This window comes from Sphingopyxis sp. MG, assembly GCF_002953155.1.
Classification (GTDB): domain Bacteria; phylum Pseudomonadota; class Alphaproteobacteria; order Sphingomonadales; family Sphingomonadaceae; genus Sphingopyxis; species Sphingopyxis granuli.
The window spans coordinates 3,680,407-3,904,863 of sequence record NZ_CP026381.1 but is presented as its reverse complement, the minus strand read 5'-3'; the positions used below and the strand labels follow the sequence as shown (position 1 = coordinate 3,904,863).

Here is a 224,457-nt window from a genome sequence, read left to right as displayed (position 1 = left end):
GAACCATGGGCACGGTGGCTGATCGAGACGCCGTGGCTGGCGCGCATGCCGCCGAAGCCCCAGCGCTTCATCGCGCCGGCAAAGCCCTTGCCCTGCGTGACGCCCTGGATGTCGACGATCTGGCCGGCAACGAAATGATCGGCCGACAGCTCGGCGCCGACGTCGAGCGTCGCGTCGTCGGCGACGCGGAATTCGACGAGCTTCGCCTTGGGCTCGACCTCGGCCTTGCCATAGGCGCCGCGCTGCGGCTTGGCGACATTCTTCGCCTTCGCCGACCCGGCACCCAGTTGAACGGCCACATAGCCGTCGCGTTCCTTATCGCGCACGGAGACGACCTGGCAGCCTTCGAGGCTCAGGACGGTGACCGGCACGTGGCGGCCGTCGTCCTGAAACAGGCGGGTCATCCCCATTTTCTTCGCGATCACGCCAGTCCGCATGATCCATACTCCTAACAGAGGCCGGGCGGACCATTCCGCGCGGCTTGCGGGACCCCATCGGGACACGCCCCGACGGAAACCCTCCCAGCCCGAAATTTCGATGCGTCGCCCCGTCCGGGCTGAGGTGCCGCCTGCCCCGATGGGGTGGTGCGGCGAGACGGGGGACGCAGCCCGGTCTGGATGCTTCCGATGGAAGCGACCGGCGGTATCCACCCTATCGTCGGTCCGGATCGCTCCGGACGTGTGCCGGCGCCGTGGCGCCTGGCCGATAGAGACCCCGGATCGAGTCCGGGGCTGCGCTGGCTTAGGCCAGCTTGATTTCGACGTTCACGCCCGCGGCGAGGTCGAGCTTCATCAGCGCATCGACCGTCTGCGGGGTGGGCTGCACGATGTCGAGCAGCCGCTTGTGGGTGCGCACCTCGAACTGCTCGCGCGACTTCTTGTCGATGTGCGGGCCGCGGTTCACGGTGAACTTCTCGATACGCGTCGGCAGCGGGATGGGACCGCGAATGAGGGCGCCCGTCCGACGCGCCGTGTCGGCGATGTCGGTGGTGGCCTGATCGAGCACGCGGTGATCAAAGGCCTTCAAGCGAATGCGAATATTCTGCGTTTCCATGACTGTTCCAGTCGAATCCCGTCTGACGATGCGAAAGAGCAAAAACTTGGGCGAAAGAGCCGAAACGGCCTGTTCCGAGTCCCCGAGGGGAGACCGGAGAGGCCATCAAAAACCTGTAAGCTACGAGCCGCGCGACTCGTCCGAATCGCGCGGCTCGCGGCCCTATATTACTTTGTGATCGACGCCACAACCCCTGCGCCGACCGTGCGACCGCCTTCGCGGATCGCGAAGCGCAGGCCCTGGTCCATGGCGATCGGAGCGATGAGCTTGACCGACAGCTGGACGTTGTCGCCCGGCATCACCATCTCGGTGCCCTCGGGGAGGATGACCTCGCCGGTGACGTCGGTGGTGCGGAAGTAGAACTGCGGGCGATAATTGGCGAAGAACGGCGTGTGACGGCCGCCTTCGTCCTTCGACAGCACATAGACTTCCGAGGTGAACTCGGTGTGCGGGGTGATCGAGCCGGGCTTCGCGAGAACCTGGCCGCGCTCCACCTCGTCACGGCCGACGCCGCGGATCAGCGCACCGATGTTGTCGCCGGCTTCGCCCTGGTCGAGCAGCTTGCGGAACATCTCGACGCCGGTGACGGTCGTCTTCTTGGTGTCCTTGATGCCGACGATCTCGACTTCCTCGCCAACCTTGACGATGCCGGTCTCGACACGGCCGGTGACGACGGTGCCGCGGCCCGAGATCGAGAACACGTCCTCGATCGGCATCAGGAAGGGCTGGTCGACCGGACGTTCCGGCTGCGGGATCCAGCTGTCGACGGCTTCCATCAGCTTCAGGACGGCTTCCTTGCCGATGTTGTCGTCGCGGCCTTCGAGGGCGGCGAGCGCCGAACCCGCGATAATCGGAATATTGTCGCCGTCGAAGTCGCGCTTCGAAAGCTCTTCGCGGATTTCGAGCTCGACCAGCTCGAGCAGTTCGGGATCGTCGACCTGGTCGACCTTGTTCAGGAAGACGACCATGGTCGGAACGCCGACCTGCTTGGCGAGCAGGATGTGCTCCTTGGTCTGCGGCATCGGGCCGTCGGCGGCCGACACGACGAGGATCGCGCCATCCATCTGCGCGGCGCCGGTGATCATGTTCTTCACATAGTCGGCGTGGCCCGGGCAGTCGACGTGCGCATAGTGGCGCGCATCGGTCTCATACTCGATGTGCGAGGTCGAGATGGTGATGCCGCGCTCGCGCTCTTCGGGCGCCTTGTCGATGTTGGCGAAATCGACCGCAGCGCCGCCGCCACGTTCCGAAAGAACCTTCGAGATCGCCGCGGTCAGCGAGGTCTTGCCATGGTCGACGTGACCGATGGTGCCGATGTTGCAGTGCGGCTTCGTCCGCTCAAATTTAGCCTTGGCCATGTTTCTTGAACCTTCTTGTTCGCGTGTTGAGTTGATCAGTCCCGGACGAGCCTGCCTGAATCAGGCGCCGCCCTTAGTAGGTCTTGCCGTGCGAGGCAACCCCCGCACGGCCCGGCGGCCGGTCAGGCCATCTTCGCCTTCACTTCCTCGGCGACGTTCGTCGGCACTTCCTCATAGTGAGAGAATTGCATCGTGTACTGGGCACGACCCTGGGTGAAGCTGCGGAGCTGGTTGACGTAGCCGAACATGTTGGCGAGCGGCACCATCGCCTCGACCACCTGCGCGTTGCCGCGGGTGTCGGTGCCCTGGATCTGCCCGCGACGGCTGTTGAGGTCGCCGATCACGTCGCCCATGAATTCCTCGGGCGTCACCACCTCGACCTTCATCACCGGTTCGAGCAGCTTGATGCCGGCCTTCGCCGCCACCTCGCGCATCGCCGCGCGGCCGGCGATCTCGAACGCCAGCGCCGACGAGTCGACGTCGTGATAGGCGCCGTCGATCAGCTTGATGTCGAAATCGATGATCGGGAAGCCGATCATGTGGCCGTTCTCCGCCGATTCGCGGAAGCCCTTCTCGACCGCCGGGATATATTCGCGCGGAATGTTGCCGCCCTTGATCTCGTCGGTGAAGGTGACGCCGCTGCCGCGCTCGCCCGGGGTGACCTGCACCTTGACGCGGCCGAACTGGCCCGATCCGCCCGACTGCTTCTTGTGGGTGTAGTCGACCTCGACCGGCTTCGCGAGCGATTCGCGGTACGCCACCTGCGGCGCGCCGACATGCGCTTCGACCTTGAACTCGCGACGCATGCGATCGACGAGGATGTCGAGGTGAAGCTCGCCCATGCCCTTGATGATCGTCTGGCCCGATTCATGGTCGGTCGACACGCGGAAGCTCGGGTCCTCGGCGGCCAGGCGATTGAGCGCGACGCCCATCTTCTCCTGGTCGGCCTTGGTCTTGGGTTCGACCGACAGCTCGATCACCGGCTCGGGGAATTCCATGCGCTCGAGGATGATCGGCGCGTTCGAGGCGCAGATCGTGTCGCCCGTCGTGGTTTCCTTGAGGCCGGCGAGCGCGACGATGTCGCCCGCATAGGCTTCGTCGATGTCCTCGCGGCTGTTCGCATGCATCAGCAGCATGCGGCCGATCTTTTCCTTCTTGTCCTTGACCGAGTTCAGGTAGGTGCCCTTGCTCAGCGTGCCCGAATAGATGCGGGCGAAGGTCAGCGAGCCGACGAACGGATCGTTCATGATCTTGAACGCGAGCAGCGACAGCGGCGCCGAATCCGACGTCTCGCGCGTATCGGGTTCGTCGTTCGCCGGGTTGATGCCCTGGACGTCGGGAATGTCGAGCGGGCTCGGCAGATAGTCGACGACCGCGTCGAGCAGCGCCTGCACGCCCTTGTTCTTGAACGACGAGCCGCACAGCACGGGGACGAACGCCTGCGCCAGCGTGCCCTTGCGGATCAGCGCCTTCAGCGTGGCGACGTCGGGAAGCGTGCCCTCGAGATAGGCTTCCATCGCCGCATCGTCCTGTTCGACGGCCAGCTCGATCAGCTTTTCGCGATATTCGGCGGCCTTGTCCTTCAGCTCGTCGGGAATCTCGATATATTCGAACTCGGCGCCCAGGCTCTCGTCCTTCCAGACGATGCCGCGCTCTTCGACGAGGTCGACGAGGCCGATGAAGTCGCTCTCCGCGCCGATCGGCAGGTAGAGCGGCGCCGGAACCGCGCCGAGGCGGTCGATGATCGTCTGGACGCAATAATAGAAGTTCGCGCCGGTGCGGTCGAGCTTGTTGATGTAGCACATGCGCGGCACGCCGTATTTCTCGGCCTGGCGCCACACGGTTTCCGACTGCGGCTCGACGCCGGCAACGCCGTCGAACGCGGCGACCGCGCCGTCGAGGACGCGAAGCGAGCGCTCGACCTCGATGGTGAAGTCGACGTGGCCGGGGGTGTCGATGATGTTCAGCCGATGGTCGCGCCAGAAACAGGTGGTCGCGGCGGAGGTGATCGTGATGCCACGCTCCTGCTCCTGCTCCATCCAGTCCATCGTCGCGCTACCCTCGTGGGTTTCGCCGATCTTGTAGTTCTTGCCGGTGTAATAGAGGATGCGCTCGGTCGTCGTGGTCTTGCCGGCGTCGATGTGCGCCATGATACCGAAATTGCGATAGCGTTCGAGCGGATGGCTGCGGGCCATGGTCTTTTCCTTGGGTTTTGGGGGAGGCTTTCGGGCCGCCCCCGATATAGGAAGATGTGTTACGATTGCGAGACGCGCGATGCGTCCGCGTGCTTACCAGCGGTAGTGGCTGAAGGCGCGGTTGGCCTCGGCCATGCGGTGCGTGTCCTCGCGCTTCTTCACCGCGTTGCCGCGATTGTTCGACGCGTCGAGCAGCTCGCCCGACAGGCGCGCGGCCATCGTCGTCTCGCTGCGGTTGCGCGCCGCGGTGATCAGCCAGCGGATCGCCAGCGCCTGCGCGCGGTCGGGGCGGACCTCGACGGGGACCTGATAGGTCGCACCGCCGACGCGGCGGCTGCGGACCTCGATGCTCGGACGGATGTTGGCGAGCGCTTCGTGGAACACGCCGAGCGGTTCCTTCTTCGCGCGGGCCTCGACCGATTCGAGCGCGCCATAGACGATGCGTTCGGCGACGGACTTCTTGCCGTCGAGCATGACGCTGTTCATGAACTTGGACAGCACGACATCCCCGAAACGGGGATCGGGCAGGATTTCGCGACGTTCGGGACGGCGACGACGAGCCATGGGATATTCCTTTTACGATCTTTCGCTTCAAACTGTTTTCCGGCGAAAGCCGGAATCCAGGAGCGAGTTTAAACCAAACCTTGCGATCGGGGTCGGGGTCTGAATCCCGGATAAAATCGCTGATGGCGATTTTTCCAGGATGACCCGTCCCCCGGACGGGTCACTTCGGCCGCTTCGCGCCGTACTTCGAACGGCTCTGCTTGCGGTCCTTCACCCCCTGGGTGTCGAGCACGCCGCGCAGGACGTGATAGCGCACGCCGGGAAGGTCGCGCACACGGCCGCCGCGGATCAGCACGACGCTGTGTTCCTGCAGGTTGTGGCCTTCGCCGGGGATGTAGGAGATGACCTCGCGCTGGTTGGTCAGGCGAACCTTGGCCACCTTGCGGAGCGCCGAGTTCGGCTTCTTCGGGGTCGTCGTATAGACACGGGTGCAAACGCCGCGCTTCTGCGGGTTCGCTTCCATCGCCGGGACCTTGGACTTCGCCTTCTGCGGCGTCCGGCCCTTGCGGACCAGCTGGTTGATCGTGGGCATGAATGCTTCACCTTTTCGTGTCCGCATCCTTCCGTTTCAGGGGGGGGAGCGAACGGTTACTGTACCGCGGTGGATGAAGCTTCGTCCCGTCGTGAGAAAGGCCGACCTGATAACAGCAAAAGACCCCGGCGGATCGCTGCGATCTTCCGGAGGCTCCATCCGCGCCAGCAATGTTCAAGCGCTGTTGTGACTCGAAAGGACGGACATCCGCCGTTTTCGAACCGGGCGCCCCTAGCGGCGATTCCCCTGCCGGTCAAGAAGAACCGTCTTGCGCCGATCGCGTCGCTGACGGCTTGTCGGCGCGCCATTCCGCCGATAGCCCCGTCGCATGACCGCGACGCGCCACGCCAGCTTTGCCCCGCACGTCGCCGCCGACGCGCGGCTGCTGATCCTCGGCAGCCTGCCCGGCGCGCGCTCGCTGGCCGAGCGGCAATATTATGCGCATCCGACCAACCAGTTCTGGCGCCTGCTCGGCGCGGTGATCGACCGGCCGCTCGCGCTGCTGCCCTACGATCAGCGGCTCGCCGCGCTGCGCGCCGCGCACATCGGCCTGTGGGACGCGATCCACAGCGCCGAGCGGCGGACCAGCAGCGACGGCGACATCCGCGAGGCACGGCCGCACGATCTCGCCGCGCTGGTGGCAACGCTCCCCGATTTGCGCATGATCGGATTCAACGGCGGCAAGGCTGCGGCGATCGGACGGCGGCAATTGCCGCCGCTGCCCGGCGTGACGCTGATCGACCTGCCGTCGAGCAGCGCCGCCCACACCATCGGCTTCGACGCGAAGCTCGCGCGCTGGCAGGCGCTCCGCGCCGCGCTTGCCGCCGCCGCCCCGAAGCCCTAAGCGCCGCGCCATGGCCCCGCCCCCTCCTCCGCCCATCGACCATATCGACAGCTGGATCTTCGATCTCGACAACACGCTCTACCCGCCGTCGGCGAAGCTGTTCGACCTGATCGACGCGCGCATGGGCGCCTTCATCATGCGGCTGCTGGGCTGCGACGCCGCGGAGGCGCGGCGGGTGCAGAAGCTTTATTTCCACGATCACGGCACGACGATGGCGGGGCTGATGCGCCATCACGGTGTCGATCCCGAGAATTTCCTGACCGATGTCCACGCCATCGCGCTCGACCGCATCGGCCCCGACGCGCGGCTGCGCGCCGGGCTCGCGCGGCTGCCGGGGCGGCGGCTGGTGTTCACCAATGCCGATGCCGACTATGCCGCGCGCGTGCTCGACGCGCGCGGGATCGCCGACCTGTTCGACGGCATCTGCGACATCCGCGTCACCGGCTATGCGCCCAAGCCCGACACCGCCGCCTATACGGCGATGATCGGCCATCTCGGCGTCGACCCGGCGACCAGCCTGTTCGTCGAGGACATGACGCGCAACCTGACCCCGGCGAAGGCGCTGGGAATGACCACCGTGTGGCTGGACAACGGCAGCGAAAGCGGCCATCGCGACCACCGGCCGGAGCATGTCGATTTCCACGTCACCGACATCGCCGACTGGCTCGACAGCTTGCCGCAATCTTGGGGATTTTCATGACGACCGACCTGCAAAAGACGATCGAGGCCGCCTGGGATGCGCGCGACACGGTGGGTGTAACGACGCGGGGCCCGATGCGCGAAGCGGTCGAGGCGGCGCTCGGCGGGCTCGACGACGGCAGCCTGCGCGTCGCCGAGCGCGACGATGCCGGAACATGGCAGGTCAACCAGTGGCTGAAGAAGGCGGTGCTGCTCTCCTTTCGTCTCAATGACATGGCGCTGATCGAGGGCGGCCCCGGCGGTGCGACCTGGTGGGACAAGGTGCCGTCGAAATTCGCCGGCTGGGGCGACAACCGCTTCCGCGACGCGGGCTTCCGCGCGGTGCCGGGCGCGATCGTCCGCCACGGCGCGCATATCGGCAAGGGCGCGGTGCTGATGCCCAGCTTCGTCAACATCGGCGCGCGCGTCGGCGAAGGGACGATGGTCGACACCTGGGCGACGGTGGGAAGCTGCGCGCAGATCGGCGCGGGCGTCCACCTGTCGGGCGGCGCCGGGATCGGCGGCGTGCTCGAACCGCTGCAGGCCGGCCCGGTGGTGATCGAGGACGGCGCCTTCATCGGCGCCCGCGCCGAGGTTGCCGAAGGGGTGATCGTGCGCGAGGGCGCGGTGCTGTCGATGGGCGTCTACCTCGGCGCATCGACCAAGATCGTCGACCGCGCGACGGGCGAGGTTTTCGTCGGCGAGGTGCCCGCCTATGCGGTGGTCGTCCCCGGCTCGCTGCCCGGCAAGCCGCTTCCCGACGGCAGCCCGGGTCCGTCGCTCTATTGCGCGGTGATCGTCAAGCGTGTCGATGCGCAGACGCGCGCCAAGACCGCCATCAACGAGCTGCTGCGCGACTGACGCCGTACCGCTCCGCCCGCCGCCCGTCGACGCCCGATGGGCGTTGGTAGACAAGCGCGTGCACCCTCCCTATTGCGAACTATTCGCATGAAGCGCGCGACCTCCTCGTCGAGGGCTGCGACGGGGGAGGAAAAGTGCCAGCCTGGATTCGCATCTCTTCGATCGCCGTGACGGCGTCGTTGTCCGCCCTGCCCGCCGCCGCGCAGGAGGTGACGGGCGACGACCCGCCGCCGATCGCCACGCCCGTCGCGGGCGCGCAGCGCTACACGCCCGGCGATCTCGCCCGGTTCGCACCGCGCACCGCGCTCGACATGGTCGAGAAGGTTCCCGGCTTCCTGATCGTCACCGGCACCAACGGTGGCGAGCGCGGGCTGGGGCAGGCGACCGAGAATGTGCTGATCGACGGCGAGCGGATCGCCAGCAAGGCGACCGACGCGCGCACCGCGCTGGCGCGCATCGCCGCCAGCGATGTCGCGCATATCGACATCGTCGACGGCGCCAGCCTGAACGTGCCGGGGCTGACCGGACAGGTCGCCAATGTCGTCCTCGTCGCCGGCCGCCAAGGCGGCGGCGGCTTCAAGACGACGCTGCGCTGGCAACCCGAATGGCGGTCGCGGCTCGCGAACAACTGGCTGAACGGCGAGATTTCGACCACCGGGCGGATCGGCGGCACCGGCGTGACGCTGAGCCTGAAGAACGAGGCGACGCGGCAGGGGCATTGGGGGCCGGAGCGCGTGTTCGACGGCGCCGGCGCCCTGCGCTTCGTGCGCGACGAGCATGCCAGCTATTATAACGATCCGCCGCGCCTGTCGGCGGCGCTGACGCGCACGACGGCGAACGGCAACAAGTGGAACGCCAGCGTCGGCGGGCAATTGCAGCGGATCGACAACCGCACCCGCGGCGAATCGGTCCAGCCGGGCATCGGCCGGGTCGACGAGCTGTTCACCGTGACCGAGGACGAATATAACTACGACATCGGCGGCGATTACGAACTCGGTCTCGCCGGCGGGCGGCTCAAGCTGATCGCCCTCTACCGGTTCGAGCACAGCCCCTTCGTCGATACCTTCATCGTCGATCGCGCGGTGGGCGGGCGCAGCGGCGAACGCTTCAGCCAGACCGCCGACGAAGGCGAATCGATCCTGCGCGGCGAATATGGCTGGCGCACCGCCGGCGGCACCGACTGGCAGGTCGCGCTCGAAGGCGCCTACAACACGCTCGACGTCGATGCCGAATATGCGCTGCTCCAGGCCGACGGCAGCTTCCTTCCCGTCGCCTTCGGCGGCGAGCGGACCGAGGTCGAGGAAAGACGCGCCGAAGCGTCGCTGACCTGGGGCCGGGCGCTGGCGCCCAACCTGACCGCGCAGCTCAACCTCGCCGCCGAATATAGCGAACTGACCTCGTCGGGGCCGGGCGGGCTGACGCGGCGCTTCGTCCGGCCGAAGGGCAAATTCGCGCTCGCGTGGAAGGTCGGGCCGGCGACGACGATCAACTGGCTGCTCCAGCGCCGCGTCGACCAGCTCGACTTCTTCGATTTCGCCAGCTCGGTCGACGTCGCGAACAATCAGGGGAACACGGGCAACGGCGAACTCGTCCCGCCGATCGTCAACCGCACCGAGCTGGAAGTGGTGCAGGACATGGGTCGCTGGGGCCATGCGTCGATCGCTCTCGCCTATGCCTATGCGCAGGATCTGGTCGACCAGATCCCGCTGTCGCCGACCGAGGAGGGGCGCGGCAACCTGCCGCCCGCGCATCTCTATCGCATCACGACCAAGGGGACGCTGCTGCTCGATCCGCTGGGGTGGCGCGGCGCGCGGATCAACGCCGACGTCACCTGGCGGCGCAACCGCGTGCGCGACCCGCTGACCGGCGCGTGGCGAGAGCAGAGCTTCGGGCAGGATTATATCGCCGACCTCAGCCTGCGCCACGATGTGCCGGGAACCGATTTCGCCTGGGGCGGCGGCTATTCGGACGAGCGCCTCAGCCCCGGATTCCGGCTCGATACGATCCGGCGCGAATATACCGCCGGCCCGTTCGTCACCGCCTTCGTCGAGCACAAGAATGTCGCGGGCTTCACCGTCAAGCTGTCCTACCGCAATCTCGCGGAGCAGAAGGACGGCTACGACCGCACCGTCTTCGTCGGCCGGCGCGACGGCCCCGTCGCCTTCGGCGAAAGCCGGCGCCGCGCCTATGGCCGCTATTTCCAGCTCACCGTGACGGGCCAGATATGATCCGTCCCGTTCGCGGCGCGGGGCCGGCTCAGCGCTCGCTCAGATAATAGCGTTCGCCCGGCGTCAGGTCGGCCGCCAGATCATAGACGATCGGCTGGCCGGTCGGGATTTCGAGGCCGGTGATGTCGGCGTCCGAAATGCCCGACAGATGCTTGACCAGCGCGCGCAGGCTGTTGCCGTGCGCCGAGACCAGCACCGTCTTTCCGGCCTTGAGTTCGGGCACGATCGCGCTTTCGTGATAGGGCAGGACGCGCGCGATCGTATCCTTCAGGCTTTCGGTCGCGGGCACCGCGATCCCGGCATAGCGCGGATCGTGCGACAGGTCCCACGGCGAGCCCGGGTCGAGCGGCGGCGGCGGGACATCGAAGCTGCGGCGCCAGATCTTCACCTGATCGTCGCCGTGCTTCGCCGCGGTCTCGGCCTTGTCGAGCCCGGTCAGCCCGCCATAGTGGCGCTCGTTGAGGTGCCAGTCCTTGGTGACCGGCAGCCACAGCCGCCCCATCGCCTCGAGCGCGAGGTTCATCGTCTTGATCGCGCGCGTCTGGACCGAGGTGAAGCCGACGTCGGGCGCGATGCCCTTCGCCTTCATCAGCTCGCCCGCCGCCCACGCCTCGGCCGCGCCCTTTTCGGTCACATCGACATCCCACCAGCCGGTGAAGCGGTTTTCGAGGTTCCACTGCGACTGGCCGTGACGGATGAGGATGAGCTGCGGCATGGTCTGTCCTTCGGCTGGAGGGGATTCGCGGCCCCCTTAGCGCGGCTTTTCGCGGAACGCCAATGCCCCCTTGAAATGGTTTCGGCCGTTACCAGATTGATCGCATCCGGTCGCCGGAACGGGACCGGACGGTGGCCGCGGCGGGTTTTGCCGCAGCCCCATGACTTCGCTTGGAAAGGAAGGAATGACCCATGCGCAACAGCTTTGACTGGACCCCCTATCGCCGCTCGACCGTCGGTTTCGACCGGCTGTTCGATTTCCTCGAGAACAGCGGCTCGGCGGAGAATTATCCGCCCTTCGACATCGAGAAGGTCGCCGACGATCATTTCCGCATCACCATCGCGGTCGCCGGCTTCAAGGAAGACGAGATCGACATCACCGCGCAGCAGAACATGCTGGCGATCACCGGCCGCAAGGCGCCGACCAGGGAAGGCGAGGAGCGCAGGCTGCTCTACAGCGGCATCGCGACACGCGCCTTCGAGCGCCGCTTCCAGCTCGCCGACTTCGTGCGGGTGGACCGTGCCGACCTCGCCGACGGGCTGCTGACCATCGACCTGGTGCGCGAGGTGCCCGAGGCGATGAAGCCGCACAAGATCGCGATCGGCGACAGCAAGCCGACGCTGGTCGAGGACGGCAGCAAGCAGGCGGCCTGACCCGCCCGCTCATACCCTTGTGCCCCCTCCCTCTCGGGGCATGACGAACGGGGCCCGGAAGACCGGGCCCCGTTTTCACATCTACAGCATCCGGTCGAGCGTCTCGAGGCAGGCGCGCGCCAGCAGCTTGGACCGGTCGGGCGACCAGCCCTGCACCGGGTCGGGCAGGTCGCGGTTGTCCTTGAACGGCATCTCGATCGTCATCGACACCGCGCCATGGCGTTCGGCGAGCTGGGTCGTCGACATCGACAGATTCGCCTGCCCCGGCGCCGAACTCTCATACCCCAGTTCGGTCTGGAAATCGGGCGTCGCGGCGGCGAGCGCGGCCTGGAAGGCGAGGAATTTTTCCTGCTGTTCGGGCTTCAGCGACGGAATGCCCTCGAACCCCGCGAGGAAGACCGCGGGAATCGCCTCGTCGCCATGGACGTCCATCGCCCAGTCGACCCCCGATTCGTCCATCGCATTGCGGACGCACAGCACCTCGGGGCTGCGTTCGGCGGACGGCGCGTGCCATTCGCGGTTGAGGTTCACCCCGGCATGGTTGGTGCGCAGGTGGCCGCGGCGCGAGCCGTCGGGATTCATGTTGGGCACGATGTGGAAACGGCACTTGCGCCGCAGCGAGCGGCCGTGCGGGTCGGCGGGATCGGTGAGCATGTCGAGCGCGCCCTCCATCCACCATTCGGCCATGCTCTCGCCCGGATGCTGGCGCGCATAGAGCCAGACCTGCACCGGCCCCTCGCCCATTTCGAGGCAGTCGATCGGCTGCCCCTCCAGGCTGGTGCCGAGGCAGCGATAGGCGACGCCTTCGCATTCGGCGGCCGAGGCGATCAGGTCGTGGTGCCGCTCCATCGAATAGGGCGCGAAATAGGCGATCCACAGCAAGGGCCCCTCGGCCGTGTGGCGGATCGTCAGCGTCCCCGCATCATAGCCGGTATCGAGCCGGAACCAATGCTCGCGGTCATAGCTCGCGCAGGCGGCATAGCCCGGCCAGCCGTCGGGATAGGCCGAATCGGCCAGGCCGGTGATCGCCAGGTCGAGCGCATCGCCCGCGGCGCAGGCGACGCGGAAATGGAACCACTGGAAAAAGTCGGACTCGCGATCCTTGCGAATCGAGAGGCGGGCGGACGTGCCGGCGAGCGACTCCACGACGATATTGCCGCTGTCGAAAGCGGCGTTGATGCTGATGGTCATGGCACCGTGATAGTGCGTCCCGATTCGCCGGGGAACCCCCTGAATAGGGCCTCCGCCAGTTTGGCCGCGGCAAGCGACGGCTGCGCCGCGGGCGCCTTCACCGGCACCGCGGTCAGCGCGCGCCCTTCCCACAAGGCCTGCCCGCTCGCCCCGTCGTCGATGCGCACGCTGAGCTGCAGATCCTGCATCTGCCGCGCGCCCCCGCCGAGGTTCAGGCCGATGCCCAGCCCGACGCCCGAGCCGTAGCTGCCCGTCGAGCCGCCGACGCCGACCGACACCGGCGACCGCTTGCCCGCGGTCTGCCGGTCGCTGCGGTCGAAGCCGATGCGGACCTTCAGCGGCGCGGCCGCACCCGAATCGGCCGCGACCAGCCCCAGAAGCTCCAATTGCCGCTCGACCGCGGTGCGATAGCTCGCCCATTCGAGCGACGGCTGCGCCGAACCGATCGTCGCCGCCGGATCGCCGAGCGGCGCGGGATCGACGGCATAGCGCGTCCCCGGCGCCCAGCCGGCGGCGGCATTGGCGTGAAAGCGGGTGACCTCGACCGGCGGCACCGCCGTTGCGCAGCCACCGAGAGCAAGCGCCGCTGCGGTCAGCAGGGCGACGGAAGAAAGACGCGTCATCGCCGCACCATGCGCGATGAAACATGGCTTGGCAATGAACGGCGCGCAGCGGTGGACGGCCGGATCGAATATGGCCGCAAAGACCCCTCTCCCCTCCCGCAAGCGGGAAGGGCAGCGAGGCTTGCGAACTCGTTCGCTAGCCGCAGCGGGGTGGGCCTTGGTCTCGCCGCCGGCCACCCCCGACCCCTCCCGCAAGCGGGAGGGGAGAAGACGGCCGCATCGAACCCGAACGGACCCGCTGCCCATGCAGCGGCGCCCGGTCCGTCTCAGCGATAGAAGATGTGATTGTCGATCGCGGCGATGCGCGTCTTGCGCCAGCCAGGTGAAACGTGGCGCGCGTGGAAGAAGAGCGCGCCCGGCGCGCGGTTCGACCAGCTGCCGTCGCGGGCGATCTGCGCGATCGCGACCGCGTTCGCCCATTGCGCGCCTTCGCGGATCTTCGGCATCCGGCCGCCGCGGACGAAGCTGAACTGGCTCTTCTGATGGACGACGCCGCACAGGCTGGTCGGGAAACGGCCCGACTTGGCGCGGTTGATCACGACATGCGCGACCGCGAGCTGGCCGGCGAGCGATTCGCCGCGCGATTCGAAATAGACCGCCCCGGCAAGGCAGCGCAGTTCGGGATCGAGCTCGGCCGGGCGCGGCGTCGCCGCGACCAGCGCGGCGAGCGAATCGGCCTGCGGCGCCGGCTCGTCCTGTTCGTCGATCGTCTCGGGGGCTTCGACCGGAGAAACCGGATCGGTCGAAGCTGTCGCCATCTCCGCTTCCGGCGCATCGGCGGCGGGCAGGGTGATGGCGGGCGGGCTCGCGTCGGCGATCAGGTCGCTCGCGAAACCCGGTTCGGCCAGAACCAGCATGGCAAGGGCGGTCATGCCCACGGCGGCCGTGCTGGCGGCGTTCAGAATGCGACTCATAAGGTCCGTCAAAAGGGCGGCTGAGGAACCGAACCATGACAAACAGGTGGGGGGTCATCGACCCGATACCGCCTGCGGTCCTCATCCGACTGCGTGTCCGAACCGTTCGACCGGGCGCGCCGGACAAACCGATGCAACCCGCGGGACGACCTACGCGTTAAACGTGCGGGCGACCTATTGTGCGGTGCAACAGAGTCAAGTTAACGCGCCCCACTCCGCGACGAGTCGTGGCGCATCCGCGATATCCAGTTCGACGATCCACAGGTCGGGATCGGCCTTTCGCCGCCGCTCGCAATAGTTTTCGCGGTCTTCACCATCGGCCGGTCCGACCGCTTCCCAGCGATAGCCGCCATCGAGCGCGAAGCGCCGTTCGAGCAGCGGGCCCGGCCGGCCGCGATCGCTGCACTGGACCAGGATCGCCCCCGCATCGGCATCGCCGCGCGCGAGGACGGCCGCGAAACCGCCCGCCGCCTGCGCCTCGCGCAGCAGCAGGTCGACGAGGAAGCGGCTTTTCAGCCGCGGCATCGGATCGGCCGGGAACGATAGCGGGCGCCGCCGGATGCCGCCGGTTTCTGGCAAGGAAACGTTCCCAGGCGAAAGCCGGGGTCCACGTATCGCAGCACGACATCGACCGGATTCCGGCCTTCGCCGGGAAGCACGCGCTTGCGGGCCCGCAAGCCGTATGGGCCGGCGCCGACGGCGTCAGGCCGCGTCGCGCGTTTCGGTGTCGGCGAGCAGCGCATAGAGCGCTTCGTCATTCTTGGCGCCGCGCAGCCGTTCGGCGACCTTTTCGTCGCGCAGCATCCGCGACACGCCCGCCAGCGCCTTCAGATGATCGGCGCCGGCGTCGAGCGGCGACAGCAGCACGAACAGCAGGTCGACGGGCAGGCCGTCGACCGACTGGAAATCGATCGGCCGCGCGAGTTGCAGGAACAGGCCGCGCACCCCCGACAGGTCGGCCAGCTTGGCGTGCGGCAGCGCGATGCCGCGCCCGAAGCCGGTCGAGCCGAGCCGTTCGCGTTCGAGCAGCGCTTCGCTCACCTCGCCGGCGTCGAGCCCGAGCGCGCGGCTCGCAAGATCGCCGATGTAGGGAAAAAGCGCCTTCTTCGAATCGAGCTGGACGTGCGCGCGCACCGTCGCGGGATAAAGAAGGGAAGAAAGGTTCATCGGTCTTGTCAAATCTGCATGGTCGCGGGGCAACGCCGTCCCGCCGTCCTGATGGCAACGATCACGGATCGGTCGTAAGGCCCCGCCATCCGGGTTCAGGGCTTCGTTGGGCGCGGCCCTTAGGCCGGATGGCGGAGAAAATCCAGCCCCTATTGCGGTTCGACCCATCCGATCGTGCCGTCGGAGCGGCGATAGACCATGTTGTAGGTGTCGGTCCGGCTGTTGAGGAACAGCAGCGCATTGGTGTTGCGAAGGTCGAGCATCATCACCGCGTCCGACACGCTGCTGGTCGGCACGTCGACGCGCGTTTCGGCGATGATCGCCGGGGCGTCGCCCGCTTCCTCCTCCTCGCTGCCGGCCTCGAACACGGTGTAGCCGGCATTGCCCCGGATCTCGTCGAGGGTCGGCGACGGCTGCGTCGGCGTGCCGCGATCCTTGAGCCGTCGCATATAGCGCCTCAACTGCTTCTCGATGCGCTCGGCCGCATTCTCGAACGCGACATGCGCATCCTGCGCCTGTCCATGACCTTTCAGGACCAGCCCCTGCATCACATGCGCGACGATGTCGCACTGGAAGCTGTCGTGCGGCCCCTTGCCGAAAATCGCATGCGCGCCGATCGCTCGAGAGAAATATTTGTCGGCAATCGCGTTCATCCGGTCCGAAACACGCGCTTGCAGCGCTTCACCGGTTTCGATCTGGTGGCCAGAGACGCGGATTTCCATCTTTCTTCTCCTTCCAGTGTCGGTGACGGCGCTGGGAGCCGCCGTCACGGGCTATCGTGCCACAAAGGTTGATTGAGTGCGGCAACGAATTCGGCATGGCGCGCCAGCTCGGCCGCGGTGGCGGCGTGCGCGCGCGGCTCGCGAAACGGGCGGGACGGCGCGGCGGGTCGCATCGACAGGCCCGCCGCCATCGCGGCGGACTCGGCGCCCAGACCAAGCCCGATCTGCCGGCCGCCGGTCATCTCGATATAAAGATGGGCGAGCAGCTCGGCGTCGAGCAGCGCGCCGTGCTTGATGCGGTGGCTGCGGTCGATGCCGTAGCGGGTGCAGAGCGCGTCGAGGCTGTGCTTGGCGCCCGGATGCAGCTTGCGCGCCATCTGCACCGTGCAGCACATGCGGGCGAGGTCGAGCGCCGGGCGCCCGGCGCGTTCGAGTTCGGCGTTGATGAAGCCGAAGTCGAAGACGGCGTTGTGCGCGATCATCGGCGCGTCGCCCAGGAATTCGAGCAGCTCGTCGGCGCGAGCGGCGAACAGCGGCTTGTCGGAAAGGAACTGGATCGACAGGCCGTGCACCGCCTCGGCCTCGGGCGGCATGTCGCGTTCGGGATGGAAATAGGCGTGGAAGGTTCGGCCCGACTCGCGGCGATCGACCAGCTCGATGCATCCGATCTCGACCAGCCGATGTCCCGATCTGGGGTCGAGCCCCGTGGTTTCCGTATCGAAGATTATCTCGCGCATCTGATGATCCAATCTGGACCCTATCGGGCGCGGAAACAAGAGGTGATGGCCCGAATCTGGCGATGCGTCTCGCTTTTCGGACGGCCGGTTTCGATGACGAAGTCGGCGCGCGCGCGCTTGACCCGGTCGGGCACCTGCAGATGGCGGATCGCCTTGAATTTGGCGTTGGTCATGCCGGGCCGGCGCAGCACGCGCTTGCGCTGCATCCACAGCGGCGCGGAAACGACCGCGATCGCCCCGACGCGGTGCCAGCCGCCCTTTTCGAACAGCAGCGGGATGTCGAGCACGACGACGGGACGCGCGCGATGCCGCGCCAGGAAGCGCTTCTGCGCGCGGCCGACCGCGGGGTGGACGATCGCCTCGAGCGCCGCGAGTTCGTGCGGGTGGCCGAGGACGCGCGCGCCCAGCTTCTGCCGGTCGACCCCGCCCGGCCCGGTGGTGCCGGGAAAGCGCGCCTCGATCGCCTCCACCAGCGCGCCGCCCGGACCCTGCAGCCGGTGCACCTCGGCGTCGGCGTCGAACACCGGCACGCCCTCGCGCTCGAACATCGTCGCCGCGGTCGACTTGCCCATGCCGATCGACCCGGTGAGGCCGAGGATGAAGGGACGGCGCAGCCGCGAGCCGGGGCGCTTGTAATGCGTCATGCGGTCAGCAGCGCGCGCAGTTCGTCGTCGCGGCCCTCGGGCGGCGGGCGGCCGAAGAACAGCTCGAAGGCGAGCGCCGCCTGCCCGATCAGCATGTCGAGCCCGTCGACCGTGTCGAGCCCGCGCGCCTCGGCGGCCGCAAGCAGCCCGGTCCGCAGCGGCGCATAGACGAGATCGTAGACGATCGCTCCCTCGGGCAGCGGCGCCAGGTCGAGGTCGAGCGGCGGCTGGCCGATCATGCCGAGGCTGCTCGCATTGACGAGCAGCGCCGCCGGCGGCAGCGGCGCGTCGAGCGCGACGACGTCGCCCTTGAGCCCGAAGGCCGCGAGCAGGCCCATCGCCTTGAGCGGCGAGCGGTTGAGGATGGTGACCGGCCCGACCTTCGCCCGTGCCAGCGCGAACAGCACCGCATGCGCCGCTCCGCCGGCGCCGACGACCGCGACCGGCGCGCCCTCGAGGTCGAGTTCGGCAAGCGGCGCATAGAAGCCGGCGGCGTCGGTGTTGGTGCCGATCAGCGCGCCGTCGGGCTGGCGCACCACCGTGTTCATCGCGCCGATGGTGCCGCGGATATTGCCGGGGTCGTCGACCAGATCCATCACCGCGACCTTGTGCGGAATGGTGACGTTGCAACCGCGCCAGTCGGGATCGGCGCGGCGCTCGGCGATATAGGCGGCAAGGCCGTCGGGGCGGACGTGCGCGCGCCGGTAATCGCCCGCGATGCCCAGCGCCTCCAGCCAGAAGGTGTGGATCAGCGGCGACTTCGAATGCGCGATCGGATCGCCAATCACCTCCGCATAAGGGGGGGCAGGGGGGATTCCGCTCATGCCGGCGCCAGCCCGGCCGCGCGCAGCCATGCCATCAGCGGCAGCATCGGCATGCCGACGATGGTCCAGGGGTCGCCTTCGACCCGGTCGAACAATTGCACGCCCGCTCCCTCTATCTCGTAACAGCCGACGGTCCAGCGGATGCTGTCCCAGTGGCGCGCCACATAGGCGGCGATGAAGCCCTCCGACAAGGGGCGCATCCACAGCTTCGCCTCGCCGACCGCGCGCCACACCGGCGCGCCGTCGCGCGCGGCGACCGCGGCGCTGAACAGCCGGTGCCGCGTTCCCGCCATGCGGCGCAGGTGCGCGGCCGCCTCCTCCGGGCTTTCGGGCTTGGTCAGCATCGTCCCGTCGTCGAGCGCGAGGGTCGAATCGGCGCCGATCACCGTGACGCCGGGCAGCCGCGCCGACACCTTGATCGCCTTTGCCTCGGCCAGCGCGTCGGCGATGTTGCGCGGCGTCTGCCCGGCCGCGCGCAGCGACGCGGTCAGCGCCTCCTCGTCGACATGCGCGGGGGTGGCCTCGAACGCCAGCCCGGCGGAGCGCAGCATCGCGGCGCGCCCGCTGCTCTGCGAGGCGAGGACCAGTTCCGTCATGCGGCGCGCCCCGCGCGATCCTCGGCGAGCTGGATCACCGCCGCGGCGGTCTCCTCGATCGACCGGCGCGTCACGTCGATCACCGGCCAGTCGTTGTCGGCGAAGATGCGGCGGGCATAGGCGATCTCGGCCTTCACCCGTTCCTCGTCGACATAGGCGGTCTCGGGCACCTGATTCAGCGACAGCAGCCGGTTGCGCCGCACCTGCACCAGCCGGTCGAAGCTGGTCGTCAGCCCGACGACCAGCGGGCGCTTCAGCGTGAACAGCGCCTCGGGCGGCGGCGATTCGGGGACGATCGGGATGTTCGCGGTCTTGTAGCCGCGATTGGCGAGATAGATGCTCGTCGGCGTCTTCGACGTGCGCGACACGCCGGCGAGCAGGATGTCGGCTTCCTCCCAATTGTCCCAGCCGATGCCGTCGTCGTGCGCGACGGTGAACTGGATTGCCTCGACCCGCGCGAAATAGGCCGCGTCGAGCACATGCTGCCGTCCGGGGCGCGCCTTCGCTTCCTGTCCCAGCATCCGCGACAGCGCATCGGTGACCGCGTCGAGCGCCGGGACGAGCGGCAGCCCCTGCGCGCCGGCGCGCCGCTCGAGGCTCGCGCGCAGGTCGCCGTTGACCAGCGTGAACAGGATCATCCCCGGGCTCGCCTGCACCTCCGCCATGATGCGGTCGAGATGCGATTCGGATCGGACCATCGGCCAGAAATGGCGCACCACCTCGACATCGTCGAACTGGGCGATCGCCGCCTTGGCGATATTTTCGAGCGTCTCGCCGGTGGAATCGGATATGAGGTGCAGGTGGAGCCGGTCCATCGCCCTTCTTGTCCCCGCGCCGCCGGAAAAGGCAAGCGGCGAAGCATCGCGGGCCGGCTGTGGACAAGTCCGGCACAAGCCGGGGGGCGAAGCGGGACAGCGATTCCATCCCCGGCCGCGCCGATTCCGTCCCGCCGTTTATCCACAGGGGACGAATCTTGTCCACAGGCTGTGAAGAACGGGGACGACCGCCACCGACTCCGCGGCGGGCGGCGGCGGCCGGGGAGTCAAGATGTTGGCAAAAGGGGCGCTGGCGCCTAAAGCGCACTTATCCGCCCGCCAACAATCCACCACAATCCATTTATACTTGTTTTGATAGAAGAAAGAGGGGCCGCGTGAAGGCGACACCGAAGAGCTTGCTGGCGACGCTGCGCGGGGTGCGGCAGGAACGGCCGCCGCTGTGGCTGATGCGCCAGGCGGGCCGCTATCTCCCCGAATATCGCGCCCTTCGCGAGACCAAGGGCGGCTTCCTCGAACTCTGCTACGATCCCGAGGCGGCGGCCGAAGTGACGCTGCAGCCGATCCGGCGCTTCGGCTTCGACGGCGCGATCCTCTTTTCCGACATCCTCGTCGTTCCGCACGCGCTCGGGCAGAATCTGTGGTTCGAGGCGGGCGAGGGGCCGCGGCTCGCGCCGGCGCTCGTCGACACGGCGCTCGCCGCGCTCGAAGCGGCGCCGCAGCGGCTCGACCCCGTCTATGCGACCGTCGCACGCGTCGCCGCGGCGCTGCCGCCGGAGACGAGCTTCCTCGGTTTCGCGGGCAGTCCGTGGACCGTCGCCACCTATATGGTCGCGGGGCAGGGGTCGAAGGACCAGGCCGCGGCGCGGCGCATGGCGTTCGGCGATCCCGCGGCCTTCCAGGCGATCGTCGACGCGATCGTCGAGCTCAGCGTCGCCTATCTGTCGGGACAGATCGAGCAGGGGGTCGAGGCGGTGCAGCTTTTCGACAGCTGGGCCGGCAGCCTGTCCCCCGCGCAGTTCGAACGCTGGGTGATCGCCCCCAATGCCGAGATCGTCCGCCGGTTGAAGGCGCTGCATCCCGATACGCCGGTCATCGGCTTTCCGAAGGGCGCGGGCGGCAAGCTCGCATCCTATGCGGACGAGACCGGCGTCGATGCGATCGGGCTCGACGAGACGGTCGATCCCGCCTGGGCCGATGCGGCGCTGCCCGCGCATCTGCCGGTGCAGGGCAATCTCGACCCGCTCGCGCTCGTCGCCGGCGGCGCGGCGCTCGACGCGGCGGTCGACCGCATCCTTGCGGCTTTCCCTTCGCGCCCCCATATCTTCAATCTGGGCCATGGCATCGTGCCCGACACGCCGATTGCCCATGTCGAACATCTGATCAGGCGCGTGCGAGGCGGGTAGGGCAATGACGGACTGGGTCGGATTTCTGGGGGCGACGATGCTGTGGATGAAGGCGGCGCATGTGATCTTCGTCATCTTCCTGATGGCGGGGCTGTTCATGATGCCGCGCTTCTTCATCTATCATCACCAGTGCGCGGTGGGGTCCGAAGAGGACCGCAAATGGATCGAGCGCGAGGACCGGCTGCGCCGGATCATCCTCAACCCCTCGATCATCCTCGTCTGGGTGTTCGGCCTGCTGCTCGCCTTCAACGGCGGCTATTGGAGCGAGGGCTGGTTCCACGGCAAGCTGCTGCTCGTGCTGCTGCTCTCCGGCTATCACGGCTGGCTGGTCGGCTATTTCAAGAAGCTGCGCAAGGGCGAGCGCCCGCTCAGCGAAAAGCGGCTCCGCCTGCTCAACGAGGTGCCCGGCGTCGCCGCGGCGATCATCGTCGTCCTCGTCATCGTCCGGCCCTGATCGGCAAGAGCAGGGAATCGCCGGCTACGATCGAGGGCTGGCCCCGCATTTATCGCACCCTGACCGTGTAGCGACGGTTCCCCGGCGAAAGCCGGGGTCCAGATGGCATGGCGTTGCAAGCGACGGCGACGCGGCCGAAGCCGTCGCCTCGCCTCGTCCGACGCGACCGCCATGCCGCCGCCCGATTGCCCCCGATCGACTTGGCCCGATTGACTTGGGCAAAAGCCGGATATAGGGGCCGATCAACCCCGTCCCGCGCGGGCGGCGCGTCGTGCGCCGATGCTATCGTGAACGGTCGTCCCCCGACCGGATAGGCGCATCCGGTGCGCTGAATTGCCATATCCCTGTCCCGAATTTCATTTCTGGAAAATCCATCCATGCATCTCAAAGAACTCAAGACCAAATCGCCCGCCCAACTCGTCGAAATGGCCGAGGAACTGGGCGTCGAGGGCGCATCGACGCTGCGCAAGCAGGACCTGATGTTCTCGATCCTCAAGGAACTCGCCGAAGAGGGCGAGGAAATCATCGGGTCGGGCACGATCGAGGTCCTGCCCGACAGCTTCGGCTTCCTGCGCAGTCCCGAGGCCAATTATCTCGCCGGCCCCGACGACATCTACGTCTCGCCGAACCAGGTCCGCAAACACGGTCTGCGCACCGGCGACACGGTCGAGGGCGAGATCCGCGCGCCGAAGGACGGCGAACGCTATTTCGCGCTCACCAAGCTGACCGCGGTCAATTTCGACAATCCCGAAGCGGTGCGCCACCGCGTCAATTTCGACAATCTGACGCCGCTCTATCCGAACCAGAAGCTGTCGCTCGACGCGCTCGACCCGACCGTCAAGGACAAGTCGGCGCGCGTGATCGACCTCGTCAGCCCGCAGGGCAAGGGCCAGCGCGCGCTGATCGTCGCGCCGCCGCGCACCGGCAAGACGGTGCTGCTGCAGAACATCGCCAAGGCGATCACCGACAATCATCCCGAGGTCTATCTGATCGTCCTGCTGATCGACGAGCGGCCCGAGGAAGTCACCGACATGCAGCGCAGCGTCAACGGCGAGGTCGTCTCCTCGACCTTCGACGAGCCCGCGACGCGTCACGTCCAGGTCGCCGAAATGGTGATCGAAAAGGCGAAGCGCCTCGTCGAGCACAAGAAGGACGTCGTCATCCTGCTCGATTCGATCACCCGCCTCGGCCGCGCCTACAACACCGTGGTTCCCAGCTCGGGCAAGGTGCTCACCGGCGGCGTCGATGCCAATGCGCTCCAGCGGCCGAAGCGCTTCTTCGGCGCCGCGCGCAACATCGAGGAGGGCGGCTCGCTGTCGATCATCGCGACCGCGCTGATCGACACCGGCAGCCGCATGGACGAGGTGATCTTCGAGGAGTTCAAGGGCACCGGCAACAGCGAGATCGTGCTCGACCGCAAGGTCGCCGACAAGCGCATCTTCCCCGCGCTCGACGTCGGCAAGTCGGGCACCCGCAAGGAAGAGCTGCTGGTCGAAAAGGACAAGCTGTCGAAGATGTGGGTGCTGCGGCGCATCCTCATGCAGATGGGCACCGTCGATGCGATGGAATTCCTGCTCGACAAGATCAAGGATTCGAAGACCAACGAGGATTTCTTCGAGTCGATGAACCAATAGGCCGCGCGGATGGCCGTCGTCGAACATGCGCTGCTTCCCGTTCGCACCGGAAGCGAGGCCGCGTTCGAGGCGGCCGTCGCGCAGGCGCGGCCGTTGATCGAGGCGTCGCCGGGCTTTATCTCGCTCGAGATCCGCCGTCCGGCGGGAACCGGACAGCCCTATCTGCTGTTGGCATTGTGGGAGTCGGTCGCCGATCATCGCGATGGCTTCCGCCAGTCCGACCGCTACCGGCAATGGCGTGCATTGCTGCATCCTTTCTATGACCCCGTTCCCGAGGTCAGCTATTTCGGAGACCCGCTGTGATCCTGGAAATCCTGGCCCAAGCAGGTGCCGTCGCCGCCACGGGCTTCGGCGGACCGGGCGGCATCTGGGCGCATATCGTCAACGATTTTTCGAACATCACCGAACCCGCGGCGCTGTCGGCCTTCCTGCAGGTGCTGATGATCGACATCGTGCTGGCGGGCGACAATGCGATCGTCGTCGGTGCGCTCGCGGCCGGCCTGCCGGCGGACCAGCGGCGCAAGGTGATCTTCATCGGCGTCATCGCGGCGCTGGTGCTGCGCATCGCCTTCGCGCTGATCGTCACGCAACTGATGCAGATCGTCGGGCTGATCTTCGTCGGCGGCCTGCTGCTGATCTGGGTGGCGTGGAAGATGTGGCGCGAACTGCGCGCCGGCGCCCATTCCGTGGGCTCGCCCGAGATCGAGGGCGACGAGCATTCGGGGCTGAAACCCGCGAAGAGCTTCCTCGGCGCCGCCTGGGCGGTCGCGATCGCCGACGTCAGCATGAGCCTCGACAATGTCCTCGCGGTCGCCGGCGCGGCGCGCGAGCATCCCGGCATCCTGATCGTCGGGCTGATCGTCGCCGTCGCGCTGATGGGCATCGCCGCCAACATCATCGCCAAATATATCGAGCGCTATCGCTGGATCGCCTATGTCGGGCTGGCGGTGATCCTCTATGTCGCGGTCAAGATGATCCACGAAGGCTGGGTCGACCCGAGCGTCGGCGTCGGCACGCTGTTCGGCTAGAGTGTTTTCAAGTCAGGTGGAATCACCTGACGACTCGGAAAACACGCTGCTCCATGGCCTGCGGGGATTCGGGTTTCGGCACGGTTTCTCTTTCTCGTCACCCTGAACTTGTTTCAGGGTCCATGGTCTGCCCTTCCCTTTTGCGCCGCCTTTCATTCAAGGACAGACGATGGGCCCGGATCGGGTCCGGGCAGGCTCTGAAACGAGTTGGCATATATGTTCTTCAGGCAGGTCAGGCGCTGTTCCCCGGCGAAAGCCGGGGTCCAGATGGCACAGCGCCGCCCCGCATGGACCCCGGCTTTCGCCGGGGAACAGTGACGTGTCGAAAAGGGGTCATTGCCAGACGAGTTTCGGGTGACGAGAAAGAGAAACCGTGCCGAACCCCGCATCCCCATAGGCCATGGAGCAGGCCGCCGCGCCGTTTCATCCTCTGCCGATGGCGGGCGATGCGATGGTGCCGATTGCGTGGATATTGGGACGCGGCGAGATGCTGGCCGTCGCCGCCATGCTCGATGCGGCAGGGATTATCGTCCATGTCGGCGGCGAGCATTATGCGAGCGTGTCGCCCGCGGTGCTGGCGATCGGCGGCTTTCGACTGACCGTTCCCGCCTGGCAGCATGAGGATGCCTCGGCGGTGCTGTCGGAGATGCTCGCGGCGCCCGCGCCCGAGCCCAACACTCATGCGGCGCGCGCTCTCGGGCGGTTCGCCTTGGCAGCGGCCGGGGCGCTGGCTCTGTTCTCGCTGCCGTCCCTGTTGGTCTTTGGCCTGAAACCCTTGCTCGCGATCCTTTCCGCGCCGCTGCTCCTGTTGCAGGTGCCGGTCAATGTGGAGGGACGGAGCGAATATCATTTGCGTGCGGGCCCTGCTTGAACCGGGTACCTTGAACCAGCCGCGATCGCGCCCATTTTGGTTTTCATGCCCCAACTCCACATGACCCGCGTCGCCGTCGGATGCCCCGATTATCCGGCACTCGCCGCGCGGATCGCGGCATGGGACGAGGGGGGCGAGGTGCGTTTCACGACGCGGATGCGGCCGAAGCGCGCCGACGAACTGATCGGCGGCAAGCTGCATTTCATCATCCGGCACACGCTCGTCGGCCGGGTCGAGATATTGCGCTTCGAGGATCGCACCGACGGGCGGCTCGATATCGTCTGCGTGGCGAAGCTCGAGCGCGTGCATCCGCAGCCGAAACGCGCGCATCAGGGCTGGCGCTACCTGGCCGACGCCGATGCGCCGGCGAGCGCCGAGGACGGCAGCGGCGTCGCCGACCTGCCGCCGCACCTCTACCGCGAACTGGCCCAGCTCAGCCTGATCTAGGGCGTCGAGCGTTAAATCCGGCGGTGACGCAGTTTGGATTAGGGAGGCGCAATTCCCTGTCTCGTCACCCCGGACTTGATCGGCACTTATCCCTTTTCGACAAGTCACTGTTCCCCCGCGAAAGCCGGGGTCCAGATGGCACAGCGCTACCACGCATGGACCCCGGCTTTCGCCGGGGAACAGCTCCCTACTTGTCTGAAGGATATATATCCCGACTTGATCCGGGTGACGATGAAAGCAAAATCACGCTCCTGCTTTCTCGTTACCGCCGGATTTAGCGCTCGATACTCCAGCCCTTATCCCGGCGTTCCCTCCATCGCCGCCTGAAAGCTGTCCGCGCGCGCCATCGCCCAATAGCGCGCACTTGCGACTGACCCCGGATCGTCGAGCAGGATGCCGCGCGGGTAGAAATTATAGATGCGGTCGATCGAATCCGAGCGCGCCGAATTGAGCCGTTCGTGCAGATGGTGCGGGCGGATCCGCCACGGGCTGTCGAGCCCCATCGCGCAACTGATGTCCCATAGCGCGGAAACGGTCGCGGCCTGGAAGCGGTGGACGCGGGCCGCCTTGTCCTCGACCACCAGCCCGCGCTGGCGGCCCGGGTCCTGCGTCGCGACCCCGGTCGGGCACAGATCGGTATGGCAGCGCAGCGACTGGACGCAGCCGAGGCTGAACATGAAGGCGCGCGCGGCATTCGACCAGTCGGCGCCGAGCGCGCAATGGACCGCGAGCCCGGCGCCCGAGTGGACCTTGCCCGACGCGGCGAGGCGGATCTCCTCCTTCAATCCGCAACCGACGAGCGCGTTGCGCACGAAGATCAGCCCTTCGCGCAGCGGCATGCCGACGCGGTTCGAGAATTCGACCGGCGCCGCGCCGGTGCCGCCTTCGGCGCCGTCGACGACGATGAAATCGAGCCGGATTCCGGTTTCGAGCATCGCCTTCATGACGGCATAGATTTCGTGCGGCTGGCCGACGCACAGCTTGATGCCGACGGGCTTGCCGCCCGACAGTTCGCGCAGCCTCGCGGCCCATTCGACCATCCCGATCGGGGTGGTGAAGGCCGAATGCGCGGCGGGGGAAATGCAGTCCTCGCCCTCCGGCACGCCGCGCGTCGCGGCGATCTCGGCGCTGACCTTGGCGCCGGGCAGCACGCCGCCATGGCCGGGCTTGGCGCCCTGGCTCAGCTTGATCTCGATCATCCTGACCTGATCGTCCTGCGCGCGGTCGCGGAACCGGCCGGGGTCGAAGCGGCCGGTCGCGTCGCGGCAGCCGAAATAGCCGCTGCCCAGTTCCCAGACGATGTCGCCGCCATGGATGCGGTGATAGGGGCTGAAGCCGCCCTCGCCCGTGTCGTGATAGAAGCCGCCCCGGCGGGCACCGAGGTTGAGCGCCTCGATCGCCTTCGCGCCGAGCGAGCCGAAGCTCATCGCCGAGATGTTGAGCAGCGCGGCGTCATAGGGCCGCGAACATTGCGCGGTGCCGACGCGCACCCGCTGCGTCCGGTCGGCGGCGACCACGGGCGCGATGCTGTGGCTCATCCATTCATATTCGTCCGAATAGACGTCGAGCTCGGTGCCGAAGGGATGCGCGTCGAGATCGCCCTTGGCGCGCGCATAGACGATGTCGCGCTCGCTGCGGGTGAAGGGGCGCCCGTCGAACGGGCTTTCGACGACATAGGCATAGAGGAAGGGACGCAGCGCCTCGAACAGCCAGCGGATATGCGCGATCAGCGGATAGTTGCGGCGCAGCGTATGGCGCCGCTGCCCGGCGTCGTACAAGGCGACGACGAGCAGCGGCACCCACAGGATCAACGTCCAGCGCGCCGGCCCCCACCACGCGGCAAGCGCGATCGCGGCGCAAAGGACGGGAAAGGCGATCCAGCGAAGCATCGGACGGCCGCGCGATCAGCCCGCCTGCGCGGCGAGCATCGCGGCCATTTTCTCCCATACCTTGTTGATGGCCTTGAGCGGGCGGACCATCACCTTGAAATCCTGTATCTTTCCTTCGTCGTTCCAGCGGATGATGTCGACGCCGTTGATATGGATGCCGTCGAGCTCGCTCGCGAACTCGAGGCAGGCCTGATCGCCGTCGACGATTTCGCGCAGATAGCGGAAATGCTCGCCGCCGAGCACATGGCTGGCGGCGTGCAGATAGGCGAAGACCGTGTCGCGGCCCTGCTGCGGCGTGTGGACGACCGGCGAATGGAACACCGCATCCTCGGCGAGCAGGTCGCGCAGCGCCTGCGGGTCGCCGCCGCCCGCCATATAGGCGTGCCAGGCGGCGAGCCCCGTAGGACCGCTCATGCCAGCGCCTCGGCGAAAAAGGCGCGGGTGCGCGCGTCGGCCTGCCCGGCGCCCTCGGCGTCGCGGCGATTGCCGCTGGTGGCGGCGAAACCATGGTCAAGACCGGGATAGTCGTGGAGCGTCACCTTGGGATGCGGGTCGAGCGCTTCGTGAATCTTCTGCTGCGCCTCGGGGCCGACGAAATGATCCGCGGTCGGAATATGCAGCATCAGCGGGTTCGAGATCGCGTGGCTTTCGTTCAGCATCGTATCGATCATCACGCCATAATAGCCGACCGACGCGTCGATATCGGTGCGCGCGGCCGCCATATAGGCGAGCCGGCCGCCCAGGCAGAAGCCGACGCAGCCGACCTTGTCGACGCCCTGATCGCGCAGCCAGCGGATCGTCGCCTCGATGTCCTTGACCCCGTCGTCGGCGTCATACTGGCCGAAATAGCCGAGCGCCTGCTGAAATTCGGGCTCGACGTCGGGATCGAGTTCGACCCCGGGGGCAAAGCGCCAGAAGATGTCGGGCGCGATGGCGAGATAGCCGAGCGCGGCCCAGTCGTCGACCTTCTGCCGGATGCCGCCATTGACGCCGAAAATCTCCGGAATCACGATGATGGCGCGCGAGCTTTCGGCGTCGGGGCGCGCGATATAGGCGGGAATCCGGCCCTCGCCGTCGAGTGCGGGGATTTCGGTGTTGGTTGCGGACATGGGAGGCCTCCTGACTCTTGCTTCTTGCCGGTGAAGAGGCGAAGCTAGCGGTCGCGGCAGCGCGGCTCAAGCCAAAGCGGCTTTCGGGCGGGAGACACTTTCGGTGGGAGACGGGCGATGAAGTTCAATATCGAGGTGGATTGCACGCCCGAAGAGGCGCGACGCCTGTTCGGGCTCCCCGATCTCGAACCGCTGCACGATATTTATCTGAGCCGCGTCAAAGAGTTGATGGCCAAGGGCATCACCCCCGAAATGGTGCAGGCGATGGTCAAGAGCTGGGTGCCGATGGGCGAATCAGGCCTGGGACTCGTCCAGTCGCTGCTCGGCCAGTTCGGCGGCGGGTTGATGGGGACCGGCGCGAAGCCCGCGCCCAAGGCCGATCCGGACAAGACGGGCGGGGGACGCAAGAGCTGATCGACCCCGAAGCGAACGACACGATCTTTGCGCTGTCGAGCGGGATGCCGCCGGCAGCGATCGGCGTCGTGCGCCTCAGCGGGCCGCGGGCGGGCGCGGCTCTCGAGACTCTGGCGGGGCGATTGCCCGCGCCGCGCCGCGCGTCGCTGGTGCTGCTTCGCGACCGCGCGGGCGGCCCGCTCGATCGGGCGCTGATCCTGTGGTTTCCGGGGCCCGCCACCGCGACGGGCGAGGATCTGGTCGAACTGCACCTGCACGGCGGGCGCGCGGTGGTCGCCGCGGTCGAGGCGGCACTGGCCGCGCTGCCCGGCCTGCGCCGCGCCGAACCGGGCGAATTCACCCGTCGCGCCTTCCTCAACGGCCGGATCGATCTGGCCGAGGCCGAGGGGCTCGCCGATCTGCTCGCCGCCGAGACCGAAAGCCAGCGCGTCCAGGCGCTGGAGATGGCGAGCGGGCACGTGTCGCGCGCGGTCGAGGACTGGCAGGCGCGGCTGCTCGCCCTGATGGCGGGCGCCGAGGCCGAGCTCGACTTCTCGGATGAAGACGATGTCGACGATGGCGATGCGCCCGCGCATCGCCTGACCGAAGCGATGGCGACGCTGGCGGCGGACCTCAATGCATGGCTGGCCCGTCCGGCGGCGGAGGTGATCGCCGAGGGGCTGTCGGTGGTGATCGCCGGACCGCCCAATGCCGGGAAATCGACGCTTATCAATGCTTTGGCTCAAAGGGAGCTGGCGATCGTGTCGCCGGTGGCGGGCACGACGCGCGACGTGATCGAAACGCCGCTCGCGCTCGACGGCATCGCGATGCGCTTTTCCGATACGGCCGGGCTGCGCGGCGCAGGGGCCGATGCGATCGAGACGATCGGCATCGACCGTGCGCGCGCTGCGGTCGATGCGGCGGACATTCTGCTATGGCTCGGGCCGCCGAAGGATGCGCCCGATCATCCGCGCTGCATCCTGATTGCGGCGCAGGCGGATCGCTGGCGCGGCGATGCGGCCGCCGAAGCCGATGCGGCGCGCTGCGACCTGGTCCTGTCGGCCGCAACGGGCGAGGGGATGGAGGCGCTCCACCGGCATATCGTCGAAATGGCGCGCACCCTGCTTCCGCGCGAAGGCGAAGCGGCGCTGCGCCAGCGCCAGCGCGCGGCACTTGCCGAAGCGAGGAACTGGCTGACCATCGATACGGCCTCGCGCGAGGCGGGCGACCTCATCCTGCTGGCGGAACGGCTGCGCCTCGCGGCGGCGGCGCTCGACCGCATCACCGGGCGCGCTGGCGTCGAGGAGATGCTCGACACGCTGTTCGGCCGTTTCTGCATCGGCAAATGATGTTCCACGTGGAACAAAAGCAGAGATGAGACGCCGATGGATTTGAACTTCGCTTTCCGCTAAGAGCCGCGACGATCATGGACAGCAGCAGCAATTTCGATGTCATCGTCGTTGGCGGTGGGCATGCCGGGACCGAGGCCGCCGCCGCCGCGGCGCGGCTCGGTGCGCGGGTGGCGCTGGTCAGCTTCGATCCGGCGCTGATCGGCACCATGTCGTGCAACCCGGCGATCGGCGGTCTCGGCAAGGGCCATCTGATGCGCGAGGTCGATGCGCTCGATGGCTGGATGGCGCGCGCCGCCGATGCGGCGGCCATCCATTATCGCATGCTCAACGCCTCGAAGGGCGCGGCGGTGCAGGGGCCGCGCATCCAGGCGGACCGCGCGCGCTATCGCGCTGCGATCCAGAGCTTCCTCGTGGCCGAGGCCGGCATCACCGTCGTTTCGGGCGAAGCGGCGGCGCTGGTTCGGTCGAGCGACGGATCGCGGGTCACAGGGCTTGAACTCGGCGACGGATCGGTGCTCGCAGCGCGGGCCGTCGTTCTGGCGACGGGCACTTTTCTAGGCGGGCGCCTGTTTCGCGGCGAGGAGCAGAGCGAAGGCGGCCGTGTCGGCGAAGCGGGCGCGCATCGGCTCGCCGAACAGCTCCGGGCCGCCAGCCTGCCGATGGCGCGACTCAAGACCGGGACGCCGCCGCGACTCGATGGACGGGCGATCGATTGGGCGCGGCTCGAGGAACAGCCTTCCGACGATGGGGACTGGACCTGTTCCACGTGGAACAGGGGCCGGACGGTTCCGCAGATATTCTGCGCGATCACCCGGACCAATGCGGCGACGCATCGGATCATCGCCGAGAATCTGCATCGCTCGCCGCTGTTCACCGGCGCGATCGGCGCCAAGGGTCCGCGCTATTGTCCGTCGATTGAGGACAAGATTCATCGCTTTGCCGATCGCGACGGGCATCAGGTGTTTCTGGAGCCCGAGGGGCTCGATACACCCCTCGTCTATCCCAACGGGGTGTCGACATCGCTTCCCGCCGAGATCCAGCTCGCGCTGTTGCGGACGATGGAAGGGCTCGATCGGGTCGAGATGACCGTGCCGGGCTATGCGGTCGAATATGATCATATCGATCCGCGCGCCCTCGACCGGACGTTGCAGGTCCGCGGCATCGACGGCCTCTATTGCGCCGGCCAGATCAACGGCACGACCGGCTATGAGGAAGCCGCGGCGCAGGGATTGGTTGCCGGCGCCAACGCCGCGCTGGCTGTGCAGGACCGCGAACCGCTGATCCTCGACCGTGCCGAATCCTACATCGGGGTGATGGTCGACGATCTGGTGCTTCAGGGCGTGACCGAACCCTATCGGATGCTGACCGCGCGCGCCGAATACCGGCTCCGACTGCGCGCCGACAACGCCGCGACGCGCCTGACGCCGAAGGGAATCGGTCTGGGGCTGGTGCGCGCGGAAACCGCGCAACTGTTCGAAGCGCGCATGGCGGAGCGTCGGCGCGCCGAACACCTGCTCGATCAGCCAGTGGCGACGGCGGATTATCACGCGCTCGGAATCGCCATTCCGGGCGACGGCATCGGCCGCAAGCGGATCGACCTGCTGCGCTTCCCCGGCGTCACGATGGCCACGCTTGGTGGCCTGGCGTCCCAGCTGGCGGGGATCGATCCGGCCATTCTCGCGGAACTCGCCGAGGACGCGCATTATGCGCCCTATATCGCGCGGCAGGAAAGCGAGTTGCGCGCGCTGGCCGCGAACGAAGCGATCCTGCTCGATCCGGCGCTCGATTATGCGGCGATCGGCGGCCTCTCGCGCGAGATGGTCGAGCGGCTGTCGCTGGCACGGCCCGAGACGCTGGGACAGGCGGCGCGCATCGACGGCGTGACGCCGGCGGCGCTCACCGCCATTCTGGTGCACAGCCGCCGCCAGGCCGCGTGAGGAACGAAACGCCATCGCTGCTCGTCGACGGCGAGCAGGCGCGTGCCTGGCTCGACGCGGTTTTTTCTCCATCGGCGCGGCAATGGGAGCGGCTGGAGCGCTTCGCCACGATGCTGGTCGTGGAGAATGACCGGCAGAATCTGATCGCTGCTTCGACGATTTCGTCGCTGTGGGTCCGGCATATCGCCGATAGCGCGCAACTGCTTGTCCTCGATCGCGAGGGAGAGGGGCAATGGATCGACCTTGGCAGCGGGCCGGGCCTGCCCGGCCTCGTCATCGCGATTCTCAGCGAGCGGCCGATGCTGCTGGTCGAGTCGCGCAAGCGGCGCTGCGCCTTTCTGCGCGATGTGGCCGAAGCGCTCGATCTGGCGCATGTCGAGGTGGCCGAAGCGCGTCTCGAAGCGGTCGCGACGCGCCCGGCGGCGACGATCAGCGCTCGCGCGTTCGCACCGCTCGACCGATTGATCGCGCTGTCCACGCGTTTTTCCACCGCAAACACGCGCTGGCTGCTGCCAAAGGGGCGAAATGCGGTTAAGGAACTGGCGTTGCTCCCGTCGGCGTGGCAGAGAATGTTCCACGTGGAACAGAGCCTGACCGATGCCGACAGCCGAATATTGGTCGGCACCGGAGCAATCGGCGCAAGACAGCGAGGGAAGCGATGATCCGGATCGCCGTGGCGAACCAGAAGGGTGGGGTCGGCAAGACGACGACCGCGATCAACCTCGCGACCGCGTTGGCGGCGACCGGCTGGCGCACGCTCATCATCGACCTCGATCCGCAGGGCAATGCGTCGACGGGGCTGGGGATCAGCCAGGCGCAACGCGAATGCTCGAGCTACGAGCTGCTGCGCGGCGACGCGGCGCTGGCCGAATGCGCGGTGCGCACCGCGGTGCCGCGGCTCGACATCGTTCCCGCGACGGTCGATCTGTCGGGGGCCGAGATCGAGCTGATCGAATATGGCGACCGGCTGCATCGTTTGCAGCAGGCACTGTCGAGCGCCGAGGCCGGGCAATGGGATATCTGTCTGATCGACTGTCCGCCGTCGCTCGGCATGCTGACGCTCAACGCGCTGATCGCCGCCGAGTCGCTGATCGTGCCGCTGCAATGCGAATTCTTCGCGCTCGAGGGACTGAGCCAGTTGCTCACCACGGTTGAGCGCGTGCGCGGGCGGTTCAATCCGCAACTCTCGATCATCGGCGTCGCGCTGACCATGTTCGACCGGCGCAACCGGCTGACCGATCAGGTGTCGGACGATGTCCGCGAATGTCTGGGCCCCGTGGTGTTCGAAACCGTCATCCCCCGCAACGTGCGTCTGTCCGAGGCGCCGAGCCACGGGCTCCCGGCGCTGATCTACGATCATCGCTGCGCGGGTTCGGCCGCCTATATCGCGCTGGCGCGCGAGCTGATCGACCGCCTTCCCAACATTCGCAAGGCCGCTTAAATGACGGAAAAGAAAGAGGAAACTGGACAGGCCCCGGCGCGCAAGCGGCCCTCGGGGCTGGGGCGCGGGCTGAATGCGCTGTTCGGCGACGCTGCGGTCGAGGCGCCGGTGCTCGCGGCGCCCGGCGCGGCGGCGCGGGCGGCGCCGATGTCGGGCGACGCGGTCCAGCAGATCCCGGTGGGCTCGATTCGCCCGCTTCCGGGCCAGCCGCGGCGGCATTTCGACGAGGCGGCGATCGTCGAGCTTGCCGAATCGATCGCCGCGCGCGGCCTGCTCCAGCCGATCATCGTGCGACGGGCGCCCGATGGGCAGGGATATCAGCTCGTCGCGGGCGAACGGCGCTGGCGCGCGGCCCAGCGCGCCGGCCTGCATCAGATACCGGCGCTGGTGCGCGACCTCGACGACGCCGCGACCTACGAGATCGCGCTCGTCGAGAATATCCAGCGGCAGGACCTCAACGCGATCGAAGAAGCGAGCGCCTATCGCAAGCTGATCGAGGATTTCGGGCACAGCCAGGACGCGCTCGCGAAGCTGGTCGGCAAGTCGCGCAGCCATGTCGCGAATCTGATGCGCCTGCTCGACCTGCCGGCGGCGGTGCAGGATCTGGTCGGCGGCGGCGCGCTGTCGATGGGGCATGCGCGCGCGCTGATCGGCGCGGACAATGCCGAGGGCATCGCGCGCAAGGTGGTGAAGGACGGCCTGTCGGTACGCGCGGTCGAGGCGCTGGTGCGCGAGGCGAAGGGCGGCGGGCGCAAGGCGCCGCTCGAATATAAGAGCATGGACGGCGCGCGCGATCCGGACATCGTCGCGGTCGAACGGCATTTGTCCGAACTGCTCGGCATCGGCGTGGCGATTCACTATGCGGGGGGTGGCAAGGGCGCACTGACGCTGAAATTCGCGTCGCTCGACCAGCTCGACATGATCTGCCAGCGCCTGTCGGGCGAGGCGATCTGACTTCCGTCCGGCGTTTGCGCATCACCCGCCGGGCGGATCGATCCAGCGTTCGTCCCATTTGCGCCCGATCTCGTTGGGAACGGGCTTCATGCCGGTCGGATAGGCTTCGATCGGGTCCTGATCGGGCGCGACCGGCGGTTTCGGGGTGCGCAGGATTCCGGCCCTGATCAGATGATAGACATAGGCCTTTTCATGATCGGTGACGGGTGTCTCCTTGCCCCAGGCGACATCCTGAAACTGGCGCTGCGCCGCGCTTTTCGGGCGCCTTTCGCGCTTTCGCAGCGCGTCGTAGAAGCGCAGATACCGGCTCAGCAGCCGTTCGTAGAGAGCGATTTCCTCCTGCGAAGGCACGGCCGGAACTCCCGCATCGCGCGGCCCCCGCGGTTCGAGCCGCGGCAACCGTCATGGATCGACACGGCCGCAAATTACCATATTCGGACGGCTCGGTGAACCGTCCGGCGGTGCGGGCCAATCCCTTCCGCGCCGTTAACCATGGTCGTTGAGCAAAGCCTGAACGGGTGATCCGCTAAAGGGGTCGGCGAATGGGGTGGGATTTCCATTCGACTATCGACTGTTCAAGGGACCAAATCATATGCGCACCATTGGAATGAAGCGCGCCCTCGCCGGCGTCGCTATTGCTGCCTTCGCGATGAACGCCCAGGCGGCGCAGGCCGCTTCGGCCACGGGACAGGCCAAGGCCAAGATCCTTCGCCAGATCCAGCTCACCGCCGGCAGCCCGCTCGACTTCGGGACGATCATCAGCGGTTCGACCGCCTCGACCGTCGCGATGACGACCGCGGGGACGCGCACCTGCGGTTCGGGGCTGTCCTGTCCGGGCACCGGCGCCGCCGGCAGCTTCGACATCCAGGGCACGAACGGCGCCGTCGTGACGGTATCGGGCGATTCGAGCGTGACGCTCAACGGCTCGATCAGCGGCACGATGACCGCGGCGCTCACCTATTCGGCGAACACGGTCACGCTCGGCGCGAGCGGCGGCGCCTTCCAGGTCGGCGGCACGCTGAGCGTCGGCGCCAACCAGGCGTCGGGCGACTATGCCGGCACCTATAATGTGACCGTCAACTACCAGTAACGGCGTCTGCAAGGGAGCGGGCGGCCCCAGTAGCCGCCGATCCGAAGGGCCGCGTGGGGCGTCAGCCTCGCGCGGCCCTTTCCGCATGCGCCGAACCCCGTGCCCGCGCCCGGCCGTCATGGTTAGCGAAATATCAACCATCGTGGCGCAAAGCCGGATGCGACCAGACGGTGCGGTGGGGACTGCGCCGGACAACGATTGTGGGGATCGTATCCATGCTGCGCCTTTTCGGGCCATTCCTGTGCCTTTTCATGGCGGCCTTCGCGCTGCCCGCGACGCCCGCTCTTGCGGCGGGCGACCTGCTCGTCGCACCGACGCGGCTCATCCTCGACGGTTCGCGCGGGGCCGAGGTCGTGCTCAACAATATCGGCAGCGAGCCCGCGACCTATCGCATCAGCCTCGAGGTCAAGCGAATGGCCGCCGACGGCGGACTCGACGAGATCGCCGAGGCGGAAGCGACGCCGGCGGAAAAGGCCGCGCTCGCGATGATCGCCTTCAGCCCGCGCCGCGTCGTCCTGCCGCCGAACCAGCCGCAGGTCATCCGCGTCGGCGTCCGCGTGCCCGAGGGCACGCCGCCCGGCGAATATCGCGCGCACATGCTGTTCCGCGCCGTGCCCGACAGCGTCGCCGCGACCGCGCCGCAGGCGGCGGGCGAGGGCGTGTCGATCGCGATCACGCCGATCTACGGCATCACCATTCCGGTGATCGTCCGCATCGGCGATCTGCAGGCGTCGGCGACCATCGGCGATGCCCGGATCGGCGAGACCCGCGACGGTCCCGCGTTCGAATTCGATCTGACGCGCTCGGGCACGCGATCCGTCTATGGCGACATCGAGGTGACCCGGCGAGGCGAACCGCAGCCGCTGCTCGTCGCGCGCGGAATCGCCGTCTATCCCGAGGTCGATGCGCGCACCGTGTCGCTGCGCATTCCGCCCGACCTCGCGGCGCAGCTTCGGGGCCCGGTGCATATCCGCTACACCGAGGATCGCGAGGTCGGCGGCGCGACGATCGACGCGGCCGACCGGGTGGTGCGATAGGGCGGACCGGCCGCCGGTCCGGCGGATCGAGCCATGTTCACGCGCGCCCTGACGCGATGGCGGCCGGCGATCCTCGCGCTGCTCGCGCTGGTCGGATGCACGCCGGCCGCGGCGCGTGCCGCCGAAGACGGCGGCGTCGCGGCCGCGTCCGACGGCTGGGTGCCGAACGAGGACGACAGCTGGCTGTTCGACCTGCGCTCGGGCGCCTATCGGCTCGGCGGCGGCGTGCGCGGCTATCAGACACCGCAGGGGATCTGCGTCGATCTCGGCGACATGGTGCTCGCGCTCGACCTGTCGCTGCGTATCGATCGCAAGTTGCGCCGCGCAACCGGATGGGTGTTCGACGAACGGCGCACGCTGACCATCGACCGCGAGGCGGGGGAGGTGCGCGCGGGCAGCCAGCGCCTGCGGATCGCTCCGGGCGCGATCCGCGACACCGCGGCGGGGTGGTGCGTCGATCTGGAGAGCCTCGACACCTGGCTCGGCCTGCCGATCGCCGCCGACCTGTCGAACGCGGTGTTGCGCATCGACGCCGCCGAAAAGCTGCCGTTCCAGCTCGCCGCCGAGCGGCGCGCGCGCGCGGCCGCGCTCCGGCCGCAAGTGTCGTTCGATCTCGCGAGCCTGCCGCAGGCGCGCCGTCCGTACCGCGCATGGACCCCGCCGTCGGTCGATGTCGTCGCCTCGGCCGGCGCCGTCGCCGACCGGCGGAGCGGTTCGCACGTCCAGGCGCGCTACGAGCTTTTCGCCGCTGGCGAGGCGCTCGGGCACAGCGTCGATGCGCGCCTGTCGTCGGACAATCGCGGCGTTCCCGACAGCCTCCGCCTGCGCCTCTATCGCACCGATCCGGAGGGGCGGTTGCTCGGTCCGCTCCGGGCGACCCATTATGCGGTTGGCGACGTCGGGCTCCTGTCCACCGGACTCGTCGCGCAGTCGGCGCCGGGGCGCGGCGCGGTGATCACCAATCGTCCGGTCGAGCGTCCCGACAGCTTCGACCGGACCGATTTTCGCGGCGATCTGCCGGCCGGATGGGATGCGGAGCTCTACCGCAACGGCCAGCTGCTCGCCTTTGCGACCCCCGGTGCGGACGGCCGCTACGAATTCCTCGACATACCGCTGCAATATGGCTCGAATCGCTTCGAGATCATATTGTACGGTCCGCAGGGCCAGATTCGGCGTGAGATCAAGCAGTTGCAGGTCGGCATCGACTCGATTCCGCCGCGGCAGACCTGGTATTGGGCGGGGATTGCGCAGGAAAACGCCGACCTCGTCGAATTCGGCGGACATCATGCGACCTTCCGCCGCGGCTGGCGTGGCACGCTGGGGCTCGAGCGCGGCCTCGACGCGCGCACCTCGGTCGCTGCCTATGCACACAGCCTGATGATCGAGAATGTCCGGCGGACCTACGGCGAGGTCGCGCTGCGCCGCGCGATCGGCCCGACGCTGGTCGAGGTCGCGGGCGCCTATGCCGGGGATGGCGGATCGGCGGCGCGCGCCAGCTGGCTCGCCGCCTTCGGCGAAACCTATGTGCGCGCGGATGCGATGCGCGGGTGGGGCGGTTTCGTCTCGGATCGGTTCGCCGGGTCCGTCAGGGGCCTGTACCAGCTCTCGCTCGATCAGGCGGTGACGCTGGGACGGACGGTGCTGCCCCTCCACGTCGATGCGCGGCGGGTCGACCGCTGGACGGGCATCTCGAGTCTCGAGGCGACCGCTCGCGTCTCGGCCAATCTGCGCGCGATCAGCCTGACCGGCCAGCTCGACTGGGTCCGCAGCCATAACCCCTTCGGCATCGATCCGCCCGACAATCTCGGCGCGACCCTGCTCGCCAACGCCCGGATCGGGCGCATCCGCCTGCGCGGCGAGGCGCGCGTGGCGCTGGCGGGCGGCCACGACGCCACGCGCATGGCGCTGATCGGCGAGTGGGCGGGCAAGGGCGATGCCGAGTGGCGGGGCGAGGTCGGCTATGATCGCGGCTACGACCGGGCGCGGGCCGGGATCGGTTACACGCGGCGCTTCCGGCGTCTCCAGCTTTCGGGGTTCGGCGAGGTGGCGAGCGACGGGTCGGTGGCGGCGTCGCTGTCGCTCGCTTTCAGCTTCGGTCCGAAACCGGGCGGCGGCTGGCGGCTGTCGAGCGAAAAGCTGGCGAGCCGCGGGCAGGTGCTCGCCGATATCTTCCTCGACGACAATGGCGACGGGGTGCGCCAGCCGGGCGAGAGCGCGATGGCCGGCGTGCCGCTGACCGCGGGCCGGGTCCACGCCGATGCCGCGACCGACGCGGCGGGGCAGGCAATGATCGACGGGCTCGAACCCTTCCGTCCGGTGATGATCGGGATCGATGCCGGCAGCCTGCCCGACCCCTATGTCCAGTCGGCGCTGCCCGGCATCGTCGTGACGCCGCGTCCCGGCGTTGCCACGCGCGTCACGCTGCCGATGGTCGCGGCGGGGGAGATCGAAGGCATGGCGCTGCGCGACGGCGGCCAGGCGATTGAGGGGCTGGGACTCGAACTGATCGATGCCGAAGGGCGCGTGCGCAAGGCGACGCTCAGCGAGTTCGACGGCTATTTCCTGTTCGAAGGGGTTCCCTATGGCCGCTACACGGTACGGCTCGATCGGACATCGGCCGCCGCGCTGCGTCTCGACCCCGGTTTCGCGATCGCCGCTTCCCCGGGCAAGGCGGCGCCGCGCGTGCGGCTCGGCCCATTGGCGCTGAAGCCGCTGCCTCGCGCATTGGCAGGGCCCGGCGCGGCCGCGCCGGACGGCGAGGCCAGCGACGGATCGCCCTGATCACCTGAATTTGAAGTTCGCCACATCGATCTCGTCATCGCGGGCTTGACCCGGGATCCCGCTTTTCTTCCGTCCGTACACGAAAGGAAGCGGGGGTCTCGGGGCAGGCCCGGGATGACGATGACGCCATCGGTGGGCTCTCCACCGCCCGCCCGCCTGGCCCGGATCAGCAGCGGCTGTTGCGATCGATCTCGCGACCGAGAAGCGCACCGCCGGCCGCGCCGATGATCGTACCGGGCGTGCGGTCGCCATAGCGGTCGATCTCGCGTCCCAGCAGCGCGCCGGCGGCGCCCCCGATGATCAGCCCCGTCGTTCCTCCGCTGCGGCAGTGATGGCGGGAACGGTAATATCGGCGGTCGCGATAATGATCGCGCCTGTAATCGCGGCGATAGTCGCGCCTGTAATCGCGGTAGCGATCATTGTCGCGATGTCCGTAATAGCCGCTCCGGTGGTGGCGGTCGCGCGCGTCGGCGTCGGTCGGCACGGCGGCCGCGGCGCTCGCGCCGATCAGCGCAGCCAGGGCGAATTTCTTCATCCAGAACATGGTCGTCCTTTCCTGTCGGTCCCCGCGGGACAGATTGGAACCGCGATGCTGGCGCCTGGCTGAACCCGCGGGCGCCATGCGGCCGATCGTATCTCGCTTCGTCGTCCGGCGGGCGCATTTCGTCGCGTTTGACCGCCGAGGAGGCTCTTTGTCGATGGGGCAGACCATGCCTATCGAATGTGGATATCGGCGTGGTTCCTCTTTTGCGTCACCCTGAACCTGTTTGGCGATTGTTTCCGGCAAGGAACCGTTCCCCGGCGAAAGCCGGGGTCCAGATGGCATGGCGCTGCCCCATATGGACCCCGGCTTTCGCCGGGGAACAGGCCTCAACTGCTTGAGGGGCATAGGACGGATCGACATTCAGCTCTGGCGGCCTGCAAATGGCGGCTTTTCGCGCTTCCGGTGCTCACGTGCCATCAGCACGCTGCGCTCCGGGTCCCGAAAATCTACCATTTTGACCTGTGGTCGTCTTCGACTCCGGCTCGCCATCTTCTGAATGTCGATCCGTCCTAACCCGTTTCACGGGCCATGGTCTGCTCCCGAATGAAAAGCGGCGCAAAGTGGAAGGCCCAGCTATGGATGCCGAAGCAGGCCGGCCTGGGGAAGCCTGAATTCCCGCGGGCATCGGACAGCCACGCCCCAAATCCTACCGTCCCGTTAACCAGTTTTTAGGGCCGCTGCGCCACAGCACTGGGTGAACATGGGCTGCGTGGGGAATTTCGATGCCTGACAATCAGAACGGGCCGACCAGCGCCGACGTCGCGATCATCGGCGCCGGGCCGGCGGGATTGACCGCCGCCTATCTGCTCACGAAGCAGGGCTATCGGGTGACGGTGATCGAGAAGGATCCCGTCTATGTCGGCGGGATCAGCCGCACCGTCGAGCATGACGGCTTTCGCTTCGATATCGGCGGGCATCGCTTCTTTTCGAAGAGCCGGGCAGTCGTCGAGCTGTGGAACGAGATTCTGCCCGACGATTTCATCCAGCGCCCGCGGATGAGCCGCATCTATTACGAGGGCCGCTACTATTCCTACCCGCTGCGCGCTTTCGAGGCGTTGTTCAACCTCGGCATCGTCCGCTCGGCGCTGTGCATGGCGAGCTATGCGAAGGCGAAGCTCTTGCCCAACCGGACCGTGCGCAGCTTCGAGGACTGGACGGTGAACCAGTTCGGGCACAAGCTCTATTCGATCTTCTTCAAGACCTATACCGAAAAGGTGTGGGGGATGCCGTGCGACGAGATGTCGGCCGACTGGGCGGCGCAGCGCATCAAGGGGCTCAGCCTCGGCGCCGCGGTGCTCGACGGCCTCAAGCGCAGCCTTGGCCTCAGCAAGGCGCCGAATGACGGCATGGCGGCCAAGACCCTGCTCGAAACCTTCCGCTATCCGCGCCTCGGCCCCGGCATGATGTGGGAAGCGGCGCGCGACAAGGTGATGGCGGGCGGCAACCATGTGTTGATGGGCCACGGCCTCAAACAGCTTTCCCAGGACCAGAAGACCGGCCGCTGGCGCCTGACCGCGACCGGTCCCGACGGCGATGTGGTGATCGACGCCGATCATGTGATCAGCTCGGCGCCGCTGCGCGAACTCGTGGCGCGTCTCCATCCGCTTCCGGCCGCCGCGCTGACCGCGGCGCCCAGCCTCAAATATCGCGACTTCCTGACCGTCGCGCTGAAAATCCGGTCGAAGGACCTGTTCCCCGACAACTGGATCTATATCCACGACAGCAAGGTCAGGGTGGGCCGGGTCCAGAACTTCCGCAGCTGGTCGCCGGAGATGGTGCCCGATCCCGACCTCGCCTGCGTCGGCCTCGAATATTTCTGCTTCGAAGGCGACGGGCTGTGGTCGTCGAGCGACGCCGATCTCGTCCGCCTCGCGACCGACGAGATGGCGATCCTCGGCCTGTGCAGGGCGGAGGATGTCGTCGGCGGGGTCGTGGTGCGGCAGGAAAAGGCCTATCCGGTCTATGACGATGATTATGCTGCGCATGTCGCGGCGCTGCGCACCGAGCTGGAGGCGCGCTATCCGACGCTGCACATGGTCGGGCGCAACGGCATGCACCGCTACAACAACCAGGATCATGCGATGATGACCGCGATGCTGACGGTGCGCAACATCGCCGCCGGCGCGCGCGTCTACGACATCTGGGGCGTCAACGAGGACGCCGAATATCACGAGAGCGGCGCCGAGGGCGAGGGCGCGGCCCTGGCCTCGGTCCGTGCCGTTCCGGTCCGCGCCGCGCGGGCGGCCTGATGGCCGGCCGGGCGGAATGACGTCATGCCGCAACCGCTCGCCCTTCTGATCGGCGCCGTCCGCCGCGGCGATGCCCGGTGGATCGGCTATCTGTTCGCGAGCGTGCTCGCGCTCGGCTGCGACGCCGGGCTGTTCCTGCTGCTGCTCGGCGCCGGGCTCGAACCGGTGGCGGCCTCGGCGCTCGGCTACGGTCTCGGGATCGCGGTGCACTGGCTGGTGTCGAGCCGCCTCGTCTTCGCCGACAGCGCCGCGGCGCGCGGGACCGGCGAGCGGCAGCGGCAGAAGATGCTGTTCGTCGGCTCGGCGCTGGCCGGCCTTGCGATTACCACGGCCGTCGTCGGCATCGGCATCGGCTGGGGGCTCGACCCGCGGATCGCAAAGCTTGCGGCGATCGCGATCAGTTTCCAGACGACCTATCTGCTGCGCCGGCACATCGTCTTCCGTCCGGACCGCGCATGAGCGCGCATGATCGCCGGCCACGCTTCGGAAACTGGCTGACGCCGGTCCGGTTCGCGCTGCTCCTCTGGGCGCTCGCGCACGCCATGATCTTCGCAAACCACTGGCCAGAAACCACAGCCCTCCTCCTCGGCGACACCGACGATGCGATGCGGATGGTCCAAGTATGCGACCTCATCGCCGGACAAAACTGGTGGGATCTCACCCAACATCGCATAAATCCAGCGGGCGGCGGGGTACTGATGCACTGGTCGCGGATCGTTGACATTCCGCTCGCGGGCGGAATTCTGTTGCTCAGGCCCCTGATCGGCCAGCCCCTTGCTGAACAGGTAGTGATGGCGCTGTGGCCACCGCTGCTGCTCAGCACACTGTTCATCGCCGTCTCGCTCGGCTTTCGAGGCCTGTCGGACTGGCGCATTGCTTGGGCCGCGCCCTTATACCTGATCTTCTGCATCTATATCATCGCGCAATTCCGCCCGTTGCGCATCGATCATCACGGCTGGCAGATTCTTCTCGCGATGCTGATCCTCTGGCACGCCCTGCGTCCCGCGAGTCGTAGCGCAGGGCTGTTCGGAGGGTTGTTTGCGGCGATGCTGCTTGCGGTGTCGATTGAGGGGGGGGTGTTTGCGGGGTGTTTTGCGGCGATCGTGGCGTTGCGCTGGGCGCTGGGCGGGGGTGCGGCCGAGCGGGCGCGGCTGATCGGTTACATGACGGGGCTCGCCGGCGGTGCGGTCCTGCTCCAGTTCGCGACGCGCGGGCCCGCCGGCCTTGTCGGACGCTGGTGCGATTCGCTGTCGGCGCCCTATCTGGTGGCGCTTGTCGTCGCGGCCGCCGGCACCGCCGGCGTCGTCGCGCTGCGGCCGGAGCGGCGCATCGTGCGTTTCCTGCTGCTCGGAGCCGTCGCGGCCCTCGCAGCGGTCGCGCTGGTCGGCACGGCGCCGGAATGCGCGCGCGGTCCCTTCGCCACGCTCGACCCGATCGTCGTCCAATATTGGTACCGCACCGTCCTCGAAGGCCAGCCCGTCTGGGCGTCGGGCGGACAAAGCATCGTCTTCGTCGTCGTGCCGTCGCTGCTCGGGCTCGTCGGGACGCTGCTCGCCTGGCGCAGCGCGCGCACCGCGGCGGAACGCCGCGACTGGATCACCATCGCCATCGCGCTGACCGCCGCCGCGCTGCTGTCGCTGCTGGTGCTGCGCAGCGTATCGACGGCGCATCTTTTCGCCTTGCCCGGCTGCGCCTGGATCGGCCTGCGCATATGGGACCGCGCGCGGGCGCTGCGCGCGATGCCGCTGCGGCTGGCGGCCTCGGCGCTCGCGATCTTCAGCCTGCCGCTCTTCGCCAGCATGGCGGTGGCGGTGCCGCTCGCCATGGCCTTTCCCTTCTTTCGGTCCACGGATCAGGGTGTCACGTTCGATTCGGTGGAAGGGGCCTGCCTCGATCCGGCCAATATCGCGGCGCTCGACCGGCTCGACCCGGCGGTGATCCTCGCACCGATCGACCTGGGCGCGCCGCTGCTCTTCTGGACGCACCACAGCGTCGTCGCGACGCCGCATCACCGCAACCGGGAAGCGATGGCCGACACGATCCGCGCCTTCGTCGGCGATCCGGACGCGGCCGAAGCGCTGGTCCGCCGGCAGCGGGCGACGCTGGTGGTCGTCTGCCGCGGCGCCAATGATTTCGGCCTGTATCGGCGCGGGCGCCGTGACGGGCTCGCCGCGCAGCTTGCGGCCGGGCGGCCGCCCGCCTGGCTCGAACCGCTGCCGATCGGTGCCGGGACCGGGCTCGGCGTCTGGCGCGTCAGGGCGCTGCCACGCCAGCCGTAGTCCGCGTAGCCGCGCCGGGGGTCAGTAGCGTTCGAGCTCGACCTGCATGTGGCGATAGCCGTGGACGAAGCAGGCATTCACCCGCTCGGGCTCGGCCAGCACGTTGACGCGCAGGCGCCGCTTCTGCATCTCGGAGATCAGCGCGGTGAGCTGAAGTTCGGCGACGCGAGCGCCGACGCAGCGGTGGATGCCGTAACCGAAGGCCAGGTGGCGGCGCGCATTCTCGCGATCGACGATGATCCGGTCGCCGTCGGGAAAGACGCTCTCGTCGCGATTCGCCGAGGCGTACCAGAGCGCGATCTTGTCGCGCTTGCGGATCTGGTGTCCGAACAGTTCGGTATCCTCGGTCGCGGTGCGGCGCATGTGCGCGAGCGGGGTCTGCCAGCGCAGGATCTCGTGCATCGCATTGACCGCGAGGTCGGGATCGTGATTCGCCTCGAGCTTCGCGCGTTCCTCGGGGAACTGGTGCAGGCCATAGGCATAGGCCGACATCGAATTGCGCGTCGTATCGTTGCCGCCGACGATGAGCAGGATCAGGTTGCCCATGAATTCCTCGTGGCTCATGTGGCTCATCGCGTCGGACTGGAGCATGATCGAGATCAGGTCGTGCTGCCCCGGATTCTGTGCCTTGCGGTCCCACAGCTCCTTGAAGGCGGCGCCCATTTCATAGGCGATGGCGAGTCGCTGCTGCCGTTCCTCGGCGGTGTTGAAGCTTTCGATGTCGCCCAGCGCGTCGGACCAGGCGGTCAGCTTGTGGCGTTCCTCCCACGGGAAATCGAAGAGGATCGCGAGCATTTGCGTCGTCAGTTCGATCGACAGCTTCTCGACCCAGTCGAACGGCTCGCCGACCGGAAGCGAATCGAGCACGTCGCTGGTGCGCTTCAGCGTGTCGGCGCGCATGCGCTCGGTTTCCGAGGGGCCGAAAGCCGGGGCGACGGTGCGGCGCTGCGCGGTATGCTGCGGCGGGTCCATCGCGATGAACATCGGCATCGGGACCTCGCCCTCCTGCAGATGCTCGACGCCGTCGCCCGCGACGGTGATGCCGCCATATTCCCACGAGGAGGAGAATATCTTGGGCAGCGCCTCGACATGCTGGATCGGCTTGTAGGTCGTCACCGACCAATAGGGGCCGAACTTCGAATCCTCGCAATAATGGATTGGCGATTCGGCGCGCAGGCGCCGCATCGGTTCCTGCCAGCGATCCTCGCGCCATAATTCGGCGCGGGAGACGTCGAGCGGATTCACGGTTTCGGGGGCTTCGCGGATCACGGTGGCCATGGGGGCAGCTCCTCTCGCGGCCGTCTTCGCGCGGCCGATCGGGTTGCAGAATGCCACTGTTTACAGCTTTGTCAACGACCCTGGGGGAAAGACCCTAGTTGCCTGAATCTGACGTTTGCCCCATCGATCCCGTCATCCCGGGCTTGACCTGGGATCCCGCTTCCTTTCGCGCACGGACGGAGGAAAAGCGGGACCCCGGGTCAAGCCCGGGGTGACGATGAGGACAAAAACTTTGAGTCCACCATATCGGGGTCTGTGGGGGTTCGGGTGCTTGCGGACGCATAGGGGCGTGTCCCCGCGAAGGCGGGGACCCAGTGCGGTGGAACGCAAACCCTGATTTCATACGCTCTGGGCTCCCGCCTTCGCGGGAGCACGTGGTTTTGTTTTGCGAAAAAAACTGAATCTCCACCGGCCATAGAGCATTAAATCTGAACCGTTTGCCCTCCGCTTTCGCGGGGGCAGGCTCTGAGCTTGTCGAAGCCTGTCCTGAGCGCCTGCAAGGCAGTCGAAGGGGGCCGTTCTTTCTTTCGCGGACGCAAGAAGAAGGACGGTGCTTCGACAAGCTCAGCACGAACGGCTGAGAGGGTGTGTCAGATTTCACGCACGTCGCGCTAAAGTCAGCGCAGCCGGCGCTTCCAGAATCGCCAGTCGCCGCGCCCGCTGAGCACCCCCGAACGGAAGAGGCGCACCGAAAGATAGACGACGAGCGCGACCCACAGCGCCTGCCAGCCGAGCGCGAGCAGGTGGATGCCGCGCGCCTCGTTGGTCGCCGCGCGCGCCGCCATCGCCAGCGGCGAGGAGAAGGGGAATATCTGCGCGAAGGTCGCGAGGCCGCTGCCAGGCGCGCTGGCCCCGGCCGACGACAGGCTGAACATCGCGACCTGGAAGATGGTGATCGGCAGGCTGAGCATCTGGATCTCGCGCACCGTGCCCGCCTGCGAGCCGATCCCGAGGAACACCGCGCCGAGCAGCAGGAAGGCCATGACGAAATAGGCGAAGCCGATGGCGAGGAAGAAGGGCCAGCCGGTCGCCGGCGCGGTCGCCAGCGCCGGGACGGGCGCCGCGCCGGCGGCGGAGAGCGCCGCGGGGTCGAGCCCGGCCGCATAGATCAGCCCCGCCACGACCGCGATCGCCAGCCAGAAGGCGATGAAGAGGATCGCGACCCCCAGCATGCCGAGCAGCTTGCCGAGGAAAACGCCTTCGAGCGGCACCGCGGCGGCGAGGATCTCGATCACCTTGTTGCCCTTTTCCTCTGCCAGCGAACTCACCGTCTGTCCGGCGAGCAGCAGGGTCAGGAGGAAGATCACGAACACCGCGGCGAAGCCGATCGATTGTTGCAGCGCGACGCTGGTGCCGCCGCTGGCGAGCGCCTCGAAACGCGGCGTGACGGGCGGCGGCGGGCCCGCCGCGCGGCTGTGCAGCGCCTCGCCGGCGAGGAGCGCCAGATAACGGCCGGCGCTGCCGCCCGCCTCGCGCTCGACGATATGCGGGGCGGCGAGCGCGCCGATCATCACCGCATAGGTATCGCTGCCCTTTTCATGGGCGATCGCGACCGGGTCGGCGTTCGCGGGCGTGGCGGCGCGCAGTTCGAGCGTCGCCGGCGGGCGCGGCATCGCGGCGCGCAGGCGCGCATCGGCGGCGCGCAGCGCTTCGAGATCGGCGGCATCGGCGACCGCGACGACGCGGCCGGTGCCGCGCGCGCTGTCGGCAAGCTGCGACGCGCCCATGCCCCCCGCCAGCCCCATGCCGAGCATGAACAGCGGCGCGAGCAGGAAGAGCAGGAAGGTCGGCGTCGCGACGATCGCCAGAAAGTCGCGCCGCGCAACGACGGTCATCGTGCGAAGGAAGGGGGTCATGCGGCGGCCTCCTCGATCGCCGCATCCTCTGCGTCGGCGTGAAAGCCGGCATCGACCTGGCGGACGATGTGGACGAAGGCGTCGTGCAGCGCCGGGCGGCTGATCGACAGGCCGGTCACCCCGAACCCGCTCGCGGTGATGCGGGCGAGCAGCGGTTCGACGTCGGCATCGCCGATCGCGAAATGCCACGCCTCGCCGTGCGGTTCGGCGGCGGCGGGGAGCAGCGCGCGAATCGCCGATGTCTCGGCCGCGACGCGGGGGGTGTAGCGCACCTGCATCGGCAGCAGCGCGCGCGCATCGTCGACGCTGCCCTCGAAGCGCCGCTGCGCGCGCGCGATGATCGCGATCCGGTCGCACAGCCGCTCGGCATGCGCCATCACATGGGTGGAAAAGAGGATCGTCGCGCCGCGCTCCCGCTCGCGCCGCACCAGCGCTTCGAGTCGCTCCTGGTTGACCGGGTCGAGGCCGGAAAAAGGTTCGTCGAGCACGATCAGGTCGGGCGCATGGACGATCGAGCCGATGAGCTGGACCATCTGCGCCATGCCCTTCGACATCTTGCGGATCTTTTCGTCGATCACGCGTTCGAGGCCGAGCTCGGCCATGAAGGCGGCGGCGCGGCGGCGCCCCTCGGACCAGTCGAGCCCGCGCAGCGCGCCCATGAAGGCGATGGCTTCGCGCGCCTTCATGCCCGGATAGAGCCCGCGTTCCTCGGGCAGGTAGCCGATGCGGTGGCGCACCGATTGCGGCGTATGGCCGCCGAGCAGCCGGCTGACCCCGGCATCGGGATCGATGATGCCCAGCATCATCCGCAGGCTCGTCGTCTTGCCCGCGCCATTGGGGCCGAGCACGCCGTAGATGCTGCCCGCCGGCACCGCGAGATCGACTCCGTCGACGGCCTTGAACGCGCCGAAATATTTGGTGAGGCCGGTCGCCTCGACGCTGCAATCGCTCAAAATCCGGTCCCCGATCCCAATGCCGCGACACTATGGCATGGCGCGTCGGCTGTCGTATAGGGCCGCAATGGTTTCAGACGCCTTGCCAATGCCCGAAGGACGGCTCGAAGAACGGCTCGAAGCGGTCGCGCGCGCGCACGGCTTCGCGGCGTTCGGCATCGCCGACGCCGGGGCGGCGCCGCAGACCGCCGCGCGGCTGAACGCCTGGCTGGCCGATGGATGCCATGGCGACATGATCTGGATGGAGGGGCGCGCCGCTCAGCGCGGGTCGCCGCGCGGCCTGTGGCCCGAGGTGCGGTCGGTGATCGCGCTCGGGATGAACTATGCCCCCGCCGCCGATCCGCTGGCGCTGGCGGCGCATCCCGATCGCGGGCGCATCTCGGTCTATGCGCAGGGCACCGACTATCATGACGTCGTGAAAAAGGCGCTGAAGGCGGTCGCGCGCTGGCTGGTCGCCGAGGTGCCGGGGGCCGAGGTCAAGGTGTTCGTCGACACCGCGCCGGTGATGGAAAAGCCGCTCGCCGCCGCGGCCGGGCTCGGCTGGCAGGGCAAGCACAGCAATCTGGTCAGCCGCGACCATGGCAGCTGGCTGTTCCTCGGCGCCATCTATACGACGCTGGCGCTTGGGCCCGGCGCGCCGGGGCGCGACCGCTGCGGGCGCTGCCGCGCCTGCCAGGACGCCTGTCCGACGCAGGCCTTTCCGGCGCCCTATCGCGTCGATGCGCGGCGCTGCATTTCCTATCTCACGATCGAGCATGCCGGGCCGATCCCAGTCGCGCTGCGGCGGGCGATCGGCAACCGCGTCTATGGCTGCGACGATTGCCTCGCGGTGTGCCCGTGGAACAAGTTCGCGGACACCGCGCACCGCCACCGCGCCTTCCTGCCGCGCGCCGAGCTGGCGGCGCCGTCGCTCGCCGACCTGCTCGCGCTCGACGATGCGGGGTTCCGGCAGGTGTTCGCGGGGTCGCCGATCAAGCGCATCGGGCGCGACCGCATGGTGCGCAACGCCGCGATCGCGGCGGGCAACAGCGGCGACCCGCGCTTTCGCCCGCGCCTGACCGAACTGACCGGCGATGCCTCGCCCGTGGTCGCCGAGGCGGCGGCGTGGGCGCTGACGGAGCTGTCCGCTGTGTCGACGCCCTAACGTCTCAACGCGTCGATGCAGCCGTCGACATTGGTGTCGCGCCCGTCGGGGGTGCGCGCGTCGACATGGGTGGCGACCGGCGTCGCGCCGACGCGCGGCGGATAATAATAGACGTCGATCGTGCACGCCGATCCGGCGAACTGCAGCTTGCGGCCCGCGCCTTCGGTGACGTCGAGCCGGGGCTTTCCGAACAGGCGGATCGTGCTGTCGGCGTCGCGGCCGACCAGGTTGTTGTTCTGGGTGATGCGCGGCGTGCTTGGCGGAAAGACGGTCGGCGTCGGGGGCGCGGCGGGACGCGGCACCGCAGTGGCGGCGCAGCCGGAGAGCGTGGCGGCGAGCGCGGCGGCGGCGAACGGGCGGTGGCTGCGGATCATCCTCGGTCCTTCATGGTCGGCGCCCGCCGGGGCAGGTGGAGCAGGTGGACGGCCATAGCCGCGCTGACGATCGGCGCCAACAGATTGACGACGGGGATCAGGAAAGATGCGGCGGACAGCAGGCCCGCCGTCCAGCGCGCGCCGCGGTCGAAGCGCGGCCGGTCCGGGTGGCGCGCGAGCACCATCGCCTCGAGATCGCGGCCGAGCAGCAGCGCGTTGACGCCGAGCGCGAGCAGCACCGTGCCGACCCCGGTGACCAGCAGCAGGATGTAGAAGGGCAGCGCGACGAGGTTGCCGGCGATCAGCCGGCCGAGCGAGGCGAGCGCGAGGCGGATGCCGCGGCCCCAGCCGACCGGCACCGCGCGCCCCGCGGCGGCGGGATAGTGGCGCGCCTCGACCTCGGCGACGATCCCGTCGGCGAACAGGCCGACGACGACGATCGCGGCGGCGCGGAACAGCAGCCAGCTCCCGGCGACGAGCAGCAGCACCAGCAGCGCGCTCGCCATGTCGGTGCCGCTTTCGCCGAGCCACCGCCCGTGATCGAGCAGCCGGCGCGCGGCGAACAGGATCGCGGCGCCGGCGGCCGCGAAGAGCAGCAGCGTCAGGGCGATGCTGAGCGCGAGGATGCGCAGCACGCGCGCGTTCGGCAGGTCGCGGAGCGCGAGCAGAAAGGCTTGGACGGCGCGGGCCATGGCGCAGCGATGGCGCGGAGCGGCGGGCCGCGTCAAGCGCCGCGCTTGCCTTGCGCCGCGCAGCCGCTTAAGGCGCGCGCAGTTTTCCCCCACATGACAGGATCATCCATGGCCTCCACCGCCCGTTTCGACGTCGTTGCGATCGGCAACGCGATCGTCGACGTCATCGCCCGCGCCGACGACGCGCTGATCGCCGCCGAGGGCCTGGCCAAGGGATCGATGCGGCTGATCGACGCCGCGGAGGCCGCGCGCCTCTATGAAGCGATGGGGCCGGCGGTCGAGATGTCGGGCGGCTCGGCGGCGAACACGCTCGCGGGCATGGCGGCGCTCGGGCGCCGGTGCGCCTTCATCGGGCAGGTCGCCGACGACCAGCTCGGCGGCGTCTTCACGCACGATCTGCGCACGCTGGGCGTCGCCTACGACACGCCGCCGCTGGCGGGCGGGGCGCCGACCGCGCGCTGCCTGATCCTCGTCACCCCCGACGGCCAGCGCACGATGAACACCTTCCTCGGCGCCAGCCATCTGCTGGGCCGCGAGATGATCGACGAGGCGCTGATCGCCGCGTCGGACATCCTCTATCTCGAAGGCTATCTGTGGGATCCGCCGCTGTCGCGCGCGGCGATGCGGCGTGCGATCGACGTGGCGCGCGCGGCGGGGGGCAAGGTCGCCTTCACCCTGTCCGACGCCTTCATCATCGACCGCCACGGTGAGGATTTCCGCGCGCTGATCGCCGAGGGGCTGTTCGACATCCTGTTCGCCAACGAGGTCGAGATCTGCGCGCTGGCGGAGGAAACCGACTTCGAGGCCGCGGTCGCGCGGATCGCGCCGCAGGTGCCGCTGCTCGTCGTGACGCGCAGCGAAAAGGGCGCGATCGCGCTGACCGGCGGCACGCGCACCGAGGTGAAGGCGGAACCGATCGACGCGGTGGTCGACACCACCGGCGCCGGCGACCTGTTCGCCGCGGGCTTCCTAGCCGGCCATGCCGAGGGCCGGCCGGTCGCCGACTGCCTGACGATGGGCGCGGTCTGCGCGCGCGAGATCATCGCGCAGGTCGGCCCGCGCGCGCAGACCGACCTGAAGGCAAAGGTCGCCGAACGCCTGGCATAGGCCCGGGGCCGACTCAGCCGGCGGGCGCTTCCGCCGTCTCAGGGTGCTTGCGGAACAGCGCGCGGTCGGCGGGGCCGAAGCCGCGCGTCCAGATCAGCCAGCCGTAGATGCCGAGGATGAAGGGGATGCCGAACAGCAGTTCGGCCCACTCGGGCAGCTTGGTCGCCCCCCAGCCGAGGATCGCCGCGCCCGCGGTCGCCCAGACGAGCGCCCAGCGCAGGCTGTTGACCGGCGCGTGCAGGATGCGCGCGAGCAGCCACGCCTTGGCGACCGACGCGAAGCCGAGCGCGAGCATCAGCGCGAGCGCGACCGCGGCGGCATAGTGGATCGGGGCGAGGCCCATCGACCGGGCGACGAGGATCAGCGCCACGCTGAGCGCCGCCTGGAGCGCCAGCGTCGCGAGGCTGATCACCAGGTTGCGGTGCCGCGCGACATAGACCAGCGCCGCCTCGCTGACCACCGCGGTCGCGGCGACGACCTCGGCCGCGAGCAGGAAGGCGAGCGCGGTGGTGCCGCTGACGAATTCGGGGCCGACGAGCCCCATCACCGCCTCGCCCGGAATGCCGAGCGCGAGCGCGACCCCGGCCTGCGCGGCGATGATCCAGAAACCGACCTGGCTGACCTGCGCGGCGACGGCGCCCAGCCGCTTTTCGGCGAGGTTGCGGGTGATGACGGGGCCGAGGATCGGTTCGAAGCTGGTCTTGAGCTTCTGCGGCAGCGAGGCGACCTGCTGCGCCATGTAATAGATGCCGTAGATGGCGGGCGAGGTGAACTGGCCGAGGATGAAGAGATCGAGCCGCCGCGTGCCCCATTCGATCGCGTCGGCGGCGGCGAGCGGCGCGTTGCGGCGCGCCAGCGAGATGAGCTGCGCGGGGTGCGGCCGCCAGACGCCGGGCCCGCCATAATGGCGAACCATCGGGACGAGCGCGGTGAAGAAGGTCGCGATCATCGCGGCGGCGTAGGAAAGGATCAGCCCGTCGCGCAGCGAATAGAAGGCGAAGCCGAACGCCGCGAAGCTGATCACCCACGGCTCGACGACCGAGCGCGCGCGCACCGTCGCGCCGATGTCGTAGCGATAGGCGCAGGCGGCGAGCGCGATGTCGGCGCCGGCGATCGCGAACACCGTCGTCGCCATCCAGCGATCCCAGCCCGCGACATCGCCTGCGGGGAACATGAGCTGCGGAAAGGCGAAGAGGATCGCCGAGCCCGCCGCCGAGGCGACGAAGGCGACGAACATGCCGTCCCACACGACGATGCGATGGTCGGCGCCGGGGGCGCTCAGCTGTTCGGCGAGCCCGCGCTTGAGCCCGAGCGTCGCGAGCTGCGCGACCAGTTCGATGACGAGCACGGCGAAGGCGAAGCGCCCGACCGCCTCCGGTCCGTACCAGCGGCCCGCGAAATAGAGGAAGGGCAGGCGCGCGACGAGGCGCAGGAGGAAGCCGAGAAAATTGGTCCGCCCGCCCTTGGCGAGCGCCGCGGCGTCGGCATCGGCCAGCGGCGCAGGCGGCGCGGCCGAATCGGGGGTGCGCGTTGCCGCACTGTCCGTCTGGCTCAAGCCTGGCGCCCCTTCTGCTTTTCCCCGCGCGCCGGTTTAGCGCGCTGCGGCGGGGCAGGCAATTGCGCGCGGTATGTCATCGGCGGTGTCTCACGCGCCTTCGCGTCGCAGCGGGCGGCTGAGCAGGGCCTGAATGGCCTGGGCGACCCCCGTCTCGCCCGCGACCAGCCGCGCGACGGTGTCGGTGATCGGCATGTCGATGCCCCCGGCGCGGGCCGCCTCGGCGATCACCGGCGCGCTGAACGCACCCTCGGCCACGGTGCGGCGGTCGCGCATCAGGACGGCGGCGCTTTCCCCGCGCCCGAGTCCCTGGCCGAGCGCGAAATTGCGCGAATTGGACGAGGTGCAGGTGAGGACGAGATCGCCGAGCCCGGCCAGTCCCGCGAGCGTTTCGGCCTGGGCGCCGCGCGTGAGGCCGAAGCGCGTCATCTCCGCGAAGCCGCGGCTGATTAGCGCGGCGCGCGCATTCAGCCCCAGCCCGGCCCCATCGACGATGCCGCAGGCGATCGCGAGGATATTCTTGACCGCCCCGCCGATCTCCGCACCGATCATGTCGGTCGAGGCATAGGGGCGGAAATGCGGGCGCGCGAGCGCGCGGGCCAGCGCATCGGCGAGCGCCGGATCGGCCGCGGCCAGCGTGATCGCGGTCGGTAGCCCGGCGGCGACCTCGTGCGCGAAGGTGGGGCCCGAGAGGACGGCGAGCGGCCGTTCGGGAAACAGCGCGCGGGCGATGTCGACCGGAAAGGCGAAGCTGCCCGCCTCCATCCCCTTGCTGCAGAAGATCAGCGGCGCGGTATCCATCGGCAGGTCGGCCAGGACGGCGCGCAGATAGGGCACGGGCACGACGATCAGCAGCGCGTCGAGGCCGGCGAGGTCAGCGAGAACGCCGGTCGCGCGCAGCGACGGCGAGAGCGGCGCGCCGGGCAGGAAGAGCGGATTGCGATGCTCGGCATTGATCGCCGCCGTCACCTCCGCCTCGCGCGCCCACAGCAGCACCGGAGCGCCGTCGGCCGCGAGCAATTGCGCGAGCGCGGTCCCCCACGCCCCCCCGCCGATAACGCCGAAGCGGGCGAAGGACGTCATGCCTTCACCCCGGCGCCGCGCACGGCCTCGGCGGCGGGATCGAGCGGCCAGCGCGGGCGCGCGGCGACGTCGAGCGGATCGGTCAGCCCGGCGGCGAAGCGCTCGGCGCCCGCCCAGGCGATCATCGCGCCATTGTCGGTGCACAGCCACAGCGGCGGCGCGACGAAGCGCCTGTCGAAGCGGTGCGCGAGGTCGGCGAGCGCGGTGCGGATCGCGCCGTTGGCGGCGACGCCCCCCGCGACGACGAAGGCGGTGGCCTGGGGGCAGGCAGCGAGCGCGATGCGGCTGCGGTCGACGAGGCAGTCGACGACCGCCTGCTGGAAGGAGGCGGCGAGGTCGGCGGTGCGATGCTCGCCCGAGGCCGCCGCGCGCGCGACCGCGCTCTTGAGCCCGGCGAAGGAGAAATGCGGCTCGGCGCTGCCGACGAGCGGACGCGGCAGCGGCACCGCGTGCGGGTCGCCGTCCCGCGCGATGCGTTCGACCGCCGGTCCGCCCGGATAGCCGAGCCCGAGCAGCTTTGCGGTCTTGTCGAACGCCTCGCCCGCCGCATCGTCGATCGTCGTCGCGAGGCGGCGGTAGGCGCCGACGCCCTCGACGAGCAGCAGCTGGCAATGGCCGCCCGAGACGAGCAGCAGCAGATAGGGAAATGCCAGCTCCGCATCGGTGAGGCGCGGGCTGAGCGCGTGGCCTTCGAGATGATTGACCGCGATCAGCGGCTTGCCCGCCGCGTGCGCGAGCGCCTTGCCGGTCACGAGCCCGACCATCACCCCGCCGATCAGGCCGGGACCGGCGGTCGCGGCGATCGCGTCGACGTCCGCCAGCGCGAGTCCCGCATCGGCGAGCACGGCTTCGACGAGCGGGGCGAGGCGGTCGACATGCGCGCGCGCCGCGATCTCCGGCACCACGCCGCCATAGGGGCGATGCTCGGCCTCCTGCCCGGCGACGCGATGCGCGAGGATGCGGCGGTTCGTGTCCACCAGGGCGGCCGCGGTTTCGTCGCAGCTCGATTCGAGGCCGAGGATCAGGGTCATATTGCTGCGCAACCCATACCCGCCCCTTTATCGGCAGGGCAAGCCGCGCCAGACCGATGACTTTGGATTGACTCTACTTCGTCATTGCGGGCCCCGGACCTGATCCGGGGGAAGCAATCCAGAGCGGTTTGCGCCTGCTCTGGATTGCCGCGCGGCTTCGCCGCTCGCAATGACGAATCCTTCTAATGCCATCATGGTCTATGGCCTGTGGGGATTCCGTTTTTTCGCAAAACAAAACCCCGTGCTCCCGCGAAGGCGGGAGCCCAGAGCGGAGGAAATCGGGGTTTGCGTTCCACCGCACCGGGTCCTCGCCTTCGCGGGGGCACGCCCCTATGCGCCCGCTCCGGGTGACTGGACTCTGATGATTTTGGATTGACCCTCTTCGTCATTCGCCGCTCGCAATGACGTTTCCATTCGATGTCATCATGGTCTAGCAGGCCGCATGACTTCGATCCCGCTTCCCACGCCCGCCAGCCCGCTGCGTATCGGCACCCGCGCCTCGCCGCTCGCGATGGCGCAGGCGAATCTCGCGGCGGCGGCGCTCGTCGCGGCGCACGGCCTCGACCCGCGCGCGCTCGAAATCCTGCCGATGACCGCGACCGGCGACAAGATCCAGGACCGCGCGCTGGCCGAGGTCGGGGGCAAGGCGCTGTGGACGCGCGAACTCGATATCGCGCTCGACGCGAAGGTCATCGACATGGCGGTGCATTCGCTCAAGGATGTCGAAACGCTGCGCGACGAGCGCTTCTTCCTCGCCGCGATGCTCGAACGCGCCGATCCGCGCGACCGGATGGTGGTGCCCGACGGCGGCACCGCGCGGACGATCGCCGACCTGCCGCACGGCGCGCGGCTGGGGACGAGCAGCCCGCGCCGCGCGGCGCAGGTGCGGCGCATCCGGCCCGACCTCGAAACCCCGCTGCTGCGCGGCAATGTCGCGACGCGGCTTGCCAAGCTCGCGGCGGGCGATGCCGATGCGACGCTGCTCGCCGCGGCGGGACTCGCGCGGCTCGGCATGGACGCGATCGGCACGGCGCAGCCGATCGACCTGCTGCTGCCCGCCGCCTCGCAAGGCGCGATCGGCATCGAATGCCGGGCGGAGGATGCCCCGCTGCGCGCGCTGATCGCCGCCGTCGATCATGCGCCGACGCATGCCGCGGTCGCCGCGGAGCGCGCGTTCCTTGCCGCGCTGGGCGGGGACTGCCGCTCGCCGGTCGCGGCGCATGCGCGCTGGCTGGACGATGGCGCGCTGCGCCTCGATGCCGAAATCTATTCGGAGGACGGCGCCGATCATGTCGCGGGCTGGACGCAGGTGGCCGGCCCCGCCGACGCCGCGACGCTGGCGCGGCGCCTGCTCGACGAGGCGCCCGATGCGGTGCGGCGGCTGTTCGCGGCATGACGGCCGCGCTGCCGCTGCTGGTGACGCGCGCCGACCCCGGCGGTGCGGCGACCGTGGCGCGCGCGCGGGCGATGGGGCTCGACGCGCGGCACCTGCCGCTGTTCGCGGCGCGCGCGCTGGGCTGGACGGTGCCCGATCCGGACGATTTCGACGCGCTGCTGGTGACGAGCGCGCAGGCGATGCGGCTGGCGGGGCCCGGGCTGGCGCGGCTTGCCGCGCTGCCGGTGCACGCGGTGGGGGCGCCCTCGGCCGCCGCGGCGACGGCGGCGGGCCTGCACGTCGCGGTCACGGGGGACAGTGACGGGCAGACGCTGATCGATGCCATGCCGTCACGGGGCGCCCGGCGCGTGCTGTGGCTGTGCGGGCGCGATCATTCGCCGCTGGTCGCCGGTGCGACCGTGCTGACGCCGCTTCCCTGCTATGCCGTCGATCCGGTCGATCCGCCGTCCGAATGGGCGGCGCTGATCGAAAGGCCCGCGGTGCTGCTCGCCTATTCGGGGCGCGCGGCCGCGCGAATCGCGGCGCTGACCGGGGGCGCGCGCGATCATCTGGCGCTGGTCGCGATCAGCGAATCGGTCGCTGCGCGCGCGGGCCGGGGATGGCGCGCGGTTTCACTCGCCGCGCGGCCCGATGACGCCGCGATGTTGGCAGAGGCGCATGCTTTGTGCCACAAGGGCGCGCACAGGGTCGTCTGAAAGAAGAATATGGCAATCGACAGCGACAAAATGGCGCGCGCCGAACCGAGTGTCCAGGGCCGGGGGCCGTCGTTGCGGATGCTCGCGATCGGGGCGCTCCTGCTGCTGCTGATCGGCCTGGTCGGCGGCGGCTGGGCGATGAGCCGGCTGATGACCGGCCGGCAGGCGCCGCCGGTGGCGAAGGTCCTCGAAGCGCCCGTTCCCGGCGGCGTGCCGGTGGCGGGCGGCGCCGACGAGGCGGCTGCGCCGGCTGCGGCGGCGAGCCAGCCGGCGCTCGTCGTCGCGCCGGTCGACGGCGCCAATGCGCTCGCGGCGCGGGTCGCCGAACTCGAACAAAGACTGTCGCGCATCACGATCGAGGCGGCGTCGGCGTCGGGCAACGCCTCGCGCGCGGAGGGGCTGCTCGTCGCCTTCGCGGTGCGCCGCGCGCTCGATCGCGGCCTGTCGCTCGGCTATCTCGACGCGCAGCTGCGCCTGCGCTTCGGCGACGATCAGCCCAATGCGGTCAAGACGATCATCGACACCTCGCGCGATCCGATCACGCTCGAACAGCTGCGCAGCGACCTCGACGGTCTGGCGCCGCAGCTCGTCGGGCGGAGCGACGGCAACGGCAATCTGTGGACCGGCATCAAGCGCGAGTTCGGCGAACTGTTCGTCGTGCGGCCGGCGGGCAGCCAGTCGACGCGCGCGTCGGAACGGCTCGACCGGGCGCGCCGCTATCTGGCGGGCGGGCAGGTGGACAAGGCGATCGAAGAGGTGCAGGCGCTGCCCGGTGCCGAGGCGGCGACCGAGTGGCTGATCGACGCGCGCCGCTATCACGAGGCGCGCCGCGCGCTCGACCTGATCGAAACCGCGGCGATATTGGAGCCGCGCGACGGCCAGGCCGCCGCGATGGTCCGCAAGCAGGCCGAAACCACGCCCTAGGATTTCCGGGCCGCACTCCAAAGGAACATCGCCATGGCTCTCGCCGACCCGCAGCGCTTTTTCCCGGGATGAGGCCGCTGGAAGGTCTGCGCGTCGTCGAGCTGGCGCGCGTGCTCGCGGGGCCGTGGTGCGGGCAATTGCTCGCCGACCTCGGCGCCGAGGTGGTCAAGGTCGAGCGGCCGGTCGCGGGCGACGACACCCGCCACTGGGGGCCGCCCTTCGTCACGGACGAGGACGGCGCGAATCTGGGCGCCGCTTATTATCACAGCTGCAACCGCGGCAAGCGCAGCGTCGCGATCGACATCGCGACCGCGCAGGGACAGGCCGAGGTGCGCGCGCTGCTCGCCGACGCCGATGTCGTGATCGAGAATTACAAGGTCGGCGGGCTGGTCAAATATGGGCTCGATCCCGCGCGGCTGCGCGCCGATTTCCCGCGCCTGATCGTCTGTTCGATCACCGGCTTCGGCCAGACCGGTCCCTACGCGCACCGCGCCGGCTACGACTTCATCGTCCAGGCGATGAGCGGTTTCATGTCGCTGACCGGCGAACCCGACGGAGCGCCGCAGAAGGCGGGGATCGCCTATGCCGACATCTTCACCGGCATGTATGCGACGGTCGCGATCCTCGCGGCGCTGCGGCGCCGTGACGTCACCGGCGCGGGCGCGCATGTCGATATGGCCTTGCTCGACGCGCAGGTCGCGGTGCTCGCGAACCAGGCCGCCAATTATCTGGCGAGCGGCGTGGCGCCGAAGCGCATGGGCAACGGCCACGCCAATGTCGTGCCCTATCAGGCGTTCGCGACCGCCGACGGCCAGCTCGTCGTCGCGGTCGGCAACGACGGGCAGTATCGCAAGCTCTGCGCGATCCTGGGCGAGCCGCAATGGGGCGACGACCCGCGCTTCGCGACCAACGCGGCACGGCTGGCCAACCGCGCCGAGCTGATCCCGCTGCTCGCGGCGAAGATCGCGACCTGGGAAGGCCAGCCGCTGTCGCTCGCGCTCGAGGCCGAAGGCGTGCCCGCCGGGCCGATCAACGACCTCGCCGGCGTCTTCGCCGACCCGCAGGTGATCGCGCGCGGGATGCGCTTCCGCCCCGAAGGCGCATCGATCGACGGCGTCGCGAGCCCGATCGTCATCGACGGCGAACGCATGGTCGCCGCGACCGCCGCGCCGCCGCTCGGCGGACACCCATAGAAAAAGGGGCGCCGCTACGGACGCCCCTTTCCCCCTTTTTGACGGTGCGGCGGGTCAGAATTTGACCGTGCCGGTGACGAAGACCTGCCGTGGGTTGCCGTAGAAGGCGGTCAGCACGCCCTCGTCGCCCAGCGTCGAGACGCCGGCGGCGTTCTGATAATTATAGCCCGAGGTGATATAGCGCTTGTCGGTCAGATTCTTGCCGTGCAGCCCGATCGAATAATCGCCGCCGTCGGCGGTCCAGACGAGGCTTGCGTCCCACAGCACATAGCCGGGCTGGTCGAGCGCCGGGATCGGCACCTCGAACTGATGCGTCTTGCTGCGATAGGTGAGGCCGGTCGAGGCATCGACCATGCCACCCATCGCGGGGATGCCCGCCGCGAGCGAGCCCATCGCCGTCCATTTGGGCGTGTTCTGGAACGTGCGCTGGTTGGCGACATCGTCGCCGGTGGGGCCGATGAAGCGCTTGTACTTGGCGTCGATATAGCCGAACCCGCCGTTGAAGCGGAAGGTCGAGCCGGCACCCGCGAAATCGCGCGCGAGGATGGCGTTCGCCTCGGCCTCGATGCCCTGAAGCCGCGCCTTCGCGGCATTGGTGGTGATGCCGCAGAAGGTCTGTACCCCGCCGACGGTGCAGCCCACCGAGCCGGGAATCTGCACATCCTTATAGTCCATGTAGAATCCGGCAAGGCTGAGCGTCAGGCGGCGGTCGAGCAGCGAGCCCTTGTAGCCGATTTCGTAGCTGTCGACCTTTTCGGGATCGAAGGCGAGGAAGTTGTAGATATCCTCATAGGTGCGGCCCGCCGAAGGGTTGCTGATCGGCGCCGACGTGCCCGATCCGCGCGGGTCGAAGCCGCCGCCCTTGAAGCCCTTCGAATAGGAGGCGTAGATCATGTTGTCGGCGTCGGGCTTGAAGCTCAGCGAAGCGCGCGGGGTGAATTCCTTGAACGTGCGCTCGCCCCGGAAATCGGTCGCGACCGCGATCGCGATCGGGTCGAGCGTGCCGCCGAATTCGGGCGACAGGCCGGTGATCCGGTTCGCCTTGTAGATGAAGGCATTGCGCTTGTCGTTCGTATAGCGGCCGCCGACCGACAGGCTGAGCTGGTCGGTGAAGTCGATGGTGGCGTCGCCGAACACCGACCAGGTGTTCGTCCGCACGTCGCCCGCCGTGTAGCCGTTGAGGCCGGGAAGCCCATAGAGGCGGTCGCCGGACAGCCCCAGCAGCACGTCGAACGAGGTCGCCGCCTTGGCATCGAGATAATAGAAGCCGACGAGGCCGTGCAGCCGGTCGCCCTCATAGAGAAGCTGGAATTCCTGGCTGAGCTGCTCGTTGCGATAGACGGCGGGCACGTCGACGTCGACCGACGGCAGCGCGTCGAAATCGATCGGCGTGAAGCTGGTGTCCTTGCGCCACGCGCTGATCGACCGCAGCGTCACCGTGTCGCCGAGTTCGGCCGAGACGTTCATCGCAAGGCCATAGGCCTTGACGTCCTGCCTGGGGTCGTTGAGCCCGGCGCGCGTGTCGTAGACATTGTCGAGCACCGGCGCGCCCGAGACGAGCCCGGGGATCAGGCGGTGGCCGTTACGCGGATCGGACTTGTCGCGCGTGTAGTCGCCCGAGATGCGGATGAGCACCGGCGCGCCGTTGCCGCCCATTTCGACCGTCGCGCGGCCGGCCCAGACGTCCTTGTTGTAGTTTTCCAGCCCCTTGATGTTCAGATTGTCGCCGAAGCCGCCGCGCGACAGGCGCGCGACCGAGCCGCCGACGCGGACGATGTCGCTGATCGGCGCGCTTGCGGTGACGACGAGGTCGGCCTGCTTGTAGGTGCCCAGCGTGCCGCGGATGCGCAGCTCGGGCGAATCGGGGTTGAGCGCGCGCGTCACATATTTGACGGCGCCGCCGATCGTGTTGCGGCCATAGAGCGTGCCCTGCGGACCGCGCAGCACCTCGATCCGCTCGACGTCATAGATGTCGAGAACCGCGCCCTGCGGCCGGTTCAGATAGACGTCGTCGAGATAGATGCCGATGCCCGCCTCGAACCCCGGCACCGGGTCCTGCTGGCCGACGCCGCGGATGAAGGCGGTGAGCGTCGAATTGGTGCCGCGCGAATTTTCCAGCGTCGTGTTGGGCGCCATGTTGGCGACGTCGGTGATGTCGATCGCCCCGGCCTTGGACAGCGTGTCCGCCGACAGCGCGGTGACGGCGATCGGCACGTCGATCAGCCGTTCGTCGCGGCGGCGCGCGGTGACGATGATTTCGGCGCTGTCGTCGTTGCTCGCGCCTTCGTCCTGCTGCGCGAAGGCGGCGGGGGTGAAGGCGAGCAGCGACAGCGCGCTGGTCGCGCAGATAGCAGTGCGGAGGCGGCGGGCGAACGGACGCATGTGACTCTCCCATGGACGGACGGCCCCTTGCCGTCCGTTTGATTTTTCGGGGCTGGCGCTTGCCAAGCCGCGAGCCACCCAATAATGAAAGTTGAACCGGGTTTCAACTTTGAACTTCAGCCCCGGTTTTTTTGCTTGTCAGCGATGCATAAAAGCCACGATGCAGAAAGGCCGGAGAATGGGGAGATGGAAGGCAGTCATGGATCGGGCGCAGACGGCGGGAGCCGAAGCCGGCAATCCGGATAACCCGGCCAATCCGGGCAATCCGGATAAGGCGCCGCGCACCGAGCGCGGCCGGCGCACGCTGCGCAAGCTGCTCGACGCTGCGGCGGTCGAGTTCGGCGAGCGCGGTTTTCACGACGCGTCGATCAGCGGCATCACCCGCCGCGCGGGAACCGCGCTCGGTAGCTTCTACACCTATTTCGATTCGAAGGAGGAGATCTTCCAGGCGCTCGTCCGTTACATGAGTGAGCAATTGCGCGATCATGTCACGCCGATCGTCCAGGCCGCGCCCGACGAGATCGCCGCCGAGCGCATCGGCCTCGAATCCTTCCTCGGCTTCGTGCGCGAGCATCGGGAAATCTATCGCATCATCGACGAGGCGGAGTTCGTCGATTACGCCAGTTACCGCCGCCACTATGAAACGACGGTCGAGCGTATCCGCCAGCGGCTGGCGAGCGGCGCGGCGCGCGGCGAGATTCGCGCCGACGCCGGCGAGGTCGCCGCCTGGGCGATCGCCGGCATGAACGTCTTCCTCGGCATGCGCTATGGCCTGTGGGACGCCGACGCCGATATCGAGGCGGTCGCGCGGACCGCGAACGACCTGCTGGCGAACGGGCTGGCGAAGCGCGATTGACGCGCCGGCGCGGTCCGCGCGCGGCGCATCCTTTAAGGCCTGTGGGGATTCGGCGTTCGGCACGCTGCCTCATCGATTCGTCATGCTGAACTTGTTTCAGCATCCATGGCCGGACCTTCCCTTTTGCGCCGCCTTTCAGACGAGGGCGGACCATGCCCCCCCGATCGGGTCCGGGGGCAGGCTCTGAAACAGGCTGGCATCTATACCCTTCAGTCAGGTCAGGCGCTGTTCCCCGGCGAAAGCCGGGGTCCAGATGGCACAGCGCCGCCCCGCATGGCCCCCGGCTTTCGCCGGGGAACGGTGACTTGTCGAAAGGGGATCATTGCCGGACAAGGTCAGGGTGGCGGAAAAGAGAAACCGTGCCGAAATCCGAATCCCCACGGGTCTTAGAGTATCCGTGATGGTCAAGCGCGTACTTTGACCCAGAGTCTATTGGCTTTGAGGAGAGCGTTTGCGGTGACGATGATTTTTCGCATGATAGCAGTGATGGCGACCTTTGGCGGTTTTCCGGCGGCGATGAGCTGTCGTGCGTTAAATCTGCATCACCCTTTCTGCCGTTCGTGCTGAGCTTGTCGAAGCACCGTCCTTCTTCTTGCGGCGCCGAAAGAAAGAACGGCCCCCTTCGACTGCCTTGCAGGCGCTCAGGACAGGCTTCGACAAGCTCAGGGCAAACGGTTCAGATTTAATGCTCGATGCTCTAAAGCAGGAGCGAGTTCGGCGGCAGTCCGACGAGCGCGCGGCCATGCAGTTCGGTCGCGACGTCGAGGTCATAGACGATGTGGCTCTGCATGACCTGCACGTCGCGCAGCAGGCGCTGCATCGGGTTGTCGAGCGCATGGACGCTCGATCCCACCGCCTCGCAGCACGTCCGGACCGCCTCGACGCATTGCTGGACCGCGATGGCGATTTCGGCGCGAAGGCGGATGCGCTCGGTCGTCTGTTCGGGCTCGTCGATTTCGCCGATCGCCAGATTCTCCTTCGCGGCCCAGCGGATCGTGCGCTCGGCGGACCGCGCCAGCAGGTCGGCGCGCGCGAGGCGCATCTGCGCCGCGGGCTTTTCGACGCTGGCGTTGCCGCTGCCCATCTTGACATGGTTCTTCAGCCGCTCGCCGCACAGCGCGATCGCCTGCCGCGCGGCGCCGAGCGCCGGGATCGACGCGGTCACGCACAGATTGGGCAGCATCGGCGAGCCGTAAAGGCCGGGACCATAAAGTGCGCGGCCGTTGCCGCGCCCCGAACGGACCGGCTGCACCGCGAACTGATAGCCGGCGGGGACGAAGACGTCCTCGGCGACGATGTCGTTGCTTCCCGTCGCCGCCATGCCCGCCATGTGCCACGTGTCGATCACGCGCACCTGATCGGCGGGAAGCAGCATCATGCGCACGATCGGCGGCGCGCCCTCCCGCGCCTCCAGCGCGTTGAGCAGCACCCAGTCGGCGTGCATCACCACCGTGCCCCACTTCCAGCGGCCGGACAGGCGATAGCCGCCCTCGACCGGGGTCGCCGTTCCCGGCGGCGCGGCGACGCTGGGGGCGATGACGTAGGGGGTCCTGCCCCACACCTCGGCCTGCGTCGCTTCGGGCAGCTGCGCGATCAGCCAGTTATGCTCGGCGGCGAAGCAGGCGGTCCAGCCGGTCGAGGGACAGGCCTCGGCGATCGGCAGCGTCGCGCTGATATAGGTGTCGGGGTCGAACTCCAGCCCGCCGAAGCGCCGCGGCACGTAAAGATAGAAATAGCCACTGCGGCGCAGTGCATTCCATACCTCGTCGTCGGGACGCCGCTGGCGCTCGGCCGAGGCCGCGCGCGCGGCGACCAGCGGCTTTAGCGCGCGCGTGCGCTCGATCAGCCCCTCGGGGGTGATCGCGTCCAGTTCCTCGCGGCTCAGATAATCGTCGCCCGCCGGAATGCGGCGATCGGCCAGGGGTTCGGTCATCATCCTCTCCTTCCAATTTCCGGAGCGAGTCATAGTCACGCGCTCTATAATGTCAACTTAGTTGACTAATATTATAGGGGATGGCAAGGGAGGGCGATGGAAAAGCCGCAAACCACTCAGGAGATCGCCGCCGCGCTGCGCCTTGCGCTACGCGGGCTGGTGCGCCCCGTCGCGGTGCTCACCGCCGAGCATCGCGGCGTGCGCCATGCCATGGCCGCCACCGCTTTCTGCGAGGTGAGCATGGACCCGCCGTCGATGCTGGTGTGCATCAACCGGTCCAATGCCACCTATACCGCAGTGGCCGAGGGAACCGAGATCGGCCTCAGCCTGCTGTCGGAGGAGCAGGAAGAGGTGTCGCGCCGCTGCGGCGGCGGCGCGGCGGGCGAGGACAAGTTCGCGGTCGGCGAATGGCTGCTCGAGGCGGGAAAGCCGCCGCGGCTCGCCGACGGCTGCGCGGCGATGGTCTTGCGCATCGCCCAATGCGTCGACCACGGCACGCATGACGTGGTGATCGGCGAGATCGTCGATATCGCCCACGGTGCGGCCCCGGCGCCGCTGGCCTTTCACGACGGCGCCTATTTCTTCCCGCTGACGCAGGCCGCGCTCAACCTGGTTGCGCAATCGCGCAAAACAGGCGAAGCGGACGGGATGAACGACGGTTATCTGATGATGGATCTGATGCGCGCCTTCTACTGGTTCGACGAAGGGTTGCAGTCGGCGCTCAAGGCGCGCGGCTGGCAGAGCATCTCGCGGTCGCAATCGTTCACGCTCGCCAATATCGCGCTCGGCATCCACCGGCCGTCCGACATCGCGCGCAACCTCGGCATCTCGCGGCAGGCGGTGAGCAAGATGCTCCAGGAAATGGGCGAACAGGGGCTGATCACCGTCGAACCGGACCCCGACGACAAGCGGGCCTCGCTCGTCGGTTTCAGCGAAAAGTCCGCGCAACTGCGCGCCGACGCGCTCGAGATTCTCATGCAGCTCGAACGCACGATCGGCGAGCGCATCGGCGCCCGCGCGCTGAAGGCGCTGCGCGCCGCGCTCGGCCAGGATTGGGGCGCGCTGCCCGCCTAGCGCCGGTCTCCGGCCAATATCCTGCTTGCCGGTCGCGCGCGCCTGCTGCGCCGCGCCGTCATTGACACGTCGCGCCGTCCCGATAATATTGTCAATTAAATTGACAAGAGGAATCATGGGATGAGGGTGAGCAACGCGCTCGTCCGGGCCGCGCGGGCGGCGCCGGACAGGATCGCCGCGATCGAGGGGGAGCGCGCTCTGACGTGGCGCGAGATCGCCGATCGCGTGGCGCGCATCGCCGCCGTCCTCGCCGATGCGGGAATCGATCCCGAGCGGCGCGTCGCGGTCCTCGCGCACAACGGCATCGCCTATTTCGAGGCGTGGTACGCGGTGCCGTGGTGCGGCGGCGTCCTCGTGCCGCTCAACACGCGGCTCGCCGTCGCCGAACTCGATTTCCAGCTTCGCGATGCGCAGGTGGGCCTTCTGCTTCACGATGCGGCGTTCGCGGGCGCGGCGGCGGAACTGCGCGCACGCGGCGCGGTCGCGCGTACCCTTTCGCTCGATGCGGAGCTGCCGGCGCTCGCCGCGGCGGCGGAACCGCGCGCCGAACATGACGGCGCGGGCGAACTCGCGGGCATCTTCTACACCGGCGGCACGACCGGGCTGCCGAAGGGCGTGATGCTCAGCCACGGCAATCTGACCGCGATGGCGATGAACCTTCTCGCGCATATCGATTTCGCCCCGGGCGACGTGCTCTTCCACGCCGCGCCGATGTTCCACCTCGCCGACATCGGCACGCTGTTCGGCACCATGGCCGCCGGCACCCATGTCTTTCGCCCCGCCTTCGATTGCGGGGCGATGCTCGCCGATTTCGCGCGCTTCGGCGTCACCCACTGCTTCACCGTCCCGGTGATGATCGAGCGGCTGACCCGCGAAGCCGCCGACCGCGGGCTCGACCTGTCGCAGCTACGCTACCTCGGCTATGGCGGGTCGCCGATGGCGGCCGCCTCGCTCGAAAGGGCGCGGCGCCAGTTTCCGGGGATTCGCTTCGTCCAGGGCTATGGCCAGACGGAATTCCCGGCCGCGACCTTCCTGTCGCCCGCGGATCACGCCGCCGACGCCGATCCCGCGCTGCTGCGCTCGTGCGGCCGGCCCTGCTTGGGGTACGACATCCGCATCCTCGACCCGCAGGGCCGCGAATGCGCGCCGGGCGAGGTGGGCGAGATCGTCGGGCGCGGCGACAATGTGATGATGGGCTATCTCGGCCGGCCGGAGGAAACCGCCGAGGTGCTGCGCGACGGCTGGCTGCACACGCGCGATGCGGGCTATCGCAACGCCGACGGCTATCTCTTCATCACCGACCGGCTGAAGGACATGATCGTCTCGGGCGCCGAGAATGTCTATTCGATCGAGGTCGAGAATGCGCTGTCCTATCACCCGGCGGTCATCGAAAGCGCGGTCATCGGTCTGCCCGACCCCGACTGGGGAGAGCGCGTCCACGCGATCCTGGTGGTGGCCGAAGGCGCCGAGCCCCCGGCCGGAGCCGATCTCGATAGCGTCTGCCGCGAACGGATCGCCGGATACAAGATTCCGAAAAGCTATGAATTCCTTGCCGAGCCGCTTCCGCGGTCCGCCGCCGGCAAGGTGCTGAAGCGGGCGCTCCGCGATGCGCGGATCGGCGATGCGCCATGACCACGACCACGGAAAGGACAAGCGACCCATGCTCGACACACGGACGAGGCCGTTCGATCTCACCCGGTCCGAAACCTTCCGCGACGGTCATCCCTTTGCCGTCTATGACGCGATCCGGGCGGCGGAGCCGGTCTATCGCAATCCCGGCGACGGCCGATCGCCGCCGATCTGGGTCCTGACGCGGCACCGGGACGTCGAGGCCGTTTCGCGCGACACCGCGAATTTCACCTCGACCCAGGGTTTCCGGGTCTTCGAGCAGGGCGGCGTCGCGGCCTTGAAGCCGCATATCCGCGAAGCGATCACCAGCACGCTGCTGACCATGGATCCGCCCGACCATACGCGAATCCGCCGGCCGATGCAGGCGCATTTCCTGCCGTCGGCGCTGCACCGGCTCGAGGCCCGGATCGACAGCTTCGTTCGCGACATGGTGGCGGCGCTGCCCGCCAACACGGAAATCGAGTTCGTCACGCGGGTGGCGGCGGTGGTCCCCATTCGCACGCTGTGCCTGCTGCTCGACATTCCCGAGGCCGACCGGGCGCGCGTCTTCGACTGGACGAACCGGCTGGTCGGCACGTCCGACCCCGAATATGGCGCGAGCGCCGAGGATTCGAACGCCGTGTTCGAGGAGGTCTTCGATTATGGCACCCGGCTTCTCGAACGCCGTTCGGCCGAGCCCGGCGACGACCTGCTGAGCGTGGTGGCGCAGATGTTCGGCGGCGAAGAGGCAGGGATGCGGAACGTCCGGCGCGGGATGTTCACCCTGCTGCTGGCAGCGGGCAACGAAACGACGCGCAATTCGCTGTCGGGCAGCATCGTCGCGCTGAGCGCCGCGCCCGACCAGCGGCGGATGCTCGCCGAAAATCCCGATCTGATCGCGCGGGCGATCCCCGAGTTGCTGCGCTTCGTCACCCCGGTCATCCAGATGATGCGCGTCGCCCGGTCGGACGTCGAGGTGGGCGGGCAACCGATCGCGGCCGGCGACCGCGTCGCCATGCTCTATGGCGCGGCCAACCGCGACCCCGAAATGTTCGACGATCCGCACCGGCTCGACATCGCGCGGCCGAACGCGGCGCGCCACCTGTCGTTCGGAATCGGCATCCACCATTGCCTCGGCGCGCGGATCGCGGCGCTGCAGCTGAATGCGATCCTGCGCGCGCTGCTGGGCCGGTTCCCCGAAATCGGCGCGGTGCGGGACCCGGCCTATCTTCAGAGCAATTTCGTGTGCGGGATCAAGCATCTCGCCGTTCATCTGGGCCCCGAGCGGCGTTGAAGGGGTTATCGGTTACCGCGGCGTCGCGGTAGCCCGCCCCGCGTCTCGTCAAGCGACTTAACCTTTCGGCGGCTGCCGTGTATCGCCGGGCCGGGCCGGGCGGCAGGGGATTTGCGTCGTGATCGAAACCGAATTTCTGTTCGTATCCCTGATGGAGGGGTTCGAATGGTTCGACGAAAGCCTGCAGCGCAGCCTGAAGGCGGCGGGCATTCCGCAACTGTCGCGAACCGAATCGATGATCATGATCCACGTCCAGATGAACATCGTGCGCCCCGCCGAAATCGCGCGCAACCTGCGCCTGACGCGGCAGGCGGTCCACCTGACCATCGGATCGCTCGTCAAGCGAGGCGTTTTCGAGCTGCGCCCCGATCCCGGCGACAAGCGGGTCAAGATCGTCGCGCTCACCGAAAAGGGGCGCTGGATGCGCAAGAATGCGAACCGCATCGTGCGCGAAGTGACCGACGTCCTGGCCTATCGCATCGGCCAGCAGCAGATCGATGCGCTGCGCAGCGCCTTCCGCCAGCCGTGGGGCGACCCCGTCACGCTCGATTCGAAGCCCGACCCCGAAGCGCCGCGCGATCAGGGCTGATCGAAGCGCGGCGCTCGCTTTTCGAGGAAGGCGGCCCGGCCTTCGCGAAAGGCGGGCTCGTTCCCCAGCAACAGCTGGTTGCGATCCTCCATCGCGAGCGCCGCCTCGAAACTCGGCGCGTCGAGGCTGTGGTTGAAGCATTGCTTCGTCATCCGCAGCGCCTCCGGCGCTGTCGCGCGCATCGCGGCGAGATAGGCTTCGGCGGTCGATTCCAGCGCCTCGGGCGCGACGACGTCGGACAGCAGGCCCAGCGTCAGCGCGCGGTCGGCGGACAGGTCGCGCCCGGTGAACAGGATCGAAGCGGCGGGGGAGGCGCCGATCAGCCGCGGCAGCAGATAGCTCGCCCCGACGTCGCAGCCTCCGAGGCCGACCTTGATGAAGGCGGCGCTCATCCGCGTGTCGGGGGTCGCGATGCGGATGTCGGCGGCGAGCGCGAGGACGAAGCCGCCGCCGGCCGCCGCGCCGTGCATCAGCGCGAGGATCGGCTGCGGGCAGCGGCGCATCGCCAGCATGATGTCGCGGATGTCGCGCTGGACATCCATCGCCTCGGCGAGCCCGCCCTCGGCGAAGCGCCGCGCCTGGTCGCTCGCCAGGTCGAGCCCCGCGCAGAAAGCCTGGCCGGCGCCGCGCAGCACGACGATGCGGCAGTCGCGGCGGCGATAGAGCCGCTCGAAATAGTCGCGCAGTTCGGCCGTCAGCCGGTCGTCGAGCGCGTTGAGCCGCCCGGGCCGGTTGAGCGTCACCCATTCGACGTCGCCGCGCCGTTCGATCAGCAGGGGTGCATCCGTGGTCATGCCCATATCCTGTCGGCCGGTCGGCTCAATAGCCGGCGAGATGGCCGTTGCCGCGCAGTTCGTAGCTGAAGGTCGAATCGAGATAGGGCAGCATCTGCTTGTCCCACGCCGCGAACTCGGCCTTCAGCGCGTCGAAGACGTCGGGGCGGACCGTCCGGAGGTTGGCGACCTCGCGCGGGTCGGCGGCGACGTCGAACAGGAACTCGTGCCCGCTCATCGCCAGATATTTCATCGCGCCGCGCATCGCCGCGCGCTGGTCCTGCGCCTTGTGGCGCCAGAAGAGCAGGCGGTCGGGCCCGGCGCTTCCGGCGGCCAGATCGGGCAGCAGGTCGCGCCCTTCGAGCCCGAGCCCGGCCGGCGCCTCCGCCCCGGCGGCGGCGAGCAGGGTCGGCACCCAGTCCATGGTGATGTTGGTCAGCGCGCTGCGGGTGCCGGCCGGGACGTGGCCCGGCCAGCGGAAGATCGCCGGGACGCGGATGCCCCCTTCGAGCAATTCGCCCTTCATGCCGCGGAACGGCCAGACCTTCGAGAAACGCTCGCCGCCGTTGTCGCTGGTGAAGACGACGATCGTGTTGCCGGCCTGCCCGCTCGCCTCGATCGCCTCGAGAATCCGGCCGACGCCGTCGTCGAGGCTCTTGACCATCGCCGCATAGACCGCGTTGCTGCCGCCGTCATAATGGAAGGAATCGCGGATCGTCTTCGCGACCGCCTCGTCCTCGGGCCCCTCCCACGGCCAGTGCGGCGCGGTATAATGGACGCTGAGCAGGAAGGGCTGCTTCGCCTGCGACAGCCGCGCCATCTCGTCGACGCTGCGCGCGGTGATCAGGTCGGTCAGATAGCCGTGGCGATGAATCTCGGTTTCGTCCTCCCACAGGTCGTGGATGAATTTGCCGCGAATCGTCATGCCATGCTGGAAATAGTCGGCGCCGCCCTGATAGATGCCGAAGAAGCGGTCGTAGCCGCTCCTGAGCGGGCCATATTGCGGCAGGCCGCCGAGGTGCCACTTGCCGACCAGCGAGGTCGCATAGCCCGCGCGCTTCAGCAGGCTGGGCAGGGTCGCGACCGACGGCGGCAGGCCGAGGTCGGGATGCACCCCCAGCGGCTCGTCGAGCCCGCCCGGCAGGCGATATTGATAGCGCCCGGTCATCAGCGCGAGGCGCGTCGGCGAACAGACGCTCGAATTGGAATAGGCCCGGTCGAGCGCGATCCCGCCCGCGGCGAGGCGATCGAGATGCGGCGTCTGGAAATCCTCGCGTCCGAAACAGCCGAGATCGGCAACGCCCAGATCGTCGGCGAGGATGAAGACGATGTTGGGCGCATCGCGCCGGGGGGATCGCGCGAAACCGGTCGCGCTCGCCATGCCGGCGACGACCGATGCCGCGCCTGCCTTCACCATGTTGCGCCGCGACCACATAAGACCTCCTCTTCCCGTCGATCCCCGTGTCTTTCCGGCTCCGATCGCCGCACGGGATAACGTAAAAAACTTTCACATACGTCATGGCGATCCGATTGATATGTCTCGCCAAATATGTCGGATTTCCGGCGTTTGTGCCGCTCGTCCAACGTGCGGACCACTGTAAAAAATGTCAAGCTACTTTACAATACTTAGACTTCAATCTAAGCTTCTCCCACAGGAATGCCAGAGGGGTCCGCCCCCGGGCAGTCGTGCAACGAAGGGTCGGCCCGATCGCAGGAGCCGGTTCCGAAAAGGGAGATGAGGGATGCAGGGAGTGACTGTCCGCACGGTTCGTCGTCGTGCTCTTCTGATTGCTTCGGTCGGCTCGGTCGCGCTCGGCGCGCCCGCGTTCGCGCAGCAGGCTGCCCCCGGAGCGGCGAGCAGCGACAATGTCATCGTCGTCACCGCGCAGAAGCGCGAGCAGGACATCCAGGACGTGCCGATCTCTATGTCGGTCGTCGGCGGCGAACAGCTCGCCGACATGGGCATCAAGGATTTCAACGAGCTCGATCGCTACGTCCCCAACCTCTATGTCCAGACGACGCCCGGCAACAATGCCTTCTACATTCGCGGCATCGGCTCGCAGCCCGGAAACCTCGCCTTCGAACAGACCGTCGGCCTGTTCGTCGACGGCATCTACGGCGGCCACGCGCGCCAGTTCCAGGCCCCCTTCCTCGACGTCGAGCGGATCGAGGTGCTGCGCGGGCCGCAGGGCGCGCTGGTCGGCAAGAACACCAGCGCCGGCGCGATCAGCGTCGTCAGCGCGAAGCCGACGCGCGATTTCCGCGGCCAGATCGACGCCAGCTATGAATTCGAGCTGGGTGGCGGGCGGCTGTTCGGCATGGTGTCCGGCCCGGTGTCCGACCTCGTCAGCGTCCGCCTCGCCGGCCAGTATGAAAAGTCCGACGGCTATGTCCGGAACCTGATCCAGGGCGGCAACGAGACCAAGCGCGAGGCCTGGTTCGGCCGCGCCTCGGTGCTGCTCGATTCGGGCGGGCCGGTCGATGTGCTGGTCAAGGTCGAGGGCGGCAAGGTCGACCTGACCGGCAACCCCGTCGAACGCTTCCTGACCCCCAACGACCCCGACCTCGAACGCTCGACGAGCGGCTTTCCCGGCTTCGTCGACAAGGATTACGACAACACGAAGAATTTCAACGCCTCGGCGACCGCCAATATCGAGATCGGCGACCATGTGCTGACCTCGATCACCGGCTATTCCGCCTACAGCTTCGAGAAGCGGCTCGACGCCGACTTCGGTCCCAGCCCCAGCTTCGCCTCGTCCTTCGGCGAGAATTTCGACCAGCTGTCGCAGGAAATCCGGCTCGCGTCGCCGACGAACGGCGCGCTCGAATATATCGTCGGCGGCTATTTCCATGTGAACGACTACGACCTGTTCCAGACCACGCTGATTGCGTTCGGCCCGTTCGACGGCCGCGCCGACCGCGTCTTCCGGCAGGAGAATGTCGTATGGTCGGGCTTCGGCAGCGCGACCTGGCACATCGGCGACACGCTGCGGCTGATCGGCAGCCTGCGCTACACCTATGACCGCAAGATCGCGGATCAGACGCGCGCGAACACCGGCGCCGTGCAGCCGACCTGGCTCGCCACGCCGCTGTCGGGCAAGCGGATCGAGCGCGAATGGGATCCGTCGGCCGCGATCCAGTGGGACGTCGTTCCCGATGCGATGCTCTATCTCTCCTACGGCCAGGGGTCGAAGGCGGGCGGCTTCATCGGCGCGCAGTCGACGACGACCGCGGCGCAGTTCGAGATCGAGCCCGAAAGCGCCGAAACGATCGAGGCGGGTGCCAAGGTGGCGCTGTTCGACCGCCGGCTGCGCTTCAACATCTCGGCCTATCGCACCATCTTCAAGAATCTCCAGGTCAGTTCGTTCGACGCGGTCTCGACCGCCTTCATCACGACCAACGCGGGCAAGGCGCGCAGCCAGGGCTTCGAAAGCGATTTCATCCTGGACGTGGCCGACGGCGTCTCGCTCACCGGCTCGCTCGCCTATCTCGATTCGACCTATCTCGATTTCCTCGGCGCGCCCTGTCCGTTCGACAATCCGACCTGCGTCCCGGCGAACAACAACGCCGCGGGCCGCCCATTGCCGCGCGCGCCGAGATGGAGCGGAACGCTGTTCGCCGATATCGCGCTGCCCGTCAGCGGCGCGATCGACTTCATCGCCAACGGCGGCATGACCTTCCGCAGCAACACCTATCTGGAGGAAAGCTACAACCCCGACGCGGTCCAGCGCAGCTTCGCCAAGCTCGACCTGCGCCTCGGCGTCCGCTCGTCGGACAAGGCGTGGGAACTGGCGCTGGTCGGAAAGAATCTGACCAACAAGCTGACCGGCTCGCACGCCTTCAACACGCCGCTGGCGGCGGGGATCATTTCCAAGTTCATCAATCCGCCGCGGACGATCGCCGTCCAGGCGAAACTCAACTTCTGACGCGGCGGGGGCGGACGTGACGGTCGCGGCGGCTCCATCGCCGGCTCCTTCGGCAGACGCGGCGGTGGGGGCGACCGGGCGCTTCGACCTGGTCGATCCCGACTGCTTCCGCGCCGGCCACCCGCATGCCGCATACGATGCGTTGCGGCGGCAGGGGCCCGTCGTGCCGGTCGAAGGCGCCGACGGCGAGCGGCTGTGGCTCGCCACCGATCACGAGGCGATCCGGGCGATCAGCGCCGACAGCGCGCATTTCAGCACCGCGCGCGGCTTTCGCGTCCACACCGCGCACCGCGCGTCGATGGACCCGGAAATCGGCAAGGTGCTCAGCCGCTTCATGCTGTCGATGGACGAGCCGGAGCATGCGCCGTTCCGCCGGCTGGTCACGCCCTTCTTCATGCCGTCGGGCATCGCCGCGGTCGAACCGCTCGTGCGGCAGGGCGTCGACCGGCTGATGGCCGGACTCGCCGGCCGCGACCGGGTGGAGTTCGTCGAAGAGATCGGCGCGCGGGTGCCGATCAGCACGATCTGCGCGATCATCGGCGTGCCGCCCGAGGACGAATGGCGCGTCTTCGAATTCACCAACGCGGTCTTCGGCACCGACGATCCCGAACTCGCGCCGTCGAAGGCGGTGGCGAACGAGCGCTACCTCGCCATCTTCGACTATGGCTGGTCACTGCTCGAAAGCCGCCGCCGCGAACCGCGCGACGATGTGATCAGCTGCATCGCGCACGCGACGCTGCCCGACGGACGGCCGCTCAGCCGCACCGAGCAGGTCAGCTATTTCTCCAACCTGATCGCCGCGGGCAACGAAACGACGCGCAGTTCGCTGTCGGGCGCGATCTGGCTGCTCGCGAACCATCCCGACCAGCGGCGCGCGCTGGTCGACGACCCCGCGCTGATCCCGCGCGCGGTGCAGGAGATCCTGCGCCGCTTCAGTCCCGTCATCCACATGGCGCGGACCGCGACGCGGGACGTCGAGGTCGGACCGGCGCAGGTCGCGGCGGGCGAGCGCGTCGCGATGCTCTATGGCGCGGCCAATCACGATCCCGCGCTGTTCGCCGATCCCTATGCGCTCGACATCGGCCGCGCCAACGCCAACCGGCACATCGCCTTCGGCTATGGCATCCACCACTGCCTCGGCTCGCGGCTTGCGATGCTCCAGCTCTCGCTGATCCTCGAGGCGTTGCTGCGCCGCTTTCCCCGCTACGAGGTCGTGTCGGACCCCACCTATATCCGTTCCAATTTCGTCCTCGCCATGAAGCGGCTGGACATATCGCTGTCGCCGGGCGGCCGCTGACGGCATCGCGCAAGGAGGCCCTATGACATCCATCGAACCCAGGCCGATCGTCGGCGTCCACCACGCCGCCTTTCGCTGCCGCGATGCCGAACAGACGATCTGGTTCTACCGCGACGTGCTGGGGCTCGCCGATCCGACCGGCATCATCGTCGAGGAGGTGCCCGGCAGCGGCGCCGACGATCCCTATCTGCATGTCTTCTTCCGCATGCGGAACGGCGAACATATCGCCTTCTTCGACGCCCCCGGATCGGCCGACCCGGCGTGGTTCGCGCGCAAGGACAGCTTCGACATGCACTGGGCGTTCGAGGTCGGGGGCGAGGACGACCTGATCGCGATGCGCGACCGCATCCGCGCCCACGGCGTCACCGCGCACGGACCGATCGACCATCATTTCGTCCGCTCCATCTACATGTACGACCCCAACGGCATCCAGATCGAGCTGACGTACCGCACCGCCGATCACGACCGCATCCTCGACGAGGAGCAGCGCAACTTCGGGCAGACGCTCGCCCGGTGGAGCGAGCGCACGCGCGCGGCGAAGGAAGCGAAATTCGGCGCCGAGGCGCTCGACCGCCGCAGCCGCGGCGACGCGTGAGGGGGAACCGGCATGAAATATGAACGCATTCCCTATCTGGTCGTCTTCGACGAGGTCAGCGCCTTCAAGGACACTTATGGCGGGCAGATCGGCAAGGTCGCGATCGAGGCGCATCTGCTGAGGCCCGAGGTGCCGTCGGACAGCGTCGTCATCTTCTCGCACCCGATCGGCGGCGGCGCCTGGCTGCCGCTGGTCAGCACGCTGGCGAAGCGCGGCGTCCACACCATCTATTGCAACACCCGCTATCGCGGCAACGACACGGCGCTGATCATGGAACGCGCGGTCATGGATTTCGCCGCCTGCATCCGCGATGCGAAGGAACGGCTGGGCTACAGCAAGGTCTATCTCGGCGGCTGGTCGGGGGGCGGCGCGCTGTCGATGTTCTACCAGGCCGAGGCGCAGGACCCGCGCGTCACGCACACGCCCGCGGGCGATCCCTACGACCTGACCGCAGCGAAGTTCATTCCCGCCGACGGCGTGCTGCTGCTCGCCGCGCATCTGTCGCGCAACCTGACGCTTACCGAATGGCTCGATCCGTCGATCACCGACGAGACGCGGCCCTTCGACCGCGATGCCCGGCTCGACCTCTATGCCGCGGATGGACCCAGGCCGCCTTATTCGGCGGCGTTCGTCGCCGAATATCGCGCGGCACAGATCGCGCGCAACCGGCGCATCACGGCGTGGGCGAAACAGGAACTGGCGGCGCTGAAGGTGGCGGGGCTCGCCGATCACGAACGCTGCTTCACCGTGCAGGGGACGATGGCCGACCCGCGCTTCCTCGACCCGACGCTCGACCCCAGCGACCGCCGGCCGAACTGGTGCATGCTGGGCGACCCGAAGGTCGTCAACGACGGCCCGGTGGGCCTTGCGCGCTTCACCACGCTGCGCAGCTGGCTGTCGCAATGGGCCTATGACGAATCCAACGCCGACGGCCTCAAATGCGCCGCGCGCATCGCCTGCCCGATGCTGGTGATCGAGAACGGCGCCGACGACGCCTGCACGCCCAGCCACGCGGCGCGGCTGATGGACGCCGCGGTCCATTGCACCAAGGACCATCACGTGATCGAGGGCGCCAATCATTATTATTTCGGACAGCCCGAACTGGCACAGCAGGCCGCCGACATCGTCCACGACTGGATCGCGGCGCAGCGGTGAAGGCCGATACTTCGGGATGGCGTTCGGCGGTATGGCGCACCGTGACCGGCGAAGATGAGTACTACGCCTTGAAGATCGAGCACCAAGGTCAGGACCGGTTATCCCGGGCAATCAACCAAAGTTAACCCGCCCCAGCGGCACCGGTGCTATGGCTTTTTGAACCTTCGTTGCGAGACTGCGAACCGATTCCGGCGTAAATCGGACATAATGGTCGAAATTTCGCGGCCCTACCCCGTGCTCCGCACTGAAGGTACCACCATATCCTCGAACCGCCCGCTCAAAAACATAAGATTGCACAATGGCCGGCAGGTCATCCGGAAGTCGCCCGGCAGTATAAGGCCAAACCATGTTGAAATGAAGACCCCCATCCCCGACATGGCCGAAATCCGCTATCATCAGTGCGGGCCATCGCATTGCGATTTCTCTGGTGGCTTCCTCGCGAAATTTCATCAGGACACTGCGTGGCACAGCAATGTCGCAGGCAATGACCGTCCCCTCCGCCCGCAATCCTTCTGTGAGCGCGTGCCGGATCCGCCACAGTCTGTCGCCCAGATCGATAGCCACATCGACAACAGCGCCACTCTCGATGAAGGGCTGCACAACGAGGGCGATGATGTCGGTCATCTGCTCGGCAGACAAGCACCGTCACGAACGACGGGCAAAAGCCATCCTTGCAACTGAAATCCTTGTTGCAACTCGACTGATCGATCTGGCGCTTGCGCCCCAGCTCGGTCTCCTTGGGCCACAGGCTGACACAGCCCGACTTGGCGGAGCAGTCGCCGCAGCCTTCACACACCATATCGTTGATGAATAGCCGCCGGGGCGGGTCGATCAACTTGCCGCGCTTGCGACGACGGCGCTTTTCAGCCGCACATTCCTGTTCGTAAATGATGACTGTGACGCCGGGAACAACTCGCAGCCTGCGCTGCACTTCGTCCAGCTCATCGCGGTGACGAACATCGACCCCCGGCGCGATAGAGCCCTGTTTATAGCGCTCCGGCATATCGCTTACGACAACGCATTGGGCCACGCCTTCGGCAACCACCTGCCGGGCAACGGCGATGACGGACAAAGGCCCGTCGTGCGGTTGCCCGCCCGTCATGGCAACTGCATCGTTGTAGAGAATCTTGTAAGTGATGTTCACACCTGCGGCGATGGCGCCGCGTATGGCGAGAAGCCCGGAATGGTAATAGGTGCCATCTCCAAGGTTCTGGAAGATATGCGGCACGTCTGTGTATCGAGCGAGACTATACCAGTGAGCGCCCTCCCCGCCCATTTGAGCGCTCGGCAACATTTCCGGTTGTCGAAGCATAGCCATTGCGTGACAGCCAATGCCTCCCGCTGCGACGCTGCCTTCAGGAACGCGTGTCCCGCGATTGTGCGGACACCCCGAACAAAAGGCGGGAGATCGCATCACATCCGGAACCGACAGTCCAAGCGCGGTTTCAGCCTGGCTCGCAACGCGCTCGCCCCGCTGCGCCAAGTCGCGGGGGATGGGGCGCACGCGGCTAAGGCGATCCAGTATCACCAGCGCGATGGCCGCCGGGTCAAGCAGAGCCGTTCTTTCGTTCGCTCTGCCTGCTTCCTCTGCGACCGGGCGCAGCCGCTCAGTTGATTGTCGAAGATTTTGAAGCGCGGACTGGCGAATTGACGATCGGCAAGGACAAGGCGGGCAAAGGGCGACGTATCCTAATTCCACAACCGGTGATCGAGCTATTTGCCGCGCAGTCGGCGGGGAAGGAGCGACACGAGCCGCTGATTTCCCGGGCGAACGGCAAAGCCTGGGACAATTACAGCTGGCGCGGACCGATGAAAAAGGCCGTAGTGGACGCGCAACTACCACCCAACGCTACGGCATACACTTTACGGCACAGCACGATCACCGACCTCATCAACGAAGGGCTTCCGTTGCTATCCGTGGCCCAGATCAGTGGAACGAGCACGGAGATGATCGAGCGGCATTATGGTCACCTCAATCGGGGCGCGGCCGCAAAGGCGCTAGCAACACTCGACCTTTGATCGGTCGCCGTATCAGCCGTTCGATCACATGCTTTGCTGTCGAGATCCAATTCCCTGGGCGGACGCCGCGTCCAAGCAGCAGGCCACCGTTGCGCGCCCTGATGCGTTCGACCTCTCACCCACTTCGGATGGGCCGGCGGCACGGGCAGGTTATTTTGGTCCAGGAAATGCGAAGGCACAAAAACCCGACCCTCGGAGTGGGGGAGGGCCGGGCTAGTTGTGATGGCACGCACAATCTTGTCCGTGCCAAGTTTCGGCCCAGCGCCGCGGGTCGCAGCGACGCGGGGCTTGGCTGCCCTAAACCGGACCTATGAAAGTTAAATGAAGTTGGCGGGAGTTGAGTCTGCCCGCATTCCCAGATCGAACCGCAACGCCGCATGCAGAGTGGACGCACTGCCTGCGGCCGACGTCCGCAACGGTCGCGGCACTTTACCGCGGCGACCTGGTCATGGTCTTAGCCCCCGCAGCACCAGCATCATAAGCCATCGTGACACCGCTGCCAAACGGTCGATTGGCTTCATATTGCCCCGCATTGGGCCACCATGTCCCATTTCAGACCGAAACCCGAATATCTTCGGCTGTATCATGCCAATGGCGCCGGGCAGCCGGGCGGCCGACTACCGGAGATCGAGGCCGCGAAGACAGTTCGGATTTTTAACGACTTTTGGCTATCGCTGGCCCTTCCAGTTCTGCCAATCTCCCGCGACCCTCCAGCATCAGCAGTATATTTTGCACGCATGATCAACTTAGCACCTCTTCTGGTGGACAAACCGTGGGGCATGGCGCGCCTTCCCGCTCCCTTCGCGGCTCCGCATGATCGGCGCATCGGCGAAATCTGGTTTGAAGTTGCATCACAGGAAGCAGTGTCGCCTTTGCTGGTCAAATATCTCTTCACGTCTGAAAAGCTGTCGATTCAGGTCCATCCCGACGATGAGCAAGCCCGTGCGCGCGGTCATCCCTCTGGCAAAGAGGAATGCTGGTATATTCTCGATGCAAAGCCGGGAGCCCGTCTTGGGATCGGGACTATTCGGCCTCTCGGGCGTTCCGAACTTCATTCCGCTGCACTCAATGGTGAACTCGAGCGACTGATCCAGTGGCATCCCGTGCAAGCCGACATGATGTTTCACATTCCGCCTGGGACAATTCATGCCATCGGGCCAGGCATAACGCTGCTTGAAGTACAGCAGGCCAGCGACATTACCTATCGCCTATACGACTATGGGCGACCGCGGGAACTGCACTTGGTGGACGGTACTGCGGTCGCCGACGCACGGCCATTCCCCGCCCGGTGCCAATTGCTCGTCGATCGGGCGCGATCGGCCCTTCTACTCGAGGCGAACCACTTCAAAATCGCGCACATAACCGATGACAATCGTCCGATCGAGGTCGACCAAGGGGAAAATATGCTGCTTATCCCCCTCACCGGATCCTTGGACGTCGATGGCACGCAGGCCGCGTTCGGCGACTGCATGCTTGTGCAGCGAAAGGCGAGATTCAGGCTTGCTCCCGGGTCGCGGGCGCTACTTGCCTGGAGCAAATGAGCGCGCGCCAGCGCCCAAGGTCGGGATGCGCGGCAACGAGGCCGCCGGTAAGGACTTCAAAAAAACGGGGCCGAAGCGGCAAATGCATCTTCGGCCCCGACTGCGGATGCCGCGTCTGATCGGGTCGCATGATCAGAAGCGATGTGCGCAGAATGGAATATATCTAGGAGGCGGAGGGTCTGCCGGTCTATCCAAAATCTATTTGGGGTTCCGCCTTGACCGTTCTTACAAGCTGAAAAATCTCGCGAAATTCGACTGGCCGGGCTACACAAACCGCACGGCAGATAATCGATAGGCCTTCAGCAATATTCCAGACCTTCGGCTCGGCGAAGGTCGGGATATGGGTCGCACCACGGCGCTTAAATATGAGAAACGCCGCGCCATCGGGTCAGCCGCAGAACAAGAATGGCTCCGCCGCTTCCGGCAGAGCCATTCCTGCCTCGAGCCAGCATTCGCGCTGCCTGGAGACTGACCCTCCGACATCTCCGGGATAGTTGCGGCAAATGTCGGCGCAGCTACCGTAGCGAGCGGCGCTGATGAAGCGAATGGGTGACTTCGGCAGGCCGAAGCCCCTCTTTTCGACGACAAATCGCGGTATAGGATGATTTTATAGGATGGAGCTATTGCGGGCTCTATCCTAAGATGGATTGCTGGCGATGCCGCAGCAGTTGCAGCGAAGGCTGATGTTCTGCTGACCCCCGGGATCGCCAGCAACCGGCGCGCCGACTAGCAATCTCGAGTCTACTTTTTCCCGTCCGTTGGAACGAGGCTTGGCGGTCAGGGTTTTCCTGCTTGCTCGGCGCGGCGAAGCTTTCGAGACGTACGATCATGATGAATGGCTGCTTCGCGAAGGCGAAGCGCAAGAAACGGATCGCCGCAACGACTCGCCTTCGCACGGGCGACACGCGCGAGCTGCTCATAATAGATTGAATCGCGCGGCGGTTCCATGTCGGGACGCCTATCATGGACGGATGACCAAATGCCTAAAAGCAGGCCTCGCCAGCCACTCGGGGAGCTAGAGTGCGGGGGCTATGGAAAGTTTCGGCCAGCGACCGATAAAATAGCCACGCATTGCGAATCGCACATTTCTGGTGCGACAGCGTAAGCCGGACCAGGATGAGATCATCCCAGCTATCGGCTCGCAGCGACGAACAACGCTCTTCCATGCGATATAGCAAAGAGGCTCAGGTCATGGAGACCCAAGCCCCTGTTTTCCATTCAGCATCGCAGATCTATCAGGCGTAGCGGACGCTAAACCGTTGTCGGCGGCGTGACCGCATCGCTGCCCCCATTGCACCCAAACCAAGCAGCATCATTGCCCAAGTGCCTGGCTCGGGTACCGCAGAGGCGGTGTCGAGCGCGATATTGGCGGTGGAATTACGCGCCCAAATGGTCCCCGCGAAGTCAAGCCGCAGCACGCCGTTCTGGATCGTTACATCGGACGAACCAAAACCGAGGATCGATGAGTTGAGCAAGTTCGCGCTCGTAAATGCCTTCGACAAGTCGGCAAGCGAAACGATGGTTTGCGTGAGGAACAGTGCCCCGCCAGAAATGTTGGTGATCCGCAGACCGCCGCCGTTGAAGTTGAGGCCAATGGCAGGATTCGGCGCAGCGCCGACCTCAAATTCACGCCCGCCACCGACGACGGCGGAGTTGGTGAAACAGGAATAGGTCGAGCCTGACCCGACCTGATCGCAGGTCACCGTATCGCCGATCAGCGTCGCCGCTTGCGCGGGCGAAGCGGCGAAAAATGCTGCGGCTGAAGCTGCGATCAACAGTTTCTTCATAACACCCCCGATAACATTTCATAACATCTGTCGAATATTGCCGCGTGAGTCCACACCTTGCCCGCGGGATTCGCGATGCTGTTTCGTTTTGGAACGCTTCTCTTAACGCCGTTAAACATAGCCTTGCCGTCGTCATCGCCACCGCCCGTCACCCAAAAATGGGCGCGCGTGGTTCCCGACCAATGCCGAAACGAAAGAGGCCGTCGACCATGCTGAGCAAGACGACCGCCAGCCATCGGCTGGCAATGCAGAATTTTCAGGTTAAGCGCTTAGCCCCGCACCAGGCGGTGGGCAGGCCGAGCGGTGGAACGGCGGCGCATCGCGCCGCCGATAAGACCGATCCCGAGGAGCATCATGGCCCACGTCGCCGGCTCGGGAACGGCCGACACCGATACATTATCGAGCGATGCCCCAAACGAGGTCGCGTCGAGCGACTGGAAGGACAGGGTCGTCGTCGTGCTGGTCGCCGCGAACTGGAAGTTGTAATTTTTCCAACCCATGTTCGCCGGTCGGCTCGTCCCGGTCGTGTCAAAGGTGAAGATGGACGTGGTGTCGCCCGCACCAACCCGGACCGACTTGGTCACGGGCGCGCCGTCCTGATTTCCGGCCAGCCAGAAGCTGATATTGTAGAGCTGGCCAACGACCGTCGTAAAGGTCTGCTGGATTCCGCCCTGACCATTGCCGTTGAGATCGATGCTACGATTACCGTCCTGCGCTGCCCAGTAGCTGCCGATGTAGTCGACGCTGTTGCCGGTCACGACCCAGCCGTTGATCGCGGTGGAATTGCCGCCAGCCACGGTGGTGAAACTGCCAATCGAGGGAGTGCCATTCTCGAAGCTGCCATTGATCAGCGACGCGGCATTGGCGCTGGTCGGAACCAGCGCGATGGCGGCGAGTGCGGCAATAAGACTGCGCATTGCTCTTACCCCTTTTCAACCAAATATGACGCCCGATTGCTCAAAGACTCGCTCCGACTGGACGATTCGAAATGCTGTGTCGCACAAAAACATGGCTTTAACCAGTTGTTAAGGAGTCGAGCGACAGCGCCGTGCGCTAGATTTGTTTCATTGTGAGACGCGTCGCGACAGAAGCCGGCGAATTCAGCTTGTGAAAATGAGCCGCAAGCCCCGCAGTAGAGCCATGATGATCGAGGCAGCTATCCCCCCAAGAAAACCCTGCGACACAGCTTACCGAGACGATCGATGGCCGCCAAGTCGCAGCTACGGAACTGAGCAGACACACGATCGCATCTATTATAGCCAAATCCCACACCCCTGATCACCTTGCCGAACCCAAATTCGGGAACCGCGCGACCCGCGGTGGCGTTGCGCTCATGGAACAAGGGAGCGCCAGCCATGATCAACGATCCGAAATTTTCAGCCGCACCTGAAGCGCGCAACCGCGAGCAGGATGACGAGACCGCACAAGCGCAATCGGTTGCTGAAGCGACACGGACCGAGCGCACCCTCCCTGATAGTGGCAAGGTCAAAACCGGCAATGATACCGACGATGCGCAAGACCTGGTCGATCATATGGTTCAGATGGAACAATCGGGCCAAGTCGATATGGACGCATATCGCGGCGAGCGCAGCGACGACGACGAGCCTGGACAGCTAGGTGCGGGTGGTGACGAGGATGAAGGTCCCCGCGGCGCCGAATAATGGCGGCAACCTGAAAGGTGATTTCGCACTGTCGCTCCCCGTGAAGCAGGAGCGGCAGCCTCGATATGCGCGAACACATGCCCACTGGGCGAATCCGATTTCGTACCTGACCGGCGCTAGCCTGCGCAGTCATGGTTACGGGGCTTGGTCACCTTTATTTCATCAGTTCACGCCAATGGTAGGTCAACCCCGCGTCCGATGCGACCAAGGACGCGGGGCCATCTGCTCTCATCAGAGGGCACAAGCCAAAAAGACCGCGATGGTCACATCGCGGTCTTCCCGGGTATATTAGCTATACCCCCCCTCCGCCCCCAGGGAAAATGGGCCGAAGCATCGTCAGACTTACCCCACTTCAGCGTCGCGTCAACGTCCTATAGACTGCAACCATACCGCTCTTCAGCATGTGCGAGATACGTGCGCGACAGCCGAGCCGACTGGTCGCCACATCGCCGCCGAGATCCATGCCGACCAGGCGACCCGCTCAAGGCAAGTGCCGAAGCGCCCGCCTTCGGTCGTTCCCGACCTATCCGGCCCGCAATTGCGGTAATCGAACGTAGTCCACGCAGCCCCACGCTCGCGTCGTACCAATCTGCCTCCTCAAAAGCGTACGCACGAGCGCAGGCTGGAGCGAAGAACCGCTGGCGCGTTGGCAAGCGAAGCCTCGCCCTCCAAGCGGCCGTTGATCCGCAGGAATGCCGTGCCTTGCTGCGTCATGAGATGCTGGACGAGCGGCGTACCCGCAACAGCGCCGATCCAGTAGGTTCCCTCCTTATTGGCCCGTTGGACGGCCAGGTTGACGAGGCGTTCGGCGAAATTCCAGCTCATCGTCAATCGCGCACCGGCCGTGGGTTTGTTCAGCAGCATCGCCATATATGGTCGGCCGTTCTCGCAATATAGCGATAGTGATGTGATGTTCGGCGAAGCCGCGGCCTCGACATAGGCTGCGGGCGAACGGCCCTGCACGGGCAATAATTCCCAAGGCGCTCCCGGCGCGGAAACCGCCCTTTCTCCCGGGCTGTTTGCGAGCAATTTTCGAATATCCGGCGGTTCAGGCAGGCGGCCACCGGGAGGGGCGTAAACCGTTAGTTTGCCCTTTTCCCAAAGACCGATCTGGACGACGCGTTTGACAGGATCGATCAGCAGATAGGCCTGGTCTTCGCCCCCGCGATGCGGAGCATTTCCAGAAAGATAATAGATGTTTCCGAACCGCTGGAGGGGTCCGACAGTGGACAGATTGGTCTTGAACACAGCCATTTTGTTACCGAGTGTCCGTCGTCAGAACATTTGGCGCAGATCGCGGCGTAGATTAGCGGAGCGCGGGCCTCGTCCTGGGGTTGATATTAAGCGGCGAGCTTGCGGTGCTGCAAGCGTCGGTGTTCGATGGTCTTCCGTTTGATCCTTTCGCGCTGTTTGATGATGGCGTCAGCCCTGCCGAAGTAGGTGTCGGCGGGCGTCACATTGCCGAGGCTTTCGTGATATCGGCGGTGATTATAGTGGTCGATGAAGGCCTCGATCCGGGTCTCCAGATCGCCGGGCAGGAAGTAATTTTCCAGCAGGATCCGGTTCTTGAGGGTCTGGTGCCAGCGCTCGATCTTGCCTTGGGTCTGGGGATGCATCGGGGCGCCGCGGACATGGCTCATACCGTTGGCACCGATCCATTGGGCCAGCTCCTCGGCGATGTAGCTCAGACCATTATCGCTGAGCAGCCTGGGCTTTTGCACGACCCTGGCTGACGAACAGCCCGAGGCTTCAAGCGCCAGTTCCAGCGTGTCGGTGACGTCCCCGGCGCGCATGGTGGTGCAAAGCTTCCAGGCGATGACATAGCGGGAGAAGTCGTCGAGCACGGTCGACAGATACACCCAGCCCCAACCGATGATTTTGAAGTAGGTGAAGTCGGTCTGCCACATCTCGTTCGGCCGCGTCGTCTTGGTGTGGAACGCATCGGCTGCCTTGATCACGATGAAGGCCGGGCTGGTGATCAGGTCATGGGCTTTCAGAAGCCGGTAATCCGGCGCGGCCCGAACTCCGGTGCCGCAAGTGTCAGCGACACGAAGGGTTTGCCCGAGGTTTCGCCGATGCGGATCCAGCCCGCGCCGATCTCGACGCCTTCGGAATAGACCCGGTAATCAGGCTGGACGTCGCCGTTCTTCGAGGGGTTGGGGCGAATCTCGATCGCTGCGCGGATCGAAAGGGTTTTCAGCTGGCCCACGAAGCCCTGTTCGATGGTGCCGTTTACAAAACCGATAGCTGCCATTGGTCGTCTCCTTGAATGAGCCGCGGGACCATCCCTGCGGCATGGGCGGACCAAGGGCCGGCGCATGAGGTGATCCCGTGAACCCGCAGGGCCGCAGCGAAGCGGAGGAGTGCAGCGGCGCGATTATTTGAAGCGAAGTGGCCGCGAGGAGACTGCGCAGCAGTCGGGGAAATAATCGCGCCGCCGCACTTTTGCGGGGCGCCGCGCCGGTCCAGGTCACATCGCCCGTCGCCGGGGATGGTCTCGCCGTTGGGATTGGAGCCACCCGCAGAGATCGACGGAAACGATCAACCCGGGCTGATATGAAGGGCCAAAGCGATCACGTATAAAAGCACGTAGCGGTGATCGATACGACACCTGTGCGATGCCGACGCCTTAACTCGACAGTCGCATTTCATTGCGCGACAAGACAAATCCGTAAGATAATAACGCGCGCTAGGGAATATTTGGCGTTTTCATGCTATTGCGGCGTGATCGGCGCGCGTATGGCGCGCACGAATTCTTCCGCCAAGCGGGTGCCAGGTAGCGACCCCGGGCATTCATCGGCGGCAAGGGGCGATGTTCAATGTTACATCGTCGGAGGGCGGCGTGAAGGGCTCTTTGCGCCGCCCCTTCTTTTTTGCCCGTTCGCGCCGATGCGGCTTGCGGCAGCGGGCCGGCTTGCGCACCGGCCGAGCGGTCCCATAGCCGTGCGCCGACTGCCACGCTGTCCTTGGCCGGCTCCCCAGCAACGCCGCCGCGCGATCAGCGCTGCGTCATCCTTGGAGAACAAACGCGCCCTCGTCGCAGCCGCAGGCGCCGCGGCGTGCGCGGACCGGTGGCGGGTCGGGGGTACGAAGCCGCGCCCGGAACAGCGCCCTGCGCTGTTTACCCGCCGTAAGGGCCGCGCGCCCGCGGCCGCAAGAAACGAGACAAGAGCGCTGCGCGGCCAACTGTGCCAACGCGCGACCTCTGGCGGCGCCTGCCGCCGCCAGCGTGCGCTCAATTGAGGCCGCGCTCATTCTGGAGTTCAAAGCTGCCCGCCGACAATTCGGGAACCTTTGGCTCGCGCGGACATTCGAGATTCAGCCCGACTTTCGCCCCTCCGCAGAAAGTCGAGCTACCGAAACATGCATTGCCGGAGCCGTCGTCGAGGTAAAGATCAGCGAGCGATGCGGCGGCTGCCCGCAATGTATCCGCCCGGTGAGAGCCGCCTTGTTCGTCGCGGTTTCGCGCGCTCATAAGCGTGCTCGTGTGAGCGAGCTTAAGGACGGATATGAGCCAGGTAACGCTGTTTAGCGGCCCCGAGCGTCGTCGGCGGTGGAGTGAGGATGAGCGGCTTCAGATCCTGAACGAGGCGTTTGCGCCGGGTTCCTGCGTTGCCGAGGTTAGCCGCCGGTATGACGTTTCGACCAGCCTGATCTATATATGGCGGCGCAAGTTTCGCGCAGCCTTGCCGGGCCCCGTTTTCGCCGAGGCGATGGTGGCCGACGATCTGCAGCCGCCTTCGTCCGCGCCGGGCGTCGCGATCCTGATCGAGCTGCCCGGCGGCGGCCGGGTCAGTATTGCGGCATCGGCATCGCCGGTGCTGACCGCCGCGGCCTTGAAGGCGCTGCGATGATCCCGCCCGGCGCGCGGGTATGGATAGCGATGGGGCATACGGATATGCGCAAGGGCATGCAGGGGCTTGCGCTGCTCGTTCAGCAGAGCCTGGGGCGTGATCCTTTCGGCGGCGATCTGTTCGTCTTTCGGGGGCGTGCCGGATCGCTGACCAAGATCATCTGGCACGATGGTATCGGCATGTCGCTTTACGCCAAGCGCCTCGAGAAGGGACGCTTTATCTGGCCGTCGGCGAAGGACGGGATCGTGTCGCTGACCAGTGCGCAGCTGGCCTGTCTGCTTGACGGGATCGACTGGCGTAACCCGCAGTATAGCTGGCGGCCGCAGAGCGCGGGATAACGCCCGGCATGATGCATTTTTGGCTTGATAGGCGGCGCCGATGGTGATTCATTCATGGGCATGGAAGCCGCCGTTTCGCCCACTCTGGACGACGTCGCAGCGCTCAAGGCGCTGCTGAACGCGGCGACCCGCAGAGCCGACGAGGCCGAAGCGCGGCTCGCCAACGCAAAGGCCCGCGAGAGCGCCACCGAGGCGATGATCGCCCATCTCAAGCTGCAGATCGCCAAGCTGAAGCGCGAGGCCTACGGCGCCAGCGCAGAACGCAGCAAGCGTCTCCTCGCGCAGATGGAGCTACAGCTCGAAGATCTCGAGGCCGATGCCAGCGAGGATGAGCTCGTCACCGAGGCCGCCGCCGCAAAGGCCCTGTCCGTCACCGCGTTCGAGCGCAAGCGCCCGAGCCGCAAGCCGTTCCCCGATCACCTGCCGCGCGAGCGCATCGTCGTGCCCGCCCCCTGTTCCTGCCCGGCATGCGGCAGCAGCCGCCTTGCCAAGCTCGGCGAAGACATCACCGAGACGCTCGAGGTGATCCCGCGTTCGTGGAAGGTCACCCAGACGGTGCGCGAGAAGTTTTCTTGCCGCGATTGCGAGAAGATCACCCAGCCACCGGCGCCCTTTCATGTGCTCCCTCGCGGCTGGGCCGGGCCGAGCTTCCTCGCGATGCTGCTGTTCGAGAAGTACGGGCAACACCAACCGCTCAACCGCCAGGCCGAGCGGTTCGCCCGTGAGGGTGTGCCGCTCAGCACATCGACGCTCGGCGATCAGGTCGGCGGCGGTGCCCATGCGCTGCTACCGATCTATCGCCTGATCGAGGCCCATGTCCTCGCCGCCGAGCGATTGCACGGCGACGATACAACCGTGCCGGTCCTCGCGAAGGGCAAGACCGATACCGCGAGGCTGTGGGTCTATGTGCGCGACGACAAGCCGTTCGCAGGTGCCGATCCGCCTGCGGCGCTGTTCCACTACTCGCGCGACCGGCGCGGCGAACATCCGCAAGCCCATCTCGCATCCTGGTCGGGGATATTGCAGGCCGACGCCTATGGTGGCTACGGCGAGCTCTACCGTGAAGGGCGTATGCCCGGACCCATCTTCGAGGCGGGCTGTTTCGCTCACGCACGGCGCAAGTTCTTCGAGCTCGCCGACGTCGAGGGCGCGGCACGCAAGAAGAGCCGCGGCGAGCGCTCGGGTGTCATCTATCCGATCGCACTCGAGGCCGTGCAGCGGATCGATGCCTTGTTCGATATCGAGCGCGCCGTGAACGGCAGCAGCGCCGCCGAGCGCCTCGCCCTCCGTCAGGAGCAGAGCGCGTCGTTGCTAGCCGAGCTCCACGCCTGGCTCACCGAACAGCTCGGGAAGCTGTCGCGCAACCACGACCTTGCCAAGGCGATCAACTACATGCTCCGGCGCTGGGCCGCGTTCAGCCGCTTCCTCGATGACGGGCGCGTCTGCCTGACCAACAACGCGGCAGAACGGGCGCTGCGCTGCGTGCCGCTCGGTCGCAAGGCCTGGCTGTTCTGCGGATCCGATCGCGGCGGTCAGCGCGCCGCCATCCTCTACACGCTGATCCAGACCGCGCGGCTGAACGATATCGATTCGCAGGCCTGGCTCGCCGATGTGCTCGACCGCATTGCCAGCCATCCCGTCAGCCGGCTCGATGAGCTCCTCCCCTGGAACTGGCAAAGCAAGCACGCCGCGATCGCCGCCTGATGGACGTGAACAAAGTCGATAGCGTCAAAACCCTGGCGCTCGTCGCGCGGGAGCTCGGCAGAGACGAAGAGTGGCTCTTCGACATCGCCGCGGAAATGGAACCCGAAGACGGGCTGATCTGGGTGTTCGGGCCCGATGATGACGGCGGCGCCATGGCCTTCACGCCTGACGGCATCGAATGCCTCATCAACCTCATTGCCGAACAATCATAGCTGATCCGCGGCCTTCACCGGATGGGTACCCCGCAATCAACGCCGCTCAAAATTCGACGATAATCCGAACCCGATCCGGCGCCACGCCCGTGGCACGAGCGATCTGGTCGCGGCTCGTATCGATCAAATCCTTGATCATGTCGGGCTGGGGATCGACGAGCAGCTGCGAAACCGGAATTCCGAGCAGCGCAGCAAGGTCGGACAACCGGTCTTCCTTCGGCCGGGCTCGGCCCTTTTCCCATCCCGAAATCGATGGCCCGCTTACGCCCAATTGTTCGGCAACATCCGCCTGGCTCAGGCCTTTTGCCATGCGCAGACGCTTCAAGTTCGCCGCAAAGTTTGAGGTGTTGCCGCCAGCTGGAACCGGCGCACTATCGTCTTCGCTGCTTGCTCGAGACTCAACCTCGATCGCACTGCGCAGCTGCGCTGCGCTCAGCGCAGCGGGCGAGAGCGCGGTGTCGAACTGGCAGCCGAACATCGGGCCGCTAACCCAAACCAGGGTCGCGGAGACCAGTCCCGCGTGCGGCAGGTCGATGTCGATACGGTCATTGATCGCAAGCGGTGCGTCGCATTCGATGAGCAGGCCGGTCGCCGAGATATTATGTACGGTGACTGGAAGATCGGCCGCTCCCGCATGCGCGCCCCGAACCTCGAGCATGAGCTTGCGGCGCTCTGCGCGCGCAGACGCCTTGGGGGACGATTCAAAATATGCAGAAATGACCATGATCCTGCTGTCGGCCGCATGGGGTTAAAACCGTCTTAGCGTATCGACAGAAACTACGTCATGCCGCGGCATTTTTCGGGTCGATAATGTACCAGGTGCGCCGCACCAAAGCGCCCGTGAGCGGCGATGGCATTGGCCACGCGCGTATTGGAACAGAAGCCCGTAACGAGTCGTCGGTGTACCAATAAGCGCGATGCCGTTAGCTTATACCGGCGCGAGGCCATATGACCGCGCGGGCGCGGACTCAGGTAACGACATCGGGCCGGTCTCGCCCCAAATGTTCGCGTATCCCGGCCAGCTCAGACACCGCGACCGCGATGTCCGCCAATATTTCGGTCGTATCACCCGATAGATTGCCGCCAGGACTTTGATAGCGTTCCAAATAGATGCGCAGGGTCGCGCCCTCGGTTCCGGTCCCAGATAGCCGCAACACCGCTCGCGAGCCGTCTTTGAAGAAGATCCGCAATCCCTGATTCCTGCTCGAAGAGCCATCGACAGGATCATCGTAGGTGAAGCTGTCCGCATTTTTGATCTCGAGCCCGGCCAATGCCGTGCCCGGCAGGTCTGTCAGAACCGCCTCGAGCCGCCTCATCAAGACCGCGGCATCGTTTGCGGGCAAGTCTTCATAATCGTGCCGCGCATAATAATTGCGTCCAAAACGCGCCCAATGCCCGCGCGCCAGGTCGGCAACCGACAGGTTGCGGACCGCAAGGATGTTGAGCCATAGCAGAACCGCCCAAAGCCCGTCCTTTTCACGGACATGGTCCGATCCCGTACCAGCGCTCTCCTCACCGCAGATGGTAACCATCCCGGCATCGAGCAAATTGCCGAAAAACTTCCACCCCGTCGGGGTTTCGAAACAGGGAATTCCGAGTTCCGCAGCGACTCGGTCTGCTGCCGTGCTAGTCGGCATCGACCGGGCGATGCCCCGCAAGCCGCGGGTATAGGCGGGAGCAAGATGCGCGTTGGCTGCAAGCATGGCGAGCGAGTCTGAGGGGGTGACATAGCAGCCCCGCCCAATGATGAGGTTCCGATCGCCATCGCCATCCGAAGCAGCGCCGAAGTCAGGGGCGGCCTTGCTCATCATCAAATCATGGAGGTCGCGTGCATGCACGAGGTTCGGATCAGGGTGCCCGCCGCCGAAATCCTCGAGAGGGACCGAGTTCCGTACCGTTCCGGCCGCGAAGCCCAAACGCTTTTCGAACAGCTCAACGGCATATGGCCCGGTCACGGCATGCATGGCATCAAACGCCATGGTGAATCCACCAGCGACGGCCTCACGAATGGCTGCGAAATCGAACAGCTCTTCCATGAGATCGGCGTAATCCGTGACAGGATCGACGATCTCGACGTTCATCGCGCCGACGCGATGGAAGCCCAGCTGCTCGAGATCGAGGTCGGGACCCTCCACCGCGAGCCAACGGTCGATCGTCAACGAGCGGGCGTAGATTGCGTCGGTAACCTGCTCGGGCGCCGGACCGCCGTTGGCGCCATTATATTTGATCCCGAAATCTCCATCCCGGCCGGCGGGATTGTGACTGGCGGACAGGATCAGCCCACCGCTCGCTCCAGATTTGCGAATCAAGTGACTGACCGCAGGCGTGGACAATATGCCGCCGCGGCCGACGAGGGCTCGGGCATAGCCGTTGGCCGCTGCGATGCGGATCGCCTGCTGAATGACCGTTCGGTTGTAATAGCGACCATCGCCACCGATCACCAAAGTGGCATCGTCAGGTCGCACAACCACGTCGAAGATCGATTGCAGGAAATTTTCTGCATATCCGGGTTGTTCAAACACCCGCACCTTTTTGCGCAAACCCGAGGTACCCGGCTTTTGATCGGCGAAAGGCGTCGTTGGATAAGAGATGGTCGGCACGTGTCGGCTCTCCGTGGCAAAATCATGTCTAGCGAAGATGTTAGCGTAGGGCCGGAAATGACCAGGACACGCGCGCCTGGCACGCGCCCCCTACGATCGATCTTGGCGTCCGGTCACTCGATCAGGCGAGGGCGATCATCAACCAGCCGGGGTTCCGCGACGTCACCCTTGAGCTTGTGGTTCCGCGTGAGAATACCCCCGCCCTTGACGGCGATCTCGCTGCTCGGTGCCGAGCTCAATTCACCGCGCAGCGGCGCCTTCAGCCCAGACGACGGAGCCGACGCCGCTGCAATCACAGGTTCGGCAGCAAGCGGCAGATCAGCCAGATCCAACCCACCCGGAAGCGCCGCCGAGCCCAGCAAATAGCCGGAAAGATTGGCGGCGGCACCGGCAGGAATGAGCTCCGCATTGGCATAACGATTGACGAACGCGCGCGGCGTGCCGTTGCTGCCGCTCCAGCGGTAGAATATGTGCGAACCGACGGTGCGCATCTTGGTCAGGCTGCTGCTCCAATAAGGCACGACATAAGTCGTATGATAATGGGTCGCATGGCCGACTGCCGGTTCGACATATCCGGAAAGGGCGGCCGTCGCGACCGACCGGGCGCGAAGCCAGCCGCTTGCAGAAGGGCGCCGCCGCAGCGAGCCGTCGCAGGTAAAGGTGAATTGGCAACCGGTCGCGCGGTGCGACCCCTGGAACACGACCCCGCATACGGAGCTCGGATAGGCAGGGTGCCGCATGCGGTTGAGAACGACCTGCGCCACCGCACGCTGCCCGGTAATGGTTTCGGACGCCGCCTCATAATACACCGCCGCGGTCAGGCAATCGATCGCGGAAAGCTGCGCAGCTCCGGCCGCTGCCTGGGACAGAATCGCAAAGGGCTTCGCGGGCAAGATCGGCTCGTCGGAATCAGGCACCGCGGCGTTGATCTCGGCGGCCTGCAAAGGTGCGATGCCCTCGCGAAACTTGAAGGCTTCGGGCTCGACGGCTGACCGCGTCGCAATTTCCCGCGCGGCCTTTGACACTGGGTCCGGATCCATGACTGTCGACGTCGAAACATAGATGGCCGCGATCGCCGCAAGCATAGCGAGGCCGCATGCTGCCAGCAGCGCAGTCGTCCCCCATGACTTACCGATTCGAGACATGACGTCGTGCATTAGCGGGTGGCACCTAAGAAAGGCAAAAGGGCCGACCATATAGGCCGACCCTTCTGCTTATTTCGAATTAGGCCGCAGTCGAGCTCAGGCGAACTGAAAGCGCACCTGCATCTTCTGGCGGCGACGCATCGAGAAGCCGACCGCACCGAGACCGAGCATCATCAGCATCCACGTGCCCGGTTCGGGAACGGCCGAGAAAACGCCGGCAAAACGAAGACCCGCGGGATTGCCGCTACTGCCCGGATCATTCTGCACGGTGACCTCAAGCAGATTGTTCGTACCGGCGTTCAGGCTCGCATACTGGACATTGAGGGCAGTGCCCGGTCCATTGAACTGCGAAGCCAGGCCATTGTTGTTCGCATACAGCGTGACGCCGTTCAGAACGATCGACAGAACGCGATTGTCCGACCAGAAATTGGCGGTCAGGTTGGCCAGCGTGGCCACCTGGCTGAGACCGAAAACGGCGCTGTACACAACCGTACCAGCGGGCTGATTGGCGAGACCATTGCTGGTCGGCGTGATCCAGCGCGCACCGTCATTGTTGCCGTTGGTGCCAGCCGGAGCACCGCCGCTGAACCAGTTGGGATGGATCTGGGTCGGAATGAAAGCCAGGCTTTCGTTCGGGCCGACAGTCCACATCGGGTCAGCGGTGCCAGGGGCGCCCTGACCGGTGCTGACGTTTACGGTGGCCGCAGCCTGAGCTGCAGTCGCAGGGAGCGCGAGCGCCACCAGCGAGAAGGCAAGTGCTAAGGTATTTTTCATGTCCGACATCCCCATTCTAAAAGGCTGAAATCAAATAAAGCTCACACGAAGATTCTTGCGGCGGCGAAGCGAGAAGCCGACGGCACCCAGGCCAAGCAGCATCAACATCCATGTGCCTGGCTCGGGAACCGCGCCGGCTGCATCGAGGAGGAGATAGCTATTGACGATGCCGTCACCGACGTTCCGGACGCTGGCATTAAGCGCGTAGGAACCGGTCGTAGGGGCGGTGAAGCTCACCAGGGTCCAAGGCCCGGCCTGATTGGTCGCGGCGCTCACCGACTGGCTAAACAGCGAAGAGTTGGCAAGATTGGTGAAGTCGAAAATCCCGAACGCGCCCGAATCGTTGTACGTCGTGCTGCCGGGGTTTTCCGTGGTGGCAAAGGCCACCATGAAGCTGATGGTTTCGTTTTGGTTGAGGTTGAAGATCTGTGTCAGAACGGTCGCGATATTCTGGGCGCCCGTCGCAAGAACGGCAAACTGAGCCCCTTCCTGCGCCGTATAAGGCGCGAAGGCGCCGCCGCCGTTGAATGAAGTGACGACCTGAACCAGCCCGGCGTTGTTGGTGGCCCAGCCGGTCGGTGCCCCCGGCCCAGCCGGAGAGGCTTCAAACCCGCCATTGATCAGCGTGCTGGCTGACGCGCCGCTGGGCAGAGCGATGGCGGCTGCGAAAGCTGCGGCAGTCGAGAAAAACTTCTTCATCCAACTCACCCCTTGCGGACGTCCCCTGCCCTCCTGGGATATCCAAGAGAGGAGCGTCGCCTCACAGATAGAAGCCAATCCCGGAAAAGCGGGACACTTCGCGCCTCGGCCAAAGCATTCGGCCCGGACTCCAACTAGTTGGATGTCCGGCATTTCTTCGACCCGATGTGCGCGAAACCCGCAGAAAGTCTGATGCCTTCTTGCGAGGATGAGCTATTGATGATTCGTTAAGCAATGTCAATGTGATGTTAAGTCGCTAAGCGGACACGTCGCGATTCATCCGACATCATTGTCAGACCTGACATCGCTAACGATGTTGCAAGACACTGAAAATACGTAATTATTATTGACCGGTGAATTTGATCCGCTGGCTCGCATTTGCGACGAGCCGATTCATGTTCCATTGTGGCACAGTCATAGTCCGTGCCCTTTCAACATCAGTTTAGGCGATCTGCAATTCTGATCTGGCCCGCCGCCGGCTATGCCGCCGATCTCGATTAAAAAATTGAATCACAGCGAAAGTTTTTGGAATTTTTTCATTTGCGACGTCGCGCACGACCTGATCCGCTATCCAGTGACAACCAGAAACGCGGCCACATTTGCAGCCGCCCTGAAGTCGCTGTTAAGCGACTCGCAGCGGCAGGTCAGAATCGAAGGTAGTGGTGCGCGGTTGCTAGCGGTGCCTGGGGCGTGCGACGTCAGTCGCTGTAATAGCCGTCGTATTTTCCGCCATAGCCGTAGGGGTCACCCGAGCCGCCGGTAAAGCGATTGAAAATGGTGCCCAAAAGCGGCGTGGGATGCAGGAGCTGAAGCGAGCTCTGCAGCTGCTTCTTGGTCGTCACACCCTGCTCGACGACAAGCAGGATACCATCGAGTTGTTCGGCCACAAGGATTGCATCATCGTTGGCAAATACAGGCGGCAAATCAAAAATGACGACGGCGTCTTCGCCAAGTGCCCGGGCACGCGCGACCAGGTCCAAGAGGCGGTCACTGACCATCAGCTCCGCCGAGTTCACTGGGGCTGGAAAGGTCGGATACACAACGAGGTTGCTCGTTCCGATGCGCCGCCCGATCTGCGACAAGCTCAGCTCGTCACCAAGCAGATATTCGGTGACGCCTTCGGGACCCTCGAGTCCGAAGATATCGGCGATGGTCGCCCGCCGAAGATCGAGATCGATCAACACTGTCCGCCGGTTCGACAGCTGACTCATTGAAGCTGCAAGGTTGGAAGCCACGAATGACTTGCCGGCGTTGGGCGCAGGCGAGGTAATTCCGATCAAATGCCCACCGGTTTCTGCAAGCTTCTTGATCAGCTGCGCACGGAGCAGGTTGAACGGGCGCGACCGGGCATCCTTGGATTCAAACCCAACGAGTTTGGCGCTGATATCAGGTTGTTCAACGTCCGCTACTTCTCCGACACCGGGCAGTGGCGAAACGTCCGGACGCCCGGCTAGCGGGTTGGGAAGATTGGTCAGGCTGTTCATCGTTTCGTTCTAGCTGCTTGCGCGGTTCAGTAAGCGACGCGGACGGGGAAGAAGTGCCAACAACCGTTCGAGCCGCGTTTTCGGCCCCGTATCCACCGGATCGATCGTCGGGATCGAAACAAGTGGCATCTCTCCTGTCACTCCCCGAATATCAAGCATGTCCCGGATCGGACGGTGATATAGTTCCACGAGAAGGATCAGGAACAGGCCGAAGCCTAGGCCGAACACAAGTCCGCCCGCAATCAGCAATGGCCGATTGGGCGAATTGGGATCCTCAGGCACCACCGGCGGGTCAATCACCGACAAACGCTCGCCCTTTTGCTCGCTTTCCGCCTTGGCGCTCGCCTGCGCCGCCAGCAGCCGGGTCGACACGCTCTCATATTGCGTGTTCAGCCCTTCAAGCTTCTGTTGCTGCTGGGCGATCTGCTCCTGCACGAGCGGGGCGCGCGCTTGCGCGCTTTGGGCGGCGGACAGTCGGCCAAGCTCCTGGGCCTTTACAGATTGAAGCGCGGAAATCTGCGCATTGTTGGAAGCAATTTGCTGGTCGATCGTATCGGCGGGCAGCTTGGCCTGATTGCTCGCTGCGAGGCGACGCGCTTCGGCAAGGCGGCGCCTCGCGATGCCGATATCAGGATGGCCGTCGGAATAGCGCGCCTGCGCGGCGGCCAGCTCGGCTTCGGCGCTCGCTACCAGGGGATCGCGCTCTGCAGACGACTTGCGCGCCTCGCGCTGCGCCGCCAACAATGCATTATCGCGCTGCAGGGCGATGATCTGCGCGTCATAGCTGCCGCTCGCTCCCCCGATCATCATCATGCCGGGGTTCGAGAGTGCGAAGCCATTTTGTGCTTTGATCGTTTCGATCGAGGACTCAAGCTCCGCCATCTGACTTTGCAGGGCTGCCGCCTGATCCGTCAAAAACTGAACGGTGTTGGTCGCCTGCTCCGAACTTCGGGTGGCGTCGATCAGCAGCACCTGTTCGGTCATGTCCTGCGCGACCGCCTGGGCGGGAGCAGCCTCTTTATAATCAAAGCTCAAAGCGAACGCGATCGTCGAGGACCGTCCCGCCGCTGCCCTTTGCAGCTCCGCCGACACCGTTTCGATCGAGGTCGAACTACGCATCTTCTCGATAATCTCGGACAAGGATTTGCTCGACCGCTCATCGGCGTAGAGTCGGTGTTTCTGGATCAGCTCGATCAGGCGCGGCCGACTGAGAACCTGCTGCCGGATCTTGGCGATACGCTGGTCGACGATGTCGCCGTCCTGCGCTCCCACGACATCTTCGGGAAGCTGCGGCGATTCGACGAGCAAGGTTGCCGTCGAGCGGTAAACCGCCGGCAGCGTGAAGGCTGCGACGATGCCCGCGACAAAGCATAGGATCGTCGGAAACAGCAGCCAGCGGTAACGCTCGCGGATGATGGTCGGAAGATGTGCGAGCAGATTGCCGCCCTCTTCTTCGTCCCTGTCGTACCGATCGCCGTTCATCGCGTATTTCCAAATTTGAAAACTATTCCCACCGCGCCCTGAATATTCGAGCGGCGCGCGCCGAGATCGTCGGATGTGTCGGAATAACCGGCACTTGCAAACAATCGCGTCCGCTCGTTGAGCAATCGCTCGTAGCGGGCATAGCCGCGAACGCTTTCGAAATCACCCCCGGCACCCGCAAGCGGCGCGGATGCCACCGAATAGCTTCCGCCCAGCTGCACGGTTTCGCGCTCTGACAGGCGCAGGGAATAGGCGGCGCCCGCCGAGGTCTGCTTTCGTACGCCGCCGATTGCCGAAGGCAGCACCTGGCGCGAACCATTGACGCAAAAATTGCTCAGCGAACCCTTATGGCAGAGCGTGGCATTGCCCGCGAATGTGGTTGAGGTATCGCGGCCCACGGCGAGATTGGTCCGGGTGAAAGCCACCCCGAAGCTGCCCGACGCCTGAAGCCGGGCGCCCAGCAGTGCGCTTACGGACAATTGCGGCGATAGCGTCCTGGCATCGCCAACGCGCGTGTCCCTGAAGTTGCTGATGCTCGCATCGACAAGGCCCCCGATCATGAAACCGTCATTGATCCGGCGCGAATAAGCGAGCCGCTGCGATGCATAGTCGGAATCTTGCAGACGCGCCGCGCCATAGCGATTGGCGCGTGCCGAACTCGACCAGCGAATCTCGTCAAATTCGCTCGGAGTGTAGCGCAAGGTTGCGTCCGCAGCGGACTGATTGCGACGTTGCCGGTCGCCCAGCAAAGTGATGTCATTGTCGATCGGCAGGGGAAGATCGTCGGAACCTCCTTCGTCACCCACACCGATCGGGCCCACGAAGTCGGTCGTCGATACGCTGCTGGAAATAGAGAAATTTGCCGTCGCATCGAGACGTTCGCTGATGCGGTGACTGGCAGCCACGTTCGCCGACAGATTCTGCGCTGAATCATAGCGGCGCATATATTCGACATGCTCGACCCGCCCCGATACCTTGAGGCTGCTGATGCCGTCGGAGCGATAAACGCTGGGCGCGAGTTCAAGCCGGAAAGATGCCGTTTCGGTGTCATTGCCAAAGGCAAGAAACGGGTTGCTGTCGTAAGCCGTCGAGCCCGTCACAGACACATCGCTGCCGGTCTGGGCTGCTGCAGGACAGGCAGAGAACAACACGGCGGCACCCGCCACGAAAAGACCGCGGATCCTTACGCCGATACTCGCGTCGCAGGAAACAATGAATATTCTCATGGCACGATGACGGTGTCACCGCTTTCGATCATTGGAATGGCCCGCACCGCCTCGGCACTGATCGACTTGCTTCGCAAAATGCCCGAAAGGCGCGCCGGGATCGTCACGAGGCCGCCCTCGGTCTTGCGGATGATGACAATGCTGTCGAGACTGGCGAACTCGTCGGTGCCGCCCGCCAGCGTCAGCGCCTCGAGCAACGTCACGTAACGCCCGGGCGTGAACGTACCAGCAGATTTGACCTTCCCGATCACCGAAAATTGCAAACCTGCCGGGTTACGCACAGCCACCGTCACATCAGGGACGTTCCCATCGACATATTTTCCAGCCAGCCCGGCGGAAATAAACTGCTCAATTTCCTTGGTGGTTCGACCGGCGCCCTGGATCGATCCGACCAGCGGAAAGCTTATCGATCCGTCTGGCAGAACTTTGACAGTGCGCTGCAGCTGGTCCTCGCGCCACACATTAATCTCGAGCTCGTCGCCGGGATTGATACGATACACTGGCAGATTTCTGGCGGCGGGAGTGGTGCTCGCTGCCGCCGGAGCGGCCTGCAATGCCGCGAATGCTAAATGGTTGGCGCTTGCCGGGGACGCGCACATGGCGGCGCCAAGACAAAATAATGCTGACGCAATCTTCACTTATCACCTCTAACGGAAACGCAGCGCCCCAGCGAATGGGGCGATTGGACTGACTCAACGCGGAAAGTCAACCGGATTAACCCAAGCTTCTCTATCAATTTTTATGTTAAAGCCTAAGCGAAAACATCATAGCAATTAAGTTATTTAACCAGGCAGACGCATTGAACCTCCTCCCCGCTTCCCGGCGCCTGAAAGGCGCTTTGGCTGGCACGGCCCTCTTGCTCGCGCTCGCGGGCTGCACCGACGCATTGCAGTCGGCCGCCGATGATGCCTCGGCGGCGGAGTCGCAATTGGCAGCCGGAAACCTGGACGAAGCACGTCAGAGCATCCGACGCGCAATCGCGGCGCGCGACGATGTCGCGGGCTATTATGTTCTGCTGGGACGGATTGAGCTGCGCGCGCAGCGACCCGCGAGCGCCTTCAACGCCTATTCCATGGCGCTGGATTTGCAGGCGGACAATGCCGAGGTGCTGCAAAGCATTGCCGAGCTTGGCCTGCAGACGGGGCGAATTCGGGAGGCTGAAGAAGCCGCTGACAGAATGTTGCTGCTCGTTCCCGGCTCCACGCGCGCGATGCTGGTCAAGGGTTTTATCGCGATCGATAACGGGCAACTTGACGATGCGCGCCGGATGGCCACGCAAATCCTTGCCACAAATGCGAATGACGAAGGGGGCATCATCCTCTCGGCGCGTATCGATGCGTTGCAAGGAAACATCGCCAAGGCGATGACGGACATCAACCGCGCCATCTCGGCGATCGGCGAGACCGATGCCCTCAACGTCACGCTCCTCGAGATTTATCGCGTTCAGGGCGATGCGAAGGGGATGCGGCGCATTTTTCCGCTCATCCTGAAAAGCATGACCGAGGACGCGACCTACCAGATCGATTTTATCAACCTCCTCTACAAGAGCGGCGATGTCGCTGCGGCGCGCGCGGAAGCAGTCAAGGCGATTGAATCCAAGCCCAATGACACCAGCCTCCTGCGAGCGCTCGGCGAGTTGTGGAATGAATATGACCGGCGACCATTGTCGGACGCGCAGCTCGCTTATCTAGGGGAAAGCGGCACGCGCGCTTCGCAGATAGCGCTTGCGCGTTTCTATCTCAGCCATGGCGAACATGAAACCGCCAGGCGGCTGCTGATGCGTCCACACAGCAGCGGCGTCGTCGAAGCGCAGGGACTGATGGCAAGGGTGTTGCTGGCGCGTGGTGACGCCAAGCGCGCCGAGGCGCTTGCCGAACGGCTCCTGGCAATCGATGCCCGCAACGAGGACAGCTTGTTGGTTCGCAGCGCGCGCCATCTCGCCGCCGGTCGGACCGATCGCGCGATCGAAGACGCCAATATCGTGGTGTCCGACTCGCCCGAAGAATATTTGGGTTATGTCGCGCTGGCGGATGCCTATAGGGCAAAAGGAAGCGGCATACGGGCGCGGCAGACATTCGAGCGCGGCGTTGATGCATTGCCGCAAAGCCGGATGCTCGTCGATGCATATCGGAATTTCTTGTTGGCCGAGGGGGATACGGCAAGAGTGGTTACGCTCTATCAAGATCTGGCGATGGCGAAGCCCTCATCTGTCCCTGCATGGACAGCATATTCGCGGGTGTGCGCCGAGTTTGGCGACGCCCTGTGCGCCGCCAAGGTGGCGAGCGGCCTCGCCCGCGCAAGGACGAGTTTTGCGGTCGATGACCGGCCAGGAACGCCGCACCGGCGAGGCTTGTTCGCACGCATTACGCCGGAGCAGATTTGCGCGGCGACAGGTGGCGTATGCACGGGAAGCTGAGTCCCCCGCCCAGACGGACCAACGGCCATATTCGCTTCACATCGAATGTGTTGCGGTCGCTCGGCATCGTCAACGATATCGCGTGTTTCTTATGCGCCTATGTCCTGGCGATGATCGCCTATGATCTTACGATCGGCTATTATTATGATGCGCGATTGCACCGGACCGGCGCCATCATTCTGTGCATCAACTATTTTCTGATCCGCGTCTCGGGCGACGGTTATGCCGTGATCAAGGGGCAAGGCGAGGATGTCGGTGGAAGCTCACTGGCCGACTTTTTGTTGGCGTCCGGGCTCACCACCCTCGTTATCCTCCAGCTTGAGATGATGCGCGAATTCTCGCGGGGCTTTGCGCTCTATTTTATCGGTTTCAGCATGATTGCCCTCTTCCTGAGCCGTATCCTGTTCCGCAAGCTGATTTCGAAACTGATGGACCGCGGCGTCGTAGGCCAGCGGGTCGCGATCTATGCCGACAGTGCGAAGGGCGCAGAAAAGGTTGCCAAATTACTTGAACTTGAACGTCTGCCGCATCTCAGAATCATCGGCTATGCCGACGATCGCAGGCAGGTCACGCCCGACGAACGCGAGCTGGCCTATCTGGGCGGCTTCGACGCATTGCTCCAAATGGCACGAGAGGGGCAGCTTGATCAGGTGATCCTCGCGCTGCCGCAGATTCGTCAGGACCGACTGGAATATATCGCCGATACGCTGAGCGCGGCTTCGATCGACCTGTGCGTCCTCCCCCGCGAGACGCTGGAGCTGAAAACGGGATACCGCGTCAATTTCCTTGGTTCACTGCCGGTCTTTGCGATCTGGCAACAGCCCATTCGCGACGTCGACGGCATCGTGAAGGAAGTTCTCGACCGCGGCCTGGCGGTCATCGCCATTGTTCTGCTCTCGCCCATCCTCTTGCTTACCTGCCTTGCAATCCGGCTGGAGAGCAAAGGTCCGATCCTGTTTCGGCAAAAGCGGTTCGGATTTAACAATAATGAGATTTCGGTGCTGAAATTTCGCTCGATGTATATCGACCGGCAAGACACCAGCGGCGCGGAACGCACGCAGAAGAATGACCCGCGGGTGACGCGCGTCGGGCGCTTCATCCGCCGCACGAGCATCGACGAACTGCCGCAGCTGTTCAATGTCCTCAAGGGCGACATGTCGCTGGTTGGGCCCCGGCCGCATGCGACAATGATGCGCGTCGGCGACAAATATTATTTCGACGCGGTGAAAGGCTACACGGCCCGCCACCGCGTCAAACCCGGTATTACCGGCCTTGCGCAGGTGCGCGGCCTCCGCGGCGAGATCGCAACCACCGAGCGCGCTCGAAAGCGCGTCGAATATGACGTCTATTATATCGAGAACTGGTCGCCGTTGCTCGATATCCGGATCATGATCGAAACTGTGCTGAAGCTGATCTGGGACAAAAATGCTTACTGACGTGGCGCAGACACCGTCCCACTTTCTCGGGATCGACTTCGATACGGTGACCTATCAAGCGGTCGGCGAAGAGCTCAACCGCCTTTCGCAGTTACCCGCCTTCTCTTTCGTCGTGACGCCGAACGTCGACCATGTTCTGATGCTGCATCCGACGTCACCGGTCCCCGCCACGCTCGCGTTCCAACAAGCCTATGCGGCTGCCGAGATGCGCCTGTGCGACAGCCGCATATTGCGACGTCTGGCGCGCCTGCATGGCGTCACACTGGAGGTCGTGACGGGAAGCGATCTGACGGCGTATCTTTTTGAGAGCGGGCGGCTCAACGGGCGAAAGGTCGCGATCATCGGGGGCGATGCCGCTATGCTCCCCCAGCTTCGGGAGCGCTTCCCAGCCATCGAGATCGTGCAGCATCGACCGCCAATGGGGGTGCTACGCGACGAGCGCGCCAGCGAGCAGATCATCCGCTTTATCGAGCAAGAGCGCGCCCATTACGTGATGCTGGCCATCGGCGCGCCCCAGAGCGAAATCATTGCGCACCGCTGCCTGCTCGCGGGCAAGTCAGTGGGGGTCGGCCTCTGTATCGGCGCATCGATCGAATTTTTGCTCGGCCGGAAATCGCGTGCTCCTCGCTGGATGCAGCGCCTCGGGCTTGAATGGGCGTTTCGCTTGCTCAGCGAACCCCGTCGGCTGTGGAGACGATATTTGGTGACCGGTCCCCGGGTTTTTCTGCTCTCCCATCGATGGCGAGCGCCGTGATGACGCTGTCTCAATTCATGCCCCAATTGCCCCCCAAATTCTCGCTCTCATGGCCTCCTCGGCCCAAGACATGGCATGACGGTCGCAACGCGTCTGACCTGCCGGGATTATGTTTATGAAAATCGGATATCTGGTCCCGGAATTTCCTGGCCAAACACATGGATTTTTCTGGCGCGAGATTCTTCATATCGAAGCGGCAGGCGACGACGTCGTAATATTTTCTACCCGCCGCCCCAAGGATCGCACGACGCATGCGTTCTCCGAACTCGCGGCAGCGCGGACGATCTACCTTGCCGACCTGCGTTTGCGCGACGCGATGTTATGGCTAGGCGCGGCATTCGCCGCTTTGGCGCTACTTCTCCGGGACGATGTACGACACCTACGAAGTCAAGGCGAAGGCTGGTTCAAAATCTTCGGGCTTGCGCTCGTAGGCGCGCGCCTTGGCTCTCTCTGTCGCGGTGAGAATATCGAACATATTCATGGCCACAGTTGCGCTGATGTCGGCTATGTCCTTGCGTTCAGCAAGCTTTCCGGCGGCCCCTCGTTCAGCCTCTCCCTCCACGGAGACCTGGCTGTTTACGGGCGCGGTCATGCTTTCAAGTTCGGTCATGCCAAGTTTGTAGCCTGCGTGACCGACGCGCTTCGACACCAAGTTCAGAGCCAGCTGCCTCAGCTTGCAAACGAGCCCCAGTTGATCCGGATGGGGATCGAGCACAATCCAGCGGGAAATAAAGGCGACGCCTGGAGTCCGCCGCGCGCTCTCAGGATTGTGACCGTGGCTCGCCTAAATCAAATGAAAGGGCATCGACACGCGATCGCAGCCGTCGCTGCCCTCAAGCAGCAGGGCTATGCGATTCACTATGATATAATTGGCGAAGGCGATTATCACTCGGAAATCGTCGAGGTGATCGCGAAAGCCGGGCTGCATTCCGACGTCAAGCTGATCGGCCCGCTACCCAATGACAAGATCGGCCAACGCTTGTCCCTCTATGATGCTTTTGTTCTTCCCAGCGTCGGCTTGGGCGAGGCCGCGCCGGTCGCGGTTATGGAAGCCATGGGCGTGGGCATACCGGTTGTCTGTTCGATCATTGGCGGAACGCCGGAGATGATCAAGCATGAGCAAACGGGGTTCCTTTTCCCGCAAGGCGACGAGACGGCTTTGATCGACATTCTGGCGCGCTTGGCGGACGATCCCGAAACAAGAAAGCGCGTCGGTAAAGCTGGACAAGATTATGCCTACAACAATTTCCTCACGTCGGCCTCCGCCGCGAAGCTAATGCACTGCGTTCGCCAATGAACCAACCAAAGCAGCGCGTTCTGGTGATTGCTGAGGCAGCCAACCCGGACTGGGTCAGCGTTCCTCTCGTTGGCTGGAACATCGCAAGCGCTCTGCGCAGCGTTGCCGATGCGCATATAGTCACACAGATCCGCAACCGAGCCGCGTTTCTAAGCCGTGGGCTTGTCGAAGGTCGCGACTTTACCGCGATCGATTCAGAAGCCTTCGCAGCACCCTTCTACCGGATTGCAGAGCGCCTGCGGGGCGGGGACGGCAAAGGATGGACGACCATCACGGCGCTGCAATCGCTGGCCTATCCTTATTTCGAACATCTCGTTTGGCGTCGCTTCGGAAACGCGATCAAGGCGGGACAATATGATGTCGTCCACCGGGTCACGCCGCTCAGCCCGACCGCGCCGAGCAGCTTGGCGCGGCGTTGCCGAAGCGCAGGCATCCCGTTTCTTTTGGGTCCTTTGAACGGCGGACTTCCGTGGCACGCTGAATATGGTCGCGAACGGATCAAAGAGCGGGAATGGCTTTCCTACATCCGCAAAGCCTATACCTACCTCCCCACCATCCGATCGACTTATCGTAATGCCGCGGCCATCATCGCCGGGTCGCGCCACACGATGGGCGAGCTATCGCGCTATGGGCGGCCGATGATCTATGTTCCCGAAAACGGAATAGACACCGACCGTTTCGGGTCTTCTGCCCGAAGCGCCAAGCGGGACACCAAGCTTCGGCTTATATTTGTCGGGCGCCTGGTTCCCTACAAAGGCGCCGATATTGCCATGGAAGCTTGCCGCGAGCTGTTGCAAGCGGGCAAAGCTCACTTCGACATCATCGGCGACGGGCCCGACATGGCCCGGTTAATGTCGTTGAAAGCCGAACTGGGGATCGAACAATCCGTCACGTTGCATGGGTGGAAGTCCCATGACGATGTCGCCGCATGCTTGCGGACCGCCGATGCCATGGTTTTCCCGAGCGTGCGTGAATTTGGTGGGGGCGTCGTGCTGGAAGCGATGGCGTCCGGCGTCGTGCCAGTCGTCGTTGATTATGGCGGACCGGGCGAACTGGTCACGCCTGCATGCGGTTTCGCCGTTCCCATTGGTCCCCGAAAGGCGCTCGTCCAGCAAATTGCGTCCATCGTCGCCGACATGGCCGCCGGGAAACATGACCTGCAAAGCATGTCGGTCGCCGCTGTGACGCGGATAGAGCAGCTTTACAGCTGGCAAGCGAAGGCTCGGCAGATCGGGCAAGTGTATCAATGGTTGTCCTCCCCTCAGGATAGCCCGCCCAGATTTGGCTTCTTAGAAGCGCCCAACCTATGATCACGGCGATGGCGAATGAGACGCAGATGAACGCACCGGACGTATCCGCAACTGTTCCCGATTGGAGCCGTGAACAGATGAAGGGCCGCTCATGGGACCCCTCGCGCGCGTTGCTGCGAAGCATCAGAGATTATCAGCGGGCGCAGGGGTCGCTCGCTGGACTGCGCCGCAAATATGCCGTGCTTCGTCACCGTCTATGGTCGATGATCACCGGCGCAGATATTCCGATCAACGCCGCAATCGGCGGCGGTTTACTACTTCCTCACCCGAATGGTGTGGTGATTCACCCCGACGCACAAATCGGCTGCAACTGCCTGATCTTTCAACAGGTGACGATCGGAGCGACCTCAAAGGGTATCCCCACCATTGGCGGACATGTCGATATCGGCGCCGGGGCGAAGATCATTGGCCCGATCCATGTCGGCGATCATGCCCAGATCGGCGCCAATGCAGTGGTGCGGGAAAGCATACCAGCCCATGGAATTTTCGTTGCGGCGCCGGGATTTCTACTGGAGCGGAAAAACTGAAGTTCATTTATACTCAATGAGTTCGGCTTTCCTCCGCGTCACTGCGACACCCAGAAACTTCAACGCGCCATATGCTTCGGCAAATTTGCCGATAACGGTCAACGCCGCCATCCGGAGCGGGTAGGGAAAGCGACGCCGCTCTCGCAGCCAAATGCGAAGAAACTGGGTCAGATAGGCCAGCAGCGGGAGCGCAGCCCATGCCAAAGACCAACCGACGAGGGCGGAGATCACCAGCAGGCCGACAATCATGGCGGGCAAAACGATACCCCAAAAGGCAAATCGCACCGCCTGACGCTTCCAGCTTGGCAAACTCCCGGAACGATTACGCCAGACATGTTCGGCATATGCGAACCCGGCCCGCACCGTCCGGCGCCACCACTGCGAAAAATGCAGAATGTTGGCATCATGATCCCCCATCTCCGCGTCGATGCGAATGATGGACCAGCCCGCACGACGCAGCCGAAGACAGAGATCTGGCTCCTCGCCAGCGATCAGCGACTCGTTAAAGCCTCCTGCCGCAGTTAGCGTCGCAGCACGGTGCAAGGCGATCCCACCGCAGCTTTCCGCTGCCCCGATCGGCACATTCCATTCGTCGTCGCAGATCCGATTGTACAAGCTATGATAGGGATAACGCTCGCGGAGCCGCCCGAATATTGTCGATACCTTGCTGCTCGCTCGCAACGTCGCGGCCCCGGTATCGAGCCAGCCCGGCGCCATTGTACAGTCACCGTCAATCGTCTGAATATATTCGATGCCGGCATGGCGCGCCATAAGGTGACGGATGCCGGCATTGCGCGCGCGCGCTGCCGTGAACGGTCGGTCGCTCGTCAAAGCAATGGTGTCGATACCCCGACCAGCCGCATATTCCAGGCTTCCGTCCTGCGACCCTGAGTCCACATAGACCAGCGCGGCTACGCCGTGGAGGCTGGCAAGACAGGCTTTGAGCCTTTCCCCCTCATTCCGTCCGATAACGACGACACCGAGCTTGGGATCAGCCATGCCCATCCCGGCTCCAGCTGGGAAGATTCCCGAATGCGCCCCCAATCGAAGGCGCCGATCGCTGGGCCTCGTCGCTTCTTATCCAGAATCCTGCCTTGCTCATTCCATCAAGTTCCTTCGGAACCGCGCGCGACCGTGATGCCGACGATAGAAGAAGGCGAGGAAGCCCAATCAGAGCGTAACCGAAAAGCCAGGCGAGATTGGCACAGAGTCCGTAAGTTCGACCTCGTGCAAGAGTGAAATAGCGCTTTCGTGAACGGTACCAATACGCAGGCCGGGCGCGCGGCCGAAGCGATTCCTCAATCCCTGTCGAAGCCCCGCCAATATGCTTTACCCGGCTGGCGGGCTCGCTCCAGACGCACCATCCCGCCTGCCGCAAGCGCTGCATAAGTTCGACTTCTTCAAAGTAGAGGAAGAATCCGTCGTCGAACAGTCCGGTCTGCCGCAGCGCATCGCGGCGCAGCATGACGCTCGCTCCCGTGACCCAATCGACGGGACCGGCTTGCGCAATCTCGATGGTGGATGGCCGCAACGCCAGCAAACGTCGCAAAGCGCTCGTTTGAGCGCCGCGGACAAACTCGTTACGTACGGATGGAAACCGGAAGGCTGAAGCCGACTTGGAGCCATCAACTTCGAGCAGCTGGCTGCCAACCGCGGCAACGTCAGAATGATCATCTAGAACTTGCGCCAAGGCGGAAATCGCCCCCGGCTCGATCTCGGCATCGGGATTGAGGAGATAGATATAGGGAGGGAGCTGATCCCCCCGGTGCAACATCGCCTGGTTATTGGCCCAGCCAAAACCCCCGTTGAAATCGAGAGCGAGAAGCTCGGTCCAATCACCGATATCCGAGGCCTCCAGAAACGCCCGGAGCTGCGGAACCGAGCCATCGCCTGAACAACCATCGACGAGGATGGCCGACAAATCGGCACCTGCGGCGCGCTCCCGCGCCACCGCTTCGAGACATTTTTCAGTCAGCGATGCCGTGCGGTAATTGACGATGACGACCAGTATTTCAGTCACCAGGCATTGTCTCCGTGCCGTCGCCTCGCCGCGCGGTTCGTGTCCAGCCAACATCACGACCTCTGGCAAACCCCAAATAGACGGGAAGCTTCCAGAATAGGTACAGGGGCAGCCGGAGCAATGCGCCAAGGCTGAGCCATGCGCGCCCTTCAATCATCCAATTGACGAGTACAAGGCTCAGCGCCGCAGCAATCGTCGCCGCCAGAGCGGCAAAGGCGAACCAATATCCCGTGAGCAGACCGATGGCTCCTAGCAGCAGCAGAATTGCAATGGACGCGAGCAGCAGCAATGCCAAAGGCGGGACCAGCAAATGGAGACCGAGCTGAAACAATTTTCGATTGGGCTGGGTAAGTCCCTCGAAAATCGCTCGCAAACCATGAGATTTAGCGGTCGAGAGAAACCCGTGCTCCCAACGGGACCGCTGTTCCAAGGTTGCAGCTTCACTTGCCGCCGCGCTCACGACCGTTGCCTCTTCGAGATAGACCGGCGCGTCTTTGATCTGCGTGAAATACAAACCAAGCGCGAGATCTTCGACGATATTCGCTGTCGCCAAAGGCGCCTGTTCGAACTTGAGCCAGGGAAAAGCCATCCCCGTACCCGTCAGCACGGCGGCTCCCCCAAGCCGCGAAGCACCGCGCTGGCGCACGACATTTTTGAACCAGAATGCGAAGTTCGAAATCTGCACCTTTGCCGATGCATCGCAGTCGGGGCTCAGGATATAGCGCGCCTGAACGACCGACTGGGTGCCGACACAATATTTGGCCAGCGCGGCGATCGACACGGTATCGGTCTCGCAATCAGCGTCAAAAACGATGACACAATCGGGAGGCGAAGATCGCAAGTGTTCGCGACCGAATGCGAGCGCGTAGCCCTTACCGCGCTTATCCGGATCGAGCCGCTCAATCACTGGCTGTCCGGCTTGCCGCACCAACCGAGCAGTCTCGTCGGAACAATTGTCGGCCACGACGAGAAGTCGGATGTCGTTCGATAACAAAGGTCGGAGCCGCTCAAGCGTATCCAAGATGATCGAAGCCTCGTTGTGCGCCGGTATCAGAATGCACGTCGATGGAAGTGGCCCGGACACAGCAACGGGCTTCAGGCGTAGCGTACCGAGCAGCGCCTCCGCCGTGAAAATCAAAAGAACAAAGATCGGCGGCACCGCCAGCAGCCAGACGGCCCAGATTAGCATATCAATTGCATCCGCCGGATGAGCGATGAAAAAGCATGTTCAACTGACGTCCATTCTGCAGGGCATCGTGCTGCGCGGCGACGCGCGCGCGCCCAGTTCGCCCCATTTCAGCGAGCTGGTCGATCGGAGCCTCGATCGCAGCCTTCATCGCGTCAACCAGCGCGTCAATCGACCCCGCGGGGATGAGCCAGCCGCAGCTCGCATCGACCAGCTCTGGCGTGCCTGCAATTGCGGTCACGACAACGGGGCGTTCGAGCGCCAGCGCTTCCATGATGACTACCGGGAGACCTTCGGCGAAACTCGGGAGGACCATGGCGCGCGCTTCGCGAAGATGCGCTATCACGACGTCCGAACTTGCCCAGCCCACCAAATGCACAAACGCTTGCAACTGGTAGCGCTCGATCATTGCCTCAATGTCCGGTCGCATTTCGCCATCGCCGACGATCGACAGCCGGAATTGCTTGCCTTGATTTTTGAGCTTCGACGCAGCCTCGATCAGCAACGGGATGCCCTTCTGTCCGCTGAGGCGCGCTACGGCGCAGAGCTGCGGAGCCGCGGGCGGCGCAGCAGCATTCAAACCGTCCAAGAAGCTGCCGTCGACACCGCAGCGGACCACTTCGATCTTGTGCCAATCGGCAAAGCGGCTCCAGCGCATCAACTGACTGCGTCCATAGCTGCTAATCGCGATGCTAAATGCCGAATCGGCAATTTTGCCGCGCAGGTCGAGCGCGACTGGCGCATCGAATTCGTCCGGACCATGTACGGTGAAACTGAACGGGATGCCCGATAATTTGCTGGCGAGGCGGGCCACCATGGCGGGGTTTGTGCCAAAATGAGCGTGCAGATGCTCGACGCGATTTACGCGCAATCGGCGCGAAAGCGCACTTGCTTCGGCAAGATAAGCCGCTCGCCGAATTAAGGGACCGGGCTTCCATTCGACCCCCGAAAAAGCGGTTCGCATCGCGGCAAAGAAGCGCGCCGGGGAAAGGATCATGGCCCGCAACATGTCGAATAGCAGGCGAAACACGCCAAGTTGCAGCAGCACGAGCGTCTTCGGAACTTCTGCCCGGTCGCGCTCATCGGGCAACTCTGCGAGCTGCGCAGGTCGGATAGAAAAACGATAGACGTCGGTCCCTTCGGCCTCAACGGCCTCGATTTCCCGGCGTATGAAGCTATGGCTGGCGGCCGGATAGCGATTGATCAAATAGGCAACTCGCACCGTTCAGCCTTCAAATGATTCTTCCAAAGTGCGACTAGGGCGTCCGGCCACCTTTGCAAGAATAGCCTGTTTTTGTTAATGATCTTTTTCGTTGGCGAAGTCGGAATGCGCCGCCTAAGCGTGGAAGCCAACCAGGTATTGAATATGACAACCAACGAACAATCTGCGCCAGGCGAAGACCGTCAGCTTCGGGCCACAATCGATCGGCGCAGCGTCGTCGTCGGCCTTGGCCTCGCTGCGGGAGCAGCATTTTCGTACTTCAACACGCCGCGCGCGTTGGCGTCCCCCATTGCCGAGGCACGCTTTCAAGGCCTCATACCATCCAAGGTCGGTGGCTGGACCTCGCGCAAAAGCGCCGAGCTGGTCGTGCCGGCAGAGGATGAAGGTCAGGACAAGCTCTACGAAAATCTCGAGACGCGGATTTACGAAGGTAACAATCTTCCGGCGATGATGTTCCTTATCGCCTATAGCAGCGTGCAAAGGAACGACGTGCAGGTGCACCGTCCGGAGGTGTGTTACCCCGCTGCGGGATTTCCGATCGTTTGGACGAAGCCGGCAACAATCGATGCTGGCAACCGCAAGCTGTTCGGGCGCGAACTCCTGGCGGACCGCGGCGGTCTCAATGAGCGGATTATCTACTGGGTGCGGGTCGGCGACGAGTTTCCGATCGGGTGGGCCGATCAGCGCCTGACCATGGCACTATCGAACGCTCGAGGCGTGACTCCCGACGGGGTGCTGTTCAGGGTATCGACGATCGAGGAAGATCCTGAGCGCGCGGCAAGCGCCCTCAGGATGTTTATCAAGGCGTTCATCGCGACATCCAGTCCGTCATTCCGCGAGACCGTCCTCTTCTGATCAATGGGGTCGGGTCGACTTCGGCTCTTCCGGATGGTCGTGTTCAAAGGTCATGATGATGAGGCTAGATCGCCGTTCGCTTCTCATAGGATCCGCTTCGGGCGCGGGCATTGCGGCACTTAGCCTCGCCGGTCTGTGGACCGGCGGTTTCACGAGCAGCGCGGTCGAACCGCTCCCGCGGGATGAAAGTTTCCCCAAACTGCCGATCGGAATGAATTTGGCCGGGATCGCCGATTGGGAACCCGGATTTCCGTTCAAGAATCTGTTCCTCGGCGCGCGGCCTTGGCTGACACGGAACCTAAGCGGTAGCGGCGCACACGACACCAAGACCCAATCCGCGTTTCAATATGACGACGATGGCTATCCGCTACAGGTCCCGGTTACCGCTACCGGCGCAGCAGAGCCGCAGACGGTCTTTACTTATGTCCCCAACGTAAGAAGGCCCGGTCGCTATGTCTTGCTTTACGACGGGGAGGGCGAGATCGATGGCCTTGCAGCCACCAAAGTGATTTCGCGCAAGCCCGGTCGGCTGATGCTGCAAATGGCCCACAACAGCAAACTTTATGAAGCGGTGGTCATCAAGCGCTCGAAGTTGGGGAACCATGTTCGCAACATCCGACTGGTGGCAGCGGAACATGAAAGCAACAACCTCGCCGAGGACCCCTTTCTGCCCGAGTTCATGGATTTTTGTCGCCCGTTTCATTGTTTGCGGTTCATGGACTGGGCCGGGACGAACAATTCGACGGAGGAACATTGGAAGGATCGGAAGCGCCTCAGCTTTTACACGATGGTCGCAGTTGCAGGCGATCCGGAGGCTATCTGGGGTCCGGCGCCGACCTCTTTTCAGCTCCAATTCTCTGGTGGCGTGGCAATCGAGCTGATGATTCAGCTATGCAATATGCTCAAGATCGACCCTTGGTTCTGCATTCCGCATCGCGCGACCGATGATTATATCGCGCAATTTGCGCGGCTCGTCCGCGAAAAGCTCGACCCAAGCCTGAAGGTCTATCTGGAATATTCCAACGAGCTCTGGAACTGGGGATTTCACCAAGCAGGCTGGATGCTGCGTTCTCCGCTTGCTGGCGCACTGGTAGAAGCAAAGGGTGGCAAAGCTTGGAAGGACAGCGAAAAAACCAAAGGCGAGGGCCACCCCGAACGCATCGGCGCACTGTTCCGTCGCAACTTTTCAATTTGGGAGCGTGAATGGGCCGACGAGCCCCGACAGAGGTTGATCCGCGTCTGCGCGGTGCAGGCGGCATGGTTCGACGCGTCTAGGCGAACAATCCAATGGTGCCTCGACAATGGAGGAGTCGATGCCATTTCTCCAGCGGCTTATGTTGGCCCTGATGATGCGACCTACCAGAAGTGGTCTGATCTCGGCGCGACTCTAACCGCAGAGATGGTTATCGATGACGTAAACGCCGTCCTCCAAACCCAACGCATGGGCGCAGGGCTTGCCCAGACCGTGGCGTTTGGGAAACAGCACGGTCTGGCCTATGTCGCTTACGAAGCAGGCCAACATATTCAAGCGAAGGGGCAAGCCGAATTGCCCTATAGTCCGGCGCTCGCGGCCGCGCAGACGCATCCACGGATGTACGACCTTTATGTCGAGCTGCTGCGGTTTAATCGCGACCTTGATTGCAAGCTTTTTGCACATTTCAGCAGTATTGGGCGGCAAGGCACGCGTTGGGGCAGCTGGGGCGCTAAGGCCAGTTATAATACGCCCGACACCGACAGCCCAAAGATGCGAGCATTGCTTGATTGCAATGTAGTGCGCGCGTAACTCCAGATCCGCTGACGAAGGGGCACAGCGATTCCAAACTTATTTGCCTACGCGATGCTGGCCTTCTGGCCGGTGGTGACGATGATATTGTTCATTCTGCTGCCCGCACATCGCGCGCTAATTTGGTCGATCTTGGGCGCCTATCTGGTCTTGCCAGTCGGCACGTCGTTCGAAATTCCGATGGTGCCGTCGCTGGACAAGACGGTGGTCTCCAACCTGTCGATCCTGCTCTGCTGTTTCCTTTTCGTTCGCGAAAAGTGGCTGGGCGCGTTGCAAGACTCTGCCGTGGTCGCGTTGGCCGCAATTTTCATCCTGTCGCCCTTTTTCACCGCCTATTTCAATCCCGAGCCGCTCATTTATGCCGACCGCTTTATCCCCGGGATGACGATGTACGACGCGCTGGCGCAGGCCGCGGTCAATGCCATCACCCTGATCCCCTTTGTCGCGGCCTATGGCCTGATCAACAACGACGAGCGGCGGTGGCAGGTGATCATCATCCTCATCACCGCCGCGCTGGCCTATTCGGTGCTGATGCTGATCGAGGTGCGATTGAGCCCGCAGCTGCACCGCATGGTTTATGGCTTTTTCCCGCATAGCTTTGGCCAGCAGATGCGCGCGGGCGGATTTCGCCCTGTAGTGTTCCTGGGCCATGGGTTGTTAGTCGCGATCTTTTGCGCGATGGCGGCGGCTGCAGCGGTCGCGCGATGGCGAGAGGCAAGGGGACGGCAGAGAACGCGCGCGAGCCTTATCGCGCTCTATTTCGGGGTTCTGCTAGTGCTGTGCAAATCGGTCGGCGCGACGATATTAGCGGCGGTTTTCGTCCCCCTTGTCGCGTTTCTGCGCGCCAGACAGGTTGCAATGATTGCCGCCGCCGCGTGCATCATGATGTTGCTTTACCCCGCCATTCGCAGCGCCGGACTCGTGCCCACTGTCACGATATCGGAGCTGACAGGCTCCTTCAGTGCCGACCGGCAAGGATCACTTGGGGTCCGCTTGATTAACGAAGACCAGTTGCTGCAGCGAGCCGCAGCAAAGCCGATCTTTGGTTGGGGCAGCTGGGGCCGAAATCGCATCTATTCGCCAGAGGATGGTAAGGATTTAAGTACCACCGATGGCGCTTGGATCATTGCATTGGGAACTTGGGGCTGGGTTGGCTATCTTTCAATGTTCGGCCTATTATGTTTAGGCTGCGTTCGACTTCTAAGGCACCGAAAGAATCCGGAAATTATTTCATTTGTGTCTGCTGCACTGTGGATTCTTTTGACGATGAACCTATTAGATAGCATTCCGAATTCGTCTGTGAGACCAATTACATGGTTGTTCGCCGGTGCCTGTTTAGCGGGCGGAAGGCCACCTTACAAACGTGCGGTGGTTCCGATCGGCAAATTTGCACAGAGACCATCGCAGATTTAGCCTCTGATGCCAGCATCTATTGCTCCTTTGGCAAACTGTTGAACAAAGCCACCGCGCCCATATTGTGACTCGCTCGGGCGGGTCGGTCGTCAATACCGCGTCAACTGCATCTATCGGGAGCTTTTCGGGGCTAGCAAGCGATCGAAATCTGGACGGTCAAACTGTTTCGAGTGCCGCTCCTTTGGGCTTTCGACCAACGTCCGATCTCTGCTAGGGCGACCGGACGAGGGACCGGACAGTTAGGGAACCGGCTTGCAATTTTCTTTGAAGGAATTCCTGAAAGGCGATGGAACGCGCGCGCGCGCGCTGCGGAGTTCGGCGATACTTGTTTTCGGCTTCGGCAGTTCGAACGTGCTGCGCCTCGCCTCCAATCTCGTTCTAGCGCGCTTGCTGTTCCCTGAGGCGTTTGGTCTGATGTCGCTGGTCTATGTCTTCCTGACCGGCCTTGGGATGTTCTCCGACCTTGGCCTTAATCTTTCAATCATCCAGAACAAGCGCGGCGCGGAACCCGAATTCCTAAATACAGCATGGACACTGCAGATCATCCGCGGCGTGATTCTCTGGCTGTGCGCTTGCGCGCTCGCCTATCCGGCGACGCTTATCTACAACGAGCCTCAACTGGCCCAGTTGCTGCCTGTTGTCGGCCTGTCCGCCATCATCCAAAGCTTCACGACGACGAAAGTGGCGCTTGCCAACCGCAATCTGCAAATCGGGTGGCAGGTCTTCACGGACCTAGGTAGCCAGATCGTGACCCTTGCGCTAACGGCCGTGCTTGCGTGGCTTACCGGAAGCGTTTGGTCGCTTGTGGCCGGTGCACTTTTCGGCATCTTGCTCAAGGTCGCGGCGCAGCATGTCATGTTAAAAGGGCCGCCGAACCGCTGGCATTGGGATGCTGCGCTGGCTTGGGAGATGATCAATTTCGGAAAATTCATCTTTCTCGGCTCCATCGCCGGGTTCACGCTGACCCAGAGCGATCGCGCCATCCTGGGCGCCTATATTTCGCTAACCGATCTCGGCATTTTCATGGTGGGATTTATGTTCGCGACCGTTCCGGTCGAGCTTGCCCGAGCGGCGGGGTCCCAAATCGTTTTTCCGCTGTTCAGCAAGTTTCCGCCTCTGCAAAGCGACGATAACCGGGGTAAAGTGTTGAAGGCCCGCCGTCTGATCCTGCTCGCAACCGCGTCACTCAGCGCGTTGTTGTCGCTGGTTTCGGTACCGATGGTCGAGCTGTTGTACGATGATCGCTATCACAAGGCGGGCCCGATCATCGCGCTTCTTGGATTCACGGTAACAGCTCAGATCGCGACGTCGAACTATGACGGATCCTATCTCGCGACAGGAAATTCGAGACAGCACTTCAATCTGGTCGCGATTCAGGCGGTCATGCAAGTGATAATTTCATTTGTCATGATCGCGAAACTGGGCGTGTTAGGAGCTTGTCTTGCTGCTGGAATTACTGCAGTTATTTCTTACCCCTTTCGGGTGCGCGTAGTTCGACGTTTCAAATCTTTGGATCTAAAGACTGACTTGATGGTGCTTTTTATTGGTTGGGCAGGCGTTATGTTGGCTATGGATATTTGGCACGACGCATTTAGCGCGATTGATTTTTGGTGACATAATTTAGTGATACGCTGTTTCTCAAAAGTGAGTTTGAATGATTATGTATGCTCCAAGCCGCGGCGCCGACGAACGTAAGCAGCGATCTGTCCAACGCTACGGCTTGGGTATAAAGATGACGACCGACCTCTTGCTGCTTGCATCTCGCGCTCGTCGTCGGCTGGGATGGCGGGATTCTATAAGCTCGTCGTCGGTATCTCATGAGGTTTTGCACCCAGAGAGCGAAAGCCGTTTTAGACCGGCTTATTGCCTTCAAGATGAACTGCAGAAGGCCAAGGGGACGCTGCACGACGTTGACCTAAGCAAAGAGTTGCTTTCCGTCGCATCGGGGAGGAGATGGACGGGCGCTACTACCCACACCCACCTTCAAAAGATATACCTTCGCGGCGACAGGTTGCTATCGCCAAAAGGGAGTAAGCTAGTGGGAAATCCACGCTGGAAACCTCGGCATGACCAAAATGTTGCAACCTACACTCGCGCCGCCCTCCGAAGCTCTTTCATCGGAAGCCACTTCTTTGGCGATTGGCTTCGAGATGATGTAGCGACCCACCTCTTAGCAGAGATTTATGGAACTCCGATTAGCGTAGAACACGCTAATTGGGTGGATACTGAATTCTACTTGAAAGTATTTCGTCAAAGCTACGATCAATTGCAATGGGCATATTTTGACGAGTTGCATATCTTCGACGACATCCATCAGAACGAACATAAAGCGGCGCGGCTCCACGTTCTCAGAGACCGAATGAGGCAATTGATTGGCACTCGCGCCGGCGCCGGCAAAATTTTTTATCTTATGCGTGGGAAAAGTGGAGAGCAGCGAACCATTGTAAATGAACCGGATTTAGTAAACTCTCTCTCAAAAGCTGGAGTAGAAATAATTTCGACTGAACAGGATTCAGCATTGACCAACCTGCAAAGCATGATTGATTGCGCAATGGTTATTGGTTTAGGCGGCAGTCAACTTTCACATGCCATCTATTCTTTAGGTTCGGGAGGCTCTGTTCTAGCAATTCTACGTCCGTCTTATTTCTACAATCCTCACTATGATTGGTCTAGTGCATTAGGGATGAAGTACGGCCTGATGTTCGCAGATGAAGTATCCGGTGGTTATCATATAAATATAGATAGATTGATGAAAACCATAGATTTGGTCTTCGAATAGATTTTTTTAAACTTTATGATTTCAAATTGTCGATGACGAGCCCTTCGAATAATACCGCGATCATTCTGAACTCAACCTCGATCTCTAATCCAGTGACCAGTCCCGCGATCTCGCTTCATTTCAATCTCGCATAGTTGCGTGCATCGGGTCGAGACAATTGAGGACGGAGCGATCAATGTCCGGAATTGGGATCCACGGTCGTGTAGTCGGACCTGACATGCCTGCTCACGCTGCTTGCACCCGCCGCGCAACCTTTGCTAGATGCAATGCCTTGGGAGAGCGTTAAATCCGTCACGGTGACGGGTCGACATTCTTGCCCGATGCAAAAGCGAAAGTCGAACTTGCACCCTTCGGGCACAAAAACCGTGAAGCGCGTTTCCTGGGCTTGGCTGCAGCATAGCTGGCCGGCCTTGCTAGGGCTTGTCGCAGTCACATTTCCTACATGGCGTTTCATTACAACCGAAAGCTGGTCGACCGAACAGGGATCGCACGGCCCGCTGGTCCTGGCGTCGGGGCTCTGGCTGTTAGTCAAAATGCTGCCCGAGACAACCTCAGTTCGTCGGCGCCCCCCCGCCTGGCGCGCCTATGGCGCCATTGTTGCAATGGCCGCCGCCCTCATCCTTTTCCGCACCGCGGCGGTGATCGAGCTGGAGGTCTATGCCCTCTACGGTCTGTTCGTTGCGGTGCTCTACAGCTACATCGGCACGCGCGCGCTCCAGATTCTGTGGTTCCCGCTATTCTACCTGCTTTTTGCAGTACCGCTGCCCGATAGCCTGGTCGCGGCGCTGACCAACCCGCTCAAAATGTGGATCAGTCAAAGCGCCGTGTCGCTGCTTTATTTTCTAGGCTATCCGATCGCCAGTGCGGGGGTAATGATCCAGATCGGCCAATATCAGCTGCTCGTGGCAGCAGCCTGCGCTGGCCTGAACTCGCTGATCACGCTGACCGCGCTTACCCTCTTCTATGTTTATCTCAGCCACCGCGCCAATTGGCGTTATATGGTGTTGCTCATCGCCACCGCGGTTCCGGTCGCGATCTTCTCGAACATGGTGCGCGTGCTCCTGCTCATCCTCATAACCTATCATAGTGGTGAAGCAGCAGCGCAGGGGTTCCTGCATAATTTTGCGGGAATGACGACCTTCGCCATTTCGCTGGCGACGATCTATCTGCTCGATCTGGCGGTGCAGAAGAGCCTCGGCTGGACGCAAAAACGTCGGGCGAAAGCCTAACCGATCTTCTCATCCGGAGCCGCAAACGGCTTCAGGAAGTGAAAGATGTAAGCCATGACTGCGACGATCACGACAACTGCCGGAACCATATAACCTTCGTTGCCGAGATAGTTGGACACGGCGCAGCCCACAGCTGGCGGCAGATAATGATAGATTTTATCGCGCGGCACTTCCTCGGACGAGCGCTGCAAGAACAGCACCGCCAATCCCACGAAGACGGCGACGGTGACCCAATCGTAGACAGTTTCCAATTCGGAATCCTCGTTGTAAAGTAGTCTTAAGGGTCGCTATGGCACCCGCTTAATTTCAGGGCAGAAAGTCGCAATTTGCGGTCTGCGATCCTTAGGGGGCGTAAGTGAATTATACCATAACTGCAAGACTGGCATTGGCCGGTGTAGCGCTGATCAGCCTTCAGGCGTGCAGCAGCGAGCCGACGGGCCAAGTTGTCGCCGTCGTCAACGGCGAAGAGATCACCCAGCAGGAACTCAACGCCGAAATCGCCGAACTCCCTGCACCGCCCGTCGGCGACAAGGAAGCGATCCGCCGCCAGATCCTGCAGCAGATCATCGATCGCCGCCTGATGGCGCAGGTCGCCAAGGAAGACGGTCTCGATCGCGACCCGATGTACATTATTCGCGAACGGCGGCTGAAGGAAGAATTGCTCGTCCAGATGTACGGGGTGAAGACCGCCGACACGGTGCGCGTTCCTGACGCTGCTTCGGTCAAGAAATATCTTGCCGAAAATCCCGGCAAATTCAGTCAGCGCACTGCCTATCTCGTTGACCAGATCAGCTTCGACTTTCCGAGCGACCAGAAAATCCTGAAGGCGCTCGAAGCCGACAAGTCGCTGGCCGATGTCGAAGAAACGCTGAAGAGCTTCAAGATCGACTATTCCAAAGGCGCCAACAGCATGGACTCGGGTAACATTCCGACGCCGGTGCTGAACCAGATTCTCGCGCTGCCCGCAGGCGAGCCGTTCATCATCCCGATGCAGGGCAAGGTGGTCGTCAGCGTCATTACCGGCCGCCAGCCCGTTCCGACCACGGAGCAGCAAGCCAGCCCGATGGCGGCGCAGACGATGCGAGCCGAAAGCATCGGCAAGGTTCTACGAACGCGGCTCGAAGAGGCCAAGGCAAAGGCCAACATCTCGTATCAAGATGGCTTGGCTCCGTTGCCGAAAAAGACAGCAGCAAAATAGCCGGATCCGGCGCAAGCCGCGCGACGACCGAAGTAAGGCTATGGCCAGCGTAGCAAGTTGTGCCACGCTGAGACAGCTAATTGGTTGATATACGGTCAACTACCGAGCATAAGCGTCGCGAGTCGAAAGAGAGGGTTGCCGTGAGTATCGAAGGGGCCGCGCCAAAAGCCCAAGCGGGCTACAGGAAGACTCGCGTCATCCTGCTGCTTGGCATAGCTCTCATCGGGTTCACCCGCCTTGAAGACCGCGCCATTATCCAGACGCCCGGCGCCGCGCCCAGTGCCATGGCTGCTATGGCAATACCGCCTTCAGACGAGACCGACGACGGGACTTATGCCGACGAGCCGGATGGCGTCGTCCGCGTTGGCAATGCGACGCGGGTTCCTCGCAATCGCATTCGCCGGGCTTTGCGCGACCGAGACTTCAACACTGTCGCCGCGCGCGGGGTCGGCCCGGGCATCGTCGCCCCGGCGGCTCCTATCGGCACCGCTCCTGCAGACGCGGCGACAGTCGCAGCCGTCACCGATGCCTTCGCACCGGCAGCTGGCCCCGCGGCGACCTTTGCGTCACTCGGCCCTGCGCTCGGCCCCACGGCCACGCCGGTATTTTCAGCTAGCCTACCTCCCCCAACCAATGGCGGTAGCACTGGCGGCGGAACCGGCGGCGGGAGCACTGGCGGCGACACGGGCAATCAGCCGGGCACAGGTCCGGTTACCGCGGTTCCTGAGCCCGCCACCTGGCTTTCCCTGATCCTCGGCCTCTTCGGCATCGGCGCTGCGCTGCGGCGCCGAAGCCGCCAGGCCACCCGGCAATTCGTGACGGCGCGCGCAAAGCTTTGAGCGCCGAGGCTATGAAATCGTCGAAGCGGTCGCCGCTTTTGAGACTCGCCGCGCAGGCTTGGCTGGCAATCGCTGGGCTCTACTTCCTTTGGGAAGCCATGAACTATCGCGGGTTCTTTGGCAGACTCGCCGAGCTGCAGATCCATTATTTCGGGGCGTATGCCCCGCTCCTGACCTTCCTGTTCCTGTTCGGTCTGGCGGCGCTTCCCGCGTGGCTGCTGCTTCGGATCCTGCGTCGCCGCGAACAGCAAGAACAGTCCCCGAGCGAAATCCTGAGTCTTCAGATCAAGCGGGGTAAAAGGCTGCGGACGATCTTGTACAGCTTTGCGGCGGCGACAACGGTTGTCGTGGCAGCCTTCATTGTCTTTGTGCTTTTCATGCTGCCCAGTCCGCAAGGCAATGTGCAGACGATCGCCGCGAGCGATGTAGGAACGATAGCGGTCAAGGAAGGCCCGGCCCGCATGGTTGGCGGCGAAATCGGTACGATCGTTTTCTTCGGCCAGGACTGGTTCATTGGCGACGATCGCATGGCCTTCGCGCCCTATCGCGCTGCCGGAAAAGACGGTCGCCTCGCGCGCGTGTTCGTGCAACTCGAAGCCAAGAGCAAAACCCAGCTCGCAAGCATCACCCAACGCCCGGCATGGTCAGGCATTCTCGTCGAGGGTGGCCTTCCCGGGACCGCGCGCGTGCTGTTCAATTCGCTCGGCGTCGGGATCAGCGATCCCTACTACACCCTCTACCGCGACGAATATTCGCTGAAGATCCGCTACTGGCTGCAAGCCATCCAATGGACGATCCTCGCGGTCTTCCTACTGATCTTCGCGCGCATGCAGACGAGGCGCGTGAAAAAGCTCGAGGAAGAGCGCGGCGAACTGGTCGCCTGACGGCGGTATCGGACTTACATTTCGCAGGCTGCCCTTTATGCCGTGCGGCTTGCGCCGTGCTCGCCAATCGTTAATCCGCCATTAGCCACGCCAAGAAACCGAAGCTGAAAATTGAACCGCTAAGTCGGCTTCATGCGGCAATATCTCTACTTCATTGCAGGCGTCATTACTGCGAGTGCCGTGGTGCCCTTTGCCATGCCGCAAGCTCAGTATGTTGCTGCGACCGCATATACCGCCAGATCTGCGAATTCGGACAGCGCCTCCCTTCAAAAAGGCAAGGGGACGCAGCGCGACGAAAATGGAATGTTTTATATTTCGGGCGGCATAGGCCCGAAATCGATCCGCTTCCTCGTCGACACCGGCGCGAGCCACGTCATTCTCAGCCATGCCGATGCGCAGAAGGCTGCAGGCGACAAAGCGGTTGGAGAAATGCGCACAGTCATGACCGCGGGCGGTCCGGTTGCAGTCGATTGGGTTGTAATCAAGGAAATTGAGTTTGAGGGGCATATCCTCAAGAATCTCAAGGCGGCCGTTCCCCACCGCGATGTCGGATTGTCGCTGCTGGGCCAGAACGCGCTCGCGCAGTTCGAAGCCGTGCACATCAATGGTGACAGGCTGACGCTCTCACGCTGAAACCTATCGGCAACCGCGGGCTCGCATCAAAGATCTACGCTGATTTTGACATTGGTAGGATTCACACCGAGCAAGTTTGCAATTTGTACCTTGCTCGAAGCAAGCACCTCGGGAAGCGATTCAGGATGCACGCCCGAGTGCGCCACAAGCTGCTGACTTGGGACGCCCAAGATCTTTGCCAGGTCCGACATGCGGTGCTGGCGTGGCTGCGAGCGATCGCTTTCCCAATTGCTGATTGCGACCGGAGTCACCCCCAATTGCGCCGCTATTTCGACCTGACTGAGACCCTGCGCCATTCTTAACCGCTGCAGCCTTGCACCGAAGGTGTCGACCAACTGCGGTTGACTATCTCCGTTGTCAGCGTCGTCCAGTCGGCGCCATACGGCCTTTTCCAGCAGGGTCGAGGCGACCGGCTCGGCGAACTGACAGCCATAAAGCCTGGCCCCGGTCCATCCGATCTGACCCTTAACAACATCATGGTCATTGAAGGCGGTTTCGATCTGTTCGCCCAGCCGAAGCGCTTGGCTGCTCTCGATCAGGACCCCGGTAGCCGACAGATTGTACAGGCGGACAGGCACCCGGCGACTGCCTTGGCGGCTTTCCGAATTATACATTTCAAGACGAACAAGTTCACCGTTCGAGGCGGGGAAATCTAGCGTGCCGGCAATTGTCATGACATTTCCCCACTGGCCGACCTACGCTTGTCTTATCCGCTGTGAAGGACACGCCGTCAACGCGTCGCAAGAATGCGCACTCTCCGCTTGATGCCGCGCCTATGCCGCGTACCCGGCGAATAATGCAGTACGCCTACTTCAGCAAATCGATCGCGAAGGCGCGCACTTCGTCGGCCATGTCGGGACGCTCGAGCGCGACCGCGAGATTGGCCTGAACATAGCCCGCCTTCGACCCGCAGTCGTACCGCGCGCCATCGAAGGTGACCGCGTGGAACGGCTGGCTGCCGATCATCGATGCCATCGCGTCGGTCAGCTGGATCTCGCCGCCCGCGCCCTTTTCCTGCCCCTCGAGCACGCGCATCACTTCGGGCTGGAGGATGTAGCGGCCAGAGATGATCAGGTTCGACGGGGCATCGGCGACCTTCGGCTTTTCGACGAGACCCCTGACCTCGGTCAGCGCCCCGTCGCGCGCGCCGGGGGCGATTACGCCGTAACTCGCCACCTGCTCGCGCGGCACTTCGAGCACCGAGATCAGATTGCCGCCGACCTTGTGATAGGCATCGACCATCTGCTTCATGCAGCCGGGCGATCCGTGCATGAACTCGTCAGGCAGGAAGATCGCAAAGGGTTCGTCGCCGACGATGTCGCGCGCGCACCAGATCGCATGGCCCAGCCCCATCGGCTCCTGCTGGCGGACATAGGCGCAATTGCCGGGGCCGAGCCGCGTCGGCGCCAGCACCGACAGATCCTTGCCACGTTCGGACATCGTCTTTTCCAGCTCGAACGCGATGTCGAAATGATCCTCGATCGCGCTTTTTCCGCGCCCGGTGACAAAGATCATCTGCTCGATCCCCGCCTCGCGCGCCTCGTCGACAGCGTACTGGATCAGCGGGCGGTCGACGACCGGCAGCATCTCCTTGGGGATCGCCTTGGTCGCAGGCAGAAAGCGGGTGCCGAGACCGGCGACGGGAAAAACGGCTTTGCGGATCGGTTTCACGAAAACATCCATTCATAGGTCAAGCGAAGGGAGAAACGGGCTGCCGACGGAATCGGCGACCATATTGGCGGCTGCGACCCATTACGCTTGCGGGGTGAGGACGTCCGTTGACAACCAATAGCATCGCAGCGGTTGGAAAAATGGAGCAGGAAACCAGGCCCGTTTAACCAGTGGCGATGCGGATGTCCGAAATCGAGAACATGCCGAAGCCATTGGTTTCATTGACGGCTCAAAACGCCTGTGCGAGTAGCAAAGCTGATGACGTCAGCGGCAATATCGCTTTGAGATATGCGATAAACGGTACAGATCAGCCCCGCAGAATCGGTGCTACTTAAAATTCGACAGGGGGCAAAAGTGCAACGAAAGGGAATTGTTCTCGCCGGCGGGTCGGGAACGCGCCTTTATCCATTGACGCGAGCTATTTCGAAGCAGCTGGCGCCCGTTTTCGACAAGCCGATGATCTATTATCCGATCGCGGTCCTCATGCTCGCAGGCATTCGCGAAATCTTGATCATCACCACACCCGAAGATCAGCCGATGTTCGAACGTCTGCTTGGCGACGGCTCGGACTGGGGGCTCGAATTCCACTATGCGGTACAGCCCGAGCCGGCGGGTCTTGCGCAGGCATTTCATATTGGCGCCGATTTCCTCGCCGGTGCACCCAGCGCGCTCATCCTGGGCGATAACATCTTCTATGGCCATGGGCTCGGCGAGATGTTGCAGGAAGCGGATAGTCGGACGAGCGGCGCGAGCGTGTTCGCGTATCAAGTTTCCAATCCGCGAGCCTATGGCGTGGTCGAGATCGACGGCCGATGCAACGCGCTCAGCATCGAAGAAAAGCCCGCGAATCCCAAATCCAACTATGCCGTTACCGGTCTTTATTTTTATGACGAGACTGTCGTCGAGCGCGCTCTGGCGCTGAAGCCCAGCGCTCGCGGCGAGCTGGAGATTACCGATCTCAACCGCTCCTACATGGACGATGGCTGTCTCTCGGTGCAGATTATGGGGCGCGGTTTTGCCTGGCTTGACACCGGCACACACGCATCGCTGCTCGATGCCGGCAATTATGTTCGCATCACTGAAGAACGCCAAGGACTGAAAATCTGTTGTCCCGAAGAAATTGCCTGGCGGTTGCGCTATATCGATGACGCCAAGCTCAAGGCGGTTGCCGAGCCTCTGCGAAAATCCGGTTATGGCGACTATCTTCTCAATCTCCTGGAAAACAGAAGCTTCTGATGCGGTTCGTCGAATGCGATATTCCGGGTCCGCTGATCATCGAGCCCAAGGTCTTCGGTGATGATCGCGGCTTTTTCCTCGAAAGCTGGAACCGCGCCGCCTTCGCAGATGCCGGACTTGATATGACATTTGTCCAGGACAATCACAGCCGCTCGTCGCGCGGCGTGCTCCGCGGCCTGCACTATCAGAACCCCAACGCACAGGGAAAGCTCGTCCGGGTTGTAAATGGCCGCGTCTTCGACGTGGCCGTCGATATTCGCCGGTCGAGCAAGACCTTCGGCCGCTGGATCGGCGTCGAACTCAGTGCAGCCAATCAGCGAATGCTATGGGTACCGCCAGGCTTTGCACACGGCTTTCTGACCCTCGAGGACCAAACCGACTTTCTGTACAAATGCACCGATTTTTATCAGCCGACCGCTGAGCACTGCGTCCGTTGGGACGATCCAACCCTCGCCATTGATTGGCCGATTGAGGGGCTACGTCCCGAACTCTCGACGAAGGACCAAGCCGGCAAGCTACTCACCGAAAGCGCACTCCCCGAATGAAAGCGCTGATCACTGGAGCGAATGGACAATTGGGTCGGGCATTAGCGGACCGCGCCCCACCAAACATCGAACTGATTCCTCTGACGTCAGCACAGCTGGATATCTCCAACCGAAGCGCGGTCGACGCGGCTTTCAGCAATTACGCTCCTTCTATCCTGATCAATGCAGCAGCCTACACCAAGGTCGATGCGGCGGAGGATATGTCGGAGCTGGCCGATCGCGTGAACCACATTGGTGTCGCCCATCTCGCTCATGCCGCGCAGCGTAGCGGCGCCCGGATGGTGCAAATCTCCACCGACTTTGTCTTCGACGGCATGGCCTCAAGTCCTTACCGCACCGATGCGCCGACCGCTCCGCTCAATGTGTACGGCACAACAAAGCTGGCCGGCGAGGCGGCAGCCGGGGGCGATGCGCTGATTATCCGGACCAGCTGGCTGTACAGCGCCTATGGCAATAATTTCGTTGCCACCATGCTGCGGCTCATGCGGGAACGCACTTCACTCGGCGTGGTCGCCGACCAGGTTGGCACGCCGACGAGCGCTCACTCGCTTGCAGACGCCATATGGAAACTAGCGGCGTCCGACATCGTGGGCGTTCTTCATTACAGCAATAGCGGCGTCGCGAGCTGGTACGATTTTGCCGTAGCCATCATGGAAGAGGCCGTTGCGATCGGCTTGCTGGAACAGGCTATCGAGATCGTGCCCATCGTGTCGAGCGCTTATCCGACCCCGGCAAAGAGGCCGCACTTTTCCGTTTTAGACAAAAGCGACACAACCGAAGCACTCGGACATGCCCCTCCGCATTGGCGGGCCAGTCTTCGTGACGTCTTGGAGGCAATCAAAAGCAATGGATAATGTGCTGATCACTGGCGGAGCGGGCTTCATAGGATCGAACTTTGTCCGCTATCTTCGCGACCATAATCCGGACAGCGGGATCGTCGTTCTCGACCTCCTGACCTACGCTGGAAATCGTGCTAGCCTCGACGGGATCAAGGACATTGAGCTCGTCGTTGGTGACATCCGCGACAACGAGCTGGTGCGCCAGCTGCTCAAAACACGGAAAATCGACACAATCGTCCACTTCGCGGCAGAAAGTCACGTCGACCGTTCCATTGAGGGGCCCGATGCTTTTATCGACACCAATATCCTCGGGACACACAGCCTTTTGAAAGCGGCGAAGGCAGAATGGCTGGATGCCGGGACGGGTCGGCCGCACCGCTTTCATAATATTTCGACGGATGAGGTCTTTGGTTCGCTCGAACCCGAGGATCCGGCGTTTAGCGAAACCACCCCTTACGCGCCGAACTCGCCCTACTCAGCTTCCAAAGCGTCAGCCGACCACCTCGTCCGAGCTTATCACCACACGTTCGGGCTCGTGACCACGACCACAAACTGCTCGAACAACTACGGACCCTATCAGTTTCCTGAAAAGCTGATTCCGTTGTTCATTATCCGCGCGCTCCACGGCCAGAAACTGCCAATTTACGGGGATGGCATGAATGTGCGCGACTGGCTCCATGTCGCAGATCACTGCCGGGCCATTCAAGCTTGCTTGCAACACGGTCTGCCCGGAGAAACCTACAATGTGGGTGGAGGCGAAGAACTGCCAAATATGAAAGTGGTTGAAGAAATTTGTGCTGCCGTCGACGGGGCATTCGCCGCCGATCCTAAATTGGCCGAGCGTTTTCCAGCCGCCCCTGCCGCCCAGGGCCGCTGCACCGCGGAACTCAAAAACTTCGTCACCGATCGCAAAGGTCATGACCGCCGCTATGCGATCGATGAGAGCAAGGCGCGATCAGAACTGCAATACGCACCAGAGCGAGATTTTTCCAAAGGCCTCCGCGAAACCGTCTCGTGGTATCTAGCCAACGAAATGTGGTGGCGGCCTCTCGTCGCGCGACCGGCGGACTAAACCCGCGCAAGATCGAGCCGCGCGTTACGAGGTTTCACGGCGACGCTGCCGCTAAGTCGCAGGTTTCACAATCTCGGTATTTGGTCAGAAAGCTGCACCGCAAATGCCCATGCGGGGTCGAAATGCGCTCGCCTTTGGGCGTGAGCACGCTTGGCTGGTAAGCGTGGTCTGAAGCTTTCAATTACCCATAAGTCGAACGGATGGCGTTAGCGCCGATTTTGATATCCATAAGCCGGGACCATCCGCGCCAGATCACGATGTTGCCAGGCGGCGGATCATGGGCTCGGGCCAGGTAACCGCCGAGCCGCGCGATCTGGGTCAGGTAATCGGAGAGGGTTCTGCCCATGGGCGCCCTATTTCGAGAAGCCGCAAGGTGATCAATCAGGGCGATTTCATCATCAGTCAATGCGAGTTTGGGGGATGCGGCAGGCGCGGCGCGGTTGATCATGGTCACCCAGAACAGTCGCCAGGATAGGATGCAGAATATCGCGATCAGATTGGCAAGGCGATCGGCGGTCCGGAGCCGTGCATCCTCGGCGCGGCAGCCGGATTTGAGTATCTTGTGGAAGAGCTCGATCTTCCAACGCTGGGCGTACCAGTCGAGCTTTTCGATGGCCTGGTCAGGCGTCGTCACTGGTAGATCGGTGATAAGCCGCCAGTCGACAGGAGCCCGGCCTTCGGGGGCCCCACATTCACGGGCATGCAGGACGGTCAGACTGAGGGGCGGATAGCGCTTTTGCTTCCCGATCGGCGGCAAGACCTGGATACGCCGATAGCGTAGCTCGATGTCGGCATGATCATCCTTGCTGACGGCGACCCGATGTATCGCCTGTACGGACACTTCGCTCATTTCGTCGGCAATGGTGTGATCACCGTCGCCGGCCAGGCGATCGACACAGGTGCGGACAAGAAAATGCGTGCCGATCGCTTGGGCCTCGCAGAAGAATTCGTAAATATCGTTCTCGCGGTCGCCGATATGGACCAGGCGATCGGGCTCGCCCAGCAGGGCGGCCGACTGGCGCATGTTTTCGAGCCAGCGGTAGCTCTCCTTTTCCTCGATCGGCACGCGGGTGGGATTGATCCGGCGCTTCAGCGCGTTGGTGCCCTTGAACTTGGTGCGGGTCCAGAATTTCGCCGCCGTCAGCCCAAGCGGTAATCCTTCGGGCGTGACCGCAAGGCTGGAGTGCATGAGCAGCCCGCAGACCGTATGAAGCCGCAGCCGACCATTTTCATCGCGTCGGCTGGGAACCAGGCTAATGGCACCGATTCTTTCGGGATCGCGCCGTTGATAGGAGAATTCAGTGGTGTCCTGCAGAACGAGGATAAGCCCATCAGTCGCGGCAACGCGGGCCCGCGTCGCCTGGAGATGGCCCGCGAGGATATTGCCTTCGTTTACCGAACTATTCGACAAAAAGCGGTACGCTGCCTTGGTATTTGCCCAGTCCTGACAGGCCATCGGGATCGGCGCGCCAATCGCTCCCGCCATCTGTCCCAGCATCGTGCGCAGCCGCTCGCCCAAGCGCTTATCGCGAAATGCGCCGAGATCGACTTCCTCATCGGCCCATTTGACCGCATCGAAAACAGAATTGCTCATTGTGCACCCCACCAACCGTTTCAGGTGCCAGGAAAGGAATCATGTCCGATTCCGGGCAAGCAACGGCCATGCGACCAACGGAATCACGCCAACGACGAGTTGTGGGTAATTGAAAGCTTCAGGACACGGTTACCTTGGCTGACAAAAAAGTGATTCTCTGAGACGCCCTGATTTGTTTCGTACGTTTTTCGTACGCCATTTTTGCAGAACAGCTAAGTCATTGAAAAATGGCGCACCCGACAGGGGTGCAAGAAACAACCGGAATCAATAGGAAGCGAAGGCTAACCGGCACATTATCGCCAACGGGAAACTGCCCCGCACCGCGATTGATGGCTAACCTCGACCCGCCCCCGCGTCGGCGAAAAATAATAGCCCCCGCGTCGGCGGCAACCGATGCGAGGGCAAACCATATCCGTGGAGCGGTAAGGCAGGCGGGATATACCGCAAGCCGGGCGGTGACGCAATGAAGGCGGCGGATATTCGCGAGGAAGCGGAAGCCGCCACGCTCCGCGTTCGCCAGCCTCACCTCGATCGCCTGCTCGCCTTGGGCGTCCCCGGCCGGGCCATTGCCGAACTCGGTTCGCGGCAAATCCCGTTCGGTGTCGGGCACGTCGAGCGGATCGAACGCGGCCTGTATCAGCCCGGCGAGGGACCGCTGCATGTCCTGTCGCCCGTCTATGCGGACGGCGAGGTGATCGACATCGTAGCGTGGCGCAGCGATGCCCCGGCGAACTGGGCGTGGCGCACCGGCCTTGGCTGGGCGCTGGGCACCGATGAACTCTCTCAATTGAGCGAGTATTGGCCGGGCGATCCCCCGATCCAGCTTCATGCCACGCCGCTTGAGTGGCTGCGCGCCGGGGGCACCGGCATATGCATCCTCGATTGGGAAGCCGACGAGCTGGAATCGTTGCGCGGCCTGAACGCGATCGAGGCGGACGAGCTTGTCGCCACCCGCCTGCACCGGGCGCTCAGCAAGCCCCGCCGCCTCCCCACCATCATCAAACGAAAGGCGGTGCGCTATGCCGCGTAATCTCGCTTCCTTCCCGCCCGCCAATGACGGGGGGCCGATGTTGCTGCCGTTGCTCAATCCTGCCGACTGGCAGGGGCAGGACGTGCCCTCGCGCGAATGGGCATGGGCTGACTATATTCCGCACCGGCAGGCGACCTATCTCACCGGGCCGGGGAGCGCGGGCAAGTCGCTGCTCTCGCAACAGCTCTGCACCTGCATCGCCCTTGGCTTGCCTTTCATGGGCAAAGACACCCGACAGGCGGTCGCTATCTATGTGACCTGCGAGGATGATGCCGACGAGCTGCACCGGCGCCAGAAAGCCATCTGCGATGCGCTGGGCGTCCCGCTGTCGGCCTTGTCGGGCAAGCTGCACCTTGTCAGCCTCACCCGGGCGACCAGCAACGCGCTGGTGACGTTCACGCCGGACGGCAACCCGATCGTGTCGGATACCTATCGCACGCTGCTCCATACTGCGCGCGCGACGGGCGCGAGCTTTCTCGCCCTCGACAACGTGGCGCATCTGTTCGGCGGCAACGAGAATATCCGCAATCAGGTGGCGGTGTTCGTCGGGATGCTCAACAATCTGGCGAGCGAGATTGACGGTAGCGTCCTGTTTCTCGGTCATCCGAACAAGGCCGGGCAGGACTTTTCCGGCTCGACGGCATGGGAAAATCAGGTGCGGTCCCGCCTGTTCATGGAGGTGCCGAAGGACGAGGATGGCAATGCTCCAGATCCTGACGCCCGCGTCCTTGTGCGCGGCAAAGCGAACTATGCCCGCAATGGCGAGCGTATCACCTTCCGCTGGCTGAAATGGGCGTTCGTGCATGATGACGACCTGCCGCCTGACATGGCAAAAGAGATCGCATTGAACGTGCAGGCCAACGCCGAGAATGCGGCCTTCCTCCGCTGTCTCGCGCTCGCCACCGAACAGAAGCGCGCCGTCTCGCACAACCCCGGCAGCAACTTTGCTCCGAAGGTTTTCGCGGCCATGACCGAGGGTAAGAAGCATAGCGAGAAGGGCTATCGGGCAGCGATGGAACGACTGCTCCATCTCGGCCAGATCGCGCTCGACCAGCCGCTCTGGCGCGGTCCGAATCGGGTGATGAAACAGGGCATCAAGGCGGTCGAAATCTGCACCGACCCCCCTGCACAAACCCCCTGCACCGACCCGCACGAAACCCGCACAAATCCTGCACGCTTCAACCCCCCTTATATCAAAGATATAACCGGCGCGGCCCCTGAGGCCACCGCGCCTCTTTCCGAAGGGGACGAATGATGAACCTGATCGAATATGTGGAGAGCCTCGAAGGTGACGCGCTCGCGGCTGCGGTCAAGGTGCTGGACTATTTCAGCCGTCCGATGACCTCACGCGAGATCGAGGCCACGCTGCGAAGCCACGGCATATCGAAGCCCCGCGCCGCCAAGGTCGCGGATGCCGTGAAGGGAATGAAGATCATCGCCATGATTGGAGACGGGCATGTCTAAGTGGCCCTACAACACCGCACGGTGGAAGCGGCTGCGTGCTGCTCACCTTGCCATCGAACCGGCCTGTCGAGGGTGCCGCAACAGCGGCAGGCTCACCCGCGCCAACACCGTCGACCATGTTGTCGCGATCAGCGAGGGCGGCCCTGCCTTCCCCGGTCACGATGGCCTCGCCAGCTACTGCCCTGCCTGCCACAGCGCAAAGACCGCGAGGGGTGGCGAGGCTGGCGCGGTGCGATCGACCAAGCCCCGGCGCGGCTGCGATGCCGATGGCAACCCGCTCGACCCGACGCATCCGTGGAGCAAAATTCCCGGCGAGAAGTTTGGAAAATCGCTCAGGGCTGACGCTCGGATACCGCCGTCGAATAGAAATAATCAGTTAGTTTCAGGGGGAAGCCGACATGGGCGCTAGGGGGCCGGGTGCTGGAAAGCTGAAAGCGGTCGCCGCGCGCGCGCCTGCGATCGTCAGCCACCCTTGGGAAAAAGACGGGATGCCAGCGGCCGATAGGGTGCTCGCATTTCTCGGAACGCTGCCGATCGTGTCGGGCCTTCGTGCAGGCGAGAAAATGGAGGTGCTCGACTTTCAGGAACGCTTTGTCCGGGGCGTCTATGCCGAGACCGAGGGCGAGCGGCTTGTGCGCCTTGCTGGCCTGTCGGTCGCACGGGGCAATGGCAAGTCGGGCCTGCTCGCCGGGCTGGGGCTGGCGCACCTGCTAGGCCCGATGATGGAGCCGCACGGGGAATGCTACGCCGCCGCACTCGATCGCGAACAGGCGGGCGTGCTCTATCGCATGACGTGCGCCTACATCTATGAAACGCCGTGGATGGCGGGCCGGGTGAATATCCGCGACCAAACGAAGGAAATCACTGACCTCGAATCGTCGTCGCTGTGGCGGGCGCTCACGTCCGATGCGCGAAAGGCGCATGGTCTCGCGCCGTCTTTCTGGATCGCAGACGAGGTGGCACAATGGCGCAGCCGCGAGCTTTGGGACAATCTCCGCACCGGCATGGCGAAGCGGAAACATGCGCTGGGCGTCACCATCTCGACGCAAGCGGCGGATGACCTACATTTCTGGTCGGAGATGCTGGACGCGGAGCCGATGCCGAGTACCTATGTCCAGCTCCACGCCGCACCGGATGATTGCGCGCTGGACGATCGCGAAGCATGGAAGGCGGCAAACCCGGCGCTGGGCGCGTTTCTCAACGAGGCTGAATTTGCCGACGCCGCGGCAATGGCGATGCGGTCGCCGTCCTTTGCGCCCGCATTCCGCCTGCTCAACCTCAATCAGCGAATTGCCGCCGAGGGCCGCTTCATCGAACAGGCGGATTGGGAGGCCAATGGCGAGCCGTTCGATCCGATCGAGCTGGAGGGCGCGCGCTGCTATGGCGGGCTGGACCTGTCGAGCACCCGCGACCTGTGCGCTCTTGCCCTGTATTTCCCCGATCATGGGAAACTGCTCGCCTGGCACTGGTTGCCAAAGGACACGATCGCGGCCCGCGTCGAGCGCGACAGGGTGCCTTACGATCGCTGGGCGGCCGATGGCTGGGCAGACGTGACCGTGGGCAACGCGCGCGACGACCTCGCCATCGCCATGCAACTGGCGGATATTCGCAGCCGGTATGACGTGCAGGGAATCGCGTTCGACCGCTGGCAGATTGCCCGGCTCAACAAGCTGCTGAGCGACGAAGGAATCGACCTGCCGATGCGTGAATTTGTGCCGGGCTTCAAATCCTACGCAGCGGCGGTGGATGCGTTCGAGCGCGCGCTGCTCGGCCGGAAGGTCCAGCACAACAATAATCCGCTGCTGCGCTGGCAGGCGGGCAACGTCATCGTGGAGACCGATCCGGCCGGGAACAGGAAGCCGACGAAGGCCAAGAGCCTCGACCGGATCGACGGCATCGTGTCGGCGATCATGGCTTGCGGGCTGGCCGCGACAGACGAAGGTGAGGCCGTCTATCGCGGTGCCGGGCCGATGTGGGTCTAGCGGTCGCCGTCCGTCTTCGGCTTCTGAGGGGCCGGCGCTGGCGCGGGCTCGGGATCGCGGCTAGGCTTGCGACGCCCGGTGTCGCCAAGAGCCCCTCCGCTGAAGCCTCCCGTCTTTTCGCGCTTTTCATTCGACATTGCTATTCTCCCCCAATTGTGTCCTATTCCAAGCGGACCGAGCCGCAGCGCCAACTGCGACCCGGCCCTGACCAAACAACCTAACATGGAGGTTATTATGGGTAACACTGATCTACGGACGGAATCCGTCCACGGCAATCTTAGCTTCGAGGGCATAGACGCGCCCTTCAATTTCACTAACGAGCAATGGTCTTTGTCGAATCTACCTTGGGTTCGATTGGCTTCTAGGCTTGTCAAAGACGATCACAACGAACTGACGGCTAAGATGGAGGGCATGGCCCACGATGGGCTGGTTCCCGATTTGCTCGAAAACATTGCCGACACCAAAAACCATTTAGCGGCGCTTGTGAGCCTGCTCGACATGGCTCTGACCCGTTCGTTTGTGGCGCTGGAACGGCTCGGCTATACACCTGATAGCCCCCCGCCCGACCAAGCCGTCAACTGACCCCTCACCCCCGCGTTGACGAGCGGGGGCTTGACTTGTCCTGCTTAGGACACCATAAGCTGTCCTGAACAAGACAGGTAGGACGCTATGGACCTTCACACTCCACGATTCACAACTCGCCAAGTCGCCAATCTGGCTGGCTTCTCCCCTAGCACGCTCCGCAACTGGACCGGCGTCATGTTTGGCGTGCAGCCGGGCGATTCGGTCATGGCTGGGGAAAAAGGCGAGGCCACCCGCTTTAACCTGCGGATGGTGTATCAGGCGGCGATCGCCCGACGCCTGATTGAAGCTGGCGTGGACCGCGAGGTCGCTTTCGGTGCAGGGGCACGATTTGCCCACACCGGACACGGCGGACGATACCCCGGCCAGCTCTTTGCAAGCGGCGCCACCGTGCTGGTTTACGTCCCCGGTGTTGGCGACGGCGCAGACAGCGTGCGCCTCGTCAATACTCCTAACCTCCGCACGATCGAGTTGGGAGACCTGTTCTTTGGCGGGACTGGCGGCTGCGTTGCGGTGCTCGTCAACACCGTGGTTCTGGAAATCAACGAGCGTATCGAGGCCACGATACCGAAATGACAAATTCGCCCACCCCATTCATTGCGGCCGACGCGGCGCGGCCAACAACGGAAAGCCCGATGCCGGGGGTGGGTGTCTGTTCCGTAAACGGCACAATCGGGCGCCGCCGCAATATTACCTGTCCTACATTTAACCAATATGGTTCAATGTTCCCGAATCGTTCCTCCCTTGGGAGGCCGATGCGCCCACGCTGTGAAGCGTCGGCTTTCACCGTGCCGGACCTTCGGGTCCGGCCAGATTGAAGGTAAAACCAATGAAAACTTCTGACTTGATGGAACAGCGGGCGGCAATCCTGTCCCGCATGAAAGCCGCCGACGAGGCGGACGACAACGCCGCTTTCGAGACGGCGGAAAACGAACTGCGGAATCTCGATGGCAAGCTGGATCGCCAACGTAAGATCGACGCCGCCGATCGCTCCGAGCCGGGGACGCCGATCAACGGCGACGGAAAGCTCGACACCGAAATCCGTTCGCGGTTCAGCGTGTCCCGCGCTCTTGCCGGTGCGGCCGGGCTGGGCGTCGATTGGGGTTTCGAGCGCGAGGTGCAGGCCGAGCTTGCCAAGCGCGCCGGGAAGCCCGCCGAGGGCCTTTATATCCCGACCGAGGTTTTCGAGACCCGCGTGCTGACGACCTCGACCGGCTCCGAGCTGGTGCCGACCGAGCATCGCCCCGACCAGTATATTTCGGCGCTGTCGGCCGCGAGCGTTGTTCGCGGCCTTGGCGCCCGCGTCCTTTCGGGGCTGACCGGCAACCTGAGCATCCCCCGCGAGACGGACAGCCCCGCAATCGGCTGGGTTGCGGAGAACGCGGCGCTGTCGAGCGATGACGCCGACTTTGACAGCATCACGCTCAGCCCCAAGCACGCTGGCGCGCTCAGCGAATGGTCGCGCAACATGCTGCTCCAAGCATCGCCGGACGTGGAAATGCTGCTCCGCCAGATGCTCGCCCGCAACATCGCGCTGACGATCGACCGCGCAGCGATCCGCGGTGGCGGCTCGAATGAGCCCGACGGCGTGCTGGAAACCAGCGGTATCCAGACCATCACTTCGCCCACCTCGCTCTTTGACGCGGTTGCCGATGCCGTGGCGCTCGCGGATACCGAAAATGTCGGCGCCAGCCGGGCGCTGCTCACTACCCCGGAAATCCGCAAGATCGCAGCGAAGGCGCTGGACCTCAACGGCCTGCCGATCGGCGTGGACAAGGTGTTCCACAACCTCGCCACGACCTTCTCCAATCAGGTGCCGAAAACGCTGGGCGGCTCGCCCGGCACCGAGCACGGCATGATTTACGGCGACTGGTCGGAGCTGTTGATCGGCGTCTGGTCGGAAATCGACATTTTGGTCAATCCGTTCGAGAGCACGGCCTATTCCAAGGGCAACGTGTCGATCCGCGCGATGGCGACCGTCGATTGCGCGGTGCGCCACCCCAAGGCGTTCGTGTCGATCGAGGACGTGACGACCGCGATTGAAGCCATGCCGGTGGTGTCGTGATGACGGCCGGGGGCGATATGGAGCATCGCAGCTTCATCGAGGTTCGCGCTCAGGGGCGCCGCATCGAAGGTTATGCGGCGACCTATGGCAGCGAGGCGCGCCTTGGCGGCTTCGTCGAGACGATCGCCCCCGGCGCGTTCCGTTCGACGCTGGGCGGGGATATTCTCGCCCTGCTCGACCATGACGCGGGCAAGGTGCTGGGGCGGACCCGTTCCGGCACGCTCCGCTTGACCGAGGATAGCCGGGGCTTGGCTTTCAGCCTCGACCTTCCCGACACTCAGGCGGGCAGGGACGTGGAAGCCCTCGCGGCTCGCGGCGACCTTGGCGGCATGTCGTTCGGCTTTAAGGTGCCTGCTGGCGGCGAACGCTGGGACGGCGAAAAGCGGACCCTCTACCAGATCGACTTGCGCGAGGTGTCGATCGTGCAAGCATGGCCCGCCTATCCCGATACCGAGGTGGCGCTGCGCTCGGCTCGCGATGCGTGGTTGGCCTTGCCGACGCCGCGCCAGATCGTGCGCCGCCGTCGCCTTGCCATCGCGGAGGCTTCGATATGGGCATGATGGACCGCATCGCTGCCCGTATGGGCTATGAACGCCGCGCGGCGGATGATCCGAGCTGGTCGGCCCTTGCCCCCGGCGTCGGCTATCTCGCTGGCGTGTCGGCGCGCGCCGCTGAAAATCTCTCGACCGTGCTGGCCTGCGTCAATGCGATCAGCACCGCGCTCGCCTACGTCCCTGCGCTGGTTTATCGCCGCGACGGTGAGGGCAACCGGATCGAGGCAACGGCGCACCCGCTGGGCCGGATCGTGCGCGGCGGTGCCAATTCGCAGATGACGTGGCCGGACTGGTTGGAGCATTGGATCGCCAGCACCCTGCTCACCGGCAACGGCCTGTCGGTTGTCGATCGCAGCGGCAACGGCCAGCTTTCGGGTTTCCGCTATGTGCCTTGGGGCATGGTCACGGTGGCTGAGCTTTCCAGCGGACGCCTCGCCTATGACGTGTCGGACGGTCGCGGCAACACCCGTCGCTACTTGGAAGGCGAGGTGCTTCACCTTCGCGACCGGACGGATGACGGCAAGATCGGCCGGTCGCGCTTGTCGCGGGCTGCCGAGACTGTCGCGGGTGTTTCGGCCGCCAACACCCATGCTGCCACCTTCCTTGCCAACGGGGCCGCTCCGTCCGGCGTGATCGAGGTTCCGGGTATCATGAAGCCCGAACAGCGGGCGGATCTTCGCGACAGCTTCCAGTCGCGCCACGGCGGGGCAGGCAATGCCGGATCGACGCTGGTGCTCGACGGCGGCATGACGTGGAAGGCGGCGCAGATCAGCCCTGAGGATGCCGAACTGCTGGAAACCCGGAAATTCGGGGTGATCGAGCTTTGCCGGTTGTTTCAGGTGCCGCCCCCGATCGTGCAGGCCTACGAGAATAACACCTTCACGAACGCCGCTCAGGCGGGCCTCTGGTTTGCCACCTTCTGCCTCGCCCCTTGGGCGCGGAAGATCGAAGCGGAGTTTGCCCGGTCGGTGTTCCCGTCGAGCGGCCCCTACGAGCTGGAACTGGACCTGTCGGGCTTCCTTCGCGGTGATCCGCAAACCCGCTGGGCAGCGCACAAGATCGCGCTCGATAGCGGTGTGCTCGATCCTGACGAGGTGCGCGGCATTGAGGGCTGGAACCCGCGCGGCGATAACTCCGCAAATTTGCGGACTTCCGATCAAGAGGCAAATCTGCCCCTTGAAACCGAGGGGAGGGCTCAGTGAATGATAACTCACCTGATCGCGGCCGGTGTTTTCTCAAGCACGAGCGAGGCTGCCATGACTGACCTTGTGACCCTGAACGAAGCGAAGCTGTGGCTTCGCGTGGACGGCGACGATGAGGACGGCACGATCGCCCTGCTGATCGCCGCGGCGTCCGATGCGGTGCGCGACGTGGCGACCGATTGGGATGGCGAGGGCGACGCGCCCGACCGTCTCAAGCTGGCCGTGCTCGCTCGCGTGGCGGTCGCCTTCGACGAGCGCACCAACGTCTCCCCCGGCACTGGCGAGCTGCCCATGCTCACCCCTTTGCGAAAGCTGGAGGTGTAAGATGCGGGCGGGTGATATGGACCGGCGCGTGACGCTCCAGCGATTCACGACGACGCAAGACGAGTATGGCGAGGAAATCCAGACATGGACGGACCTCGCCACCGTCTTTGCCGAGGTGCGGCAACAGGGCGGGCAGGAGTATCTTGCGGCCGCCACGACGCTTGCCGAGCGCCGCGTGGTGTTCTTCCTTCGCTGGTTCCCCGGCCTCACTGTCGAGGATCGGGTGAGCTATGACGGGCTGCTCCACAACATTAAAGAGGTGCGCGAGATCGGCCGGCGCGATGGCGTCGAGCTGCACACGGTGGCGGCAGTATGAGCCGGGCCGCCCGCTTTAAACAGGCCGACGCCACCCGGGCCCTTCGCGCGGCGGTGGCGGCTGGCCTGAAACCGAGCGGCTTCAAGATTGACGCCAATGGGGCGATCGTCGTCATGTTCGGGGATGACACACCCGAATCGCGCAACAGCTTCGATAGCTTGATGGGGAGGGCCGCATGACGAAACGCTGGCTCCCGCAATGGGTCTCTGAATATCGGGACCGGCACGGTAAGCCTCGCTACCGCTTCCGGCGCAAGGGCTATGCTCAGTATCTGTTCAAGCACGCGCCGGGGACCGAGGGCTTCCGGCAGGAATATGAGGCGTGCAAGCATGGTATTGGCGCCGAGCCGATCATGCCGGGCGCCAGCCGCGTCAAGCCGGGGAGCTTCGATGACCTCATCACGCGCTACTATCGGTCGCCCGACTTTCTCGACCCGAGCGAACGCACCCGCGAGGTCTATCGCGGCGTAATCGAGCGGTGGCGCGTCAAATACGGCAAGGCAATGGTGCGCGACCTTGAGCCGCGTCACGTCGCCGACATGATGGCCGCGATGCTCCCACACCGCACGGCGGCGAACATGCTTCGCAAGCGTCTGCGCGCGCTGATGCAATTCGCGATCCGGCAGGGCATGGCAACGACCAATCCCGTCATTGCGACGAAGCCCTACAAGATCGACAGCGACGGCTTCCATACGTGGACCGAGGATGAAATCGCCGCCTATGAAAAGCGGCATCCGATCGGCACCACGGCGCGCCTGGCCCTCGACCTGATGCTTTGGACAGGCCAGCGCGGCGGGGACGCTCGCGTCATGGGACCGCAGAACATCCGCAGCAAGCGGCTGGTGGTTACTCAGGAAAAGACGAGGGCAACGGTATCGCTCCCAATCCTGCCAGCCCTCGCCAGTTCGATCATGGCGACGAAATCCGGCGCGCTGGTGTTCATCCTAAGCGAGCATGGCAAGCCCTACAGCCGCAAGGGCTTCGGCAACAAATTCCGGCAATGGTGCGACGAGGCGGGCCTGAAAGAATGCTCCGCACATGGTCTCAGGAAGGCGGCAGCGAGGCGCTTCGCGGAAGCCGGATGTAGCAATCAGCAGATCAAGGCATGGACCGGCCATACGACCGATAGCGAGGTTTCCCGCTACACGGCAGCGGCCGACCAACAGGCGCTTTCGGACGCGGCAGCGGAAATGTTGATGGCTAACCTTAGAAAACGGTTAGCCAATGAGGACGCCAACCCCATGGAAAAGGAGGCATAAATGAAGAAGGTGGCGCACCCGACAGGATTCGAACCTGTGACCTCTGCCTTCGGAGGGCAGCGCTCTATCCAGCTGAGCTACGGGTGCCGGTAGAGCGCGGCCTCTAGCAAGAGCGTGGCGTGCCAGCAATGGTCTATCGACCGTTGTGCGGCATTGGGCGAAACAACCCGGTGATGGCCGTCCGGCGACCATTCGGCCTGCGCTGGTGACGTCATGGCATCGCGGCGGCTGGCGGCGCGGTCAGCCTTTCGGCAGCGACCAGCTGACCGTGAGCTGTGTCGCGCGGCGCGGAATGTCGAGCTTGGCTTCGGAGAAATTGACCTTCTCGTTGGGCGGCAGCGTGCGCACGGGCGGCTTGATCGTCCAGCTGTAGACGATCGTTCCCTGCGCGTCGCGCAGTTCGGCGAGGATCGGGGGCACCGTCTGGGCGCGGTCGGTCGGGTTGATGATCGTGCCGCTCGCCGCGAAATAGATGGTGCCGTCGGCAAGCTCGCGATGATCCTGATTGGGCGGCAGTTCGATGACCAGATCGGGCTCGGCGGCGGTGCCCGGCAGGCCGAGCCCCTGCGCCCAGCCCGGCAGGCCGAACATGTAGAGGCCGGCGGTCGCGCCGATCATCAGCACCGCGGCCGCCGCGGCGACCAGCGTCCAGCGCTTCGCGGGATTGCGGCGCGGACGGCGGAAAGGCAGCGGCTCCTCGGCCGGTGGCGCGGCGGGGCGCGAAGGCGCCTCTGCGGCGAAAGCCTGCGGCGGGGGCGGCGCCGGATCGGCGGCTTGTTCGGCCGGTGGCGCGGCGGAGACGCCGGCGGCGGTGTGGGCTGGCGGTGCGGCCGGCGCAGGCTCGACGGCGGGCGGCGGCACGACGATCCTTTCGGCCTGCGCGGCGGCCGCCGCCGGCTCCTGGAACCAGCTGTGGCGGCAGTTGGCACACCGCACGGTGCGGCCGTTCGGTCCGATCGCCGTATCGGGAACGACGTAGCGCGTGTGGCACGAAGGGCAGGCGAGGATCATGGCCCCTCTAAACACGCTGAGTCGCGCGCTGGCAAGCGCCGCGTGGCGGGCCGCGCGCCGCCGGGGCCGCAAACGGCACCGCTAAGCGCTTTACGTCGCGGGGAAGGCATGCAACAGGCAGCGGATGAGCGCCGAGGCTCCCTTCTTCCGCAACCCGGCGGGGCGCGATGCCGCGCGCCGGTGACGCCATGACGGACGCCGCGCCCCCGCGCCCCGGCGGCGCGATGGTCGAGTTCAGCGGGGTCGGGCTGCGCTACGGCCCCGACGCCGAAATCCTGTCCGACATCAGCTTCAACCTCCAGCCCGGCAGCTTCTATTTCCTCACCGGCGCGTCGGGCGCGGGCAAGACGTCGCTGCTCCGCATGCTCTATCTGGCGCAGCGGCCGAGCCGCGGCATCGTACGGCTGTTCGGCGAGGATCTGGTGGCGATGCCGCGCCATCGCCTGCCCGGTTTTCGCCGCCGCATCGGCGTCGTCTTCCAGGATTTCCGGCTGATCCCGCACCTGAGCGCGCGCGACAATATCGCGCTGCCGCTGCGCATCGCGGGGGTGAGCGAAGAGGATCTGGCGGGCCCGGTCGGCGAGATGCTGAGCTGGATCGGGCTCAGCGCGCGCGCCGATGCCTTTCCGCCGACGCTGTCGGGCGGCGAGCAGCAGCGCGTCGCGATCGCGCGCGCGGTGATCGCGCGGCCGCAGCTGCTCGTCGCCGACGAGCCGACCGGCAACGTCGACCCGGACATGGCGATGCGTCTGCTGGGGCTGTTCGAGGCGCTCAACCGGCTGGGCACCACCGTCGTCGTCGCGACGCACGACATCCACCTGATCAGCCGCATCGACAACGCCCAGATGATGCGGCTCGAAAAGGGACGGCTGTCCGACCCCACCGGCGCGCTGCGCTATCCGCCCAATCGCGCGTGACGTCATGATCATCCCGCGCGTTCCCGTCCAGCACCGCCGCCTGCTTCCCGACCGCCGCCTGACGGGGCCGACCCCGTGGGTGATCGCGATCCTGATGATGCTGACCTTGCTCGCCGCCGCCGCCGGGATCGGGCTGGCGCGATCGGCGAACGCGATCGGCGACGCGATCGCCGGGCGGGTGACGGTGCAGATCGTCACGGCGAACCCCGTGGCGCGCGCCGCGCAGGCCGCGGCGCTGCGGCGCCGTGCCGCGGGCGAGCCCTATGTCCGCGCGGCGCGCGCTGTCGAACCGGACGAACTGCTCGCGACGCTCGGGCAATGGTTCGGCAGCGAGGGGGGCGACGACCCGGTGCTGAAGTCGCTGCCGCTTCCCGCGCTCGTCGACATCGACTTCGTCGGCGGCGGCGACCGCGCCGGCCAGATGGTGCGGCTGCGCGCGCTGGTCGCCGCCGAGGCGCCGGGCGCGCGCATCATCCCGCACGCCGAATGGCTGGGCCCCGTCGCGCGGCTGATCCGCTCGCTCGCCTGGGTGGCCGGCGGGCTCGTCCTGCTGATGATCGCCGCGAGCGCCGCGGTGGTCATCATGACGGCACGCGCCGCGCTCGGCACCCATTATGCGACGATCGAGATGCTGCACCTGATCGGCGCGACCGACCGCCAGATCGCGCGGCTGTTCCAGCGCCGGATCGCGATCGACACCGCCTATGGCATCGCGCTCGGCAGCGCGGTCGCGGCGGCGATCCTGCTGCTGATCGGCTGGCAATGGTCGGGCGTCACCGCCGGCCTCGCCGCGACCGCCTCGCTCGGCCCGGCGGGCTGGGCGCTCTTGCTGGCGCTGCCCCTATTGGCTATCGCGCTAGCCGCTCTGACGGCGCGCCAGACGCTGCTCGCCGCGCTCAAGAAGATATTATGATCAAGCGCCTGATCTCGCTCCTGTTCCTGGCCTGGGTGCTCGGCTTCGCCTGGTTCGCGCTGCTGCCGCCGATGCCTGCGCCGCCGCAGAAGACCGACGCGATCGTCGTGCTCACCGGCGGCCCCGGGCGTATCGACCGCGCGCTCGACCTGCTCGAGGCGGGACAGGCGAAGCGCGTCCTGATCAGCGGCGTCGCGCGCGAGGTCAAGCCGAAGGAACTGGCGGCCGAATACCGGCGGCCGCAGGCGCTGTTCGACTGCTGCATCGCGCTGGGGTTCGAGGCGGAGGACACGCGCTCGAACGCGACCGAGGTCGCCAGCTGGGTTGCGCGGCGCAACTATCGCAGCATCCGGCTGGTGACGACCGACTGGCACATGCGCCGCGCCCGCTACGAACTCGGTCGCGCGCTCGGCGACAAGGTGACGATCCTGCCCGACGCGGTGCGCAGCCAGCCGAGCTTTTCGACGCTGTTCCGCGAATATCACAAATTTCTGGCCGGGCTCGCGGGCGGCCTGCTCGGCCTGTGAGATACGCGCTCGCCCTTGTCCGGTCGATCCTGTTCTGGATCGCCTTCGTCATCATGAGCAGCATCTGCTCGATCGGCGCGGTCGTCGCGCTTCCCGTCTCGCACCATGCGACGCGCTGGTTCGTGCGGCTGTGGGCGCAGTTCCACCGCCTGATCTGCCGCTTCATCCTCGGCCACCGCGTCGTGGTCGAGGGCGCGATGCCCGACACGCCGGTCCTCTATGTCTTCAAGCATGAAAGCGCGTTCGAGACGATCGAACAGCCGATGCTGTTCCGCTGGCCCGCGGTGTTCGCGAAGGAGGAACTGTTCTCGATCCCCGTCTGGGGGCAGGCGGCGCGCTTTTATGGCCTGATCCCGGTCGACCGCGACGGCGGCGGCAAGGCGATGCGCGCGATGCTCGCCGCGGCGAAGGCGGCGCTGGCCAACGGCCGGCCGCTGGTGCTGTTCGCCGAGGGAACGCGCGTGCCGCACGGCCAGGCACCGTCGCTGCGCGCGGGATTCGCGGGCATGTACCGGATGCTGGGCGTGCCGGTGATCCCGGTCGCGGTGAACAGCGGCGTCGCCTATCCGCCGCGCCGCTGGGTCAAATGGTCGGGCACGATCACCTACCGGATCGGCGAGACGATTCCCGCCGGCCTGCCGCGCGACGAGGCGGAGGACCGCGTCTGGCGCGCGATCAACGCGCTCAATCCGCCAGAAGCGTTGGAAACGGTATCGGAATAATTGTCGTCCCAGGTAGCGTGGACAAATTCGGGCGACTGCAAGCGACCCCATAGCGGGCATTGGTCGGTTTGATTAGGAACGGCTATGTTTTGGTGGGACTGGACCACGAAGCAAAAGCTACTGTTGCTGGCAGCAATGCTAGCCATCGCTGCGGCGCCGTGGATGTTACTCGGGTGGTTTCCCGGCGAACTTGGCGCTTTCGTTGGTGGAACCTCCTTTCTCATGATCCCCCAGTTAGTGGGGTGGTTGCTCGTCGTGGGCCTTAAGACTGGTCGTATGCCAATGCCCTACGGAAACAACGAGGATCGCGAGAGTTCGCCCGTCGCATTCTGGATCGTTGCGGCTGGGTATGCCGCCTTATGTGCTTATGCGATTTGGATCATTCTCATGGTCGGAGTGGACATTGCCATGAACGGTCTTCACTGACCGCTATCCACCAAAACCTGCCAGAATGCACAATCGGAATTTGTCCACGTACTCTAGCGAACTCTAGCGAAAGTCAGGACGACGATGGAGTTCAGTGCTTTCGCCCGAAATCGGGGGCGGGATCGTCCTGCCCCTCGGCGATGATCGAGCGGCGGATCGCGCGAGTGCGGGTGAACCACGCCTCCAGCTTGTCGCCGTCGCCGCGGCGGATCGCCTGCTGGAGCACGGTCAGATCCTCGTTGAAGCGCTGGAGCGTCGCCAGCACCGCGTCGCGGTTGGCGAGGAAGACGTCGCGCCACATCACCGGGTCGCTCGCGGCGATGCGCGTGAAGTCGCGAAAGCCGCCGGCCGAATATTTGATCACCTCGCTCTCGGTCACCTCTTCGAGCTCGCTGGCGGTGCCGACGATCGTATAGGCGATCAGGTGCGGCAGGTGGCTCGTCACCGCGAGCACCAGATCGTGGTGCGCGGCGTCCATCGTCTCGATCCGCGCGCCGAGCGCCTGCCAGAAGCCGGTGAGCGCCGCGACCGCGTCCGCTGGGGCGTCGGCGGCCGGGGTGACGATGCACCAGCGCCCCTCGAACAGCGTCGCGAAGCCCGCCGCCGGGCCGCTGTTCTCGGTCCCCGCGACCGGGTGCGCGGGGATGACGAGATGATCGGGCAGCGCCGCGCGCAGCGCCGCGCCGACGCCGCTTTTCGACGACCCGACATCGGATATGATCGCGTCGGGCTTCAGCCCCGGCGCGCAGGCGCGCGCCGCTTCGGCCATCCGCCCCACCGGCACCGCGAGGATGACGAGGTCGGCGCCCGCCACCGCGTCGGCCGGATCGTCGGCGATCCGGTGGCACAGGCCCAGCGCGCGTGCCTCGGCGCGCACCCCGGCGCTGGCGTCGTGGCCGGTCACCGTCACGTCGGGCAGCTGCGCCACGACCGCGCGCGCGATCGACGAGCCGATCAGCCCGAGCCCGACGACCGTCACCGTCCCGATGGTGCGCGCCACGCGGTTCAGCCTTCGAGCGCGGCGCGGATCGCCGCCGCGAGCCCGCGCGTCTCGTCCTCGGTGCCGATCGTCATCCGCAGCGCGTGCGGCAGGCCCTGTCCCGGCAGCCAGCGCACGATATAGCCCGCCTCCATCAGCCTCTGGTACATCGCCTCGGCGGTGACGTCGCCTTCGAACAGCACCAGCAGGAAATTGGTCGCCGACGGCACCACGCGGACGCCGTGGTTGCCGAAACCGTCGAGTTCCCGCGCCAGCCATGCGCGCCAGCGGGCGTTGTGGGCGCGGCTGGCGTTGACGAAATCCTCGTCGCCCAGCGCCGCGATCGCCGCCGCCTGTCCGCAGCGCGTGACGTTGAACGGCAGGCGGATGCGGTGCAGCGCCGCGATCACCTCGTCGCTGGCATAGCCCCAGCCGATGCGTTCGGCGGCCAGGCCGTGAATCTTGGAAAAGGTCCGCGTGACGAAGACGTTGGGGGCGCTCTTCGCCAGCTCCAGCCCGCCGTCGTCCTGCTGCGGGTCGAGATATTCGGCATAGGCCTGGTCGATGACGAGCAGCACGTCGCGCGGCAGCCCCGCGTGCAGCCGCGCGACCTCTTCGCGCGTCGCGAGCGTGCCGGTCGGGTTGTTGGGGTTGGCGAGATAGACGACGCGCGTCCGCTCGGTCACGCGGGCGAGCAGCGCGTCGACGTCGGTCGCATAGTCGCGGTCGTCGGCCTCGACCGGCGTCGCGCCGACGCGCCGCGCCGCGATCTCGTAGACCGCGAAGCCATAGCGGACATAGAGGATCTCGTCGCCCGGCCCGGCATAGGCGCCCGCGGCGAGGTGGAGCAGGTCGTCGGACCCGGTGCCATAGATGACGCGCGCCGGGTCGAGCCCGAACTTCGCCGCGATCGCCTCGCGCAGCGCCGCGGCGCCGGGGTCGGGGTAGCGCGACAGCGCGTCGGCGTCGGTGGCGGCGGCGCGAAAGGCGGCCCGCGCCTTTTCGCCCGTGCCCAGCGGATTTTCGTTGGCGCTGAGCTTGACCAGCGGACGCCCGTCGGCCCCCGCCGACTTGCCGGGGACATAGGGCGCGATGCCGCTGATCCACGGCTTGGGGGTGAGGGGAGCGGTCGTGTCGGTCATGCCGCGCGGTTTAGCGCCTGCGCGCCCCGAGTCCAGCACGTTGACAGCCTTCGTGCGCGCGCCTAGCCCCGCGCAAACCATGGCGAGCCTCCTCCACCAGTTTCGGCACCAGGACGTGACGATCGACCGGCCGCTGCCGCTCGACAGCGGGCAGCAGCTTGCGTCGGTGACGATCGCCTACCAGAGCTATGGCACGCTCAACGCCGACCGGTCGAACGCGGTGCTCGTCTGCCATGCGCTGACCGGCGACCAATATGTCGCGTGCGACCATCCGACGACCGGCAAGCCCGGCTGGTGGGCGCGCATGGTCGGGCCGGGCAAGCCGATCGACACCGACCGCTATTTCGTCCTCTGTGCGAACGTGCTGGGAAGCTGCATGGGGACGAGCGGACCGGCGACGGTCGATCCGGCGACGGGCGCGCCCTTCGGCATGGGTTTTCCGGTGATCACGATCGCCGACATGGTGCGCGCGCAGGCGATGCTGCTCGACCATCTGGGCATCGCGCGGCTGCACGCGGTCGTCGGCGGATCGATGGGCGGGATGCAGGCGCTCGCCTGGGCTTCGGCCTATCCCGAACGGCTCGTCTCGGCGATCGTCATCGCCAGCGCGGCGCGTCATTCGGCGCAAAACATCGCCTTCCACGAAGTCGGCCGCCAGGCGATCATGGCCGATCCCGACTGGCAGGGCGGCCAATATTATGCCGCGCACGCCCCGACCAAGGGGCTGGCGGTGGCGCGCATGGCCGCGCACATCACCTATCTGTCGGAAGCCGGGCTGACCGAGAAGTTCGGTCGGCGCCTGCAGGCGCGCGATGCGAAAAGCTTCGGCTTCGACGCCGATTTCCAGGTCGAATCCTATCTGCGCTATCAGGGGCTGGCCTTCACCGACCGCTTCGACGCCAACGCCTATCTCTACATCACGCGCGCGATGGATTATTTCGACCTCGCCGAAGCGCATGGCGGGCGGCTCGCCGCGGCCTTCGCCGGCGCGGGCGACGTGCGGTTCACGCTGGTCAGTTTCGACACCGACTGGCTCTATCCGACCGCCGAATCGCGGCGCATCGTCCAGGCGCTGCAAAGCGTCGGCGCGGCGGCGAGTTTCGTCGAACTGTCGGCGCCCTTCGGCCACGACAGCTTCCTGCTCGACGTGCCCGCGCTCGACCGCCTCGTCGCCGGCGCGCTGCGGAACGGCGGCTGACGATGGCGCTGCGCCCCGACCTCGCCATCATCGCTGACGCGGTGCCGGCGGGAACGCGCGTGCTCGACGTCGGCTGCGGCGACGGCACGCTGATCGCGGCGCTGCGCGACAAGGGCGTCGACGCGCGCGGGCTGGAGATCGACCCCGCCAACGTCACCGCGGCGATCGCGCGCGGCCAGTCGGTGGTGCAGGGCGACGCGAACCACGACCTCGGCGAATATCCGGCGGGCGCCTTCGATTATGCGATCCTGTCGCAGACCTTGCAGACGACCGAGCGCCCCGACCGGGTGATCGAGGAGCTGCTGCGCATCGCGCCGCACGCCTTCGTGAGCTTTCCCAATTTCGCACACTGGCGCATCCGGCTCGCGCTGCTGTGGAACGGGCGGATGCCGGTGACGCGGCTGCTGCCCGTCGCGTGGTACGAGACGCCGAACATCCACCATCTGACGGTCAGCGATTTCCGCGAGCTACTGCGCGAGCGCGGCATCGTCGTCGAGCGTGCCTGGTATCTGTCGGGCGACCGGCCGACGAGCGCCGCCGCGGCGAGCTGGCGCGCCGAGCACGCGATCTTCCTGATCTCGCGCGGCTGAAGCGGCGCGCTCCCGGGTGCGACCGATAGCCTGCCCGTTCCCCGGCGAAAGCCGGGGTCCAGATGGCATGGCGCTGTCCCGCGTGGGACCCGGCTTTCGCCGGGGAACGGTTCCTTGTCAAAAAGGGGGGGGCAATTGCCATACGAGTTCCGGGTGACACCGCCGGAACCGGCGCGGGGAATCCCTGCCATGGCTATACCGGCAGGGCGCGCTCGTTCTTGAGCGTTTCCATGGCGAAACTCGCACTCACGTCGCTGAGCGCGACCTTGGCGATCAGTTTCTTGTAGACCCGATCATAATCCTCCATGCCCGCGACGTGCAGCTTGAGCAGATAGTCGGTGTCGCCCGCCATGCGATAGATTTCGACGATTTCCGGGTGCGCCGACGCGGCCTCGCGAAAGCGCGACAGCCAGGCGAAGCTGTGATCGCCGGTCTTGATCGCGACGAACACCGTCAGCCCCAGCCCGACCGCCTGCGGATCGAGCAGCGCGATCCGCCGCGTGATGACGCCCTCCGCCTCGAGCCGCTTGACGCGCCGCCACACGCTGTTCGTCGATAGCTGCACCGCCGCGCCGAGCTGTTCGAGCGAAAGCGAGGCATCCGCCTGTAATTTGCGAAGCAGGCGGCGATCTGTCTCATCGAGTTCGACCATATGGGGATTTATAGGAATATTTTCCCGGATATGCCAGAATAATCGGGGGATTCTGCGATGATTTCATCGCGCCCGCTTTGCTAGGCCCGTCCTGTCGAAATCTGGAGGACGCCGCCCTATGAATGCTGTCACCGCCCTTCGCTCACCGACGGCCGCCACCGGTTTCGGGCTCGATGCGTTGATCGGCAACACGCCGCTGATCCGGCTCGACCTTACGGTCGCGGGGCGCGCCTGCCGCATCTTCGCCAAGGCCGAGTTCCACAGCCTGACGGGATCGACGAAGGACCGGATGGCGGCATCGGTCATCCTGCGCGCGCGCGAACGCGGCGAGCTGGCGCCCGGCCAGGAAATCGTCGAGATGACCAGCGGCAACGCCGGCATCGCGCTGGCGGCGATCGGCACCAGCCTCGGGCACAGGGTGACGATCTTCATGCCCGACTGGATGAGCGAGGAACGGCGGGGCCTGCTGCGCTCCTTCGGTGCCAATTTGCGGCTGGTGAGCCGCGACGAGGGGGGCTTTTGCGGCGCGCTGGACCTGAGCGAAGCCTATGCGGCGGAGCGCGGGGCGTTCCTGACGCGGCAGTTTGCCAATGCCGACAATGTCCGCGCGCATCGCGACGGCACCGGGGCCGAGCTGCTGCGCCAGCTCGCCGCGCTCGGGCTGCGGCCCGATGCCTTTGCGGCCGGGGTCGGGACCGGCGGCACCGTCATGGGGGTCGCCGAATGCTTCGCGGCGGCGGGGATCGCGGCGTCGGTCCACCCGGTCGAGCCGCTCGAATCGCCGACGCTGTCGACCGGGCACAAGGTCGGCCATCACCGCATCCAGGGCATTTCGGACGAGTTCATCCCGCCGATCGTGCGGCTCGACCGGCTCGCGCGGCCGGTGGCGATTTCCGACAGCTGCGCGATCCGCATGGCGCAGCGGCTGGGGAGCGAGCTTGGCATGGGGGTCGGCATCTCGAGCGGCGCCAACCTGCTCGCCGCGATCGAGGTCGCGCGCGATCTGGACGAGGCGGCGGTGGTGGCGACGGTCTTTTGCGACAACAGCCTGCGCTATCTGTCGACCGATCTCGCGCGCGAGGAGCCGGCACGGCCGGGCTCGATCGTCGGCGACGTCCGCTTCGACCATGTGTCGATGATCCGGGCTTGCTGAGGCGCGAAGCAAGCGGACGCCCGCTTTTCTTCCCGCAAATTTATGCGCTTGTGGGACAAGATCGCACGTCGATATAGTCCCGCCGCGGACGATGCCATGGCGTGGCGCCATCGCCGACGGCGCGTCCGGCAACGCGGGAGAGAGTTTCGATGAGCTACGGTCGCCCTGGAGTCCTGTTTCTGGCGCTTGCGGCGCCGCTCGTTGCGCAGGCGCAAGCGCCGGCCCCGGCGGACAGCGCCGACGAGCAGCTTCGCGCACTCTATGAGGCCGAATGGGCGTGGCGCGGTACCGAGCTGGGCCATTGGCGCGGCGATGACGAGACCGGGCCGCTCGACCATTTCCCCAGGGTGGATGCCGCGAGCCAGCAGGCGCGCGTTGCGCATTGGGCGGATATTCTGAAGGCGCTCGACCGGATTCCGGTCGACCGGCTGTCGCCCGAGGAACGGATCAACGCCGCGGTGTTCCGCACCAGCCTGGAGGCGTTCGTCGCCAACGGGCGGTTCCGCACCTGGGAGATGCCGTTCAACGCCGACAGCCAGTTCTGGTCGGGCATCGCGGCGCGCACCCCCTATCGGACCGAGGCGCAATATCGGCGCTACCTCGCCCGCCTTTCCGACCTGCCGCGCTATTTCGACGAGCAGATCGTCAACATGCGCGCGGGGCTGAAGCGCGGCTTCAGCGTGCCCGGGGTGACGCTGGCGGGGCGCGACAAGTCGATCGAGGCGCATATGGTCGCCGACCCCGAAAACAATCCCTTCTGGGGGGCGTTCGCCGATCTGCCGGCCGCGATTCCGGCGAGCGAGAAGGCCGCGATCCAGGCCGAGGCGAGGCAGATCATCGCGCAGAAGATCGTTCCCGCCTATGCGAAGCTGCTCGCATTCTATCGCAACGAATATCTGCCGCAGGCGCGCCAGACGCTGGCGGCCGAGGCGATGCCCGACGGCAAGGCCTTCTATCAGGCGCAGATCCGCGAATATACGACGACCGACCTCACCCCGGAGCAGATCCACCGCATCGGCCTCGAAGAAGTGGCGCGCATCACCGCCGACATGGAGAAGACCCGGGAAGCCGCCGGGTTCAAGGGCGACCTCAAGGCGTTCATCCATTTCCTGCGCACCGATCCGCAATTCTATGCGCGGACGCCCGACGAGCTGATGGGCGTGTCCGCCTATACCGCCAAGCGGATGGACGGGCTGCTCCGCACCACCATCGGCTTCCTGCCGCGCTACCGCTTCACCATCCGGCCGGTGCCCGATGCGATCGCGCCCTTCTTCACCGCGGGCCGCGGCGGGCGCGAGGCGTGCCTGATGAACACCTATGACCTGCCGTCGCGCCCGTTGTATCAGATTCCGGCGCTGACGCTCCACGAATGCACCCCCGGGCACAGCCTGCAGGGGGCGATCGCGATGGAGGCGCCCGTTCCCGACCGGCCCGAGTTCCGCAAGCAGACCTATTTTTCGGGCTATGGCGAGGGGTGGGGGCTCTACACCGAATGGCTGGGCAGCAAGATCGGCATCTATCGCACGCCCTATGAGGAGTTCGGCCGCCAGTCCTACGAAATCTGGCGCGCCTGCCGTCTCGTCATCGACACCGGCATCCACCATTATGGCTGGACGCGCGATCAGGCGATCGCCTACCTCGCCGATCACAGCGCGCTGTCGCGGCACGAGGTGGAGACCGAGGTCGACCGCTATATCAGCTGGCCGGGACAGGCGCTCGCCTACAAGCTGGGGGAACTGGCCATCCGCCGCCAGCGCGCGAAAGCCGAGGCGGCGCTGGGTCCCGCCTTCGACCAGCGCTGGTTCCACGACAAGCTGCTGAGCCTCGGGTCGGTGCCGCTCGACGTGTTCGAGCAGGAAATGGAGCGCTGGACCGCCGAGGGCGGCAAGAACCCCTTCCCCGGCGCGGTCTGATCGCGCCGGCTGGACGAAGCCGAGCAACTGACCCTAACCGCGGTCCGTCAGCTGGCCGCGAGGCGGAGCAGGCCGTCGATGTCGATATGGTCCGACAGCGTTTCGGCGATCGCGTCGAGCGCGGCATCGACGTCGGCGCCATGGTCGTGCGCGCGGGCCGCGACCCCGATATGGGCGAGCAGCGCGCGGCGGAGCGCCGGCGCGGCGAACAGGCCGTGGAGATAGGTTCCCATCACCGTTCCGCCCGGGTCGATCGCGCCGTCGGCGCCGCCTCCGTCGAGCCTGGCGAAGGGCGCCGCGGTGCCGGGGCCGCGCGTCTCCCCCATGTGCATCTCATACCCCTCGACCGGGACGCCCAGCGCTTCGCCGCGGACGCGGCGCAGGACCTTCACGGGGGAGAGGGTGGTCGTCACGTCGAGCAGGCCGAGCCCGTCGACCTCCGACGGCACCCCCTCGATGCCGTGCGGATCGGCGATGCGGCGGCCGAGCATCTGATAGCCGCCGCACAGGCCGACGATCAGGCCGCCGCGCCGATGATGCGCGCGGATGTCGATGTCCCAGCCTTCGGCGCGCAACGCCGCGAGGTCGGCGATCGTCGCCTTCGATCCGGGCAGGACGACGATCGCGGCCTCGGCGGGGATCGGGCGCCCGGGCGGCACCATGACGAGCTCGATGCCGGGTTCGAGCCGAAACGGGTCGAGGTCGTCGAAATTGGCGATGCGCGGCAGGATCGGGCAGGCGACGATCCGGCGGCCGCTGTCGGGCATGGAGCGCCGGTCGAGGATCACCGCATCTTCGCTCGGCAGGCGGGCGGCGGCGGGCAGCCAGGGAACGATGCCGAAACCGCGCCACCCGGTCCGCGCCTCGACCGCGCGATAGCCGTCCGCGAACAGCGCGGGGTCGCCGCGGAACTTGTTGACCAGGAAGCCGCGGATCATCGCGGCATCGGCGGGGTCGATCACCGCGCGCGTGCCGACCAGCGATGCGATCACGCCGCCGCGGTCGATGTCGCCGACCAGCACCACCGGCACCCCCGCCGCCCGGGCGAAGCCCATGTTGGCGATGTCGCCGGCGCGCAGATTGATCTCGGCGGGCGACCCCGCGCCCTCGACGAGCAGGAGATCGCATTCGGCGCGCAGCCGGTCGTGGCTCTGCATCACATCGGCCAGCAGCGCGCCGCGTGCTTCGCGGAAATTGTTGCTGCCCAGCGTGCCGCGCACCCGGCCGTGGACGATCAACTGCGAACTGCGGTCGGCCTGCGGCTTCAGCAGCACCGGGTTCATGTCGCTGTGCGGCTCGACGCGGCAGGCGAGCGCCTGAAGCGCCTGCGCGCGGCCGATCTCTCCGCCGTCGGCCGTCACCGCGGCGTTGTTCGACATGTTCTGCGGCTTGAAGGGGCGGACGCGCAGGCCGCGGTTGGTCCAGGCGCGGCACAGCCCGGCGACGAGCACCGACTTGCCGACGTCCGACCCCGTGCCTTGCAGCATCAGCGCGCCGCTCATTCGCGGCTGCGCCCCAGCGCGGTGATCGTCGGCCAGGCGCCGCCAAGGTCGACCTCGGCCTCTATGCCATAGACCGCGCGCAGATTCGCGCGCGTCAGCACCGCGGCGGGCGGACCGTCGGCAACGATCGCGCCCTTGTCGATCAGCAGCAGCCGGTCGCAATAGCGCGCCGCCATGGTCAGGTCGTGGAGTACCGCGATGACGAGGCCGCCGCCGTGCGCTTCGCCGCGCAGCAGGTCCATGACGTCGATCTGGTGGCCGGGATCGAGGCTGGCGAGCGGCTCGTCGGCGACCAGCATCGGCGCTTCGACCGCCAGCGCGCGGGCCAGAAGGATGCGCGCGCGCTCGCCGCCCGACACATGGGTCGCGTCGCGGTCCCGCAGGTCGAGCACCCCGGCGCGCGTCATCGCGCGCTCGATCGCGGCGAGGTCGGCGGCGCCCGGGCGCGACATCGGGCCGAGGTGCGGCAGGCGGCCGAGCCCGACGAGCCGCTCGACGGTCAGCGGCCAGTGGAGCGTCTGGCCCTGCGGCAGATAGGCGGCGCATCGCGCGAGCGTCGCGCGCGGCATCGCGGCGACGTCGGCGCCATCGATGCGGATGCGCCCGGTGCTCGGCACCAGCGCGAGCAGCGCGCGCGCCAGCGTCGACTTGCCCGCGCCATTGGGGCCGACGATGCCGGTGAGCGTGCCCCCGGCCAGCGCTGCGCTGACGTCGCGCACGACGGGCCGCCGCCCGAGGCGGACATCGACATGATCGAGCGTCAGCGTCACCACAGCCGGCGCTCGCGCATCAGGTGGAACAGGAAGACGGGCACGCCCAGAAAGGCGGTCACGACGCCCAGCTTGAGCTCGCTGGTGGTGTCGATCAGCCGCACCGCGAGATCGGCGAGCGTCAGCAGCGCCGCGCCGCCGATCGCCGAGGGCAGCAGGATCGCCGACGGGCTGCGGTCGGTCAGCGGGCGGATCAGATGCGGGACGATCAGCCCGACGAAGCCGATCGCGCCCGACACCGCGACCGCGCCGCCGACCCCGATCGCGGTGCCGAGCAGCAGGCGCAGGCGCGTGCGGGCGAGGTCGACGCCGAGCGCCTGCGCGCCGTCCTCGCCCAGCGTCAGCGCGTCGAGCGCGCGCCCGTTCCACAGCAGCAGCGCCATCCCGGCGCCGATGCACGGCAGCGCCGCCCACAAATGGCCGAACGAACGATTTTCGAGGCTGCCCATCAGCCAAGTCATGATCTCCATCGCCGCGAAGGGGTTTGGCGACAGGTTGAGTGCGAGGCTGATGCCCGCCCCCGCGAGGGTGCCGACGGCGATGCCGGCGAGGATCAGCGTCAGCGGGCTTTCGGAGCGGCCGGCGAGCGCGAAGAGCAGCGCGAGCGACAGCAGCGCACCGACGATCGACAGCAGCGGCAGCGCCGCCGGGTGAAGATTGGCGAGCCCGAAATAAAGCGCGGCGACCGCGCCGAGCGCCGCGGCGTTCGAGGTGCCGAGCACCGACGGCTCGGCGAGGGGATTGCGCAGATAGCCTTGCAGCGCCGCCCCCGCGAGCCCGAGCATGGCGCCGACCGCGAGCCCGACCAGCAGGCGCGGCAGGCGCAGGTCGAAGAGGATGACGGTCGCGACATGATCGCCGCGGCCGGATGCGGCGGCAAACAGGCGGGCGAGCGGCAGGTCGACGGTGCCGAAGCACAGCGAAGCCGCCGCCGCCCCGCATGCGAGCGCGAGCAGCGCCAGCGTCAGCCGCCGGGGCGATCGGGCCTCGCGCATCGTCATCGGCGCGCGCCGTCGTGGCGCTGGATCTGCCTGGCAAGGCGGTGCACGGCCGCCCCATAAGCGGGGCCGCCGCAAACGGTCCACGCCTCCGGCACGCTGAGCCGCGGAATGCCCCGAAGCGCGGGGTGGTGCAGCATCTCGCTGCCCTGATCGGTGATGGTGTCGCTCGCGCTTTCGACGATCAGGAAATCGGGGTTCGCCGCCACCATCTCCTCGAGGCTCAGCTGCGACAGCGGCGGCTTGCCCAGCTTTGCGGCAAGATTGACCAGCCCGACGCGCCCCATCATCTCGTCGATCAGCGTCCCCGTCCCGGTCATGTAGCCGCGCCGCTGGTAATAGGCGGCGACCCGGCCGCGCCCCGGGCGGGGCACGCCGGCGAGGTCGCGCTCCATCCGCGCGATCAGCGCTTCGCCGCGCGCCGGATCGCCGAGCGCGGTCGCGGTCAGGCGGATCGTCCGGCGGATGACGTCGAAGCTGTCGGCGGTCGGCAGGTCGAGCGTCCGAAAGCTGCCGCGCGGCAGCGCCGCGACCGCCGCGCTGCCGCTCGCGGGCATGCCGACGATCAGGTCGGGCGCCGCGACCAGTATCTGTTCGGCGGCGTTGCGGATCAGCGGCAGCCCGCGCGCCGCCGCGGCGGCCGCGGACATGCCGGGATCGGTCGCGTTGCGCGTCAGCCCGGCGATCCGGTCGCGGTCGGCAAGCGCGAGCAGCAACTGGTCGGCGCACAGGTTGAGCGACACGACGCGCTGCGGCGCGGCCGGCGGCGTCGCCGCTGGTGCCGTACGGCCGCCCTGCTGCGCCCACAGCGCGCCGCCGCCGGCGAGCAGCAGCGCGAGCGCGGGCAGGGCGGCGTATGGCGTCAAGCGCGTTCCTTCCCTCAGAAGCGCAGGCGGACGCCGCCATAGGCGGCCCGGCCCGGCGTCGCGATGCTGAAAATTTCCTCATAGTCGACCCCGAGCAGATTCTCGACGCGCCCGAAGACCGAGATGGCGTCGGTCACCCGGTAATCGGCGCCAAGGTTGACGAGCACATAGTCCTTCATCGCGACCACGACCGGGACATAGCTGGGGTTGATATAGGCGAGGTCGGTCGTGCGGCCGTTGTAGCGCAGCGTCAGCGTCCCCGCAAAGCGCTGGTCGCTGCTCGACACGGTGGCGTTGAAGCTGGCGATATGCTTCGGTCGCCGCACTTCGGGCGCGCCGTTCTCGCGCGCCTTGATCCAGCTGTAGGCGAGGTCGAAGCGAAGCTGCGGCAGCGGCCGCGCGCTGGCGAAGGCCTCGATGCCGTGCTGCTTGCTCGTCGTCGCGCGGTTCGCCGGAGTCGCGGTGAAGTCGGGCGCGGGATAGTTGGTGAAGATCTCGTCCTTCAGCGTCGAATCGAACCAGGTCGCCCCGATCGTCGCCCAGTCGTCGGCGCCGAAGCTCTGCTCGATCCCCGCTTCCCAGCCCTCGGACTTTTCGGGTTTCAGGTCGGGATTGCCGATGTAGCGGCCGTCGATATAGCCGAACAGCTCGAAATAGCCCGGATTCTTGACCCCGGTGCCATAGGCGCCGCGGATGCGCGTGCCGGTCGGAAGGCGATAGCTGCCCTGGACGCGCCAGGTCGTCGCATCGTCGAAGCGGTTGTTGTCGTCGTGGCGCAGCGACGCGCCGAGCGAGAGCGCGCCCGCGGTCAGCTCATATTGGGCGACCAGCCCCAGATTGTCGGTGTGGCGCTTTCCCTGAAAGGCGCCCGGCGTCAGCGTGCGGAACGCCTCGCGCTCGACATCGACCGCACCGGTCAGCCGGTGGGCGATCGCATCGGTCCCGAAGCGGATGCTAGAGGTCAGCGATCCCTTGTAGCGCTGTCCCTTGCTGCCATAGTCCAACCCGAAGGGGGAGCGGCCGTGGCGCGCGGTGTCGGAAAGCTGCCCCGACAGGCTGGTCACCCAGCGCCCGTCGAGCGCGGTCAGTTCGGCCGCCAGCAGGGCATGGAAGGATTCGGTCTCGACATGGACGCCGGGGCTGTCGACGATATAGCCGAAGCGCGGGCTCGTCGTGTCATATTCGCTGTCGTTGTTGTCGGCGTCGCTGAAGCCATAGCGCAGCACGGCGTTCAGCCGGAAGGCGTCGCTCGGCGTCCAACCCAGCTTCGCGCTCGCGCCGACCGTCTGCATCCCGACGTCGCGCACCCCGCCGCGCGCGGTCGGATAGCCGTTCGCGCCGTAATAGGTACCGGTGATCGCATAGTCGAAGCTGTCCGATGCGCCCGCGGCGCGGGCGCTGCCGGCGACGGTGCCGAACGACCCGCCCTCGATCCGGGCGCTCAGGCCCGGCGCCTCGCGCCCCGACAGGGTGATGTAATGGATCACGCCGCCGATCGCGTCGGAGCCATAGAGCGACGATTGCTGGCCGCGCAGCACCTCGATCCGCGCGGCGGGGTCGGCGAGCAGACCGCCGAAATCGAACTGGCCCTGATAGGGGTCGGCGACCTCGATGCCGTCGACCAGGACGAGGACGTGATTGGCTTCGCTGCCGCGGATGCGGATATCGGTCATGCCGCCGAGGCCGCCGGTGCGGCTGACCGCGACGCCGGGCACGTCGCGCAGCACGTCGGAAACGATGCGCGTCTGGCGCTGTTCGAGCGCTTCGCTGTCGATCGCCGTGACCGAGGCGCCGAGCTGGTCCGCCCGGACCCCTTCGCCCGAACGCGAGGCGGTGACGATGATCGCGTCGCCGGGGCGCGGGTCGGCGGCGGCATCGCCGGTCTGGGCCAGCGCCGGCGAGGTCGCCGCCAGCGCCACGATGGAAAGGCCGTATTTCAACATGGGAGTCCCCCACGCGCCGAGAGCGAAGGCGGGGACCTGCCGAGCCGCGTGCGCGATCGACCGGCGCACGGGCGGCGGGCTGGCGCAAGGCGCCCGCATTTCGTGCCCCGAAGCGGCCCCGGCCGCTGGGTCGTCGCTCGACGGAGTTCTCCGTGCCCTGGCCTTTCCCTGGACCGAGGCATTGAGCGACCCACGCCGGCAGGTCTCCTGGCTCGCGGGTCGTCGCTTGATGCACGCCTTCCCAGGTCGCCCCAGTGGCAGACCCGGTCGGGGACCGGGTCGGTGCATCGCGCTCGCCGCTTACAGTTGCAGGGACAGCCCCGGTTTCGAAGGTCCGGCCGGACCCCCTTACCGCGTTCCCTTTTAAGCCCCATCGGGGCACCGGCGCGATCAATGCAAGGTTGCCCTTGCGGCGCCCGCCCATAGCGCCTCGGCGCATTTTGGCAATCGGCTTTTGCGGGGCCTGCGCGCTTGCCCGAACCGTCCGCCGGGACTAGGAGCGCGGCGTGGCCGATCTTTCCGCCTTCCGCCGACCGGGCTGGCTGCTGCTGCCGGTGCTTCTCGCGCTGCTCGCGCGGGTGCTGGTCGCGCCGGGCTGGATGATCGGGCCCGATGCCGGGGGGTCGATCACCGTCCGCGTCTGTTCGGACCCGTCGAACCCCGGCGGGACGATGACCATCCCGGTCCAGACCGCGGGCGATCATCCCGATGGAGAGGGGCAGCAGCATTGCCCGTGGGGCGCGCTCGCGGTGGCGCCGATCGTGCCCGATGCCCCGGCGCTGCCCGCGGCGCCGGTGCGGGTCGACCCCGCGCCGCCGGCGATCCCCTCGCTCGGCTTCGCGCCGGGCATCGCCTCGCCGCTTCCCCCCAGCACCGGCCCGCCCGCCTTCGCCTGATTCAGACCGATCGCCGGCCGCGCTTTCGCGCGCGCCGGCCTTGCCTGATTTTCAGCGAAGGATTTTCCATGACCCGTTCCGTTACCCGTGCGGCGCCCCTGCCGGCGCTCGCCCTCGTCCTTTCCTTTTCCCCGGTGCTGTTTTCCACGGCCGCTCACGCCGAGGAGGCGACGATCATCGTCACCGCGCCGACGCTCGCCGACGCCGCGCAGCAGCGCGCGGCGCAGACCCCCGGCGGCACCGACGTCGTCACGCATCAGGATTATGCCGACAAGACGATCGTGTCGCTGCGCGATACGCTCGCCTTCTCGCCCGGCGTCTACCTCCAGCCGCGCTATGGGCAGGAGGTGCGCTTGGCGATCCGTGGCTCGGGCCTCTCGCGCGGCTTCCACATGCGCGGCGTCACGCTGTTGCAGGACGGGGTGCCGATCAACCTCGCCGACGACAATGGCGATTTTCAGGAGCTGGAGCCGATCTTCTTCGACCATCTCGAAGTCTGGCGCGGCGCCAATGCGCTGCGCTTCGGTTCGGGAACGCTGGGGGGCGCGATCAACGGCGTGACCCCGACCGGGCGCACCGCCCAGGGCGTCTATCTGCGCGGCGATGCCGGCAGCTTCGGCCTGCTTCGCGGCCTGGTTTCGGCGGGCGTCGCCAGCGGGCCGGTCGACGCCTGGGGCGCGGTCAGCGCCGACACGTCGGACGGCGACCGCGACCATGCGCAGCGCCGCAGCCTGCGCTTCCACGGCAATGTCGGGCTGACGCTCGGCGACGGGGTCGCGACGCGCTTCTATGCGAGCATCAACCGCATCCGCCAGCAACTGCCGGGCGCGCTGACCGAGGCGCAGGCGCTGACCGCCCCGCGCGGCGCCAATGCGAGCAGCGTCGCGGGCGACCAGCGGCGCGACATCGATTCGCTGCGCCTGCAGAACCGCACCCGCTTCGACCTCGGCACCGCGACGCTCGAGGTCGGGGGTTTCGTCAACGCGAAATCGCTCTTTCACCCGATCTTTCAGCTGATCGATCAGAAATCGACCGACGTCGGCGGGTTCGCGCGGATCGACTATGCGGCGGGGCCGGTCGAGGTGACGCTGGGGGGCGAGATTCGCCGTGGCAGCACCCACGCGCGGCAGTTCGTCAACGTCGCCGGCCGGCGCGGCGCGCTGACCCTCGACGCCGATCAGGAGGCGCGGACCGCGAGCCTCTATGGCGAACTGCGCGTGCGGCCGGTGCCGCCAGTGACGCTGATCGCGGGGGGCGTCTATGCCGATGGCATGCGCAAGCGGCGCGTCGGCTTTTCGGCGACCCCGGCCGGCGACGGGCGCGTCGCGTTCGACGCCTTTTCGCCCAAGTTCGGCGTGCTGGTCGAACCGGCGGAGCATGTCCAGATCTTCGCCAACTACAGCCGCTCGGCCGAATTTCCCGGTTTCGGGGAGGTGTTCCAGTCGATCGGCATGCCGCCCGCCAGCGCGCTGATCGCCGACATCCGGCCGCAGCGCGCCTGGACGGCGGAGATCGGCACGCGCGGAACGATGGGTCCGGTGCGTTGGGACGTCGCCTGGTATCGCGCGGCGATCACCGGCGAGATGCTGCAATATACGGTGAACAGCAGCATCCCCGCCGCGACCTTCAACGCCGACCGGACGCTGCATCGGGGGGTGGAGGCCGGGCTGGAGCTGACCCTCGCACCCTGGCTGCGGCTGCGCCAGACCTATGCCTACAGCGACTTCCGCTTCCGGGGCGACGCGCAGTTCGGCGACAATCGCCTGCCGGTGGTGCCGAGGCATGTCTATCGGGCGGAGGTCCGCATCGGCGGCGAGGCGCTGCACGTCGCGCCGACGCTCGAATGGGTGCCGCAGGGACCGTGGGCCGATTATGCCAACCGGGTGCGCACGCCGGGCTATGCGCTGGTCGGCCTGACCGGCGGCGCGCGCATTGCCGACGGGATCGACGCCTTCGTCGACGTCCGCAACATCGCCGGCAAGAAGGCGATCGGCGACGTCAGCGCGGTGATCGCCGCCGACGCCGCATCGGCGATCTATTACCCGGTCGAGCGCCGCGCCGTTTCCGCGGGCTTGCGCGCCCGCTTCTGACGCCGTGCTCCCGCACGCTCCGCCCGGCCGGGGGAGGGGCGTGCGGGAGCGACGGAACCTTGACGCGGGTCCGCGACTCTATGGAAAGGGGCGAAGCGGAAAGGAGAGCAGGCGATGACGAAGCGGTTCAGGATCGGCGACCATGTTCGCTGGAATTCGGAGGCGGGCCATGTCTCGGGAAAGATCATCAAGGTGCACACCGCCGACTTCGACTACAAGGGCCACACCCACCGCGCGTCGAAGGACGATCCGCAATATGAGATCAAGAGCGACAAGACCGACCATGTCGCGGCGCACAAGGGCGGCGCGCTCGAACGCATAGATGGCTGAGGCCGTCCCCTTCTTCACCATCGGTCATTCCAGCCGCTCGTTCGACGAATTCGCCGGGCTGCTCGCGGACGCCGGCGTCCGTCACCTCGTCGATATCCGGCGGATGCCGCGATCGCGGTCGAACCCGCAGTTCAACGAGGACGTCCTGCCCGATGCGCTCGCGGCGCGCGGCCTGTCGTGGGAGCGCATCGCGGCGCTCGGCGGCCTGCGCAAACGCGAGCGCGAGGTGCCGCGCGCGCTCAACGGCTTCTGGACCAACGCCAGCTTCCACAATTATGCCGACTATGCGCTCGGCGCCGCGTTTCGAGAGGGATTGGCGCATCTGATCGACGTCGGCCGCGAGCGCCGCTGCGCGATCATGTGCTCGGAAGCCGTCTGGTGGCGCTGCCACCGCCGCATCGTCGCCGACTATCTGATCGTGTCGGGCGCCGCCGTCGCGCACATCATGGAGCGCGGCCCGGAGCCCGCGCGGCTGACGCACGGGGCGATCCCGCGGTCCGACGGTTCGATCGTCTATCCCGCCCCCGCGCCGGAAAAAGGCGTATAGCGCGGGCGGCGCAGGCGCGCGACTCGGCGATCGGCAAAGGGGAGGGAAGGCGGCAATGGACGGGGTGAAGGCGGACGAGCCGTTCGAAAGCCTCGTCGAGGCCGTTCGCGCCTGCCGCATCTGCCGCGACGCGCCGCGCTACGGGCCGCCGCTGGGCCACGAGCCGCGCCCGATCCTGCAATTGTCGGAAAGCGCGCGAATCTGCATCGCGAGCCAGGCCCCGGGCATAAGAGCGCACACCAGCGGGCGTCCGTTCGACGACCCGTCGGGGGTGCGCCTGCGCGAATGGATGGGGATCGACGAGGCGCAATTCTATGACGCCTCGCGCGTCGCGATCCTGCCGATGGGCTTCTGCTTTCCCGGCGTCGGCGCCGGAGGCGACCTGCCGCCGCGGCGCGAGTGCCGCGAGATCTGGCAGCACCGGCTGTTCGCGCGGCTGCCCGACCTGAAGCTGCTGCTCGTCATCGGCGGCCATGCGCTGCGCTGGCATCTGGGTGCCGAATGGGCCCGGCGCGGCGTCACCGAAACCGTGCGCGCCTGGCGCGAGATCGGCGCCGCCGGCGCATCGCCGCGCATCGTCCCGCTGCCGCACCCGTCGTGGCACAACAATCGCTGGCTCAAGACCCACGGTTGGTTCGAGCAGGACCTGCTGCCCGAGCTGCGGCGCGAGGTGCACGCCCTGCTGGCCTGATCGGGCGCGGAGCCCTTCCCGGCCGGCGGGCCGGGAAGGGACGATGGTCAGAAGCCGAAGGCGATCCCGACCCGGCCGCCGGTGGTGCCCTTCACCGTCGATCCGGCAAAGCCGCCGCTGACGTAGACGCGCGGAGTCAGGCGCACGACGGCGGCGCCCGAGAAACCCTGTTCGCCCTGATAGGTGGCGAGGTTGAACGAGACCGAGACATTGCTGTCGGGGACGATCATCGTGCCGCCCATGGCCATCGCGGTGACGATACCGCCCGTCGCTTCGCGGAAGCGGCGGTCGTTGCCGATGCTCAGCGCGTCGATCCGGCCGTTCAGTGCGCTGATATTGCCGTCGAGAGCCCCGATCGCCGAACCGACGTCGTGATAGGCGGTGCCGCCGACCGAATAGCTCGGCGCGCTGACCGCGCCCGTCGCGGCATTGTAGGCCGCGCCGCCGCCGAGCGCGGAGGCGAGGCCGGCCCCGGCGGTGTCGCCGCGTAGCACGGCGATGTTTGCGGTCGCTTGCGCGGCGCTGGCGCTGGACTGGGCGGTCGCCGCGCCGGCGAGCGCCGTGTCGGCGGTGCCCTGCGCCGTCGCGGCGTTGGCGAGTGCCGAGTTCGCTGTCCCTTGCGCCGCGGCCGCTTCGCTGCGGGCGATATCAGCGGTCGTCTGCGCAGCCGCCGCACTGGCGACGGCGGCGTCGGCGGTCGCCTGCGCCGCGACCGCGCTGCCTGCACCCGCCGTCGCGGCGGCAAGCGCGGCGTTGGCCGTGGTCTGCGCGGCGGTCGCCTTCGCGTCCACGACGTCGAGCTGCGCCTTGTTCACGGCGTCGGTCGCCTGCGTCCCGGCGGCGACGTTGACGAGCTGGCGTTGCAGGGCCGCCGAACCGATGGAGACGCTGTTCGCGCGATCGGCGATCGATCCGGTGCCGAGTGCGACACTGCCCGCGGCCGTGGCCTCCGCGCCATAGCCGACCGCCGTGGCGCTGATGACCGTTGCCTTGGCCAGTGTACCCAGCGCCGTCGTGTAAAAGGTCGTCGCCTCGCTCATTCTCCCGACGGCTGTCGCATCGTCGCCCGCCGCCTTGCTGTTGGCGCCTACCGCCGTGCTGGCCGAGCCGGAGGCTTCGCTCAGATAGCCGAATGCAGAGGCGCCGGCCTTGCTGGCGATGGAACTGCCTCCTGCCGCGACCGCGTAACCCGCGGCGTTGGCGGCGTCTCCGAGGGCGACCGAGTCGATCCCCGTGGCCCCGGCAGTGCGGCCGATCGCGATCGCGCTGATCCCCGTGGCGCTCGCACCTGCCCCCACCGAATTGATCGCGACATAGGGATTGACGGCGCCCGCCGCCACGGCGTCGAGCTGCGCCTTGTTCACCGCGTCGGTCGCCTGCATGCCCGCGGCGACATTGGTGAGCTGGCGCTGGTAAGTCGCCGTGCCGAACGAGACGCTGTTCGTGCGGTCCGCGATCGACCCCGCACCGATCGCCACGCTGCGCTCGGCGGATGCCTGCGCATTCTGGCCTAGCGCCGTGGCGCCTTCCGCCGACGCCTTGGCGAGCATTCCGAACGCGCTCGCATATTCGGCCGTGGCCTCGCTGAACGCGCCTGCCGCCGTAGTGTAATCGGCGGTCGCCTTGCTGGTGTTGCCGAGCGCGGAGCTGTTGAAGCCGAAGGCCTGGGTCGATACGCCGAGTGCGGTGGCGCCGCTGCTGGTGGCGCCGGAGTTCTGCCCCACTGCGGTGGTGAAGGCGGCGGTTGCGTTGGAACTCTTGCCGATCGCAGTGGCGTTGGTCGAATCAGCGTTCGCCAATTGGCCGACGGCGGTGCTGTTGTCCCCGGTCGCGCGACTCGATTGGCCCAGCGCGGTGCTGCTTGCGGACGTGGCGCGGGCGTTGCGACCGACCGCCGTGCTGCGCTCGCCGCTTGCTTCGGTCGCCTGACCCAGCGCGGTGCTTTCTTCGCCGGTTGCCGAGCTGTTGCTGCCCACGGCGGTGCTGACGAGGCCGCTCGCGACGCTGACTTCGCCGCATTCGGTGCTGCCGCTCACGTCATCGGCGTTGCCGGATATGCCGTCAGGGCCCGCATTGACATTGCATTCGGGGGTGACGTCGGCGCGCGCCGGGGCGGCCGTCAGCATCGCGATGACGATGGCCGGAGCGGCTGCGGCGATCAGCAGGTTCAATTTACGCATATTCTCTTCCCTCCTATGGGACTGTCAGGATTTCCGTGTGCGGCCGGGCGGTTGATCATCAGGCCGCCATGGCTCTGATGAAACGTTCGCCGAAGATCACGGCAAATTGCGCCTTCGCCATGGTCCACTCACGTGGTGGCATCTTCCACTCTTTCTCCGACCGATTCAAGATCAGGTAGAGCAGCTTGGTGGCGGCCTCGTCGCTGGGGAAGTGTCCCCTGGCCCTGACAGCCCGCCTGAGCTTCGAGTTCAAAGCTTCGATGGCGTTCGTAGTGTAGATGATCCGGCGGACCTCGTCGGGGAACGCAAAAAACGGGATCACCTCGCCCCAGGCGCGCCGCCAGCTCTGGCCGATGGCGGGATAGCGCTGCCCCCAAGGGCCAGCCTCAAATGCTGTCAGCGCCTTTTCGGCGGCATCTGCGTCGGTGGCACGGTAAATCTCCTTGAGCGCGCTGGCGAGGTTCTTTCGGTCCTTCCAGGAGACGAAGTCCATCGAGTTGCGCAGCAGGTGAACGATGCAGGTCTGGACGATCGCATCGGGGAACACTGCGGTGATCGCATCGGGAAAGCCCTTCAGGCCGTCAACGACGGCCAGCAGGATGTCTTCAACGCCACGGTTGCGAAGCTCGTTCATCACCCGAAGCCAGAACTTGGCACCCTCATTCTGCTCGAGCCACAAGCCGAGCACCTCCTTTGCGCCGTCGGCGCGGACGCCCAGCGCAATGTGGATCGCCTTGTTGCGCACCATGCCCTCGTCGCGGATCTTGACCCGGATCGCGTCGAAGAAGACCAGCGGGTAAACCGGATCGAGCGGCCGCTGCTGCCAAGTGGCGACCTCATCGAGCACGGCGTCGGTCACCGTGCTAATCAAATCGGGTGAGACGTCGATGCCGTATAGATCGTGCAGGTGCCTGGTGATCTCGCGGGTGCTCATGCCGCGCGCGTACATCGACACGATCTTGTCGTCGAAGCCGGGAAAGCGGCGTTGATACTTGGCGATCAACTGCGGGTCGAAGCTCGACTGGCGATCGCGCGGCACGTCGATCGCCAACTTGCCGGTGTCGGTCATTACCGTCTTCCGACCGTAGCCGTTGCGCATGTTGCCGGCGCCGTCTTCGCCAGCGAGGTGGTGATCCATCTCCGCATTCAGGGCACGCTCTGTCAGCGCCTTCTTCAGCGAATCGAGCAGACCGCCCTGCTCGAAGGCGGCACTGGCAGCGCCGCCCGCCAAAAGCTGATCGAGAAGCTCATTCGGTATGGCAGGTTCTTTGCGTCGTGACATAGTGGGACTCCTTGTTGCCCATTATGCCCGGCCACACACGGAAATCCTGACAGTCCCCCTCCTATCGGGCGAAGGCCATCGGCCCCCACGGTGGATGTCTCGACCCGGCGGGCGGACGCCTGCCCCGGCGCCTCTTCCCGTTCGCGCGCGGCGCGCTTGCCTTGCCGCGCTTGCCTTGCATCCGCCGACCTGCGAAGAACGGCGGACGCCTGACAGAGAGCGAGACGGGAAATTTCCGAGGAAGCGGACACGCCGGCCGAAAAAAATGGGGCGGAGGGCCCGGACGCGCTGATCGCGGGGCTTTACGGCGAATTGCGCGCCATCGCGCGGCGCGAGCATTATCGCGCCGGACAGCCGCAGACGCTCCAGACCACGGCGCTGATCAACGAAGCCTATGTGAAGCTGCGCAAAGCCGACGGCTGGGACAGCCGGTCGCATTTCCTAGCCTGCGCGGCGACCGCGATGCGGCACATATTGATCGACGCGGCGCGCGCGCGGCTCGCCTCGAAACGGAATGCGCCGACCTACAGCTTCACCCAGAGCCTCGACTCGCTCGCCGCCGCGGTTCCGGAGGACGAACAGGTCGTCCGGCTCGGCGAGGCGCTCGAAGAACTGAAACGGCTCGACGCCAACCTCGCGCAGGTCGTCGACTGTCGCTTCTTCGCGGGGATGGACGAGAAGGAGACCGCGCTGATCCTCGGCGTCTCCGACCGCACGATCCGTCGCTGGTGGGTGCAGGCGCGCGCGTGGATCCACCACGAGATGGCGGCGGCCTGATCCCTGCCCTGAGCGAAAGGACCTGGCGCGCCGATGATCGTCGTTCAGCGGCTCAGTCGACCTTGCCGTCGATCGGCCCTTCCTGGAAGTGCGGCGTCCCTTCGACGGGACGCGTGTCGCCCTGCTTCGTTCGCCAGACCTTCAGCTTCTGGCGAAGCGACCGCAGGACTGTTTTGTAGCGCGAATCCGCCGCCAGATTGTTGCGTTCGGCGGGGTCGGCCTCGAGGTCATAGAGTTCCTCCGCCGGCCGCCGGTAATAGCTGTTGACGATCTGCTGAGCGGCGGGATCGGTCGAACGACGCCACGACGGGAAATAGCGTCCCGAATCGTCGATGTTTCGCACATATTGGTCGATATGCGTCGTACAGACATATTCGGGGTGCAGATTGGAGATATACTTCCACTTCGGCGTGCGCACGCTACGCATGGGATAAGCTCGTCCCCAGCCGTGCCCGCAGCGCGGGGAAGGATTTGAGGTAGGAGGCGCCCGCTGCGCCCTCGGCCTCGAACAGCGCTGCGGCGCGGTCGGTTTCCTGCCGCGCCTCGGCGAGCCTGCCTTGCCTGAGCAGCGTAACCGCCTTCGCGCGGGCGAAGATCGCCTGCGGCAGGCCGGGTTTGGGCAAGGCGTCGATCAACGGCTGCGTCTCGGCGATCGTGCGGCGCGCGCCCGCGATATCGCCCGATTCGGCCTGCGCCTCGATCAGCCCCGCGGCGATGATCAGCGTCGGCGCCGCACGCGGGCTCAGATATTGCGCCGCCATCGGGCGCGCCTCGGCGAGAACCGCTTTCGCGTCGGCATATTTGCCGAGCGCCAGCCTGGCGCGGCCGAGCTGGAGCAGATCGACCGCGAGCCCCGCCGAACGCCCGAAGGTCGCGCGCCGCTGCGCCGCCACCCGCGTGACGATCCGCTCGGCGGCGGCCGGCTGGTCGAGCTTGAGCAGGCGCACGGCCTTCAACTGGGCGATCGTCAGTCCCTGCATGCTCGCTTCCTGCCCGGTGCGGCGGATCACCGCCTCGGCGCGGTCGAAGATCGCGGGCATCGCGTCGAGCTGGTTCGCCTCGGCCATATAGACCAGCAGGTTGTTGTAGGTGGTCAGCAGGTCGCGGTGGTTCTCGGCATAGACGATGTCGGCATCGGGCAGCGTCCGGATCAGCAGCGCGATCGCATCCTCCAGCCGCCCGGTGCGCCGCCACAACTGCGCGCGCGCGAGGGCGATCTCGACCAGTTCGCGGCGGAAATGCGCGGGGTCGGCGCGAAACACGGGCTCGGCGGCGTCGATGTTGGGGCCGATCTCCTCGGTCCGGCCGAGGCCCCCCGCGGCGGCGGCGGCGCGCATGCGAAGCTGCGCGGTCGCCACCGGGTCGCCGCGTCCGACGCCGCGCGCCAGCGCCTTCTGGATCAGCGCGTCGGCACCCGCCGTATCCTCCAGATTCACATAGAGGTCGAACAATGTGACGATCAGGTCGGCCGATTTGGAACTGGTGTCGAGCGAGGCGGCGAGGCGGGTCGCGGTCTGGTCGAGCATCTGCTTGACGGTGACATTCTCGCTGTTCGCATCCTCGGCGGTGTCGCGCACCATCACCGTCAGCATCCGGTTGATCGCCTCCGACCGCCGCGCCTCGGCGACCGCGAGGTCGCGCTCGACCGCGGTCTCGCGCGCCTGCCATGCGATGCCGCCCGCGCCGACGAGCAGCGCCGCGAGCACCGCGGCGGTCGCCGCGACCCCCCAGCGATAGCGGCGCAGGAAGCGGCCGAGCATGTAGCGCGTCGATCCGTCGCGCGCATGGACGGGCAGATATTGCTGGTGGCGTGCGATGTCCTCGGCCAGCGCGCTGACGCTGCGATAGCGCTGCGCCGGGTCGCGCCGCATCGCCTTCAGGACGATCGCGTCGAGGTCGCCCGCGATCCGCCGCGCCGGCACCGGCGCCTCGCCACGTGCCGCGGCGCGGCTCGGCAGTTCGGGGTCCTCATAGAGGACGCGGCGGATCATCATCGGCACCGACGCCTTGCCGCCGCGCCAGGGGCTCCGCCCGCTGACCAGTTCGTAGAGGAGGACGCCGAGCGCGTAGACGTCGGTCGCGACCGTCGCTTCCTCGCCGCCCAGCTGTTCGGGCGCGGCATAGTCGGGGGTGAGCATCGCCTGCGTCGTCGCGGGCAGCGCCGCGCTGTCGTCGAGCAGCTTGCCGATCCCGAAGTCGAGCAGGCGCGGCTTGCCGCCCGCGTCGATCAGGATGTTCGACGGCTTGATGTCGCGGTGGACGACAAGGTTGCCGTGCGCATAGGCGAGCGCGTCGCAGACGGTGCGGAACAGGTCGAGCCGCGTGTCGAGGTCGGCGCCATGTGCGGTGCACCAGGCGTCGATCGGCTGGCCGTCGACATAATCCATCGCGATATAGGGCCGCCCGTCGGGAGCAACCCCGGCGTCGATCAGCCGCGCGATCCCCGGATGATCGAGCCGCGCGAGCAGCCGCCGCTCGCGCGCGAAGCTCTCGGCACGCTCGGCGGCGTCGACGCGCAGCAGCTTCAGCGCGACGCGCTGGTCGAAATCGGCCCCCGTGCGATACGCGAGATAGACCTCGCCCAACCCGCCGCGTCCGATCGGCCGTTCGACGGTGAAGCCGCCGATGGCCTGCCCGGGGGCGAGCGAGCCGAAGTTTGCGGGCGCCGACTCGCCCGCCGGCAACGGGGGCGCCAGCGATGGCGGCGCGCCGTCCAATATGCCGTCGCCGCGCGCGGCGAGCAGCAGGCGGTGCGTCGTTTCGACGATCCCCGCGGATTGCGGCGCCTTCGCGAGGCGCTGTGCCTGCATGTCGGGCGGAAGGTCGACCAGTTGCTCGAAGAGGCGCTGGACGGCCTGCCAGTCGTTGCGGTTCAACGCCTCCATCGCCCCTCCTCCGATCGTCCGGTCCCGATCGTCCGGCACAGTTGATCCGAAGATGCGGCGCCGCGCAATCGCTTATTTGACCGTGACGGGGGCCTTGATCCCGCCCGCGCTTGCGGCACAATGGCCGCCGGTCGATACGGACAGGGAAGGGGTTGGCGATGATGGCGAGGGGCAGATATTTCGGCATGGCGGCGGCGCTGTTCGGCGCGTCCTTCCTTTCCCCCGTGCAGGCGGGCGGGGCAGCCCCCGCCGCCTATGATGTCGTGATCCGCGGCGGCACCATCTATGACGGGTCGGGCGGCGCGCCGCTGGTCGGCGACGTCGCGATCCGCGGCGACCGCATCGTCGCGGTCGGCACGGTCGAGGGGCGCGGCGCGCGCGAGGTCCGGGCGGACGGCATGGCGGTCGCGCCGGGCTTCATCAACATGCTCAGCTGGGCGACCGAATCGCTGATCGCCGATCCGCGCAGCCAGAGCGACATCCGGCAGGGCGTGACGCTGGAGGTGATGGGCGAGGGCTGGTCGATGGGCCCGCTCAACGCGACGATGAAGGCGCAGGAGACCGAACGCCAGGGCGACATCCGCTTTCCGATCGAATGGACGACGCTGGGCGATTATTTCGCCTATCTCGAAAAGCGCGGCATCGCGCCCAATGTCGCGAGCTTCGTCGGCGCCGCGACGGTGCGCGTCCACGAACTGGGCGAAGGCGACGTCGATCCGACCCCCGAACAGCTGGACCGGATGCAGGCGCTGGTGCGCCAGGCGATGGACGAGGGCGCGCTGGGCGTCGGCAGTTCGCTGATCTATGCGCCCGGTTCCTATGCCGAGACCGACGAGCTGGTCGCGCTGATGCAGGCGGCGGCCGCTTGCGGCGGCATGTACATCAGCCACATGCGCTCAGAGGGCGACCGGGTCGAGGAAGCGGTCGACGAGCTGATCGAGATCGCGCGCCGGTCGGGCGCGGCGGCCGAAATCTATCACCTCAAGATGGGCGGGCGCGCCAATTGGGACAAGCTGGCCCCCGTCGTCGCGAAGATCGAGGCGGCGCGCGCGGCGGGGCTGCGGATCACCGCCGACATGTACACTTATACCGCCGGGGCGACCGGGCTCGACGCCGCGATGCCGACCTGGGTGCAGGTGGGCGGGCTCGAGGCGTGGATCGAGAGGCTGAGGGACCCGCAGGTCCGTGCGCGCGTCGCCGCGGAGATGCGCGCGCCGGGCGATGACTGGGAGAATCTCTATTTCGGCGCCGGGGCTGACAAGATGATTCTCACCGGCTTCAAGAATCCGGCGCTCAAGCCGCTCACCGGCAAGACGCTCGCCGAGGTCGCGGCGATGCGCGGCACCTCGCCCGAGGATACCGCGATGGACCTGGTGGTCGAGGACGGTTCGCGCGTCGGCACCGTCTATTTCCTGATGTCCGAGGACAATGTCCGCCAGCAGATCCGGCTGCCGTGGATGAGCTTCGGCTCGGACGCCGCGTCGCAATCGACCGAGGGCGTGTTCCTGAAATCGGGCGCGCACCCGCGCACCTACGGCAATTTCGCGCGGCTGCTCGGCCGCTATGTGCGCGACGAGAAGCTGATCCCGCTCGAACAGGCGGTGTATCGCCTGACGACGCTGCCCGCGACCAACCTGGGGCTGAAGGAGCGCGGCGCGCTCAGGCGCGGCTATTATGCCGACGTCGTCGTCTTCGACCCGAAGACCGTCGCCGACCGCGCGACCTTCGAGGCGCCGCACCAATATGCGGTCGGGGTGCGCGACGTGTTCGTGAACGGCGTCGCGGCGCTGCAAGGCGGCGAGCCGACGGGCGCGACGCCCGGCCGCGCGCTGCGCGGCGCCGGCTTCGGGACGTGCCGCTAGGAGCGGGCGGCATCGGGCACCGCCCGGCCGAAAGGGAACCGCACCGCGCCCTCGCGCATTGCCCATGGGTCACGCTCATGGGAGGATGCCATGCCCGCCCGCGCCTATTGGAAGGGGCAGATCCGGCTCGCGCTGGTGTCGATCCCCGTCGAAATCTATCCGGCGACCCGGTCGGGCGCAAGCGTCAGCTTTCGCCAGATCCACGAACCGAGCGGCAAGCCGGTTAAATATGAGAAGGTCGTCCCGGGCATCGGGCCGATCGACAAGGACGATATCGTCAAGGGCTATGAGTTGTCGAAGGGCAGTTACGTCCTGCTCGACGAAGAGGAGATCGAGGCGGTCAAGCTCGAAAGCAAGCGGACGCTGGAGCTCGTCCAGTTCGTCGACGCGGGCGAGATCGACATCCTCTATTATGAAAAGCCCTATTATGTCGTCCCCGCCGACGAACTGGCGGAGGAAGCCTATATCGTCCTGCGCGAGGCGCTGCGCCGCACGCGCAAGGTCGGGCTCGGCCAGCTCGCGCTGCGCGGCGAGGAGCAGCTCGTCGCATTGCGCCCGTGCGGCAAGGGCCTCGTCCTCGAAGTGCTGCGCTACGCCGACGAGGTCAATCGGGCAGCGAATTATTTCCGCGACGTCGGCGCCGCGAAGCCCGACGCCGACCTGCTCGACCTGGCCGAGACGCTGATCGACAGGAAGAGCGGCCGGTTCGACGCGAGCGACTATCACAACCATTATGTCGACGCGCTGAAGCGGCTGATCGCCAAGAAGGCCAAGGCGAAGGGCCGCAAGGTGCTGGAGGATGTCGAGGAGCCCGCCGCCGCGCGCGAGGGATCGAACGTCATCGACCTGATGGCGGCGCTCAAGGCGTCGGTTGACGGGCGCAAGTCGTCGCCGGCGGCAAGGACGAAGGCCCCGGCGCGCAAGGCTTCGACGCGCCGCGCGCCGGCGAAGAAGCGCGCCTGACATGGCGCGGCGCGCCGACCCGCTCGCGCAGTACAAGGCCAAGCGCGACTTCGCCGCCACCCCCGAGCCGGCGGGGCAGGTGGCGAAGGGAAAGGCGGCGAAGGCGGAAGGCGGGCGCTTCATCGTCCAGAAGCACGACGCGACGCGCCTTCATTATGACTTCCGCCTCGAGGCCGACGGTGTGCTCAAGAGCTGGGCGGTGACGAAGGGGCCGAGCGCCGATCCCGCCGACAAGCGGCTCGCGGTGCGCACCGAGGATCATCCGCTTGCCTACGCCGATTTCGAGGGCGCGATCCCCAAGGGTGAATATGGCGGCGGCACGGTGATGCTGTGGGACCGCGGCACCTGGGCGCCGGTCGCGGGCAAGAGCGCGAAGGACATCGATCGCGGCCATCTGCACTTCACGCTCGACGGCGAACGGATGAAGGGCGAATGGCTACTCGTCCGCATGAAGCCGCGCGCGGGCGAAAAGCGCGAGAACTGGCTGCTGCGCAAGATCGACGACGCCCATGCCGGCGGCAGCGACGATCTGGTCGGGCGCCATCTAACGAGCGTCCTCACCGGCCGCACCATGGCCGAGATCGCGGGCGACGTGGGTGGCGCGCAGTCGCTGCGCGGTGCGAAGGGCGCCGCCTTCACGCAGAAGATGAAGGCCGCGGCGAAGCATAATGCGGCGGTCGCGAAGCGCCGCGCCGGCGGGGGCAAGCCGCCCGCCTTTCGCAAGCCCCAGCTCGCGACGCTCGTCGATGCGGTGCCGGGCGGCAACAACTGGTTCCACGAGATCAAATATGACGGCTATCGCGCGCTCGTCGCGGCGGCGGGGAGCGCAGTGCGCATCCATACGCGAAACGGCCTCGACTGGACCGACAAGTTCGCGCCGCTCGCCGCGCAGTTCGCCGCGCTCGACCTGCCGCCGTGCCTGATCGACGGAGAGATCGTCGCCTATGACGGTGCGGGCAATCCCGATTTCTCGTCGCTGCAGGCGGTGATCAAGCGCGGCCATGGCGCGCAGGATGCCGATACGGCGCTGAACTTCTTCGCCTTCGACCTGCTCGAAGAGGATGGCAAGTCGCTGGCGAAGCTGGGCAATCTCGAACGCAAGGAACGGCTCGAAGCGCTGCTGCGCGCCGCCGCGCCGCCGATCGCGGTCGCCGATCATGTCATCGGCGCGGGCGAACGCCTGTATACGGCGATGTGCGGCGCGGGGCAGGAAGGCATCATCTCGAAGCGCGCCGACGCTCCCTATGCCGGCCGCCGGACGCGCAACTGGGTCAAGGTCAAATGCACCCGCCGCCAGGAATTCATCATCGTCGGCTGGAAGCCGTCTTCGGCGAAGGCGCGCCCCTTCGCCTCGCTGCTCCTCGCGCAGCGCGAGGGCGATGCGCTGGTCTACAAGGGCAATGTCGGCACCGGCTTCGACGCTGCGACGATGGCGATGCTGGCGCGCAAGTTCGCGAGCCGTGCGCGCAAGACCCCGCCGCTGGCGGTCGAACGCGCGGCGGCGCGCGACGTCCGCTGGCTGACCCCCGACCTCGTCGCCGAAATCGCCTTCGCCGAATATACCGCCGGCGGATCGGTGCGCCACGCGAGCTTCGTCGGCCTGCGCGAGGACAAGGAGGCGAAGGACGTGACTCCGGAGACGAAGCAGGCGGCGCCCCGCCCGACCGCCGACGTGCGGATCAGCAACCGCGACCGCGTCATCTTTCCCGAATCGAAGGCGACCAAGGGCGACCTTGCCGACTATTATGCCGCGGTCGCGCCGATCATGCTGCCGCACATGGCGCGCCGTCCGGTCAGCCTCGTCCGCTGCCCGCAAGGACGCGCCAAGCAATGCTTTTTCCAGAAGCATGATTCGGGATCGTTCGGTCCGCAGGTCCACCATGTCCCGATCCGCGAGAAGGACGGCGGGGTCGAGGATTATCTCTATGTCGAGGACGCCGGCGGCATCCTCGCCTGCGTCCAGATGGGGACGATCGAATTCCACGGTTGGGGCAGCCATGTCGACACGCTCGAGGCGCCCGACCGGATGGTCTTCGATCTCGACCCCGACGAAGGGCTCGATTTCGGCGACGTCCGCAAGGCGGCGGCCGACCTCCATCGCCAGCTTTCCGACATCGGCCTGATCAGCTTCGCGATGCTGTCGGGCGGCAAGGGGGTGCATGTCGTCGTGCCGCTCGACCCGGGGCCGGACTGGGACGCGCACAAGGATTTCGCGAAGCGCTTCGCCGAAGCGCTCAGCCTCGCCGAGCCCGACCGTTTCACCGCGACGATGAGCAAGGCGAAGCGCAAGGGCAAGATCTTCATCGACTGGCTGCGCAACCAGCGCGGCAGCACCGCGATCATGCCCTGGTCGGCCCGCGCCCGCGAAGGCGCGCCGGTCGCGGCGCCGATCGGCTGGGATGCGCTGGCGGACATCGACAGCCCGCGCCACTGGACGATCGCCGACGCCGATGCGCTGCTCGAACGCGCGGCGAGCGCCGAGCTCAAGGGCTGGGGCTTCGCGCGCCAGACGCTTCCCGATTTGTGAGGGCTAAAGGGTCACACCACAAATATGCGCCGTTTGCCCTGAGCTTGTCGAAGGGCCGTTCTTTCTTTCCGCGCCGCGAGAAGGGCGGTGCTTCGACAAGCTCGGCACAGGCGGGGTAGGTGGTGAAGATTGCAAATACGGCAATCTAGCGTTCAGCGCCGCCGCCGAGTGCCTGATAGAGCGCGACATAGGCGGTGAGGCGGTCGGCGCGCATCTGGATCAGCGCGAGATCGACCGACAGCAGCGCGCGCTGCGCGTCGATCTGTTCGAGGTAGGGCGAATAGCCGGCGCGATAGCGGTTGGTGGCGTGGCGCAGCGCGTCGGCGACCGCGGTCCGTTGCGCGACCAGCGCCTGTTCCTGCGCGCCGAGCCGGTCGATCACCGCGAGCTGGTCCTCGACCTCGCGAAAGGCGGTGAGCACCGTGCGGCGATAGGCGAAGGCGGCCTGGTCGCGCTGCGCGGTCGCGGCGTCGAACTGACCGTGCAGCCGCCCGCCCTGGAACAGCGGGGCGAGGATGCTGCCGCCGACCGACCAGATGCCCACCGGGTCGGACAGCGCCGACGAGATCACCGCGCCGGCCGACGCCGACAGGCGAAGCTGCGGCAGGAATTGCCCGCGCGCGGCGCGCAGGTTGGCGTCGGTTGCGGCGAGCGCATATTCGGACTGCGCGATGTCGGGCCGGCGGCGGACGAGTTGCGACGGCAGCATCGCGGGGACGGCGGGCGTCGTCAGCGATCCGAAGCCCGCGCCGCGTGCGATCGCGTGCGGGGTCTCGCCGGCGAGCAGCGACAGGGCGTTCTCCTGCCGCGCGATCGCCGCCTCGATCGCCGGGACCTGTTGCTCGGTCGCGCGATACTCGGCCTCGGCCTGCCGCAGTTCGAGCTGCGAGGTATAGCCCGCCTCGGCACGGTCGCGCGCGATGCGCAGCGCCTCGCCGCGCGATGCCAGCGTCTGTTGCAGCAGCTCGCGCCGCGCGTCGAGCGCGAGCAGGGCGATATAGCCGCTTGCCGCCGCCGCGCTCACCGACAGCGTCGCCGCCTCGTGCGCCGCCGCGACCGCCGCGGCGTTGGCGCGCGCCGCCTCGACCTGCGCGGCGTTGCGGCCGAACAGATCGACTTCATAGGCGGCCTGGAAGACGGGCTGCGCGGCAAAGCCCTCGGTCGCGACGCCGAAGGGATTGAGGCTGCGCGATTCGGCGCCCGGCGCGCTGGCGCTCAGCGACGGCAGCAGCAGCGATCGCGCGACCCTTTCCTGCGCGCGTGCTTCGGCGACGCGCGCCGCGGCGATCGCAAGGTCGCTGTTGTTCGCGCGCGCGCGATCGACCAGCACGGCGAGCTGCGGGTCGCCGAAGCGGTCCCACCATTGCCGGTCGATCGCGCCGCTCGCGGGAAGGTCGGTGCGCCAGTCGGCGGGCGGCGCGACCGTGCTTGCTTCGGGGCGCGGCGTGATCGGCGGCGCGCAGGCGGCGAGCAGCAGCGGCAGGGCCAGCGCCGCGCGCGGGACGGGGCGCATCGTCACGGTCGCCCCGTATGCACGGTCGCGACGACCGACATGCCGGGGCCGAGCCGCTGGCTCAGCGCCTGGCCGTCGTCGATGCGGATGCGCACCGCGATGCGCTGCGGCACCTTGACGAAATTGCCCGATCCGGTGTCGGGCTTGATGATGCTGAACTCGCTGCCCGCGGCGGGGGCGATGCGCTCGACATGCCCCTTCAGCTTCGCGCCGCCGAGCGCGTCGATGCGCAGCGTCGCGGACTGGCCGATGCGGATGCCCGCGGTCTGCGTCTCCTTGAAATTGGCGACGACCCAGTGACGCTCGGGAACCAGATACATCAGCTGGGTGCCCGGGCTGACGAGCTGGCCGACGCGCACGCTCACCTCGCTGAGGCGCCCGTCGCGCGGGGCGCGGATGGCGCTGTTCTGCAGGTCGATGCCGGCGAGCTCGCGCTGCGCCTTCGCATTGGCGACTCCCGCCTCCAGCCCGCCGCGCCCGACGCCTACCGAGCGCAGCTGCTCGGCGGCGATCGCGCGCTGCGCTTCGGCCTGGCGGACGGCCGCCTCGGCCTGGCGGAGCGCGGCGAGCGTCTGGTCGCGCTCGCGCAGCGACACCGATCCGGCGTCGACCAGCTCGTTCACGCGCCGCATGTCGGCCTGCGCGCGGGCGAGCTGCGCACGCGCGCTCGCCGTCGCGGCGTCCTGAAGCCGCACCTGCGCCTCGGCCGAGCGCAGGCTCTGCGCGCTGTTGTCGAGGTTCGCCGATTGCGCGGCGACGCTCGCGGCGCCCTGCGCGACGCGCTCGCGATAGATGCGGTCGTCGATGCGGACGAGCAGCTGGCCCGCCTTCACCCGCTCGAAATCCTGCACCAGCACCTCGGTGACATAGCCGCCGACCTGCGGCGCGATGATCGTCGTCTGGCCGCGGACATAGGCGTTGTCTGTGGTCTGGCTGGCCGGGCGGAAGGGCGGCAGACCCCAGGCGTAGAGAATGGCGAGCGCGCCGACCAGCACGAGGCTGCCGAACAGCAGGATGCGGCCGCGCGACTGCTCGGGTTTCCAGCCCTCTTCCGGCGGCGCGGTGGGCGCCTCGGCCGGCGCGGGCGTTTTCGGGTCGTCGGTCATAGGTTGGCAGCCCTCATCTTCTGCAATGCCTCGAGCTCGGCGGCGAGCGGATTGTGGCCGCGCCGCCGATCGTAAACCCAGCGCGCGAGCATGATCAGGAACGCGATCCCGGCCAGCGATCCGATCACGAAGAACACGTCGTTGAAGGCGAGGATGGTCGCCTCGCGCGCCGCCTCGCGCACCACCTGCGACGCGGCGGTCGCGCTGCGCAGCGCCGGGTCGGAAATGCTGCCGGTCAGGCCGGCGGCGATCGTCTCGATTCCGCGCGCAAGGTCGGGGTTGGTCGTCGCCAGCGTCTGGCCCAACGTCATCAGGTGCGCCTTGGTGCGCAGCGTGTGGAAGGCCGACAGCGCCGCCACCCCGGCGAGCCCGCCCAGCGTCTGCGACAGGCTGAACACGCCGACGAAGCTGACGAGATAGGACGGTCCCTTGGTCAGCGCGCGCAGCAGCCCCTCCATCAGCATCGGTCCCATGAAATAGACCGCCGCGAAGGCGATCGCGGCTTGCGAGAAATAAAGATTCACGGGGCCGGTGCGCAGTCCCGAATGGGTGTCGAGCCAGGCGCCGACCGCGATCACGCCGAGCGAGACGAGCGTCGGGCGGCGCAGGTCGGTGGGATCGAGCCGCGCGATCGCGAGCAGGGCGCCGAGCAGCGTCGCGGCGGTGAGCACGACATAATAGGTGACGAGCTGGTCGTTCACCAGCCCCACCGTCGAGAGAAGGCCGGTGGCGCCGAAATTCTGCTCGGAGGTCAGGACGCGCACCAGCGCCCCGGTGAGCGCGAATTTGACGAGATCGCGGCTTCCCATCCAGCGCGTCTGCAGCATCGGATTGGCGCGGTAATGCTCGATCAGGAAGGCGAAGCCGATCAGCACCACCGCCGCCGCAAGTGCGCCGCCCAGCCACGGCGTCGACCACCACTGGATGCGACCCTGGACAAGGAAGGCGCACAGCAGCCCGACCCCGACCGCGAGCATCGGAAAGGTGACGAGGTCGAGCTTCTCGAACGAGCGCATCGTCTCGCCGGGCGGCAGATGGAGGATGTTGACGAGCCCGACGGCGACGAGCGACAGCGCGAACTGAAAGACGAACAGGTTGGCGATGTCGCCGTCGGCGAGCAGCAGCGGCGACATCGCGCGCGCCAGCGGCACCGCGACCTGCGTCAGCCCGATCGCGAGCAGGAAGCCCGCGATGCGCAGCTTCTGCGGCAGGCCCTGCATCATGTAGAAGGCGGCGAGCGTCGACAGCCCGCTCGCCGCGATCCCCGACACGCCGCGCGCCACGAGTTCCATGCGATAGCCCGCGTCGAACAGCTGCACGAAATTGGCGATCAGCAGCGCGATCATCACCGCGCGCACGAAACGCTGGATGCCGAACTGCTGGCGCGACTTGTAGAGCAGGATGCTCATGCACGCGTTGGTCATGTTGTAGGCGACCGTCACCCAGCCGGCGTCGACCGGGGTCAGGTCGAGATGTCCCTGCATCGCGGTCAGGTTGGCGATCAGCAGCCCGTTCTGGAAGCCGCCGACGATCGCGAGATAGAGGCCGATCAGCAGATAGAAGATCTGGCGGCGCAGCGGATGGTCGGGCGACGCGGGCGATCCCGGCATCAGCGGGCGCTCGTGCGGCTTGAAGACATAGCCGCCGGCGGGCGGCGCGGGCGGGGCGGCGGGCTCAGCCATGGCGGAGCCGCGGCTCGATCAGCGTTGCGTAGAGCGCGGCGCGGAAATCATTGTCGTTGGCGAGTTGCGGCGCAAAGCCGGCAAGCATCTCGCGCCGTACGACGCTGACCGCGACGCCATAGGCGAAGCTGAGGAGGAACATTTCGGGGACCGGGGTGGCGATCCGCCCGGTCTCGTTCGCGCGCCGGATCAGCGGCAGGAAGTGATCGAGCAGCGGGCGCGAGACATGGTCGAACACCCAGGCGGCACGTTCCGGATCGTGACCAGCGTCGCGCAGCAGGAAGCGCGGGACGGTCTCGTTGGCGCAATAGAGGTCGACGAGCGCCTCCATCGACGCGGCGAGGGGCGAAGCGGCCGCGCTCGCCTTGGCCGCCGCGGTGCGGCGCAGCATGTCCATCTTTCCCGCGCCGACCGCCTCGACCACCGCCTTCCACAGGCCGAGCTTCGACCCGAAGCGATAGGCGATCATCGCGGGATCGACGCCCGCGTCGGCCGCGATGTCGCGCAGCGCGGCGGCGTCGAAGCCGAGGTCGGCGAAACGCCGCAGCGCGGCGCGCCGGATCGTCCGTTCGGTGTCGCCGCGGTCGGCGGGCCGGCGCCCGCGGCGCGACGCCGCGCCTGTCGTTGCTGCTCCATGCATCGATCGGGAACCTTCTCGCTGGCCGCATCGTTCCGATAGCGTGATCCGTGGATTAATTCAACAAGTGATGAAATAAGCGGCGGAATCGGAATAGCGGTGGTGTCAGCGGGGGCATTTCGAACTCTATGCGGCCATTCGATCGCCCCTCCCGCTTGCGGGCGGGGCGGGGGTGGACCGGCACCGTTGCGGTTGCCCAACCCGCTGCGGCCAGAGTCTGATGACATTGACCGATCTACCTCGTCATTGCGAGCGGAGCGAAGCAATCCAGAGCGGTGTAAACCACCCTGGATTGCTTCGCTCCGCTCGCAATGACGATTCCAACTCACATCATCATGCACTAGCGAACGAGTTCGCGAGCCTCGCTGCCCCTCCTGCAGGCGGGTGGGAGACGATGTTCGGCAGTCCCATGCAAAATGATTTCACTGTCGCGGCGTGCCATCGGTTGATATGGCGGCGCGTGTCGGACCATGTAACGGTTACATCCGCGAGTCGCGGCCCGCCAAACTTGATTTCGGGACCCGATGCTCTATGCACGGCGCCGTGCAGGGCGACCCCGACAATTACATCAGCCTCCTTTCTGCCGCGCAAATCGAAACGTTGCGGCACGTTTTCGAGCACAAAAATTCCAAGGAAATTGCGCGGCTGATGAACGTATCGCCGCACACCGTCGATGAACGGGTTCGACGATCGCTAAGAAAGCTCAATGTTTCCAATAGGATAGAGGCGGCGACCATCCTGGCGCGTAACGGTGTCTTCGGTCAGGTTACTCCCTATCAGCCTTTGACATATCAATTGGACGACCTAGGCGATGGTCCGCCCCCCGCCGATGCGGGACCGGGGCGCAGTCGGCTTTGGCGGATATTCGATATCGGCACGCCGTTTCCCACCGCGTCCCAGCCGGCCAACCGGCATGGGTTGATGGAAAGGATCATCTGGCCGATCCTGATCGCCTTGGCGACCATATTGGCCTTTTCCGCCCTCTATTCGATCCTTGTCGGCCTCGGCCGGGTTCTGACCTGATGTCGAACCGAATGCTGCGGGGGGGTCCGTCGGCATTCTCTTTCAAGGACCAAAGATCATGCTGAACGAACGCCTTTCCGCAGCGCAGAAGATAGCCGCCGAACTGCACCGGGCCGAAGACGCGATCGACGAAACGATGATCCGTATCGCCCAGCTCGCCGCGACGCTGCCTGCGGCGCGCCGCGAAACCAACATGTCGGCGATCGTCGGCCAGGAAGCGGTGGCGAAGATCGCCAATGCGCTCGCCGCCGCGGGGGAGGTTCGCCAGCTGCTGATCGACGCCCATCAGGCGCTGACCGTGACGCAGAAGCAGGTCGGCCTCGGCACCCGCATGTTCGGTGCCGGGGTGAAGCCCGCCAGCGCGACGCTGGTCGACGAGGGCGCCGACGGCGCGGCGGATGCCGACGTCGTGGCGCTGCCGCTCGCCCGGGCGTCGTGAGTCCGGCGCAGGGTTGACGAGGTCCCATGGGGTCCGTGGCGCTCTATTATGCCGTTCTGCTCATCACGGTGGCCGTCGCGGTTCGACGCGGCGGTCCCCTTGAACGCGGGGCAGCCTATACGGCATTGATCGCCTCGGTCCTCACCAGTCTCGTCGCACCCGCCCCGACCTGGACGAGCATCGAATATAATATCTTCTTCATCGACGTGCTGGTTCTGTTGAGCTTCTGGTTCATCGCCCTGAAGACGCAGCGTTTCTGGCCCTACTGGATCACCGGATGGCAGTTGATCGCCATTTTCGGCCATATCCAGAAGATGATGTTTCCGGAGATATTGGCGCGGCCCTATTCGCTGCTTTCGATCTACATATCCTACCCGATCCTGCTTCTGATCCTTTATGCATCGGGTTCGTCCAGACGGAGCGAGGTTGCGGCCTGACGGGATGAATCCCAGAGGGTGGATGGCATCGCATGCAGCAATTCTCGAACCATGACATTGCCGAGCTGCGCTCGCGCATCGACCAGATCCATGCGCTTCTCGCCGCACGCGGCCCTGAGGCGGATGACGGTCCAGACGCGCCGACGGCGGCCGCGGCGAATGTCCGGCTGCTCGACCAGCTGGCCTTTCACATCCAGATCCGGCGGCTGCGCAAGGGGCACTTCGGCGACGAACCGCTTTCGGGGCCGACGTGGGACATGATGCTCGACCTGATGGTCGCGCAGACGAGCGGACGCAATCTGAGCGCCAGCGACCTCGCCACCGGCGCCGGGGTGCCGCTGTCGTCGGGACTGCGGATGATCGCGGCGCTCGAACGGCTCGGCCTCGCGCACCGTTCGATCGACGATCGCGACCGCCGCCGGTCGCTCGTTCGGCTGACCGAGAAGGGCATCGAGCGGATGGCGAGCTATTTTGAGGAGATCGCGCTCATCCGGCAAACGCGCCGGACCATCGCGATGTGACGCGCGCTCCGCGCACGGCTCATTCGGTGCGCGCGCGCATCATCGCCTCGATCTTCGCCATCGCGTCGCGCTTGATCTGGCAGACGCGCGCGGCGCTGACGTCGAGCGTCCTACCGATTTCCTGCAGGTTCAGTTCCTCGAAGAAATAGAGCTGCAGCACCATCTGCTCGCGCTCGTTCAGCGCGTCGATGCAGTCGCGCAGCGCGGCGAGCAGGTCGCTTCGCTCGCACAGCTCGCCCGTCGCCAGCGCGTCGTCGGCGATCAGGACGCTCCCGGCCTCCATCATCTCGTCGAGCGAGGCCGAGCGGCGCTGCGCCGCATTCTGTTCGAACATGAAATATTCCTCTGCCGTCATGTCGAACGCCGCCGCCATTTCGGCGGTCGTCGGCGCGCGCATATTTTGCTGTTCGAGCGCCGCGCGCATCGCGCGCAGCCGCTTGTTCGCGACCATCGCCGACCGGCCGACATCGGCCTCGCGCCGCAGCTGGTCGATCATCGCGCCGCGGATCCGCGTCGTCGCATAGGTGGCAAAGGCATAGCCGCGCTCCTCATAGTGCCGGCTCGCCTCGATCAGCGCGATCAGCCCGGTCTGGATCAGGTCCTCCAGCTCGTTCGTCCGCGCCACGCGCGAAAAGACCTGCCAGGCGATCTTGCGCACCAGCGGCGCATATTCCTCGACCAGCGCCTCGACGCTGCCCAGGTAGGCGTGCGGACGCAGCGGCTGCGCCGACCCGGCGAAGTGGGCGGCGGGCTCAATCCTCATGCTGATGCTCCTCCATCGCTGCTGCGGAATCGCCGGTCAGGCGCGGTACTTCGGCGCCGATCGTCGCGACGATCTCGGTCGCCTTGTTCGCCGGGATTTCGAGGTAGGAAATGACGGCGACGTCGGGGAAGGTCGCGCGCACCAGCCGCGACAGCGCCGACCGGCACAGCGGCGAGGCGACGAGCGCGAAGCTGCGCGTCGACAGCAGCAGCGGTTCGACCGCCTGCCCGATCTGCTCGATGATCTTCATCGCCATGCCGTGCTCGAACGGCCATTCGGCGCCGGGGTTGGCACGCACCGACTGGTTGAGCAGCATCTCGACGTCGGGGCTGAAGGTGACGACGGGCAGGGGCATGCGCGATGGCACGATCGTCTGGACGATCAGCGCACCGATGCGCTGGCGCACCGCCTCGACCAGCTCGACGTCGCCGAGCTGCTGGCCGGCGAGCGCGACCATCGCCTCGGCGATCTTGCGGAAATCGCGCAGCGGCACGCGCTCGACGAGCAGCGCCTTGCACAGCGCCGCGACGCGCGGCAGCGCATAGCCCTGCGGACAGAGATTCTGCGCCAGCTGCGGATAATGCGCCTTCAGATGGTCGATCAGCGCCTGCGCGTCGTCGATGCCGAACAGCTCGGCCGCCGATGCGATGATGCTGTTGTTGAGATGCGTGGCGACGACGGTTGCCGGATCGACGACGGTGTATCCCGCCGCGATCGCGTCGTTCTGCGACGCCTTGGGAATCCACAGCGCGTCGAGCCCGAAGGTCGGGTCCTTGCATGGCCGTCCGGTGACCTTGGTGACGAGGTCGCCCGAATCGAGCGCGAGCATCTCATGCGGGAACACCTCGTCCTCGCCGACGATCACCCCGGCGATCGAGATGCGATAGGCGTTGCCGGGCAGCGACAGGTCGTCCGTGACCTTCACCGCTGGAACGACGAAACCCAGTTCGCGCGACAGCTGGCGGCGGATGCCGGTGATCCGGCCCATCAGCGGCGCGCCCTTGCGGTCGTCGACCAGCGCGACGAGCGCATAGCCGATCTCGAGCTGGCACGGCCCGATGTCGCTGACGTCGGCCCATTCGATGTGGTGCGGGTCGGGTGCGGGCGCCGCGGGGGGCGGCGCGGCCTCGGCCTCTGCGGCGGTGCGGCGCATCTGCCAGCCGATCGCGAAGGCCAGCGCCGACGCGGGCAGGATCAGCATCTGCGGCATCGCGGGGACGAGGCCGAGGATGAACAGGATGCCGCCGACCGCCATCCAGACGTGCGGCGAGGCGAACTGGCTGCCGATCTGGCCCGACAGGTCGTGCGGCGACGCGACGCGGGTGACGATCGCGGCGGCGGCGATCGACAGCAGCAGCGCCGGAATCTGCGCGACCAGCGCGTCGCCGATCGCCAGCGTGACATAGGTGGCGCCGGCTTCCGAAAAGCTGAGCCCGTGGCTCGACATGCCCAGAATCAGCCCGCCGACGATGTTGACGAACAGGATCAGCAGGCCGGCGACCGCGTCGCCCTTCACGAACTTCGAGGCGCCGTCCATCGAGCCATAGAAATCGGCCTCGGTCGCGACCTCCTGCCGGCGCGCCTTGGCTTCGTCGGGGGTCAGCAGCCCGGCGTTGAGGTCGGCGTCGATCGCCATCTGCTTGCCGGGCAATGCGTCGAGGGTGAAACGCGCCGACACTTCGGACACGCGCCCCGCGCCCTTGGTGATGACGACGAGGTTGATGATCATCAGCACGACGAAGACGAACAGGCCGACGACATAGTCGCCGCCGATCAGCACCCGGCCGAAGGCCTCGATGACGTGGCCGGCGGCAGCCGTCCCCTCGTGCCCGTGGACGAGCACGACGCGCGTCGAGGCGACGTTGAGCGCGAGGCGAAACAGCGTCGCGAGCAGCAGCACCGTCGGGAAGGAAGAGAAATCGAGCGGCTTCGACGCCGACAGCGCGACCATCAGGATCGCGAGGCTGATCATGATGTTGCCGATGAAGCTGATGTCGAGGATCGTCGGCGAGACCGGGATCACCATCAGCGCGACGAGCACCAGCATCGCCACCGGCAGCGCGGCGGCGCCGGCCATGCGGCCCGCCTGGCGCAGGTCGAAACCGGCGATCATGCCGCGCCTCCCAGCGAGGCGAGGCGCCGATAGGTGCGCGCGGCGAAGTCCATCGACAGTTTCTGGGGCATCGGTTCGATATCCATCATGGGCAGCGGCGCCCGGCCGCCTTCGACGCCCGCCGAGCGGGCCATATGCAATTGCCAGCCCGGTGCGGCGGCGGGCCCGGCGGGAAGCGCGGCGGGGCCGCCGTCCTCGTCGAGCTTGGCGCGGAAGCGTTCGCGAATCTCGCCGAGGCTGCGCATGCTGCCGTCGCCGGCATAGAAGACCGAGCGGTTGGCGGCGGCCGCCTCGGGCAGCATCGTCGCGCCGGGCTGATCGGGGTTCGCCTCCCACGCGGCGAGGAAGCGCACCGCGCCCGCGCTGCCGAGGAAATGGGCGAGGTAGAGGTCGACGGGCTCGGCGCTGCGGCCGAGCCGTCCTTCGATGGCGGTGCGATTGTCGGCGGTCAGCGCCGCCGCCATGCTCGATGCCGCGGCGGGATCGTCGCGCAGGTCGAATATCTGTTGGCGGAGCGCGGGATCGGCGACGAAGAAGCGCCCAGCGCCGTCTTGGCCGATCGCGCCCGCCGCCCAGTCGAGCCCGTGCCCGGCGCCGTGCCGGCGCAGCGTCGCGAGCCACGTCTGCTTGGTGAACTGGAACAGCCCGCGCGCCGACGAGGTCGATGCCCGGGCGGTCGGGTTGAAGCGGCTTTCGACGCGTGCGACGTCGACCAGATAGTCGAAATCGACCCCCGTGCGCGCCGAGGCGCTGTGCATCGCATCCATGACGGGAAGCGGGCTTCTGGTCGAGGGCAGGGAGGAATTGATAGACGTCATGCTGTCGGTTCCGCTGGTTCGCGAAACCTGAAGCAATCATCGTGCCATTTTTATAAATGGCCGTGTATTATATGGTTATCAATAGGTTAGGGCCGCGCCCTGCGCCGCCATGCCACGGATCGCATGGTTTCTGTCAATCCTCTGACGCGTCCAGTTCTTCAGGATGTTGACGCGGATCGCCGCCGCTTCGAGCTGGCCGAGCGTCCGCGTGATCAGCAGGCGCGCGCGTTGTTCGGCGCCCGCCGGGATCGTGCTGTTGCGGAACAGGATGACCGCGGTCGCCAGCGCCTCCGACGCGGCGATGATCGTGCCGGGGTCCTGTCCGTCGAGCGCTTCGACCAGCGCGTCGAGCCGCGCCTGCATCTCGTCCATCTGCATCAGCATGACGTATCCTGGCGCTGGTGGAAATCGAGTATCGCGCCCGCGATGGCGCCGGGATCGACCGTGTAGCGGCCGTCGGCGATCGCGCTGCGCAGCGCGGCGACGCGTTCGGCGTCGACCGGCGCGTCCTGCCCCGCGAGGTCGCGGGCGAGCCCGGCGAGACGCGTGACGGGAAGCGATTCGGCCGCGGGACGGACGGGCGCCGGTGCCTGCGTCGCGGCAGGCGCGCTGCCGCCGATCCTGCGCGCGGTGCCGATGCGGACAACGCCGCCGACCTGCAGCCCGATCTTGCTGTCACCCGACATCTTCGCCTCCATCCTGTGCCGCCGAAAAAGCGACGGAACCGTCTGTGCCTGTCTTAACGGCGAGCGCGGCGACGGATTAAGCGGAAGTTGTGAAAAAGTTAAAAAAAGGACCGGCCCGTCGGATGCGTCGGGTCGGTGACGCAGGGACCAAGGCCGGTGTCACGCCGCTCCGGATCCCGTCTGCGCGGAGACACGTCATGTGTCATCCCCAGAGAGGACCCTGAACTTGTTTGGCGTTTATACCCTTAAGACAGGGACACTGGTGATCCCCGGCGAAAGCCGGGGTCCATGCGAGGCAGGCGCACGTAGCTGAACCCCGGCTTTCGCCGGGGAACGCTCACTTGTCGGAAGGGGATAATTGCCAACTTTTTTCAGGGTCCATGGTCCACCCTCGACCGAAAGACGGCGAAAAAGGAAGGGCCCGGCCATGGATGCTGAAACGAGTTCAGCATGACGAAGGCGCAGGCCAGCCTGTGGAAAGGCCGAATCCTCCCGGACCCTAATCGGCGAGGCGGGCGCGGCCGGGGCCGGTGACGACGGCGCTCAGCATGGTCCTGGCGTCGCTGCCGCGCAGTGCGATCGCTTCGCCGACGCTGCCGTCCTCGGCGGCGACCGCGGTATAGGCGATCGAGAAGCTTTCGGTGTCGATCGAAACGCGGACATGATCGCCGCGGCGGATCGCCGGCGCCGCGGCGGCGGGCCTGGCACTCTGCGCCGTGACCGGCATGGCGCCGGCCGGACCTGTCATCGGGACGCGCAGCCGCCAGCCGAGCGAGGGACAGCGGACCGCGAGCGTCTGGCTGTCGATCGCTGTGATCGACGCCTGCTCTGGACAGCGGGCCAGCTTGATGCGGCGGTCGATCGGGGCGGCGCTGCGGCCCATCGCGTTCGCCACCATCGCGGTGAGCGTGTCGATCGTCTGCCAGTCCTCGGTCGCCTGCTGCGCGCCTGCCGCCGGGATCGCGGCCAGTGCGAGCGCCAGGCTCGCCATCGTCTTCCCCTGCATGACCCATCTCCTTCGTCGGTCCCAAATGCCGGCCCCGCGCGGTGCAGGAAGCGTGCCAAGGACGCGCCGCCGCGCTTTCCCGCGCCCACCGCGCCGCCGCCGTCAAACTTTTGACGAGCCGCCGCGCCGGGCACGGCCGGCCACCGAAACCTTCGCTCAGGCGTTTGAAAAATGGCCGTAATCGGGAATTGGCATGGGCATTGCATCATGTCCCGCGTGTTTTTCCGCATGCCGCTCCGGTCCGTCCGGTTCGAACGGCAGGCGGCGAAAGAAGGATGATGATGATGGCTTCGGAAAAGCTTTTCGGCCTACATGCGACGGCGCTTCAGCTGCGCAGCCAGCGCATGATGCTGATCGCGTCGAACATCGCCAACGCCGCGACGCCCAACTACAAGGCGCGCGACCTCGATTTCTCCAAGGCGCTCGATCTCGCGCAGCAGCAGGGCGGGTCGGCTGGGCAGGCGCTCGAAGGCGCGGTCGCCTATCGCGTGCCGGTGCAGTCGTCGCTCGACGGCAACACCGTCGAGATGGCGACCGAGCAGACCGCCTTCGCCGAAAATGCGCTCGCCTACCGCTCCAGCCTCGCGTTCCTGCAGGGCCGGATCGGCACGCTGACGCGCGCGCTGAAGGGCGAATGACGATGAGCGGCTTCTCGATCTTCGACATCAGCGGGCGCGCGATGTCGGCGCAGCTCGTCCGGCTCAACACCACCGCGTCGAACCTGGCCAATGCGGGGACCGTCGCGGGCAGCGAAACCTCGGCCTTCCGGTCGATGAAACCGGTGTTCCGCACCGTGATGGACGACGCCGGCCGGGCGACCGTGCAGGTCGACCAGGTCGCGACGTCGAAGATGGCGCCGACGAAGCGGTACGACCCGAACAACCCGCTCGCCGACAAGGACGGCAACGTCTGGGAAGCGGCGGTCGATAGCGCCGCCGAACTGGTCGAGATGGTCGAGACCGCCCGCCAGTATCAGAACAATGTCCAGGTCCTCGAAACCGCAAAGGGCCTGATCAACGAAACGCTGCGGTTGGGACAATAAGCGATGACCAGCACCTCTGCCGTCAACGGAAGCAATATCGCCGTCGTGCCGAAGAACAGCGGCACCCAGCTCGGCCAGCAGGATTTCCTGCGGCTGATGACCGCGCAACTGTCGCAGCAGGACCCGTTCAACCCGGTCGACAACCAGCAGATGGTCGCTCAGATGGCGCAATTCTCCAGCCTGGCCGGGATCAGCGAGACCAACACGACGCTGAAGAGCATCGCCGACCAGCTCGGCGCGCAGACCGCGCTGCTCAAGGACATCAAGGCGGCGCAGATCGCCGCGACCCCCACCACACAATCCACGCAGGAAGGATAAGAGCATGTCATTCTATACGTCGCTTTCGGGCCTCAAGGGCGCCCAGACCGACATGTCGGTCATCTCGAACAACATCGCCAACGCCAGCTCGACCGGCTTCAAGCGCAGCCGCGCGCAGTTCGGTGACCTGTTCGCCTCGTCGCCGACCCAGTCGACGCGCATGGTCGCGGGCCAGGGCCAGCGCCTCAACGGCATCATCCAGCAGTTCACCCAGGGTACGCTCGAGGCGAGCGAGAAGACGCTCGACCTGGCGATCGCCGGCGAGGGCATGTTCGTCGTCAAGGGCGAGCCGCCGCGCGAGCAGGTGAGCTATACCCGCAACGGATCCTTCACCCCGACCGCCGACGGCCATATCGTCGATACGACGGGCCAGAAGCTGCAGCTGCTGCCGGTCGACGCCAATGGCGAGGTGACCGACCGCACGCTCGGCGGCATGACCGACATGATCCTGCCGACGGGCGCCCCTTCGGACCCCACCGCGTCGCTGGTCAACATCTCGATCGGGCTCGACGGGCTTGTCACCGCGACCTTCGCCAATGGCGAGGACCAGATGCTCGGCAAGGTGGCGATGGCGACCTTCCCCTCGATGGAAGGGCTGCGGCCGATCGGCGACGCGCATTACCAGTCGACGGGCGAAAGCGGCCAGCCGACGATCGACGCCGCGACCAACGGTCCGATGGGGACGATCCGCTCGGGCGCGCTCGAACGGTCGAACGTCGACATCACCGAGGAACTGGTGCTGCTGATCGCGGCGCAGCGCAACTTCCAGGCGAACGCCAAGGCGATCGAGGGCGCGTCGACGCTGACGCAGACCCTGATCAACATGCGGTCCTGACGCCGCTGTCGCCGCCTGCCGGGAACTGATCCATGGACCGCCTCATCTATACCAGCCTCACCGCGATGCGGGGCAGCATGGCCCGGCAGACGGCGATCGCGAACAATCTCGCCAATGTGCAGACCCCGGGCTTCCGGGGCGAGATGGCCGAGGCGCAGAGCCTGTGGCTGCACGGCGCCGGTTTCGACGCGCGCGCCATGGCGTCCGAAGAGGTGGTCGGCGCCGACATGCGCGCCGGCACCATCGCGGCGACGGGGCGCGACCTCGACATCGCGATGCAGGGCGACGCGATGCTGGTCGTCCAGGCGCCCGACGGCGAACAGGCCTATACGCGGCGCGGCGACCTCCAGCTTTCGCCGAGCGGCCTGCTGACCACCGGCGACAATCATCCGGTGCAGGGCGCACAGGGTCCGATCACCCTGCCGCCCGCCGATTCGGTGAAGATCGACGCCGAAGGGCGCATCTGGGTCGTGCCCGCGGGCGGCGACCCCGAAAACCCGCAGGAAATCGACCGGCTGCGGCTCGCGACCCCCGCGGGGTCGGAGATCGTCAAGGGACTCGACGGCCTGTTCCGCGTGCGCGGCGGCGGCATCCTGCCCGACGATCCGGAGGCGCGCGTCGTCACCCGTTCGCTCGAAGGATCGAACGTCACCGCCACCGCCGCGCTCGTCGAGATGATCGAGGCGAGCAAGCAGTGGGATTCGCAACTCAAGCTGATCAGCGACGCGCGCGACATGGATAGCGCGACCGCCAACCTGATGCAGCTCCCCCGTTAAAGGAGACAGACGATGAGCTTCGGTGCCTTGCACGTCGCGCGAACCGGGCTGGATGCCCAGAGCTTTCGCATGCAGGTGATCGCGAACAACCTCGCGAACGTGAACACCACCGGCTTCAAGCGCGACCGCGCCAATTTCGAGACGCTGGGCTATCAGATGATGACCCAGCCGGGCGCGCCCTCCTCGTCGGAGAACCGCTATGCGGTCGGGCTCAACCTTGGCACCGGGGTCGAGCTCAGCGGCACCGCGCGTATCGACACGCAGGGCACGCTGAACGCCACCGGCAATGCGCTCGACATGGCGATCGAGGGCGCGGGCTTCTTTCAGGTCCAGCTTCCCGACGGACGCACCGGCTATACCCGCGCGGGCAATTTTTCGATGGCCGCCGACGGCACCATCGTGACCTCCGACGGCAAGCCGCTGCAGCCGCAGATCCAGGTGCCCGAGGATGCGACCGGCATCTCGGTCGCCGCCGACGGCACCGTGTCGGCGACCGTCCCCGGTCAGGCCGAGGCCACCGAGCTCGGCCGGATCGAGATCGCGCGCTTCGTCAACCCGTCGGGCCTGCAGGCGATCGGCGACAATATCCTCGTCGAAACCCAGGCCTCTGGCGCGCCGCAGGTCGGCGCCGCGGGCGAGGAGGGGCGCGGCATCCTGCGCGCGCAGATGCTCGAGGGATCGAACGTCAATGTCGTCGAGGAACTCGTCGACATGATCGAGACGCAGCGCGCCTACGAGGTCAATTCGAAGATGATCCAGGCCACCGACGAGATGATGAAAAATGCGACGCAGACTCTCTAGCGCGCTGATCCTGCTGGTCGCGGCGCTGCCCGTCGCGGCGGCGGCGAAGGACCGGGTTCCGGAGGACGCCTTCGCGCCCACCGCGCCCGTGCCGCCGCCTGCCGCGCCGGCCAACGGCGCGATCTTCCAGGGCGGCTATGTCGCGCTCACCTCTGGCGGGCGGGCGGGGCGCGTCGGCGACATCGTCACCATCCAGCTCGTCGAGCGCACCATCGCGTCGAAAAGCAACGCCGCCGGCACCCAGCGCGGCGGCAGCATCGGCCTGTCGCCGCCGTCGACCGGTCCGCTGTCGCTGTTCAACCCGAGCGACATCGGCATGGGCGGCGATCAGGCGTTCAAGGGCAAGGGCGAGGCATCGCAGTCGAACCAGCTCGCGGGCGAGATCAGCGTGACGATCGCCGAAGTCTATCCGAACGGCACGATGCTGGTGAAGGGCGAGAAGCTGCTCACCCTCAATCGCGGCGACGAGCGGGTCCAGATCTCGGGCATCGTTCGCGCGATCGACATCGGCCCCGACAACCGCATCGCATCGACCCGCGTCGCCGACGCCAACATCCGATATGTCGGCAAGGGAGAGATTGCGCGCGCCAGCAAGCAAGGCTGGCTGCAGCGCTTCTTCTCCATGATCAGCCCCTTTTAAAGCGTGAAGGAACCCGCCGTGGCCCAGCGTCCCACCCTGTTCGCCCTCTTCGCCCTGCTGCTCGCGAGCTTCGTTTTCGCGGCGCCGGCGCATGCCGAGCGCATCAAGGACATGGGCCAGTTCCAGGGCCTGCGCGCCAACCAGCTCACCGGCTACGGCATCGTCGTCGGGCTCGCGGGCACCGGCGACGACAGTCTCGACTATGCGACGCTCGGCATGAAGGGCGCGGTGTCGCGCTTCGGCCTGACGCTGCCCGCCGGGATCAACCCGGCGCTCAAGAATGCCGCGGCGGTGATGATCACCGCCGAACTGCCGCCCTTCGCCAAGCCCGGCCAGCGCCTCGACGTCACCGTCTCGGCGATCGGCAAGGCCAAGAGCCTGCGCGGCGGCACACTCGTCCTCGCGCCGCTCTATGGCGCCGACGGCCAGATTTACGCGATGGTGCAGGGCAATCTCGTCATCGGCGGTCTCGGCGTCGATGCCGCCGACGGGTCGAAGCTGACGGTCAACGTGCCGTCGAGCGGCCGGATCGCCGGCGGCGCGACGGTCGAGCGCGCGGTCGACACCGGCTTCGCCGCGGGCGACTGGCTGACCTTCAACCTGCACCAGTTCGACGCGACCAACGCCAAGCGCGTCGCCGATGCGATCAACGCCGCGATGCCCGGTTCCGCCTCGATGATCGACGGTGCCAGCATCGCGATCCGCGCCGCCGGCAATGGCGACGAGCGGATGCGGCTGATCTCGCGGGTCGAGAATCTGACCGTCCAGCGCGCCGAGCCGCCCGCGAAGGTGATCGTCAACGCGCGCACCGGCACGGTGGTGATCAACGGCGCCGTGCGCGTCGGCACCGCGGCGGTGACGCAGGGCAAGCTGACGGTGTCGATCAAGGAATCGCCGACCGTGGTCCAGCCCGCGCCGTTCAGCCGCGGCCAGACGGCGATCGAGCCGTCGAGCGACATCGAGGTCAGCGAGGCCTACCGCCCGGTGATGATGGTGCAGCCGACCGCGTCGCTGTCCGAGCTCGTCGATGCGATCAACCGCATGGGCGTGCCCCCCGGCGACCTCGTCGCCATCCTCGAGGCGCTGAGCCAGGCCGGCGCGCTCACAGCCGAACTGGTGATCATATGACGGCTCCTCTTTCTTCGATCGTGCCAACCGCCGCGCCGGCCGCCGCCGGCGGGGGCGACGGCGGGCTGCGCAAGGCGGCCGAGGCCTTCGAGGCGGTGATCCTGCGCCAGCTCATGGCATCGATGCGCCAGGCGAAGCTCGGCGACGACATCTTCGGATCGAGCGCGACCGACAATTTCCGCGAGATGGCGGATTCGAAAACCGCCGACAGCATCGCCGCGATGCGCCAGTTCGGCATCGCCGACATGGTCGAGGCGCAGTTCCGCGCCCGCGCGGCGGGAGGCGTGCAATGAGCGACCTGCTGGCCATCGGCGCGAGCGGGCTCAAGGCCTATTCGCGCGCGCTGTCGACGATCGGCGACAATATCGCCAACGCCCAGACGCCGGGCTATGCGCGGCGCACGCTCGAGCTCACCGAAAACCAGGCGGCGGGCGACATGCCGCTCTATCGCAGCGCGATCAAGCCGGGCGGGGTGCAGATCAGCGGCGTGACCCGGTCGGTCGATGCCTGGCTGATCGAGGATTCGCGCATCTCTTCGGGCGATGCCGAACGCTCGGCGACGCGGCTCGACTGGATGAACCGCGTCGAGGGTGCGCTGAGCGACGAGACCAACGGCATCGCGACCGGGCTCACCCGGCTGTTCACCACCGCCGACCAGTTGACCGCCGATCCGAACAATCTGACGTTGCGCAGCCAGTTCCTGCAGGCGGTCGACGACGTCGCGTCGGGCTTTCGCACCGCAGCGGGCCAGCTTTCGGGCATGGCCGACGGCATCGCCGGCGCGGCGACGAGCGAGGTCGAGGCATTCAACGCCAACCTCGACGCGCTCGAACAGATCAACATCGGCCTGCGCAAGGCACGGCCCGGCTCGACCAACGAGGCGAGCCTGCTCGACGAGCGCGACCGGCTGCTCGACCAGCTCGCGTCGCAGGCGGGGGTCACCGCGACCTTCGACAATCATGGCGCGGTGACGCTGCGCGCGTCGGGCAGCGGCGACCTGCTGGTCGGCGGCGGCGTGGTCACGCCGATCGCGGTGACGAGCGCGGCCGACGGGCGGCTCGCCTTCACCATCGGCGGCGCGCCCTTTCCGAATGCGACCGGTTCGCTCGCGGGACTGGCCGAGGCGGCGAACCACGTCGCCGACCAGCGCGCCGGGCTCGACACAATGGCGACGCAGATCGCGGGCCAGCTCAACGCCGCGCATCAGGCGGGGCTCGATGCGGGCGGCAATCCCGGCGCGGCCCTGTTCACCGGCACCGCAAGCGCCGCGACGCTGACCGCCGCGCCGCTCACCGCGAATCAGGTCGCGGCGGCGGATGCGACGAGCGGCAACGGCACCATGCTCGCGCTCGGCGCGATGCGCGGCAACGGCGATCCCGAAAGCGCCTGGTCGGGGCATCTCGCCACCCAGGCGCAGGCGACCGCATCGGCGCGGGCGCAGGACGCCGCGGCGACGACGCGCCGCGATGCCGCGGCCGCGGCGCGCGGCGCGGTGAGCGAAATCGATCTCGACCGCGAGGCGGCCGATCTGCTGCGCTTCCAGCAGGCCTATTCGGCCGCGGCGCGGACGATCCAGGTCGCGCGCGAAACCATCCAGACGCTGCTCAGCTCACTTTAAGGGAAAGGCGGTCGCCATGATCAACGCCGTGGGCAATCGCATGACGCGCGAGATCGCGCGCCAGCAGAAACTCGCCGACCAGCTCGAACGCACGCAGGTGCAGATCTCGACCGGCAAGCGGCTCCAGCGCATGTCCGACGACGCCGTCGCGGCGCGCCGCATCGCGACGATCGGCAAGACGCAGGCGAGCATCGACGGCTGGACCGCGAATCTCAACACGGCGACCGCGCTCGCGTCGCAGGCCGACGGTGTGCTCAAGACCGCGAGCGACCTGCTGGGTCGCGCGCGCGAGCTGACGCTTTCCGCATCGACCGGGTCGATGAGTCCGACCGACCGCGCGACGGTCGCCGCCGAACTGGGCGCCATCGCCGACGAGCTCGACGCGCTGGCAGCGACCCGCGATTCGAACGGCGAGCCGCTGTTCGCCGGCAGCGCGGCGCGCGTGATGCGCTTCGATTCGGACGTGACCTTCGCGCCGGTACCCTCGGCCGCCGATGTTTTCGTCGTCGGGGGCAACAGCCTGTCGACCGGCCTGCGCGATGCCGCCGCCGCCGTGGCGGCGAGCGACAGCGCCGGCATGGGCGACGCGCTCGACGCGCTGTCGGCGGCGATCGGCCATGTCGCCGACCAGCATGCCGCGATCGGCCTGTCGGCCGGGCGGCTCGAACGGATCGGCGACGGGCTCAAGGCGCGCGGCATCGCGCTCGCCGACGAGCGCTCGGCGGTCGAGGACACCGACCTGTCGATCGCGATCGCCCAGCTCAACGCCCAGGACCTGACGCTCGGCGCGGCGCAGGCGGCCTTCGCGAAGATCAATCGCCAGACCTTGTTCGATATTTTGAACTGATCGCCCTCAATATCCGGCGCGCGCTGCCGTTAAGCATAAGGCGCCCCCCTTTTTACCGGACCCCCACTGGCCCGATTGGAGTTGACCCCGCATGTTTCCCGTTATCGGCATCGTCGTTCTGATCCTGCTGGTTTTCGGGGGCTTTGCGCTGACCGGGGGCAATCTGGGTCCCGTCATGCATGCGCTGCCGCACGAGATGCTGATCATCGGCGGCGCCGCGGTCGGCTCGCTGATCATCGGCAATTCCGGGCAGGAGCTGAAGGCGCTCGGCGCCGGGCTGGGCAAGGTGTTCAAGGGGCCGCAGTACAAGAAGCAGGACTATCTCGACTGCATCCTGCTCGTCTCGTCGCTGATGAAGATGATGCGGACCGAAGGGCCGGTCGCGGTCGAACCGCATATCGAGGACCCCGCCAGCTCGCCGCTGTTCCAGCAATATCCGAAGCTGCTCAAGGACAAGACGCTCGTCCACCTGATCTGCGATACGCTGCGCCTCGTCGTCGTGTCGTCGGGGACGCTCGATCCGCATGCGGTCGAGGAGGTGATGGACCATGCGGTGAAGACGCACCATCACCACGCGATCAAACCCGCCGACGGTCTGCAGAACCTCGCCGACGCGCTGCCCGCGCTCGGCATCGTCGCGGCGGTGCTCGGCGTCGTCAAGACGATGGGCTCGATCGACAAGCCGCCCGAGATCCTGGGCGCGATGATCGGCTCGGCGCTGGTCGGCACCTTTCTGGGAGTGCTGCTCGCCTATGGCCTCGTCGGCCCGTTCGCGACGCGCGCGCGCGCGGTGATCGAAAGCGACGCCGCCATCTACCAGACGGTGAAGCAGCTCATCATCGCCTCGCTCCACGGCCATCCGCAGCCGCTGGTGATCGAGGCGGCGCGTTCGGGCGTCGCGCATGACAACCAGCCGAGCTTCGCCGAGGTCTTTGATGGAATGAGAGGCCGCTAATGGCCGCGCGCCCCAACACCCCGCTGCGCCCGATCATCGTCAAGAAGGTGATCGAGGAGGCGCATGGCGGTCATCATGGCGGTGCGTGGAAGGTTGCCTATGCCGACTTCGTGACAGCGATGATGGCCTTCTTCCTGCTGATGTGGCTGCTCGGCGCGACGACCGAGAAGCAGCGCAAGGCGCTCGCCGACTATTTCGCGCCGACGATCGTCAAGACCAAGCAGGAAAGTGCCGGGTCGAACGGCATGTTCGGCGGCGATTCGATCATCGCGGCCGACAATTATCCGCACCGCGCGGGCCAGACCGGGACGCGCTCGATCACCATCCCGCGCGACGTCGTCGGCGGGCCGAAGGAGGCGTCGGGACGCGAGCAGGATCGCGAGAAATTCCAGCAGGTCGCCAAGTCGCTGCGCGAACGGGTGCAGAAGAAGGGCGAGCTCAAGCGCCTCGCGCGCAACCTGCGCTTCACCGAAACGTCGGAGGGGATGCGGATCGACGTCGTCGACGACGCCGACTTCTCGATGTTCGTGATTGGCACCAGCCAGCTTACGCCTGAGGGTGCGCGGTTGTTTGCGGAGATCGCGGCGCCGATCGCCGAGGCGCCGAACCAGCTGATGATCCGCGGGCACACCGATGCGGCGCCCTGGTCGGCGCAGGGCGGCATGAACAACTGGCGGCTGTCGGTCGACCGGGCGGAAGTGACGCGCCACTATCTTCAGTTCCGCGGCATCGCCGCCGAGCGCTTCGCGCGCATCGAGGGGGTCGCCGATCGCGAGCCCTATGTCCCCGCCGACCGACTCGATCCGCGCAACCGCCGCATCTCGATCACCCTCGGCTGGCGGACCGCCGCTTATAATTAGTGCCAATCTGGCAGCATATCGGACGGTTAAGAACGCAATTACGTTCCTATTACTTCCATTATGGCAATATCCCTTTGTTTTGAAGGGGTTATGTCGGGATGGATAATCTTTTGTTTACCACTTTCCTCAATCTCTTGCCCATCGCAGAGGCGCCGACGGGGGGCGCGGTGGAGACAAAAATGACCGAGGGTGGGCACAACAAGGCAGCGGCGGCGCTGGAGGCATCGATCATCGGCAGCAGTCCGGCGATCTGTCAGCTTCGCGACATGATCCGGCGCGTCGCGCGGTCGAACGCCTCGGTGATGCTGTGCGGCCCGTCGGGATCGGGCAAGGAACTCGTCGCCCGCGCGATCCACGACGAAGGCGTCCGCGCCGGCAAGGCCTTTGCCGCGATCAATTGCGGCGCCATTCCCTCCGACCTCATCGAATCCGAACTGTTCGGGCATGAAAAGGGCAGCTTCACCGGCGCCCACGCCCGCCGCATCGGCCATTTCGAGGCGAGCGACGGCGGTACGCTGTTCCTCGACGAAATCGGCGACATGCGCTTCGACATGCAGGTGAAACTGCTCCGCGTGCTCGAGGAGCGGACGATCGTCCGCGTCGGCAGCAGCGAGATGCGCCGCGTCGACGTCCGCGTCATTTCGGCGACGCACCAGGATCTGGGCGCCGCGATCGCCGAGGGCAAATTCCGCGAGGACCTGTTCTTCCGCCTCGGCGTCATCGTGCTCCAGGTCCCCAGCCTCGCGAGCCGGGTCGAGGATATTCCGGCGCTGATCCGTCATTTCCAGCGCAAGATGCCCGCCGACGCCAAATGCCGTTACGACGATGCCGCGCTGGCGGTGCTGCTGCACCACGACTGGCCGGGCAACGTCCGCGAGCTGCGCAATTTCGTCGAGCGCGCCAGCGTGCTGCACGGCGGCGAGACGCTCGGCGCCGACGATGTCGCGCGCCTTCTGAACCCCACCGCAGCGCCTGCGCCGCGGCCGGCTGTCCCCAGCAGCCTCGCCGCGGTGCAGGCCAGCGCGGACGACGCCGCCTTCCACGCCGCGCATCCCAAGACGCCGGCGCCGGGGCGTCCGATCGACCTCAAGCGCGAGATCGAGACGATCGAACTCGAACAGATCCACGTCGCGCTCGACCTGGCCGACGGCATCATTTCGGAGGCCGCGCGCCTGCTGACGCTCAAGCGCACGACGCTGATCGAGAAGATGCGCAAATATGGCGTCCACCAACAGGCGGCGTGATCGCCGCACACGGGTTCAGCACCGCTGAAACAAGGGGCTCTGGTCCGCCCCTGCCCAGTCGCCCGGCCGCCCGTCCCCACCTAGGGCGGCCGGGCGCAAGGTCGTTTCGGGCCGCCCCCGAAAGGCCTTTCCTGTATCAGCGCGGCAATCCAGAGCGTGCGCAAACCGCTCTGGATTGCTTCCCCGGATCAGGTCCGGGGTGGCGAAGGGCCGAACAGAAGTCATCAGAGTCCAGAGCGGCGTACCATAAACCTGCACCGCCCCTTATCCGTTCGTGTCGAGCGAAGTCGAGACACCTATCTGTGTGGCGCAAGGCCGATGGGTGTCTCGACTTCGCTCGACACGAACGGGACGATGGGTCGGATCTAAGGCTCGATGCTCTAGCGTAGTTGTCGCCAGGCGGAACTGATCGTCAGGATGCCGTCGAGCAGCTCGACGAGGTCGGATTCGCTGTTCGCGGCGACCGCGGTATCGAGCTTGCGGCGCATGCTGCGGTAGACGCGCGACAGCGACGCGGCGACGTCGCCCCCCGCCTCGTGGTCGAGCCCGGCGTCGAGCGCGATCAGGATCGCGCGCGCGCGGTGCGCGGGTTCGGTGGCCGAGATGCGCTGGCCCTGCCGCACCATCGCGGCGAGCACGCCCACCGCCGTCTCCAGCTCGTCATAGAGCATGGTGACGAGTTCGATCGGGTCGGCCGACTCGGCGCGGCTTTCGTTCTGCAATCTGCGATATTGTCCGGCCGCCCGGACGGTCGATGCGGTCGCTGCCACGGCGGACGTCCCTAATTCTTATACTGGTTGTTCCACATCTCGATCTGCTGTTCGAGATAGGATTGCGTCGCCTTGAACGCGGCCAGCTTGGCATCGAGCGCGCCATATTGCTTCTCGAGCCGCTTGCGATAGATGTCCTCGCGCGCCTCGACCTTTTCGAGCTGCTCGGCGAGCGACGCCCGGCGGGCGTCGAGCATCGACGTGGCGCGGCCGAGCACGCCGTCGCTGGCGACCGCCTTGTCGCGGATCGCGTCGAGCACGAAGGCGATGCCCGGATCGGTGGCCTCGGTGTGGGTGGCGTCGCGGCGCGGGTTGAACAGCGCCTCGACCGCGCCCGCGTCGCTGGCGAGCGCCTTTTCGAGCTTGGCGCTGTCGAGCGCGAGCAGGCCGTCCTTGGTCAGGCTGATCCCGATGTCGCTCAGCTTGTTGATGCTGCCGTGGCTGGTCAGGGTCTTGCTGACCAGGCTGCCGAGCTCGCTTTCGAGCTGGCGCAGCGACGTCGTTCCCCCCGCCAGGCTCGCCGCCGAGGTCAGGCTTTTCTTGAGCTGGTTGAAGACGTCGACGAAATCGCCCGCGGTCTGGCGGATCATGTCGAGCGGCCGGCTGGCGCCGATGTCGACCGGCTGGCCGGGCGCCGCCTTCTTGAGCGTCAGCGACAGGCCGGGCAGGACGTCGTCGATCGTGTTGCTCGGGCGGCTGAACGCGACGCCGTCGATGGTGAATTGCGCGTCGGCGGCGCTCTGGCCGAGCGTCATGGCGCCGCCGCTGCCATAGCCGAACGCGGCGAGCGCCGGGTCGGCGCCCGCGTCGGCGGACAGGGTGAAACCGTTCGCGGCGCCGCTCGCGCCCTTCAGGATCAGACGATAGCCGCCCTCGTCGGCGACGATCGACGCGGTGACGCCGCTGCCGCTTGCATTGATCGCGGTGGCGAGGCCGTCGAGGCTGTCGTTGGCGGCGTCGATGGTGATGCTGTGGTCGACGCCGCCGACGCTCAGCGTCATCGTCCCCTGGCCGATCGCGGCGGCCCGGTCGGCGACGACCCCCGAATAGGCGGTCTGCGCGCGCGCGAGCTGCGACACGGTGACGGTGGCGGCGAAGCTGTCGGCCTGAAGCCCGGCGCGCGCGCTGAGGCCGAGCATGCTGTCGTCGGAGACCGTCGGGCTGCTGCGCAGCGCGCCGTCGGCGATCATCTGACTCAGCGAATCGGCGAAGCCCTCGAGATCGGACTTCGCCTGCGCGACGGCGCTGATCCGCGCCTGGTTCTGTTGCGTCATCGTCGCGATGCGCGCGATCTTGGGTTCGCGCGAGGCGTTCGACAGGTCGGTGACGAGCTGCTTGATGTCGAGGCCCGAGCCGAAGCCGAGGCTGTTGGCGATTGAACTGACCATGGTGCGTTTCCTTCGCTCTGCTTAACGGCGGCGCGCGCGATTCCTTAAGCGCGCCGGCGGCGGTCAGGCGGCGCGGCGGCCATCGGGGTCGAAGCGATGCGACGACGGCACGTCGACCGCGGGCTGCGACCGCCCTTCGGCGACCGCGCGTTCGAGCTGGAAGACGAAGGCGAGCACCGTCGCCACCGCGACGAACAGTTCCTCGGGAATCACGCGGCCGGCGCGCGCGGTGAAATAGATGGCGCGGGTGAGCTGCGGATATTCGAGGATCGGCACCGCGGCCTCGCGCGCCAGCGTGCGGATCGACAGCGCGACGTCGCCGCGCCCGCGCGCGACCACGACCGGCGCGGCGTCGATGCCGGGGCGATAGCGCAGCGCGACCGAGAAATGGGTGGGGTTGGTGAGGACGACGGTCGCCTCGGTCACCGCCTTGCGCGCCGACCCGCTCAAAATGTCGTGGGCGCGCTGGCGCTGCGCCTGCTTCAGTTCGGGGGCGCCCTCGGTCTGGCGCATCTCCTCCTTCACCTCCTGCTTGCTCATCATCAGCTTGCGGTTGCGCTGATACCATTGCGCGGGAACGTCGATCAGCGCGATGACGACCAGCCCGCCCGCCATCGCGAGCATCGCCCGCGCGACCGCGCTCCCCGCCAGTCCCAGCGCGGCGTTGAGGTCGGTCGACGCCATCGTCATGATCGCCGGCAGGTTCACCGCGATCAGCTGATAGCCGATGGTGCCGAGCAGCAGCACCTTGGCGATCGACTTGGCGAGCTCGATCAGCCCCTGCATGCCGAAGATGCGCTTGATGCCGCTCAGCGGATTGATCCGGTTGCCCTTGAAGCCCAGCGCCTTGCCGCGCCAGCCGAGCGAGCCGAGCATCGCGGGGGCCGCGATGCTCGCGACCAGCGCGAGCGCGAACAGGCTGGCGAGCGGCAGCAGCACCTCGACCCCGTTGCGCAGCACCGCCTCGCCGGGCGCGAAATGCGCGACGTCGTCGGCGTCGAGCGTCAGCCCGCGCCGCACCAGCTCGCCCGCCGACCGGACGAGCCAGCCGCCCGCCGCGAACAGCCACCCCGCGCCGGCGAGCATCATCAGCGCCGTCGCCAGCTCGCGCGACATCAGCACATCGCCTTCGCGCGCCGCGTCGGCGCGTTTCTTCGGCGTCGGCTGTTCGGTCTTCTGGTCCTTTTCGGTGGTGCCCGACATCGTGTCAGCCCGCCGCGATCTGCCGCGCCATGTCGAGCGCGTCGGACAGGAAGCGCGCGATCGCCTCCGCCATCACCGGGGTCGCCATCGCGAGCAGCACGACGCCGGCGAGCAGCGTCGCGGGCAGGCCGACCGCGAACAGGTTCATCGCCGGCGCCGAACGTCCGATCACGCCCATGATCATCTGGACGAGGATCAGCACGAAGCCGACCGGCAGCGCGATCGTCAGCCCGGCGGCGAACATCAGGCTCGCAAAGCGCAGGATGCCGCCGATCGCGGCGAAGGAGGGAAAGGCGCCCCCCGGCGGCAGCGCGGTATAGCTGTCGACGATGATGCCGACGAGCAGCAGGTGGCCGTCGGCGGCGAGGAAGAGCGCGGTCGCCAGCATCGAGAGGAACTGGCCGATCGCCGAACTGGCGGTGCCGCTCAGCGGATCGATCATCGACGCGAAGCCGAGGCCCATCGCGTTGCTGATCGTCTCGCCGCCGAGCAGCGCGGCGGCGAGCCCCATCTGGAGCACGAAGCCGATGCCGAGCCCGATCACCACCTCGCCGACGATCAGCAGGAAGCCGGGCAGCGAGACGATTCCCTCGGCGGGAAGCGCAAGGCCCGAGGCGGCGACCGCGGGCACCCCGACCGCGAGCGCGACGATCAGCCGCAGCTGCACCGGCACATTGGCCGCGCCGAACACCGGCGCCGCCAGAAAGGCCGCGCCGGGGCGGATCATCCCCAGCATCCAGAGCTGGAGCATCGCCTCCACGTTCGGGATGTCGGCGGGGTCCATCGCGGCGCTAGCGGACGAGATTGGGTATCTGGGCGAACAGATCGCGGGTGAAGTCGGTGAGCAGCACGAGGATGCTGCTGCCGAAGATGGCGAGGCAGACCGCGGTGATGATCAGCTTCGGCACGAAGCTGAGCGTCTGTTCGTTGATCGAGGTCGCCGCCTGCACCATGCCGAGCAGCACGCCGACGACGAGCACCGGAATCAGGATCGGTGCGGCGGCGAGCGCCAGCACCCACAGCGACTGCTGCGCGACCCCGATGAAATAGTCCGCTTCCATGGTCAGGCCCTCAGGTTCCGAAGGAGGAGGCGAGCGAGCCCATCGTCAGCGCCCAGCCGTCGACGAGGACGAACAGCAGCAGCTTGAAGGGCATCGATATGACCGTCGGCGACAGCATCATCATGCCCAGCGACATCAGCGACGAGGCGACGATCAGGTCGATGACCAGGAAGGGCAGGAAGATCAGGAAGCCGATCTGAAACGCGGTCTTGAGCTCGCTGGTGACGAAGGCGGGGAGCAGGATCGAGAAGGGCACGTCCTTCGGGCTCGCGTAGGTCGGCGCCTTGGCGATCTTCGCGAACATCATCAGGTCGGTCTTGCGCGTCTGCTGCATCATGAAGCCGTGCAGCGAATCGCCCGAACGGACCAGCGCTTCGCCGATATCGATCTGTTCCTGGCCGTAGGGGGTGATCGCGACGCGGTTCACTTCGCTGATCACCGGCTGCATCACGAACAGCGACAGGAACAGGCTGAGCCCGACGAGCACCTGGTTCGGCGGCGTCTGCTGGAGCCCGAGCGCGTGGCGCAGGATCGACAGCACGATGATGATGCGCGTGAAGCTGGTCATCATCAGCAGCAGCGACGGCAGCACCGTCAGCAGGCTCATCAGGATGAGGATCTGGAGCGACAGCGTCAGCGGTCGCCCGTTGCCGCCGATCTCGCCGACCGCGCGGGTCAGCCCGTCGGCGGCCTGCGCATGCGCGGCGGGCGCCGCGGCGAGCAGCGCGACGCCGCCGGCGATCGCGGCGGCACGCAGCCAGCGGATGCGGCGGCGGGTCGTCCCGGCCGGATCAGCCGACATGAAAATCGCCCTGGCTGTTGTCGGCGAGGCGCGTGACCTGGCCGCGCGAGACCGAGAGCAGGATCCGCTGCCCGGCGAATTCGACCACGGCGAGCTTGGTACCGGGGCCGAGCGGCAGCACGCCGACCATCTCGATCGGCCGCTCCTGCCTCGCTCCGGCCAGCGGGCCGCCCATCTGGACGCGCTTCCACAGCCACAGGCTGCCCCACGCCATGCCACCGACCAGCGGCAGCAGGATCAGCAGACGCAGGAGATATTCGAGCATCAGGCCCTCCGCTCGAAACCGCCGAGGCGATTGTCGGGGGCGACGACGTCGGCGATCTGGATGCCGTAGCGGCCGTCGACGCTGACGATCTCGCCCTTCGCGATCAGCGTGCCGTTGGCATAGATGTCGAGCAGGTCGTTCGCGGCGCGGTCGAGCTCGACGACGCTGCCCTCGGTCATCGCGAGCAGTTCGGCGAGCGTCATCGAGGTCGATCCGACCTCGACCGAAACGCGCAGCGAAACGCCCGCGAGCAGATCGAAATTGGGCGCCGCGCCGATACCGGCATCGCGGCGGTCGCGGCGCGCGGCGGGCGGGGCTTCTTCCAGGTCACTCATGGTCCGATCCTCTTTCGATTCGGTCGATCAATATGGCGGCGTTGCCATTGGCCTCGCCGATGCTGCCGACCGCGAAGTTCCGGCCAGCTATGGTTATCGGGACATGACGCGATATGGTTAACGGAATGATATCACCGACCTGCAGCGACAATAATTTCGTCAGGCTGATCTCGGGCCGCGCGAGGACCGAGCGCACCGGCAGGCGCACCCCGCGCAGCGTGCCGTCGAGCTTCGCCGCCCACACGGGGTCGGTCGCGGGATGGTCGTCGATCTCGGGAACCGGCTCGGCGCCCGCGATTCCGCGCAGCGCGGCGAGCGGATAGGCGCAGACGATCGTCTGGCCGTCGAACGGCGCGCCGCGCAGCGTGAAGCGCTGGACGAGCAGTTCGTCGTTGGCGCGCACCGCCGCGAGCTTCGCCGGATCGCAGGTCACGCAATCGAGTTCGGGTTCGATCCCCATCGTACCGCGCCACGCGACCGCGAGCTGCCGCCCCATGTCGCGGCCGATCCGCGCGGCGAATCGTTCCTCGGCGTCGGTCAGGTCCTCGCGGTCGCCCGCGAGCTGGCCCTTGCCGCCATAGAAGATGTCGACGAGCTGGAGGACGAGCCCGCGTCCGGCGCCGAGCAGCACCGGTCCCTTGAGCGGCGGCGCGTGATAGCGCCAGTGGATGCCGGGCGCGATCGACCCGCACCAGTCGGCGAAGCTCATGTGGCTGGCCGCCGCGCGCTCGACCTGCACCAGCGGCGCGCCGAGCGCGCGGATCAGGTCGCGCAGGCTGCGCGCGAACTGGTTGGCGATGCCGTCGAGCGCGGGAAAGGCATAGCTGCCCTCCGCCTTGCGCAGCAGCAGCGACGCCCTGGCTTCGGGCGCGGCGGTGGTGTGGGCGGCCTGCGTCACTGGATCACCAGGCTGGTGAAATAGACATTGTCGATGCCGCCGAAGCCTTCCTTCTCGCGCAGCACCTGGTTGATCGCGCCGGTGAGCTGGCGCTGAAGCTGCTGCTTGCCGCCCGATGTCGACAGCAGCGCCGGGTCCTGCTCGGCGAGCACCATCAGCACCGCCGAGCGGATCGGCACTTCCTGGCGCTTGATATTGGTGATGACCTTGCCGTCGTAGAAGGTCGACAGGCTGATCCCGACCTGCAGGAAGCCCGACCCGTCGGCCAGGTTGGTCGTGAAGCTGTCGGGCATCGGATAATAGGTGATCTCATATTTGCGCGGATCGATCTGGAAGCGGTCGTTGGGAACCGACACGGTTCCGACCTTCAGCGGCGCGTTCTTGCCGCCCTCGCCTTCGCCCTCGGCCGCGGCTTCGCTGCCGGCGCTGCGCAGCACCAGCTTGGGATAATGGTCCTCGGGCTTCGCGGCCTCGCTCGCGAGCCCGCCGCCCAGATAGATGCCGGCGCCGGTGCCCGCGCCGATCAGCACGACGGCGCCGATGCCCAGCATCAGCATCTTCTTCATCTTGCCGCCCTTTTTGGGCGTCTCGGTCTGTTCCTTGGACATGACCCTTTGTCCTTTCCTGATCAGGCGAACCGGCCGCGGCGATCGGCGGCTCGGTCGGTGTCGCGCGGCTCGGCGCGCTCGGTAGCGGTTTCGATGAGATGGGCGGTCTGGCCGGCGGGTTGATCGCCGCGGCCCTGGCCCTGCTGCGACTGGCGTCCGGTCTCCCCGGGGGTGCAGGTGACTTCGGCGCCGGCGACGCGCACGCCCTGCTGGCGCAGATCCTCGACCAGCCGGCTCTGCGCGGCGTGGACGATCGTCGCGGTCGCCTCATGCTGCGTGTCGAGCTTCAGCGTCACGCCCTCGTCGCCCTGGCGCATCGCGACGTCGAGCCGGCCGAGGTGACGCGGCATCAGGCGAAAGGCGATGTCACCATCGGACGATTTGGTCGCGGCGATGTCGGCGGCGAGCTGCGCGATCCAGCGATCGTCGCTGCCCATGTCGAGCGTGCGCTCGGCGACCGGGATGGGCTGCGCTGCCGGCGCGACACCCGTCGCGGCGGGGGCCGCCGGCTGGGTGAACAGCACCGTCATCGAAGCACCACCATCGGTCGCGGCGGGCTTCGGCGCCTGCGGATCGGCCGTTGGCGTCGCGTCGGGGCGGACGACGGCCGGCGTAACCGGGGTCGTGGGTGCCGCGTCGCGCGGTCCCGCAAAGTCCGGCGTCGGCGCGGCTGCGGCAGCGCCGGGCACCGGTGCCGCAGGCGCCGCAGTGGCGGGCGCAGGCGCGGATGCGTCAGCCTGTGCGGCCGTGAAGGGCAGCGTCGTCGCGGTAGTCGGCGTTTCGCCATCGGGGGGCGTCGGGACGGCTCCGTCCGTTTCGCCCTCGGCCGCGGCGGCATGAGTGCGAATCGGTGCCGCGTCGCGGCCGTCCTTGCCGGCAAAGACGGCGATCAGGCTGGCGGCCGCCTCGGCAGCGCGCCGGTCGGCGGCAACGGGGTTGTCCTCGGCCTCGACGGGCCGGCGGTGCGGCGGCGTCGTGCGGGTCGGCGCGGTTTCGACCTCGCCCTCGGCGACCTGCGCTGCGGGCGCCGGAGCGGGCTTTCCGGCGAGATCGGGTCGCGGACCTTCGGTCGACACGGGCTGGTCAGCTGTTGGCACCGCGGGCGCGCCTTCGGCCGGGGCGGCGTCCGCTTCGCCCAGCACGACGGGGGTTGGGATACACAAGGTGGTTTCGGCGTCCGCGATCGGCGCCGCTGCCGCGTCGGCGACGGGCGTGGCGGACGGCACAGCAGGCGATGCCGTGACGGCAGCGCCCGGCATGGCGGCGATCAACTCGTCGAACCCGCTCTCGCCGTCGCCCGCCGGAGCCTGGCCAATCGCCGCGAGGATCGCGGCGAGGCCCGGCTGCGTCGGTGTCTGGAGCAGGGCGGTGCTCATCATGCGGCGCCCCCCTCGATCAGGCGCAGGCTCATCGCGCGGCGGCGGAAGGGGCGGTTGGCGTCGCTGCGGCGTTCCATGTCGGCCTCGTCGGAGCGGCGGCTGCGTTCGTAGAGGCGCACCGCCGATTCCTCCTTGACCATCGCATGTTGCGCGCGCACGCCCATCTCGTCGCGGCGGGCGCTGGCGTGGCTGAGCGGCGCGGCGAGATTCTCCTTCGCCATGTCGAGCCGCATGCCGAGTTCGCCGACCGAATTGAGCGCGCGTCCCGCGACCGCGCCCTTCGCCATCGCGAGGTCGACGCGCAGCGTCTCGAGCCGCTGCGCCAGTTCGACGAGGCTCGCCAGCTCGCCCTTGGCGCGCGCCAGATTGGCCTCCGCCATCTGATGTTCGACGGAGCGCACGCGGATGATGCGTTTGCGGCGTGCGGTACGGGCGTTCATGCGGAATATCCTTCGACAAGGGACTGACGCGAGGTCTGGAAATCGACCTGCGCGGCGGCGGGTTGGGAAACGAATGCGAGTTGGTCGGCGCGGCGCGCGATGGCGGTATCGAGCACCGGGTCGCTGCCGGCGACGTAGGCGCCCATCAGCATCAGGTCGCGATTCTCCTCATAGGCGGACCAGAGCTGGCGAAAGCGCGCGGCGGCCGCGGCATGGTCGGGATCGACCGAATCGGCCATGGTGCGCGACAGCGAGCGCGCGACGTCGATCGCGGGATAGACGCCCTGTTCGGCGAGTTGGCGCGACAGGATGATATGGCCGTCGACGATCGCGCGGGCGCTGTCGACGACCGGATCATCGATGTCGCCGCCGTCGGCGAGCACGGTGTAGAGCGCGGTGATCGATCCGCCGGTCTGGCTGTCGTTGCCGGCGCGCTCGACGAGCGAGGGGATGAGCGCGAAGACCGAGGGCGGGTAACCCTTCATCGTCGGCGGTTCGCCCAGCGTCAGCCCGATCTCGCGCTGCGCGTGCGCGACGCGGGTCAGGCTGTCGATCAGCAGCAGCACCTTCTTGCCTTCCTGGCGGAACGCCTCGGCGATCGCGGTCGCGCGCATCGCGGCGCGCAGGCGGAGCAGCGGCGGATGGTCGGCGGGAACCGCGACGACGACCGATTTCTTGCGCACCGCGGGGGGCAGCTTGGTCTCGACGAAGTCGCTGACCTCGCGGCTGCGCTCGCCGATCAGCCCGACGACGATCACGTCGCATTCGGTGCCGGCGATCATCTGGCCCATCAGCACCGACTTGCCGACGCCCGATCCGGCGATGATCGCGACGCGCTGGCCCTCGCCGACGGTGAGCAGCCCGTTGATCGCGCGCACGCCCATGTTGAGCGGCTTCGTCACCCGGCCGCGGCGCAGCGGATTGACCTTGCGGCCGGCGAGCGGCCACTGGAATTGCGACTGCACCGGCGGGCGGCCGTCGAGCGGATGGCCCTGTGCGTCGATGATGCGGCCGAGCAGCGCCTTGCCGACCGCGACCATGCTGCTCGCGCCGTGCGGCTCGACCGGCGCGCCGGTGACGAGCGGCATGTTGGCGTCGAACGGCAGGACGAGGCTGCTCTGGCCGCGAAAGCCGACGACCTCGCCGTGAATCGGATCGCCCGTCGCCGACCTGATGCGGACATTGCTGCCGAGCGGCATCGGGAAACCCGATACTTCGAGCATGATCCCTTCGTGCGCGACGAGCGTGCCGATGCGCCGCGGCGAGGCGTGCGTCAGGTCGATCGGCCCGAGGAGCTGATGCGCGGTCATGGCGAGCCGGCGCGTCATGCGGCGGCGTCCTGGCTGCCCAGCGCGGCGCGCAGTTCGTCGAGATAGACGGCGCGGCCGTGCTCGATCCAGCCGGTCGAGGTTTCGATGCGCACGGTGCCGCGCATCATCGCGGCGTCGGCCTCGATCGGCAGCGCGATGCCGCTGCCCGACAGCAGCACGGCGTCGGCGGGGTTGACCCACAGCGTGCGCGCCTTGTCGGCCTCGGCGACCATCGCGGCGGCGATGTCGGCCTGCGTCTGCAGCCATTCGGCGTCGATCGGCGCGCTTTCGACGATCTGGCGGACCAGTCGCTCGACCGTCTCGGCGATGAGCTGCGCCAGTTCCTCGCTCGGTTCGTCCTGCAGCGCTTCGGCCGCGGCGACGAGCGCGAGGAGCTGATGGCGCTCGACCGCGAAGCCGGCCTCGGCGAGGCGCTGGCCTTCGGCCAGACCGCGCGCGAACGGATCGTCGGCGGGCTCGGCCTCGGCGGGTTCGGGGGCGGGCGGCGGGGCCTCGGCGGCGCGCGGCGCGGGACCGAGGTGCAGCGGGCGAAAGCCGCCGCCGCGCGCCTGGGCGGCCGCGAGCAGGACGGGGGTGAAGCCGGTTTCGACGGAGCGATCAGACATAATCGTCGGCTCCGCCCGCGATCACGATATCGCCGTTCGCGGCCATCTGGCGGACGATCTGCATGATCGCCTTCTGCGCCTCGTCGACGTCGGTGCGCTTGACCATCGTCATTTCGGCCATCTCGTCGCGGATCGTTTCCGCCGCACGCTTCGACATCGTCGACAGGCAGAGGTCGGCCATCGCCTCGTCCGAACCCTTGAGCGCGAGCGCGAGCTGGGCGGCGTCGACCGCGCGCAGGATGGTGCCGAGGCTGCGCATGTCGAGATCGCGCAGATTCTCGAAGATGAACATTTCCTCCTCGATCGTCTGGGCCAGCTGCTTGTCGTGCTTCTTGAGCGCGCGGATGGTGCGCTCGGACAGGTGACGGGGCATCACCTTCATGATCTTGGCGACGTCGCTCGGCCCGCCGATCGGCTGCTTCGCGACGCGCTGCCCGCCGACATTGGCGGCGGAGAGCACCGCTTCGAGATCCTCGATCGCGGCGACCGGGACGGCGGTGAGCTGCGCCGCGCGCAACACGAGGTCGGCCTGGAGCAGTTCGTCGAGCGATTCGATCGCGCGCGCCGCCACGTCGGGAACGAGCACCGACAGGATCAGCGCGCCGACTTGCGGATGTTCGCTCGCGAGCAGCGCGCTGATCGCCTCGACATCCATCCAGCGCAGCATCTCGAGCGATGCGGCGCTCGACTGCGGCGCGACGGCGGAGAGGATATTGTCGGCGCGGACGTTGCCGACCGCCTGATTGATCACCGCGCGGATGCGGGTGTCGGCACCGACCGCGAGCGCGCTGACGTTGCGGCTGCGCGTCACGAAGCGGTCGAGCGCCTGCTCGATCTGCACTTCCGACGCGTTCGCGGTGTCGAACATCGACTTGGCGAGCTGGCGCACCTCGTCGGGATCGAGATGCTTGAGGATCGTCGCCGCCTCGCTTTCGTCGAGCAGCATCAGCAGGATTGCCGCAGCCGACGACCCGTCGATCGCGGGACGGACCTCCACCGGCGGGGCGATCTCGGCGTCGAGGACATCAGCCACGGGCCGCCTCCTGCATCAGCTGGCGGACGACGAGCGCGGCGCGCTGCGAATCCTGGCGGACGAAGGCGCGCACCAGATTGGCGCGCGCTTCATAGCTCGGCGCCGCCTCGATCATCTCCAGCGTGATCTCGCGGTTCGCACGCTGCGCATCGGGCGCGGCGAGCGCGGGACCGCTCTCGGTGGCGGCGAGCAGGCTTTCCTCGATCGCCGCGTCGCGCTCGGCACGCGCGGCGGTGCGCGCCTTCGCCGCCTTGATCAGCGGCCGGCCGACGAACAGGAAGGCGAGCAGGGCAGCGAGGATCGCGCCGGCCTGCTTGACCAGCGGCAGGAACCAGGCCTGATCGTAGAAGGCGGGGGCGCTGTCCTCGACCTTGGCGAAGGGACGCTGGCTGATCGCGACCATGTCGCCGCGCGTCTGATCATATCCGATCGCGCCCTTCACCAGCCCGTCGATCTTGGCGATGTCGCCCTGGCTCAGCGCCTTCTGTCCCTGGTTGAGCGCAACCGCGACCGAGACGCGGCGCAGACGGCCCTGCGGGCTGTGCGTCACCGAAATCTCGCGGCCGACCTCATAGGCGCGGGCGGCATTCTCGTTGCTCTGGGTCGAGGCGGCAGGCGCCCCGGCCGGCGCCGCCTCGGGCGCCTGCGACAGGGTGGTGGCGGGCGGCGGCTGGTTCGACAGCGCGCCGGGGATGCCGACCGCGGGCGGGGTGCCCTGGCCGCTCACGGTGCGCGTCACCTGCTCGCTGCGCAGCGCGCGATCATTCTCGGGAAAGCTTTCGCGCGTCGCCTGGCTTTCGGACATGTCGATGTCGGCGTGGACCTCGACGCTGTAGTTGCCGGCGCCGAGCATCGGCCCGAGCAGCGTTTCGAGCGCGCGGCGGAAGCGGTCCTCGATCTGCGTCTGGAGCTGAAAGGCCTTCATGTCGCCGCTCGTCGCGCCGTCGGACAGCAGCGCGCCGCGCTGGTCGATCACCTGCACCTGGTCGGCGTTCATGCCGGGCACCGACGAGGCGACGAGGAAGCGGATCGCCTGCACCTGCCCCTCGGACAGCGAGCGGCCGTTCTGCAGCGTCAGCATCACCGACGCGGTCGCGGGCTTGTCATCGCGGACGAACAGGCTCGGCTCGGCGGCGGCGATATGGACGCGCGCGCTGCGGACCGCGTCGATCGTCTCGATCGTCCGCGACAGGTCGGCCTCGCGCGCCGAGCGCAGCGTTTCGCCCTCGATCGCGCGGCTCGATCCCATCGGCAGCGCGGCGATCAGGCTGTCGCCGCTCGGCTGCGCGCGCGGCAGGCCCTGGCCGGCGAGCGCGATGCGCGCCTGATAGAGCTTGTCGGCATCGACGGTCAGCGCGCCGGTCGCGGGGTCGATGCTGTGGGCGATACCCTGCGTCTGCAGCGCGTCGGCGACCGCCGCCTTGTCGGCGTCGTCGAGCCCGGCGAAGAGCTGGGTCTGCGGCGCGGCCGAGGTCATGAACCAGGCGAGCGCGGCGATGCCGATCGCGGTGCTGGTGGCGATCGCGGGCAGCGCGCGCTGGACCGCGGGCTGGCGGATGAATTGCTGGACGGGCGCGAACCGGCCGCCCATCGCGGGGACGGGCAGGCGGTTGGCGGTTTCGACGGGGGTCAGGACTTGGGCTTCGGCCATGGGTTACACCGGCATGTTCATGATGTCGCGATAGGCGGAGAGCAGCTTGTTGCGGACCTGCAGGGTCGTCTCGAAGCCGAGCGAGGCCTTCTGCCGCTCGATCATCACGCTGACGATGTCGTGCGTGTCGCCGCGTTCATAGGCTTCGCTGACGTCGCTCGCCCGATGCTGCTGGGCGTTGACCTGTTCGAGCGCGGCCGAGATCGCCGACCCGAAATCGGGCTTCCCTTCCGCGGCGCCGCCCGCGTCGATGCCGCCGCGGCCCGCGGCGCGCTGCAGCGCCTGGTTCTGATTGAGGATCGAGCTGCGCATCTGCAGCAGTCGGCTCTGATCGATGGTGCTCATTCGCTCTCATCCGGTTCCGTCGTGGCGCGGCGCGCCGCACGCCAAAGAACAATGCAAGGCGCGTGCCAGAATATTTATCGGCTGATTTTCAGTGATTTGATCGGATGCCGACAGGCTTGACGCCGCGTCCGACATTTTTTTGACACCGCGGCTTAATCCGACCCGCGCTCCGCCGTTACTGGCTTCGTGACCGCTCGCTGAGCCCTCACACCACGGGAACGGCCTCTCGGCCTGAAAGGATTAACATGACTGTCATCAACACCAATGTGAGCGCGCTGCGGGCCCAGAACAGCTCGCGTGTTGCCAATCAGATGCAGGCCACCGCGATGGAACGCCTGTCGAGCGGCAAGCGCATCAACAGCGCGAAGGACGACGCCGCCGGCCTCGCCATCGCGACCCGCATGAACGCGGCGTCGCGCGGCATGAGCCAGGCGATCCGCAACGCCAACGACGGCATCTCGCTGGCGCAGACCGCCGACAGCGCTGCCGGCAGCGTCGCCGACATCCTCGTCCGCATGCGCGAACTGGCGCTTCAGGCGTCGAACGGCACGCTGGGCGACAACGACCGCAAGGCGCTCCAGACCGAATTCACGGCGCTGAAGGATCAGATCAACGACGTCGTCAATCGCACCACCTTCAACGACAACAAGCTGTTCGGCGCCAACCCCGGTGCCGGCACCGGCGCCGAGGTCATCACGCCCGCCAGCTTCGATATCCAGACCGGTCTCAACAAGACCGAGACGGTGACCATCAAGCTTGGCGATCTTCACGCCAATGCGCTGGGTACGGGTGCGACGGCGACCGCCACGCCGGCGGCCGGCAAGTCGGTTGCCGACATCGACCTGTCGCTGGCGGCGTCGACGGCATCAAAGTCCGATGCAAAGGATGCGCTGAAGATCCTCGACGACGCGATCCAGACGGTGGCGACCGAGCGTGCCAACCTGGGTGCGCAGCAGAACCGCCTCGACGCGGCGGTCAACAATCTGACCTCGGGCGTCACCAATCTGGCCGACTCGAAGTCGCGTATCGAGGACGCCGATTTCTCGGCCGAATCGACCAACCTCGCGGCTGCCGGCATCCTCGCCCAGGCCTCGACGGCGATGCTCGCCCAGGCGAACCAGAGCCAGCAGGGCGTGATGAACCTGTTGCGCTAAGCGCCGCAAGACTGATTTTCAGGCCGACTTTGGTTGGTCCCTTATTGGCCTGATCCAGACGCCCCGGTCTCCCCACGACCGGGGCGTCTTTTTTTGATGTATCGGCTTAATCCGCGCAGCATCCCGCCGTTACCTCATCCGTGACCGCTCGCCGAGCCATCACACCACGGGAATGGCCTCTCGGCCGGAAAGGAACAACATGACTGTCATCAACACCAATGTGAGCGCGTTGCGCGCGCAGAACAGCTCGCGTGTTGCCAATCAGATGCAGGCCACTGCGATGGAACGCCTGTCGAGCGGCAAGCGCATCAACAGCGCGAAGGACGATGCCGCCGGCCTCGCCATCGCGACCCGCATGAACGCGGCGTCGCGCGGCATGAGCCAGGCGATCCGCAACGCCAACGACGGCATCTCGCTGGCGCAGACCGCCGACAGCGCTGCCGGCAGCGTCGCCGACATCCTCGTCCGTATGCGCGAACTGGCGCTTCAGGCGTCGAACGGCACGCTTGGCGACAACGACCGCAAGGCACTCCAGACCGAATTCACGGCGCTGAAGGACCAGATCAACGACGTCGTCAATCGCACCACCTTCAACGACAACAAGCTGTTCGGCACCAATGGCGGCGCGAACACGGCCACCACCGCTGCCAGCTTCGATATCCAGACGGGTCTCAACAGTGGTGACGAGGTGACGATCACGATCGGCGATCTGCATGCCAACGCGCTGGGCACGGTTGCGACGGCAGGCAATACGCCGGTTGCCGGTAGCTCGGTTGCCGACATCGACCTGTCGCTGACCACCGTGACGGCCGGTAAAGCCGACGCCAAGGACGCGCTGAAGATTCTCGACGACGCGATCCAGACGGTGGCGACCGAGCGTGCCAACCTGGGTGCGCAGCAGAACCGCCTCGACGCGGCGATCAACAATCTGACGTCGGGCGTCACCAATCTGGCGGACTCGAAGTCGCGTATCGAGGACGCCGACTTCTCGGCCGAATCGACCAACCTCGCGGCCGCCGGCATCCTCGCCCAGGCCTCGACGGCGATGCTCGCCCAGGCGAACCAGAGCCAGCAGGGCGTGATGAACCTGTTGCGCTAAGACATCGCACGACTGATTTTCAGGCCGACTTTGGTTGGTCCCTTATTGGCCTGATCCAGACGCCCCGGTCTCCCCACGACCGGGGCGTCTTTCGTTTGGATTCGCGCGGTGGCGCCGGGGCGATGGGGGTGGAGCCTGTGTAAGGCTTGTGTGTCCCCGCGCAGGCGGGGACACAGAGCGATCCGACGCCGACCTTGGCGCTATCCGCTCTGGGCTCCCGCCTGCGCGGGAGCACGGGGCTTTTCAGTCGGGGACATCGCCCGGCGCGACCGTATCCCTGCCTTTGCGCCGCTGCGCGAATATTCTCAGCCTCCATGCTGTCAATGGAAATCGCGTGATTTGGGCAGGATGCGGACGTTGCGCGGATGGCCCGGGCGCGGCATCGGCGCCTGCGGCGCGGCGTTGCCCAGCGCGTCGAGCATCGCGGTGCGATCGACGATGCGGCTTGCCATCAGGTGGACGACGCCTTCGCGGCTGCGTTGCACCTCGCCCTCGACCAGCATCAGCCGCGACGCCATGACGGCGCGGCGATAGCGCTCGAAGTGGCGCGCCCACAGCAGCACATTGACGATCCCGCCCTCGTCCTCGAGCGTGATGAAGATCGCATTCCCCTTGCCCGGCCGCTGGCGGATCAGCACGACCCCCGCGGTGCGGACGATCCGCCCGTTCTTCGCCGCCGCGGCCTCCGTGCAGCTCAGCACGCCCTCGCCGGCGAAGGCGCGGCGCAGAAAGGCCATCGGATGCCCTTTCAGCGACAGGCGCGTCGTCTGATAATCGGTGAGGACATGCTCGACGAGCGGCGTCGGCGGCAGATCGGCCTCCGCCTCCGGCCCCAGCTCGTCCGCCCCGGCGGCGTCGAACAGCGGCAGCACCCCCTGCCGCACCCTTCGCGCGTTCCACAATGCCGGACGCCGTTCGAGTTCCATCGAGCGGCACGCGTCGGCCTCCGCCAGCAGACGCAGCGCGCGCGGCGGCAGGCCGGTGCGCCGCGCCAGATCCTCGACGCTGACGAACGGGGAGGCAAGGGGCGTGGTGCGCACCTCGACAAGCCGCTGCGCCCACGCCTCGCGGAACCCGTCGACCTGCCGGAAACCGAGCCGCAGCGCGAGGCGGCCGTCGTCCCGACGTTCGAGGCTGTTGTCCCACCCGCTGGCGTTCACGTCGGCCGCGCGCACCTCGACCCCATGCGCACGCGCGTCGCCGACAAGCTGTGCGGGGGCATAGAAGCCCATCGGCTGCGAGTTCAGGATGCCGCAGGCGAAGACGGCGGGGTGATAATGCTTGATCCACGAGGAAACATAGACGAGCCGCGCGAAGGACTGGGCATGGCTTTCGGGAAAACCATAGCTGCCGAAACCCTCGATCTGCTTGAAGCAGCGTTCGGCGAAATCCTGTTCATAGCCGCGCCGCACCATGCCGCCGATCATCTTTTCGCGGAAATCGTCGATCGTGCCGACGTTGCGGAAGGTCGCCATCGCCCGGCGCAGACCGTTCGCTTCCTCAGGCGTGAAGCCCGCCGCGACCATCGCCAGCTTCATCGCCTGTTCCTGGAACAGCGGAACGCCGAAGGTTTTCCTGAGGACGTCGCGGAGTTCGTCCGGATCGTGAGGAGGGGCGGGAGAAGGGAATGTGACCTCCTCCTCCTTATTCCGCCGTTTCAGATAGGGGTGGACCATATCGCCCTCGATCGGGCCGGGGCGCACGATCGCGACCTGCACGACGAGATCGTAGAACTCCTTGGGCTTCAGCCGTGGCAGCATGTTGATCTGCGCGCGGCTTTCGACCTGGAAGACGCCGATGCTGTCGCCCTTTTGCAGCATCTTGTAGACGGCTTCGTCCTCGCATTCGATGTCGACCTCCAGCGTCCGGTCGCCCAGTCCATGCTCGCGCATCAGATCGAAGCATTTGCGGATGCAGGTCAGCATACCGAGCGCGAGCACGTCGACCTTCATCAGCCCGAGCGCGTCGATGTCGTCCTTGTCCCATTCGATGAAAGTGCGCTCCTCCATCGCGGCATTGTGGATCGGGACCAGTTCGTCGAGCCGCCCTTCGGTGAGCACGAAGCCGCCGACATGCTGCGACAGGTGGCGTGGAAGGCCCAGCAGTTCGCCGACGAAGCGGTGCAACCGCTCGATCTCGCCGTTCGCGGGGTCGAGTCCCGCCTCGACCAGCCGTTCGACGGGCACCTCCTGACCCCAGCTTCCCCAACTGGTGTCGGCGAGCCGCGCAGTGACGTCCTCGCTGAATCCCAGCGCCTTGCCGACCTCGCGGATCGTGCTGCGGGCGCGATAATGGATCACTGTCGCGGCGATCGCGGCGCGGTCGCGGCCATAGCGCTCGTAGATGTGCTGGATCACTTCCTCGCGCCGCTCATGCTCGAAATCGACGTCGATGTCGGGCGGCTCGTCGCGCTCGGCCGAGATGAAGCGCGAGAAGAGCAGTTCGTGCTTCATCGGATCGACCGAGGTGACGCCGAGCAGGAAGCAGACGATCGAATTCGCCGCCGATCCGCGCCCCTGGCACAGGATCGGCGGCTTTTGCGCACGCGCGAAGCGGACGAGATCGTGAACGGTCAGGAAATAATGGACATAGTCGCGGCGCCGGATCAGCCGCAGTTCGTTGCCGATCAACCGCCGGACCTTGGGCGGTAGCGGCACCCCATAGCGTTCTACCGCTGCGGTCTTCACCAGATGGTGGAGATAGGCGAACGGCTTCCACCCCGGCGGCACCGGTTCGTGCGGATAGTCGTAACGCAGTTCGTCGAGGCGAAAGCCGATGCGGGTGAGCAGCCGGCCGGTTTCGCGGATCGCCCGCGGATAGGGCTGGAACAGGCGTCGCATTTCGGCCGGCGCCTTCAGGTGGCGCTCGCCATTGGCGTGAAGCAGCCTGCCCGCCTTGTGGACGGTCGTGCCCTCGCGGATACAGGTGACGATATCGTGCAGCGGACGCTGCTCGCGCGTCGCATAGAGCGCGTCGTTGGTCGCGAGCAGCGGGACGCCCGCCGCGGCCGCCAGTCGGGCGCGCCGGTCGAGCCGCCGCGCGTCGGCGCCCGACCGTGGCATCGTCGCCGCGAGCCACACCGATTTCGGCCGCGCGCGCCGCAGCATACGGAGCAGCGCTTCGTCGCCATCCATCGCGATCAGCAGCAGGCCGTCCGAATGCGTGAGCAGATCGTCCAGATACAGGGTGCAGTCACCTTTCTGCGCGCGCAGGTTGCCGGTCGACAGCAGGCGGGTCAGCCGCCCCCATCCATGCCGGCTGACCGGATAGGCGACGATATCGGGCGTGCCGTCGGCGAAGACGAGCCTTGCCCCGACGACGAGACGGAATCCCGCCACGCTTTCGGGCTGCTTGACCTCCAGCTCCTTCAGGAACGCCCAGGCGCGTACCACCCCCGCGACGCTGTTGCGGTCGGCGATGCCGATCCCCGCCATGCCGAGTTCGATCGCGCGCCCCACCATCTCCGCGGGATGTGCGACGCCGCGCAGGAAGCTGTAGCCGGTCGCGGCGACCAGTTCGGCGAAACCCGGTTCGGGCGGCGGTTCGGGGGTGGAGGTCTCGCTCATGCGAACAGCCCGTGGATATACCAGCGCGGCCCGTCCTTTTCGTCGTAGAGGCCGTGGCGGAACAGCCAGTAGCGGCGGCCCTGCACATCCTCGACGCGGTAATAGTCGCGTGTCAGCCCCTTGTTGTCGCGGCGGCGCCACCATTCGGCGGCGATGCGTTCGGGCCCTTCGTACAGGCGCACCGCGTGCAGCGCGCGGCGCCAGCGAAAGCGCTGCGGCGGCCCGTCGGGCACCTCGGCGATCACCTCGATCGGCTGCGGCGGATCGAAGAGGTAGAAGGGGCGTTGCGGCGGCTCGCCGTCGGGCGCCGCGGGCCAGGGCTGCGGCGGCGCGGCGCCGGTCGCGGGCAGTTCGAGCTGCGCCTGCTCGGGAATATGGGTGTCGGCGGGGCGAAGGCGGCGCACGCGGCCGCGCCCGAGCCGTACCGCGAGGCGGTCGGCCAAATCCTCGATCGCCGCGCGGCGCACCGCCCCGCCTTCGAGCCGCAGCTGGCTCGCGCCGAGCGCCTCGAGCCGCGGCACCGCCAGCCGGATCATGTCGAAGCCGAAGCCGGGATCGATCGGGTCGCGCAGGCCATCGATGCGCTCGGCGAACAGCCGCATCACCAGCGCCGGATCGCGGGTCGGTCGGCCGGTCTCGACCGCGATCGTCCGGGCGAGGCCGTCGCTGCGGAAGAAGGTGGCGTGGAACGCGCGGCCGCCCTTGTCGCGCGCGCGCATCTCCGCGATCGCCTCGGCGGTCAGTTCGGCGAGCACCGTCGTTGCATGCGCCGTGCTTGCGACCGGTTCGGCGAAACGGCGCGCGGCGGCGACGGGCGGCGGCGTCCGGCGCGGCGCGAGCGGGCTCGGCGCATCGCCGAGGATGCGGCGCAGCTTCCCGGCCGCTTCGGCGCCGAAGCGCGCGGCGATCGACGCCATCGGCCGGCTTGCGAGATCGCCGATCGTCCGCAGCCCGGCGCGCAGCAGCGCGCGCGTTGCCTCGCCTTCGAGGTCGAGCGCCGCGACGGGCAGGCGCCGGACCGCCGCCGCTTCGTCGGGCGCGGGCGGGGCCGGGTGGCGCGTCAGCGCGCGGGCGGCATCGGCGGTGGGGCCGAGCGCGGCGCGCACCGTCATCCCGAGCCGGTCGAGCCGCGACTCGACATCGGCGACCAGCGCCGCTTCGCCGCCGAACAGGTGCGCGCATCCCGCGATGTCGAGGATCAGCCCGTCGGGAGGATCGAGCGCGACGAGCGGCGTGTAGCGCCCGCATCCCTCGGCGATCCGGTCGAGCCAGAGCAGGTCGCCCGCCGGATCGTGTGCGGCCACGGCGAGGTCGGGCACGCGCGCCCGCGCGTCGGCGAGCGGCAGGCCGGGGACCAGTCCCAACGCCTCGGCATCGGCGCCGACGCTCGCGAGACACAGCGCCCCGCGCCGCTTTTCGGCGAAGACGAGCGGGGCGTCAGGCGGCCGCGGCGCGGTGCGCGACAGACGCTCGGCGGGAAGATAGGGGAAGAAGAGCGCCAGATAGCGCCGCGTCCCCAAAGGCTCGTTCGTCACGGTTCCACTCCAGCCGCCAGCGCGCGCCCGCAGGGCCGGCGCGCCAGCGCAGCAATTCCAGGTCGAAGGCGGGCGCCCCCGGTGCCTGCGCCTCCAGTTCGCGCGACGGCGCGGCGGCCAGGCGCCAGCGCGTCTCGGCGATGCTCGGCACCGGCTCGGCGGCGAAGCGCAGCAGCAGCAGCACCGTTCCCGCGTCGCGCGCGCCGAGCGCGAGCCGCCGCCCCGCGGTCAGGTCGAGCGCCGCCAGTGCGCCGCGGCTTTCGACGACGACCGCCGCCGATCCGGGGCAGCGCACGGCATCGTTGGCGGCGGCGAGCAGCGCGGTCGCATCGCGCGCCTCGACGAGCAGCAGCCGGTTCGGATCGCCCCCCAGTTCGGCGAGGCCCGGCGCATAGAGATGCCCCTGACGCCGCGCGCCGTCCGCCGTGCGCAGCCACAGGACCGGCGCTTCGCCGGGCCCGCGCAGGGCGAGCAGCGCGGCGAAGGCGGCGGCACTGGCCGCATCGAGCGCGTCGGCGGCGAAGATTTCATGCGCTCGCCCCATCGCCAGCCCGCCGCCGAGCGCGGCATCGAATCCCGCATGCCCGCTCGTCAGCCACGCGCCGTCGCCGGGCGGCGCGCCGGCGGCGGCGATCCGGGCGATGCGGCGGCGCAGCCCGGCGAGAGGGGAGGACGAATCGCGCATGATATGTTCTCTATATGTTCTATTAGCGCGTGAGTCCCGCCGCTTGTCAAGACGGCGGGTGTGGGGGCGTTTTGAATAGGCTGCAAAGGCTCGGTCCCCCTCCCGCTTGCGGGAGGGGCGACGAGGCTTGCGAACTTGTTCGCTAGCCGCAGCGGGGTGGGCGAATGCAACGCCGCTGGCCCACCCCCGATCCCTCCCGCAAGCGGGAGGGGAGATAGGATGGACGCACGAAATTCATAATGATCCGCTTACCAAGGCCGCACGGGCTTGCTTCGCGTCTTCGTGCGAAAGGGATTTCAGCGCGCCGCCGCGTCGCTCCCGGCGCCGCTGTCGCCGCCCAGCGCGCGGAACAGCGCGATGCGCGTCTGCGCGAGCAACAGGCGCGTCGCGGTTTCGCTGCGCCGCGCGCTGTAGAGGCTGCGCTGCGCGTCGAGGCTGGAGAGGAAGCTGTCGACGCCGCCGCTATAGCGTGCCTCGGTCAGCGCCGCGGTGTCGGCCGTCGCTTCGCTGTTCGCCGCCGCGGCGCGGACGCGCTCGGCGATCGTGCCCTGCACCGCGAGCGCGTCGGCGACATCGCGGAACGCGGTCTGGATCGCGCCTTCATAGCTGGAAAGCGCCGCGTCGCGCTGCGCCTCGCTCACCGCGACGCCGGCGCGGCGGCCGCCGAAATCGAAGATCGACGCGCTCGCATCGGCACCCGCCGACCAGTTGAAGGCGCCGCCGTCGAACAGGCCCGACAGCGCGTCGCTCGCGAAACCGACGAGGCCCGTCAGCGAGATCGCCGGAAACAGCCGCGCGCGTGCCGCGCCGATGTCGGCATTGGCGGCGCGCAGCCGATATTCGGCCTCGATCACATCGGGACGGCGCAGCAGGATTTCGGAGCGGACCCCGGCGGGGGGCGCGGCGATTCCGGCGCTGGCCTCGGCAAGGGTCGCGGGCAGCAGCGCACGGTCGACCTCGCCGCCGACGAGCAGCCGGATCGCATTCTCGTCCTGCGCCAGCGCCGTCTTCTGCTGGGCGATCGAATCCTCCGCGGTCGCCAGTATCTGTTCGGCCTGGCGCAGGTCGGTGCGCGGCGCGATGCCGCCGTCGAGCCGGGCCCTGGTCAGCCGCACCGCCTCGCGCGCGTTGGCAGCGGTGTCCTCGGCGATGGCCAGCAGGTCGCGGTCGGCGCCATAGGCGGCCCAGGCGCCCGCGAGGTCGGCGATCAGCGCGAGGCGCACCGTGCGCGATGCCGCCTCGGTCGCCAGCGCGCGGTTGCGGTCGGCTTCGGTCGCATTGGCGAGACGGCCGAACAGGTCGAGCTCGAAACCGGTGATCCCGCCCTGCACGGCGAAATCGCCGCTGCCCCCGCCGGCGCCGCGATCGGCATAGCCGGCCCCGGCGCTTGCGCCGATCGCGGGAAATTGCGCCGCGCGCGTCACGCGCACCTGCGCCCGCGCCGCGGCGACATTGGCATAGGCGGTGCGCAGGTCGCGATTGGCCGCCAGCGCCTGCTCGACGAGCGTCTGCAGCCGCGGGTCGGTGAAGATCTGCGTATAGGACAGGATCGGCAGCGCCGCCTCGCTGTGGGCCAGATAGGCGTCGCCCACCGGCCAGCTTTGCGGCACCGGCGGCGTCGGCAGCACCGTCTGCGGCGCGAGCGAACAGCCCGCGAGCAACAACGGCAATGC

Annotated in this window: 220 protein-coding genes, 1 tRNA gene, 1 pseudogene and 1 riboswitch (2 of these 223 cut by a window edge); of the genes and pseudogenes, 118 read left to right on the top strand and 104 right to left on the bottom strand. The window is 66.4% G+C overall.

What is annotated here, in order from left to right; genetic code table 11:
- The 6 genes from rplC to rpsL form a co-directional block, all read right to left on the bottom strand.
- Nucleotides 1-437, bottom strand: the 5' portion of a protein-coding gene (rplC, locus tag C3E99_RS17950) for a 50S ribosomal protein L3 (protein WP_067108780.1). Its footprint begins 322 nt before the window's first position; 437 of the gene's 759 nt are visible here — the first part of the coding sequence; it begins with the start codon at nt 435-437; its stop codon lies beyond the left edge, outside the window.
- Nucleotides 438-741: 304 nt separating this feature from the next.
- Nucleotides 742-1,053 carry a 30S ribosomal protein S10 gene (gene rpsJ / locus C3E99_RS17945; RefSeq protein ID WP_011543089.1) on the bottom strand — a complete coding sequence of 104 codons (312 nt, stop codon included), beginning with the start codon at nt 1,051-1,053 and terminating at the stop codon, nt 742-744.
- 167 nt (nt 1,054-1,220) lie between these two features.
- Entirely contained in the window at nt 1,221-2,411 is a 1,191-nt protein-coding gene (gene tuf / locus C3E99_RS17940) for an elongation factor Tu (protein WP_067108781.1), read from the bottom strand.
- 122 nt (nt 2,412-2,533) lie between these two features.
- Nucleotides 2,534-4,606 carry an elongation factor G gene (fusA, locus tag C3E99_RS17935; protein WP_076073399.1) on the bottom strand — a complete coding sequence of 691 codons (2,073 nt, stop codon included), beginning with the start codon at nt 4,604-4,606 and terminating at the stop codon, nt 2,534-2,536.
- A gap of 93 nt (nt 4,607-4,699) precedes the next feature.
- A complete protein-coding gene (rpsG, locus tag C3E99_RS17930; protein WP_067108789.1) occupies nt 4,700-5,170 on the bottom strand; it encodes a 30S ribosomal protein S7 in 471 nt (156 codons plus the stop codon).
- Between the two features lie 160 nt (nt 5,171-5,330).
- Complete coding sequence (gene rpsL, locus C3E99_RS17925; protein ID WP_067108793.1) at nt 5,331-5,702, bottom strand: 30S ribosomal protein S12; 372 nt, start codon at nt 5,700-5,702, stop codon at nt 5,331-5,333.
- Between the two features lie 328 nt (nt 5,703-6,030).
- Here rpsL and C3E99_RS17920 point away from each other — a divergent pair, with 328 nt between their 5' ends.
- The 4 genes from C3E99_RS17920 (at nt 6,031) to C3E99_RS17905 (ending at nt 10,313) form a co-directional block, all read left to right on the top strand.
- Complete coding sequence (locus C3E99_RS17920) at nt 6,031-6,546, top strand: DNA-deoxyinosine glycosylase (protein WP_076073398.1); 516 nt, start codon at nt 6,031-6,033, stop codon at nt 6,544-6,546.
- Between the two features lie 10 nt (nt 6,547-6,556).
- Nucleotides 6,557-7,246, top strand: a complete 690-nt coding sequence (locus C3E99_RS17915; protein WP_076073397.1) for a pyrimidine 5'-nucleotidase — start codon at nt 6,557-6,559, stop codon at nt 7,244-7,246.
- Nucleotides 7,243-8,085 (top strand): 2,3,4,5-tetrahydropyridine-2,6-dicarboxylate N-succinyltransferase, encoded by an 843-nt coding sequence (gene dapD, locus C3E99_RS17910; RefSeq protein ID WP_076073396.1) that lies wholly within the window; start codon nt 7,243-7,245, stop codon nt 8,083-8,085. The genes C3E99_RS17915 and dapD overlap by 4 nt, the downstream gene beginning before the upstream one ends.
- A gap of 134 nt (nt 8,086-8,219) precedes the next feature.
- Entirely contained in the window at nt 8,220-10,313 is a 2,094-nt protein-coding gene (locus C3E99_RS17905; RefSeq protein WP_104960205.1) for a TonB-dependent receptor, read from the top strand.
- Nucleotides 10,314-10,341: 28 nt separating this feature from the next.
- Here the strand turns inward: C3E99_RS17905 and gpmA are convergent, their stop codons facing one another.
- Entirely contained in the window at nt 10,342-11,028 is a 687-nt protein-coding gene (gene gpmA / locus C3E99_RS17900; protein ID WP_076073394.1) for a 2,3-diphosphoglycerate-dependent phosphoglycerate mutase, read from the bottom strand.
- Nucleotides 11,029-11,219: 191 nt separating this feature from the next.
- On the opposite strand from gpmA, the gene C3E99_RS17895 reads away from it, so the two are divergent.
- Nucleotides 11,220-11,681, top strand: coding sequence for an Hsp20 family protein (locus C3E99_RS17895; RefSeq protein WP_076073393.1), 462 nt, complete (start codon nt 11,220-11,222; stop codon nt 11,679-11,681).
- An 81-nt stretch (nt 11,682-11,762) separates the two neighbouring features.
- On the opposite strand, the gene C3E99_RS17890 is transcribed toward C3E99_RS17895, so the two are convergent.
- The 11 genes from C3E99_RS17890 to C3E99_RS17840 all read right to left on the bottom strand — a co-directional run bounded on the left by C3E99_RS17890 (nt 11,763) and on the right by C3E99_RS17840 (nt 19,914).
- On the bottom strand, nt 11,763-12,872 hold the full coding sequence (locus C3E99_RS17890) for a M14 family metallopeptidase (RefSeq protein WP_104960204.1): 1,110 nt from the start codon (nt 12,870-12,872) through the stop codon (nt 11,763-11,765).
- Complete coding sequence (locus C3E99_RS17885; protein ID WP_076073392.1) at nt 12,869-13,495, bottom strand: DUF4136 domain-containing protein; 627 nt, start codon at nt 13,493-13,495, stop codon at nt 12,869-12,871. Before C3E99_RS17885 ends, C3E99_RS17890 begins: the two co-directional genes overlap by 4 nt.
- A gap of 266 nt (nt 13,496-13,761) precedes the next feature.
- On the bottom strand, nt 13,762-14,409 hold the full coding sequence (locus C3E99_RS17880) for a cell wall hydrolase (RefSeq protein ID WP_104960203.1): 648 nt from the start codon (nt 14,407-14,409) through the stop codon (nt 13,762-13,764).
- 195 nt (nt 14,410-14,604) lie between these two features.
- A complete protein-coding gene (locus C3E99_RS17875; protein ID WP_324787689.1) occupies nt 14,605-14,988 on the bottom strand; it encodes a DUF1491 family protein in 384 nt (127 codons plus the stop codon).
- A gap of 123 nt (nt 14,989-15,111) precedes the next feature.
- The gene (locus C3E99_RS17870; protein WP_067108822.1) at nt 15,112-15,576 is read right to left on the bottom strand and encodes a PTS sugar transporter subunit IIA; all 465 of its coding nucleotides are present in this window, start codon (nt 15,574-15,576) and stop codon (nt 15,112-15,114) included.
- Between the two features lie 149 nt (nt 15,577-15,725).
- Nucleotides 15,726-16,298 carry a ribosome hibernation-promoting factor, HPF/YfiA family gene (gene hpf / locus C3E99_RS17865; protein WP_067108823.1) on the bottom strand — a complete coding sequence of 191 codons (573 nt, stop codon included), beginning with the start codon at nt 16,296-16,298 and terminating at the stop codon, nt 15,726-15,728.
- Nucleotides 16,299-16,342: 44 nt separating this feature from the next.
- Nucleotides 16,343-17,035, bottom strand: a complete 693-nt coding sequence (dnaQ, locus tag C3E99_RS17860; RefSeq protein ID WP_076073390.1) for a DNA polymerase III subunit epsilon — start codon at nt 17,033-17,035, stop codon at nt 16,343-16,345.
- Nucleotides 17,036-17,055: 20 nt separating this feature from the next.
- A complete protein-coding gene (coaE, locus tag C3E99_RS17855; protein ID WP_067108824.1) occupies nt 17,056-17,679 on the bottom strand; it encodes a dephospho-CoA kinase in 624 nt (207 codons plus the stop codon).
- On the bottom strand, nt 17,676-18,503 hold the full coding sequence (aroE, locus tag C3E99_RS17850) for a shikimate dehydrogenase (RefSeq protein WP_234002536.1): 828 nt from the start codon (nt 18,501-18,503) through the stop codon (nt 17,676-17,678). Before aroE ends, coaE begins: the two co-directional genes overlap by 4 nt.
- Nucleotides 18,500-19,099 carry a Maf family protein gene (locus C3E99_RS17845; protein ID WP_076073388.1) on the bottom strand — a complete coding sequence of 200 codons (600 nt, stop codon included), beginning with the start codon at nt 19,097-19,099 and terminating at the stop codon, nt 18,500-18,502. The genes aroE and C3E99_RS17845 overlap by 4 nt, the downstream gene beginning before the upstream one ends.
- On the bottom strand, nt 19,096-19,914 hold the full coding sequence (locus C3E99_RS17840; protein ID WP_067108827.1) for a pyruvate, water dikinase regulatory protein: 819 nt from the start codon (nt 19,912-19,914) through the stop codon (nt 19,096-19,098). Before C3E99_RS17840 ends, C3E99_RS17845 begins: the two co-directional genes overlap by 4 nt.
- Nucleotides 19,915-20,249: 335 nt before the next feature.
- On the opposite strand from C3E99_RS17840, the gene hemE reads away from it, so the two are divergent.
- From hemE to C3E99_RS17805, 7 genes are all read left to right on the top strand, one after another.
- Nucleotides 20,250-21,278, top strand: a complete 1,029-nt coding sequence (gene hemE / locus C3E99_RS17835; RefSeq protein ID WP_076073387.1) for a uroporphyrinogen decarboxylase — start codon at nt 20,250-20,252, stop codon at nt 21,276-21,278.
- Nucleotides 21,279-21,282: 4 nt separating this feature from the next.
- Nucleotides 21,283-21,732, top strand: coding sequence for a CopD family protein (locus C3E99_RS17830; protein WP_067108832.1), 450 nt, complete (start codon nt 21,283-21,285; stop codon nt 21,730-21,732).
- A 377-nt stretch (nt 21,733-22,109) separates the two neighbouring features.
- A complete protein-coding gene (gene rho / locus C3E99_RS17825) occupies nt 22,110-23,366 on the top strand; it encodes a transcription termination factor Rho (protein WP_067108834.1) in 1,257 nt (418 codons plus the stop codon).
- 9 nt (nt 23,367-23,375) lie between these two features.
- Complete coding sequence (locus C3E99_RS17820; RefSeq protein ID WP_067108836.1) at nt 23,376-23,669, top strand: antibiotic biosynthesis monooxygenase family protein; 294 nt, start codon at nt 23,376-23,378, stop codon at nt 23,667-23,669.
- Nucleotides 23,670-23,671: 2 nt separating this feature from the next.
- On the top strand, nt 23,672-24,394 hold the full coding sequence (locus C3E99_RS17815) for a TerC family protein (RefSeq protein ID WP_067108850.1): 723 nt from the start codon (nt 23,672-23,674) through the stop codon (nt 24,392-24,394).
- A 400-nt stretch (nt 24,395-24,794) separates the two neighbouring features.
- Nucleotides 24,795-25,265: a hypothetical protein gene (locus C3E99_RS17810; protein WP_104960201.1), complete on the top strand. Its 471-nt coding sequence runs from the start codon at nt 24,795-24,797 to the stop codon at nt 25,263-25,265.
- A 60-nt stretch (nt 25,266-25,325) separates the two neighbouring features.
- Complete coding sequence (locus C3E99_RS17805) at nt 25,326-25,712, top strand: DUF1489 domain-containing protein (protein ID WP_234002535.1); 387 nt, start codon at nt 25,326-25,328, stop codon at nt 25,710-25,712.
- A gap of 296 nt (nt 25,713-26,008) precedes the next feature.
- Here C3E99_RS17805 and C3E99_RS17800 read toward each other — a convergent pair whose 3' ends face one another.
- The 3 genes from C3E99_RS17800 to C3E99_RS17790 are packed head-to-tail and all read right to left on the bottom strand — an operon-like array spanning nt 26,009 to nt 28,710.
- Nucleotides 26,009-27,601: an FMN-binding glutamate synthase family protein gene (locus C3E99_RS17800; RefSeq protein WP_076073385.1), complete on the bottom strand. Its 1,593-nt coding sequence runs from the start codon at nt 27,599-27,601 to the stop codon at nt 26,009-26,011.
- Nucleotides 27,602-27,616: 15 nt separating this feature from the next.
- Nucleotides 27,617-28,015 carry a nuclear transport factor 2 family protein gene (locus C3E99_RS17795; RefSeq protein WP_076073384.1) on the bottom strand — a complete coding sequence of 133 codons (399 nt, stop codon included), beginning with the start codon at nt 28,013-28,015 and terminating at the stop codon, nt 27,617-27,619.
- A complete protein-coding gene (locus tag C3E99_RS17790; protein ID WP_067112600.1) occupies nt 28,012-28,710 on the bottom strand; it encodes a dienelactone hydrolase family protein in 699 nt (232 codons plus the stop codon). Before C3E99_RS17790 ends, C3E99_RS17795 begins: the two co-directional genes overlap by 4 nt.
- A gap of 117 nt (nt 28,711-28,827) precedes the next feature.
- On the opposite strand from C3E99_RS17790, the gene C3E99_RS17785 reads away from it, so the two are divergent.
- From C3E99_RS17785 to C3E99_RS17760, 6 genes are all read left to right on the top strand, one after another.
- Nucleotides 28,828-29,124 carry a DUF6489 family protein gene (locus C3E99_RS17785; protein WP_067112603.1) on the top strand — a complete coding sequence of 99 codons (297 nt, stop codon included), beginning with the start codon at nt 28,828-28,830 and terminating at the stop codon, nt 29,122-29,124.
- 23 nt (nt 29,125-29,147) lie between these two features.
- Nucleotides 29,148-30,452 (top strand): tRNA uridine-5-carboxymethylaminomethyl(34) synthesis GTPase MnmE, encoded by a 1,305-nt coding sequence (gene mnmE / locus C3E99_RS17780; RefSeq protein ID WP_267894977.1) that lies wholly within the window; start codon nt 29,148-29,150, stop codon nt 30,450-30,452.
- A gap of 77 nt (nt 30,453-30,529) precedes the next feature.
- Nucleotides 30,530-32,392, top strand: a complete 1,863-nt coding sequence (gene mnmG / locus C3E99_RS17775; protein WP_076073382.1) for a tRNA uridine-5-carboxymethylaminomethyl(34) synthesis enzyme MnmG — start codon at nt 30,530-30,532, stop codon at nt 32,390-32,392.
- On the top strand, nt 32,389-33,054 hold the full coding sequence (gene rsmG, locus C3E99_RS17770; RefSeq protein WP_083674925.1) for a 16S rRNA (guanine(527)-N(7))-methyltransferase RsmG: 666 nt from the start codon (nt 32,389-32,391) through the stop codon (nt 33,052-33,054). Before mnmG ends, rsmG begins: the two co-directional genes overlap by 4 nt.
- Nucleotides 33,051-33,833: a ParA family protein gene (locus C3E99_RS17765; protein WP_067112612.1), complete on the top strand. Its 783-nt coding sequence runs from the start codon at nt 33,051-33,053 to the stop codon at nt 33,831-33,833. Before rsmG ends, C3E99_RS17765 begins: the two co-directional genes overlap by 4 nt.
- Nucleotides 33,834-34,787: a ParB/RepB/Spo0J family partition protein gene (locus C3E99_RS17760; RefSeq protein WP_076073381.1), complete on the top strand. Its 954-nt coding sequence runs from the start codon at nt 33,834-33,836 to the stop codon at nt 34,785-34,787.
- Between the two features lie 21 nt (nt 34,788-34,808).
- On the opposite strand, the gene C3E99_RS17755 is transcribed toward C3E99_RS17760, so the two are convergent.
- On the bottom strand, nt 34,809-35,138 hold the full coding sequence (locus C3E99_RS17755; RefSeq protein WP_104960423.1) for a hypothetical protein: 330 nt from the start codon (nt 35,136-35,138) through the stop codon (nt 34,809-34,811).
- A 241-nt stretch (nt 35,139-35,379) separates the two neighbouring features.
- Between C3E99_RS17755 and C3E99_RS17750 the strand changes: the two genes are divergently transcribed.
- From C3E99_RS17750 to C3E99_RS17740, 3 genes are all read left to right on the top strand, one after another.
- Complete coding sequence (locus C3E99_RS17750; RefSeq protein WP_076073380.1) at nt 35,380-35,877, top strand: DUF4402 domain-containing protein; 498 nt, start codon at nt 35,380-35,382, stop codon at nt 35,875-35,877.
- 215 nt (nt 35,878-36,092) lie between these two features.
- The gene (locus C3E99_RS17745; RefSeq protein WP_076073379.1) at nt 36,093-36,914 is read left to right on the top strand and encodes a fimbrial biogenesis chaperone; all 822 of its coding nucleotides are present in this window, start codon (nt 36,093-36,095) and stop codon (nt 36,912-36,914) included.
- A gap of 33 nt (nt 36,915-36,947) precedes the next feature.
- A complete protein-coding gene (locus C3E99_RS17740; RefSeq protein WP_076073378.1) occupies nt 36,948-39,695 on the top strand; it encodes an MSCRAMM family protein in 2,748 nt (915 codons plus the stop codon).
- 166 nt (nt 39,696-39,861) lie between these two features.
- On the opposite strand, the gene C3E99_RS17735 is transcribed toward C3E99_RS17740, so the two are convergent.
- Nucleotides 39,862-40,230: a glycine zipper 2TM domain-containing protein gene (locus tag C3E99_RS17735; protein ID WP_104960422.1), complete on the bottom strand. Its 369-nt coding sequence runs from the start codon at nt 40,228-40,230 to the stop codon at nt 39,862-39,864.
- A 731-nt stretch (nt 40,231-40,961) separates the two neighbouring features.
- Here C3E99_RS17735 and C3E99_RS17730 point away from each other — a divergent pair.
- Genes C3E99_RS17730 through C3E99_RS17720 form a run of 3 tightly spaced genes read left to right on the top strand, consistent with a single transcriptional unit; the run spans nt 40,962 to nt 44,767 of the window.
- On the top strand, nt 40,962-42,488 hold the full coding sequence (locus C3E99_RS17730) for an NAD(P)/FAD-dependent oxidoreductase (RefSeq protein ID WP_076073376.1): 1,527 nt from the start codon (nt 40,962-40,964) through the stop codon (nt 42,486-42,488).
- Between the two features lie 24 nt (nt 42,489-42,512).
- Entirely contained in the window at nt 42,513-42,947 is a 435-nt protein-coding gene (locus tag C3E99_RS17725; protein WP_104960200.1) for a GtrA family protein, read from the top strand.
- Nucleotides 42,944-44,767: a hypothetical protein gene (locus C3E99_RS17720; RefSeq protein WP_104960199.1), complete on the top strand. Its 1,824-nt coding sequence runs from the start codon at nt 42,944-42,946 to the stop codon at nt 44,765-44,767. The genes C3E99_RS17725 and C3E99_RS17720 overlap by 4 nt, the downstream gene beginning before the upstream one ends.
- 21 nt (nt 44,768-44,788) lie before the next feature.
- Here C3E99_RS17720 and C3E99_RS17715 read toward each other — a convergent pair whose 3' ends face one another.
- The 3 genes from C3E99_RS17715 to C3E99_RS17705 form a co-directional block, all read right to left on the bottom strand.
- Complete coding sequence (locus tag C3E99_RS17715; RefSeq protein WP_067180023.1) at nt 44,789-46,045, bottom strand: cytochrome P450; 1,257 nt, start codon at nt 46,043-46,045, stop codon at nt 44,789-44,791.
- Between the two features lie 617 nt (nt 46,046-46,662).
- Nucleotides 46,663-47,901: an ABC transporter permease gene (locus C3E99_RS17710; protein WP_104960198.1), complete on the bottom strand. Its 1,239-nt coding sequence runs from the start codon at nt 47,899-47,901 to the stop codon at nt 46,663-46,665.
- Nucleotides 47,898-48,854 carry an ABC transporter ATP-binding protein gene (locus C3E99_RS17705; RefSeq protein WP_076073374.1) on the bottom strand — a complete coding sequence of 319 codons (957 nt, stop codon included), beginning with the start codon at nt 48,852-48,854 and terminating at the stop codon, nt 47,898-47,900. The genes C3E99_RS17710 and C3E99_RS17705 overlap by 4 nt, the downstream gene beginning before the upstream one ends.
- An 88-nt stretch (nt 48,855-48,942) precedes the next feature.
- Between C3E99_RS17705 and queG the strand changes: the two genes are divergently transcribed.
- Nucleotides 48,943-49,998, top strand: coding sequence for a tRNA epoxyqueuosine(34) reductase QueG (gene queG, locus C3E99_RS17700; RefSeq protein ID WP_234002534.1), 1,056 nt, complete (start codon nt 48,943-48,945; stop codon nt 49,996-49,998).
- Here queG and C3E99_RS17695 read toward each other — a convergent pair.
- On the bottom strand, nt 49,995-50,372 hold the full coding sequence (locus tag C3E99_RS17695; RefSeq protein WP_076073372.1) for a hypothetical protein: 378 nt from the start codon (nt 50,370-50,372) through the stop codon (nt 49,995-49,997). The genes queG and C3E99_RS17695 overlap by 4 nt on opposite strands.
- Nucleotides 50,369-51,064: an EI24 domain-containing protein gene (locus C3E99_RS17690; protein WP_076073371.1), complete on the bottom strand. Its 696-nt coding sequence runs from the start codon at nt 51,062-51,064 to the stop codon at nt 50,369-50,371. The genes C3E99_RS17695 and C3E99_RS17690 overlap by 4 nt, the downstream gene beginning before the upstream one ends.
- Nucleotides 51,065-51,172: 108 nt before the next feature.
- On the opposite strand from C3E99_RS17690, the gene C3E99_RS17685 reads away from it, so the two are divergent.
- Nucleotides 51,173-52,171, top strand: coding sequence for an adenosine kinase (locus tag C3E99_RS17685; protein WP_076073370.1), 999 nt, complete (start codon nt 51,173-51,175; stop codon nt 52,169-52,171).
- Between the two features lie 13 nt (nt 52,172-52,184).
- On the opposite strand, the gene C3E99_RS17680 is transcribed toward C3E99_RS17685, so the two are convergent.
- From C3E99_RS17680 to tsaD, 3 genes are all read right to left on the bottom strand, one after another.
- Complete coding sequence (locus C3E99_RS17680; RefSeq protein ID WP_420894029.1) at nt 52,185-53,726, bottom strand: lipopolysaccharide biosynthesis protein; 1,542 nt, start codon at nt 53,724-53,726, stop codon at nt 52,185-52,187.
- Between the two features lie 90 nt (nt 53,727-53,816).
- A complete protein-coding gene (locus tag C3E99_RS17675) occupies nt 53,817-54,809 on the bottom strand; it encodes an NAD(P)H-dependent glycerol-3-phosphate dehydrogenase (protein ID WP_076073369.1) in 993 nt (330 codons plus the stop codon).
- On the bottom strand, nt 54,806-55,840 hold the full coding sequence (gene tsaD, locus C3E99_RS17670; protein ID WP_076077396.1) for a tRNA (adenosine(37)-N6)-threonylcarbamoyltransferase complex transferase subunit TsaD: 1,035 nt from the start codon (nt 55,838-55,840) through the stop codon (nt 54,806-54,808). The genes C3E99_RS17675 and tsaD overlap by 4 nt, the downstream gene beginning before the upstream one ends.
- A gap of 442 nt (nt 55,841-56,282) precedes the next feature.
- Here tsaD and hemC point away from each other — a divergent pair, with 442 nt between their 5' ends.
- From hemC to C3E99_RS17650, 4 genes are all read left to right on the top strand, one after another.
- A complete protein-coding gene (gene hemC, locus C3E99_RS17665) occupies nt 56,283-57,236 on the top strand; it encodes a hydroxymethylbilane synthase (RefSeq protein WP_067113800.1) in 954 nt (317 codons plus the stop codon).
- Nucleotides 57,233-57,931: a uroporphyrinogen-III synthase gene (locus C3E99_RS17660; RefSeq protein WP_076073367.1), complete on the top strand. Its 699-nt coding sequence runs from the start codon at nt 57,233-57,235 to the stop codon at nt 57,929-57,931. The genes hemC and C3E99_RS17660 overlap by 4 nt, the downstream gene beginning before the upstream one ends.
- A gap of 9 nt (nt 57,932-57,940) precedes the next feature.
- Nucleotides 57,941-58,855, top strand: a complete 915-nt coding sequence (locus C3E99_RS17655) for a mitofilin family membrane protein (protein ID WP_076073366.1) — start codon at nt 57,941-57,943, stop codon at nt 58,853-58,855.
- 68 nt (nt 58,856-58,923) lie between these two features.
- The gene (locus tag C3E99_RS17650) at nt 58,924-60,048 is read left to right on the top strand and encodes a CaiB/BaiF CoA transferase family protein (protein WP_104960196.1); all 1,125 of its coding nucleotides are present in this window, start codon (nt 58,924-58,926) and stop codon (nt 60,046-60,048) included.
- 54 nt (nt 60,049-60,102) lie between these two features.
- On the opposite strand, the gene C3E99_RS17645 is transcribed toward C3E99_RS17650, so the two are convergent.
- Nucleotides 60,103-62,430 carry a TonB-dependent receptor gene (locus C3E99_RS17645; RefSeq protein ID WP_104960195.1) on the bottom strand — a complete coding sequence of 776 codons (2,328 nt, stop codon included), beginning with the start codon at nt 62,428-62,430 and terminating at the stop codon, nt 60,103-60,105.
- A gap of 199 nt (nt 62,431-62,629) precedes the next feature.
- Between C3E99_RS17645 and C3E99_RS17640 the strand changes: the two genes are divergently transcribed.
- Nucleotides 62,630-63,286, top strand: a complete 657-nt coding sequence (locus C3E99_RS17640) for a TetR/AcrR family transcriptional regulator (RefSeq protein ID WP_234002533.1) — start codon at nt 62,630-62,632, stop codon at nt 63,284-63,286.
- A 697-nt stretch (nt 63,287-63,983) separates the two neighbouring features.
- Here the strand turns inward: C3E99_RS17640 and C3E99_RS17630 are convergent.
- Entirely contained in the window at nt 63,984-65,222 is a 1,239-nt protein-coding gene (locus C3E99_RS17630; protein ID WP_076073363.1) for an acyl-CoA dehydrogenase family protein, read from the bottom strand.
- 93 nt (nt 65,223-65,315) lie between these two features.
- Here C3E99_RS17630 and C3E99_RS17625 point away from each other — a divergent pair, with 93 nt between their 5' ends.
- The 4 genes from C3E99_RS17625 (at nt 65,316) to C3E99_RS17610 (ending at nt 69,784) form a co-directional block, all read left to right on the top strand.
- Nucleotides 65,316-66,293, top strand: a complete 978-nt coding sequence (locus C3E99_RS17625; RefSeq protein WP_083674923.1) for a flavin reductase — start codon at nt 65,316-65,318, stop codon at nt 66,291-66,293.
- A gap of 120 nt (nt 66,294-66,413) precedes the next feature.
- Nucleotides 66,414-67,925, top strand: a complete 1,512-nt coding sequence (locus C3E99_RS17620; protein WP_076073362.1) for an AMP-binding protein — start codon at nt 66,414-66,416, stop codon at nt 67,923-67,925.
- A gap of 28 nt (nt 67,926-67,953) precedes the next feature.
- Nucleotides 67,954-69,195: a cytochrome P450 gene (locus tag C3E99_RS17615; RefSeq protein ID WP_158682362.1), complete on the top strand. Its 1,242-nt coding sequence runs from the start codon at nt 67,954-67,956 to the stop codon at nt 69,193-69,195.
- Nucleotides 69,196-69,313: 118 nt separating this feature from the next.
- The gene (locus tag C3E99_RS17610) at nt 69,314-69,784 is read left to right on the top strand and encodes a MarR family winged helix-turn-helix transcriptional regulator (RefSeq protein WP_067109418.1); all 471 of its coding nucleotides are present in this window, start codon (nt 69,314-69,316) and stop codon (nt 69,782-69,784) included.
- On the opposite strand, the gene C3E99_RS17605 is transcribed toward C3E99_RS17610, so the two are convergent.
- Both C3E99_RS17605 and C3E99_RS17600 read right to left on the bottom strand, forming a co-directional pair.
- Entirely contained in the window at nt 69,775-70,578 is an 804-nt protein-coding gene (locus C3E99_RS17605; RefSeq protein WP_076077389.1) for an enoyl-CoA hydratase/isomerase family protein, read from the bottom strand. The two genes, C3E99_RS17610 and C3E99_RS17605, sit on opposite strands and share 10 nt — an antisense overlap.
- Nucleotides 70,579-70,603: 25 nt before the next feature.
- Nucleotides 70,604-71,992, bottom strand: a complete 1,389-nt coding sequence (locus tag C3E99_RS17600; RefSeq protein ID WP_104960194.1) for a sulfatase-like hydrolase/transferase — start codon at nt 71,990-71,992, stop codon at nt 70,604-70,606.
- Between the two features lie 316 nt (nt 71,993-72,308).
- Here C3E99_RS17600 and C3E99_RS17595 point away from each other — a divergent pair, with 316 nt between their 5' ends.
- Genes C3E99_RS17595 through C3E99_RS17580 form a run of 4 tightly spaced genes read left to right on the top strand, consistent with a single transcriptional unit; the run spans nt 72,309 to nt 77,530 of the window.
- Nucleotides 72,309-74,483, top strand: a complete 2,175-nt coding sequence (locus tag C3E99_RS17595) for a TonB-dependent receptor (protein WP_158682361.1) — start codon at nt 72,309-72,311, stop codon at nt 74,481-74,483.
- A gap of 16 nt (nt 74,484-74,499) precedes the next feature.
- Nucleotides 74,500-75,780, top strand: a complete 1,281-nt coding sequence (locus C3E99_RS17590) for a cytochrome P450 (protein ID WP_156483054.1) — start codon at nt 74,500-74,502, stop codon at nt 75,778-75,780.
- 22 nt (nt 75,781-75,802) lie between these two features.
- Nucleotides 75,803-76,375, top strand: a complete 573-nt coding sequence (locus tag C3E99_RS17585) for a VOC family protein (protein WP_067109407.1) — start codon at nt 75,803-75,805, stop codon at nt 76,373-76,375.
- A 12-nt stretch (nt 76,376-76,387) separates the two neighbouring features.
- Nucleotides 76,388-77,530 (top strand): alpha/beta hydrolase family protein, encoded by a 1,143-nt coding sequence (locus tag C3E99_RS17580; RefSeq protein WP_076073358.1) that lies wholly within the window; start codon nt 76,388-76,390, stop codon nt 77,528-77,530.
- 111 nt (nt 77,531-77,641) lie between these two features.
- Here the strand turns inward: C3E99_RS17580 and C3E99_RS17575 are convergent, their stop codons facing one another.
- A complete protein-coding gene (locus C3E99_RS17575; RefSeq protein ID WP_158682360.1) occupies nt 77,642-78,154 on the bottom strand; it encodes an FAD-binding oxidoreductase in 513 nt (170 codons plus the stop codon).
- Nucleotides 78,155-79,141: 987 nt separating this feature from the next.
- Between C3E99_RS17575 and C3E99_RS17565 the strand changes: the two genes are divergently transcribed.
- Both C3E99_RS17565 and C3E99_RS17560 read left to right on the top strand, forming a co-directional pair.
- Entirely contained in the window at nt 79,142-79,549 is a 408-nt protein-coding gene (locus C3E99_RS17565; protein WP_234002532.1) for a tyrosine-type recombinase/integrase, read from the top strand.
- Between the two features lie 542 nt (nt 79,550-80,091).
- The gene (locus C3E99_RS17560; RefSeq protein ID WP_234002531.1) at nt 80,092-81,090 is read left to right on the top strand and encodes a class I mannose-6-phosphate isomerase; all 999 of its coding nucleotides are present in this window, start codon (nt 80,092-80,094) and stop codon (nt 81,088-81,090) included.
- Between the two features lie 1,235 nt (nt 81,091-82,325).
- Here C3E99_RS17560 and C3E99_RS17555 read toward each other — a convergent pair.
- Complete coding sequence (locus tag C3E99_RS17555) at nt 82,326-82,877, bottom strand: PEPxxWA-CTERM sorting domain-containing protein (RefSeq protein WP_104960189.1); 552 nt, start codon at nt 82,875-82,877, stop codon at nt 82,326-82,328.
- A 269-nt stretch (nt 82,878-83,146) separates the two neighbouring features.
- Nucleotides 83,147-83,794, bottom strand: coding sequence for a choice-of-anchor C family PEP-CTERM protein (locus tag C3E99_RS20185; protein ID WP_104960188.1), 648 nt, complete (start codon nt 83,792-83,794; stop codon nt 83,147-83,149).
- A gap of 438 nt (nt 83,795-84,232) precedes the next feature.
- On the opposite strand from C3E99_RS20185, the gene C3E99_RS17545 reads away from it, so the two are divergent.
- Nucleotides 84,233-84,538 (top strand): hypothetical protein, encoded by a 306-nt coding sequence (locus tag C3E99_RS17545; RefSeq protein WP_104960187.1) that lies wholly within the window; start codon nt 84,233-84,235, stop codon nt 84,536-84,538.
- Nucleotides 84,539-85,135: 597 nt separating this feature from the next.
- On the opposite strand, the gene C3E99_RS19915 is transcribed toward C3E99_RS17545, so the two are convergent.
- From C3E99_RS19915 to C3E99_RS19910, 4 genes and pseudogenes are all read right to left on the bottom strand, one after another.
- The gene (locus C3E99_RS19915; protein WP_158682359.1) at nt 85,136-85,792 is read right to left on the bottom strand and encodes a hypothetical protein; all 657 of its coding nucleotides are present in this window, start codon (nt 85,790-85,792) and stop codon (nt 85,136-85,138) included.
- An 86-nt stretch (nt 85,793-85,878) separates the two neighbouring features.
- Nucleotides 85,879-86,562 (bottom strand): annotated as a pseudogene (locus tag C3E99_RS17535) (transposase); the annotation flags it as partial.
- Nucleotides 86,532-86,792: a DUF736 domain-containing protein gene (locus tag C3E99_RS17530; RefSeq protein WP_104960185.1), complete on the bottom strand. Its 261-nt coding sequence runs from the start codon at nt 86,790-86,792 to the stop codon at nt 86,532-86,534. The gene C3E99_RS17530 and the pseudogene C3E99_RS17535, both read right to left, overlap by 31 nt.
- Nucleotides 86,793-87,773: 981 nt before the next feature.
- Nucleotides 87,774-88,013, bottom strand: a complete 240-nt coding sequence (locus C3E99_RS19910; protein ID WP_158682358.1) for a hypothetical protein — start codon at nt 88,011-88,013, stop codon at nt 87,774-87,776.
- Between the two features lie 34 nt (nt 88,014-88,047).
- On the opposite strand from C3E99_RS19910, the gene tnpA reads away from it, so the two are divergent.
- Genes tnpA through C3E99_RS17510 form a run of 4 tightly spaced genes read left to right on the top strand, consistent with a single transcriptional unit; the run spans nt 88,048 to nt 90,646 of the window.
- Nucleotides 88,048-88,392: an IS66-like element accessory protein TnpA gene (gene tnpA / locus C3E99_RS17525; RefSeq protein WP_104960184.1), complete on the top strand. Its 345-nt coding sequence runs from the start codon at nt 88,048-88,050 to the stop codon at nt 88,390-88,392.
- Complete coding sequence (tnpB, locus tag C3E99_RS17520; protein ID WP_104959400.1) at nt 88,389-88,730, top strand: IS66 family insertion sequence element accessory protein TnpB; 342 nt, start codon at nt 88,389-88,391, stop codon at nt 88,728-88,730. Before tnpA ends, tnpB begins: the two co-directional genes overlap by 4 nt.
- Before the next feature lie 60 nt (nt 88,731-88,790).
- Entirely contained in the window at nt 88,791-90,434 is a 1,644-nt protein-coding gene (tnpC, locus tag C3E99_RS17515; protein ID WP_104960421.1) for an IS66 family transposase, read from the top strand.
- Nucleotides 90,434-90,646 carry a hypothetical protein gene (locus C3E99_RS17510; protein WP_104960183.1) on the top strand — a complete coding sequence of 71 codons (213 nt, stop codon included), beginning with the start codon at nt 90,434-90,436 and terminating at the stop codon, nt 90,644-90,646. Before tnpC ends, C3E99_RS17510 begins: the two co-directional genes overlap by 1 nt.
- Nucleotides 90,647-90,692: 46 nt before the next feature.
- Here the strand turns inward: C3E99_RS17510 and C3E99_RS17505 are convergent, their stop codons facing one another.
- From C3E99_RS17505 to C3E99_RS17465, 9 genes are all read right to left on the bottom strand, one after another.
- Nucleotides 90,693-91,370, bottom strand: coding sequence for a helix-turn-helix domain-containing protein (locus C3E99_RS17505; protein ID WP_104960182.1), 678 nt, complete (start codon nt 91,368-91,370; stop codon nt 90,693-90,695).
- 244 nt (nt 91,371-91,614) lie between these two features.
- Nucleotides 91,615-93,246: an alpha-D-glucose phosphate-specific phosphoglucomutase gene (locus C3E99_RS17500; RefSeq protein ID WP_104960181.1), complete on the bottom strand. Its 1,632-nt coding sequence runs from the start codon at nt 93,244-93,246 to the stop codon at nt 91,615-91,617.
- A gap of 113 nt (nt 93,247-93,359) precedes the next feature.
- Nucleotides 93,360-94,331 carry a cell wall hydrolase gene (locus tag C3E99_RS20300; RefSeq protein WP_104960180.1) on the bottom strand — a complete coding sequence of 324 codons (972 nt, stop codon included), beginning with the start codon at nt 94,329-94,331 and terminating at the stop codon, nt 93,360-93,362.
- A 156-nt stretch (nt 94,332-94,487) separates the two neighbouring features.
- A complete protein-coding gene (locus C3E99_RS17490; RefSeq protein ID WP_234002530.1) occupies nt 94,488-95,165 on the bottom strand; it encodes a PEPxxWA-CTERM sorting domain-containing protein in 678 nt (225 codons plus the stop codon).
- 30 nt (nt 95,166-95,195) lie between these two features.
- Entirely contained in the window at nt 95,196-95,864 is a 669-nt protein-coding gene (locus C3E99_RS20175; RefSeq protein ID WP_104960178.1) for a PEP-CTERM sorting domain-containing protein, read from the bottom strand.
- A gap of 698 nt (nt 95,865-96,562) precedes the next feature.
- Nucleotides 96,563-97,348: a CpsD/CapB family tyrosine-protein kinase gene (locus C3E99_RS19905; protein ID WP_158682357.1), complete on the bottom strand. Its 786-nt coding sequence runs from the start codon at nt 97,346-97,348 to the stop codon at nt 96,563-96,565.
- A 9-nt stretch (nt 97,349-97,357) separates the two neighbouring features.
- Complete coding sequence (locus tag C3E99_RS17475; protein ID WP_104960176.1) at nt 97,358-98,830, bottom strand: GumC family protein; 1,473 nt, start codon at nt 98,828-98,830, stop codon at nt 97,358-97,360.
- Nucleotides 98,827-99,996, bottom strand: a complete 1,170-nt coding sequence (locus C3E99_RS17470) for a hypothetical protein (protein WP_158682356.1) — start codon at nt 99,994-99,996, stop codon at nt 98,827-98,829. The genes C3E99_RS17475 and C3E99_RS17470 overlap by 4 nt, the downstream gene beginning before the upstream one ends.
- 56 nt (nt 99,997-100,052) lie before the next feature.
- Nucleotides 100,053-100,694, bottom strand: a complete 642-nt coding sequence (locus tag C3E99_RS17465) for a polysaccharide biosynthesis/export family protein (protein WP_234002529.1) — start codon at nt 100,692-100,694, stop codon at nt 100,053-100,055.
- A gap of 161 nt (nt 100,695-100,855) precedes the next feature.
- Here C3E99_RS17465 and C3E99_RS17460 point away from each other — a divergent pair, with 161 nt between their 5' ends.
- From C3E99_RS17460 to C3E99_RS17435, 6 genes are all read left to right on the top strand, one after another.
- Nucleotides 100,856-102,472, top strand: coding sequence for a tetratricopeptide repeat protein (locus C3E99_RS17460; protein ID WP_158682355.1), 1,617 nt, complete (start codon nt 100,856-100,858; stop codon nt 102,470-102,472).
- On the top strand, nt 102,457-103,908 hold the full coding sequence (locus C3E99_RS17455) for an undecaprenyl-phosphate glucose phosphotransferase (RefSeq protein WP_234002528.1): 1,452 nt from the start codon (nt 102,457-102,459) through the stop codon (nt 103,906-103,908). The genes C3E99_RS17460 and C3E99_RS17455 overlap by 16 nt, the downstream gene beginning before the upstream one ends.
- Nucleotide 103,909: 1 nt before the next feature.
- Complete coding sequence (locus C3E99_RS17450) at nt 103,910-104,662, top strand: WecB/TagA/CpsF family glycosyltransferase (RefSeq protein WP_234002527.1); 753 nt, start codon at nt 103,910-103,912, stop codon at nt 104,660-104,662.
- A gap of 115 nt (nt 104,663-104,777) precedes the next feature.
- Complete coding sequence (locus tag C3E99_RS17445) at nt 104,778-105,959, top strand: glycosyltransferase family 4 protein (protein ID WP_158682354.1); 1,182 nt, start codon at nt 104,778-104,780, stop codon at nt 105,957-105,959.
- Entirely contained in the window at nt 105,956-107,269 is a 1,314-nt protein-coding gene (locus tag C3E99_RS17440; RefSeq protein ID WP_104960170.1) for a glycosyltransferase family 4 protein, read from the top strand. The genes C3E99_RS17445 and C3E99_RS17440 overlap by 4 nt, the downstream gene beginning before the upstream one ends.
- Entirely contained in the window at nt 107,266-107,796 is a 531-nt protein-coding gene (locus C3E99_RS17435; RefSeq protein ID WP_199775031.1) for a serine acetyltransferase, read from the top strand. The genes C3E99_RS17440 and C3E99_RS17435 overlap by 4 nt, the downstream gene beginning before the upstream one ends.
- 3 nt (nt 107,797-107,799) lie before the next feature.
- On the opposite strand, the gene C3E99_RS17430 is transcribed toward C3E99_RS17435, so the two are convergent.
- From C3E99_RS17430 to C3E99_RS17415, 4 genes are read right to left on the bottom strand one after another with little or no spacing between them, the layout of a single operon-like run.
- Nucleotides 107,800-108,795, bottom strand: a complete 996-nt coding sequence (locus C3E99_RS17430; RefSeq protein WP_104960169.1) for a glycosyltransferase family 2 protein — start codon at nt 108,793-108,795, stop codon at nt 107,800-107,802.
- Nucleotides 108,788-109,816 (bottom strand): glycosyltransferase family 2 protein, encoded by a 1,029-nt coding sequence (locus tag C3E99_RS17425; RefSeq protein WP_158682353.1) that lies wholly within the window; start codon nt 109,814-109,816, stop codon nt 108,788-108,790. The genes C3E99_RS17430 and C3E99_RS17425 overlap by 8 nt, the downstream gene beginning before the upstream one ends.
- Nucleotides 109,809-111,005: a glycosyltransferase family 2 protein gene (locus C3E99_RS17420; protein WP_104960167.1), complete on the bottom strand. Its 1,197-nt coding sequence runs from the start codon at nt 111,003-111,005 to the stop codon at nt 109,809-109,811. Before C3E99_RS17420 ends, C3E99_RS17425 begins: the two co-directional genes overlap by 8 nt.
- Before the next feature lies 1 nt (nt 111,006).
- Nucleotides 111,007-112,209, bottom strand: coding sequence for a glycosyltransferase family 4 protein (locus tag C3E99_RS17415; RefSeq protein ID WP_199775030.1), 1,203 nt, complete (start codon nt 112,207-112,209; stop codon nt 111,007-111,009).
- Nucleotides 112,210-112,329: 120 nt separating this feature from the next.
- On the opposite strand from C3E99_RS17415, the gene epsI reads away from it, so the two are divergent.
- From epsI to xrtV, 6 genes are all read left to right on the top strand, one after another.
- Nucleotides 112,330-113,079 (top strand): exosortase-associated protein EpsI, V-type, encoded by a 750-nt coding sequence (gene epsI / locus C3E99_RS17410; RefSeq protein ID WP_158682352.1) that lies wholly within the window; start codon nt 112,330-112,332, stop codon nt 113,077-113,079.
- 58 nt (nt 113,080-113,137) lie between these two features.
- Nucleotides 113,138-114,862, top strand: coding sequence for a hypothetical protein (locus tag C3E99_RS17405; protein WP_234002526.1), 1,725 nt, complete (start codon nt 113,138-113,140; stop codon nt 114,860-114,862).
- A 54-nt stretch (nt 114,863-114,916) separates the two neighbouring features.
- Nucleotides 114,917-116,275, top strand: a complete 1,359-nt coding sequence (locus C3E99_RS17400) for a hypothetical protein (protein WP_104960164.1) — start codon at nt 114,917-114,919, stop codon at nt 116,273-116,275.
- Nucleotides 116,276-116,527: 252 nt separating this feature from the next.
- Nucleotides 116,528-117,889: an oligosaccharide flippase family protein gene (locus tag C3E99_RS17395; protein WP_104960163.1), complete on the top strand. Its 1,362-nt coding sequence runs from the start codon at nt 116,528-116,530 to the stop codon at nt 117,887-117,889.
- Nucleotides 117,890-118,007: 118 nt separating this feature from the next.
- Nucleotides 118,008-119,054 carry a glycosyltransferase 61 family protein gene (locus C3E99_RS17390; protein WP_158682351.1) on the top strand — a complete coding sequence of 349 codons (1,047 nt, stop codon included), beginning with the start codon at nt 118,008-118,010 and terminating at the stop codon, nt 119,052-119,054.
- A gap of 365 nt (nt 119,055-119,419) precedes the next feature.
- Nucleotides 119,420-120,283: an exosortase V gene (gene xrtV / locus C3E99_RS17385; RefSeq protein WP_158682350.1), complete on the top strand. Its 864-nt coding sequence runs from the start codon at nt 119,420-119,422 to the stop codon at nt 120,281-120,283.
- Here xrtV and C3E99_RS17380 read toward each other — a convergent pair.
- Nucleotides 120,280-120,534: an XrtV sorting system accessory protein gene (locus C3E99_RS17380; protein ID WP_104960160.1), complete on the bottom strand. Its 255-nt coding sequence runs from the start codon at nt 120,532-120,534 to the stop codon at nt 120,280-120,282. The two genes, xrtV and C3E99_RS17380, sit on opposite strands and share 4 nt — an antisense overlap.
- A 134-nt stretch (nt 120,535-120,668) precedes the next feature.
- Between C3E99_RS17380 and C3E99_RS17375 the strand changes: the two genes are divergently transcribed.
- The 4 genes from C3E99_RS17375 (at nt 120,669) to C3E99_RS17360 (ending at nt 123,837) form a co-directional block, all read left to right on the top strand.
- Nucleotides 120,669-121,481, top strand: coding sequence for an EpsD family peptidyl-prolyl cis-trans isomerase (locus C3E99_RS17375; RefSeq protein ID WP_158682349.1), 813 nt, complete (start codon nt 120,669-120,671; stop codon nt 121,479-121,481).
- 140 nt (nt 121,482-121,621) lie between these two features.
- Nucleotides 121,622-122,320 (top strand): PEP-CTERM sorting domain-containing protein, encoded by a 699-nt coding sequence (locus C3E99_RS20170; protein WP_104960158.1) that lies wholly within the window; start codon nt 121,622-121,624, stop codon nt 122,318-122,320.
- An 11-nt stretch (nt 122,321-122,331) separates the two neighbouring features.
- Nucleotides 122,332-123,204, top strand: coding sequence for a hypothetical protein (locus tag C3E99_RS17365; protein WP_104960157.1), 873 nt, complete (start codon nt 122,332-122,334; stop codon nt 123,202-123,204).
- Between the two features lie 132 nt (nt 123,205-123,336).
- Nucleotides 123,337-123,837, top strand: coding sequence for a retropepsin-like aspartic protease family protein (locus C3E99_RS17360; RefSeq protein WP_104960156.1), 501 nt, complete (start codon nt 123,337-123,339; stop codon nt 123,835-123,837).
- Between the two features lie 26 nt (nt 123,838-123,863).
- Here C3E99_RS17360 and C3E99_RS17355 read toward each other — a convergent pair whose 3' ends face one another.
- Both C3E99_RS17355 and galU read right to left on the bottom strand, forming a co-directional pair.
- Nucleotides 123,864-124,511 (bottom strand): helix-turn-helix domain-containing protein, encoded by a 648-nt coding sequence (locus C3E99_RS17355; RefSeq protein ID WP_104960155.1) that lies wholly within the window; start codon nt 124,509-124,511, stop codon nt 123,864-123,866.
- Nucleotides 124,512-124,644: 133 nt separating this feature from the next.
- A complete protein-coding gene (gene galU, locus C3E99_RS17350; protein WP_199775029.1) occupies nt 124,645-125,520 on the bottom strand; it encodes a UTP--glucose-1-phosphate uridylyltransferase GalU in 876 nt (291 codons plus the stop codon).
- Between the two features lie 342 nt (nt 125,521-125,862).
- Between galU and rfbA the strand changes: the two genes are divergently transcribed.
- From rfbA to rfbB, 4 genes are read left to right on the top strand one after another with little or no spacing between them, the layout of a single operon-like run.
- Entirely contained in the window at nt 125,863-126,744 is an 882-nt protein-coding gene (gene rfbA, locus C3E99_RS17345; protein WP_104960154.1) for a glucose-1-phosphate thymidylyltransferase RfbA, read from the top strand.
- Nucleotides 126,744-127,289, top strand: coding sequence for a dTDP-4-dehydrorhamnose 3,5-epimerase (rfbC, locus tag C3E99_RS17340; RefSeq protein ID WP_104960153.1), 546 nt, complete (start codon nt 126,744-126,746; stop codon nt 127,287-127,289). The genes rfbA and rfbC overlap by 1 nt, the downstream gene beginning before the upstream one ends.
- A complete protein-coding gene (rfbD, locus tag C3E99_RS17335; RefSeq protein WP_104960152.1) occupies nt 127,286-128,143 on the top strand; it encodes a dTDP-4-dehydrorhamnose reductase in 858 nt (285 codons plus the stop codon). Before rfbC ends, rfbD begins: the two co-directional genes overlap by 4 nt.
- A complete protein-coding gene (rfbB, locus tag C3E99_RS17330) occupies nt 128,136-129,200 on the top strand; it encodes a dTDP-glucose 4,6-dehydratase (RefSeq protein ID WP_104960151.1) in 1,065 nt (354 codons plus the stop codon). Before rfbD ends, rfbB begins: the two co-directional genes overlap by 8 nt.
- Nucleotides 129,201-129,381: 181 nt before the next feature.
- Here the strand turns inward: rfbB and C3E99_RS17325 are convergent, their stop codons facing one another.
- Nucleotides 129,382-130,794, bottom strand: a complete 1,413-nt coding sequence (locus C3E99_RS17325) for an IS4 family transposase (protein ID WP_104959562.1) — start codon at nt 130,792-130,794, stop codon at nt 129,382-129,384.
- A gap of 463 nt (nt 130,795-131,257) precedes the next feature.
- On the opposite strand from C3E99_RS17325, the gene C3E99_RS17320 reads away from it, so the two are divergent.
- From C3E99_RS17320 to C3E99_RS17255, 14 genes are all read left to right on the top strand, one after another.
- Entirely contained in the window at nt 131,258-131,824 is a 567-nt protein-coding gene (locus C3E99_RS17320) for a hypothetical protein (RefSeq protein WP_104960150.1), read from the top strand.
- Nucleotides 131,814-133,079 (top strand): AAA family ATPase, encoded by a 1,266-nt coding sequence (locus C3E99_RS17315; RefSeq protein WP_104960149.1) that lies wholly within the window; start codon nt 131,814-131,816, stop codon nt 133,077-133,079. The genes C3E99_RS17320 and C3E99_RS17315 overlap by 11 nt, the downstream gene beginning before the upstream one ends.
- Complete coding sequence (locus C3E99_RS17310) at nt 133,076-133,288, top strand: hypothetical protein (protein WP_158682348.1); 213 nt, start codon at nt 133,076-133,078, stop codon at nt 133,286-133,288. The genes C3E99_RS17315 and C3E99_RS17310 overlap by 4 nt, the downstream gene beginning before the upstream one ends.
- Nucleotides 133,281-133,697, top strand: a complete 417-nt coding sequence (locus tag C3E99_RS20365; protein ID WP_104960147.1) for an HNH endonuclease signature motif containing protein — start codon at nt 133,281-133,283, stop codon at nt 133,695-133,697. The genes C3E99_RS17310 and C3E99_RS20365 overlap by 8 nt, the downstream gene beginning before the upstream one ends.
- A 97-nt stretch (nt 133,698-133,794) precedes the next feature.
- Nucleotides 133,795-135,270: a terminase large subunit gene (locus C3E99_RS17300; protein ID WP_234002525.1), complete on the top strand. Its 1,476-nt coding sequence runs from the start codon at nt 133,795-133,797 to the stop codon at nt 135,268-135,270.
- Nucleotides 135,271-135,504: 234 nt separating this feature from the next.
- Nucleotides 135,505-135,852, top strand: coding sequence for a hypothetical protein (locus tag C3E99_RS17295; RefSeq protein ID WP_158682347.1), 348 nt, complete (start codon nt 135,505-135,507; stop codon nt 135,850-135,852).
- Nucleotides 135,853-136,029: 177 nt separating this feature from the next.
- Nucleotides 136,030-136,428, top strand: a complete 399-nt coding sequence (locus tag C3E99_RS17290) for a hypothetical protein (RefSeq protein WP_104960144.1) — start codon at nt 136,030-136,032, stop codon at nt 136,426-136,428.
- A gap of 271 nt (nt 136,429-136,699) precedes the next feature.
- Nucleotides 136,700-137,917, top strand: a complete 1,218-nt coding sequence (locus C3E99_RS17285) for a phage major capsid protein (protein ID WP_234002524.1) — start codon at nt 136,700-136,702, stop codon at nt 137,915-137,917.
- Complete coding sequence (locus tag C3E99_RS17280; protein WP_104960142.1) at nt 137,917-138,477, top strand: HK97 family phage prohead protease; 561 nt, start codon at nt 137,917-137,919, stop codon at nt 138,475-138,477. The genes C3E99_RS17285 and C3E99_RS17280 overlap by 1 nt, the downstream gene beginning before the upstream one ends.
- On the top strand, nt 138,468-139,673 hold the full coding sequence (locus C3E99_RS17275) for a phage portal protein (protein ID WP_104960141.1): 1,206 nt from the start codon (nt 138,468-138,470) through the stop codon (nt 139,671-139,673). The genes C3E99_RS17280 and C3E99_RS17275 overlap by 10 nt, the downstream gene beginning before the upstream one ends.
- Nucleotides 139,674-139,727: 54 nt before the next feature.
- On the top strand, nt 139,728-139,997 hold the full coding sequence (locus tag C3E99_RS17270; RefSeq protein WP_158682346.1) for a head-tail connector protein: 270 nt from the start codon (nt 139,728-139,730) through the stop codon (nt 139,995-139,997).
- A 1-nt stretch (nt 139,998) separates the two neighbouring features.
- Complete coding sequence (locus C3E99_RS17265) at nt 139,999-140,313, top strand: phage head closure protein (protein ID WP_158682267.1); 315 nt, start codon at nt 139,999-140,001, stop codon at nt 140,311-140,313.
- Entirely contained in the window at nt 140,310-140,492 is a 183-nt protein-coding gene (locus C3E99_RS17260; protein WP_104960138.1) for a hypothetical protein, read from the top strand. The genes C3E99_RS17265 and C3E99_RS17260 overlap by 4 nt, the downstream gene beginning before the upstream one ends.
- Nucleotides 140,489-141,571 carry a tyrosine-type recombinase/integrase gene (locus C3E99_RS17255; RefSeq protein ID WP_104960137.1) on the top strand — a complete coding sequence of 361 codons (1,083 nt, stop codon included), beginning with the start codon at nt 140,489-140,491 and terminating at the stop codon, nt 141,569-141,571. Before C3E99_RS17260 ends, C3E99_RS17255 begins: the two co-directional genes overlap by 4 nt.
- A gap of 10 nt (nt 141,572-141,581) precedes the next feature.
- Here the strand turns inward: C3E99_RS17255 and C3E99_RS17250 are convergent.
- Nucleotides 141,582-141,658, bottom strand: a tRNA-Arg gene (locus C3E99_RS17250).
- 153 nt (nt 141,659-141,811) lie between these two features.
- Entirely contained in the window at nt 141,812-142,582 is a 771-nt protein-coding gene (locus C3E99_RS17245) for a zinc-ribbon domain-containing protein (protein WP_067186600.1), read from the bottom strand.
- 188 nt (nt 142,583-142,770) lie between these two features.
- Here C3E99_RS17245 and ftsE point away from each other — a divergent pair, with 188 nt between their 5' ends.
- The 5 genes from ftsE (at nt 142,771) to C3E99_RS17220 (ending at nt 146,087) form a co-directional block, all read left to right on the top strand.
- Nucleotides 142,771-143,499 carry a cell division ATP-binding protein FtsE gene (ftsE, locus tag C3E99_RS17240; RefSeq protein WP_067109442.1) on the top strand — a complete coding sequence of 243 codons (729 nt, stop codon included), beginning with the start codon at nt 142,771-142,773 and terminating at the stop codon, nt 143,497-143,499.
- Between the two features lie 4 nt (nt 143,500-143,503).
- The gene (locus C3E99_RS17235) at nt 143,504-144,412 is read left to right on the top strand and encodes a cell division protein FtsX (protein ID WP_067186598.1); all 909 of its coding nucleotides are present in this window, start codon (nt 143,504-143,506) and stop codon (nt 144,410-144,412) included.
- On the top strand, nt 144,409-144,939 hold the full coding sequence (locus C3E99_RS17230) for a YdcF family protein (protein ID WP_067109397.1): 531 nt from the start codon (nt 144,409-144,411) through the stop codon (nt 144,937-144,939). Before C3E99_RS17235 ends, C3E99_RS17230 begins: the two co-directional genes overlap by 4 nt.
- Nucleotides 144,936-145,661: a lysophospholipid acyltransferase family protein gene (locus tag C3E99_RS17225; protein WP_067186596.1), complete on the top strand. Its 726-nt coding sequence runs from the start codon at nt 144,936-144,938 to the stop codon at nt 145,659-145,661. Before C3E99_RS17230 ends, C3E99_RS17225 begins: the two co-directional genes overlap by 4 nt.
- Before the next feature lie 84 nt (nt 145,662-145,745).
- Nucleotides 145,746-146,087, top strand: coding sequence for a hypothetical protein (locus tag C3E99_RS17220; RefSeq protein ID WP_067186594.1), 342 nt, complete (start codon nt 145,746-145,748; stop codon nt 146,085-146,087).
- 91 nt (nt 146,088-146,178) lie between these two features.
- On the opposite strand, the gene C3E99_RS17215 is transcribed toward C3E99_RS17220, so the two are convergent.
- Both C3E99_RS17215 and hisC read right to left on the bottom strand, forming a co-directional pair.
- Nucleotides 146,179-147,087, bottom strand: a complete 909-nt coding sequence (locus tag C3E99_RS17215) for a prephenate/arogenate dehydrogenase family protein (RefSeq protein WP_067109387.1) — start codon at nt 147,085-147,087, stop codon at nt 146,179-146,181.
- Between the two features lie 5 nt (nt 147,088-147,092).
- Nucleotides 147,093-148,208, bottom strand: a complete 1,116-nt coding sequence (gene hisC, locus C3E99_RS17210) for a histidinol-phosphate transaminase (protein ID WP_067186593.1) — start codon at nt 148,206-148,208, stop codon at nt 147,093-147,095.
- A gap of 79 nt (nt 148,209-148,287) precedes the next feature.
- On the opposite strand from hisC, the gene metX reads away from it, so the two are divergent.
- The gene (gene metX, locus C3E99_RS17205) at nt 148,288-149,406 is read left to right on the top strand and encodes a homoserine O-acetyltransferase MetX (RefSeq protein WP_067109381.1); all 1,119 of its coding nucleotides are present in this window, start codon (nt 148,288-148,290) and stop codon (nt 149,404-149,406) included.
- A gap of 2 nt (nt 149,407-149,408) precedes the next feature.
- Nucleotides 149,409-149,996: a methionine biosynthesis protein MetW gene (gene metW / locus C3E99_RS17200; protein ID WP_067109378.1), complete on the top strand. Its 588-nt coding sequence runs from the start codon at nt 149,409-149,411 to the stop codon at nt 149,994-149,996.
- 193 nt (nt 149,997-150,189) lie between these two features.
- Here the strand turns inward: metW and C3E99_RS17195 are convergent, their stop codons facing one another.
- Nucleotides 150,190-150,648 carry an Lrp/AsnC family transcriptional regulator gene (locus C3E99_RS17195; protein ID WP_067186591.1) on the bottom strand — a complete coding sequence of 153 codons (459 nt, stop codon included), beginning with the start codon at nt 150,646-150,648 and terminating at the stop codon, nt 150,190-150,192.
- Between the two features lie 118 nt (nt 150,649-150,766).
- Here C3E99_RS17195 and C3E99_RS17190 point away from each other — a divergent pair, with 118 nt between their 5' ends.
- Both C3E99_RS17190 and C3E99_RS17185 read left to right on the top strand, forming a co-directional pair.
- A complete protein-coding gene (locus C3E99_RS17190) occupies nt 150,767-151,801 on the top strand; it encodes a PLP-dependent cysteine synthase family protein (protein ID WP_067186589.1) in 1,035 nt (344 codons plus the stop codon).
- Between the two features lie 149 nt (nt 151,802-151,950).
- The gene (locus tag C3E99_RS17185) at nt 151,951-153,714 is read left to right on the top strand and encodes a DUF885 domain-containing protein (protein ID WP_076077381.1); all 1,764 of its coding nucleotides are present in this window, start codon (nt 151,951-151,953) and stop codon (nt 153,712-153,714) included.
- Nucleotides 153,715-153,761: 47 nt separating this feature from the next.
- On the opposite strand, the gene C3E99_RS17180 is transcribed toward C3E99_RS17185, so the two are convergent.
- The 5 genes from C3E99_RS17180 to C3E99_RS17160 are packed head-to-tail and all read right to left on the bottom strand — an operon-like array spanning nt 153,762 to nt 159,793.
- Nucleotides 153,762-155,216: a cobyric acid synthase gene (locus C3E99_RS17180; RefSeq protein ID WP_067186586.1), complete on the bottom strand. Its 1,455-nt coding sequence runs from the start codon at nt 155,214-155,216 to the stop codon at nt 153,762-153,764.
- The gene (locus C3E99_RS17175; protein ID WP_067186584.1) at nt 155,213-155,989 is read right to left on the bottom strand and encodes an ABC transporter ATP-binding protein; all 777 of its coding nucleotides are present in this window, start codon (nt 155,987-155,989) and stop codon (nt 155,213-155,215) included. The genes C3E99_RS17180 and C3E99_RS17175 overlap by 4 nt, the downstream gene beginning before the upstream one ends.
- Nucleotides 155,983-156,981, bottom strand: coding sequence for a FecCD family ABC transporter permease (locus C3E99_RS17170; protein WP_067187235.1), 999 nt, complete (start codon nt 156,979-156,981; stop codon nt 155,983-155,985). The genes C3E99_RS17175 and C3E99_RS17170 overlap by 7 nt, the downstream gene beginning before the upstream one ends.
- Nucleotides 156,982-156,983: 2 nt before the next feature.
- Entirely contained in the window at nt 156,984-157,850 is an 867-nt protein-coding gene (locus C3E99_RS17165; protein ID WP_404950387.1) for an ABC transporter substrate-binding protein, read from the bottom strand.
- Nucleotides 157,851-157,864: 14 nt separating this feature from the next.
- Nucleotides 157,865-159,793 carry a TonB-dependent receptor plug domain-containing protein gene (locus tag C3E99_RS17160; protein ID WP_234002523.1) on the bottom strand — a complete coding sequence of 643 codons (1,929 nt, stop codon included), beginning with the start codon at nt 159,791-159,793 and terminating at the stop codon, nt 157,865-157,867.
- Between the two features lie 180 nt (nt 159,794-159,973).
- Nucleotides 159,974-160,193, bottom strand: a riboswitch (cobalamin riboswitch).
- 106 nt (nt 160,194-160,299) lie between these two features.
- On the opposite strand from C3E99_RS17160, the gene C3E99_RS17155 reads away from it, so the two are divergent.
- The 5 genes from C3E99_RS17155 to C3E99_RS17135 all read left to right on the top strand — a co-directional run bounded on the left by C3E99_RS17155 (nt 160,300) and on the right by C3E99_RS17135 (nt 164,347).
- A complete protein-coding gene (locus C3E99_RS17155; RefSeq protein ID WP_067186582.1) occupies nt 160,300-160,689 on the top strand; it encodes a DUF2946 family protein in 390 nt (129 codons plus the stop codon).
- 68 nt (nt 160,690-160,757) lie between these two features.
- On the top strand, nt 160,758-162,779 hold the full coding sequence (locus C3E99_RS17150) for a TonB-dependent receptor family protein (protein WP_067186580.1): 2,022 nt from the start codon (nt 160,758-160,760) through the stop codon (nt 162,777-162,779).
- Nucleotides 162,780-162,893: 114 nt separating this feature from the next.
- Nucleotides 162,894-163,109, top strand: coding sequence for a DUF2945 domain-containing protein (locus tag C3E99_RS17145; protein WP_067110379.1), 216 nt, complete (start codon nt 162,894-162,896; stop codon nt 163,107-163,109).
- A complete protein-coding gene (locus tag C3E99_RS17140) occupies nt 163,102-163,656 on the top strand; it encodes a DUF488 domain-containing protein (RefSeq protein WP_067186578.1) in 555 nt (184 codons plus the stop codon). Before C3E99_RS17145 ends, C3E99_RS17140 begins: the two co-directional genes overlap by 8 nt.
- Before the next feature lie 55 nt (nt 163,657-163,711).
- Nucleotides 163,712-164,347 carry a uracil-DNA glycosylase family protein gene (locus C3E99_RS17135; RefSeq protein WP_067186576.1) on the top strand — a complete coding sequence of 212 codons (636 nt, stop codon included), beginning with the start codon at nt 163,712-163,714 and terminating at the stop codon, nt 164,345-164,347.
- Nucleotides 164,348-164,394: 47 nt separating this feature from the next.
- Here C3E99_RS17135 and C3E99_RS17130 read toward each other — a convergent pair whose 3' ends face one another.
- Nucleotides 164,395-166,527, bottom strand: coding sequence for a YadA family autotransporter adhesin (locus C3E99_RS17130; RefSeq protein ID WP_067186574.1), 2,133 nt, complete (start codon nt 166,525-166,527; stop codon nt 164,395-164,397).
- Nucleotides 166,528-166,585: 58 nt separating this feature from the next.
- Nucleotides 166,586-167,809, bottom strand: a complete 1,224-nt coding sequence (locus tag C3E99_RS17125) for an IS256-like element ISSpwi2 family transposase (protein ID WP_014082638.1) — start codon at nt 167,807-167,809, stop codon at nt 166,586-166,588.
- Between the two features lie 231 nt (nt 167,810-168,040).
- Here C3E99_RS17125 and C3E99_RS17120 point away from each other — a divergent pair, with 231 nt between their 5' ends.
- Nucleotides 168,041-168,586 (top strand): ECF-type sigma factor, encoded by a 546-nt coding sequence (locus tag C3E99_RS17120; RefSeq protein ID WP_067186572.1) that lies wholly within the window; start codon nt 168,041-168,043, stop codon nt 168,584-168,586.
- 52 nt (nt 168,587-168,638) lie between these two features.
- Here the strand turns inward: C3E99_RS17120 and C3E99_RS17115 are convergent, their stop codons facing one another.
- Both C3E99_RS17115 and C3E99_RS17110 read right to left on the bottom strand, forming a co-directional pair.
- Nucleotides 168,639-169,013, bottom strand: a complete 375-nt coding sequence (locus C3E99_RS17115; protein WP_104960136.1) for a sulfatase/phosphatase domain-containing protein — start codon at nt 169,011-169,013, stop codon at nt 168,639-168,641.
- Nucleotides 169,006-171,510, bottom strand: a complete 2,505-nt coding sequence (locus tag C3E99_RS17110) for a serine/threonine-protein kinase (protein ID WP_158682345.1) — start codon at nt 171,508-171,510, stop codon at nt 169,006-169,008. Before C3E99_RS17110 ends, C3E99_RS17115 begins: the two co-directional genes overlap by 8 nt.
- Nucleotides 171,511-171,629: 119 nt before the next feature.
- On the opposite strand from C3E99_RS17110, the gene C3E99_RS17105 reads away from it, so the two are divergent.
- The 3 genes from C3E99_RS17105 (at nt 171,630) to ligD (ending at nt 176,823) form a co-directional block, all read left to right on the top strand.
- On the top strand, nt 171,630-173,333 hold the full coding sequence (locus tag C3E99_RS17105) for an N-acyl-D-amino-acid deacylase family protein (protein ID WP_234002521.1): 1,704 nt from the start codon (nt 171,630-171,632) through the stop codon (nt 173,331-173,333).
- Between the two features lie 90 nt (nt 173,334-173,423).
- Nucleotides 173,424-174,296 (top strand): non-homologous end joining protein Ku, encoded by an 873-nt coding sequence (gene ku / locus C3E99_RS17100; protein ID WP_067186569.1) that lies wholly within the window; start codon nt 173,424-173,426, stop codon nt 174,294-174,296.
- Nucleotide 174,297: 1 nt separating this feature from the next.
- On the top strand, nt 174,298-176,823 hold the full coding sequence (gene ligD / locus C3E99_RS17095; protein WP_067186568.1) for a DNA ligase D: 2,526 nt from the start codon (nt 174,298-174,300) through the stop codon (nt 176,821-176,823).
- Between the two features lie 145 nt (nt 176,824-176,968).
- Here the strand turns inward: ligD and C3E99_RS17090 are convergent, their stop codons facing one another.
- From C3E99_RS17090 to C3E99_RS17075, 4 genes are read right to left on the bottom strand one after another with little or no spacing between them, the layout of a single operon-like run.
- Nucleotides 176,969-178,336 carry an efflux transporter outer membrane subunit gene (locus C3E99_RS17090; RefSeq protein ID WP_067186566.1) on the bottom strand — a complete coding sequence of 456 codons (1,368 nt, stop codon included), beginning with the start codon at nt 178,334-178,336 and terminating at the stop codon, nt 176,969-176,971.
- Nucleotides 178,337-178,338: 2 nt separating this feature from the next.
- Entirely contained in the window at nt 178,339-179,442 is a 1,104-nt protein-coding gene (locus C3E99_RS17085) for an HlyD family secretion protein (RefSeq protein WP_067186564.1), read from the bottom strand.
- Nucleotides 179,439-181,124, bottom strand: coding sequence for an MFS transporter (locus tag C3E99_RS17080; RefSeq protein ID WP_067110415.1), 1,686 nt, complete (start codon nt 181,122-181,124; stop codon nt 179,439-179,441). Before C3E99_RS17080 ends, C3E99_RS17085 begins: the two co-directional genes overlap by 4 nt.
- Nucleotides 181,117-181,764, bottom strand: coding sequence for a TetR/AcrR family transcriptional regulator (locus C3E99_RS17075; protein ID WP_067186562.1), 648 nt, complete (start codon nt 181,762-181,764; stop codon nt 181,117-181,119). Before C3E99_RS17075 ends, C3E99_RS17080 begins: the two co-directional genes overlap by 8 nt.
- A gap of 528 nt (nt 181,765-182,292) precedes the next feature.
- Between C3E99_RS17075 and C3E99_RS17070 the strand changes: the two genes are divergently transcribed.
- From C3E99_RS17070 to C3E99_RS17055, 4 genes are read left to right on the top strand one after another with little or no spacing between them, the layout of a single operon-like run.
- Entirely contained in the window at nt 182,293-182,784 is a 492-nt protein-coding gene (locus C3E99_RS17070) for a response regulator transcription factor (protein WP_067186560.1), read from the top strand.
- Between the two features lie 58 nt (nt 182,785-182,842).
- Nucleotides 182,843-183,223: a hypothetical protein gene (locus C3E99_RS17065; protein WP_067186558.1), complete on the top strand. Its 381-nt coding sequence runs from the start codon at nt 182,843-182,845 to the stop codon at nt 183,221-183,223.
- Between the two features lie 26 nt (nt 183,224-183,249).
- Nucleotides 183,250-183,660: a hypothetical protein gene (locus C3E99_RS17060; protein ID WP_067186556.1), complete on the top strand. Its 411-nt coding sequence runs from the start codon at nt 183,250-183,252 to the stop codon at nt 183,658-183,660.
- A gap of 32 nt (nt 183,661-183,692) precedes the next feature.
- Entirely contained in the window at nt 183,693-184,181 is a 489-nt protein-coding gene (locus C3E99_RS17055) for a winged helix DNA-binding protein (protein WP_067186554.1), read from the top strand.
- A 19-nt stretch (nt 184,182-184,200) separates the two neighbouring features.
- Here the strand turns inward: C3E99_RS17055 and C3E99_RS17050 are convergent, their stop codons facing one another.
- The 6 genes from C3E99_RS17050 to C3E99_RS17025 form a co-directional block, all read right to left on the bottom strand.
- The gene (locus tag C3E99_RS17050) at nt 184,201-184,944 is read right to left on the bottom strand and encodes a sigma-70 family RNA polymerase sigma factor (RefSeq protein WP_067186552.1); all 744 of its coding nucleotides are present in this window, start codon (nt 184,942-184,944) and stop codon (nt 184,201-184,203) included.
- Nucleotides 184,934-187,057 carry a flagellar biosynthesis protein FlhA gene (gene flhA, locus C3E99_RS17045; RefSeq protein ID WP_067186550.1) on the bottom strand — a complete coding sequence of 708 codons (2,124 nt, stop codon included), beginning with the start codon at nt 187,055-187,057 and terminating at the stop codon, nt 184,934-184,936. The genes C3E99_RS17050 and flhA overlap by 11 nt, the downstream gene beginning before the upstream one ends.
- Nucleotides 187,054-187,875 carry a transglycosylase SLT domain-containing protein gene (locus tag C3E99_RS17040; RefSeq protein ID WP_067187227.1) on the bottom strand — a complete coding sequence of 274 codons (822 nt, stop codon included), beginning with the start codon at nt 187,873-187,875 and terminating at the stop codon, nt 187,054-187,056. Before C3E99_RS17040 ends, flhA begins: the two co-directional genes overlap by 4 nt.
- Nucleotides 187,876-187,953: 78 nt before the next feature.
- The gene (locus C3E99_RS17035) at nt 187,954-188,259 is read right to left on the bottom strand and encodes a hypothetical protein (protein WP_067186548.1); all 306 of its coding nucleotides are present in this window, start codon (nt 188,257-188,259) and stop codon (nt 187,954-187,956) included.
- Nucleotides 188,253-188,561: a flagellar biosynthesis anti-sigma factor FlgM gene (flgM, locus tag C3E99_RS17030; protein ID WP_076078213.1), complete on the bottom strand. Its 309-nt coding sequence runs from the start codon at nt 188,559-188,561 to the stop codon at nt 188,253-188,255. The genes C3E99_RS17035 and flgM overlap by 7 nt, the downstream gene beginning before the upstream one ends.
- Nucleotides 188,562-189,060: 499 nt before the next feature.
- Nucleotides 189,061-189,567 (bottom strand): flagella basal body P-ring formation protein FlgA, encoded by a 507-nt coding sequence (locus C3E99_RS17025; protein ID WP_067186546.1) that lies wholly within the window; start codon nt 189,565-189,567, stop codon nt 189,061-189,063.
- A gap of 281 nt (nt 189,568-189,848) precedes the next feature.
- On the opposite strand from C3E99_RS17025, the gene flgB reads away from it, so the two are divergent.
- The 14 genes from flgB to C3E99_RS16955 all read left to right on the top strand — a co-directional run bounded on the left by flgB (nt 189,849) and on the right by C3E99_RS16955 (nt 200,631).
- Nucleotides 189,849-190,205, top strand: coding sequence for a flagellar basal body rod protein FlgB (gene flgB, locus C3E99_RS17020; RefSeq protein WP_067112854.1), 357 nt, complete (start codon nt 189,849-189,851; stop codon nt 190,203-190,205).
- Nucleotides 190,202-190,609 carry a flagellar basal body rod protein FlgC gene (gene flgC / locus C3E99_RS17015; RefSeq protein ID WP_067112841.1) on the top strand — a complete coding sequence of 136 codons (408 nt, stop codon included), beginning with the start codon at nt 190,202-190,204 and terminating at the stop codon, nt 190,607-190,609. Before flgB ends, flgC begins: the two co-directional genes overlap by 4 nt.
- A 3-nt stretch (nt 190,610-190,612) precedes the next feature.
- Nucleotides 190,613-190,927 carry a flagellar hook assembly protein FlgD gene (locus tag C3E99_RS17010; RefSeq protein WP_067112837.1) on the top strand — a complete coding sequence of 105 codons (315 nt, stop codon included), beginning with the start codon at nt 190,613-190,615 and terminating at the stop codon, nt 190,925-190,927.
- A 4-nt stretch (nt 190,928-190,931) separates the two neighbouring features.
- Nucleotides 190,932-191,762 carry a flagellar hook protein FlgE gene (locus tag C3E99_RS17005; protein ID WP_067186545.1) on the top strand — a complete coding sequence of 277 codons (831 nt, stop codon included), beginning with the start codon at nt 190,932-190,934 and terminating at the stop codon, nt 191,760-191,762.
- A 32-nt stretch (nt 191,763-191,794) separates the two neighbouring features.
- Nucleotides 191,795-192,538, top strand: coding sequence for a flagellar basal body rod protein FlgF (locus C3E99_RS17000; protein ID WP_067112831.1), 744 nt, complete (start codon nt 191,795-191,797; stop codon nt 192,536-192,538).
- 12 nt (nt 192,539-192,550) lie between these two features.
- On the top strand, nt 192,551-193,339 hold the full coding sequence (flgG, locus tag C3E99_RS16995) for a flagellar basal-body rod protein FlgG (RefSeq protein WP_067112820.1): 789 nt from the start codon (nt 192,551-192,553) through the stop codon (nt 193,337-193,339).
- The gene (locus C3E99_RS16990; RefSeq protein WP_067186543.1) at nt 193,320-193,979 is read left to right on the top strand and encodes a flagellar basal body L-ring protein FlgH; all 660 of its coding nucleotides are present in this window, start codon (nt 193,320-193,322) and stop codon (nt 193,977-193,979) included. Before flgG ends, C3E99_RS16990 begins: the two co-directional genes overlap by 20 nt.
- A gap of 18 nt (nt 193,980-193,997) precedes the next feature.
- The gene (locus C3E99_RS16985) at nt 193,998-195,107 is read left to right on the top strand and encodes a flagellar basal body P-ring protein FlgI (protein ID WP_082737386.1); all 1,110 of its coding nucleotides are present in this window, start codon (nt 193,998-194,000) and stop codon (nt 195,105-195,107) included.
- Nucleotides 195,104-195,400 carry a rod-binding protein gene (locus tag C3E99_RS16980; protein ID WP_076077365.1) on the top strand — a complete coding sequence of 99 codons (297 nt, stop codon included), beginning with the start codon at nt 195,104-195,106 and terminating at the stop codon, nt 195,398-195,400. The genes C3E99_RS16985 and C3E99_RS16980 overlap by 4 nt, the downstream gene beginning before the upstream one ends.
- Nucleotides 195,397-196,725 carry a flagellar hook-associated protein FlgK gene (flgK, locus tag C3E99_RS16975; protein ID WP_067186542.1) on the top strand — a complete coding sequence of 443 codons (1,329 nt, stop codon included), beginning with the start codon at nt 195,397-195,399 and terminating at the stop codon, nt 196,723-196,725. The genes C3E99_RS16980 and flgK overlap by 4 nt, the downstream gene beginning before the upstream one ends.
- Before the next feature lie 16 nt (nt 196,726-196,741).
- Nucleotides 196,742-197,572 carry a flagellin gene (locus C3E99_RS16970; RefSeq protein ID WP_067186540.1) on the top strand — a complete coding sequence of 277 codons (831 nt, stop codon included), beginning with the start codon at nt 196,742-196,744 and terminating at the stop codon, nt 197,570-197,572.
- Between the two features lie 91 nt (nt 197,573-197,663).
- Nucleotides 197,664-198,527 carry a flagellar motor stator protein MotA gene (gene motA, locus C3E99_RS16965; protein WP_067112809.1) on the top strand — a complete coding sequence of 288 codons (864 nt, stop codon included), beginning with the start codon at nt 197,664-197,666 and terminating at the stop codon, nt 198,525-198,527.
- Nucleotides 198,527-199,387 (top strand): flagellar motor protein MotB, encoded by an 861-nt coding sequence (locus C3E99_RS16960; protein WP_067112806.1) that lies wholly within the window; start codon nt 198,527-198,529, stop codon nt 199,385-199,387. The genes motA and C3E99_RS16960 overlap by 1 nt, the downstream gene beginning before the upstream one ends.
- Before the next feature lie 179 nt (nt 199,388-199,566).
- Nucleotides 199,567-200,631 (top strand): sigma-54 interaction domain-containing protein, encoded by a 1,065-nt coding sequence (locus tag C3E99_RS16955; protein ID WP_067186538.1) that lies wholly within the window; start codon nt 199,567-199,569, stop codon nt 200,629-200,631.
- Nucleotides 200,632-201,011: 380 nt separating this feature from the next.
- Here the strand turns inward: C3E99_RS16955 and C3E99_RS16950 are convergent, their stop codons facing one another.
- From C3E99_RS16950 to fliE, 17 genes are all read right to left on the bottom strand, one after another.
- A complete protein-coding gene (locus C3E99_RS16950) occupies nt 201,012-201,401 on the bottom strand; it encodes a flagellar export chaperone FliS (protein WP_067186536.1) in 390 nt (129 codons plus the stop codon).
- Between the two features lie 11 nt (nt 201,402-201,412).
- Nucleotides 201,413-202,789, bottom strand: a complete 1,377-nt coding sequence (gene fliD / locus C3E99_RS16945; RefSeq protein WP_067186534.1) for a flagellar filament capping protein FliD — start codon at nt 202,787-202,789, stop codon at nt 201,413-201,415.
- A gap of 63 nt (nt 202,790-202,852) precedes the next feature.
- The gene (gene flhB, locus C3E99_RS16940; protein ID WP_067186533.1) at nt 202,853-203,992 is read right to left on the bottom strand and encodes a flagellar type III secretion system protein FlhB; all 1,140 of its coding nucleotides are present in this window, start codon (nt 203,990-203,992) and stop codon (nt 202,853-202,855) included.
- Between the two features lie 4 nt (nt 203,993-203,996).
- The gene (gene fliR, locus C3E99_RS16935; RefSeq protein ID WP_067186531.1) at nt 203,997-204,776 is read right to left on the bottom strand and encodes a flagellar biosynthetic protein FliR; all 780 of its coding nucleotides are present in this window, start codon (nt 204,774-204,776) and stop codon (nt 203,997-203,999) included.
- 7 nt (nt 204,777-204,783) lie between these two features.
- A complete protein-coding gene (locus C3E99_RS16930) occupies nt 204,784-205,053 on the bottom strand; it encodes a flagellar biosynthetic protein FliQ (protein ID WP_067112359.1) in 270 nt (89 codons plus the stop codon).
- A 10-nt stretch (nt 205,054-205,063) separates the two neighbouring features.
- Nucleotides 205,064-205,855, bottom strand: a complete 792-nt coding sequence (gene fliP / locus C3E99_RS16925) for a flagellar type III secretion system pore protein FliP (protein ID WP_104960135.1) — start codon at nt 205,853-205,855, stop codon at nt 205,064-205,066.
- On the bottom strand, nt 205,845-206,120 hold the full coding sequence (locus C3E99_RS16920) for a flagellar biosynthetic protein FliO (protein WP_067112356.1): 276 nt from the start codon (nt 206,118-206,120) through the stop codon (nt 205,845-205,847). The genes fliP and C3E99_RS16920 overlap by 11 nt, the downstream gene beginning before the upstream one ends.
- Nucleotides 206,120-206,455: a flagellar motor switch protein FliN gene (gene fliN, locus C3E99_RS16915; protein ID WP_067112354.1), complete on the bottom strand. Its 336-nt coding sequence runs from the start codon at nt 206,453-206,455 to the stop codon at nt 206,120-206,122. The genes C3E99_RS16920 and fliN overlap by 1 nt, the downstream gene beginning before the upstream one ends.
- Nucleotides 206,448-207,353 carry a FliM/FliN family flagellar motor switch protein gene (locus tag C3E99_RS16910; protein WP_067186529.1) on the bottom strand — a complete coding sequence of 302 codons (906 nt, stop codon included), beginning with the start codon at nt 207,351-207,353 and terminating at the stop codon, nt 206,448-206,450. The genes fliN and C3E99_RS16910 overlap by 8 nt, the downstream gene beginning before the upstream one ends.
- Nucleotides 207,350-207,961, bottom strand: coding sequence for a flagellar basal body-associated FliL family protein (locus C3E99_RS16905; protein WP_067112348.1), 612 nt, complete (start codon nt 207,959-207,961; stop codon nt 207,350-207,352). Before C3E99_RS16905 ends, C3E99_RS16910 begins: the two co-directional genes overlap by 4 nt.
- A 20-nt stretch (nt 207,962-207,981) precedes the next feature.
- Complete coding sequence (locus C3E99_RS16900; protein WP_067186527.1) at nt 207,982-209,340, bottom strand: flagellar hook-length control protein FliK; 1,359 nt, start codon at nt 209,338-209,340, stop codon at nt 207,982-207,984.
- Nucleotides 209,337-209,780, bottom strand: coding sequence for a hypothetical protein (locus tag C3E99_RS16895; RefSeq protein ID WP_067186525.1), 444 nt, complete (start codon nt 209,778-209,780; stop codon nt 209,337-209,339). Before C3E99_RS16895 ends, C3E99_RS16900 begins: the two co-directional genes overlap by 4 nt.
- Nucleotides 209,777-211,108 carry a FliI/YscN family ATPase gene (locus C3E99_RS16890; protein ID WP_067112339.1) on the bottom strand — a complete coding sequence of 444 codons (1,332 nt, stop codon included), beginning with the start codon at nt 211,106-211,108 and terminating at the stop codon, nt 209,777-209,779. Before C3E99_RS16890 ends, C3E99_RS16895 begins: the two co-directional genes overlap by 4 nt.
- On the bottom strand, nt 211,105-211,716 hold the full coding sequence (locus C3E99_RS16885; protein ID WP_067186523.1) for a FliH/SctL family protein: 612 nt from the start codon (nt 211,714-211,716) through the stop codon (nt 211,105-211,107). Before C3E99_RS16885 ends, C3E99_RS16890 begins: the two co-directional genes overlap by 4 nt.
- Nucleotides 211,709-212,749 carry a flagellar motor switch protein FliG gene (gene fliG / locus C3E99_RS16880; protein ID WP_083675178.1) on the bottom strand — a complete coding sequence of 347 codons (1,041 nt, stop codon included), beginning with the start codon at nt 212,747-212,749 and terminating at the stop codon, nt 211,709-211,711. The genes C3E99_RS16885 and fliG overlap by 8 nt, the downstream gene beginning before the upstream one ends.
- Nucleotides 212,742-214,400, bottom strand: coding sequence for a flagellar basal-body MS-ring/collar protein FliF (gene fliF, locus C3E99_RS16875; RefSeq protein ID WP_067186519.1), 1,659 nt, complete (start codon nt 214,398-214,400; stop codon nt 212,742-212,744). Before fliF ends, fliG begins: the two co-directional genes overlap by 8 nt.
- Nucleotides 214,401-214,403: 3 nt before the next feature.
- On the bottom strand, nt 214,404-214,745 hold the full coding sequence (fliE, locus tag C3E99_RS16870; RefSeq protein WP_067186518.1) for a flagellar hook-basal body complex protein FliE: 342 nt from the start codon (nt 214,743-214,745) through the stop codon (nt 214,404-214,406).
- Between the two features lie 245 nt (nt 214,746-214,990).
- Between fliE and C3E99_RS16865 the strand changes: the two genes are divergently transcribed.
- Nucleotides 214,991-215,899 carry a flagellin N-terminal helical domain-containing protein gene (locus C3E99_RS16865; RefSeq protein ID WP_067186516.1) on the top strand — a complete coding sequence of 303 codons (909 nt, stop codon included), beginning with the start codon at nt 214,991-214,993 and terminating at the stop codon, nt 215,897-215,899.
- A 199-nt stretch (nt 215,900-216,098) separates the two neighbouring features.
- On the top strand, nt 216,099-216,998 hold the full coding sequence (locus C3E99_RS16860) for a flagellin N-terminal helical domain-containing protein (protein ID WP_067186514.1): 900 nt from the start codon (nt 216,099-216,101) through the stop codon (nt 216,996-216,998).
- A gap of 320 nt (nt 216,999-217,318) precedes the next feature.
- Here C3E99_RS16860 and C3E99_RS16855 read toward each other — a convergent pair whose 3' ends face one another.
- The 4 genes from C3E99_RS16855 to C3E99_RS16840 form a co-directional block, all read right to left on the bottom strand.
- Nucleotides 217,319-220,564 carry an error-prone DNA polymerase gene (locus C3E99_RS16855; protein WP_067186512.1) on the bottom strand — a complete coding sequence of 1,082 codons (3,246 nt, stop codon included), beginning with the start codon at nt 220,562-220,564 and terminating at the stop codon, nt 217,319-217,321.
- Nucleotides 220,561-222,099: a Y-family DNA polymerase gene (locus C3E99_RS16850; RefSeq protein ID WP_172709684.1), complete on the bottom strand. Its 1,539-nt coding sequence runs from the start codon at nt 222,097-222,099 to the stop codon at nt 220,561-220,563. Before C3E99_RS16850 ends, C3E99_RS16855 begins: the two co-directional genes overlap by 4 nt.
- A complete protein-coding gene (locus C3E99_RS20165) occupies nt 222,002-222,784 on the bottom strand; it encodes an ImuA family protein (RefSeq protein ID WP_076077358.1) in 783 nt (260 codons plus the stop codon). The genes C3E99_RS16850 and C3E99_RS20165 overlap by 98 nt, the downstream gene beginning before the upstream one ends.
- Before the next feature lie 296 nt (nt 222,785-223,080).
- A protein-coding gene (locus tag C3E99_RS16840; RefSeq protein ID WP_067186508.1) for an efflux transporter outer membrane subunit crosses the window boundary here: on the bottom strand, nt 223,081-224,457 show its 3' portion. The gene runs 27 nt beyond the window's last position; the window shows 1,377 of its 1,404 coding nt (coding positions 28-1,404); the start codon falls outside the window, past its right edge; it ends in the stop codon at nt 223,081-223,083.

Bases quoted from the DNA above. Each gene is read 5' to 3' on its own strand.
- C3E99_RS17255 (WP_104960137.1), top strand. From the start codon at position 140,489: ATGACGAAACGCTGGCTCCCGCAATGGGTCTCTGAATATCGGGACCGG.
- C3E99_RS19905 (WP_158682357.1), bottom strand. From the start codon at position 97,348: ATGAACAGCCTGACCAATCTTCCCAACCCGCTAGCCGGGCGTCCGGAC.
- C3E99_RS17505 (WP_104960182.1), bottom strand. From the start codon at position 91,370: ATGGTCATTTCTGCATATTTTGAATCGTCCCCCAAGGCGTCTGCGCGC.
- C3E99_RS17055 (WP_067186554.1), top strand. From the start codon at position 183,693: ATGCAGCAATTCTCGAACCATGACATTGCCGAGCTGCGCTCGCGCATC.
- hemC (WP_067113800.1), top strand. From the start codon at position 56,283: ATGACTTCGATCCCGCTTCCCACGCCCGCCAGCCCGCTGCGTATCGGC.
- C3E99_RS17890 (WP_104960204.1), bottom strand. From the start codon at position 12,872: ATGACCATCAGCATCAACGCCGCTTTCGACAGCGGCAATATCGTCGTG.
- ftsE (WP_067109442.1), top strand. From the start codon at position 142,771: ATGACGGACGCCGCGCCCCCGCGCCCCGGCGGCGCGATGGTCGAGTTC.
- fliE (WP_067186518.1), bottom strand. From the start codon at position 214,745: ATGAGCACCATCGATCAGAGCCGACTGCTGCAGATGCGCAGCTCGATC.
- C3E99_RS17010 (WP_067112837.1), top strand. From the start codon at position 190,613: ATGACCAGCACCTCTGCCGTCAACGGAAGCAATATCGCCGTCGTGCCG.
- C3E99_RS17230 (WP_067109397.1), top strand. From the start codon at position 144,409: ATGATCAAGCGCCTGATCTCGCTCCTGTTCCTGGCCTGGGTGCTCGGC.
- C3E99_RS17040 (WP_067187227.1), bottom strand. From the start codon at position 187,875: ATGACGTCTATCAATTCCTCCCTGCCCTCGACCAGAAGCCCGCTTCCC.
- C3E99_RS17430 (WP_104960169.1), bottom strand. From the start codon at position 108,795: ATGGCTGATCCCAAGCTCGGTGTCGTCGTTATCGGACGGAATGAGGGG.
- rfbB (WP_104960151.1), top strand. From the start codon at position 128,136: ATGGATAATGTGCTGATCACTGGCGGAGCGGGCTTCATAGGATCGAAC.
- C3E99_RS17275 (WP_104960141.1), top strand. From the start codon at position 138,468: ATGGGCATGATGGACCGCATCGCTGCCCGTATGGGCTATGAACGCCGC.
- C3E99_RS17915 (WP_076073397.1), top strand. From the start codon at position 6,557: ATGGCCCCGCCCCCTCCTCCGCCCATCGACCATATCGACAGCTGGATC.
- C3E99_RS17580 (WP_076073358.1), top strand. From the start codon at position 76,388: ATGAAATATGAACGCATTCCCTATCTGGTCGTCTTCGACGAGGTCAGC.
- C3E99_RS17735 (WP_104960422.1), bottom strand. From the start codon at position 40,230: ATGAAGAAATTCGCCCTGGCTGCGCTGATCGGCGCGAGCGCCGCGGCC.
- C3E99_RS16865 (WP_067186516.1), top strand. From the start codon at position 214,991: ATGACTGTCATCAACACCAATGTGAGCGCGCTGCGGGCCCAGAACAGC.
- C3E99_RS17710 (WP_104960198.1), bottom strand. From the start codon at position 47,901: ATGACCCCCTTCCTTCGCACGATGACCGTCGTTGCGCGGCGCGACTTT.
- C3E99_RS17675 (WP_076073369.1), bottom strand. From the start codon at position 54,809: ATGACGTCCTTCGCCCGCTTCGGCGTTATCGGCGGGGGGGCGTGGGGG.
- C3E99_RS16885 (WP_067186523.1), bottom strand. From the start codon at position 211,716: ATGTCTGATCGCTCCGTCGAAACCGGCTTCACCCCCGTCCTGCTCGCG.
- epsI (WP_158682352.1), top strand. From the start codon at position 112,330: ATGCGCCGCCTAAGCGTGGAAGCCAACCAGGTATTGAATATGACAACC.
- C3E99_RS17805 (WP_234002535.1), top strand. From the start codon at position 25,326: ATGACCCGCGTCGCCGTCGGATGCCCCGATTATCCGGCACTCGCCGCG.
- C3E99_RS17145 (WP_067110379.1), top strand. From the start codon at position 162,894: ATGACGAAGCGGTTCAGGATCGGCGACCATGTTCGCTGGAATTCGGAG.
- C3E99_RS17195 (WP_067186591.1), bottom strand. From the start codon at position 150,648: ATGGTCGAACTCGATGAGACAGATCGCCGCCTGCTTCGCAAATTACAG.
- C3E99_RS17645 (WP_104960195.1), bottom strand. From the start codon at position 62,430: ATGCGTCCGTTCGCCCGCCGCCTCCGCACTGCTATCTGCGCGACCAGC.
- fliR (WP_067186531.1), bottom strand. From the start codon at position 204,776: ATGGACCCCGCCGACATCCCGAACGTGGAGGCGATGCTCCAGCTCTGG.
- C3E99_RS20365 (WP_104960147.1), top strand. From the start codon at position 133,281: ATGTCTAAGTGGCCCTACAACACCGCACGGTGGAAGCGGCTGCGTGCT.
- C3E99_RS17265 (WP_158682267.1), top strand. From the start codon at position 139,999: ATGCGGGCGGGTGATATGGACCGGCGCGTGACGCTCCAGCGATTCACG.
- C3E99_RS17510 (WP_104960183.1), top strand. From the start codon at position 90,434: ATGGACGTGAACAAAGTCGATAGCGTCAAAACCCTGGCGCTCGTCGCG.
- C3E99_RS17005 (WP_067186545.1), top strand. From the start codon at position 190,932: ATGTCATTCTATACGTCGCTTTCGGGCCTCAAGGGCGCCCAGACCGAC.
- fliF (WP_067186519.1), bottom strand. From the start codon at position 214,400: ATGGCCGAAGCCCAAGTCCTGACCCCCGTCGAAACCGCCAACCGCCTG.
- C3E99_RS17880 (WP_104960203.1), bottom strand. From the start codon at position 14,409: ATGAGTCGCATTCTGAACGCCGCCAGCACGGCCGCCGTGGGCATGACC.
- rfbD (WP_104960152.1), top strand. From the start codon at position 127,286: ATGAAAGCGCTGATCACTGGAGCGAATGGACAATTGGGTCGGGCATTA.
- C3E99_RS17625 (WP_083674923.1), top strand. From the start codon at position 65,316: ATGGAAAAGCCGCAAACCACTCAGGAGATCGCCGCCGCGCTGCGCCTT.
- C3E99_RS17190 (WP_067186589.1), top strand. From the start codon at position 150,767: ATGAATGCTGTCACCGCCCTTCGCTCACCGACGGCCGCCACCGGTTTC.
- C3E99_RS17065 (WP_067186558.1), top strand. From the start codon at position 182,843: ATGCTGAACGAACGCCTTTCCGCAGCGCAGAAGATAGCCGCCGAACTG.
- C3E99_RS16930 (WP_067112359.1), bottom strand. From the start codon at position 205,053: ATGGAAGCGGACTATTTCATCGGGGTCGCGCAGCAGTCGCTGTGGGTG.
- C3E99_RS17035 (WP_067186548.1), bottom strand. From the start codon at position 188,259: ATGCTGATGCAGATGGACGAGATGCAGGCGCGGCTCGACGCGCTGGTC.
- C3E99_RS17400 (WP_104960164.1), top strand. From the start codon at position 114,917: ATGCTGGCCTTCTGGCCGGTGGTGACGATGATATTGTTCATTCTGCTG.
- C3E99_RS20165 (WP_076077358.1), bottom strand. From the start codon at position 222,784: ATGCGCGATTCGTCCTCCCCTCTCGCCGGGCTGCGCCGCCGCATCGCC.
- C3E99_RS17600 (WP_104960194.1), bottom strand. From the start codon at position 71,992: ATGTGGTCGCGGCGCAACATGGTGAAGGCAGGCGCGGCATCGGTCGTC.
- C3E99_RS17160 (WP_234002523.1), bottom strand. From the start codon at position 159,793: ATGTTGAAATACGGCCTTTCCATCGTGGCGCTGGCGGCGACCTCGCCG.
- C3E99_RS17690 (WP_076073371.1), bottom strand. From the start codon at position 51,064: ATGGCCCGCGCCGTCCAAGCCTTTCTGCTCGCGCTCCGCGACCTGCCG.
- C3E99_RS17075 (WP_067186562.1), bottom strand. From the start codon at position 181,764: ATGCATGGAGCAGCAACGACAGGCGCGGCGTCGCGCCGCGGGCGCCGG.
- C3E99_RS17810 (WP_104960201.1), top strand. From the start codon at position 24,795: ATGGAGCAGGCCGCCGCGCCGTTTCATCCTCTGCCGATGGCGGGCGAT.
- C3E99_RS17830 (WP_067108832.1), top strand. From the start codon at position 21,283: ATGACGGACTGGGTCGGATTTCTGGGGGCGACGATGCTGTGGATGAAG.
- C3E99_RS17740 (WP_076073378.1), top strand. From the start codon at position 36,948: ATGTTCACGCGCGCCCTGACGCGATGGCGGCCGGCGATCCTCGCGCTG.
- flgK (WP_067186542.1), top strand. From the start codon at position 195,397: ATGAGCGACCTGCTGGCCATCGGCGCGAGCGGGCTCAAGGCCTATTCG.
- flgG (WP_067112820.1), top strand. From the start codon at position 192,551: ATGAGCTTCGGTGCCTTGCACGTCGCGCGAACCGGGCTGGATGCCCAG.
- C3E99_RS17050 (WP_067186552.1), bottom strand. From the start codon at position 184,944: ATGAGGATTGAGCCCGCCGCCCACTTCGCCGGGTCGGCGCAGCCGCTG.
- C3E99_RS16990 (WP_067186543.1), top strand. From the start codon at position 193,320: ATGCGACGCAGACTCTCTAGCGCGCTGATCCTGCTGGTCGCGGCGCTG.
- tnpC (WP_104960421.1), top strand. From the start codon at position 88,791: ATGGAAGCCGCCGTTTCGCCCACTCTGGACGACGTCGCAGCGCTCAAG.
- C3E99_RS17420 (WP_104960167.1), bottom strand. From the start codon at position 111,005: ATGCTAATCTGGGCCGTCTGGCTGCTGGCGGTGCCGCCGATCTTTGTT.
- C3E99_RS17750 (WP_076073380.1), top strand. From the start codon at position 35,380: ATGCGCACCATTGGAATGAAGCGCGCCCTCGCCGGCGTCGCTATTGCT.
- C3E99_RS17245 (WP_067186600.1), bottom strand. From the start codon at position 142,582: ATGATCCTCGCCTGCCCTTCGTGCCACACGCGCTACGTCGTTCCCGAT.
- ligD (WP_067186568.1), top strand. From the start codon at position 174,298: ATGGCGCGGCGCGCCGACCCGCTCGCGCAGTACAAGGCCAAGCGCGAC.
- hpf (WP_067108823.1), bottom strand. From the start codon at position 16,298: ATGGAAATCCGCGTCTCTGGCCACCAGATCGAAACCGGTGAAGCGCTG.
- C3E99_RS16980 (WP_076077365.1), top strand. From the start codon at position 195,104: ATGACGGCTCCTCTTTCTTCGATCGTGCCAACCGCCGCGCCGGCCGCC.
- C3E99_RS17455 (WP_234002528.1), top strand. From the start codon at position 102,457: ATGCACGGGAAGCTGAGTCCCCCGCCCAGACGGACCAACGGCCATATT.
- C3E99_RS17655 (WP_076073366.1), top strand. From the start codon at position 57,941: ATGGCAATCGACAGCGACAAAATGGCGCGCGCCGAACCGAGTGTCCAG.
- metW (WP_067109378.1), top strand. From the start codon at position 149,409: ATGGCGCTGCGCCCCGACCTCGCCATCATCGCTGACGCGGTGCCGGCG.
- C3E99_RS16900 (WP_067186527.1), bottom strand. From the start codon at position 209,340: ATGATGAGCACCGCCCTGCTCCAGACACCGACGCAGCCGGGCCTCGCC.
- C3E99_RS17365 (WP_104960157.1), top strand. From the start codon at position 122,332: ATGAAATCGTCGAAGCGGTCGCCGCTTTTGAGACTCGCCGCGCAGGCT.
- C3E99_RS16895 (WP_067186525.1), bottom strand. From the start codon at position 209,780: ATGAACGCCCGTACCGCACGCCGCAAACGCATCATCCGCGTGCGCTCC.
- C3E99_RS17440 (WP_104960170.1), top strand. From the start codon at position 105,956: ATGAACCAACCAAAGCAGCGCGTTCTGGTGATTGCTGAGGCAGCCAAC.
- C3E99_RS17560 (WP_234002531.1), top strand. From the start codon at position 80,092: ATGTCCCATTTCAGACCGAAACCCGAATATCTTCGGCTGTATCATGCC.
- fliD (WP_067186534.1), bottom strand. From the start codon at position 202,789: ATGGTCAGTTCAATCGCCAACAGCCTCGGCTTCGGCTCGGGCCTCGAC.
- C3E99_RS17845 (WP_076073388.1), bottom strand. From the start codon at position 19,099: ATGACGGAACTGGTCCTCGCCTCGCAGAGCAGCGGGCGCGCCGCGATG.
- C3E99_RS17620 (WP_076073362.1), top strand. From the start codon at position 66,414: ATGAGGGTGAGCAACGCGCTCGTCCGGGCCGCGCGGGCGGCGCCGGAC.
- C3E99_RS17080 (WP_067110415.1), bottom strand. From the start codon at position 181,124: ATGGCTGAGCCCGCCGCCCCGCCCGCGCCGCCCGCCGGCGGCTATGTC.
- C3E99_RS17060 (WP_067186556.1), top strand. From the start codon at position 183,250: ATGGGGTCCGTGGCGCTCTATTATGCCGTTCTGCTCATCACGGTGGCC.
- C3E99_RS17870 (WP_067108822.1), bottom strand. From the start codon at position 15,576: ATGAACCTTTCTTCCCTTCTTTATCCCGCGACGGTGCGCGCGCACGTC.
- motA (WP_067112809.1), top strand. From the start codon at position 197,664: ATGTTTCCCGTTATCGGCATCGTCGTTCTGATCCTGCTGGTTTTCGGG.
- C3E99_RS17790 (WP_067112600.1), bottom strand. From the start codon at position 28,710: ATGTCCGCAACCAACACCGAAATCCCCGCACTCGACGGCGAGGGCCGG.
- fusA (WP_076073399.1), bottom strand. From the start codon at position 4,606: ATGGCCCGCAGCCATCCGCTCGAACGCTATCGCAATTTCGGTATCATG.
- C3E99_RS17475 (WP_104960176.1), bottom strand. From the start codon at position 98,830: ATGAACGGCGATCGGTACGACAGGGACGAAGAAGAGGGCGGCAATCTG.
- C3E99_RS17220 (WP_067186594.1), top strand. From the start codon at position 145,746: ATGTTTTGGTGGGACTGGACCACGAAGCAAAAGCTACTGTTGCTGGCA.
- flgB (WP_067112854.1), top strand. From the start codon at position 189,849: ATGATGGCTTCGGAAAAGCTTTTCGGCCTACATGCGACGGCGCTTCAG.
- C3E99_RS17320 (WP_104960150.1), top strand. From the start codon at position 131,258: ATGAAGGCGGCGGATATTCGCGAGGAAGCGGAAGCCGCCACGCTCCGC.
- C3E99_RS17800 (WP_076073385.1), bottom strand. From the start codon at position 27,601: ATGCTTCGCTGGATCGCCTTTCCCGTCCTTTGCGCCGCGATCGCGCTT.
- tsaD (WP_076077396.1), bottom strand. From the start codon at position 55,840: ATGACCCTGATCCTCGGCCTCGAATCGAGCTGCGACGAAACCGCGGCC.
- gpmA (WP_076073394.1), bottom strand. From the start codon at position 11,028: ATGCCGCAGCTCATCCTCATCCGTCACGGCCAGTCGCAGTGGAACCTC.
- C3E99_RS17605 (WP_076077389.1), bottom strand. From the start codon at position 70,578: ATGACCACGGATGCACCCCTGCTGATCGAACGGCGCGGCGACGTCGAA.
- C3E99_RS16860 (WP_067186514.1), top strand. From the start codon at position 216,099: ATGACTGTCATCAACACCAATGTGAGCGCGTTGCGCGCGCAGAACAGC.
- C3E99_RS17315 (WP_104960149.1), top strand. From the start codon at position 131,814: ATGCCGCGTAATCTCGCTTCCTTCCCGCCCGCCAATGACGGGGGGCCG.
- queG (WP_234002534.1), top strand. From the start codon at position 48,943: ATGCCCGAAGGACGGCTCGAAGAACGGCTCGAAGCGGTCGCGCGCGCG.
- rfbC (WP_104960153.1), top strand. From the start codon at position 126,744: ATGCGGTTCGTCGAATGCGATATTCCGGGTCCGCTGATCATCGAGCCC.
- C3E99_RS16960 (WP_067112806.1), top strand. From the start codon at position 198,527: ATGGCCGCGCGCCCCAACACCCCGCTGCGCCCGATCATCGTCAAGAAG.
- C3E99_RS19910 (WP_158682358.1), bottom strand. From the start codon at position 88,013: ATGAGCGCGCGAAACCGCGACGAACAAGGCGGCTCTCACCGGGCGGAT.
- C3E99_RS17170 (WP_067187235.1), bottom strand. From the start codon at position 156,981: ATGCGCGAGGCCCGATCGCCCCGGCGGCTGACGCTGGCGCTGCTCGCG.
- C3E99_RS17185 (WP_076077381.1), top strand. From the start codon at position 151,951: ATGAGCTACGGTCGCCCTGGAGTCCTGTTTCTGGCGCTTGCGGCGCCG.
- C3E99_RS16955 (WP_067186538.1), top strand. From the start codon at position 199,567: ATGACCGAGGGTGGGCACAACAAGGCAGCGGCGGCGCTGGAGGCATCG.
- C3E99_RS17760 (WP_076073381.1), top strand. From the start codon at position 33,834: ATGACGGAAAAGAAAGAGGAAACTGGACAGGCCCCGGCGCGCAAGCGG.
- C3E99_RS17325 (WP_104959562.1), bottom strand. From the start codon at position 130,794: ATGAGCAATTCTGTTTTCGATGCGGTCAAATGGGCCGATGAGGAAGTC.
- flgM (WP_076078213.1), bottom strand. From the start codon at position 188,561: ATGTCGGGTGACAGCAAGATCGGGCTGCAGGTCGGCGGCGTTGTCCGC.
- C3E99_RS17545 (WP_104960187.1), top strand. From the start codon at position 84,233: ATGATCAACGATCCGAAATTTTCAGCCGCACCTGAAGCGCGCAACCGC.
- C3E99_RS17490 (WP_234002530.1), bottom strand. From the start codon at position 95,165: ATGAAAAATACCTTAGCACTTGCCTTCTCGCTGGTGGCGCTCGCGCTC.
- C3E99_RS17630 (WP_076073363.1), bottom strand. From the start codon at position 65,222: ATGATGACCGAACCCCTGGCCGATCGCCGCATTCCGGCGGGCGACGAT.
- C3E99_RS17290 (WP_104960144.1), top strand. From the start codon at position 136,030: ATGTTTGGCGTGCAGCCGGGCGATTCGGTCATGGCTGGGGAAAAAGGC.
- C3E99_RS17070 (WP_067186560.1), top strand. From the start codon at position 182,293: ATGCACGGCGCCGTGCAGGGCGACCCCGACAATTACATCAGCCTCCTT.
- C3E99_RS17085 (WP_067186564.1), bottom strand. From the start codon at position 179,442: ATGACCGACGACCCGAAAACGCCCGCGCCGGCCGAGGCGCCCACCGCG.
- C3E99_RS17435 (WP_199775031.1), top strand. From the start codon at position 107,266: ATGATCACGGCGATGGCGAATGAGACGCAGATGAACGCACCGGACGTA.
- C3E99_RS17405 (WP_234002526.1), top strand. From the start codon at position 113,138: ATGAGGCTAGATCGCCGTTCGCTTCTCATAGGATCCGCTTCGGGCGCG.
- hisC (WP_067186593.1), bottom strand. From the start codon at position 148,208: ATGACCGACACGACCGCTCCCCTCACCCCCAAGCCGTGGATCAGCGGC.
- C3E99_RS17530 (WP_104960185.1), bottom strand. From the start codon at position 86,792: ATGGCAGCTATCGGTTTTGTAAACGGCACCATCGAACAGGGCTTCGTG.
- tuf (WP_067108781.1), bottom strand. From the start codon at position 2,411: ATGGCCAAGGCTAAATTTGAGCGGACGAAGCCGCACTGCAACATCGGC.
- flhA (WP_067186550.1), bottom strand. From the start codon at position 187,057: ATGATCGCCGGTTTCGACCTGCGCCAGGCGGGCCGCATGGCCGGCGCC.
- C3E99_RS17920 (WP_076073398.1), top strand. From the start codon at position 6,031: ATGACCGCGACGCGCCACGCCAGCTTTGCCCCGCACGTCGCCGCCGAC.
- fliP (WP_104960135.1), bottom strand. From the start codon at position 205,855: ATGTCGGCTGATCCGGCCGGGACGACCCGCCGCCGCATCCGCTGGCTG.
- C3E99_RS20300 (WP_104960180.1), bottom strand. From the start codon at position 94,331: ATGCTTGCGGCGATCGCGGCCATCTATGTTTCGACGTCGACAGTCATG.
- C3E99_RS17585 (WP_067109407.1), top strand. From the start codon at position 75,803: ATGACATCCATCGAACCCAGGCCGATCGTCGGCGTCCACCACGCCGCC.
- C3E99_RS17260 (WP_104960138.1), top strand. From the start codon at position 140,310: ATGAGCCGGGCCGCCCGCTTTAAACAGGCCGACGCCACCCGGGCCCTT.
- C3E99_RS17355 (WP_104960155.1), bottom strand. From the start codon at position 124,511: ATGACAATTGCCGGCACGCTAGATTTCCCCGCCTCGAACGGTGAACTT.
- C3E99_RS17000 (WP_067112831.1), top strand. From the start codon at position 191,795: ATGGACCGCCTCATCTATACCAGCCTCACCGCGATGCGGGGCAGCATG.
- rpsG (WP_067108789.1), bottom strand. From the start codon at position 5,170: ATGGCTCGTCGTCGCCGTCCCGAACGTCGCGAAATCCTGCCCGATCCC.
- C3E99_RS17285 (WP_234002524.1), top strand. From the start codon at position 136,700: ATGGAACAGCGGGCGGCAATCCTGTCCCGCATGAAAGCCGCCGACGAG.
- C3E99_RS17295 (WP_158682347.1), top strand. From the start codon at position 135,505: ATGGGTAACACTGATCTACGGACGGAATCCGTCCACGGCAATCTTAGC.
- C3E99_RS17820 (WP_067108836.1), top strand. From the start codon at position 23,376: ATGGCCGTCGTCGAACATGCGCTGCTTCCCGTTCGCACCGGAAGCGAG.
- C3E99_RS17765 (WP_067112612.1), top strand. From the start codon at position 33,051: ATGATCCGGATCGCCGTGGCGAACCAGAAGGGTGGGGTCGGCAAGACG.
- C3E99_RS19915 (WP_158682359.1), bottom strand. From the start codon at position 85,792: ATGGCTGTGTTCAAGACCAATCTGTCCACTGTCGGACCCCTCCAGCGG.
- coaE (WP_067108824.1), bottom strand. From the start codon at position 17,679: ATGACGCATTACAAGCGCCCCGGCTCGCGGCTGCGCCGTCCCTTCATC.
- C3E99_RS17730 (WP_076073376.1), top strand. From the start codon at position 40,962: ATGCCTGACAATCAGAACGGGCCGACCAGCGCCGACGTCGCGATCATC.
- C3E99_RS17180 (WP_067186586.1), bottom strand. From the start codon at position 155,216: ATGAGCGGCGCGCTGATGCTGCAAGGCACGGGGTCGGACGTCGGCAAG.
- C3E99_RS17660 (WP_076073367.1), top strand. From the start codon at position 57,233: ATGACGGCCGCGCTGCCGCTGCTGGTGACGCGCGCCGACCCCGGCGGT.
- C3E99_RS17555 (WP_104960189.1), bottom strand. From the start codon at position 82,877: ATGAAGAAACTGTTGATCGCAGCTTCAGCCGCAGCATTTTTCGCCGCT.
- C3E99_RS17150 (WP_067186580.1), top strand. From the start codon at position 160,758: ATGACCCGTTCCGTTACCCGTGCGGCGCCCCTGCCGGCGCTCGCCCTC.
- C3E99_RS17885 (WP_076073392.1), bottom strand. From the start codon at position 13,495: ATGACGCGTCTTTCTTCCGTCGCCCTGCTGACCGCAGCGGCGCTTGCT.
- aroE (WP_234002536.1), bottom strand. From the start codon at position 18,503: ATGAGCGGAATCCCCCCTGCCCCCCCTTATGCGGAGGTGATTGGCGAT.
- rho (WP_067108834.1), top strand. From the start codon at position 22,110: ATGCATCTCAAAGAACTCAAGACCAAATCGCCCGCCCAACTCGTCGAA.
- C3E99_RS17745 (WP_076073379.1), top strand. From the start codon at position 36,093: ATGCTGCGCCTTTTCGGGCCATTCCTGTGCCTTTTCATGGCGGCCTTC.
- C3E99_RS17575 (WP_158682360.1), bottom strand. From the start codon at position 78,154: ATGACCGACATCATCGCCCTCGTTGTGCAGCCCTTCATCGAGAGTGGC.
- C3E99_RS16905 (WP_067112348.1), bottom strand. From the start codon at position 207,961: ATGTCCAAGGAACAGACCGAGACGCCCAAAAAGGGCGGCAAGATGAAG.
- flhB (WP_067186533.1), bottom strand. From the start codon at position 203,992: ATGTCGGGCACCACCGAAAAGGACCAGAAGACCGAACAGCCGACGCCG.
- C3E99_RS17725 (WP_104960200.1), top strand. From the start codon at position 42,513: ATGCCGCAACCGCTCGCCCTTCTGATCGGCGCCGTCCGCCGCGGCGAT.
- fliN (WP_067112354.1), bottom strand. From the start codon at position 206,455: ATGAGTGACCTGGAAGAAGCCCCGCCCGCCGCGCGCCGCGACCGCCGC.
- C3E99_RS17135 (WP_067186576.1), top strand. From the start codon at position 163,712: ATGGACGGGGTGAAGGCGGACGAGCCGTTCGAAAGCCTCGTCGAGGCC.
- C3E99_RS17125 (WP_014082638.1), bottom strand. From the start codon at position 167,809: ATGTCACGACGCAAAGAACCTGCCATACCGAATGAGCTTCTCGATCAG.
- C3E99_RS17025 (WP_067186546.1), bottom strand. From the start codon at position 189,567: ATGCAGGGGAAGACGATGGCGAGCCTGGCGCTCGCACTGGCCGCGATC.
- C3E99_RS17720 (WP_104960199.1), top strand. From the start codon at position 42,944: ATGAGCGCGCATGATCGCCGGCCACGCTTCGGAAACTGGCTGACGCCG.
- C3E99_RS16970 (WP_067186540.1), top strand. From the start codon at position 196,742: ATGATCAACGCCGTGGGCAATCGCATGACGCGCGAGATCGCGCGCCAG.
- C3E99_RS17280 (WP_104960142.1), top strand. From the start codon at position 137,917: ATGACGGCCGGGGGCGATATGGAGCATCGCAGCTTCATCGAGGTTCGC.
- C3E99_RS16890 (WP_067112339.1), bottom strand. From the start codon at position 211,108: ATGACGCGCCGGCTCGCCATGACCGCGCATCAGCTCCTCGGGCCGATC.
- C3E99_RS17650 (WP_104960196.1), top strand. From the start codon at position 58,924: ATGAGGCCGCTGGAAGGTCTGCGCGTCGTCGAGCTGGCGCGCGTGCTC.
- tnpB (WP_104959400.1), top strand. From the start codon at position 88,389: ATGATCCCGCCCGGCGCGCGGGTATGGATAGCGATGGGGCATACGGAT.
- metX (WP_067109381.1), top strand. From the start codon at position 148,288: ATGGCGAGCCTCCTCCACCAGTTTCGGCACCAGGACGTGACGATCGAC.
- C3E99_RS20175 (WP_104960178.1), bottom strand. From the start codon at position 95,864: ATGAAGAAGTTTTTCTCGACTGCCGCAGCTTTCGCAGCCGCCATCGCT.
- C3E99_RS17235 (WP_067186598.1), top strand. From the start codon at position 143,504: ATGATCATCCCGCGCGTTCCCGTCCAGCACCGCCGCCTGCTTCCCGAC.
- dapD (WP_076073396.1), top strand. From the start codon at position 7,243: ATGACGACCGACCTGCAAAAGACGATCGAGGCCGCCTGGGATGCGCGC.
- tnpA (WP_104960184.1), top strand. From the start codon at position 88,048: ATGAGCCAGGTAACGCTGTTTAGCGGCCCCGAGCGTCGTCGGCGGTGG.
- C3E99_RS17310 (WP_158682348.1), top strand. From the start codon at position 133,076: ATGATGAACCTGATCGAATATGTGGAGAGCCTCGAAGGTGACGCGCTC.
- rpsL (WP_067108793.1), bottom strand. From the start codon at position 5,702: ATGCCCACGATCAACCAGCTGGTCCGCAAGGGCCGGACGCCGCAGAAG.
- C3E99_RS17715 (WP_067180023.1), bottom strand. From the start codon at position 46,045: ATGGCCACCGTGATCCGCGAAGCCCCCGAAACCGTGAATCCGCTCGAC.
- dnaQ (WP_076073390.1), bottom strand. From the start codon at position 17,035: ATGCGCGAGATAATCTTCGATACGGAAACCACGGGGCTCGACCCCAGA.
- C3E99_RS17140 (WP_067186578.1), top strand. From the start codon at position 163,102: ATGGCTGAGGCCGTCCCCTTCTTCACCATCGGTCATTCCAGCCGCTCG.
- C3E99_RS16855 (WP_067186512.1), bottom strand. From the start codon at position 220,564: ATGAGCGAGACCTCCACCCCCGAACCGCCGCCCGAACCGGGTTTCGCC.
- ku (WP_067186569.1), top strand. From the start codon at position 173,424: ATGCCCGCCCGCGCCTATTGGAAGGGGCAGATCCGGCTCGCGCTGGTG.
- C3E99_RS17685 (WP_076073370.1), top strand. From the start codon at position 51,173: ATGGCCTCCACCGCCCGTTTCGACGTCGTTGCGATCGGCAACGCGATC.
- C3E99_RS17615 (WP_158682362.1), top strand. From the start codon at position 67,954: ATGCTCGACACACGGACGAGGCCGTTCGATCTCACCCGGTCCGAAACC.
- C3E99_RS17090 (WP_067186566.1), bottom strand. From the start codon at position 178,336: ATGCGCCCCGTCCCGCGCGCGGCGCTGGCCCTGCCGCTGCTGCTCGCC.
- C3E99_RS17840 (WP_067108827.1), bottom strand. From the start codon at position 19,914: ATGGACCGGCTCCACCTGCACCTCATATCCGATTCCACCGGCGAGACG.
- flgC (WP_067112841.1), top strand. From the start codon at position 190,202: ATGACGATGAGCGGCTTCTCGATCTTCGACATCAGCGGGCGCGCGATG.
- C3E99_RS17695 (WP_076073372.1), bottom strand. From the start codon at position 50,372: ATGATCCGCAGCCACCGCCCGTTCGCCGCCGCCGCGCTCGCCGCCACG.
- C3E99_RS16920 (WP_067112356.1), bottom strand. From the start codon at position 206,120: ATGCTCGAATATCTCCTGCGTCTGCTGATCCTGCTGCCGCTGGTCGGT.
- galU (WP_199775029.1), bottom strand. From the start codon at position 125,520: ATGGATGTTTTCGTGAAACCGATCCGCAAAGCCGTTTTTCCCGTCGCC.
- mnmG (WP_076073382.1), top strand. From the start codon at position 30,530: ATGGACAGCAGCAGCAATTTCGATGTCATCGTCGTTGGCGGTGGGCAT.
- C3E99_RS17640 (WP_234002533.1), top strand. From the start codon at position 62,630: ATGGATCGGGCGCAGACGGCGGGAGCCGAAGCCGGCAATCCGGATAAC.
- C3E99_RS17390 (WP_158682351.1), top strand. From the start codon at position 118,008: ATGACGACCGACCTCTTGCTGCTTGCATCTCGCGCTCGTCGTCGGCTG.
- C3E99_RS20185 (WP_104960188.1), bottom strand. From the start codon at position 83,794: ATGCGCAGTCTTATTGCCGCACTCGCCGCCATCGCGCTGGTTCCGACC.
- C3E99_RS17130 (WP_067186574.1), bottom strand. From the start codon at position 166,527: ATGCGTAAATTGAACCTGCTGATCGCCGCAGCCGCTCCGGCCATCGTC.
- C3E99_RS17270 (WP_158682346.1), top strand. From the start codon at position 139,728: ATGACTGACCTTGTGACCCTGAACGAAGCGAAGCTGTGGCTTCGCGTG.
- rpsJ (WP_011543089.1), bottom strand. From the start codon at position 1,053: ATGGAAACGCAGAATATTCGCATTCGCTTGAAGGCCTTTGATCACCGC.
- C3E99_RS17115 (WP_104960136.1), bottom strand. From the start codon at position 169,013: ATGCGTAGCGTGCGCACGCCGAAGTGGAAGTATATCTCCAATCTGCAC.
- C3E99_RS17360 (WP_104960156.1), top strand. From the start codon at position 123,337: ATGCGGCAATATCTCTACTTCATTGCAGGCGTCATTACTGCGAGTGCC.
- C3E99_RS17105 (WP_234002521.1), top strand. From the start codon at position 171,630: ATGATGGCGAGGGGCAGATATTTCGGCATGGCGGCGGCGCTGTTCGGC.
- C3E99_RS17445 (WP_158682354.1), top strand. From the start codon at position 104,778: ATGAAAATCGGATATCTGGTCCCGGAATTTCCTGGCCAAACACATGGA.
- C3E99_RS17795 (WP_076073384.1), bottom strand. From the start codon at position 28,015: ATGAGCGGTCCTACGGGGCTCGCCGCCTGGCACGCCTATATGGCGGGC.
- C3E99_RS17895 (WP_076073393.1), top strand. From the start codon at position 11,220: ATGCGCAACAGCTTTGACTGGACCCCCTATCGCCGCTCGACCGTCGGT.
- C3E99_RS17785 (WP_067112603.1), top strand. From the start codon at position 28,828: ATGAAGTTCAATATCGAGGTGGATTGCACGCCCGAAGAGGCGCGACGC.